This is a genomic window from Macrococcus equipercicus, from assembly GCF_024205945.1.
In the GTDB taxonomy this organism is placed as follows: domain Bacteria; phylum Bacillota; class Bacilli; order Staphylococcales; family Staphylococcaceae; genus Macrococcus; species Macrococcus equipercicus.
In genome coordinates, this window is the sequence record NZ_CP073809.1 from 1 (window position 1) to 230,686 (window position 230,686).

A 230,686-nucleotide genomic window follows, 5' to 3' on the forward strand; every position below is an offset into this window, starting at 1 on the left:
TGTGGATAATTATTCACACCTTGTGCTTAAGCTTATACACATGGTGAATAGCTGTGTATAACTTCAGAAAAAATTTTAATGAGAAAGAGGCACATTATGAGTGGAATTGATTCTATTTGGAACAAAGTCCTGCAAAATCTCGAGAAAAAGTTATCAACCCCAAGCTATGAAACATGGTTCAACCATACAGCCATCAGTTCATTGAATAACAATCAGGTTGTTATTGAAGCGCCGACTGCTTTTCACGCCAGCTGGCTCAACAAAAACTATATCACCATCATCCAGGAGACGATTGAGGAGACGATCGGAGAAAAGCTGGATGTCAAAATCATCTCCGGTGAAGATGTACTGGAAGACAAACTTAAACATGAACCTATCGTAAGTCGCAAAGAACAAGAAGTACTGCCAAGCCAGCTGAACATCGATAACACGTTTGATACGTTTGTCATCGGCAGTGGCAACCGCTTCAGCCATGCTGCGTCGCTCGCTGTCGCTGAAGCACCGGCGAAAGCATATAACCCACTGTTCATATACGGCGGTGTCGGCCTCGGAAAAACACATTTAATGCATGCTATCGGGCATTACGTGATGGAGCATAAGGACAACGCCAAAGTCGTCTACACATCCAGCGAGAAATTTACGAATGAATTTATCAATTCTATTAAGGACAATAAAACTGAGGAATTCAGATCTAAATACCGTAATGTGGATGTGCTGCTGATCGATGATATTCAGTTTCTTGCCGGCAAAGAATCGACGCAGGAAGAATTTTTCCATACATTCAATGAACTTCACCAGAACAATAAGCAGATTGTCATCTCAAGTGACCGAGCACCAAAGGAAATACCGACACTAGAAGACCGTCTTCGTTCACGCTTTGAATGGGGTCTAATCACAGATGTCACACCGCCTGATCTAGAAACACGAATTGCGATATTACGCAAAAAATCAGAAGAAGAAAAAATTGATATACCAAACGAAGCGATGCTTTATATCGCCAATCAGATCCAGTCCAACATTCGTGAATTAGAAGGTGCATTGACGCGTGTCACTGCATATTCCAAGCTCGTAAAACGTGAACTGACAGCTGACCTCGTTGCAGAAGCGCTGAAAGACATTATCTCAACGAGCAAGCCGAAAAAAATCAGCATCCAGGACATCCAGACTATCGTCGGTTCGTTCTATAATGTCAGAATGGAAGATTTCACAGCTAAAAAACGGACAAAATCCATCGCTTTTCCAAGACAGATTGCGATGTATCTTGCCCGTGAACTGACAGATTACTCCTTACCTAAAATCGGTGAGGAATTCGGTGGCCGTGACCATACGACTGTCATCCATGCCCATGAAAAAATCAAAAAGCAGATTGAACATGATGCAGGTCTCAAAAAAGAGATTGATAATCTTGAAAAAGAGATTACAGGATAGCTGTGGATAACGTGAATAACAGTGCTGCAGTTATAAACAGTTTATACACATGTGGATATGTTGGCTGTTATGCGTTTACTGCAGTTATCCACCTATTCACACCCCCTATTACTATTACTACGAACTTAAAAGATATAATATAATATATATAACGACGATAAGGAGTTTTCCTACTATGAAATTTACCATCCAAAGAGATTATTTCATTACGCAATTAAATGACACGTTAAAAGCTATCTCGCCTAGAACAACACTGCCGATTCTGACAGGTATTAAAATCGACGCGACTGACAATAAGCTGTTACTGACAGGTTCAGATTCAGAAGTATCGATTGAAATCACTATCCCATCAGAAGTGAATCACGAGGAAATTGTCACTATCGAAGAAAAAGGCTCTATCGTGCTGCCAGGTCGTTTCTTTGTAGATATCATCAAAAAACTTCCGGCTGCAGCAGTCACTATTGAGACAAATCATCAGTTCCAGGCAAAAATTACTTCCGGCCAGTCAGAATTCAACGTATCAGGACTTGATCCAGACCAGTATCCGCTGCTCCCTCAAGTTTCTGAAGAAGACGCTATGACACTGCCGATCAATGTGCTGAAAAACATTATTAGACAGACTAATTTCGCTGTGTCCACCTCAGAAACACGTCCAGTGTTAACTGGTGTTAACTGGCTGATCAAAGACGGAGAACTGAGCTGTACTGCAACAGATTCCCATCGACTAGCGCTGCGCCGGCTGAAACTTGAGAACAGTCTGGACAATATCAATGCGATTATCCCGGGTAAAGCTTTGAGTGAACTCAATAAGATTATCAGCGACGAAGATGAGACAATCGATATATTCTTCGCTTCTAACCAAGTCCTTTTCAAAGTAGGACATGTGAATTTTATTTCACGACTGCTTGAAGGGAATTATCCAGATACATCCCGTCTCTTCCCGGACAGCTATGAGACGTCGCTTGCTCTCCATAATGGCGATTTCTTCCATGCGATTGACCGTGCCTCACTCCTTGCCCGTGAAGGCGGCAACAATGTCATCAAACTGTCAGCTGACCCGCAGCATGTAGAACTGTCATCTACTTCCCCGGAGATAGGTACGGTGAAAGAAGGCGTCGCGACATCAGCATTTGAAGGACAAGGCTTGAAAATCTCCTTTAACTCTAAATATATGATGGATGCCTTGAAAGCTATCGATAACGATGAAGTTTCTATCGAGTTCTTCGGTACGATGCGTCCATTCATCTTAAAACCAAAAGATGACGAGAATGTCATTCAGCTGATTCTGCCGATCAGAACATATTAATAGGACAACAGACGACTCTCACAAAAATGTGAGAGTCGTCTGTTTGTATTTGTAAATAACATCCATCATTGTTAATATTAAAAATAAAAGGAGGGTATATATATGCTAGCTTTGCAGCACGTAACGAAACAATTCGGCAACTACACGGCAGTTGATGATTTGAACATTGAAGTGCCCAGTCATGAAATGCTGGGATTTCTTGGCGGTAATGGTGCCGGCAAGACAACGACGTTCCGCATGATTTTAGGTCTTCTTGAGAAGACGTCAGGCTCTATTACATATAATGGGAAGCCGATTGATTACAGTGTGACAGACGAAATCGGCTATCTGCCCGAAGAGCGCGGGTTAAACCCTAAATTAAAAGTGTCAGAACAGATCAACTACCTCGGCCAGTTAAAGGGCATGAAACGCACTGAAGTGAAACGAGAACTCAACTACTGGCTTGACCGTTTTGAAGTGCCGGAGAACGTTGACAAGAAGATTGAGTCGCTATCAAAAGGTAATCAGCAGAAAATCCAGCTGATTGGTGCTATTATCCACCGGCCAAAATTGCTGATTCTTGATGAGCCGTTCAGCGGCCTTGATCCAGTTAATGTAGAACTTTTGAAAGCAGCGGTTAAAGAAATGAATGACAACGGTACGACTATCGTTTTCAGCTCACACCGGATGGAGCATGTGGAAGAAATGTGTGACCGCGTCTGCATATTAAATAAAGGCAGAACGGTTGTCTCGGGAAATATTAAGCAGGTGAAACACGACTTCGCACGCAAAGAAATCATCATTGCAGGCGAGCATGACTTCAGTCAGCTGCAGAATATTGAAGGAGTGATCAGCTGCAGACAGAACCGTCATGATGTCCGGCTGACGATTGCTGACCAGTCTGTTGCGCCGCTTGTCTTTGAAGCGGTTAAACAACTCGGCTATGTGTCGAAGTTTGAAGTGGCAGAGCCGTCTTTGAACGATATCTTTATTGCAAAGGTGGGGCATCATGAATAAATTCTTTCCGACATTCTGGCTGACTTACTGGAAGAAACTATCGAGCCGCTCGTTTATTTTTACGACTGTCTTATTAATTGCGATACTGCTTGCGCTGAGCAATGCCGACAAAATTATCGCGTTCTTCGATAAGAGTGAGAATGAAGTCACCGCTATTTCCAGTGATGATCAAGCGCTGCAGCATGCATTTGCCACGGCTTATAAGCAGACGAACAAAGCTATGAAGATTAAAGAACTGAACTTTCAAGAAGGCAAAAAAGGAGTCGAAGATGAAACGTATAAGCAGCTGATTGAGCTTACTAGAGACAGAGACCAGCTGAAAGCGAAAGTTTTTACGAAAGATTCGGCAAGTGATGACACGGTAGCGGGCGTCCAGGCGACTCTGACCGCTCTGCAGAGCAGTGAAGCGGCAAAAACGTTGAAACTCTCTCCTGATGACGTACAGAAGCTTACAGCCCAGGCTGACGTTAAAAATGAAGTGCTGGCAGCAGACGACAGTAAAACAGTGAAAGAGGATGTAAAACCACTGAATATAGGAATTGTCTATGCCGGTGTCTTCCTCATTTTCTTTATTACCATCAATTATGGGTCACAGGCTGCGACTGAGATCGCGATGGAAAAATCATCCCGCGTTATTGAGATGATTGTCACGAGCATATCGCCCGTCAATCACATCATGGCTAAAATCGCCGGGATAATAGCAGTGGCACTTACACAAATCGCTATTCTCGTGTTAACAATTCTTGCCTGCATCTACTTCTTTGATTTGAAAGAGAGTCTCGCTGATATGGGGCTTAAATTTATGAACGACTCGTCCCGTATTGTGATTTACGCTGTTATTTTCCTGCTGCTTGGCCTGCTTATCAATATCAGCATATCTGCGATTATTGGCGCGCTGACCAACCGGGTTGAAGACATCGGCCAGGCTGTCATGCCTGTGACGTTTATGAATATTGCAGCCTTTTATATTGTTATTTTCAGTCTGACGAACCCGGATACAACACTTGTCAAAGTGACAAGTTATATTCCGTTTTTCACGCCTATGGTCATGCTGCTGCGCACGTTGTCTCAAGAGACGAGCGATCTGCAGATTATTCTTGGTATTATCATTTGTCTTGTTACGGTCATTTTACTGCTTATGCTGGCGGCCCGTGTCTATAAAGGCAGCGTCTTCAGCTACGGCAAAGGACTGATTAAAAACTTCAGACAGGCGCTGCAGATGAAATAGCATTGTCACAGAATAGTAATGATTAAATAGTGGTTTATTGAACCAAGATAGTATAAAATTTATACTATCTTGGTTTTATTATCACTAATTATCTGTAAGGAGAATACAATGAAAAACAGAGGAAATATGATATTTGCAATGATACTTGCACTTATTGTTATTGCAGCTGTTGTACTGATGGTCATCTTCGGTCAGAAGAATAATGATTCGACTGATACGCCAGCTGCAGCAGACAAAGAGATTAAGACAAGTTCTGACTACAGCAAGATTGATACAACAGGGCAGCCGATGCTCGGCGATAAGGATGCACCGGTGACATTAGTCGAGTTCGGTGATTTTAAATGTCCTGCATGTAAATACTTTGATATGAATATCCAGCCTGAACTCGTTAAAAAATATGTGGATAAAGGCGAGCTGAAAATGTACTTTATCAACACACCATTTCACGGCGGAGAATCGCTGACAGGGGCGCATGCTGCTGAAGCGGTACTGAAAAATGAACCGACCAAATACTGGGCATTCCATAATGCACTGTTTGAAGCACAGCCGAATACGAACACATCAACTACCGACGAATGGCTGACATCAGCTGTTGTCAAAGCTGCAGCAAAAAAAGCGGGTGTTAAAGACATCACTAAAATCGTCAAGGCAGCTGAGAATAAAACAGAGACAGCAGCTGTAGAGAAAGATATTGAACTTTATCAAACTTATATGATCAACGAAACACCGACGATTATTGTGAACGGCAAAAAAGTCAGTGACCAGCTGAAAATCAATGCTGTTGAAAAAGCGATTGAGGATGCTAAAAAATAATGGAGCGAAATAATAAACTATTTTTTATTGCCTGGGTAATAGCTATCATAGCTATGCTTGGCAGCCTTTATTTCTCAGAAATCAGACACTTTGTGCCATGTGAGATGTGCTGGTATCAAAGAATACTCATGTATCCGCTCGTCGTGATTATCGGGTTTGCAGCCCTCAATGACTTTTATCCCTTTAAATACTTAGTGATGACCTTCTCAATCATCGGCCTCGGCTTTTCGGTTTATCACTATATGGAACAGAAAATACCTGGCTTTTCCCCGGTGAAAGCGTGTGTCGGCGGCGTACCGTGTAACGTGCAGTACATTAACTGGGCAGGTTTCATCACGATCCCGTTTCTTGCAGGTACAGCTTTTCTGCTCATTACTATATTGATGTTCCTGATTAGAAAACCAGTTGAATATAAAGCGTAGAAACAGATGGATGAACTGCCATCTGTTTTTTTTATCGGGCTTATTTTTCGCTTGATTAATCCGCTGAAATCAAGGCTTGTGACGTCTTGAAATATAAGTTTGAGTTATATGGCTGAATAGGCGGTTTTTTAGTTCAATAACATGCTTTTTTGTGTAAAAAAAGGTATAATTAAATGATGACTGAGACGGATAGGAGTGAACCTGAGATGGTAAAGACAGTACGGTTTAACAATGAAATTACCCTTGGCCAGTTTCTTAAAGCTGAAGGGATTATAAGTACTGGTGGCCAGGCGAAATGGTATTTACAGGATAACCCTGTGCTGTTGAATGGTGAGGAAGAAGCACGACGCGGCAAAAAACTGCATGAAGACGATATTCTTGAAATTGAAGGGGAAGGTAAGTATAAGATTTCTTATCTTTCTGCCCGATGAAGCTGAAAACATTAAAGCTTCTCCATTACCGCAACTATGAGCAGGTGGCTTTATCATTCCATGATGAAGTCAACGTGCTTATCGGTGCGAATGCACAGGGGAAGACCAATCTGCTTGAAGCGATCTATTGTCTGGCACTCGCCAAGAGTCATCGTGCCACACATGATAAAGAGCTCATTAACTGGGACGCTGATTTTGCGTTAATTGAAGGGGAACTTGAGTATAAACATGGCACGATGCCGCTTTCTCTCCAAATATCTTCAAAAGGCAAGAAAGCGAAAGCTAATCACCTGGAACAAAGCAAACTAACCCAGTATATCGGCCATATGAATGTGGTGCTCTTTGCGCCCGAGGACTTAAATCTGGTCAAAGGGAGCCCGCAGATCAGACGCCGTTTTATAGATATAGAAATCGGTCAGATTTCCGCTGTCTACCTCAATGACCTCTCTAATTTCCAGCGTATCCTCAAACAGAAAAATCATTATTTAAAGCAGTTGAAGCAGAACCCGCAAGGCGACCGCACAATGCTTGATGTATTGAATCAGCAGTTTAGTGAATACGCAGCAAGACTGACGCTTAGACGCCATCAGTTTATCAGTCAGCTGGAAGAGAAAGCTATTGATATCCACAGCGGTATTACCAAGACAGCGGAAATGCTGACTATTCATTACCAGGCCAGCCTGCAGCTGCAGGACAATTTGGAAGCCATGATAGCAGCGACTTACAGCAAGCTGTCTGAATCAATGGATAAGGAGATTGATCGGATGGCGAGCCTGTACGGTCCGCATCGCGATGATCTGACCTTCTCCATCAATGGTATAGATGTCCAGACTTACGGCTCACAAGGGCAGCAGCGTACGACAGCACTGTCACTGAAACTCGCTGAAATTGAACTGATTAACGAAGAAATAGGGGAATATCCTATTCTGCTGCTGGATGATGTGCTCAGCGAACTGGACGATACAAGACAGACACATCTTCTGACGACGATTCAACATAAAGTACAAACGTTTGTGACGACGACCTCTGTCGAAGGAATAGAACATGAAACGATTGAACAGGCGAAGCTGTTCTACGTCGATCACGGGCATATTCAAACTAATAAAGAGTAGGTGACCATCTTTGGAAAATAATTTAGAGCAGTACGGAGCGGATCAGATACAAGTACTTGAAGGACTGGAAGCAGTACGTAAACGCCCGGGTATGTATATCGGTTCTACTGCATCAAAAGGTCTGCATCACCTTGTATGGGAAATCGTTGATAACAGTATTGACGAAGCACTGGCAGGATTTGCAGATCATATTAAAGTCATCATCGAGCAAGATAACTGGATTAAAGTCATTGACAATGGACGTGGTATCCCGGTTGATATGCATGAAAAGATGGGACGTCCAGCGGTAGAAGTTATATTGACGGTGCTTCATGCCGGCGGTAAGTTCGGCGGCGGCGGCTATAAAGTATCCGGCGGCCTTCACGGTGTCGGTTCATCAGTTGTTAATGCATTGTCATCAACATTGGAAGTATACGTCCATAAAGACGGAAAAATTCATCATCAGGCTTATCATAAAGGAACACCGGCCTTTGACCTGAAAGTAGTTGGAGACACAGATCACACAGGAACGACAATCCGCTTCAAGGCAGATACTGAAATTTTCACAGAAACAACAGAATATGAATATGAGATTTTACAGAAACGTATTAGAGAACTTGCTTTCCTGAATAAAGGTATTCGTATTGAAATCATCGACGAACGCGATGAAGAAAACATCGTCAGTGATGATTATTTTTATGAGGGCGGTATTAAATCATACGTCGAGCTGCTGAACAAATCGAAGGAAGTATTATTTCCAGAACCGATTTACATTCATGCATCACGGACGGATGTAGAAGTAGAAATTTCCATTCAGTACAATACAGGTTATGCGACTAACTTACTGTCATATGCTAACAATATTCATACATATGAAGGTGGAACGCATGAAGATGGCTTTAAGCGTGCATTGACACGTGTCATTAACAATTATGCAGTGAAAAATAAGCTCATTAAAGAGAGCGAAGAAAAACTGATCGGTGAAGATGTCCGTGAAGGGATGGTCGCAGTCGTATCCATCAAGCACGGTGAACCTCAGTTTGAAGGACAGACAAAGACAAAGCTCGGCAACACAGAAGTGCGTCAAATTACAGATAACTTGTTCTCAGAACATTTTGAGCGCTTCTTGTACGAAAATCCACAAGTCGCGAGAATTATTGTGGAAAAAGGGATTATGGCATCACGTGCACGTCTTGCTGCGAAAAAAGCGCGGGAAGTGACACGTCGTAAAACAGCACTCGATGTCGCAAGTCTGCCCGGTAAACTTGCCGACTGTTCAAGTAAATCGCCGGAAGAGAGCGAACTTTATATTGTCGAGGGTGACTCAGCAGGCGGTTCAGCAAAATCCGGCCGTGACTCTAAAACACAGGCGATTCTGCCGCTGCGCGGAAAGATTCTGAACGTAGAGAAAGCAAGACTGGATAAAATTCTTGGTAATAATGAAGTCCGGGCGATGATCACAGCGATGGGTACAGGTATCGGCGGCGAGTTTGATATTTCAAAAGCACGTTATCACAAAATCGTCATTATGACTGATGCCGACGTCGATGGTGCACATATTCGCGCACTGCTTTTGACGTTCTTCTACCGCTTTATGAGACCGTTGATTGAAGCGGGATATATTTATATTGCCCAGCCGCCGTTATACAAAGTAGAACAGAGCAAGAAAGTCTACTATGTCTATAACGACCGTGAGCTTGATAAGCTAAGAGCAGAACTGAGCCCGACACCAAAGATTCAGCTTTCCCGTTATAAAGGTCTCGGTGAAATGAACGCTGACCAGCTGTGGGAAACAACAATGAATCCGGAAAACAGAAGCATGCTGCAGGTAACCTTGACAGATGCGATTGAAGCAGATGAGACCTTTGAAATGTTGATGGGTGATGTTGTAGAACATCGTCGTCAGTTTATCGAGGAGAATGCTGAATACGCGACATTAGATGTATAGGAGGCGCCTTGATGGCAGAAAATACAGAACGATTAAAAGATAGAAATATCAGTACAGAAATGCGTGAATCATTTCTTGATTACGCCATGAGTGTTATCGTATCGCGTGCACTGCCGGATGTTAGAGATGGCATGAAGCCGGTTCACCGCCGTATATTATATGGTATGAACGATCAGGGGATGACCTCTGATAAACCGTACAAGAAATCAGCTCGTATCGTCGGGGACGTCATGGGTAAATATCACCCGCATGGTGACTCTTCAATTTACGAAGCGATGGTACGGATGGCTCAGGACTTCAGTTACCGCTATCCGCTGGTGGATGGTCAAGGTAACTTCGGTTCAATGGACGGTGACGGCGCAGCGGCAATGCGTTATACAGAAGCCCGCATGTCCAAGATCGCTATGGAATTGATGCGTGATATTAATAAAGATACGATTGACTTCGCTGACAACTATGACGGAAATGAGCGAGAGCCGGAAGTTCTTCCTGCCCGTTTCCCGAACCTGCTTGTCAACGGGGCATCAGGTATCGCAGTCGGGATGGCGACTAACATTCCGCCGCATAACTTGAATGAAGTTATTGACGGCGTGCTGGCACTGAGCTATAACCCTGATATTACAGTGTCAGAACTGATGGATCATATTCATGGTCCTGACTTTCCAACTTCCGGGCTGATTTTAGGGCGCAGTGGTATTCGCCGTGCCTATGAAACGGGACGCGGTTCAGTGATGATGCGTGCGAAAACAATCATCGAAACCCGTCCAAACGGGAAAGAGACCATTATCGTCACAGAAATTCCTTATCAGGTCAATAAAGCGAAACTCGTCGAGAAGATTGCTGAACTTGTCCGTGACAAAAAAGTAGATGGGATTACAGATCTTCGTGATGAGACAAGTCTTAAAGAAGGGGTCCGCATCGTTATTGATGTCCGCCGTGATGCCAATGCTAACGTCATTTTAAACAATCTTTACAAGCAAACACCACTGCAGACTTCGTTCGGGATGAACATGCTGTCACTTGTAGAAGGCAAGCCAAGAGTGCTGAACTTGAAGCAGATGGTCTACTATTATCTTGAACATCAAAAAGTAGTCATCCGTCGTCGTACGGCCTACAATTTGAAAAAAGCAGAAGACCGGGCGCATTTACTGGAAGGTCTGCGCATAGCGCTTGATCATATCGATGAAATCATTGCGTTGATCCGTGCAGCAGAGAACGACCACCAAGCAATGGAAAGTTTAATGACGAACTATAGTCTGTCTGAACGTCAGGCACAGGCTATTATGGATATGCGTCTTCGTCGTCTGACAGGTCTTGAACGCGACAAGATTGAAGCGGAATACCAGGACTTGATCGCTTATATTTCGGAATTGAAAGCGATTCTTGCAGACGAGGAAAAAATTCTTGAGATCATCCGCGAGGAATTGTCGGATATTAAAGAACGTTTCGGTGATCACAGACGCACTGAAATTACGACAGGCGGCTTCGACCACCTGGAAGACGAAGATCTGATTCCAGAAGACCACATCGTTATTACGCTCAGCCATAATAACTATATTAAACGTCTGCCGGTTTCTACGTATCGTGCCCAGCACCGCGGTGGTCGCGGCATTCAAGGGATGAACACGATTGAAGATGACTTTGTCAGCCAAATCGTGACGACTTCTACACATGATCATGTTCTGTTTTTTACGAATAAAGGGCGTGTGTATAAGCTGAAAGGCTACGAAATACCTGAACTGTCACGTCAGTCTAAAGGGATTCCGATCGTTAACGCCTTGTCCCTGGAAAAAGACGAGACAATCAGTACGATGATTGCTGTGAAAGACTTGGATCGTGAAGATGCCTTTATTATCTTTGCGACGAAAAAAGGTCTGATCAAGCGTTCAAGCCTCGCTAACTTTGCCCGGATCAATAAAAACGGTAAAATTGCGATCAGCTTCCGTGAAGATGACGAACTGATTGCGGTCCGTCTGACCGATGGAACGAAACAGCTGATCATTGGCACTAAAAATGCGTCTCTTATTCGTTTTGAAGAGAGCACACTGCGCCCACTCGGCCGTACAGCAGCGGGCGTTAAAGGTATTTCCCTGCGCGAAGGTGACGCTGTTATCGGACTGGATGTCATCAACTCCAATGATGAGCATGAAGTGCTGATTGTCACTGAGAAGGGTTATGGTAAGCGGACGAAAGAAAGCGACTACCGTATTTCCAACCGCGGCGGTAAAGGGATAAAGACCGCGACGATTACAGAGAAAAATGGTGAGCTGGTCTATATTTCAACTGTAACGGGTGAAGAAGATCTGATGGTCGTGACAAATCAAGGTGTCATCATTCGTCTTGATGTCAATGATATTTCTCAGAACGGGCGCGGCGCACAAGGCGTGAAGCTGATTCGTCTTGGTGAAGGGCAGCATGTCGCAACTGTCGCTAAAGTTGAGAAAGATTTTGACAGGGAAGAAGAAATCATTGAGCCTGAAGATGGTCATTTAGTCGGAACAGTTGATACTGTCGACGAAGAGCCTGAAGAAGATATTTTCGTAGATAGCGGAGATGTTGAGACGATGGATCACTTAAAAGAAGACTATTAATGCTATACAGCAAACGAGCCCGGATAATTATCCGGACTCGTTTTTTAGTTCATAAAGCAGTTATTCTTCCAGCTGCTTCATCATATAAGGAATTTCATCGATAATTTTTGAAGCCGGGATAACATACATGTCCTGTGCCAGCTTATCACCGATTTTACTATGAATATATACGGCGTTCTTAATAGCATCCTCGATTTCAAACTGACCGACGAAGCTTGCGAGAATACCTGCTAATGTATCTCCCATGCCGCCTGAGGCCATAGCGGGGTTCCCCTTTTCGATGCGATAGTCACCGGAAGTCAAGTAAAGCTCTGTATTATGTTTTTTCAGCACGACTTGAACACCAAGTGAATCTGCAGCCGCTCTATTACGCTCTGGGGTCTGCTCGTCAATTTGAATACCGCTCAGCCGTTCCCATTCTTTCTGATGCGGCGTGAAGATGACATTGCAGTCGGGCAGTGGATGGCGCAGTTTGCTCAAGATAGTAATGGCATCCCCGTCAATGATGACGGTCTGGTGATTTTGAATATGCTGGAAGAGGAAAGTCAGCGTATTATTGCCCTGGAAATCAAGCCCGAGCCCAGGCCCGATTAAAATACAGTCGGCGTCCGCGACAAGTTTACTGAGGCGCTTAATATCTGCCAGATCACTGACCATCGCTTCCGGACAGCGAGAATGAAGTGCTGTATGGTTCGTCTGATGGGTAACGACCGTCGTTAATCCGCCACCGCTGTAGACACAGGCACGAGCACTCAGCATAATAGAGCCGCCCATGTTCTGATTACCACCGATTAATAGAATACGGCCGTAGTCTCCTTTATGTGACTCATTTTCTCTTTGCGGAATGCTGATCTGTGAAATAGTTTCCATGATTGTCTCCTTTGGTCTGAATACAGATAGTCTAACAGATTCAGTTGCACATCTAAAGGTGATTTGATAAGATAAGGTTAATTACATAGTCTATTACCCTGGAATAAGTAATTTCTAACGTATTTCAAAGAGAGTCAGTGGCTGGTGAAAACTGATGAATACAGGAGATGAAATCTATCCGGATGAAGCGGGTAATCGGTCTAACCGTTATGTTAATGGAGTGAACAGCTTAGGCTGTTAATTAGGGTGGCAACGCGTAAATACCACGTCCCTTGTACAGGGACGTGGTATTTTTTTGTTCCCGAAAATACACATTAGGAGGCACTATTATGTTAGATATTAAATTATTTAGAACAGAACCAGATTTAGTTAAACAGAAGCTGGAAATGCGGAGCTTCGATGCGGCGGTCGTCGACGAGATTCTTGAGCTCGACAAACAATCACGCGACTTAACAGTTCAAACGGAAGAACTGAAAGCAAAGCGTAATAAAGCAAGTGAAGACATTGCACTGAAAAAACGTAATAAGGAAAATGCAGATGAAGCGATTGCAGCGATGCGTCAAGTCGGCGAAGACATTAAAGCTATCGATGACCAGTTGAACAGCGTGAGCGCAGAACTGCGTGACCGCTTAGTGAGACTACCGAACTTAGTAAGCGATGAAACGCCGGCAGGAAAAGACGAAGATGACAACGTAGAAGTCCGTAAATGGGGCGAACCGCGTGCCTTTGACTTTGAGGCGAAAGCACACTGGGATATTATTGATGACTTGAAAATGGCTGATTTTGAACGAGCAGCGAAAGTATCCGGCGCACGCTTTGTCTTCCTGACTAAAGACGGAGCAAGACTTGAACGTGCCTTAATGAACTTCATGCTTGATATGCATACGACACAGCACGGTTATCAGGAAATGGTGACACCGCAGCTTGTGAATGCAGCATCTATGTTCGGCACAGGTCAGCTGCCTAAGTTTGAGGAAGATCTGTTCAAAGTAGAAAAAGAAGGCTTCTATACGATTCCGACTTCAGAAGTACCACTCACGAACTATTATCGTGATGAAATAATGGATGCTGAATTGTTCCCGGTAAAGTTCACAGCACAGACTGCATGTTTCCGATCTGAAGCAGGGTCAGCCGGTCGTGACACACGTGGTTTAATTCGTATGCACCAGTTCAACAAAGTGGAGATGGTCCGCTATGAATTGCCTGAGAACTCTTATGCAGCGCTTGAAGAGATGACGCAGCATGCAGAGAAAGTACTGCAGACATTGAACATTCCTTATCGTACGATTGCCTTATGTGCCGGCGATATCGGTTTCGGTGCTGCCAAAACGTATGACATTGAAGTATGGCTGCCGAGCTATAATGCATATAAAGAAATCAGCTCATGCTCTAACATGACAGATTTTCAGGCAAGACGTGCCAACATCCGCTTCAAGCGCGACAAAAACAGCAAAACAGCATATGTTCATACATTGAATGGTTCAGGACTTGCAGTCGGCCGGACATTTGCAGCGATTGTCGAGAACTATCAAAATGCAGACGGTACTATTACAGTTCCTGAAGCATTAGTGCCTTATATGGGCGGCCAGACAGTGATTAAATAAACAATTCTTATATTAAAAGAACGTGTACAGAGATAATATCTTCTGTATACGTTTTTTGTTAAGATTGTAAAAAACATATTAATATATTATTTATACTTTACTATATTAATTATATCTGATATATTAATTATATAAAATAAAAATTTATCTTAGAAAGAGGTTATCAAGCAATGACAAACTTTAAATTAGATCCGAATCACAGCTCTATTGAGTTCTCTATCAAACATTTAATGGTTTCAAAAGTAAAAGGGGAGTTCACTGATTACGACGTTCAGGCGACTGGAGATATTAACGACTTATCTACTGTTCAAGTGACAGCAGCAGTGACAGTAGATTCTATCGATACGAATAACAGCGACCGTGATGGTCACTTAAAATCAGCTGATTTCTTCGATATCGAGCAGTATCCTGAAATTAAATTCGTTTCTTCTGCTGTTTCAGAAACATCTGTAACCGGTGAATTAACGATTAAAGATGTGACACACACTGAAACATTCGATGTTGAATTCAACGGTGTTCAAAAAAATCCGATGACTGGTGGAAATGTGACCGGCTTCATCGTATCAGGGAAAATCAACCGCGAGAAATACGGCATTACTTGGAATCAGGCGCTTGAATCAGGCGGCGTAATGGTCGGTAAAGACGTTAAGTTTGAAGCAGGTATTGAACTTGCTATCGAAGAATAAATACTGATGATTAACGACTAACACATTGTCTCGTCTGACAATGTGTTTTTTTGTCGTTCAGTGTATTCAATTAACATACATTGAGGTATTGGCTCATAAGTTGTAAAATAGAAACGTTATGAAATTTATATGAGAAAGAGTGTTCAGATTTGAAATTGGATTTAATTAAAACGTTGGCGATAAGTGCTATTATGCTGTTGATCGCTCTACTAATGAACGCGTTGCCTGCACTTATTCTCATCACTGCCCCTTTTCTGTTGATTCCAGGAGTCTATTTATACTACAAAGATAAACGCGGCTTTTATGTGATGAGCGGCATTGTGCTGATTATCTCACTCGTTATGCTGAAGTTATTTGCGCTGCAGGTCATTATAGGTGTTATGCTCTCAAGCTATTTAATCGGTCAGCTGCTTGAAACGCGTTCATCAAAGGAAACTATGCTGTTTGCGCTGACAGCATTGCTCAGCTTTTACACACTGCTGTCTATTATATCCATGCAGCTATTGAATTTACTGCCGACGACTAAACAATGGTTTGCAGCCGTTAAAGATTCTTACATGACAATGGTTGAAACTGAATTATCAAAAGATAATATTTCTTGGGAAAACATCGCGTTGTTTAATTCGGCGCTGGATCAAATGCAGCTTCAAGTACCGGGGCTTATAGTTTTGCTGATTTTCCTGCTCAGTCTTGTCAGTCTGCTGATTGCACTTCCGTTGTTACGGAGTTTTAAAATTGCGACGCCTAATTTCCGGCCGCTTTACTTCTGGCGGGTACCGAAAATTGCCCTCTATATTTATGTCATCGCTGTTGTCATCAAGCTGTTTCTGACACCAGAGGATGTGGTTCTGCTCGGCATAGTCACAAACTTACAGTATGTGTTAGAATGGATTATATTTATTCAGGGAATTTCATTGATCAGTTTCTATGTTAAAGTGAAACGCACGCCGCTGATCATTAATCTATTGATGTTTATCTTCGCCTTTATTATGGCGCCGATTACACAGCTATTAGGAATGCTGGATCTCATCATCAATTTAAAAGCAAGAATTAAACTATAATGAATAGTGAGGTGTCTTGATGAATCGTAAATATAATAGGCAGACGCTCATATTTCCGTTTGTGGTAATGTGTCTGGCTGCCTTGATTCTCGTTGGTCTGCTATTTACTGTTCATCGGCTGATGGCATTGCTTGCAGGAAGTGTCATTATAGCGATTATTATTATTTGTGCTTTTGTGCTGCATAGTAGTATTCAGCGCAATGAACGGTATTTTCAGGAGCTGGCTACCCGGGTTGACAAAGGGAAGTCATATGCAATCACTGAACTGCCGATTGGTGTCGTATTACTGGATGACTTTGACCATGTGGAATGGCATAACCAGTTTATCCACGAGAAGATTGACCGGCCGATATTGAGCGATTCGATTAACGAAATTTTCCCGAATTTGCTGAATCAGTTGAAAGTGACAGGTATTGATGAAGTGCAGACGCAGTATAAAGAACATCGGTTCAAAGTGCGCTATGCCGAGAAGACGAAAGTGCTTTATTTTCAGGATATTAGCGATAAAGTAGAGATTGACAAGTTATTTGAAGAATCAAAGCCGGTCATCGGTACGATTTTCCTTGATAACTATGACGAACTCACACAAAATATGAGCGATGCCAACAGAACTGAGATGAACAGTATGATGACGGCAGCAATCAACAGCTGGGCTGAAGAGAACAGTGTTTATGTCAAACGTTATTCATCAGATCAGTTCATCATTTTCTTGAACAATCATATTTTAAGACAGATTGAACAGACGAAGTTTAATCTGCTTGATATCATCCGTGAAAAAAGCCGTGAGAAAAAAACTCAGATTACATTGAGTATTGGTATTGGTGAAGGTGCTGATAACTTAATTGAGCTCGGCGAACTGGCGCAATCAAGTCTGGATCTTGCGCTCGGCCGCGGCGGTGACCAGGTAGCCATCAAAAACTCAGCGGGCGGTGTGCGTTTCTTCGGCGGTAAGACAGACCCGATGGAAAAACGGACCCGCGTGCGAGCACGAGTCATTTCCCATGCTTTAAAAGATATTCTAGCGGAAGGCGACAATGTTATTATTATGGGTCATAAACGGCCGGACATGGATGCGATCGGCGCAGCTGTTGGAGTAGCACGATTTGCTAAGATGAATAATCTGAAAGCCTACATCGTCTTGAATGACTATGATATTGATGACACATTGAGCCGGGTAATGAGTGAAATTGCTGCCAAGCCCGAACTGAATGAGACATTTATCACGTCAGATGAAGCATGGTCGCTCATGACCAACCGGACGACGCTTGTCATAGTGGATACGCATAAACCTGCTATGGTGATAGATGAGAACATATTGAACAAAGCATCGCGTAAAGTCGTCATCGACCATCATCGCCGCGGTGAAGAGTTTATTTCCAATCCGCTGTTAGTCTATATGGAGTCTTATGCAAGTTCGACAGCAGAACTGGTCACGGAACTGCTGGAATACCAGCCGGAGGAACATAAATTGACGCGTCTTGAATCGACAGTTATGCTTGCAGGTATTATCGTAGATACAAGAAACTTCACATTGCGGACGGGATCCCGGACATTTGACGCTGCGAGTTATTTAAGAAGCCACGGTGCGGATACGATTCTCTGTCAGCATTTCTTAAAAGATGATATTACAACATATTTAAAACGAAGCGAACTGATAAAGACGGTTGAACTTGGCCGTGACGGAGTCGCTATAGCATTCGGTAGAGACGATGAAATCTATCATCCGGTTGTCGTCGCACAGGCTGCAGATGAACTGCTCAGTCTTGAAGGCGTTGAGGCCTCATTTGTTGTCGCGAGACGCAGTGAAGATATGATAGGCATCTCAGCGCGGTCGTTAGGTGAAATTAATGTTCAGCTGGTCATGGAAGCGATGGGCGGCGGCGGCCACCTGTCTAATGCTGCAACTCAGCTGCGCAATATCACAGTAGGCGCAGCGATTGACCAGCTTGAAGAAGTTATCGCAGAACAATTCTCAAGGAGTGAAGGATAATGAAAGTAATTTTTACACAAGATGTTAAAGGTAAAGGCAAAAAAGGTGAAGTTAAAGAAGTGCCGGTCGGCTATGCAAATAACTTCCTGCTTAAAAATAACTATGCAGTTGAAGCGACACCAGGCAACTTAAAACAACTTAAAGCGCAGAACTTACGCGTGGAAAAAGACAAAGAACAGGCGCTGATTGACGCGGAACAGCTGAAAGAACGCATTGAAGCACTTGAAGTAGATGTGACAGCTAAAGCTGGAGACGGCGGCCGGCTGTTCGGCTCTGTAAGTACAAAGCAGATTGTTGAAGCATTGAAGCAGCAGCATGACATAAAAGTAGATAAAAGAAAAATGGATTTACCGGACGGAATTAGAAGCCTCGGGTACACGAACGTACCAGTAAAACTTCACCATCAAGTATCTGCAACACTGAAAGTCCATGTAACAGAAGCATAATATTGAAGGAGGCGCACCGATGGAAGACTACAATCAATCATTGCAGATGCCCCATCATTTAGAAGCGGAGCAGTCTGTCCTTGGTGCGATTCTAATTGATCCGGAGCTGTTGATGCCGACGCTTGAGCGTTTAATGCCGCATCACTTCTACCGGAAGAACCATCAGCATATCTTCCAGGCAATGCTGTCGCTTGCAGAAAAAAACACAGAAGTAGATGTCGTGACTATTACGAATCAGATGACCGCAGAAGGGACGCTCGATGAAGCAGGCGGTCCCGGCTATCTGCTGGAACTGTCCAATATAGTGCCGACGACCCGGAATATCGATTTCTATACAGAGATTGTCTTCCGTGATGCCGTTAAACGACAGCTGATTACGGTTGCCGACTCTATTGCAAAAGACGGCTACAACAATGAACTTGAACTAGAGTCACTGCTCAGCGATGCTGAAAAACGCATTATGGAAATTTCAGCATCCCGCGGTACAGATGGCTTTAAATATATTAAAGAAATTCTTCAGACGGTATTCGAGAATGCTGAGGAGCTCGACCGCAATCAAGGTCAGACACCCGGCATACCGACTGGTTACCGCGATCTTGACAAGATGACTGCAGGATTTAACCGCAATGACTTAATTATTATCGCAGCGCGTCCATCTGTCGGTAAGACGGCGTTTGCGCTTAATATTGCCCAGCAGGTCGCAACACATGACAATGGCTATTCTGTCGCTATCTTTTCTCTTGAGATGGGCGCTGACCAGCTCGCGACCCGGATGATCTGCAGCACAGGTAATGTAGACTCTAACCGATTGCGGACAGGGACGATGGAAAACGAGGACTGGAACCGGTTCACGGTGGCAATCGGTAAACTTGCGAAAACAAATATTTATATCGATGATACGCCGGGCATCCGAATTACAGATATTCGTGCAAAATGCCGCCGGCTCAAGCAGGAACATGGTCTTGATATGATATTGATTGACTACTTACAGCTTATCCAAGGATCGGGCTCACGCAGTTCAGATAACCGTCAGCAGGAAGTTTCTGAAATTTCACGGATGCTGAAAGCCCTGGCACGGGAACTGGAATGCCCGGTCATCGCATTAAGCCAGCTGTCACGGGGCGTCGAGCAGCGTCAGGATAAACGGCCGATGATGAGTGATATTCGTGAATCGGGGTCGATTGAGCAGGATGCGGATATTGTCGCTTTTCTTTACCGGGATGATTATTACAATCGCGGGAACGGAGAAGACGGTGAAGAAGGAGAAATTGATGCGGGCGTACAGGATGAGAACGGTGAGATTGAAATCATCATCGCCAAGCAGCGTAACGGCCCGACAGGTACTGTAAAGCTTAATTTTATGAAGCAGTATAATAAGTTCACAGACATCAGCTATGAATATTCAGGATTAGAAGGCTGAGCAATCAATAATCGTCATAAAATAATCACAATTATAAAAAACGTACATTTTTTAGCATAAAATAAAAAACGTACGTTTTTTAATATAGAATACTTGTATTTAAACGGCGGATGTTTGTATAACTTGTTCGGTTAGAATAGCTTTAAATCATTGATATATCAATATTTATAGCATGTTTCCATAACACATGAATAAATCGGTCAGCGCTATAAATTTACATTTGAAACGTTCGGTTTTTGTTTGATTTTTATGTCATTCATTGATAGAATAACAAAGGTTGATTAAATTTGGAGGTGCAAGGATGTCATCTATCGTAGTAGTTGGAACACAATGGGGAGACGAAGGTAAAGGTAAGATTACAGACTTCTTGTCAGAACAGGCAAACGTCATCGCACGTTTTTCAGGCGGCAACAACGCGGGTCATACGATTAAATTCGGCGGCGAAACTTATAAATTACATTTAGTACCATCTGGTATTTTTTATTCAGATAAATTATCAGTGATCGGTAACGGGGTTGTTGTAGATCCTGTTGCCCTGCTGAAAGAATTAGATGCATTAAACGAGCGCGGTATCAACACGGATAATTTACGTATTTCAAACCGTGCGCAAGTGATTCTTCCTTACCATTTAAAGCAGGACGAACTGGAAGAAGAAAAACGCGGCGACAACAAGATTGGTACAACAAAAAAAGGTATCGGTCCGGCTTATGTTGATAAAGTACAGCGTATTGGTATCCGTATGGCGGATTTACTGGACGAAGAAACATTCCGTAAATTATTGACGCAGAACTTAGCAGCGAAAAATGAACTGTTCGAAAAAATGTTCAATGCTGAAGGCTTTACGTTCGAAGAAATTTTTGAGCCATACTTCGCAGCAGGACAACGTTTGAAATCATTTGTAACAGATACAGCTAAAGTGCTGGATGATGCTTTCCATGCAGATGAAAAAGTATTGTTTGAAGGCGCACAAGGGGTTATGCTTGATATCGACCACGGAACATATCCGTTCGTCACATCAAGCAATCCGATTGCTGGTAACGTAACAGTCGGTACAGGCGTCGGACCGACGTTCGTTGACCGCGTCATCGGTGTATGTAAAGCTTATACATCACGTGTCGGTGACGGTCCATTCCCGACAGAATTATTCGATGAAGATGGTCATCATATCCGTGAAGTCGGCCGTGAATATGGTACAACAACAGGACGCCCGCGCCGCGTCGGCTGGTTCGACTCAGTCGTGCTGCGTCACTCACGCCGCGTAAGTGGTATTACAGACTTATCTATCAACTCAATTGACGTACTGACAGGTCTTGATACTGTTAAAATCTGTACAGCATATGAGCTGGACGGCAAAGAAATTACAGAGTATCCAGCAAACTTAAATGAACTGAACCGCTGTCAGCCGATCTTCGAAGAGCTGCCAGGCTGGACAGAAGACGTGACAGCATGCAAGACTATGGCAGAACTGCCTGACAATGCCCGCCGTTACTTAGAGCGCATTTCTGAACTGTGTGACGTGAAAATCTCTATCTTCTCTGTAGGTCCTGACCGTACACAGACGAATCTGCTTGAAGATTTATGGCAGAATTAAAAAAATAAACTTCATAAACGAACCCCAAAAGTCAGACTTTTGGGGTTCGTTTCATGTATTTTTAGTGGATATCGCGCTTCTTGAAGCGGCCGCCTTTAACTTCAGAAACGTTACCGATAGCGACGAACGCTGAGTCATCAAAATGATTGATGATATCTTTGAGCTTATACTCTTCCAGCCGTGTAATAACGACAAAAATAATCTTCTTGTTTTCTCCTGTATATGCACCTTCACCTGATAAATAAGTGACACCACGACCTAGTCGATCAGTGATAGCGTCACCGATCTCTTCGTACTGGTCGCTGATGATCCAGGCCGACTTCGATTCATCGAGTCCGAGCTGCACGATATCAATCGCTTTAAAGGCGATGAAGTAAGCAATGACAGAATACATGGCAGATTCCCACGTGAACACAAACCCTGCAGCGATAAAGATGAAGAAGTTGACGACCATAACGATTTCACCGACAGAGAACGGTGATTTCGAGCTGATAAGTATGGCGAGTATTTCAGAGCCGTCAAGCGAACCGCCATAACGGATGACAAGGCCGACACCGATACCAAGGATGGCACCACCAAAAATAGTGACGAGAAACTTCTCATCGATGAACGCAGGCACTGGATGCAGAATGGCTGTCGCAATAGACAGCACCATAATTCCATAAACAGTAGACATGGCGAATGATTTACCAATTTGCTTATAGCCTAGAAAGAAAAAAGGCAGGTTGAGGACGAAGATAAAGAGGCCGAGCGGCAGATGAAGCAGGTGACTGAACATAATGGATATACCGACGATACCGCCGTCTAGTATTTGATTCGGCACTAAAAATAATTCAAGCGCAACCGCCATGAGAATAGCACCGATCGTAATCATGATAAGCCGCTTGATTTTTTCTGTCAGCGGCAATTTTTTATGTGATTTCTCGGATGAAATATCGATCATAAATCTACCTCGCTCTCATTAATAATATTTTGATAGTATACATTTATTATACTAAAAATTTTTAAAATATGCTTGCCAGCTGAATTATACTCATGCTATAATCAATCTTGTGCTGAAAAAACCAAGGCCCCTTGGTCAAGCGGTTAAGACACCGCCCTTTCACGGCGGTAACACGGGTTCGAATCCCGTAGGGGTCACCATTTAAATATAAGGTCCCGTGGTGTAGCGGTTAACATGCCTGCCTGTCACGCAGGAGATCGCCGGTTCGATCCCGGTCGGGACCGCTTGTAAAAGATATGCATTTAATGCATATCTTTTTTTGTGTTAAGAACGGGAGATAGAAAAATTCCCGAAATAATGTTAAATTAAAAGATAGCATATAATGATAGACTCTACTATGAAAAGAGGTTACGCCATGTCTAGGAAAATCGTTGTTGTAGATGATGAAAAACCTATTGCCGATATATTAGAATTCAACTTGAAAAAAGAAGGTTATGAAGTGTCTGTAGCCTACGATGGCGATGACGCCGTCGAACTGATTTATGAAGTGCAGCCGGACATCGTGCTGCTTGATATTATGCTGCCGGGCCGTGACGGTATGGAAGTGTGCCGTGAAGTGAGAAAGAAATATGATATGCCGATCATCATGCTGACTGCAAAAGATTCAGAAATTGATAAAGTGCTTGGTCTGGAACTCGGAGCAGATGACTATGTTACAAAGCCGTTCAGCACGAGAGAACTGATTGCCCGTGTCAAAGCCAATCTTCGTCGCCATTATACACAGGCACAGTCTGAAGAAAAAGAAGAGACGAATGATATTGTCATTAAAGATATCACGGTTTATCCGGATGCTTATTCTATTAAAAAACGGGGCAAGGACATTGAACTGACACATCGTGAATTCGAACTGTTCCATTATCTGGCGAAACATATCGGTCAGGTGATGACGCGTGAACATTTACTGCAGACGGTATGGGGTTATGATTACTTCGGCGATGTCCGCACAGTGGACGTCACAATCCGCAGATTACGGGAAAAGATTGAGGATGATGCTTCTCACCCGGAATATATCGTCACACGGCGCGGTGTCGGTTACTTCTTGCAGTCACAGGAATAATCAATGAAGAAGTTTTTGAAGAATTTACAATCCCTCCATATTAAATTAGTGTTAATTTATGTGCTGCTTATTATCATCGGTATGCAGATCATCGGTCTTTATTTCACGAATAACCTCGAAAAAGAGCTGACAGAGAACTTCAAAGGTAATGTTACACGTCAAGTGAAGCAGATTGACTATGACATACAGAAGGCATATCAGGACAGCGGCAGCGCTGAAAATACTCAAAGTGAGATACAAAACATCGTCGATGAATATTCCTCGCGCTCCGGTATCGGTGAATCACGGTCAGATATCGACGACATAAGAGTAGTCAACAGCGATGAACTGGTCATAGTGTCCAGTAAGAATAATGGCAATTCTCCTTCCATCCAGAAAAATAAAGATACACAAATACAAAAAGCACTGTCATTAGGTACAGGTAATGACCGTATTCAGCTGAGAAATATCGGCAGCTCGAAAGAACGAGTCTGGGTGTTGAACGAACCGATTACGGTCAATGACAGACTTGTCGGCGTTATCCATGTCGAATCAACAATAGAAACGATTTATCAGCAGCTGGATAAGATCAACCAGATTTTCATTATCGGGACAGGATTATCACTCCTCATCACTGGTATCCTCGGATTCTTTATTGCGAGAACCATTACAAAACCGATTGCTGATATGCGTAATCAGGCGTTAGAGATGTCAAAAGGGAACTATACGAACCGCGTTAAAGTATATGGCGGTGACGAAATCGGAGAGCTCGCGCTGACGTTCAACAATCTCGCGAAACGGGTGCAGGAAGCCCAGGCTAACACTGAAAGTGAGAAGCGGCGGCTTGATTCTGTCATCACGCATATGAGTGATGGCGTTATTGCGACAGACAGACGAGGACGGGTGCGTATCGTCAACGATATGGCACTTAAAATGCTCGATATGAACCGCGATGAAATAGAAGGACGTCATGTACTAGATGTCCTTAAAATTGAAGAGCACTATTCCATGGAAGAACTGCAGGATAACTCCGGCGGCATCATTATGGATATCAATGAAAAAGAACAGTTGATTGTGCGGGCGAGCTTTTCTACTATTATTCAGGACACCGGATTTATCAATGGCTATATCGCTGTTCTGCATGACGTCACAGAGCAGCACCACGTTGAAAATGAACGTCGCGAATTCGTCGCGAACGTTTCTCATGAGCTCCGGACACCGCTCACATCGATGCGCAGTTATATTGAGGCGCTGGAAGAAGGGGCATGGCAGAATCCTGAACTTGCACCGCAATTTCTTACAGTCACACGTGAAGAGACAGACCGGATGATTCGTCTCGTCAATGACCTGCTGCAGTTATCTAAAATGGACAACTCCGGCGAAGTATTAAGCAAAGAACTGATTGATTTCAATATGTTCATCCATAAAATCATCAACCGCTTTGAAATGACAGAAGGAAAGAACGCTACATTCGTCAGAGATATTCCGAAGGCGGGTATATTTGTTGAGATTGATCCCGATAAAATGACCCAAGTATTTGACAATGTCATTTCCAATGCATTGAAATACTCAAAAGGTAAGAAAAAAGTAGAATTCCACGTGAAACAGAATATGCTATTCAACCGGATGACGATTCAGATTAAAGATAACGGTATCGGTATTCCACTTAATAAGGTGGATAAAATCTTTGACCGCTTCTTCCGTGTAGATAAAGCAAGAACCCGCAATATGGGTGGTACAGGACTTGGACTTGCGATTAGTAAAGAGATTGTAGAAGCGCATGACGGCCGTATATGGGCTAACAGTAAAGAAGGTCAGGGCACTTCAGTTTACATTACACTTCCTTGTGAAGTGCTGGATGATGGTGATTGGGATGTTTAAAGATGTGATGAAAAGCCTCCTGCTTTTCAGTTTGATTATTTCAAGTGTGATTCTGACTTATAAAATCTGGAATTATACACCTGAACTGACCAATGTAGAAACATCACCAGACGAAAAAACACCGACGATTGGTCCACGAAATAACGATAATATTAGAAGTATATTTATGCCTTTTCAAATGATTTCCTACGAGGAGCAGAATGTGAAAGGGACTTCTGATGTCGATGCCATCATGGATTTCACGGACAAGATTGCCGGCAGTAAAGTGAAGAAGACAACACTGCTCGCTAACAATCTGACATCAGAAATCGGGAAGAAATACATTATTTTTGATTTTACTGTCAATATGCCGAACGATATGTATTTAACAAGTGTGCTGAATTTAAACAATAAGTTTGTCGATAAACATCAGTTCAACCGGCTGATTATCGATAGTGACAGCGGACCGGAACTGACGCTTTACTTATTATCAGCTGATAAAATGCTGAGAGTGGAAACGACCGCTAAAAGTGCGTCGTTCAACAAACTGCTTAAAACATATGACGGCCGTATGATTAAATACAGCGGCATTATTACTAATGAAAAGACAACGGATGAGAAAACAAATGTGTATGCACCGTTCAGTTCGGACCATGCCAAGACTTACCGCTATATGGCTGATAGAATTAATGTTGAGGATATCAATAATGCCGTGCTTGACGAAAAGGAGCACGTGATTGAACGGACGCGTAAAAATGGACCGACGACATATTTCGGCAATACTGGAGTCGTCTCCATTACACAGAATTCGATTTACAAGTACAATAACTTATCAGAAACAGACAGCGTTAAACCGGATCCAGAGGAGAACTTAGTAAATTCGTTCAGCTTTATTAGTAAGCACGGCGGATTCACTGATGATTATCGTCTATTCTCTATACGGCAGGATAATCATGCCATCAACTACCAGATGTTTTTAAGCGGACTTCCAGTCTTCAATCAAAGCGGGTTATCTGAGATCAACGTCACCTGGGGAGAGAATGAAGTCTATGAATATCGACGAGGCCTCTTCTCTACAAGTGTCGCAGTACCTTCGACAAGCACTACTAAAAACTTGCCGACTGCAGAACAGGTGCGCTTTGCGTTAGCTTCTAATAGACGCTATAACTATGAGGACATTACGCATATGATCATCGGCTATGAAATGAAGACATCAGCACCGAATGACCTGCAGCTGCAGACGACACTGCTCTTTGAACCGAGCTGGTATATTGAATATCAAGGTGAATGGAAGAAATACGAAGACGGGAGGCTGAAATAGTGGATTGGAAACATGCAAGTTCACTCTTCATCTTTGTCTTTCTTGTGATGAATATTTGTCTCGGCTACATTTACTATAATAAAGTGCAGCAGTCTCATAAAATTGATACACAAGACGAAAAAACATTGTCATTCACAAAAGAAAACATTAAACTGCCGAAAATGCTGCCGACTAAAGATGTGGAATTAAATTATGTCTCTGGAACAAGCAAAGTATTTTATACGGGCGACAAAGATAAGAAGAAAGCGACTGTTGTCTCTACAGCCGTCAACAAAACCATCTATCTTCCTAAAATAGAGGCACCCGTTATAGCTAAAGCACTGGACAGCTATATCGACGACGAAATCTATGAAGGGTCCGAGTATATACTCAGCGGTATTGACCGTAAAAACAAACGCATCTATTATGAGCAGATGTTTGAGAACTATCCGATTTTAAGCAATGAAACGGCACAAATCATGTTTGAATATGACAGCAATAATATGATTAAAAGCTATAAACAGACATATTTAGATGACTTGCAGATTGGACTTGGGAAAAACAATGAGAAGAAGCAGGTCATTGAACCGAGACAAGCACTGGAAACATTGTACTATCAGAATGTCCTTCATTCAGGAGATGAAGTAGAAGCTGTCAGACTAGGCTATTATTCCGTAAGCCCGAATATCGAAGGGCAAGTGCTGAAACCTACATGGCAAGTAGCCATTATTCATAACAGCGGCAAACATGAAACAGTGTATGTCGATGCGCTGCAGCCTGAAGAAACTATATTGAAGTAACGAAGTGAGTGATAATCTTGATAAAAATGTCCGTACTGGCAAGCGGCTCGACCGGTAATGCAACATATGTCGAAAGTGATAAAGGCGCACTGCTGGTAGACGTCGGCCTGACCGGTAAAAAAATGGAAGCACTGTTCAATCAGATTGACCGCGATATTAAAGACTTGAACGGGATACTTGTGACGCATGAACATGTGGATCACATTAAAGGACTAGGTGTTCTAGCGAGAAAGTATAAACTACCGGTGTATGCCAATGAGAACACGTGGAAGGCAATTGAGCGGAAAGACGGGAATATACCGTCCGATCAGAAGTTTATCTTCAACCCTTATGAGACAAAGTCTATCGCGGGATTTGACATTGAATCGTTCAACGTCTCGCATGACGCCATCGATCCGCAGTTCTACATCTTCCACAACGACTATAAGAAATTGTCTCTTATTACTGATACAGGCTACGTCTCAGACCGCATGAAAGGGATGATTCACGGCAGTGACTGCTTCGTCTTTGAGAGCAATCATGATGTCGACATGCTGCGCATGGGCAGATATCCGTGGAAGACAAAGCAGCGGATATTGAGCGATGAAGGCCACGTGTCCAATGAAGATGCGGCGTATGCGATGCGTGAAGTGATCACCGGGTCGACGAAGCGGATCTACTTATCGCATTTATCGCGGGATAACAATATGAAAGATTTAGCGCGGATGAGTGTGGAGCAGGTGCTGAATGAGCATGATATCGATACGCAAAACGATGTCGTGCTGTATGATACGGATAAAGACTTTGCAACGATGATTTATGAACTGTAGTTAAATATATTTACAATACTTCACATAAGATAGTGGATAACTCTGTGGGTAAGTATCGAGTTATCCACAATGTATAAAGATGTCCGGTAAAATGGGCATCTTTTTTATGTTTATGCAAAGATAACGTTAATAAAAATGACATTAAAGTGATTAAACAGTGTAAAATAAGGGTTGTGAAATGTGAATAACTGAATAACTTGTGGATAACTAGGATAAGTTATGTAAAAAGGATGAATATATATGAAAATAACAATCATTACTGTGGGTAAGTTAAAAGAGAAGTATTGGAAACAGGCTGTGGATGAGTACGTGAAGCGGTTAGGTGCGTATACGAAAATAGAACTGATAGAAGTACAGGATGAGAAAGACACGGATCATATGAGTGACAAAGATATTGAAATCGCGAAGAAGAAAGAAGCGGAGCGTATATTGAGTAAAGTGAAAGACGACAGCTATGTCTATACACTTGAAATACAAGGGAAGCAGCTGGATTCAGTTGAACTCTCGAATCATATCGAAAACAATATGAATATGGGCAAAAGCCATCTCACCTTCATCATCGGTGGCTCGAACGGCCTGCATAGTAGTGTCAGCGCCAGATCCAATTATAAACTCTCCTTCAGCAAAATGACCTTCCCTCATCAGATGATGAAAGTAATACTGCTGGAACAGGTGTATAGAGCATATAGAATTATGAAGGGGCAATCGTATCACAAGTAATGAGGTTCTCAACCCAATAAACAAGCGAAAATACTTTGCTTAGAATAGCATAATGATTTGATAAATATGTTATATTTATAAGGAGAAATGAACAATCATCTTGGTTATTCTTCGAATGATAAATCTGACAAATCTACCCAAAATGTACGTAATGGCTATGGAAATAAGACATTAAAAACTTCTAAAGGTGAACTTGAAATTAATGTACCTAGAGATAGAGATGCTTCATTTGATCCAAAATTAATCAAGAAGCGTCAGCGTGATGTTTCAGAGATTGAAGATAAAGTGATTTCAATGTATGCCAAAGGCATGTCTCAACGTGATATTTCATCAACTATAGAAGATATTTATGGATTTTCCGTATCACATGAAATGATTTCTGATATTACAGATGCCGTTATACCTGAGATGGAGGAATGGCAAAGTAGACCTTTAGAAAAGTGTTATACTTTCGTTTTTGTAGACTGTCTGTACACAAAGATTAGAAATGATTATGAAATAAAGGAATACGCAGTTTACACAATACTAGGTTATACAATTGATGGCCGAAAACAAATTCTAGGTTTATGGTTAAATGAAAATGAAAGTAAGCTTAAATGGATGCAAATCTTTGATGAAATCAAAGCTAGAGGTGTAGAAGATATTTTCTTTTTATCAATGGATGGTGTATCAGGTTTAGAAGCTGGTGTTAAAGCTATCTTCCCACAAACTATCGTTCAAAGATGTATCGTACACCTAGTCAGAAATTCAGTTAAATATGTACCTAGTAAAGATTATATAGCTTTTACTGCTTCCCTTAAAAAAGTTTATGGAGCAACTTCCTTAAAAGACTGTCATACCGCCTTTGAAGCTTTTAAACGACAATGGTCTCAATACCCTGGAGCCGTTGATGTGTGGATCCGAAATTTCGCACATGTAGAACAATTATTTGATTACGGAAGTAATATTAGAAAAATTATGTACACTACAAACGCTGTAGAAAGTATTCATTCTAGTTACCGTAAGGTAACAAAAAAAGGCGCATTTCCTAATGAGAATGCACTCCTAAAACTTCTGTTTATTCGAACTAAAGAACTTGAAAAGAAATGGTCAACTGGCTTCATTCCAAACTGGTCTATGGTTATGAATCAGCTTTTTTTTACATAATCAAATTAAGGATAGAGTTATAAAGTATCTTGAATAACTTACACACTTAATTTGACAAACCCCATTAAGTAAATGAATTCATATTATTAAAATTGTATAAACGATAAAATTACTATATTTCTAATTAAATGTAGCTATTTCATTTTGTTATCACCATAGTTTTTTTATTTATCATTACTTATATTAGTAAAAAATCATCTCTTTTTTGTCAACGAATTTTTATAATTTTTTTATATCATTTTTAAGTATTGTCTATATGTGGATTCAATGTTCTTTTTGTTTTCATATTAATTGGTAACAAATCTAAAAATTTATTAATATCTTGATAAAGCTTACTAATTTGATATTCAAACATCAACATTACTTTTTCTATCTCTTCTTCTTTATCTTTAAGAAATCCACTCAACATTTCGTGCGCATGGTCATTTAAACTATCTGGGTCAATTTCTCCATAATTTTCCATTTCACTTTGTATTGCATCTTCTATAAATTTTTCTTCACTATTATTTATGAATTTATATAAATCAGAATTTTCATCAATTAGTTGTAAGATATCAATTATATTAAGTGAACTCAATATTGATTCTGCTTCTATATATGAATCTTCATAGTCTTCACATATTACCATATCTTCCAAAAAACAATTCAAAAGATTTTCTATTTCACTTAAACAATATTCGAAATTGTTCATATTAACCAATGAACCATCCAAAAATTTTAATCTAAACGATTTACCTATAGTTCTCCCAGCTACTTCGATTGGCATGTAAAAAGACTCAGATAACTCCTCTGATGCCTTCTTAATAGTTTCTAAATAGTGATAGACTAAGCTTACATTCTCTACTTCCTCTTTCAAATAATATTCGAAAGACTTTTCAGTTAGTCCAGGTAGTACTTCTTTATTTAAATAGTTCATAAAATGCTCATCCTTAAAAAGAACTCCTGCTTCAAAATTATTCTTTGATTCACTAGAAAAATTTGCTGAACCAATATATGCTACAGAATCGGTAGCAATAATTTTCGAATGATTAGAGAAAGAGAAATACACCTCAAGGTTACAGTTAAAAGATTTTGGATCTAATTTTTCGATATAATTATTAATTATCTTTTTTGCTTGACTTTTATAATTACTTTTAAAATAAGAGTCGAACCTTCCAGGAATATTTGTAAATAACTTAACATGTTGATTTTGATTCAAATTCTTCAGAGATTGTATTAAAGAGTCATCACTTTTTGATACGTTGTATGTAGTAATTATAATTTCATTAGCAATTTTAAAACTGTCCAATACTTCTTTGAAACTATTTTCATTTTCACTAAATATAAATTTTCCGTTCTCAATAACATGTTCTTTTCGCAAAATATTATACCTCCATTAAGTTAAATATTTAATATTTCTCTCTAATTATATAAAACCTCAGTTTAGGTAGTTATCTCTACAAATTGCAAATTGCGAGCCTCTAGATTTGTTTCTGATTTACTTGATTAATCACATATTTTTATTTAATTGCTTTTATTGACTTGAATTTTGTAAATGAATAGATCTTTTTTACACAATATTTAAATTATTATCTTACACACAATCAACACCTTTTAACTTAATTAAATGCTCCTATAAAATTATATCGCAAGGAATACCTCCCATATACATTAGCCATTTACCTCCTCCTTTGCTTTATCTATCAATGTATTGTGCTTAATTCCATCAAAGCACAATAACATTTTACACTTAATCGTTGATTTAGTCTTTTTTCATTTTAAACAAAAACTCTATGAAAATGGTAAAATATAAATAATATGTGAAGTTATTTAGGAGGTTTTGTAGATGGCGACAATTGGATTTGAAGAAAAATTATGGCAAGCTGCAGATAAATTACGTGGAAGTATGGATGCGGCAGAATACAAGAATGTAGCGTTAGGTATTATATTTTTGAAATATGTTTCTGATTCTTTTGAGGAAAAGTATGAAGAATTATTGAATGATGAATACGCTGATGAAGAAGATAAGGACGAATACTTAGCAGAGAATATTTTCTGGGTTCCTAAAGAAGCACGTTGGCAATATATTAACGATAATTCAAAGAAACCAGAAATCGGTCAAATTATTGATAAAGCTATGATAGCAATTGAAAGAGAAAATGAGTCTTTAAAAGGTGTATTACCTAAAGATTATGCAAGACCAGCTTTAGATAAAGAAAAATTAGGCGATATTATTGACCTATTTACATTCAAAGTTGGAGATTCTGAAAGTAAGAAGCAAGATATTTTAGGCCGTGTTTATGAATATTTTATCGCAAAATTTGCGAGCGCTGAAGGTAAAAATGCTGGGGAATTCTACACACCTGCTTCAATAGTTAAATTACTTGTTGAAATGATTGAACCTTATCAAGGTAGAATTTATGACCCTTGTTGTGGGTCCGGCGGAATGTTTGTACAAAGTGAACATTTTATCGAACGACATCAAGGCCGCATAGATGATATTGCTGTTTATGGTCAAGAATCTAATCCAACTACTTGGAAATTAGCAAAAATGAATTTGGCTATTCGAGGTATAGATAATGATTTAGGTGATCATCATGCAGACACATTTCATAATGATTTACATAAAGATTTGAAAGCTGATTTTATATTGGCTAATCCACCATTCAATGCAAGTGATTGGGGACAAGAAAAATTATTAGATGACTATCGCTGGAAATTTGGTATTCCACCTAAAGGTAATGCCAACTATGCATGGATTGAACATATGATTTCTAAGCTTGCACCAAGTGGTACTGCAGGATTTGTATTAGCGAATGGTTCAATGTCTACAAGTAATAAAGATGAATTAGAAATACGTAAAAACTTAATTGAACAAGACTTGGTTGAATGTATAGTCACATTACCAGGGCAACTATTTTATTCAACTCAAATTCCAGTATGTTTGTGGTTCGTGACAAAAAATAAAGCTAAAAATGGTAAGAATGAACGACGTGGAGAAGTACTATTTATAGATGCTAGAAATATAGGAAGTATGGTAACAAGAACGTTAAAAGAATTTTCAGATGATGAAATAAAAGATATAGCAAATGTCTATCATTCATGGCGTGGAACAAGCGATAACCAATATGAAGATAAAGCAGGCTTCTGTAAAGTAGCAAAGACAGAAGAAATAAAAAACAATGAATATATCTTAACACCAGGACGTTATGTAGGCTTAGCAGAAGTAGAAGAAGATTCAGAACCATTTGAACAGAAAATGGAAAGAATCACAGCAGATTTAAGTGAACAATTTGCGAAATCAAAAGAACTCGAAGACCAAATCCGAAAATCATTGGAGGGATTAGGTTATGGAGTTTAAAGAGTATTTTTTAGGAGAGTTATGTGAAATTAAATCTAGCAAAAGGATTTATGCAAAAGATTATGTTAATAAAGGAGTTCCATTTTATAGATCAAAAGAAATAATCGAAAAAAGTAACGGTTTAGATATTTCACAAAAATTATATATAGATAATAAGAAATTTGAAGAAATTGAAGAAAAACATGGTGTGCCAGAAACTGGAGATTTATTACTTACTTCTGTTGGTACATTAGGGGTTCCTTATATAGTTAAAAACGAAAAATTTTATTTTAAAGATGGAAATTTAACCTGGTTTACAAATTTTAAACCATTATTAAATCAATACTATTTATTTTATTGGTTTAAATCTAAAGAAGGTATAGGTGAGATTAACCGTGTTACAATAGGTTCTACTCAAAAAGCACTTACAATTAAAAATTTAAGATATTTAAAAATTACTCTCCCTGATAAAAAAAACCAATTTAAAATAACAAATTTAATTCAAAAAATTGAAAGTAAGCTTGAAAATAACAAACAAATCATAGCAAACCTTGAAGAACTTTCACAAACATTATTCAAACGTTGGTTTGTTGATTTTGAATTTCCTGATGAAAATGGAAATCCGTACAAATCAAGCGGCGGAGAGATGGTTGATAGTGAATTGGGTGAAATACCTAAGAGTTGGAAAGTTGATGAATTAGGAAATTATATAAAAATAAAAAGTGGTAAAAGACCTAAAAATAAAGTTGATAAAAAAGATATAGAAAATGTGGTGCCAATAATTGGTGCTAGTAAAATAATGGGTTATACCAATGATTATTTATATAATGAAAAAATTATTATAATTGGAAGAGTAGGAACTCATGGTGTAATCCAAAGATTTTCTACAAGAACATGGCCGTCAGATAATACTTTTGTAATAATAAGTGATTTTGAAAGCATTATATATCAAGTACTTAAAAGTATAGACTATATATCATTGAATAGAGGCTCTACACAACCTCTATTATCCCAAAAAGATATTAAGAATACTAAAGTAGTAATGCCAACCAATGCAACTTTGCTTTCAAAATATCAAAAGGAAAACAATCATATTTTAAAAATGATGGATCAAAAAAATAAAGAAAATGAAAATTTAATCCAACTCCGTGACACATTACTACCTAAATTAATGTCAGGTGAAATTGAGATACCTGATGACATCGAGGTGAATGAAGATGAGCTTTCAATTTAGTGAAGATGATTTAGAACAAGTTGCATTGAAATGGTTTGAGGGTCTTGGTTATTCTGTTAAGAATGGTCGAGATATTAGTGAAAATGGGATTATGAATGAACGGGAGAGCGACAAAGATGTTGTGCTTGATGATCGTTTGGAAGCGGCTTTGAGACGTATTAATCCTGAACTAAATAATAGTGCAATTGAACAGGCTATGCGTGAAATTTCTATTGAGAAGTCTCCTAGTTTATTAGAGAATAACCGTTCTTTCCATGAAATGATTACTAATGGTATTGAGGTTGAACACTATAATGATGATGGTGAAACGATTAATGATTTGGTGTATGTATTCGACTTTGATAACCCAGGAAATAATGATTTCTTAGCGGTTAATCAATTAACTGTTGTGAATGGAGATTATAAAAAGCGACCTGATATTGTGTTATTCATAAATGGATTACCAGTAGTGGTAATTGAACTGAAAAATTCTACAAATGAATCTGTTGGTATTGAAGACGGGTATCATCAGTTAGAAACTTATAAAATGAGAATTCCACAATTATTTAATCATAATGCAGTATTAGTAACGAGTGATGGTATAAATACAAAAGCTGGTTCTTTAACAGCTGATTATGATCGTTTTATGACTTGGCGTACTAAAGATGGAAAAACTGAAGATTCATCAACGTTTCGTAGTTTAGATATATTGATTCACGGTATGTTAAATAAAGAAGTACTATTAGATTTAATACGTCATTTTGTTTTGTTTCAAGATGATGGTAAAGGAAATATAGTTAAAATATTAGCTGCATATCATCAATATTATGCAGTTAATAAAGCTGTTGATCGTGCTATGGAAGCAACGTCTGAACATGGTGATGGTAAAGGTGGTGTTATTTGGCATACACAGGGGTCTGGTAAGAGTTTGACAATGGTTTTCTTCTCAGGAAAGTTAATTCAAAAATTAAATAATCCAACATTAGTGGTCGTAACAGACCGTAATGACTTAGACAATCAATTGTATGGTACTTTTGTTAAGTCCAAAGGACGTTCAGGTAAAGGATTACTAAGACAAACACCTAAACAAGCCGAATCACGAAAAGAATTGAAAGAACTATTATCTGTAGAATCAGGTGGTATCGTATTTACAACTATGCAGAAATTCGAACCTGAAGAAGGTCAAGTGACAATGGATGCATTAACAGACCGTAAAAATGTAGTAGTAATGGCAGACGAAGCACACCGTACACAATATGGTTTCAAAGCAACTTACGATGAAAAAGGTGAAGGTATCAAATATGGGTATGCAAAATATTTAAGAGATGCTTTACCTAACGCTTCGTTCGTTGGTTTTACTGGAACACCTGTATCTTCTACAGATAAGAATACGCAAATGGTATTTGGTAATTATATTGATGTATATGATATGACACAATCTGTAGAAGACGGTAGTACAGTTAAAATATACTATGAAAGTCGTATTATTCCATTAAATTTACCAACCGATTTAGACATTGATGAAGCATATGATGTCATTACTTCTGGCCAAGAAGAAGATACTAAATCTCGATTGAAATCTAAATGGTCACGTATAGAAGCTCTATCTGGTGCAGAACAACGTGTACATGCTTTAGCGACTGATATTATTAATCACTTTGAAATAAGACAGAAAGCAATGAAGGGGAAAGGCATGATTGTCACAATGAGTCGTCGTATTGCAGTCGATTTATATGATGAAATTGTAAAGCTTAAACCCGAATGGCATTCAGATGATGATGACAAAGGTGTTATCAAAGTCGTTATGACAGGTTCATCAAGTGATCCGCAAAACTTCCAAAAACATATAGGTCCGAAAAAGCGAAGAAACCTTTTAGAGAATCGTATGAAAGATGTTAATGATGAATTGCAACTCGTAATTGTGCGAGACATGTGGTTAACAGGATTTGATGTACCTTCAATGCATACAATGTACATAGATAAACCGATGAAAGGTCACAACTTAATGCAAGCTATTGCACGTGTTAATAGAGTATTTAAAGATAAACCGGGCGGCTTAATTGTTGACTATGTAGGTATTGCTGAAAGTCTGAAGGAAGCACTAAAAGAGTATACGGACTCTGATAGAGAACAAACAGGTATAGATACAGATAAAGCGCTAGAACTAATGTTAATGAAATACGATATCATTCAAGATATGCTATATAACCATGACTATTCTGATTTTGAGTCAGAAGATCAATTAAATCGCTATAATGCTATCTCAAATACGATGGATTATATTATTGGATTAGGTGAGAAAGAAAGAGAGCGATTTGTTACAACAGTCACAGAACTTTCTAAGGCATTTGCATTATGTGCAACAGAGGAAGCTGCTCAAGAACTGAATAGTGAAATTGCGTTTTTAAAAGCAGTAAAATCAGGGCTTGTTAAATTATTAGCTCCACCTAGTGAAGGAAGCAAGCGTAAAAAGACACCTGCTGAAATAGAAGCAGAAATCAATCAATTGATTTCAAAGTCAGTTGTAACTGAAGAAGTTGTAGATATTTATCAAACACTCGGAATTGAAAATCCAGATATCTCAATCTTGTCAGATGATTTCTTAAAAGATGTAGAAGGACTACAGCAAAAAAATGTTGCAGTTGAGTTGTTGAACAAATTACTTAAAGGACAAGTTAAGTCATTAATGAAAACAAACGCTACAGTGTCTAAGAGGTTTTCTGAGATGCTAAGTAAATCAATACAAAAATACAATAATCGTTCTATAGAAGCATCAAAAGTAATTGAAGAATTGATTCAAATGGCTAAAGAAATTAAGCAAGAGCAGCAACGAGGTAATGACTTAGGTTTAAGTACTGAAGAAATTGCATTTTATGACGCATTAGCTTCACATGAAACAGCAAAAGAGGCAATGGGCGATAAAGAATTAAGAGCCATTGCACATGAATTAACTAAAACCGTTAAGGATAACATGAGTGTGGATTGGTCTAAACGTGATAGTGCCAAAGCTAAAATGAGAGTACAAGTTCGTAGATTATTAAAGAAATATGGCTATCCACCAGATCTTCAGAAAATAGCAGTAGAACAAGTAGTAGAACAAGCAGAATTAATGGCAAGTCAACAATAAAAAAATAATTGAACATCTTTCAAGTAAAGCGGAAGATGCTCGTATTTTTAACAATCATTTCCGATACTATTTAATCCTAAAATAACCACTACTTATTTTTTAAGAAATAGTGGTTATTTTTTATCAAAAAATTAAATTTTTCTTTTCCATCGAGGTGCAAGAAATCCTACATAGACAATAGTAAACAACAAGAACCACCAGAATAGGATGGATAGGTATGAGATAATATTCAAAGCTAATCCGACTTGTATTCTAGATAATATATAATAAAACAATTATATTAGGGTATGAAAATATTATATTATTATGAGATATCAATAGTCATTTCGTCTGTAGAAATTGACTGTATTATTATTGAATTATCATCTTTAATAATAGCTGCAAGCCTATCTTCATCAACTAGCTGCTGAATTGTATCGATAGTATCTTGTAACAGCTTAATAACCGCTTCAGGCGACACACGAGTAGACTTCTTCTCATCGAAGCGTTCGTAGGTAATATTTTCTGGATCATCAGCGTTATAGCCCACAATGAAACGAAATCTATTGCTATCATTGAGTATTTTTAATGCTTTATGCAACTCGTTAATATCCTGTTTTCCGATATAACAACTGCCATACTCTTTTAGGTCTTGGTTGAGTTTATAATCGATGTAGATAAGGTCTTTAATTCTATCAGCAAGTATCATAAAGTGCCTCCTGATGATTGATTTTGTCATTACTATTTTATAATGTTATATACTTATTGTGTAAAATTATCCGTAAAATTTAGAGTTTTTACATGTAGTTAAATAAACTAAAAAAAATATAAAATACGCTCATCTCTGTAATTAGAGATGAGCGTATTTATTATTTAACAACTTTATCTTTTTTCTTCCAGCGCGGTGCTAAAAATCCAACATAGATAATTACAAACAGTAAGTATGACCAGAAGAGAATGGTTATAAATGAAAATCCAACCATCACTAATCCTATTTGTATTACGATGAATACGCAAAGGAATTGTAATAATAGTAACTGTATAATTTTAGATGCTGTCATTGTTATTCTCCTATCATATCGTTATAGCGCTCTTGTAATCTGCCGTCTAGTTCACGCATTTCTTTATTACTCATACCGTCTTGACCTGTAAGTAGAGAAATCGTCATGGATCCATACATCATCGGTATCCATAGCAATAGCATCATAACGAATGTTAATGCTAACACTGGGATAGTTTCCATATTTTTTAGTCCGTTAATGAATCCTTTGCTGTATTCAGCAGAATTCTTCTTTAAGTCTTTCTCCTGTGATAACTGTTTTCCTTTTGCATAATATGTTTTTGCTTTTTCGTCTAATTTAGCTTCACGAATTTTGTCCTTAGCAATCTTTTTATAATCTGCCACGGTGTTTCCTCCTGTTAATTTAAGTAGTGTGTTTCCATGTTATATTCATACACTTCATTTCCAAATAATTTTCTGTCGATGATTTGGAATTTTAAATCAGTTGGTCTTTCATTATACTCGTAATCTATTATCCAGAGACTATCAGCATTGCCTGTTACTTGATATTTATTAGCGATTACCTTCTTGTCGTTAAGCGCATGTAACTTTAATTTCTTTCCATCTGCTACCATCGCAAAGTCCTTATAAGGATTAAATTTCCCGGAACCTTTATTAGGTAATATATCTAGTTCGACTTGAACAACATTGTCATAATTACCTGTGTTCTGAATTTTTATCTGTAAGTTTTGAATATTTACTGGTTCAATTTGATTAATTGCAATAGTCTTAGGTAACACGATTTTAAACGCTAAAAATAATGCGATGATTACACCGATAATGATTAGTATTCGTTTCTTCATAATGTTTTAATATCCTTTTCTTTTAGTGCCAACGTTTTGTGTCTTCGTCGTATTTGTAACCTCTGTTTTTTAATAAATTTCTAATCGCAACTTTTTTAGCGCCTTGAGCACTTCTATATTCACTTTGTAATGAGGAGTCAGTCTTGTGTTTAAGTTCTCCTTCAAATTTTTCAATCTCTTTTAGACGTTTATTTACTGCATTCTTACCTTCCTGAAATATACCTACGCCTAAACCTACAACTGCCATTCCTGCACCACGTGCGACTTTACCAGCTATTGAGCCAGCTTTATTTAACAGTTCACTCATAATATTTTCCTCCATTAATATTCATTGATTGAGTATCCTCTATCTTCTAGTGTCTTTTTTATAGGGATATATTCTCGAAAATTTTCATTGTTTTTATGATATTTATACATATCCATAAGTTTTTGGTCTGATAAATTTTTATAATCATTTCCGATAATAATCACGTCATCTCTAAGAGGTTTATCGTTTATTTGTTTTAAAAATGGGATTCTTGCTATTGTTTTTATGATATTAATCATATTTATTTAGCATCCTCCATTAGTTATTGTTTTCTTCTAGCAATTGGAGACATATCTCGTAACATTCTTCTACATGATTTTTGCCTAACGAATACATAGCGGCATAACTGATACCACCAGAAATAGCAGCTCCTGCAAAAGGGATATATTTTGCGACTTGTTTCTGTGTGACTTTCTTAATCCCAATCTTTTTTAGAGTACGAGTTACAAGTTCCTTTGTAAGTACTTTACCTACAAATTGATTACCGATTGAAGTGACGATCACAAGTACTTTTTGTTTCTCATCGGCATCTAGTTCCTCGATTTCTTCGTGTGATAAGCCGAACTTTCTATTTACTTTATTGACTACTTCCATGATTAAACCGACATCTGCAGCTAAATCTACTCCTGGAACAGGAATAGCTGCAATTGCTCCACTTGCTGTAGAACGTTGTTTAACAATCTTCATAGCGGCTTTCTTTGCTTTATTTAATTCCTCTTTGTTCTTTATCTTCATTGTCAATCTCCTTACTTTCATTATTGATTTGTATCTGTTGGTTCATATATACAGCGTTTATTGCCAATATGAAATTGACTAAGGGTTGATACATATAAGAAGGTGAGATTAACATGATATGAGGACTATAGAGTATACAAACTTTCATTACTTCAGGATAAGTCATGTCGAATGTTACAGTGATTTGATTATCAGAAAAGGTTTCTATTGTATCGACTTTATACTGGTGCCTAAGAATATGCCAAACATCTTTTGTCATCTTCAGTACGACTTTTTCGTTGGGAAGGTGTTCTGTGCCTATAATCTGTAAATCTTTAATATCTCTTATAGAAAATTTCAAAGTTCTTTTCTTTAGCCACAACATGTACTGACTATGATTACTCGTTATATTGACAGGTATACCGGTAATTCTTTCTCCTCCATAAAGGAAGCTAATCTTATTTTGGTACTTTATTGCAACCTGGAGTTTAGAGACCGTACTAGTTGGAACGTCATTTATCACTGTAAATTTCTTCAGCTGTTCTAATAAGTACTTTCCGTCATGGTTATAGAACTTGTAGATGATTTGCTTTAATAGTTCGTACATATCTTGCGTAATGACTGTTGAATGACCTTGTAGATGCGTTATAAGTAAAGAGAAGGTGCTGCTATCGAGTACGGATTCTTTTCTTACTAGTCGATACTCATTCGATTTATGTTGATACGTAACTTCCATTCTCTGTTGGTACTCTTCATTATCGAATAGATAATTTCTAATATCGTCTATATCTCGTTGTATTGTCCTTTCATCGACTTCTAACTCATCAGCTAGATTCATCTTGTTAACTCCTTGATTGTTAAGAAGACGAGTATAGATCGTTAGAAGACGTTGTGCTTTGTTCATCAATCCACCCCTTATCGCTGTATCTATATTTTATAAAAATGATTAGACACCTAATGTCACTCTCCAAAAATTTTGTATAGTTTTTACAGATATGGGATGATGAAAAATCTGTTTGTTTATATATGGATGTGACAAATCGTCAATAAAAAAATAAAGGTCAGACACATAATGTCTAACCTTTAGAGATGACCACTTTCTTTTAGTGAAATGAATGAATCATCTGTAAAGATGATATGATCGAGGACATCTATTCCAATCAATTCACCTACTTCATATAGACGTTTTGTAGCTTCGATATCTTCATATGATGGTTGAGGATGACCACTTGGATGATTATGTCCCAGTATGATGTTAGCGGCATTTGATAGTATTGCTGATTTGAATACTTCTCTAGGATGTATGATTGAAGCATTGAGCGAACCTACTGATACCTTTTCGATGTGAGTTGGTTCATTTTTAGTGTTTAGTGAAAGGACAACAAATACTTCTCTGTCAGAGGGACCTACAAATTCTCGCATAATCTTTGCAGCTTTTTCTGGTGATGACACCTTTCGTTCTGGATACCACATGACCTTCTCTTTAACCATTTGTATTGATACGACATTGATTTTCTTTTTATGCATTTTAATAGCTCCTTTTACATTTTTATTTTAGTACCCATTCCTGTCGAGCGATTGGATTAAGTGGGTGTATGTCTTCTGAATTAGTAGGATTGATAAGATGTTTGATTTTCTTTTGATGTGGTTTCAACATCTTCATCACTTCTTCTGCACGAGGGATTACTTTAGGATTCTTTCCATAGGAGCCATAAGCAATAATGATTGTATCTGATTCCTTTGCAGCATCCATGATGTGTATGTCTGTATGTTTGTCGTAGCCATCATCTAAGTGTTTCTTGTTATGTGGAGATTTGATATTCGAGTATAGGTTAACCATATGAATTGTCCCGTATCCAAGCTTTGAAAGTTGATTAAGCGTTAGAAATGTAGTGAGATCTAGATAAAGGGTTCCCTCATTTGCAGGGAACTTAGTGACAATAGTGCATGTTTTCTGGTTGGTATCCCAGGACTTTGTGAGTAGATATCTATGGTTTCCATCTTCGCTGAATACAGCATTCGTTGTAAGTGTATTTGTTATTTTAGTAAACATAGTTAAGCTCCTTTATAGTTAATATTCATCCGGTAGTAACATTACAAAATATTTAAGGTCTACGGTATCTTCTCGGATAACGTAGACCTTTTGTCTTGTGAAAACTTCATTCGATATGAATTTATAGGTATTAGAATATGGTGGTTGTTCCTGTAGATGCTTAATACAAATGACATTATCTTTATCTGTTTTTCTGATGTGAAAGATACTTAAGTAGTCTGGTGTTTCATTATATTTTGCCGCTTCTTCTTCTCTTTTTAGTACGAGCGACCATATGATGTTGATGATACTGCTAGGAATATGTTCATCAATCCCACGTGTGATATACGTCTGGTATTTACTCATTGCGACCATCTCCAAACTTATTGATAATTTCATTGATTACAACAATAGTGACTTGCGCAAACTTAACCCACTGTTTCATTTTGAACACTCTCCTTGTTAGTATCGAGAAGATGTAACTCATCAATAAAAATACTTTTTCCGTCTGTTAAATAGATTAATTTCAACTCTTCCTCTTCGATATAACCCATTGCGATGATCTGTTTGTCATCCTGTACGATAAATGGATAAACATGTTCATCATCTAATGTCATAGAAAAATAGGTAAAGGTATCAACTTCCTTATCTGCACTTAGATCTCCAGATAAATCCTTACTATCAAATATTTCTCCTAAAGTTGTTTCTACATGTTCGAAATACCAGATATCATTTAGATACTTAAAACGCCTTTCTACAAACTTACATAGCTGTTCTGATAAACTCATGAATAATTCCTCCCTGTCTATATTCGATGTGTATGATACATCGAATATATAATATATATTCGAAAGAGAATTAATTACGATTGCTGTATAGTGGTATTGGAATGAAGTGGGGGATTACATAAATAAAAGAGAATAATTTTGATGAATATAGAGTTGAATTTATCGTCTCAAAAATGATACGGTTTTTTTATAGTTGGACGTTGTGATACGCAAGTGCGTCTCATTTATCCTGCTATTTTTTCTACATAATCCAGTTCCCGTTTTCCCGTATTTTTTTGAGTATAAAGTTAAGTATCATTTAAACTTTCATAATGAAATCAGGCTTATTAATAATATATTCAAAAATATTTACGGGATTACGGGAAATACATCATTTAATATTTTAATAAATAATTAATAGAAATTTTACACTATAAGTTAAATTGAAATTGTATAATCAAATTGTATTCATATTACATTAAGAGGAGAGTGTGGAAATGCAACAAGAATCGTTAATGGAAGAAATCTTCAACTCTAATGTTTTAAGTGAAAAGCAAATTAAGATTAATATGTTTCTGTGTTATAAAGCGCTTAAGGAGTCTAGGGATTTCTATGAAGCATTACCTAAGCTTATGGAGTGCAAGGATGCTTTGGTGACTGAGTATTACATTACAAAATCATTGAGTAAGTAAACTTTTCCGTGTTCCCGTAGTATTTCAGATATAGAACGAGTCATTAATTAATTGTATTACGATATTGCTGTAATCAGTAATGTATATAAAAATATTAACGGGATAACGGGAATAGATCATATCTCTAGATATAGTATGTTATTAGACAAAAATAAAGAGGAAGCGCTGAGTAGCGCTTCCTCTGGTTGTTTATCATTGAATACTTCTTTCAATACTTCTGGTGTGATCTTAAGTGTTATAAAGAACTCATATTTCTTGCCAGGTTCTTTGTGCTTACGGAAGTGAATTTCTTCAATGACAGATAAATATAGAGCTTTAAGTTGATGCTTTTCCAAACGTTCTACGTCTTTGAAAATAGCTTTCAGTGCTGTCTTTACTTCATCAACTGATATAGTGGGTATATGTTTGTCTTTAAGCTTTTCAGTGAGTAGTAGTATTTCGTTTTCGATTTTAGTGATGTTATCCTGATATTCATTGATACTATCTTTAAGTACGGGAGCTAAATCAGGCGAAGATGATAAAGCTACAGTTAAGTTGTTTAGCTTTGTTTGTAATTCATTCATTTCAGCTTTTTTGATGTTGATGTTACGATCTATCTGTACGGGTTGTTCTTGGAGTCGTTCATTCGCTCTTGCCACAACTTTTTCTAGAATTTTATCATTATTAATTACTTCGATGACTCTATTCATGACATAAGGTTCGATAAGGTCAGCTCGTACCGAATTTGCTGAACAGACAGCCGCACCTTTATTTTTAAATTGACTACATGAGTAATAACGTATCTTTTTCTTTTCACCCTTAACCGTGTTGACGGTATTGGCTGCAGCATGTGCATGGCCACAGGAACTGCAACGGATTAAGCCAGTTAATACATTCGTCCCTTTGCCATGAACTTGAGGCTTCTTGCTCATTTCTGCCATACGACGTTGAACTTTATCCCACAAATCTTTTTCAATGATTGGTTCGTGCTTACCTTCTGCGATAATAGGATTAGGATTATAGCCTTTACGTCTCTTCTCATTCCAACCAATGTACTGTTGGAACTTGATTTGACCAATATAAAATACATTATTCAAGATATACTTCACACCGGCAATATCGAATGGATTACCTTTCTTTGTTCTAAGACCTTCTTTGTTCAGACCATTCGCAATTGCACGATAACCTTTACCATTGGCATATTCATTGAATATACGTCTAACAATTTCAGCTTCTGATTCATTAATTGCTAAGTGTCTCTTATCATTAGGGATTTTATCATAACCTAACAATTTATTTCCATTATAATAACCATTTTTAGCTCTTTTTTCCAATCCCATTGTTACATTTTCCACTATTTGGTTACGTTCGAATTCTGCCATGCTGGAAATGATTTGTAGCATTAATTTTCCCGCCGCTGATGTCGTATCAAATTTTTCCGAATAACTTAAAAATTCAACATTATTTTTCTGATATTCTTCTACCATTTTTAATAAGTCAGATGTATTACGAGCTAATCGATTTGTTTTAAAAACTGCGATAACTTGAAATTTTCCTTGACGTGCATCCTCATTCATCTGTAATAATGCAGGACGGTCCATATTTTTACCACTGATTCCTCTGTCTACATATATGTCATAAACATCATAACCATTTTGTTTACAAACATCCTTCAGCAATGCAATTTGTCCATCAATACTAAATCCTTCTTCTGCTTGAGCTACTGTCGAAACCCTTGCGTAAATCGCTGCTTTTTTATTCATGATTATACCTCCATTTTCAATTTTTCAGTACTGTTGTCCTGAGTTACTGCTACTAAGTTGACAGGATAATCTTTTATATAAACCGCTTTAAGCTCTCTTTGTTCGTTGATAACAATTTGCTCTATATATGGTTTAATTTCTTCGAGTGTTAAACGTTTACTCACTTTATTCAAGATAGGTGTTAACTTAGTGTTATCGATATTAGGAATTGTTTTGATATTTTTTGTTTTTTGATTAACCTGTTCAGCAAAATCAACTGCACTGATTTTACCTTCTGCTAACTGCTCAACAAGTTTTGTTCTTAATCTTTCACTATTCGACTGCATTTTAATTTGATCCTTACGTATGCGGTTTATTGCCTGCATAATGTGTTTGTATGTCTGGTTAATCATAATGAAGTTTCGTACGGTCTGAAGTACATCATCTTCAATATCCTTACCATTAATAGATACGAAGGGACAATAATTCATTGAACTTTTCTTATGATTTCTGCATACATAGTAGTAATGAGTCTTATCGTTTCGTTTAACCTGATGAGTAGTCAATGTACTTCCACAACAAGGACACTTTAAGAACTTCTTTAACTGACTTTTCGTCTGATGAGTTGCTATTCTTTTACGATTTCTTATGCTAGCCGCTTCGTTAAATGTGGTTTGGCTGATAATTGGTCTATATAGCCCGTTTAATTCAATTCCGTAAGGTGTCTTCATCACACCTGTATAGGACGTGTTTAGTAATATATTGCGTACTTGATATTCTGGTACTAGGGTACCGCTTTGTTGCAATTCTTTGCTGATTGCTTTGTATCCTTTACCTTGAATGTAACGCTCGTAAATGAACTTAACTGTCTTAGCTTCATCTTCATGGATGATGTATCTTCCATCTTTATAAATATAGCCGAAGGGGGCATTTGTACTGATCATCTGTCCCTCACGAACTTTTTGTAAGTTACCGTTCCTCACAAATGTAGATATGTTGTCTAATTCCATTTCAGCAAGTGCTGAGATAACCTGTAATTTGAATCGATCGAATGCTTTCGACAAATCAAAGATACCATCTGAAACGCTTATGACTTTAATACGCTTGTTTTGACATACATCTAGGAATTCTAGCGTATGTTTTAAGTTTCTTCCGATGCGGTTCAGTCGGTAAACCAGTACGGTCGTTACTTCGGAATCATCCTGTAGTTGTCTTAGCATTGTTTGATACTGTGTTCGTTTATCATTGCTGCCGGAACCTGTATCCGAATAGAAATATATATCATCAACAGATATACCTTCCCGTACTGCCAAATGAATAATAGCATCCTTCTGTGCTTCTAATGATTGTTGTTTTTTAGTACTGACACGTGTGTATGCGAGTACCTTCATTTTAATCACCTCCAAAGTGATAATATAATCTTAAAATGGATTTAGATGATTGAAATATAAAGCCTAACGAATTCTCGTTAGGCTAAAGTATTTAGTCACGTTCCAGTTCTTCGAGAACAAGTGTCGTGAGTAATTCAATCAATTCCTCCATGTGTGAATCTGACCTCTCTTTCGATTAGTGATCTTAAAATAATGCCCCATCTGCACTAAAGTCACTTATATTTTAAACCTTTAATAACACCGGTACCGCCCGATTTATCTTTGCTATAATGCATGTTTTTTGAAGAAAGAACACGATCGAATTCACGCCAAAAAACTTTAGGAGAACTTAACTGAGTGATATTGATGTTTTTGGATAGTCCCCATATTTTAAAAGTATTTATCATATCTTTGGCTCGTATTCTGTGTGTCATACTTTCGTCCACATCAAGTCTACATTCTACAAAATATGTCATGATATCTTTCTTACCTAAATATGCATTGTGCATTTTCTTCATTTCAGCAGATATCGTAAATTTGTATTGATTTTTATGAAGTCTTTTTAATCCTTCTAAAGCCCAATTTAATATGCCGCTAAGCTCGTCATTTAGCTTTTGAGGAAGATTCTTATCCCGTTTCTCAATCGGTATTGTATTTAAAAAGGGTAAAATCAAAAGGCGTCTTGAGAATCCCACGCTACGATCTGTTAATTGAGGTAATTCGTTTAACAAGAATATGAGTTTTGCCGTCAAAATCATATCGACTTCGCTCCTATTTTTACGATTTACCGTGATTTTTTCTCCCGCTGTGATTGCTTTTAATTTTGATGTATTGAAAGCACTACTGCCACTTTCAGTTGAAATGTTTACTTTTTTGCCGACAATAGGTTCCAGTCCAAATTCACTGTTTAAATTGCTTAAAGAGGCAGCCGAACAATTAATAGGCGTGACAAGCTTTGATAAAATATCAAAAAACGTCGATTTTCCCTCTCCGCCACTACTGTACACCAACAAGAAAGCATTGGATTTAAACGAACCGGATAGACAATAACCAAACCACTCTTGGACAAAAAGTTTCGTGTTTGCATCAGTGAACCATTTATCCAAGGCATTCATAAAAATCGGACAGGATGCATCAGGGTCGTACATTACTTCTGATGAAATGGTGCTGAAAAATGATGGAGAGTGGGAAGTTATTTCGTTAGTTTTATAGTCTAGTGTCGCATTTTTAAATGGAAAACCTTTTGTATTTAAATCGGCTTGTGACACTATAGGTAACTTTTTATCCACTTCTTTTAATATTAGATCTTGCAAGTTTGAAGACCATTTGATACCTAATGTAGATTGGACCATTTCATATATAAATCGTTCTAAAACAAGCGTGTCGGTATTCCAAAACCCAAGTGCGTAATTGTACATCATAACTGATTTTGTTTCAGGAATGTATGAAAGTTTAAATAACTTTCGTATAAACTTTGCAGCTTTTGCAGAGTCTATTTTTATTTGTTGACTTTTAGGTGTTGTAAAGGTCAATTTATTTGTTAAAACGTGAATTATTTCGTTATTCAAATATTGACCTACATCAGGAAGAATATTTCTTCCTTTCATGAATGCTTGGAAACTTCGAGGTTGGTATAAGTTATTTTTGAAAGCCCTGTCAGCATCGTCCACATTCAATTTTGATAAAGCAGAAACCAAATCGGTTTCTGCCTTTATCATTTCATACGCTTTTTCTTGATTGATATAAGGCATAATTAGAGCAAAATTTTCTTCGTTAAATATGTTAATCATTTTCTTGTCCCTCCCATGGATTACCGTAGAACTCTGGGTTTTCAACCACATCAGCATCAGTTTGATGAAATTCAGTTTGATGCTGTTGATTGAAGTCATTATGATTATTAAATTGAATGTTTTGTGCTGCTTGTTGATTGTTTAACACATGTTGTTGTAATTGTTGTTGTGCAACTCCAGATGGGACATTGAACTGCCAACTGTTGAGTGAATCATGATTTTTTTTGCTCACATAATGATTAGCGTGACCTGTTATACCTATAAGCTGATAAGGGTAGTCAAAGCCATCTGAATGTATTACTTCACAGTACTCATCTACAAATTCATTAAAACTAATGTTTTTTTGATCTATAAACATAGTGTAATTCGGTAGGCGGTGGATCTTTCCATTTTTTTCAGTAAGCGTAAGGTCAAAGTTGTAAACATCATATTGTACGTTATTTGCCATAAAGGAATTATGCTGTACATTATGAATTTCGAACCCTACGTGCCCTAAATTGGTTTTGTTAAAGAATTTTTTGTTAAATTTTGCCATTGTATTTTTCCTCCATTGTTTCGATTTTTAAAAATCCCTGCACTGGGAAATTCGGATGATCTTTTATTAATATTTTTGTGAATTGTTTTTTTAATTGTTTTTTCCATATTGTTTCATTTGAATTAGGTACTTGGACCCAAACTTCATCATGTATTAAATTGATAACTTCTAATTTCTGTCTATCGCAAGTAATCGCAAGTAACTTTAAAGCTGATGCAATCATTGATTGAAATGCAAAATTTTTCTTCTGTGGACCTGACATAGTGACTAAAGGGTAGATAGGGCCATAAAATGTATCCACCCATTCCCTTTTCACAGTTTGCTCAAAGTACGTTTCTAAAAAACTGTACCTTTCGTAAATGAACTGTTTCAGTCTTTTGACATCATATACAGTTGCACAAACGCCGTTCTTCACAAGGATATTGCACAAAGTTGTATCACCTGCACCATATAACATTGCAAATATGAACCTTTTAGCAGCCTTACGTAATTCGTCGTTATTCAGCGGTTGATTACAAACTTTCTTAATCATGGATCCGATGACGGAATGAACATCAACACCCTCCGTTAAATCCTTAAGTAGCTGTTTGTCTTGTGACAAATAACCGACACAACGTAGTTCAGCGTTATTAAAGTCGATTGACCAAATTGTAGTGTCTTCTTTCGATGGTACGACATATGTTTTCATCGTGTTAGGGAGTGAAGTCAGATTTAGGTTGGTTGCAGTTACACGTCCACTATAGGATGTGTAACTAGACCAATGACCACTAATCTCAATGCGTCCCTCATCATTATTCAGCAATGGTATTAGCTTCCAATACCATTGCTTATGAAAGATGTTGGTTTTAACTAAAGACAAAAGAACCTTGTATGATGGATGAATGTGCTTGTTGTCTTTAAGGTACTTAAGATCAGTTGAGACCTTAAGCCCTTCATTTTCTATCTGACATTTCAGCAAATTCATCAAATCATCAGAACTTAACGAAGGAGAAATGCCGATATCTGAACAAAGTTGATTGATTTTGATGTTGAACGTATGTTGCTGATAATCTAACCAATCACGATGTATACAGATTTTAGTGTTATTCAATCTCTTAAGTACAGTCCTGTTGAATTCATTTTCAAGGTCTTCTAATGCTTTGAACGTTGGATTCACTTCGGTCAAAGCATTTTTGTATTGAAGCAAATCTGCTTGCTTAATGCCTTTTGGTACCATGTAAATGTGCTGCAGCATGTAATCACCTCATGTGTTTAGTTGTCAAAGTGCATTAAATTAATGATTTCACCATTAGATTTCATGCAAAATCATATACTGTTGTAATACAACAACATTAAAAGTGGTTATGTTTTAGCTAATAAACATTGAATTAATATCGACTTCATTAATTTGTAAATATACGTTAATACTAAATCTCTTACTATTGACAATTGCCTCACCTCCCAATAACCTTTAACTAGTTATAAATTTGATAATATGCTAGTAGAAATAAATCAAGAAAAATACGTGTTGTCGTATTCTACTGTTACTAATTTATCAAGATTAGACTCTTTTACTCTATGGAGTATAATAGAGCGGTTTTTTGTACATGTTTAATATTATTTTGAGGTGATGGATATGGACTTTGCTGATTATTACTTTGATCGCGATTATAAAGAAGTTTTAAGTGAGATTGAACTTATCATGTTTTTAAACCAATTAAGGAGTCAATGGAGGAAGATAAGTAGGAAACAGTTTATGGATAAATATAGTATTTTTGAAGAAGTTGAAATTGAAGAATTAGTAGAGTTTGCAAAGGAAGCAGACATAAAAAAATTTAATACCCATATCAACAATTTAAATTTAGCTAGTAAGCTAAAAGCCATAGAAAGTAGCAAACAAAAATTTTTGAATGATCCGATAATTAACGAATACCAACTCAAATCATTAATGGCATTAAAATTGTCTAGATCAGATTTAAGCTACACTATTACATCAACTAAGAGAATCAATGAACTAAACAAGTATCAAAAAAAATTAACATACAAAATAAATGCTCTGAAAAATAGTGACATAATAACTACTTCTAACATAAAGAAACTTATTAACGAAAAGATTGCGATGAATTATCAAGAATCACATGATATATATAGTTATTATTATGAAGAAGCAATGATGTACCCAAACATTGTTGATAAAGTTGAAAGTATCCTACAAATTCAAGAAGACAATGGATTTATACTTTTTACAGAGTTTTGTAAATTTATAAGGAAAAGCATAGATTTTAATTCTAGGCTTCCCTATAAGAAAAGACTAAGTAAGAATGAGAGAGAAATACTATTCAAGAAGTTAAAAATTGAATTAATGGAAGTCCCTCTTCCAATAGCTAGAATTCAATTAATTAGACGTATGAATGAATATTTCGATATTTCTAATCATAAAACTATAGATGAATTTATTGAGAGAGTGTTATCTGAAATCAACAAGATTACTAAAAATATTATAGATATGATTGAGGAAACAGAATCAGAACTAGAAGTAATATTGGTAGAGTCGTTGGCAGTTTATTTATTAGAGAACTACTTAAGACTAAAGCCACAATATATATTTAATATAGAGGGACCATTGCGATTTAAGGACAGTATTTATAATGACATGCTGGCAGTAATGATTGAATATGAATATAAAACGATTAGTCCCTTAATACAACAAACTTCTTATATAGATGATGATTTTAAAAGTGTTGATGTAATAACTTTTGATAATATCAATAAAAAAACAGAAGTACGTATTATTGAAAATATATAAACAGTAAAAATAATTATCGAGTCGAACTGCATTTTATTGCTGTTCGACTTTTTATATATTCCCATGATACATTTATTGTAATACTACAGTGTGTTAGGGGTGTCGAATATGGAAATGATGCGCTTTGATATATATAAAGAGCTATGGACAAAATCACGTACGGCGTTTGCTGAGGAACATAATATCGAGTTTACTAACCTGAAGAAAGTCATAGAGTTACATAATATTCCATTACCTGATTCTAAGTATTTATATGATTACAGAAGAGGTGTTATTGGTACACTAACCCCTATAGAAGGTGAAGATTATATAATTAAGATAGATGAGAAACTCAGTGAAAAAACTAAGATAACAAATAAGTGGTCATACTTTGATGATGATAAAATAGAAGAGATTTATAATGTATACATGGACTTGAAAATACCAGACAAGGTTAAGCGTCATCATAAAATCATTACTAAACATAAAGACTACCTGACATCTGAAAGAAGAAGAAAAAGGGAAGCGGAAATGAATCCTTGGGGTCATAGTTATTACCGTTCCGAATCAATGAAAGTTTTGAATGCCTCTCATATTTCAAAAGAAGCATTACCTGATTTTTATAAACTTTGTGATACTTTATTTAGAGCGATCGAAAGCTTAAAATTTAAGGTTAGTGTTGATGAAGAATATATAAATTTTCAAATACATCGTAAAGACAAACAAGTAAAGAAAAACGATATAATGTTCGAAAAAATGAATGTGTTCCAAATAAAATTAAAATTTAAAGAAAAGACAAAAAGGGTCAAAAGAGATGATGATCGATATTCTAGCTATGATTATATCAATACGGGTTATTTCAAAGCGGAACTCATTGGAGTATATCCATGGAGTAATAATGTTCATGGAATAAATAGAGAGTATCCTGGTACAGATGACCATGACACCTTACTTAAGAAGATTTTTGAGAGAATTTTTGAATTACCTCAATTATTGCATGATGCAGAGATTGAATATATCGAAAAGCAGAACGAGGAAGAGCGTAAACGTAAAGAAGCTGAACAATTAAGAAAAAGTAGGGAAGCTGAATTTAATAATATCAAATCACTAATCAGTGAGTACAAGTTACACAAAGAAATAAAGGCATTGTCCGAGTATATTAAGGAATATAAGTTAAAGAATGCAACAATGGAAGAGATGATGTGGTATAAAGAGACGCTAGCTTGGTTGAAAGATGCTGATAAGGTTGATAAATCATTAGGTGATAGAAACCATGAACAAATAGTAAAGTATTTATTAAATGAAATGAAAGAAAACGATGTTGATTTCTATGATCCATCTAAGTATAGACGGTGGTGATTAAAGGTACAAAAACTTAGAGCAATATATTGATAATGCAAAGGGGACAAAAAAGATGAATGTACAGGAAATATGGGATAACAAATTATCTGAAGGACAGCAGTTAGAATACAAAGAATACAGTTTTAATAATGGCAAATTTAAAGATTTAAGTGACAATCATAAAACCAAATTGATGCAAATTATTAGTTCTTTTGCCAATACCGAAGGTGGAACAATAGTATTAGGTATTGGTGAAGATGAGGATCATAATCCAAGCAGAATAAATGATGTTGGAATTTCAAAAGACGGATTTGAGGTGTGGGAACAGTCTTTTAGACAGTTACTATCGAGTAAAATCAAGCCAGTTGTACATGGTGTCAAATGTACTCATGACACGATTGAAGATAAAAATGTAATACAAATTGATGTACCAATGAGTCTCAATAAACCTCACGCAGTTAATAACGGTAGTAAAGACGAACTATTTATTCGATATGGAAATCTAACAATTCCAATGTCGTATCAGGACATGAAGAATGCATTTGAAAATAAATCTTATATTGAAAACAAGATTAATGACTTTAAAAATGAAAGAATTAGTATGTTACTAGCTGGAGAAATTATAGATGGTTTAGAGGGACAGTCAGCTATGGTTATTCATCTCATACCAGAGATAGGTATGAAGGGAAATAATTACGTAAATATACGAGAAGCGGCTAATAATAGAAGAATTAAACTATTTAGTCCACCAGATATGGTAGGTCAATATACATATAATATGGATGGTTTGATGACTGCATATCATTCTTATGAAGAAAATTTAAATGGTTACACTCAGCTATTTCATAATGGAAGTTTAGAAGTTGTAGAGTCAAGGATGATGAACTATAAACCACAGTATGCGAAAGAAAGAGGAATTTATGATTGGAAGAAATTTGAGAAATTACTTTTTGATAACCTTATTGAGTATATTCAAATTGTTGAGGCCCTACATGTTTCAAAACCATTTCATATATTTGTTACATTAATAAATATAAAAAATAAAAGAGGTATTGGTGATTTTGACTTAAATCCTGGTGAACGATTCCAGAGACCAGTAGTTAAATCTTTACCTGCTTATGTAACTGATGACATTGATAACGCCGATGCGTTATATCCATTAATGTCGAGTCTTGCAAATGCATTTGGGTTTAAGAGTTCAGGTATTTATACAGAGGAAGGTATGTTAATAGATAAAAATTATTAAAATGAATCTTTTTTGGAGGAAACTTATTATGAGTAACTATATATTTCAACAATACCAAAGCAAAGAGAACGTCATTACAGCTAACTTCATATTTTTTTATAAGTAATATAAGAAGGATTTCTGAAAGAGCAGTTACTGAATATATTATAAGTATAAATATGTCACTAGATATTTTAAGGGGTATTTATTCACTTTTATAAAATCATCTGCTAAGATATTATTGAAGATTTTTATAGGGGCTGATTATAATGCGACATATAAATATGTCATACATCATACGCTGTAGTACTCTTACCCAAAGATAAGAAGTACTTAGTAATAAAGAGCATTCATTTTACAAAGTACTTCAACAAAAATGGAGGAATATGAAATGAATAAAATAGAAGTGTATAAGTTTGTTAAAGTAAAGCAGTTAGTATATCAATTGATTAATTTATATCGTACAAACGATATAAATTCCAATAAAACACAAAAAGATCTTTTACTAAATGAAATTAATGATATCTTTAAAGAAAAAGATATTGATATCTCGGACTTTATTACATCGATTGACGATGTAAAATTAACTAAGAAAAAAGCAGAACATCTTTTAAATGAATTAAAAGTGTACATCCAAGATTTTGAAATACCTTCATCAAGTCAACTGGAGAAAATTTTTCGTAAAGTAAAAAAATTAAAGACACCAGATATAAATTTAATTGATACAAAAGAAATTTCATATTTAGGATGGAATGATAATTCTTCTAACCGAAAATATATCGTTTATAAAAATTTAGATGATAAATTCGAAGGTATATATGGCGAAATTTCACCAAATAAAGTAAAAGGATTCTGTAAAATTTGTAAGCAGGAATCTGATATATCACTCTTTCTCAATAAAACTAAACATAATAAGAGTGATGGAACATATACTAAAAAAGGAGATTACATTTGTTATGACAGTTTTAAATGTAATCAGAACCTAGATGATATAAATAATCTTTACGAATTTATTTTTAAAACAAAATAGTTCTAAGCAACCCTAATCTTTAGAAATTATGATTAGGATTTCTACATTTATTTGCCATACTTTTGATATTTACAAGCTGTCAAATAAATGTAAAATCTCTCTTATAAATAAAATAAAAAAATAAAGGAAATGCATGAATTTAAATTGATACATTTAAAAAGCCTATTATATTAAATTTCATTAGTGAATTGATATAATTGGCTTTTAAATTTTTGTAATAATTATTTTTCTATTTTATCAAGTAATTTTTTTAAATCCTTTATTTCTTCATCAGTCAATTCTTCAGGTGTACCAAAGTTCATTACAAGACTACTAAGGGTGCCATCGTAAAGTTTATTTAAGAATGATTTTGTAGAATGATTTTTATAAATATCTTCATCTATAATCGGTGCATACATGTAGACATTTTGTTTTCTTTTTTTTGATAGAAAATCTTTATCAACAAGTCTTCCGATTAAAGTTCGAATTGTTTTGGGACTCCATTCATTATCATTAAGTACCAGATCAATAACTTGTTTAGCACTCAATGCCTCATTACTTTTCCAAATAACTTGCATTATTATAAATTCACTAGAAGGTAATTCTTTTATTTTATTCATAGATTTATACATCCTTTTAATAAAAGTGATTTGTTTTGATAATTTTTTCAGAAATCTTTTTAGCTTTTTCACCATTTGCCTCATCATTTTTTTTGATTAATGTTGCAAATACATATGGTTCCTGATCTTGTTCAAAACCACCTACATACCAGCCTTTTATCTCATGTTTATTAATAATAGCAGTACCAGTTTTTCCCCACATCTTATAGTTATTTTTAGAAGTATATAGAGAATTTTTTACTAAATCAGTATATTTTGTTTTAAATAATGAATCGTTGATATAGAATCGCTTCAATATCATAGTTTGTTCTAATGGAGAAATTTTTAAGTTAGACTCTAACCAGTACGGCCTATTTAAAGATGATTCAATATTGCTATTCCCATAATTTAATTCAGATAAATAATGTGATAAATCTTTCTTATCAATATAATTATCTAATGTTTCGAAGTACCAATTTACCGAATATCTTAATGCTGTATCGAGGTTTTGATTTCTATTCCATACCTTAAAAGGTGTTTTCTTTCCGTTCCAAAGTAATTTATTTTGATTTATGGATATTGTTTTATTGTTAAGGTGAAAAATACTGCTAATCAGTTTATAAGTTGAATCAGGAGATGTTCTTTCTAACGCTATATTTTTGTTATAGATATAAAATTTATCACGTTTAATGTTGTATACAACAATACTTCCTTCATATCCAGAAAAATATTTTTGTAAATTAACATTCTTATAATTTAATGATTTTAGATTGACCTCAGAGTAACTAGAATTTGATATATTCTCATATGCCATTAAAGGCTTTATTGTTATGAGTATTAGCAATGTAGAACTTATAAAAAGAATTCGTACTTTATTAGAAACGGATATATAATCATTTCTACTTATAAAAGCTATTCGTTTTTTTAAAAATTTAGTGGGTGAACCAAAGTTCAATATAAAGTGTTCTTTTTTACTGTTTATAAGACTGATTTTCAATAATGTCATGCCATAGATTTTTCTTTCAGCTTTTGATGAACTTTTAATCACTTCCATGTCACAAGCTGTTTCTAAATCATTTACTACATTTTTCGATATGAAATGAGCAAAAGGATTAAACCAAAAAACAATTTTATTGATAATAAAAAGATAATTTTTAAAAATATCTTTTCTTCGTATATGAGTAATTTCATGTTTAATAATTGCATCTATTTCCTTGCTGTCTAATTCCTTATGTAATTTTGCAGGTATAAATATTGCGTGCTTACCAATCCAGCATGTAAAAGGTGTGGTTATTTCTTGAGAAATGTATATATTGTAATCATATTTGCAAGAATAATTTAATAATAGCTTAGAATTGTTAACTATTTTTATAAGCTTTGATATCAACATTAAATAGTAAAGAAAGTATATAAAAATACCAATAAACCAAAAATAATTAACTAACTCTTGAAAATTATAATTTATGTTGGATATTGAAACCGCTAAATCTTTCGTATCTATTTTCCTGATAGGAACTGGAAGTGGATTTAAGTTTTTACCGATCGGTTCAATAAGTAATTCTACATTTTTAAAGGGGGAAAAATTAAATTGTATTAAAGGTATAAATGTACTTAACAGTACAATAACCCAAGGAAATATTTTATAATCTACTCTTTTATATTTATACAGTAATAATTTATATATTTTAGCGAGAGTATAAGATAGCCCGCTTATTATTATACTAACAATTATAAAGTTCATTAGACACCTCCAATATAATTATAACATATTTTGACTGATGATTACATTTGTGATATATTACAAATGTAATCAAGGAGGTTGGTATGAAAAATAAAGCTTTAGCAATTTTAATTATATGTATTTGCCTTTTAATAACATATAATTTTGTGAAAAAAGATGAAGTTGATAAAATATTTGATGCTATTGAATTAAGGGATTCGGAATATCTAAATGAACATGCGACATTCTTATCTAAAAGTCTTTACGACAAAAATCAGAGATATAAAAGAATGGATAAGATTGATGCTTCTCTTGGTATTAAAGAAGTGAAAGTTAGTAATGTACGACTAGTGCAAAAGAAAAAAAATAAACGTCAATATAGTGCAAAATTAAATTTTAGAACTAAATATGGTAATTTTTCTAGAGAAGGGAACTATTCTTTTGAAAAGGATGAAATAACAAAAAATTGGCTTTTGGATTGGTCACCTGAGGTTATAATACCGGGATTGAATGATAGAAATCAAATCAGTATAGAAACCTTGGAATCTTTCAGAGGAAAAATACTAGACAGAAACGGGATTGCTATAGCGAAAGACGGAATTCATTACGAAGTTGGAATAGATATTAAAAATTTAAATAAAAAAAATAAGAAAAATATTTCAAAATTGTTATCAATAAGTGAATCGACACTAAATAAAAAATTAAAACAACCATGGGTAAAAGAAGGTGTTTTTGTACCTTTAAAATCGTACATAGAGTTGGATGATGAACTTAAATTGGGTATCCAAAAATATCATTTGACGGTTAATCAAACAAAAGGTAGGGTTTATCCATTAAGAGAAGCAACAGTACATCTATTAGGATATGTTGGAGAAATTAATGCTGAAGAATTAAAGAATAAAAAGTTTAAGAATTATGATGAACACTCAATCGTAGGAAAAAGTGGTATCGAACTACAATATGATAAACAATTGCAAAATAAAGATGGTTATAAAGTTGTCATAACTAGTGATGATGCATTAAATAATGATGAAGATGTCTTGTTAGAAAAGAAACCAAAAAATGGACAGGACATTATATTAACAATTGATAGCAAAGTACAAAGAAGTGTATATAGTCAATTAAAAGAAGATAATGGTTCAGGAGTAGCCATGAATCCTAAAACTGGTGAATTATTAGCTTTAGTTAGTTATCCTGCATATGACCCCTATGAGTTTATGTTCGGCATTTCCGACGAAAACTACAAAAAGATAGTTAATGATAAGAAAGAGCCCCTGTTAAATAAATTTCAGACAACCTCTTCCCCAGGATCTACTCAGAAATTAATAACATCTATCATAGGATTGAAAAATGGGACTATAGACGCATCAACCAGTTACAACATAGTAACTAAGGGATGGCAGAGAAATTCTTCATGGGGAGGATATGAAGTTACAAGGTTTGAGGAAGTTAATGGAGATATTGATTTAGAAAAAGCGATAGCACATTCTGATAATATATTTTTTGCAAGAGCTACCCTCGATATGGGTTCCGAAAAATTTATTAAGGGCATGAAAGCTTTAGACATTGGGAGAAATATTCCTTCTGATTATTATTTTCAAAAAGGACAAATTGCAAATCCAGAAAGTTTAAAAAATAATTTTAAAAATGAAATATTACTAGCTGATTCAGGATATGGCCAGGGAGAAATACTTATAAGTCCAGTACAAATATTATCTATTTATAGTGCTTTAATTAATGAAGGTAAAATGATGAAACCTAAATTATTTGAAACAACAAAAGAAGACATTTGGAAAAATCATATTATTTCAAAAGATGACATAGATATATTAACAAGAAGCATGAGAAAAGTAGTTACTGGAACACATAGATTGGATGCAGAAAGAAATTATGCACAGTTTGCTGGAAAAACTGGCACTGCAGAATTGAAAACCTCTAGAGAAGAGGGGTTAGGAGCTCAAATCGGTTGGTTTGTTGGATATGATCAAAATAATCCCAATATGATGTTAGGTATAAGTGTGAAGAATGTAGAGAATAAAGGTATGTCTAGTTATAATGCAAGAAAGTTTGCCGAGATAATGGATGAATTATATGAAAATGGAACTAAAAAATATGAAATAGATAGGTGATATAAAATGCAGAAATTCTTAATGCTTATCATTGCACTAATATTTTTATCTGGATGCAATAGTAATAATATCAACAGTTCAAAAATAAAAGAGGATATTAAAGTTATAGAAAAAAAGTACAATATTCAAGCGGGTGTATATGTTAATGATTTAACTGATAAGCAAAAATTGTCATATAATGAGGAACGATTGTTCCCCTATGCCTCAACGTTTAAGGTTATTAACAGTGCTTTACTAATAGAAAAACTTGGAATGAATAACCTTGATAAAGAAGTGAAAGTTTCTGAAAGAGATATCGTTCCTTATTCTCCTATAATTGAAAAGTACAAAAATAAAAATGTTTCTTTAAAAATGTTAATTGAGGCTGCATTACTTTATAGTGATAATACTGCTAACAATTTAATCATAGAAGAGTTAGGCGGTCTAAAAGAGGTTGAAAAACGACTCTCTGCATTAGGTATTAACGGTATTAATGTAAATAGAAAAGAAGTTGCTTTGAATTTTTATGATCCAAAAAAGAATGAAGATACAATATCAGCGAAAAACATGAGTAGGGTATTAACAAAGATGTTAACGGGAGATGTATTAGAATATAAAGAACAAATATTTCTTATTGATTTAATGAAAAAGAATAAGACAGGAACAACGTTAATTAAAAAAGGTATGGATAAAAAATTCATTGTTGGTGATAAAAGTGGACAGGGAGCCAATTATGGGGTGAGGAATGATATTGCTGTTGTTTATAAAAAGCAAAGCAACAAACCTATTATAGTAGTAGTTTTTACTAAAGCAAAAAATGAAAAGCAAAAACCTAGTGATACTCCAATAGTGGAAATATCAAAAGTTATTAATAAAAATATTAAATAGATATTGTTATTGAGAAATATTAATATTTGATAGAACGCAAACAACCCTTAATTTTATGAAAAAATAAGGGTTGTTATTTTATAAACCGCATTCTTAACCGATACGCTGAAGCGTATCACAAATAATGAGGTTTTTTCCTAGGAAATACCGCAGTCTTGAAAGCTACGCTCAGGCTTATCATAAATGATGAGGTATTTAATGATGTTCTAAAACATTTCTTCAGTTTGATAAAAAATGAAAGTATAAGAGGTCAAAAAATATATAGAAATAAATTGTTGAAGGAGTTATTTAGTGCCTAAATTTAAAGGGATTATTATTGAAGGCTATTCATACACAGGAAAATCGTCGATATTTAATGAATTAAAGAAATTACAAACCTTATCAAATAAAGAACGTTCAGCAGTCAGTATTTCAGAACATTTCACTCAAATTCTCAACGTTAATAGACAAGGTGAAATATTTGAGATATCGCAAGATAAACATGTTTCTTTATTAGAGAGTCATTTAAATTACTTGTCTCATCTATCGAATTGGATTAATAATGAAATTAATCACGGTAAATCATCTAGTGATTTTTATTATATGATTGAGAGATATCATTTAAATCATATGGTTCATTTTGGAAATCATAAAGACATTATTCAATTACAACATAAATTAATAGAATTAAATCCTATCTGTGTTCTTTTAATTGTTTCTAATAGTGAAATGTGTAAAAGAATTAAACTCAGATATCCGCAGATAAGTGAGGATGATTTGAAAAAAGAATTTGAAAAATTTAAACAAATTCAAGAAAAATATTTAAAAGCAGCTACCTATTCAATCATTCCTTATATGGTTATAAATACTGATAGCATGGATTGGAAAGGTTTGGCGAACCAAATTTATTCTAATATGTAGAAAAATTAATAATAAAATATTCAATAAATATTCCAAAACATGAGTAAACCCAAAGCCGTATATTAGCTTTGGGTTTTATTTTTATACTAATAATTCTTTTTTATTAATTTCATTTTTCAATTCCTTTATAAATGATGTAATATCTTTCGATACGTTCTCTGACTGACCATATTTTCTAACAGATAATGAATTATTATTTTGTTCCTCATCGCCCACAACAATAGTGTAAGGAATTTTATTCATTTGGCTCTCTCTAATTTTCTTACCAAGCTTTTCATCTCTGTTATCAATATTCACTCTAATGTTTTCCTGAACAAGTACTTCTTGGATTTGTTTTAAATAGTTAATATTATTTTTAGATACTCCAATAAGGTTTACTTGAATTGGGGCCATCCATAATGGGAACGCACCTTTGAAGTGTTCGATTAATATTCCAAAGAAGCGGTCCAGTGATCCAAATATTGCTCGATGAATAACTACTGGTCGTTCTTTTTCATTGTTTTCATTTACGTATGTTAAATCGAATTTTTCAGGCATTTGGAAATCAAGCTGTACAGTAGCACATTGGTGACTTCTATTAAGTGCATCTTTAATATGAATGTCTATTTTAGGTCCGTAGAAAGCACCGTCACCTTCATTAATACTATAAGGGAGATTCAAGTTATCTAAAACATTTGATAATGATTTTTCAGCTTCTTCCCATAGATTTAAATCTCCTAGATATTTTTCTGGACGAGTTGATAGTTCAATCGAATATTCAAATCCGAAAATGTTATACAAGTAATCAATAAGTTCTAATACATTTTTAACTTCCTCTTGAATTTGAGATTTCATTACAAAAATATGTGCATCATCTTGACAGAACGTTCTTACACGAAGTAATCCGTTTAAAGCTCCGCTAAATTCATGACGATGTACTTGTCCGAATTCAGCGATTCTAAGCGGTAAATCTTTATAAGATTTTAATTCATTTTTAAATATCAACATATGGCCAGGACAATTCATAGGTTTTAATGCAAAATCATTTTCATCGACTTTTGTAAAATACATATTTTCATGATAATGATCCCAATGTCCAGAAGCTTCCCAAAGTCTTTGATTCATCATTAAAGGCGTCTTAACTTCTTGGTATCCACTTTCTAATTGAATTTCTCTTAAAAACTCTTCCATTTTATTTTTTATAAATTGACCATTAGGTAAGTAGAAAGGCATACCTGGCGCTTCCTCGGAAAACATGAAGAGTTTCAATTGCTTACCTAGCTTTCTATGGTTTCTTTCATCTGCTTCTTTCAAGAAGTCAAAATAATCATCTAGTTCTTCTTTGGATGCAAATGCTACACCATATATTCGTTGAAGCATCTTATTATTATTATCACCTTTCCAGTAAGCACCTGCAACTTTTGTTAATTTAAAGTGATTTACATATTTAGTACTTGGTACGTGTGGACCTGTACATAAGTCTGTAAATTCACCTTGTTGATATATTGAAAGTTGTTCTTCTTTATGGTCTTCTATTATATCTAGTTTATAAGAATTATCTTTAACTACCTTCTTAGCTTCTTCATAAGATACCTCAGAACGAATGAACATAAGATTTTCTTTCTGAATTTTTTTCATTTCTTTTTCGATTTTGCTTAAGTCACTTTCACTGATTGATCGATCTAAGTCTATATCATAATAAAAACCATTTTCAATAACCGGTCCAATAGATAGCAGTGCATTTGGATAAATTCGTTTAATAGCTTGAGCTAAAACATGCGCTGTAGAGTGTCTCATAACTTCAATACCTTCAGTAGCGTTAATATTATAGAAACTTAGTTCTGAATCTTGATGGATGGGATAGGTCAAATCAACTAAGGTTCCATTGACGCGGCAAACAATGGCTTCCTTAAATAATGAATTACTAATCGATTTTACAACTTCACTTGCTAGAATTCCTTTCGGATATTCTTTTGTAATTCCATCTGGAAATTTGATACTGATTTGTTGATTTGACATTTAAATCTCTCCCTAAATTATATTTTTTATAATAAAAAGACTCGTCCCTCAAAAAGAGGGACGAGTCTTCTATTACCCGCGGTTCCACCCAAAATTCCATCATAAATAATGACACTCTAGCATGTTTAACGCACATGAACGTGATATGTTTCCATATCATTTATTGTTAAGGTAGTTGTTTTATTATCTGATTTAGGAATCTCTCAGCAATTATTCCCTCTCTGTTAATCGACCAAATAAAATCGTATCCTTGTATATAATATTAAATTAAACATATGATATAATTGATTGAATATTTTGTCAACAAATTATTTTTAATTGAAATTCTAAAAAGTTTTTAAGAATCTCTCTTGCGGAGGATAGGTCTTTGAATTTATGCAACATTTATCTAAGAGCGAATGAACAAAGATTCACAAAATAATAAAGAGAAATAAAATTAATTTTCATTAAGAGAAAGGACCAAGTAGATGAATTATATTGAAAAAAGTGACCAAGAAACTAATGAAATTATTCTCTAAATTGCAATTACAAGTTAGCCACCCTGACAAATCTAGTTCATATAGAATCCTAGGGATTCACTCAGTATGTTCTCTTTGATTAGTTCCTTCAAAAACACTTCCATCGCTGACTGTCCATTTAGTATCTTGCGTGGATATCTGTTCATCCATTCCTGGATTCTATGGACGGTAGAAGCTGTTACAGTTGAAATGGGGATACCTTTAGAAATATGCCGGCGAATAAATCTGTGCTGATTTTCTTTCGTCCCTCTCTCCCAAGAGGCATAGGGGTGGGTAAAGTAGACTTCAGATAATCCCTTGAGACATTCAGAAAGATCGCTGAATTCAGGTCCGTTATCTGATGTAATGGACTTGAATATTTTAGGGAAAGCATCTCCTGTTTCTTTTATCAGATGACGTAGTGCATTGACTACATGGCAGCTTTGTTTACCATCAATCTTTAAGATAAGTTCATACCGGCTTTTTCTCTCAACCATGGTGAGGAGAACCTGATCCTCCCCAGACTTCTGGCCGACAACAGTATCTATCTCCCAATGTCCGAAGGTCGTGCGTGTATCCACTGCATGAGGTCGCAGCTCAATAGACTGACCCAGTACTTTTTTATTGATACGAGTAAAGCCTGTCGGCTTCTTATTCTTAAGCTTTAATTTCATCAGAAGATTAATATTGCATGTCTTTATCAGTTTTCTGTCAATCCAGTGATAGAGTGTCTTTATGCAGGGTATGAATCTTTCTGGAAAAAGATTAGATTTTTTAGCCAGCATAATAACGGAAGCCGGAGACATTTCCTGATGTATCATCAGATGATCAGCCCATTCAACAAAGGGATTTCCTGTGATAGGAATAGGACGACGTCCTGACTTGATACGATTTTCAAAGTATCTATCCTGAGCAAGATCAGGTGAATAGATACATTTGTAGTAGGTGTAAGTCTTATTATTCTGTATCTGTTGGCTTCTTTGCGTGTAAGTCCCACGCTTTATCTCATTATTGATGGTCTGTGGCGCTCTACCGAGCTTTCCGGCTATTTGTCTGTTTGAATACCCTTCATCAATCAGCGTCTGTATGATGATCCGTTCATCTCTAGAAAGGTGTTTGCCCTTAACGGTTTTCGTGTTACCATTGATATGCGTCATACGAATTCATTCCTTTATTGTCGGTGTGAGAACTACAATATTAACATGAATTCGTCATGGCGTATTTTTTTATAAACCATTAATGTATCTTCCACCTTAGGTGGCTAACTTGATTGTATAACTTACCAATGAAATTATTCATAGTAAAATAAAAGAATTTAATAAACCAAATTGGGGAGAATGGGAGGAATTTAATTATCACATTAAAGATGGTTCTATTGTAATTGCGGGTATTGTTGCTGAATCGAGGTATCAAACTGTAGAGATTGAATTTCTATATGTAGATAATGAATACCGTAAACAAGGTTTAGCAAAACAATTGCTAGATTACTTGGAAATAGTTGCAAAGAAACAGGGAATGACATCTATTCTTGTTAATACGTATAGTTTTCAAGCGCCTGAATTTTATTTGAAAATGGGATATGAATTATTATTTAAGATAGAAAAGGCTTTTGGTAATGTTGATCAATATTATTACCGAAAACAAATATAGATTAAATTAAGTGAAGAACCGCAGTCTTCGGAGATACGCTAAGGCTTATCATAAATGATGAGATTAATAAAGCATATGAAAGAAGCTATCCTAAAGTTGGTTAGCTTCTTTTATATGATTAATTCGAATTATAACCAAATTTTCTACTCTGTAATGCTTCTTTCCAATAACTTTCTCTTTGCAACACTAATTTGTCATCAACTTTCCCGTTATAGTTCTCCAGGATTGTATATTGAAAATACTGCTTAACATACTCAAATCCTTTTTCTTCTACAAGTGCCACTAACTCCTTATTACCTCCATGGCCATTGCTGACATAATTAGACCACCTCGTCAGCAACATCTGACTGTTACTTGTTGCAGATCCCACATAGAGTTTACCGTTATATGTGTCAGTGATGAGATAAACAGCCTTCTGGTTTTCAAGCGCAGCAATCCAGTCTCTCTTACCACGCTGAATGATAGTGGCTAACTGCTGATAAGACAATTTGACTTTATCGTATCCAGGGAAATCATCGCCATCAAATGTAGTAGGAAGTATCTGCTGAACCACTAATTCTTTATGTAACCCTTCATAAAAACGACCTTGAGATTGAAAGGATTTTCTGAACTTTATAATGACACGACCATAATATTGAGAATATTGTTCTAATTCTTCACCTACATAATTGACACCATTTAGCACACCGAGTTCTTTAGTTACTTTTTTGACAGTTGATAACAGCCAGGTGTCATATGATAAACGGACTAAGCATACAGCAATCTGTCCCACGCTAAAATACCGTGTTTTTGTACGCCAGAAAAGCCATTAATTATTCAGTAAATCGAGGTTTTCTTTAAAGAGATCAACAGGGTTTTCAATGCCATTAGATTGATTAAATTTTATTTTGACATTCTTCATCTCTTCCTCTGAAAAGCCGAGTAAGTCATTAAGCAATATTTGTCCCACGATGTGACGCTCCTTAAAATTTTTATTAACTAGATAATAACAAATCTCCCGTTATGTGAGATAATTTAATTGAATATTCTTATAAAATGTATAGAGCCTTTCAAATTCTGATGTGTTGCCATGACAATTATTCATACTTTGGAGGAAAATTGATATGAAAGTTAAACGCTTTGATCTTTATGAGGAGTTATGGACTAAATCTAGGACAGCTTACTGTAATGAGCATGATCTGGAATTTGAGAACCTAAAGGAAATAATAAAGGAACACGATATACCACTTCTACCATCTAACTACCTCTATCATTATAGAAAAGGCAACATACTGCCTAGGTATCCAATCCAAGGTGACAATTACGAAATCTTTTTGGTACATAGAAAAAGTGAGAAGGATAAATTGTTTGAGAAGTGGCGCTATTTTGACGATGAGAAAAAAGAAGAATTGTTCGCAATATATTCTAATATTAAACTTCCTGAAAGAGTAGGTCGGTATCACAAGCTGATTGTAGGCCATCGTGAATATGTAAAAGAACAGAAAAGACTGGATAGAGAAGCTGAACGTCACCCATTTGCGCGTCGAAACTTTAACAATAAACAGCAGAATGTATTAAATACACATCGTATCTCGGACAAGACGCTTTCTGATTTCTACGTACTTACTGACACATTGTTCAAAGCACTTGAATCGGCCGGATGTACTGTGTCAGTGAATGATAAGAGAATAGTCGTCAAGCTTAAATCTGCTAAAGAAGTAAACAAATTAAACAGTAAAAATGGAACTCCTTCTAAAGTATTCGCAACTGATTTTACCTTTTTACTGCACTTCAGAGATAAGAATAACCGAATAAAAAATGAAGAAGGAAAGTATCCACCGCATTTTGACAAACCGACAGGACAGTTTAGATGTGAACTCACAGGCTGTTACCCATGGAGTGAGAGTTATGGCATCGATAGAAACTTTCAAGGAAATTATAATGCCGAAGAGCTGTTGAAGATATTGTTTGCGAAGATATTTGAAATGGCACAACTTCTATATGAAGAAAAAATGAAACATGATAGGGAAGTAGCAGAGAGAAAGAGAGAAGAAGAAGCGGCTGAGAGAGCTAAGAATGATAGAGAGAAAGAGTTCAATGATATCAAGGAACTGTTACATGAGTATAAAGTTCACAAAGAACTGACGGGTCTAAAGGAATTCATCAAAAGTACTAAAGCTCCTAAAGCAAGTATGGAAGAGATGCTATGGTACAAGGCAACACTTAAATGGCTGGATGATGCAAGTAGAATGGATAATGGACTAAGTCAGTATCAACATCAAGATCTGATTAACTACTTACTGGATGAGAAAACAACTAACGAAACCGTGTTTAATGATAATAGATATAGATGGTAGAAAGAAATTAAGGATAGAAGGAGATGAGGAAGTTATAATGAAAAATTTAGCTAAAATTAGAGAAGAATATATGGCAACTCGTTTTAAAGAAGCAACTTTATTACGTAATGTTGTAGAGGAAATTTTAAACGTTTGTACTGATAGTTCAGAAGTTCGAGAGATAAATGAAGGTATACCTGAATACAACACACTATTTAATAATTGGATATATTTCACAGGAATCTTTGAAAAAGAAAAAAAAAATTATTATTTTATCGTTTCTTTACAAGTGATTGATCAAGACTTGAAGACTGAAAATATCCATATTCTTGAAAATAGAATAGGAATAATGATAAGAAAATCTAGTAAAAATTTTAATTATAATTTAAAAGATTGGTTACGGGCACCCACTGCATATAAATTACCATTAAATAATACAGATAGATTAGCTATTGCAAAGCTTATAATGTCCAGTTTACATACAATTAATGAAGATATAGAATCTAGTATAAAATTTATAAAATCTGATGAAGCTAAAGTTAGTACAAAAGAAGAGATATTAGAAGATGATCCTGATAAATTTATCAATATTGAAAAAGAATATTTTACAATAAGAAATGATTGTTTTAAAAAACTCAATTTTGAATTTAATGAAGAAATTAAAAGAGATGAAGTTTTTCAAGAAACTACTATCGACTCTATAGGTTTTGGCTTTAGCAAATACAAAGGCAGAGGTAACATTAGTAAAAAATCTGAAATTAAATATGGTTTAGAACTACAGCCTTATAATCTTAGCACTTGGAGATACTTTGTAGGAAAAGTAAAAATAAACAATATAGAGTGGAATTTCATTGTAAATATAAATGTTATTAAAACTAATTCATTTAATATTTATGGAGATACTGATGAGGTAGGGATAATGGTAAAAAAAGCTGATAAAAATCATGAAGTAAAATATAACATTGAAAACTGGAGTAACGCTTCTACAGGTTATTCATTAGAAAATATGAGTGGTAAACAGTTGAAACTACTATTGAAAGAAAGAATAGATAGCAGTGATTTTTCAAAGAACAATACTAAACCTAATTAAAAATAAAAGGGAGAGTTAATAATGCTATATGATGAAATAAGAGAGGTTAGCAAAACTACATGGAATAAACTAAAATTATTGAGTACAACTAAAATAAAAATTAATGAGGAAGGTTTTACTCAGGATTTAATTTACAGTATTCTTTCCAACACCAATTCACTGCTTATTGTAGAACGAGACAAGAAAATAAATGAAAGTAAAACAGGAGCAGATTTTTTTTGGCGTTTTTCATCTCATAATCGTAATGAGAATTTTGCCATACAAGCTAAACGAGTAGACCTAAACAGTATGCAATACAATAGCTTAAATCATATGACGAATCCTTCGCAAAGCCAAATTAGTTTATTACTTCAAAATATAAACGGTAAGTTATACAATCAAGTTAGCCACCTAAGGTGGAAGATACATTAATTGTTTATAAAAAAATACGCCATGACGAATTCATGTTAATATTGTAGTTCTCACACCGACAATAAAGGAATGAATTCGTATGACGCATATCAATGGTAACACGAAAACCGTTAAGGGCAAACACCTTTCTAGAGATGAACGAATCATCATACAGACGCTGATCAATGAAGGGTATTCAAACAGACAAATAGCCGGAAAGCTCGGTAGAGCGCCACAGACCATCAATAATGAGATAAAGCGCGGCATGTACACACAAAAGAACCAGCAGGTACAGAATAATAAAATCTACACTTACTACAAGTGCGTCTATTCACCTGATCTTGCTCAGGATAGATACTTTGAAAATCGTATCAAGTCAGCACGTCGCCCTATTCCTATCACAGGAAATCCCTTTGTTGAATGGGCCGATCATCTGATGATACATCAGGAAATGTCTCCGGCTTCCGTTATTATGCTTGCTAAGAAATCTAATCTTTTTCCAGAAAGATTCATACCCTGCATAAAGACACTCTATCACTGGATTGACAGAAAACTGATAAAGACACGCAATATTAATCTTCTGATGAAATTAAAGCTCAAGAATAAGAAGCCGACAGGCTTTACTCGTATCAATAAAAAAGTACTGGGTCAGTCTATTGAGCTGCGACCTCATGCAGTGGATACACGCACGACCTTCGGACATTGGGAGATAGATACCGTTGTCGGACAGAAGTCTGCCGAAGACCAGGTTCTCCTCACCATGGTTGAGAGAAAAAGCCGGTATGAACTTATCTTAAAGATTGATGGTAAACAAAGCTGCCATGTAGTCAATGCACTACGTCATCTGATAAAAGAAACAGGAGATGCTTTCCCTAAAATATTCAAGTCCATTACATCAGATAACGGACCTGAATTCAGCGATCTTTCTGAATGTCTCAAAGGATTATCTGAAGTCTACTTTACCCACCCATATGCCTCTTGGGAGAGAGGGACGAAAGAAAATCAGCACAGATTTATTCGCCGGCATATTTCTAAAGGTATCCCCATTTCAACTGTAACAGCTTCTACCGTCCATAGAATCCAGGAATGGATGAACAGATATCCACGCAAGATACTAAATGGACAGTCAGCGATGGAAGTGTTTTTGAAGGAACTAATCAAAGAGAACATACTGAGTGAATCCCTAGGATTCTATATGAACTAGATTTGTCAGGGTGGCTAACTTGTAATTGCAATTAAGAAAAAAAATAAAATCTTCAAAATATACATCACTATAAGTTTTATTATTACTTTTAGGATCTGTTAAGAGTAACGTTTCAAATCCATTTATTAAATCAAAATAATTCTTTTCAAGTAAATGTCGTTCTGCATAACCACTATCATTAATTATTAAATGTCTTTCTTTCAATAGTTCAACTTGCTCACTAAGAGTTTTAAATTCTTTTGTGATGTGTATAGGTGAATTCAATTAAAGACCTCCTTGTTTTGGGTTTATGATATCTACGTTAATAAATTTATTAAAAATAGGAAATGAGAAATATATAATTATATTTTACTATAAAAGTCATAAAACTAATTTGCAAAGGAGATAAATCATTTAATAGTAATTTATTCAATACAAGTGCTAGGGCCACAACTGCAACAGCAGCAATGTTAAAAATAATTCCTTTGACCTTAATGTTCTTCAATGCAACATTTCTGTACAGAAAATAATATGTAAGATATATTTAAAATAAGATAACACTAGTGTTGCATAAATAAATACAGAATTTTCTGAACTTGTATTTTCTACGAAAATTTAAAAATTGAAAACGCCTAAACAGAGGTAGTGATCATCCTTTTTTTTACTGATTCTATTACGTAATAACTAAGCAACATTTTTTGGTAACTATCAGGGGATGGGTTCTCTGATTCTACGAATCAGATGGTGCCCCTTGCTCCATACAGAGGCTTTAAGTAATCTTGTAATCTGCAGAATACTCTTTCTACTATTATTCTTCAACTTAATCAGCATATTCAAACAGTAGACAATCAAAGCGATATAAACCTGATTGGAGACAGCTGTCTCCGAACAGCCGTAAAATGTTTTGACGTTCAGATGCTGTTTGATCCATTTAAAGAACAGTTCAATCGCCCAGCGTGATTTGTAGATTTCGCTAATCTCCTCTGGAGATAAGTCAAATCTATTGGCCACTAAGACAAGGTTCTTACCCTTGTCATCCTGAACAGTCACACGTCGAAAGTAATGCTCTGTCCTGTTAGTCGTTGTTCCAAGAACCACCATCTCATCTGAAATGACGCTGCTCTGTTCGCCGGCACCAAAATCGTGAATGACTCTATGAACCGCATTACTCCGTAATCTGGATACAAAGAAGTAGCCTTCATCAGTCATTTCATCAAATCTATTGTACTGTACATATCCACGATCAAAAACGTACATACATTCCTTGTCATCCACTAAAAGCTCAAGATGATTCTGATCATTCTCACAGGCATGGGTAAGGTAAAAATCATCTGGATATGAATCATGATCTTCCATGTGAACCAACCGTAAGTGCAGCTTGACACCTGACTTTGTTTTTCTGAACTTTGCCCAGCGATAGTGATGAAGGTTCAGAGGCAGTGTACTTGAGTCAATGATCTTCAATGGTGTAGAGATCCTTCTCTTCTGATTAAAATGCGTCTCCCTCTGGATCTGGTCTAACAGCTGACTGAAGATATCCTTAAAAATCTGTGTGGGAACGTCAGATAGTTTTCTACTGAGCTGAGAATAGCTGATAGAATCAAAACCTAAGGTTTTCTGAAGTTTCTCTGAGAAAACACTGTCACTGACAGCTCGTAGACTTTCGGTCTCAAACAGCTGTGAATATAACAGGAGTTTAATGAAAGCACAGGTATCTAGCTTCTTTGTATAGTAATCTAAGTTCAGGATTTTCACCTGTTGAGAAATTTTCTTGAAATCTATCGGTGAAATCCATTGTTCAAATGATGATTTTCTAGTAAACTTATCCATGATGTGGTCCTTTGTATTGGATTTGGATGCGTATTACTACCTCCAACCATTATAAAGGACTTTTTTTGTACAGAAAATAAGTTTTTAGAATATTCCATTTAAAACCGTAGGTTGGAATATTTTTATGCAACACTAGTGATGATACTTAAATAAAATATATAGGTTGGCAATTTAGTCCTCCTCATTATATTTTGAAATTGAGTAACTATGGACAATGATATTTGAAAAATTTGATATTAATCTAGAAACGAGATCGATTATTATTAGTTCAATAATTTAAATAGTTTTTATATTTAAATCAGTAATAAGATAATCGAAATAAATAACCGTAAGAAAATCAGCAACATTTTCAGTAACTATTATACATTTTCGTTTGTCAAAATAAGCTAGACAACTTCTCATCTTCGATGAAACTCATAAATGCTTCCAATGGTGTCCTGTAACCAAGAGATTTTCTTGGCCGATTATTGAGGGAATGTGCAACTTGAATAATATAATCGTCTGTAACTGTGTTGAAATCCATATCTTTGTCCAGGCCGTTTCTTCTAAGCATTCCATTTGAATGTTCATTAAGACCACGCTGCGAAGGTGTGCCTGGATCAGCAAGAAAGATAGATATATCGTGTTGGTTACTGATTGACTTCCAGCTGGAAAACTCTTTACCGCAGTCGAATGTAATGGATTTAAAGAGACGATAAGGTAAAGCCGGAAACATACTGTTTAATGCTTTTTCAATGTCGGATGCCTTGCTACCTTCCGGTCGTAGGGTGATGATCATCTTAGAAACACGTTCAACAAGGGTGATGACTGCGCTGCCATGACGACGACCGACAATCGTATCTCCTTCAAGATGACCGAACTCTCTATCAAAGTCAGGAAATTCAACTGTTCTTTCTGAAATGTGGCGTTTGAAAGTCTGACGACCTCTTTTCTCATGATGACCGTTAGGTTTTCTTTTCCCTTTCATCGGAAGTGATTGAACAGGAAGAATATCTTCCCGGAACATTCTGTACAGAGTTTTAACAGAACAGCTGATAGATTCTTCATTTCTGCCTATGATGGTGTCAGGTGTCCAACCGTCGGCTATCTTTTCGCGAATATAACTGATCTGATGCTTAGGAAGGACGATCTTACGTCTTCCGCAACGGGATTTTCTTTTCTTATAGTTTTGATAGAACTCTAGTGCAGATACTCCTTTTTTGAAAGCATTAATCACATTATAGACGGTCTGTCTTGAACGCTTAATTCTCCGGCAGATCTCACTGACCGAAATTTTCTGGTGGTAATATGATTCTATGAACGCAAGTTCATCCGTGGTAAGATGTGTATAGGCCATTTGTGCTAACTCCTTATGTTTTCTTTGGTCGGAAATACATATTGAGTTTAACACAGAAGGCTTTTTTAGTTGTCTAGCTTAATTTTACAATCGGTGTTATATAAAATAAATATAGTTATATTACATGCTAATATACATATTAAGTTTAATTCTACTTCAAAATTTACTTAATGATATACAGATATTTATCGCTTCAATAATCTATCACCTCATTTTCTTGCTTATCATAGCAAAAAATATAACAGCTGAGTGTTTTCTTGCAGATATAAAAAATTTTAATAGAAAATATGATCATTTGCGCTAATGATACCACCATATACATGAATATATAAAAGACCGCTTCTTCTAACTGAAGAAACGGTCGTTTTTATTATCATGATTAACTAATCTTAAATCTACCTTAAAAAGGAAGGAAATCTATTTACTATAATTTTGAAATATTCTACTGTTATAAAGTGAAGAGTGTGTGATTAGCTAATTAAAGAAATCGTATGTTATAAAAATGGGGGTATTGCTATGAAACGAAAAATACTTTGGCTGTTCTGCACATTGTTAAGTCTGTTTTTTTTAGTTAATACGGTCAGTTTTTGGTTGGAAAAGGAAGCAACAGAAAAAGTGATTCAAGAGGCACTCGACAAAAGAGGGTGGACAGATAGACATGAGGATCTCAGCTATAACATGAAATTTGGTGACTGGGAAATGTTTGTCCGTTATGATTCATTTCCTGGGGAACAGTATGTTTATCAAGTGAACGAAAAATTGTCAGTCAAGGATAAGATACAGTCACTGTTCGGTAAACACCTTGATTATGGCATATTTGGAGAGGGTCATTGTGATGAACATGTGAAGTGCGAAACAAAGCGTAAAGATCAGAGATATAAGAAACAACTTGAAGACGATGCAAAATATGGTATGGTACATAACCGTTCTACTGGACTTGGTTCTTATAGAGAAGGAGAGTGGTTAAAGCAAAAAAAATAAGCTGCTAGGATACAGTATATAAATAAATGACCGCTTCTTCACACAGAAGAAACAGTCATTTTTGATTATTTGATTAACGAATCTTTCTTCTTCCATCGTGGTGAAACAAAACCTACATAGACAATCGTAAACAACAAAAATGACCAGAATAAAATGTTCATAAAAGAGAATCCGACCATTGCTAAACCGATTTGAGTCACAATGAATACACAAAGGAACTGCAGCAGCAGTAACTTAATAATTTTAGATGACATAATTTCTTCTCCAGTCTTGATTTAAAATCCGAATATTGTTTTATAGCGATCTTGTAGACGACTATCTAGTTGTTGCATTTCTTTGTTACTCATACCATCTTGACCACTAAGTAATGAGATAGTCATTGAACCGTACATAAGTGGAATCCAGATGAGCAACACCATAACGAATGTTGCAATCAATACTGGAATAGTATCTAAACGTTTCAATCCATCAATGAATTTGCTGAAAGCGCCGGATGCATTGTTTTTTAGGTCCTTATCTTCAGCGAACTGTTTTGATTTTGTGACGTATGTTTTTGCTTTCTCATCAAGCTTTGTGTCTCTGATTTCATCCTGCATTATCTTTTTATAGTCAGCCATTATTATCCTCCATTTATTGAACTTCTTCGGGTGATACCTTATATTCGTAAATCTTATCTTTGAAAAATCTTTTATCGATAATCTGAAATGCTATAACGACTACGGACGACATATGACGTTCGGTAAAGAGATTTTCATTAATAAAAATGTCACGTTTGTAGATTTAGGTGGTATTGAAATCGAAGATCATGTGTTGATCGGACCATCGGCTAGAATCATTTCAGTCAATCATATCGTGGACCCTGCAAAGCGTCGCGGACTTGTCGTAAATAAAGTGGTCATTAAGAAAAATGCCTGACTAGGTGCAAATGTTACTGTGTTGACTGGTGTGACGGTTGGAAAGAATTCTATCGTTGCAGCAGACTCAACGGTTACAAAAGATGTTCCGCCAAATACGATTGTAGCAGGCACACCAGCGAAAGTGATTAAAGCAATTGAATAGAAGCTGATTCAATAAATACACTTGTGGTGATGACGCATCCAGAGATTAATCATTCACTGGTTAATCGGATATGGAACGATGCTTTAAAGGACCAATATATTGAATGTGTAACGCAATCATTTATGTTCAAAAAAAGACCTCAAATGAGGTCTTTTTTATAGCGTGTCCGCATCATATACTTTTCTGTTCATTGCGACGATATCTTTATGCTGCATGTGAGGTCTGAAATGATTCATTACTTCATCACGATGAATCGGTGCAGCAGCTTTGTCCGCTAGTTGTAATGCACGTTCTAATTATGACTTATTAAGTTCAGTACAATATGCAGGAGAACCTGGTTGATGTCTCCAGGAGTTGTTTAAATCTCCATTATCAACCACATCAATGCCGATTGCATTAATCATTTCTGCAATTACATCTTTATGGCTTTGGTTATCTCCAGAAATCGCCGTGGCCATTTTTGAACCATCAGCTGATGTAATAGTTTGTAGTGTCCTTGCAAGCAAGTTGTTAAATGCTTTAATAACAGGTTTTTCGATTTGCTCAGCTATCCAGACACTTTCAACTTTGCCATCTTCAATAGGCTGGATGTTGCCATCTCTGAATGGGTAATAGTTTGTAGTATCGACGATGATAGTATTATCATCAAGTTGTGATAATTTTTCTTTAATTGTAGGTACAACATGGAAAGGTAGAGAGATGATTAACACATCAATATTTTGAATTACTTCCTCAAAAGTTACTGCTTTACCTTTAAAGTCTTTACCTTCTAATTTTTTAATCGATCTAGCGTCAGCAATTTTAACGTCATGTCCTGTGTTAAACAAATGTTGAGAGAGGGTTGTGCCGATTGGCCCAGCACCGATAATTCCTATGTTCATATTCATTCTCCTAGCTCATATTATTTCTTAACGATTATATTAATAAGTCAATCCATATTCATACGACACGCCTAGATGGTCTCTTAATGTTTCGCCTTCATATGTTGTATGGAATAATCCACGTTCCTGTAAAATAGGCACCACAAGTTCTACGAAATCTTTAATACCATCATGTGAGGAGTCAGGGACTATTGAGAATCCATCTGTCGCATCGGCTAGATACCATTCCTCCAAGAAGTCAGCTACCATTTCAGGTGTACCGACAACAACTGGATGGTAGTTAATCACACCATTCGCGAGTACATCTTTAACTGACATGCCTGTCTTTAATAATTCGAATGCTTTTTCTGAACGAGGGTTCATGGGTGATGGGTACATTTGATTGATTAAGCCTTGAGGTAACGGTTTTGTGATATCTATTGTATCGACACTCAACCCTAAACCGACCATATATCCTAAATATTCAACATGATGGGCTGTTTCTTTCGGCGCGAATTGCTGCATCATATAGCGTCGTTCCATTGCTTCTTCTTTTGTCTTACCAATTGAGAACATAAATCCTGCAAACATTTTAATATCATCAGCTTTACGGCCATGAGCTTCAGCACTTTTACGCAACATCATGCGGTGGAGCTTAGCATCTTCTTTCGTAAATGGATTGGCATAAACGCCTGAAGCGAATCGACCGGCTAGTTCCAGACCTTTATCGCCACCGCCTGCTTGAAAGATAGGGGGCTGCCCTTGAGGCGATGCCGGAATGGGTAAGGGTCCTCGTGTTTGATAGTGTTTACCTCGGTAGTTGGCAAGTTCAACTTTTGACATATCTACATATTCACCCGTTTCCTGGTTATGAATATAAGCATCCTGACCAAATGTCCCCCATAGTGTCTGGACAGCTTCAATGTGTTCTTGAGCCATTTCATAGCGAGTATCACGATCTGGCAGGGGTCTTCCGAAGTTGGCAGCAGCTTCATGATTAGAAGTCGTCACAGCATTCCACCCCATGCGTCCGTTACTGATAATGTCTAATGTCTTTAATGTACGTGCTAAGTTATAAGGTTCAGTATATGTGGTTGAATAAGTAGATACGAGTCCGATATGACTTGTTTCACGTGCAACAGCAGCTAACGCGATTGTCGGGTCCATCGGGTGCATCGGAGAATTCGTTGATAGATCATTCGGTAATGCGGGTGTATCAGCAATAAACAGCGTATGGATTTTACCTTTTTCAGCCATTTTCGCATTTTCCACATAATAATCCATATTCGTATAGGCATCTGCCACAGCACCCGGCATACGCCACGTCTTAAATTCACCACCATATCCTGATACCATCTGTAAAGCTAGTTTCATCTTGCCATCTCTTTGATTAATGGTCATAATAAAGCTCCTTCTTTGTTTGAGTTATCGTAGTATAAATTATATACTGATAGATAAGTTTGAGAAGACGGCAATAAAATATGAGTAAGTACTATTTTTAGTACTATTGTATGAGGACGAGGTTTGAATGGCGAAAATTTGTAAGTATGGATTTGATGATACAATGATTGTAAATAAGAGAGACTTGTACGGGATTGGATTCACGCAAAACCTGCTATCCGGACGGTGGAAATACTTTATTTTATGGTTTTTAAAAGATGAGAAGAAACGCTTTAGTGAAATTAAAAAGTTTCTATCCGGTATTTCGCAAGGATCACTTACGAAACAATTAAAGGAATTAGAAAATGACGGCCTTATTCATCGTGAAGTATATCCGGAAGTACCGCCACGTGTGGAATATTCATTGACTGAAATGGGGATGGAAATTTTACCGATATTAAGAATGATGGAATCATACGGCAAGAAACATGGAGAACAAGCCGAAGATTATTTGTCATGATGAGCGTTTGACTTAGCGTTCACTAAAAATGATGAAATAAATTATGAGAAATATCTTCGTCTCAATTGATCCATTCAAGCTTACCATAAATAAAACTAAGTACATTCGTTTTGAATGTACTTTAAATAGTTATTTTAGAATCACTAACTGCCACATTTATCTTAATTAGTAAGACGAAAGAAGAATCCATCCAATAGATTTAATAAATGAGGTAAACTTATGAGAAATAACTATTTAAGTGAGTTTATTTTTATTGAACATATTCCAGAACCCGCTGACATTATATTAATTCCTGGTAGTACTGAAATCGCTCTTGCAAAAAAAGCACTCGAACTTTATCGAAAGAGATATGCTGATTGTATTCTTATCAGTGGCGGATATAATAAAAAACTTGCATATAAACAAACTGAAGCTGGTTTTCTTGCAGAATATCTTTATGAAAATGGAATTTCTCCTTCTGCTATTTATTTGGATCATTTTGCTCAAAATACACAACAGAATGCGGAATTTAGCAAGAACATATGTAATAAAAATAATTTGGGTATAAAAAAAGTAATAATAATCTGCAAAAATTACCATGCTAAACGAGTTATATTGTCTTACCAAAAATATTTTTGCAATGATTGCAAGTTTATTATCATTCCAGTAGTTGATAGTAGAAATATTTCTAAGTCGACCTGGGAGAGTACCGACAAAGGGAAAGCGCTAGTCTATTCAGAGATTGAAAAAATAAAAAAGTATTTTAATCAATATCCAAATTGCTGATTCATAATTAAGGCCAAGACATGAAGGAGTACTAGTAGTGAATATAATTGAAATTAATAATTTGTCTGTAAACTTGGATTTGACAAAAGATATTTATGAATTTCTAAATGAATACTATGGAGAAGAAGTAGTTTATGACTGAGATAATAAATATTTATCATGACAACTATAAGTTCAAAGGAACGATGGAAAGACGAGAAGCTCATCAAAATGAAGAGTGGCATGAAACTTTTCAATGTATTTTCATAAATGATGAATATATATTTTTGCAAAAAAGAAGTTTGGTTGTCAGAGATTATAAAGGTATGCTCGATGTAACAGTGGGCGGTCATTTACTCAGTACTGAGATAGTCGAAGATGGTGTTCGTGAGATTGAAGAAGAGATGGGCATTAAAGTGACTTTTGACAGATTGAACTTCCTTTGTACGATTCCTGAAGAGTTAATAACTCTTAGTATAGTTGATAAGGAATTTATTAATGTCTATACTCTCGAAATTTCAGAAGAAGAACGTAAAAAAATTAACCATGATACTGAAGTTGATCAATTGATAAAAGTAAACAAGATGGATTTTTATAATCTTTGCTTAGATTATTCTAAAATCTGTGTAGGCTATCAAATATCTAATGATGAAGAATTTATATTTACTAAAGATGATTTTTTACCTTATAGCAGAGCTTATTTTGCATGTCTAGGTGTATTATTAAATAAAATCTAATCGAACTAATCAATGAATAGTTAAAAAGAGAGGCATTATGAAAGTATATCTTCTGAGACATAGACAAAATACATTAAATAAAAGAGGGGGATGGTCTAAAGAACCATTGACTTCAACTGGTGTAGAACAAATTAAAAGGACAGCTTATTTATTGAAAGGTATAAAGTTTGATGCTGTAATTAGTAGTGATTTACTAAGAGCAGTCGAAACTACTGCTATATTAAGAAGTTTATTAAATTTAAATAACGTTAGTTATTGCCGACAACTTCGAGAAGTGAATAACGGATTATTAGCTGGAATGGATAACAAGATTGCAGAAGAAAGGTGCCCGAATATTTATTGGAATACTTTGAAATGGGATGAAAAATATCCAGAAGGTGAGAGCCCTAAAGAATTCTATCAAAGAATCCAGCAATGTTGGAATAGAATTATTAAAGAGAATGATAATGAAAGGTCCATTATGATTGTGGCACATTCAGGTGTCTTTGAAGTTATTCAAAATCTCGTATATGGGACAGAATACAGCAATAAAAAACAAAGATATAAAATAAAGACAGGAGAATTTGTAGTCATAGAAAGTGAACAAATCTGACCAATAAAACTGATTAAGGCAGTTCTCTCAACTAATTTCTATAAGGATAGATGAAACGATTTCATCAATTTCTTTCTCACTAGTATCAATCATATGATATATCTCTATTTGATCAAAGGCTTTAAGACATCTCTCGATTTGTTGATGGGGCCATGAATCTACGTTGTCACCACGTTCAATTAACCTGTTTTCAAGAGTTTCTCTGTCGGCTTTTAAGAAGAAGTTTTTAATAATAGCAGAATCAATGTCTTTAGTTATTTTATAGTAATAGTCTTTCTTTGTTATAGTCATGGGAATAACAATGATGCCGAAGTATTGTCGTAGTAGTTTGTTTAACATCATACGATTAATCATCCGCCATTCATAATGATCTTGAAAATCAGAGCATTTTATATTCTCAGGTATCGTGTGATTGATATAACTTCCTGCATGCTCCGGATCGAAAAGATAAGAGTTAGGAATAGCTTTCACTAATGCATTTGCTATCGTCGTTTTTCCTGCTCCAAAGCGCCATTCAGCCAAATGATTCTTGTTTTGTTTATCATTTAATACTCCGTTAAACATATTTTATTTTCTTCAGCTTTTTGTTTTCTATCTTATATCTGTATATATCGGGCATTTTCATTCGTTGCCACTCGTCAAAGCCAAATTCTCCTTCTGTTAGGTGATGGAATAGGACTGCAAATGCTGTTCCGTGTCCACAAATGATGATATCACCTTCTATATTATTTGTTATCTCTCTATAAGCAACCAACAATCGCTCAGCTACTTCATTTAATGATTCTCCGTTCAAACGTTTGTAATCAAAGTCCTTCCATTGTTGTTCAGAAAAGAAAGAGAAATCGTCAATCCATGATCCGATTTTTCTCTCATGTAAATCGTTGATCAGATTTATGTCTAAATTTAAAAAAGAGGCAGTAGGTTCAATCGTATGAACCGTTCGTTGATAAGGGCTGCTATAAATAGCTTTAATATTTTTGTCGGCAAAGAAATGTTTTAGTTCATTGGCATCTTTCTTACCATTGATAGTTAAAGGAGCAGTCTCGTCCTCTTGAATAGTTATATCTCTTTCAGCATGCCTGACAAAATAAACGATAGACATTTGACGACCTCTCTTTCTTATATTGTTCCACAGGAAACATAAGATTAATTAAACTATACAGGAACTATATCCGCTGTTTATAATAATGCGAATTTTTATCTGTATCAGTTTATTTTTAAAATCTTTTAGCCATCATCATTTTGGCTAGAAGATATATGAATGTCACTAATATACTGATTTCTACAATAGTTCCTAAGATATCAAATATATCTAATCGGGGCATATGATTATCAGTTAGAGCAGTTACATAACTTGAAACAACAAGATTTGCAGTAAATAAGAATATGCTTACATAAATCATTTGTCTCTTTAGCACTGATATTTGCTGATTATAGTGTTTTTCGTCATAAGATTCGATATACATAGTTTGATTATCTTTTCGGATCTTATTGCCCTTAAGAGTAGTAAATAAGAATATAAAAGTTTGAATAAACAATAGAAGTGGAGTTGCGGCTGAGAACTGATGATAGTATACATCCCAACATAAGCTGATAAGAAGAAATAGAGTTACGAGACCGAATATATAAATCGTACCATTTGCAAGAACATGGTACATCTCATTTTTCTGATACTCATCTCTAGGATTGTGAAAGCCCATATAACGTTGAAGCATTTTTTCTTGGATATTCATTGATATTTATCTCCTTAATCATATTCTTTTATTATTTTAGATTTAGCAACGAAATACATAATGGTACCAAAGAAGAGGCCACCTAAAGCCCAACGATATACTCCGTCTATTGCTAAGTTACTAGACTCACCTGACAAATGAGGAAATACGAGTTCCATCCATACAAACATAGTTGTTCCCCATAAGATGCCAATTTTTAAAGCTTGAAAACGAAGTGTTTTTAATTTTTCTTTATATTCTATTTTGCTATACACTTCATCGGTATCAAGATTCATTTTCTTGGACTTTATCAGAGTGTAGATAGCTACAATCTGTTGAATAACAAATAACAGCAATGTACCTATTGAAATCATATCGAAGTACAAGTCAGCTATCAGGCTTATCATCATTGCTATACTAACGATAGCAAAAGAATATACGTGACAATATGCCATTATCTTGCGGCCTTGCAATCTCATATACTCATCACGTTCAGTTTCAAGTCCTACAAAAACAGGTAAAATCTTATCCATTAAGTGATTCATATCCTTCTCCTTAATCTTCTTCCCAGAATAAAGTATTAAGATCAGTCTTTAATGCTTTTGCAATCTTAATGCATAAATCCAGTGAAGGATTGTATTTGTCATTCTCAATTAAATTGATAGTCTGTCTTGCAACTTCAATAGATTTGGCCAAATCTAGTTGAGACATATTTAACTCTTTGCGATAAGTTCGAACTTTATTCATATTTAACCTCGGATAATTGTGTCTTATATATATGACACAATCAGTTTATTACTAATTATTGGATATGTCAATTATAAATGACATAATTTTAGAATGGCTGTCAATTATGGGTAGCAAATTATTATTATTCAAAAAAATTAATATCAAGATTAGCAATATTAATCAAATAATCTTTAAGTATAAAAGTTAAAATCATTATGAGGTGATTAATTGAACCATAAGGATATCAATAGAATCATTGAGATTGTAGAACAAAATTTATTAGAAAATTTTTCGTTAAATGAGTATGCTAGATTAACAGGTTATTCTAAATTTCATCTGATTAGAAGTTTTAAAGCAGCTACAGGTTATACGCTTTATGAGTATATAGCTCAACGTCGTATTGCTTTAGCAGCTGAGTATTTATTGTATTCAGATATTACTTTGATTGACTTGGCGATAACACTCAACTTTCAATCACAAGAAGCATTTACTCGTCGCTTTAAAGAAATCTATGGAATGCCACCAGGGAAATATAGAAGATTAATAGGAGCATTAATGGAAGAGGAGGCTATTTTAATGAATAGTGAAATTAAAGGATGGATAGTTTCAGGAACTACACCTCATTTATACAAGATAACTACGGATAAAAAAGTATTTCATAAAGGAAAACAATCTGCTCTGATTCATGGAACAGGGGGAGATAAAGATTATAATGATAATACCTTTGGAACAATTATGCAAAGTATATCAGCAGAACAATATATAGGTAAGAGAATTAGATTTTCAGCATTTATTAAAACTGAAGAAGCCGGTAAAGTAGGATTGTGGGCAAGAATTGATGATCAAAAATCAGATATTTTGCAGTTTGATAATATGATGGAACGAGCAATCACAGGAACAACCCACTGGAACCACTACTCTGTAGTTCTTGAAGTTACAGAAGCAGCTGAATCCATTCACTTTGGTGTGCTATTGGTAGGTCAAGGCAAAGTATGGATTGATCAGTTTTCAGTAGAAGAAGTTGATAATTCAGTTCCTTCTACAGATACATTAAAGAATAAGGATAGTTTACCAAAAGTTCCAGTTAATCTTGAGTTTGAAGAAGTTCAACAGTGATTTTTTATATAGGTTCTTAACCACAATTACAATAACAAAAAGATTAAGAAGCAGCTTATTCGTAATATTGTATTCAAAAATGAAATATAAAGCGACTCTCCAAGATGACGAGCCTTTCACTTCTAATATGCATAGTGCTGCAATAATGATTTCCCAGGAAATGTGGACTATAAATTATTTTATAGATCGAGGTTTATAGTATTATAAGGACATTAGATAGCAGGAAATCTTTTAGCAAGTTACGGTATGGAGGAAGGAGCTGTTGAACATGGATGTAGGAAATCAAATTAGATATTACAGGAAAGAGCAGAACTTATCCCAGATGGAACTGGCCGAAAAAATCTTTGTATCAAGTCAGACTATCTCTAACTGGGAGAATGAAAGAAGCTATCCCGATTTACATAATTTGATTGAACTTGCAACTTTGTTTGACGTTTCCTTAGACCAACTCGTTAAAGGAGATGTTAAAGTAATGAGAAATGCAGTGGATCACAGTAAAATGGATGAGTATGGAAAGCTGATGCTAATATTTACGCTGTTAAGTGCGTTAGCTTTTGGTGCGGCAGTGAAATTTAGTGAGGGGTGGTTTGGTTTTCTTATTCCATTTCTACTTTGGGGAATTTCATTTTATTATGCAAGTAAGATTGAGCGGTTAAAAAATAAGTATGATGTTAAAACATATAAAGAAATTTTAGATTATATGGAGAATGGAGTCAAAACAAACTCTACTCCAAGAGACAACAAGAAATATATCAAGGAGAAAATTATAATTGTCTTAAGTTTTACAGCAATTTTTGGAATTCTAGCCCTTTTATCTTTTGTTCTGTTTCAGTTGTTTTAAATAATAAAAAAAGCCACAAATTTTTCTAATGAGAATAATTTGGGGCTTTTTATATGTTTGGAAATCATAAACTATAACAGAGTGTTAAGATTCTCGAAATTGGCGACCTTATTATAAATTTTTATAGATAGAGTCATAAATTAGGCCAAAAGTTAATAAGAGTAAATTTATATATTGATTATAAGGTAGAATGTTTTATAATTAAATCGTAATGATTACGATTTATAGGCGAGAATATGAATATAAAAATGAGTAAAGTCGTATTGAGTACAGCGTTATTATTAGGTGGAGTAGAAGTCGTTGCAGCACAGCATGCTTCTGCTGCGACAAATTCAGTGATGTCTTACGTAAATGTAAGAGACGAAGAAGGTTTAAATGCAAATGGTGCGCATGTTGTATTGTTTGATGGTGACAAGCAAGTTGCATCAGCTGTGACGGATTCAAATGGGCGCGCGAGCTTTGATGCTTTAGAAGACAATAAAATTTATCGTATTGAAGTTGAAGGTGTGAAGATCAGTAATGCATACTTCAAGAAAGGTAATGATCTGAACGTTGCAGTTTTAAGAGAAGCATTACCTTCAGCACCTGCAGTAGTTGCGAATACAGCAGGCGCAACATTTACAGCTCACGTTATTAACAAGGATATGCAGAATGTAGCGAACCAGAAAGTAGACTTATACGACATTACAGCAGGCGCAGTTTTCTATAAGTCAATGATGACAGCTGCAGATGGTAATGTCGTATTTGATGTGCCTGCGGGAAGAAACTTTGCCGTATACGTCAATGGCGTGAACCAGGGTTACACACTGCGTGGTGTAGAAGGCTCCAAATTAGAAAACACATTCTTGTCGACGCGAAAGGGGAAGGCAAATATAACGCAGAAACACAGCCTGCGACAGTATTTGTAGTCGATGAGAACAACAATCCGTTAGCAGGACAGAAGGTAGCGTTATACCGCGGGGGCGTAAAAGTGGCAGAGGCAGTGACGGCGGAAAACGGCAAGTTAGTATTCAGTGATAACCTGACAGTCGGCACACTTTACGACATCTACTTAAACGGTGAGAAGTTAGCGAACAAATTCGTGAAATCAGGTGCCACAGAATATGTATATGGTACACCGGCTGTGAAAGAAAAGGTCGCAGGCGCAACATTTACAGCACACGTTATTAACAAGGATATGCAGAATGTAGCGAATCAGAAAGTGGACTTATACGACATCACAGAAAGTGACGTTTTCTACAAGTCAATGACGACAGATGCAAATGGTAACGTAGTATTTGATGTACCAGCAGGAAGAAACTTTGCGGTATATGTCAATGGCGTGAACCAGGGTTACACACTGCGTGGTGTGGAAGGCTCTAAATTAGAAAACACATTCTTCGTCGATACGAAAGGTGACGGCAAATATAACGCAGAAACACAGCCTGCGACAGTAATTGTAGTCGATGAGAATAACAATCCGTTAGCAGGACAGAAAGTAGCGTTATACCGCGGGGGCGTAAAAGTGGCAGAGGCAGTGACGGCGGAAAACGGCAAGTTAGTATTCAGTGATAATCTGACAGTCGGCACACTTTACGACATCTACTTAAACGGTGAGAGGTTGCCGAACAAATTCGTGAAGTCAGGTGCCACAGAATATGTATATGGCACGCCGGTTGCGAAGGAAGAACCAAAAGAAGAATCTAAGGAAAAACCGCATGAAGAACAGAAAGTAGAATCGAAGGAAGAAAACAAACAAGATCCAAAACAAGAAGATAAGAAGATAGATAGCAAAGTTGATGATAGCAAGACACTTGCGAAAGCAATGAATGAGGTTAAAAAGAAACCTGAAGCAAAAATGATGAACTCATCAACGAACCAAAATGAAATGAGATCAGAAAAAGCTGTAGTGCATCAAGATAATAAAGATAATGAAATGACTGTGATGAATAAAGCTGACAATAAAATAGATACGAAACAAATGGCACAACAAGAAAAGCAAGAAATGAAAAAATTACCGATGACTGGTGAACAACAAGGTCTGCTTGCTGGTCTTGCAAGTATGTTATTTGTAGCAGGTACTGGGTTATTGATATTTATTCGTAGAAAGTAGCATGACAGGGAAGTACTCGAATGAGTGCTTCTTTTTTTAAAGATTCTCAGCATTCTTTCTGATGGAAGAAAATTTCTGGACAAGTGGCTGTTCTTGGTGGAGGTCTATATTCTGCAGTTTTCTCATACCTAACCTTCTATCAAACATGGCGTAGGCACGTATCACTTCACTTCGGTTATTCATTGCTTCTTGTATCGATAACTGATTATAGTTGAAAAAATCATAAATAGTATAGTCGGCGTATAACCCCCGCTGATGTAGAGTTTCTTCTACTTTATTATTCGCTTCTTCCATACGATGTTGGTAAATCAGACTTTCTGTTTCTGACAGCTCATCCATCATAAAACGATAACGTTCATCAAGTGAAGGCATCTCTTCACTTCTTTCCATATGATTCCCGAGTCTATAAGCTTCCCTTTCATATGAGATGTTGTCAGTGGCAAAGATCTCATTTTTATCAAACGTGATCGTCAGACGGGAAGGCTGATCATGGGATTGACGATATACGACTCGATTAATCTGGATACGCCCCTGTAATGAATCGCACAATAATGATTCCAGCATCTGTTTTCGTTTAGTCCAGCGCATAAGTAAAGTGTCCTCCTATGATTTAGTCTATTTCTTACGCCAATTGTAAAATTAAGCTAGACAACTAAAAAAGCCTTCTGTGCTAAACTCAATATGTATTTCCGTCCAAAGAAAACATAAGGAGTTAGCACAAATGGCCTATACACATCTTACCACGGATGAACTTGCGTTCATAGAATCATATTACCACCAGAAAATTTCGGTCAGTGAGATCTGCCGGAGAATTAAGCGTTCAAGACAGACCGTCTATAATGTAATTAATACATTTAAAGCGGGTATATCTGCACTGGAGTTCTATTTTTCTGACACTTATATTATAATGGGATGATAATCATCTGCCGCGCTTTAAAGGATGATAATGAATTTTTCAATAACCAGATAATTGAATACACCTTAGGAGTAATATCTATGAAAACAAAACTAACTTTTAAAGAAAACCTTTTTATAGGTTCGATGTTATTTGGTCTGTTTTTTGGGGCGGGGAACTTGATTTTTCCCATCCACCTTGGTCAGACCGCAGGCTCAAATGTCTTTATTGCTAATCTCGGCTTCCTGATTACAGCGATTGGTCTGCCGTTCCTCGGTATTATTGCAATTGGAATCTCAAAGACAAATGGTCTATTCGATATTGCGAATCGCGTCAATAAAACATATGCCTATATATTCACCATTCTGCTCTACTTAGTTATCGGGCCATTCTTTGCATTACCGAGACTGGCGACGACTTCTTTTGAGATTGCGTTCGGCGCGTCTTTACCAAAAGGATCAGTGGGCTTATATTTAAGTTTATTCAGTGCAATATTCTTCTTAACAGCATGGTTCTTCGCACGTCGTCCATCGAAAATTCTAGATTATATCGGTAAGTTTCTGAATCCAGTCTTTCTGATTCTCTTAGGACTTCTCATTCTGCTGGCTATGATTCATCCTATTGGTGGCGTGACAACCGCAGCAGTGTCCGCTGATTATCAGGATTCTGTTCTTTTGAAGGGCTTTGTGGATGGTTATAACACGCTGGATGCACTCGCGTCACTGGCATTCGGTATCATCATCGTGACAACGATTAAGAAACTCGGCATCACGGAGCCGAGAATCATTGCGAAAGAAACCGTCAAGTCAGGTCTTATAACGGTTATTCTAATGGGGCTTATCTATACATTACTCGCAGTCATGGGGACGATGAGTCTAGGGAAGTTTGCAGTGAGTGATAACGGTGGAATTGCGCTGGCACAGATTGCTCAGTACTACTTAGGTGGTTATGGTATCATTCTCTTATCATTAATTATTATCGTTGCCTGTCTGAAAACAGCTATCGGCTTAATCACTGCCTTCTCGGAGACATTCGTTGAGCTATTCCCGAGTCAGAAGTATATTATGTTCGCGACAGTTGTGAGCTTCGCTGCTTTCATTATCGCAAATTTCGGTCTAACTCAGATTATCGCCTATTCTGTGCCGGTTTTAATGTTCCTCTATCCGTTATCGATTGTACTGATTCTGCTGACTTTATTCGGCGGGTTTTATCACCATTCAAGAACTGTTTATCAGACAACCATTTACTTCACATTGATTGCAGCACTGATTGATGGTATTAAAGCCAGTCCTGCATTTCTCAGTCAGACAAGATTCGCCGAAAGTATTATAAATTTCGGAAATCACTATTTGCCATTCTTCTCGATCGGCATGGGCTGGGTGCTGCCGGCATTGATTGGCTTTATTATCGGATATATTATCTATAAAGTGCGCAAACAGGATGACAGAATATCTTAACAGTTTCTTGTGAAACGTCTCATCCATTGATGGGTCGTTTTTTTATTTCAATAGCATCTTAATTATCATCTCTGGACGATTGATAATATTTTGGTATCGACATGCGTCTAAATATAGGTTGATGTACTGATGTTCATAATGACCGTCGGCAGAGCAGACATACTATAGGAAAACAATGAAAAATAGTAATCAGTGGTTACACAGAATAGAATATAAGTAAGCCTCATAACAATGGTATTACAATTGAAAGCACCCCGGACGTTAGATTTAAATCTAACGTCCGGGGTGTATTTTAAGGAGAAGATAATTTTATGCAGGTACTTCAGCACGTTTGTCGCTATGCTTGCGCAGTACAGCAGCGAGTAACGTAATCACCATACCGAATGTTGCAAGGCCGGTCATGACAATGATCGGTGTATTGAGTGTCAGATCTTTATGGAGATATATCAGTTCACGTAAACCATCGACATAGAAACCAAAAGGAATCCAAGTCAGGACATAGGTCTGGTAGAAATCATTCAGCATTTGTTTAGGTAACGTCAGCATCTGCATGCTGAAGAATAACAGCAGCACAAATAGCGGAATGGCTTTCATGCCGAGCCATGACATGACTCCAAGGATCAGCATAATGAAGCCGAACATTGAAATTGCGATGAACATCGTTGTCTGCGTGATGTTTGGCATATAGAAGTCGAGAACTTGCGTGATAAACCATACGCCGAGCACACTTGAGACGATGGCCGCTGAAGCCGCCATCGCAAACTGCATGAATGTCGCTTTCAGGCGTTCACCTTGTGTCACAAGATGTGAAGTACGGAAAGCAAAGAATAACACAACTGCTGATACAAGTGAACCCATCCAGATAGGTGTGAAGAGCAGCATGCCGCCCATACCATTTCCCTGATGGTCGTGAATTTTATTCATTGTTGTATGTTTCACTGTCACAGGATTCATCAGTTGGTCCATGTGATCAGCTGATACTTTAATTTGATTGTCGGACAGATTTTTTACAGCCTGTTTGCTTAACATGATATTGATATTGTTACCCATACTAGACAGCATTTTGTCACTAATCTGTGCCGCCTGTACTGAGGCACCTTGATTGATAATAACTTCCAGCTGACCTTTTTCAACAATGATCGGTTTTAGCAGGTCTGCGTTCTTTTTCTGCATTTCTTTCATTTTCGCCTGCATCTGCTGGACGATGACTTGTGCCTGCTGCGGCGAGATGACGCCACTTGCGACTTTAGCTTTTAAATCAGTCTGAGATTTTTTCGCCTGCGCCGCTGCTTCAGCTTTTTTCGCAGTCTGTATTTCGTGACGCATAGCGCTTGTGGCATTCTCAGTGAAGTTCGCTGGAATTACAAGAGCACTGTAATATTTGTTGTTGTCAAAACCGTCTTTCAAATCTTTCTCGCTCTTTACAGTGACAAAATCAACTGTTTCATTTAAGTCTTTGTTATCTTTAATTTTATCGGTAAAAGTCTCGCCGATGTTCATCTGCTTACCTTGAATCAGCAGTCCTTTATCCATATTGACGACAGCAATCGGCAGGTTCTTTGGCTTCGGATTGAAAGCTGGGGAAAAAGCTAATGACATAATCCAGATGAGCAGTGAGCCGGTAATAAGCGGTAAGTAAAATAGTTTATTTTTTAAAATATTCATATGTTTTCTCCTTATTGAACATAATGTTGATTAATAATTACAATGTATATTATAATTCGAATAATAAAGAACACAATAACCAATAATATATAATGTGATGATTAATGAACACATAATTATTATATGTTTATCATTTCTGGAAAGAAGGAAAAATAATGTTAGACAGACGCGTGAGAAAAACAAAAGAAAGTATTAAATATGCTTACTTCAGCTTATTAGCGGAGAAACCATTCAAAGATATCACGATCAATCAGATTACAGAGAAAGCAGACATCAACCGCGGTACTTTCTATCTGCATTATCTCGATAAGTTTGATTTACGTGATCAGCTGGAAGATGAAGTGATGCGTGAACTGGAGGAAGCACTGCAGGACCGCAAATATCCTCAAGTTGATGTTAATCTGGAGCAGCACTCAACACAGCTGATTGAGATTATATTGCAGGTCATCATCAATCATAAAGAATTTTTCAATGTGACGTTAATCAATCAAGATGCAGGACTGCCGCAGAAATTTTCACGTATCATCAGAAGTTATGTACAGAGTAACATTGATCTGCCTGAGCAATTGAACATCGTGCCGATTGAATATTACTTTGCTTTTATCGTCAACGCACAGACAGGGCTGATTAAAGAATGGGTGAAAAATGGCATGCAGGAATCAAAAGAGAATATAGCTAAGTACGCGTTCACACTTGCGTATAATGGCCCGCTTAAACTTATGCACCAGCACTTAAAGGAGCAACAGCACTAAAGCAATAAGCCGGTTATCATTGATGGATGTTGATATAAGGAGGATTTTATGAAGAATATATTGATTACAGGTGTCAGTCGCAAAGGCGGAATCGGTGCGAATTTAGTCCGTCGTTTCTTAAAGGAAGGCTACAAAGTTTATGCCCATGGTTCAAGTGAATATGACCAGGAGATGGGTTATGCTGATGCTGGAGATGTGTATCAGGATCAGTTTGTTCGCCTGAAAGATTGTGATTTATCGATAGCGGACAACGTACAATCGCTCATTAATGAATTAGTGCCATATGAAATATCACACATGATTATTTGTCATGCTTATAGTACACAATGTGGGCTTGACGACTGGAATGCAGAAGAGATTAATAAACATCTGACAGTGAATGTAACAGCTGCTATGCTGCTGATTAAACACTTCAAGGCACAATTACAAGCAGAAAAAGGATGCATTACTTTGTTTACGTCAGGTCAACACCTAGGACCGATGACTTCTGAGATTCCTTATGCGGTATCAAAAGCAGCTGTCACAAACTTAGGCATGCAAAGCTCATATGCACTGGCACAACGGAATATCAGAGTGAATGTTGTTAATCCAGGGCCGACAGATACAGGTTATATCGAGCAGAACAGTGAAGTCTATCATCAGATTTCGAATCAATTCAATGACAAACGCTGGGGGCAGCCTGACGATATTGCTAACTTAGTATTATTCCTGCACAGTGATAAAGGCCAGTGGATTACTGGTCAGCTGATTAACAGCGAAGGCGGGTTTAATAGGTATCTTGAATAAGAAAGAAGTGCACTGAATTTATAGCTCGGTTAAATTTTCCTCTGTAATATTTTTAATCATCGTTATTGCTACCAATGCACCTCTATAGTTTAATCCAATAAAAAGTAAATTATTATAAAATTAATAATTTGCTTCCAATTCCAGACGTTACATATTATGATGTAATTATATATAAAAAATTAGAATATTGTAATATTTCTGTGAAATTAAATAATGGAGCTGTGGTGATTAATGAAGAGATTAGTTGTCATCATCATATTACTGATAGTTATAACAGGTTGCAGCCAGCATAGGGAACATGCCAAAGTTCAAAAACAACAAGAAGAGGTAACAACTGAGCAGGCCAAAAAAGCAGAGGAAACTCCTGCAGTTAATAAAGCATTAACAGTAGAAGACTTATTTATTCAGCCGCACTTTATGATTAAAGATTTTAATGTTAAAACAGCAAATAACAATGTGCAGTACATTATTAAATATGTTATAGATCCAAGTGCTAGTAGTTACATAGAAAAACATCATCCAGTGCTATATATAAATATTTTGTATCCGGATGAAATACTAAAATCCGGTCATAAAAGCACGTCGAAAACGCTTAAACTAACGCCTGCTGCCGGTGATGTGCTGGACAAGGAAATGATTATAAATGATACGTTTAAACCGGACTTTAATGTTAAATCATTAACAGATCCTTCTCATCAGCTGCAGTTACAAATCTTTAAAGAAAACAAACAACTGATGCATGTGTTCGAGAATCTAAATGATTATAGACGTCACTAGTATTCTGAGTGGATCCATATGAAAGATACACGATTCATTTCATCGATAGTTGTGATTAATCATATATTTTTTAAATAAAATATTAGAGGTGACGAGATGATGATAAAAACAGCATGTAAAATAAAAACTTTTAATTTTAGAATGGTTAACTTTCCAGGTGAGTTAATATTAGATACAACGAACCAATTAATTATTTTTAACCCATTATTAGAAGCAGCAGTTAATTCTCACAGCATTCCGATTGATGAGATTGAAACATATCGATTTAAAAAAGGCATGTTAAAAAGCAAATTTGAAATATATTATCGTTCAGAGTGGTATATATTTACAGATTTTACTGACGAAAATTATTTACAGATTGTTAGTTATTTAGAAGAAATAAAAGATGAAAGACATTTGAGGATAACATAACAGGAGTGGATATACATGCTTTCATACAAAATTGATGATGAACTAGAACTTGCTCTCCCTCGTCCGGAAATAGATGGTCCGGTCGTCTATCGTTTAATTGAGAGACAGCGTGATTATTTGAAAGAATTTCTGCCATGGCTTGATCATCTTCAAAACGAAGATGAGGAGATCATTACTTTTAAAGAAATGATGAAAAATTTCGGCGCTGGAAAGTCGGTGACTCTCGTTATCCGCTACCAGCAGATGGTAGCTGGAATGATTGATTTTCATAATATTAACCAATCTAATCGGTCTGCTGATATCGGTTACTGGTTGTCTGAAGACCTGCAGGGCAACGGGATTATGACTAGAGCCGTGACTGGTATATGCAGTCTTGGTTTTAACAGCTTTAACTTCAACAGAATTACTCTGATAATAGAGTGCGATAATATTCCAAGTCAAAAAGTAGCTGAGAGAAGCGGGTTTACGCTGGAAGGAAAGCTGAGAAGTTATTTGAAAAATAGAGATGACTATAAGGATGCTTATATTTATTCCTTGTTAAAACATGATGGTCAGTCCAGTTAATGGGCTGGCTTTTTAATTGATAATAGAAGAAGAGGGAAAGGATCACCTAAAGTTAATTCTCATGAGTGTCAATCGTAGCAGCTTCGTTTATAATGGTAAGCAGTGGAAAGAACGTACTCATAAGATAATAAGGAAGATGGATAGTAAGGTAAGTTCCATTAAAAAGGTGGCTATATGAATAAAAGTTTAGAAGAAATTAATGGCACTGTGTCCTTTGATGCGCAGACGACTGGATTGAAAAAACTGCTGATGTACATTGGTCCGGGCCTGCTTGTAGCGGTAGGTTATATGGATCCCGGCAACTGGATCACGTCGATGACGGGCGGCGCACGATATGGTTATATTCTGCTGTTCGTGATTCTGCTGTCCAGTCTGTCAGCGATGCTGCTGCAGGCGATGAGCGCGCGGCTCGGCATCGCAAGTGGCATGGATCTCGCTCAGGTGACAAGGCAGATGACAGGGAAAAAATTAAGTGTATTCGCGTGGTTAATTACCGAGCTCGCGATTATGGCAACTGATATTGCGGAGATTATCGGCAGTGCGATTGCGCTGAATCTGCTCTTTGGTCTGCCGTTAGCAGTTGGCGTTGCGATTACGATTCTCGATGTTTTCTTATTGCTGATGATTATGCATCTCGGCTTCAGAAAGATAGAGGCGATTGTCGGTGTCCTTATCTTTTCAGTGCTTCTCATCTTTACTTACGAAGTGATAATGGCATCACCAGATATGGGTGCTGTTCTCAAAGGATTCATCCCGCACAAAGCAGTGGTCACTGATCAGGGCGCTCTGTACATAGCACTTGGAATTATCGGTGCAACGATTATGCCGCATAACTTGTATCTTCATTCGTCGTTAGTGCAGTCGCGTAACTATGAACGAAATGATGAAGGGAAACGTCAGGCTATTAAGTATGCCATGATAGACTCCAACATTCAGCTGTCTGTTGCATTTGTTGTCAATTGTCTATTACTGGTTTTAGGTGCTGCCCTGTTTTATGGCAGCCAGCAGTCACTTGGACGTTTTTATGAGCTTTATAACGCGCTCCTTCATTCACATGTCGGCGGAGCTGCAGGCGGTGCCGCGATGAGTACGCTGTTTGCTGTTGCACTACTGGCAAGCGGGCAGAACTCGACGATTACCGGGACACTGTCTGGTCAGATTGTCATGGAAGGTTATCTGCACATTCGGCTGCCGCAGTGGGCAAGACGCCTGATCACTAGAGTAATAGCTGTTGTTCCTATATTTGTCTGCCTGCTGTTCTACGGCTCTAGTCATGATAAGATTGAAGACTTGCTGATATTCACACAAGTTTTTCTTAGCTTAGCTTTACCGTTCAGTATTATCCCGCTTGTCATCGCGACAAGCAGAAAAGAAATCATGGGGGAGTTCATCAGCTCTAAACTTGTAACAGCTGCTGCCTGGCTCTTGGCAGTGGTTCTCAGTCTATTGAACGTTTACCTGCTGGCTGCCACTGTAAGAGAATTCATTGGTTAAGCTTGAATATATTAATAAATACTCACTTTACTCACCTTACCATTTAATAAGCAAAATGAATTAATAGCACGGTCATCACATGACCGAAAGGACGTATATAATGAACAGAAGAAATGGCCGTGACGCCGCATGGGAAGTACACGAAGCAACAGAACTACTCAAGTTTTTATTTGAAGTAATGCCGGAGAGAAGTAAGAAGACAGTGAAGACAATGCTCGGTAGAGGCCATGTCTTTATTAACAATGAATCAACGAGTCAGTTCAATGCACCACTCGCACAAGGTGATATCGTGGAAATCCGTACAAGCGCACCGAACAAAAAAGCGAAAATCAAAGGGATTGAAATACTGCATGAAGATACAGATGTCATCGTAGTGAACAAAGAAGCGGGGCTGTTATCTATTGCATCAGAAAAAGATAACGAAAACACAGCATTCCGCCTGCTGTCAGACTATGTTAAAAGAGCACATCCACAAAACCGTATATATGTAGTCCACCGGCTCGACCGCGAGACGTCCGGTGTCATGATGTATGCGAAAAACAAAAAAGCGCAGCAAGTGCTGCAGCACAACTGGAAGCAGTTAGTAAGTGAACGGACTTATATCGCACTTGTAGAAGGCCGCATGACAGAAGATGGCACTATTACAACTTGGCTCACTGAAGATAAAACGTTGACCATGCATTCCAGCAAAACTCCGAACAACGGCAAAAAGGCTGTGACGTATTATAAAGTGCTGAACACCAATCGCACGCAGACATTATTAAAAGTCAATCTGGAGACAGGGCGTAAAAACCAGATACGGATTCATATGAAAGAGCTTGGTCATCCGATTGTCGGTGACAAAAAATACGGAGCTGTAACAAACCCGTTCAGACGTATCGGCTTACATGCAAACGTTCTGGCATTCACACATCCGACGACCAATAAAGCAATGCGCTTTGAGGCAGAACTGCCGAAAGTATTTAAGATGTCATTTAAATAAATAGATGATCTATGATATCATCCGAGGAGGAAGAATAATGGCATATGAAGTAAGAGAACTAGCAGAGACACGGGTCATCGGAGAGAAAAGAAGCTACGACAGTATAGAAGAAGCACAGGAAAAAATACAGCAGTTCTGGACTGACTTTAAGCAGTCAGACCAACGCGCGCGCTTAACACTTGAAGCAGATGAACAATTTCAAGGATTTTTCGGCATATATTTTCCGACGGACAACGGTGTCGATTATATGATCGGAGTGAGTTCTGACCGGGAAACGTCAGAATGGGCTTCTCATAACATCCCGGCAGGTAAATATATAGTATTTGAGGCAGGACGCCCCGTTTCGCGTGAAATTCAGCGTGTCACTAATGAAGCTTATGAAGTCATTATACCTGCTTCCCAGCATGACTTAAGAAATGCTCCAGAATTTGAATACTATCCTTTCGGTAATGTCACAGCAGCTGACTATACAGCTGAAATGTGGATACCGGTTAAATAACATAAAAAAGATGAGATTTAATCTCATCTTTTTTATTTGCTGAATGATAATAAAATCATTTTAGCAGTTGCCTTGTTTTTAAAAAATAAATGAAGTAAGATGCCGCCGCAATAAACATCAGTAATGTAAGAAACAGTGACTTTGTTACAAAATTATCAGGTAGAAATAATATAATGCCGACCATAATAGGTAACGCTAAGCCGATAAAGCTATAGACAGCTTTCAGCGATTGGTACGTAACGAAAGATAATCCTTCATCATTGTCATTGATTTCTGGAAATATATTATTAAGTAGATTTAAATGTTTGTGCTGCTTCTTGATTTTAATGAAATAGTAAATCATCACTATGAGAAATATTAAATTTAACACAAGTGCAATAAGCATGATGACACTAAAATCAATGCCATACTTAAAGAAGTCAACATTGATTGAAAAAAGCGTTTCTTGATCATTGATATTAAACTCTGTTACTAAAGAAATAGGAATAATTAGTAGTGCGAGGAATAAAATACTTACAAATTGAACCAGCGGGTAATAAAATCGAATTTTATTTTCATTCATTTGACTCATCCTCCAATGTAAATAAATCTTCAACTCTGCAATCAAATTCGTGGCAAATTTTTAGTACTAATGTAATTGAGGGGGAAAATGTTCCTTTCTCAATAAAACCTATTGTCTGGCGTGTGACATTCACTCTATTAGCCAGTTCTGACTGACTAATTCTTTCTCTTGCCCTATATTCCTTTAAACGAGACGTTAACTTCAAATGATTCACTCCTTACAACTAATGTATAGTATTTCTAACATAATGTATAGTATTTTTAACATTTTAGTATGAAATGAATAATTGATAGAGTGTTAAAGATTAAATTAACCAGTACTATTGAATTACTATTCAAAATAATGATACACTTTCATAAAATTTAATAACTTATACAGAGAGATGGAGGGAATTGGCCCTTTGAAGTCTCAGCAACCGGCTGATGCACGGTGCTAAATCCAACAGGTGAATCCTGGAATATGAGTTGATACAATGTACTCCTCTTTTTCAGAGGGGTATTTTTTTATTTTAAGGAGGAGTTACTATGAAAACAGCGTTAGCACAAATTTCGCGAACAGATGATGTGACAGGGGCGACGTCTAATCCTATTTACTTGGCGACAGCTTATGCTCATGCCAAGCTGGGTGAGTCAACTGGATTTGATTACACACGGACGAAGAATCCGACGCGTTCTCATTTCGAAGAGGTGTTCGCTCGTCTTGAGGGCGGGAAATATTCATTTGCCACAGCAAGCGGTATGGCTGCCATCCAGCTTGTCTGTAATCTGTTCAAACCTGCTGATGAAATTCTTGTATCATTTGATTTATACGGTGGGACATTCAGATTGTTTGATTACTACGCAGAGCAGTACGGCGTCTGTTTTAAATATATCGATTTCAACAATATTGAAGAAGTGACGAACTCAATTACTGACAATACCCGCGCATTTTTCATCGAACCGATCTCCAACCCGCTGATGACTGCTGTCGATTTAACTCCTCTCTATGCCATAGCAAGTGAACGTCATCTACTGACGATTATTGATAACACATTTTTAACGCCTTACTTATCTACACCGCTGAAAGATGGCGCAGATATTGTCCTCCATTCAGCGACGAAATATATCAGCGGCCACAATGACGTGCTGGCAGGTGTCGTGACAGTCAATGATGAGACGTTAGGCGAACAGCTCGGTCAGTTCCATAATATGATCGGTGCCACACTATCACCGTTTGACAGCTATTTGCTGCTCCGCGGCTTAAAGACACTGCACTTGAGAATCGAACGTTCCAGCGATAATGCCCGGCGTCTGGCGCAAGCGTTCGAAAGTCACGAAGCTGTTCAGGAAGTATTGTACGCGGGCGAGAGTGGGATGCTGAGCTTAAGGCTGAACAACAATTATAAAGTCGGCCCGTTTCTTGAACAGTTGAAAGTCTGTATTTTCGCTGAGAGCCTCGGCGGTACTGAAACGTTCATTACGTTCCCTTATACACAGACGCATGTCGATATGCCCGAGGAAGAAAAGCAGAAGCGTGGGATTGATGAGCAGTTAATCAGAATCTCTGTAGGTATCGAAGATTACAATGATATTGAACAAGACATTATCCAGGCGCTAAAACATGCAGCAGTCAAGGAGGCGGTATGATGAGTTACTCACAGGAAACATCGTTGATACTCGATAGTCCGAGAGGCAAAGACTATACGTCAGCCAATCAGCCGCTCTATTACTCTTCGACTTATCACCAGGAAGTACTGGGTGGTGCTGCTGACTATGATTACGCACGAAGCGGTAATCCGAACCGCAGTCTGCTGGAAGAGAAACTTGCTAACTTAGAAGGCGGTAACCACGGTTTTGCCTTTAGTTCAGGGATTGCTGCCATTACTGCTGTCTTTATGACATTGAAGGCCGGCGACCATGTCATTCTGCCGGACGATGTATACGGCGGGACTTATCGATTGACGGAACGCATCTTCAGGCGTTTCGGCATTGACTTCACAACGGTAGATCAGACAGATTTAGGAGCAATTGCTCGGGCAGTGCAGCCTAATACACAGCTGATTTATGTGGAAACACCGTCTAATCCACTGTTCAAAGTCACTGATATTTCAGGAGTCAGCCAAATTGCCAAGGACAATGATGTGCTGCTGGCAGTCGATAATACGTTTATGACACCACTCGGGCAGTCGCCGTTTAAGCACGGGGCAGATATTGTCATTCATTCGGCGACCAAGTTTCTAAGCGGTCATAGCGACCTTATCGCAGGAGCAGTCATCGTCAACTGTCCGAAGCTTGCTGAGGACATTTATCTCATCCAGAACGGCACAGGCTCGGGACTCGGTGTCTATGATGCATGGACATTGACGAAAAATTTGAAGACATTGGCAGTACGATTTAATCAAAGCGTGACTAACGCTGAGAAAGTATGCCGTTTCCTGAAGCAGCATCCTGCTGTAGCGACTGTTTACTATCCAGCAGACAGTGATATTCACGTGAAACAAGCAGTAAACGGCGGGGCAGTCATTGGCTTTAGGCTGGCAGATGAGACGCAAGCTCAAACGTTTGTGGATAACGTTACACTACTGCTTGTCTCAGTCAGTCTGGGTGGCGTAGAAACAATATTGTCCCATCCTGCGACGATGAGTCATGCTGCTATACCGGAACTCGTCAGAAGACAGCGGGGCATCACACAAGGCTTGTTCAGACTATCAGTCGGGCTGGAGAACGCAGAAGAACTTATCCTTGATTTACAACAGGCACTTGAAACGACAATCAACAGGCAGAGAAATAATAAGAAAAAGCAGTACGTAAGTCAATGTTATACTAACCAATAACATTGATTAAAGGAGCTGCCCATGAATAATTTTAACCAGTTTATCGCTGAATTTAATTCACTTCATAAAGCTATGCAGAAAATCACCGGGAAAGAAGACGACTTCGGTTCATTGTTCCATGAGATGAAAGAGACGCATTCTGTGATTAGGCGATATAAGAATCAAATAGACGTGGCAAGAGAGCTGCGCAATTTATTAGTGCATAATCAAACAGAAGCTTATAATTTTGCTGAGCCATCCAACGAATTCATCAAAGAACTAAAAGCGATAAGAATCAAGCTCGAAAAGCCGGAAACTGTCTCAATCTTCAAGAAGCAGGTCATGACGCTTGATTGCAATGATTCACTGACAGATGCCCTCAGCCTCGTGAAGAAATATCAGGTGACTCAATATCCTGTCTTTGAAGACAGGGAGTTTAAAGGGATCTTGTCTGACAACGGGATCACTAACTGGCTGTCGATTGTCATTGTCGATGAAATCGTCGACTTGTCAGAAGTCAAAATCGCGGATGTACTTGATAAAGATGAGGAGTTTTCGTCTTATATCATCGTCAAGAATAACTTGCCGCTTTATGAAGTGGAGAAGAAAATGCTGCAGCGCATTAATGAAAGAGGGCATTCTAACCTTGTCGTGCTTATTACGCCGCTCGGCAGACTCACAAAAAAAGAGGATATCATCGGTATTATTACACCGTGGGATATGCCTCATATCGTCAAACATTTATAATGAGTGTAAAAAAAGAAAATCTTGATGATAGTTCATCAAGATTTTCGTTTTATTTAGTTTCTCTATGCAGTGTATGCTTCTTCAGTCGTGGGCAGTATTTCATCAGTTCGATACGTTCAGGATTATTTCTTTTGTTTTTCTTGGTGATATAGTTACGGTCTCCGCATTCTGTGCATGCGAGTGTCACATTAACTCTCATGATTGTTCCTCCTTATGATAATATAGTGTCCGGCTGCTCGACTTCGGTATAAGGCGGCAGTGGATCCTTCATGGCAGTCCAGTCCATCGTCATCTCTTCATCAGTCAGTAACGCAGCGTCAAGCGTACGAGTAATCTCTTCCTGATCCATATCAATTCCGATGAAGACAAGCTCTGTCTGACGGTCTCCGTACGTGCTGTCCCAGCGAGATTGTAACGTTGGATCCATAGCGAGTGCGCTGTTAATATCTTCCGGGGAACCCGCTGCGACCCATTCGCCTGCACCTTGTATCTGCAGGGAATTGCCGGCTTGAGATAACAGACCGCACGTGTCATGACGCGTGGCGAGCCAGTAAAATCCTTTTGATCTGACGATATCAGCAGGAAAATTCATCAGCCAGTCCATAAAGCGTTCTGCGTGAAATGGACGTTTTCTTTTGTACACAAATGAGGCGATACCGTATTCTTCTGTTTCTGGTATGTGCTCTTCATTCAGCTCTTTAATCCAGCCGGCACTTTGACTCGCTTTATCGAAGTCAAATAGTCCTGTATTCAATATTAAATCAAGGTCGATCGTTGAATAAGCTGTTTCATAAACTTTAGCTTCAGGATTCAGCTGTTTTAATAGTGCTTTAAGCTCACCGACATCTTCAGCGCTGACAAGATCTGCTTTATTAAGCAGAATAACATCAGCAAACTCAATCTGGTCTATCAATAAGTCGATGATCTCACGTGTATCATACTCGTCAGCTGCGAGCTTTCTATCAAGCAGTGACTCGCCCGCTTCGTAATCAGTCCAGAATCGGTTGGCATCTACTACTGTCACCATCGTATCAAGACGCGTCTGTTCAGCAAGATTAATGCCGAGCACTTCATCGTTTAATGTCAATGTTTGAGCAACGGGAACAGGCTCGGATATTCCAGTTGATTCAATAACGATGTAATCAAGCTCTGACCGGGCAACAAGGTTGTTAATTTCTATCATCAAATCCTCACGGAGTGTGCAGCATATACAGCCGTTCTGCAGTTGAATCATCTTTTCGTCTGTCCGCCTCATATCGACTAAATCAGCATCAATATTTACTTCACTCATATCATTGACAATAACACCAATTTTCTTGTTTTGAGTGTTCGTCAGTATATGATTCAATAAAGTGGTCTTACCGGCGCCAAGAAATCCACTGAGTACTGTAATCGGAACTTTCATCTGTCTTCCTCCAATACGTAATCATTACGATTTATAATATTACTATGGACGAAATCATTTGTAAAGCATTTCATTAATATTTTTATAGAGTAAAATGTATGGATTAATATAATAAAATGAATGATTTCACTCATATTACTGTCGCTCACTTCCCGCTCGTAGAAGGCGCATTTCTAGCCAGTGTAGAAAGTAAAGTAGGCAAATCACAAGAGCAGATATTAGTTCCCCTTAAAAAGAATTTTAAAGAAAAAGAATAGTTTACAATTAATTTTCATGAAGCCATTGACGTAAAAATTTCCTCATGCTAAGATAAAACCAATTTAATAACGTTAACTCTTATCAAGAGTGGTGGAGGGATGTGCCCTATGAAACCCGGCAACCGTCGTTTAACGACATGGTGCTAATTCACATAAAGTAGCAATACTTTAGAAGATGAGAGAAAGGATTTTATACTTTCTCTTATATTGGAGGAAGTATTTTTTATTTTGCTGTGAACTGATGAGTTGATCGTTGTTAAGACAATCAATCAAAAGGTGGGAATTCAACATGAAAAGATTCATCAGCTTAGCAGTATTATTAGTGTTATCAGTAGTTCTAGCCGCTTGCGGCGAAGAAAAAACAGCAGCAGACAAGAAAATTGTTGTCGCAGCTTCACCTGCTCCTCATGGGGAAGTTGTTAAACATACAGCGATCGCTATGAAGAAAAAAGGTTATGATGTCGAAGTGAAGATCGTCAATGACTATAAAATTCCTAACAAATTACTCGCAGCAGGGGATGTTGATGCGAATTTGTTCCAGCACGTGCCTTATTTGAATGAAGAGAAGAAAACGCATGGTTACAAAATAGAAGAAGTCGGAAAAGTATTCACAACACCAATGGGCGTCTACAGCAAAAAGCATAAGAGCTTAAAAGACCTGCCTGATCACGCCAAGATTTTTGTCTCAAGCAACCCGGCTGAAGAAGGACGCTTTCTGTCGTTTTTCGTCAATGAAGGTTTAATTAAAATTAAAAAAGGCGTTAAAATTGAAGATGCTAAGTTCACTGATGTTGTAGAAAACAAGAAAAATATTGAGTTCAATAATGATCAGAGTGCGGAATTCCTTCCTAAAACTTATAAAAATAATGAAGGAGATGCTGTCATCATCAATTCCAACTATGCAATCGATAATGGGATTATCCCGTCACGTGATGCGATTGCTATAGAAAATGAGTCATCACCGTTTGCCAATATTCTTGCGGTCCAGAAAGGCCATAAAAATGATAAGAAGTTTCAGGACTTACTCAAAGTGCTGCAATCTGATGAAATGAAAGCTTTTATTAAGAAAGAATACGGCAAAGACGTGATTCCTTATAAAGGGAAATAAGAGGTGTTCATATGACTAAACCTGGTGCAGGAAGCCAGCTTACGATTATATTAACCAGACGATAGCTCATGCGCGTTAAATAGTTTTAAAAGCTGCCGATAGGCGGCTTTTTTTTGTATGAAGGACTACTGACAGTTAATAAAAAATGCATAAAAATAAATTTAATTTGCAAATAATTTTTTGCATAAAATGTTAACTCTTAATGAAATAAGAAAAAAACTGTGAATAATTATTATTATCTGCACTTATTATTCTAAAAAAGATAATAATTATTAAAGTCAGAATAATTAAAATATTTTGTTGTATAAATGATGATGTATATATATAATATTAAATAATAATCTATGCAAATTGTATTGTACACAAAAGGAGATGATTTAGATGGAAAGTTTAGTAAGCTGGCTGTTGGATTTAGTTTGGAGTAAACCATTAGTTTACGGCTTGTTACTTACAGGTATTGTCTTTTCACTCATGATGCGGTTTTTCCAGGTCAGGCATATCGGCGAAATGGTTCGCTTAATGTTCCAGGGTGAAAAATCTGCTGCTGGTATTTCCAGCTTTCAGGCAATCGCCTTATCGCTTGCAGGTCGGGTCGGAACAGGGAACATCGTCGGCGTCTCTACTGCCATCTTTATCGGTGGTCCCGGTGCAGTGTTCTGGATGTGGGCAACTGCTTTTCTTGGTGCGAGTTCTGCGTTTATCGAATCAACGCTCGGTCAGATTTATAAGCGTCAAGAAAAAGGCGAGTACCGCGGAGGTCCTGCTTATTACATAGAAGAAGGGATCAAAGGAAAATTCGGTAGAATATACGGAATCGTCTTCGCTATTGTTACTATTTTATCAACAAGTCTATTATTGCCAGGTGTTCAATCCAATGCTATCGCGAATTCCATGAATAATGCTTTCGGTCTTAATAAGTGGATTGTTGGTGTCATTCTTGCATTGATTCTTGCGTTAATCATTTTCGGTGGTGTTAAATGGATTGCAAGTGTTGCGACAGCAGTTGTCCCGTTCATGGCGGTTTTATATATTTTAATGGCATTGATTATTCTTGTGTTGAATATTAATGAAGTGCCGGGATTAATCGCATTGATTTTTAAATCAGCATTTAATTTAGAATCAGCATTCGGCGGTATTTTCGGTGCGATGATTGAAATCGGTGTAAAACGTGGTCTTTATTCTAATGAAGCGGGTCAAGGGACAGGGCCTCACGCGGCAGCTGCGGCTGAAGTTTCTCACCCGGCGAAACAAGGTCTTGTGCAGGCATTCTCAGTATACGTAGATACATTATTTGTCTGTACAGCGACAGCATTAATCGTGCTGTTAGCAGGTACTTACAATACAACAGATGGCACAACGGATAAAAGTGGTGCTCCGCATTTAATTAAAGATGGCGGCATTTATACACAGGCAGCTGACGGTACTAAAGATTACTCCGGTACGGCGATGTACGTGCAGGCAGGGGTAGACAAAGCGCTGCAGGGAAGCAACTACACATTTGATCCGAATTTCTCTGGTTTTGGTTCATACTTTGTTGCAGTGGCATTATTCTTCTTCGCCTTCACAACTATTCTTGCCTACTCGTATATTGCGGAGACAAACGTTTCCTACTTGATGCGTGGACAAAGTGAGGGAGCAACAAAAATTGGCTTTAATATCGCCCGGTTATTATTAATTGCTGCAACGCTTTACGGAGCAGTGAAAACTGCTGAACTTGCCTGGAATCTAGGGGACTTAGGTGTCGGCTTGATGGCCTGGCTGAATGTCATTGCCATCTGGATTCTTCATAAGCCTGCTGTTAAAGCACTTAAAGATTATGAAGCCCAGAAGAAAGCGCTTGGATCAGGACGGAATGCAGTTTATCGTCCGGATCCTGCAGAATTACCAACTGCAAAGTTCTGGCTGGAAGACTATCCGGAACCTTTAAGACAGGAAAACTTGCAGAAATAATAGTACAGCGTCTGTAGTTGATGGACAACCCTTCGTCCGGAGGGTATTGTTAAATCAATTACAGACGTTTTTAATTTGTTATAGAGGATGAATGAAGATGAAAGTTTATTACTTAGGACCGGAAGGAACATTCAGCTATCAGGCAGCAGTGAAATATCAACCTCATGCTGATCTTGTTCCATGTCAGTCGCTGTATGAAGTCGTTGAACAGTTCAATCAACATACGAACAGTCAAGCCATCGTACCGATTGAAAATGCCATCGAAGGGACTATTAATTTAATAGCTGATGAATTGATAGAAAATCAGCTGCATGTGATCGGTGAAGTGTATTTGGATATTGCGTTTGATGTCGTCGGACTGACACCATCGATGGAACACATCTCATCGGTTGTCTCAATCGCCCCGATCATCAGTCAGACGAAGCGGTTTATTACGGACTATGAACTGGACGTTAAACATTCCGATTCATCACTAGACAGTCTGAATTACATCGATCACGAAACAGTGGCGATCATTCCACATCAAAGCACGACAGCTTATCCGGTTATTACAGAACATATAGAGGACTATCCTTATAACAAGACACGTTTTTTAGTGCTGTCTCATCAGGAAACCAGTCATCCGACGACGCAGGCACTGCTGTTATTGACACCGAAAGTCGATAAACCAGGGCTGCTCGCTAATATATTGAATGTCTTTAATCTGTATAACATCAACTTATCATGGATTGAATCAAGACCGACGAAGCAGCAGTTTGGCTGCTATCACTTTCTTATTCAATGCCAAATTGCTGCGTCTTCAGACGATTATAAGCAAGTCTTAAAAATATTTGAGGCGCTGGAAATTACGGTCCGCACTATTGGAGCGTTTTAATGATAACGGCTTAACTAACTGAAACTTAAGTTATTGTAAACACTATTATAATAATGCTGATGAATACTGATTTTTTTCATAAAATGATTCTTTAAATATGCAAAGTTTGAAAAAGTTTGCGATTTTAGCCCCTTAAAGCGGAAACGCTTTCAAGTAATTGTTTCATTTTTGTAAAGATTATGTATAATAGAGAGGTAGAAAATAGTCACTTATGATTTATCAATTGAAGAAAGAAGGCAAATATCTTATGGAAGATAATCAATTACACAGAGGACTTAGTTCCCGTCAAGTACAAATGATAGCATTAGGCGGGACAATTGGTGTTGGTTTATTTATGGGTGCTTCAAGCACAATTAAATGGGCAGGACCTTCAGCAATTTTCGCATATCTTATCGCAGGTCTGTTTTTATTTTTCATTATGCGGGCAATGGGCGAGTTAGTATACCTGTTTCCGACCACTGGGTCTTTCGCGAATTATGCCAGTGATTATATCCATCCTGTCGCAGGTTACATGACTGCCTGGAGCAATATATTCCAGTGGGTTGTTGTCGGAATGAGTGAAGTTATCGCAGTCGGCCAGTACATGCAGTTCTGGTGGCCGGATTTACCGACATGGATTCCGGGTCTTATCGTTATTGTGACACTCGCTGCTGCTAACATGATTTCTGTTAAAGCATTCGGTGAGTTTGAATTCTGGTTCGCTATGATTAAAGTAGTAACTATCATTTTAATGATTGTTGCTGGTTTCGGTTTAATCTTCTTTGGTCTAGGCAATGGCGGACACGCCATTGGTTTTGGCAACTTAACAGCACACGGTGGTTTCTTCCCGAACGGCTGGACAGGCTTATTCTTTGCATTATCATTAGTAGTCGGTGCGTATCAAGGGGTTGAGCTAATCGGTATTACTGCCGGTGAAACGAAAGATCCACAAAAGAACATTACTAAAGCTGTTAACAGCATTGTATGGCGTATTCTTATTTTCTACATTGGCGCTATCTTTGTTATTGTTACAGTCTATCCTTGGGATGAACTCGGCAATGTAGGCAGCCCGTTTGTTGCTACATTCGCTAAAATCGGTATTACTATTGCTGCTGGTTTAATCAATTTCGTAGTAATTACAGCTGCCATGTCAGGCTGTAACTCAGGTATTTTCAGTTCAAGCCGTATGGTCTTTACATTGTCTCAAGAAGGCAAAATGCCACGTACGTTCGCTAAAGTCATGAAAAATGGTGTTCCTGTTTATGCGGTACTTGCTATTTCAATCGGTATTTTTGTCGGAGTTATACTAAATGTTATTTTACCAATGTTTATTGAAGGGTCATCTAACATCTTCGTCTATGTATATAGTGCTTCTATCTTACCGGGTATGGTTCCTTGGTTTATGATCTTAATCAGCCATATTCAGTTCAGAAAGAAACATCCGGAACTGATTGAAAACCATCCGTTCAAGATGCCGGGTGCGCCATTTACTAACTATTTAACGATTGCATTTTTAGTAATGGTATTAATCGGCATGCTGATCAACGTAGATACACGCGTCTCAGTAATCATCGGCTTTATTTTCCTTGGTGTTGTTGCAGCTTACTTCTTTATAAGAGGCTACCACAAACAGGAAAGTGTGAAATAAATAAATATCAATAAGAGCGAAGTGAAAACAACTGTTTTCACTTCGCTTTTTTATATTTTAGAGGAGCGGCTATAGTGTATTTTCATGTACGGGGATAAGGCTCAGCCAGTTTGCAAATAGCTGTTTGCCGCTCTGTTGCCAGTAGTTGACCGGTCGCCTTGTCGTATCATTTTCCGGGAAATAATTATAAGGTAAATCAATCGTCTGTCCTTTGCCGACATCTCTCGTGTATTCGTTCTGTAACGTGTCTGCCTCCTATTCGAAATGTCCAAAAATATATAAGTCATGTCGTTCTCTAGCGACAATAATGTCCGGTCCGAGCACTGGATGATAGGCTAACGCGTCAAGCGGTGCTTGAGCAAGCTGAGTCTCGTCAATTTGTGTATGACGAGAAGTCGGTATAGTTATAGGTCCTTTGATTGCTGCAGCGTATGGATGTAAAGTATCTATCCAGTCGAATGGATAAAGACCAAATAGTTTCTGCGGTACGACTACTTTATCGATGCCGTAATTCACATGAGGCCCCAGTATAGAAATAACCGGTGATGAATCTTTTTATCCGTCCATTTAAGAATAGTAGTCAATTCCTCGTAGTAAGTCACATCAACGAAATCTATTTTTTTACTACTCTGGATAAGTTTGTTATTTAAATATTGTTTATCATACGCGGTTAAATTCATAATTGTCAAACAACTCATACAAAGGCTTTTTATAAAATTTCCATGAGCATTTTAATGGCAGCTGATGCAATCAAAACAGCAAGAATATAACGCAATACATTTTGATTGGTCTTCTGGGACATACGTGTGCCAATAGGTGCAACGATAAGGCTTGAAATAATAAGTGGGAGCATTAAGAAGAAATCTACGTCTCCAGTCATCGATTTCATCAGAAAAGTTCCTGTTGATGAGATAAAAGCGATAACGATGCTGCTTGTCACAACAGTTCTAAAAGGTGCCTTAAACAACGCCAGTAGAACGGGTACAAGAATGAATGCACCGCCTGCTCCGACAATGCCGGATACATAACCGATTATTAAGGCAGTGATAAACAATAAAATAGCGTTAAAGCGATATTTTGTCTGTTCAGGTCGTACTTTCCAGAACATTAAAACGACCGCAAGAATAGCTAAAAATGTATAGACTGTGTTAATAAGAGCAGCATCAAAAAGTGATCCACTATATGCTCCTAATAAACTGCCAAGAAGAATACCTGCTCCCATTGGGATAATAATTGAGCGGTTTAAGTCCGGACTTTTCCGCTGACTGTAACTTCCGCTCATCGTACTGAAAAATACTTGAGCTGCTGTAAGTCCAGAAGCGGTGTGGGCATTTATCGTATTTATGCCGAACAGGGGCGGGATAAAGAGCACCAGTGGATATATAATAATAGCTCCTCCAATTCCCACAAGGCCCGAAATAAATGCACCTACTGCTCCAATAAGGGCTAACAATATAACAGTTGCAGCCATTGTAGACGATTCCATTCTATCATGCCGCCTGCGACATTTGTTACGTTAACACTATGAGCATTCAATAATTGACAAGCAGTATTACTTCTATTTCCTGAGCAGCAAATAATGATATAGTCATCTTCTTTGTTAAATTCATGTATTCTGTTTTCCAGTTCAGAAAGCGGAAAATCATTAGGAGCAGTTCCAGTGACGACGTTAGGTTATGAACGTATTAACAGCTGGGCATTTCAATACCAAGATGAAGAGCAGTTCATCGCTGCATTAACAAGTGAACAACCAGAACCACCTTATTATTTCAAAGAAATGAAACGCATTAACCGTGATGGCGTAAAGCCGTATCATATGGGTGTTATTGCACCTGTTGATCAGTTGGATCCGGCAGCAAGAACGATTGATTTACGTGCTAAAGAAGTGTTTGCTGAGAACACAAGTGATGGTATTAATATTCCTTATAACAGTAAATTTTTAAGTTTCGCCGGCTGGTATGTCGACTATGAAAAACCGCTTCAATTTATAGGTGACTTTGAGCAAGTGCAGCAAGCAGCAGCAGAATTAAAATTAATTGGATTTGATAAAGTGATTGGTTACACTACAGCAAACAAGGTCAAGGGAAAAAGCTATCAACAAATTCAACCAGATGAATTCAAAGCACTGAATAAACAGACTATTAATATTCTGGACGTTAGAACAGCTCAAGAATGGAATGATTCTCACTTCGAGGAAGCGGAGCACTTGCATTATGGTAAACTTTTAAAAGAGGTAGTACCTTACGATAAAAATGAAATCATCTATGTTCATTGCCAGACAGGTGTGAGAAGTGCTATTGCAATGAGTTTATTAAAAGCAAAAGGATATAAAAACATTGTTAATATTAAAGGTGGTTATGATGTGCTTGAAATTTATTATAGGACGTCTTAAGCTGAAGCTAACAAATAACCAAGTTAAAATTGAAATATTCTTTGACAAAGACAGTCAGTGGTAAGAACAGAACTTGAAGAAGATTTCAAATGGAATACGTAGGAGAGACAATCATAACTCTTTTCAGTGACCACATCCCGCTCTTCGTATTGTGATATTGACTTTAGTATGATAATAATATAATGAAAACCTTTACATAGGTATTAATAGGAGGCATAAACAATGGGCTATTTATGGCAGACAGCAGCAGACAGAGAGGCATTACTTAAACAAATTGTTAAACATGACAGTATTACGCTTTCTGAAGGGGAAAAGACATTCCCGTATTTAGTGAAAGCACTGCTGCAGCAGCTTGATTACTTTAAACAACACGAGGAGCAGGTCATTCTTGCGCCGACCGGTGACGGCAGACATTCTGTGATGGGTTATTACAAAGCACCTGCTTCTAAACAGACCATTGTTCTGATCAGCCACTATGACACAGTAGGTATTGATGATTTCAGTGACTATCAGGAGCTTGCCTTTGATATGGATGCAGTGACAGAAGCTTTCAAAAAGGATGCTTCTTATCTTGATGAGTCAGCTGTAGAAGATTTGGAGAACGACGCTTATTTCTTCGGCCGCGGCTCTATGGATATGAAGCCGGGACTAATGCTGCACTTATCATTGATTGAAAAAGCCATCGCAGAGTCATGGGATATTAACTTAGTGCTGTTGACTGTGCCGGATGAAGAAGTCAATTCACTCGGGATGCGTACAGCGATGACACGGCTGAATGAGCTCCGTCAGGCAGAAGGGCTGGAGATTATGCTGCACTTAAACAGCGAACCGACATTCCAGCAGTCATCGACTGACCATGCGCATTATGTTTATTCCGGTTCTATCGGTAAGATTATGCCGTCTGTCTTATGCTACGGTAGAGAAACGCATGTCGGTACACCAATGAGCGGTGTCAGTTCAAACTTCATGCTGAGCTACATCAACCAGGCGATGGAGTTCAATGCACAGTTTAAAGAACACTTTGAAGACGAAGCAACACCGCTTCCTGTATCGTTGATGAACAAAGATTTGAAAGATTACTATGATGTGCAGACGCCATTCCGTTCGGCAGCATTATTCAATGTCTTCTTATTCAAGCAGACAGCGGCAGATGTGTTCAATACGTTTAATAACATTGTCAGAGATGCAGTGACAAGATGCGCAGCAGATTACAATAATATTATGGCAGCGGAAGGCGTCGATTATACGATTGATGTCCCGGTGCTGACGTATGAGGAACTGGTGAAAGAAGCGGTCAGTCAGTTCGGTCAAGCGCGTGTTGACGAGGAAATCGACAATGTACTGAAAACTTATCCAGAGCTTTATCTGCAGAATATTCATGTCGTTGATCATTTATTGACATTATGCAAATCTATTACACCGGCTGTTGTCACATTCTTTGCACCGCCTTATTATCCGGCGGTCAATTCATCATTTGAACCACTGATTGAATCATTAGTGGCGACTGCCAATGCAACATCAGTGCGTGAGTTCGGCCGTGAAAGCAAACGACTTCATTACTTCAATGGCATCAGTGACCTCAGCTACGCGAAATATGATGCGGACAGTACAAGTGATGCTATTTATGAACATAATACGCCGTCATTCAATAAAACATATCATATTCCATTTGATGATATTAAAGCTAATAATGCCCCTGTGCTGAACTGCGGGCCGATCGGCAAAGATGCTCATAAAGTGACTGAGCGCCTCAATAAGAAAAATGCCTTTGAAGAACTGCCCGTACTGCTGGAAACGTTAATTAAAGAACACTTTCTTGTTACAGTTAAATAATTAAAAAGCTGCAGCGGACTGCAGCTTTTTTTATAATGTACAACTATTGGTAAATGAGGGTATGAGTGCAATAAGAAAACGGAGGGATCATTATGAACCAACTTTCCAGTGAACATACCGCATCCGCTTATACGAAACAGAGCCGCTGGTCAGGCTTTTTGTTCGGCTTAGGGCTCGTTGCATTTCTTGATGAAACAGTATTTCATCAGCTGCTGCATTGGCATCATTTCTATGATAAGTCTACGGAGACAATCGGTATTGTCTCAGATGGGTTATTAAATTCAGGAGCAGGATTTGTGCTGATTTTCGGCTTGTTTCTTCTGGCTGATTTCAGGCGCCGTCATTTAATGGACTGGAAATTCTGGATAGGACACGTGCTGATGGGGATGGGAACCTTTCAGCTGTTTGATGGGACCATCAACCATAAGCTGTTCGGCATTCATCAGATTAGATACGTTGACAATTTAATCGTCTATGATATTGGCTGGCATATTGTAGCGCTGCTGTTACTCATTGGCGGCTTTATGCTCGCTAGACATGCTGAGAAGCAGGGCACGAAATGAACCATATGAACCACATGTTGCCGCTGCCGTTGTCATTAGTTATACTAGCGGCAGCCGGCATACTCATTATTTACTATCTTCATCTGATGATTATGAGTCAGCAGCGACTTCGAAAATGGCCAATCTACCGGCTGCTGTGCTGGGTGACAGGTATTGTGATGGCCACGGCTGTAATGGTCGGACCATTAGCTGACCGGATGCATAGCAGCTTCATTCTTCATATGTATGGCCATTTAATGCTTGGCATGCTGGCGCCTTTATTGTTAGTGCTGTCTGCGCCGATGACACTATTGCTGCGCAGTCTGCAGGTCAAACATGCCAGGCAGGTGACGAGGCTATTATCAGCACGTTACGTCAAATTTATTACTCATCCTGTCACTGCCGCTATATTAAATGTTGGCGGGTTATGGGTGCTTTATCGGACGGATTTATATCACTTGATGCATGAGTCGCTTATTATACTGCTGCTCGTTCATCTGCATATTTTTCTGGCGGGTTATTTATTCACCGCAGCCTTCGTCTATATCGATCCTATCGCTCATCGCTTCAGCTTTAAATATCGGGCTATCGTCCTGATCATTTCGCTGGCAGCCCATCAAATATTAGCAAAGTCGCTTTATCCTTACCCGCCGGCAGGTGTAAGCAGACCTGATGCACAAGTCGGAGCGCAGGTGATGTACTACGGTGGTGATCTCATTGATTATGCGATCATCTTTCTATTGTGCCTCGAATGGTACAAAGCAGTAAGACCGGGGAAAGTCATAAGACAACAATAGGGAGCCCGAGGGCTCCCTATTGTTTTTTATTGATAGTGATGCTGACTCGAATAAGATTCCAGGCAAGAGACGTATACTTCCGGTAAACTAAATAACGGCTCTCCCATAATGGATTGAATTTTTGTTTGTACTTCCTTAGCCCTTGAAAACTATAGTAGTTATTGAAATGTTCAAAAACATTGCCTGCTACTTTTTCCCGTATGTAGGCATGCCGGTTCTGACCGACATTCGATAATGTTGCCATCCCCATATTGAAGTAAGTATATTCTTGCTGCTGGGCATACTGCAGCATATAAAGATAGAGTGCATCCATCATCGGCATGTCCATTTCTGGGCGCCAGCGAATTAAGTCCACTGACAATGTGCCGTTATAATAAGTCGGCATTAAACTGCAGAAACCCGCAATTTCCGTGTCACTCGCAATAACAGCGATCGGTGCCTGATTAAGATAATCACGGTTAAATGAGCCAACAGAGAAACTCATTTCCTCTTTTCCGCTGAGCCAGCGGTCACTGACTGCTTTTAGTTGTGAATAAACCGCATCTGTTAATGGTGGTTCGATGATTTTAAAATGATAGCCTTCTTTTTCTACTTTGTTCATCGTCGCCCGGAATGCGCGCTGTTTTTTGCCGCTGACGGTGAATGTGCTTAAATCAATCAATGCTTCTTCACCGAGCTTGAAGAAGCTGTTGCCGTATTCATGATAAAGCGACATATATTTTTCCTGGACTTGGTAGAAGACAACATCGTGACCGAGAAAAGTGGTTTTATCATAAAAGTTGTTGAGCAGCTCTATGAACTTATCGGAATTACCGATTGGATCACCAAGCACAATGCAGGCGTTCATTGTTTTTCTGTACATCAAGAAAGCATCGGCCTCTTCATTGATGAAGAATGATTTATCGCCGCTCAGTGAAAGATGGCTGACATAATTGCCGCCGTATTCCGATATAATGCCGCATAACGTCTCATAACTAACAGGACAATTCAGCAGGCTGTCATATCTTTTTGAATAGGAACGTGTGATAATCATTCCAACCAGTAAGTACAGCAGGATGGCTATCCACGCCAGTACATTGAGTAATGTCAGGTTGAAATTGTTGATTTTAGAGTTGTATAAATCAAGAATATTAACAGTCAGCCATTGATTGATTATTAAAATAGCTGCAATGACCACAATGCTTATAAGTACGGTAATAGGGGTGATGCTTCGCTTGATTGACTTTGCTTTACTGTACCGATAGCCGAGCATCAGCGTCAACAGCGCAAGCCAGCTGTAAGAAATAATAGTACCATACGATAGGGCGGTCGTTGCAATCAACATCAATGTTGAAATAATGCTCATCAAAATACCACGTTTTGTGTTGTGCATCACACCATTTGAGCAGATCAGCAGCGCAAGACTCGCAGTTATATGGAACACAATAATGATGGAATGATAAGTGTATTGATTTGTATAGAGTGCATCATAAATAATTAGAAAATGATTGAAATAATAAATGACGCTGGTAATAATGCAGAACAATGCCAGCAAAATACCTTGAAACTGATAAGGCATATCTTTTTGCAGTCCTTTAAAGAAAGAGGTTGTTTCCATTGCTGAATTAATAAGTCTGTTCTCTTCTAAATAAGATTTTGCAGGTTCCTTATAGACAACAATAGAAAGGACAAGTGCTACGAGCGACGGAAAGAAATAATAGACAGCTCGATACAGCAGTAGTGAAAGTAATACCTTATCTTCAGGAATACCGTATGCTTTAAGGTTAATCAGTATAACAAGGTCAAACGTGCCGAATCCACCAGGCATCATACTAAGTATGCCGGCCAGAGCGGCTGTGACAATCATGCCGGCAAGCACAGTGAAACTGATTTTAATATCAAGCGTCAGCAGAATGAAGTAGAACAATAAAATAATGCTCAACCAGTCAAGGAGAGACACCATGATAAACTGCAGGCCGAGCCAGCGGTTGCCGGGAATGGCAGGCTTGATGATAGACCAGAGAATATAAAATATTAAGTATAGACTGCCGACATAAATAATATACTTACTCCAGTAAACATGATGAGTAAGTGAAGAAATATCAAAGACATCGAACACCATCAATAGAGATAAGACACTGAGACCACTGAGCATGGAAAATAGTAACAAAGTAATGGATTTTGACAATTGCTTTTTGTCAGTTGTAAACGGTGAATAAGCAAAAAATCTTAAACCCGCCCCTATAAAGCCACCGAGGCCGAGAATATTATTGAGTGTGCAAATAATGTAACTGACAGCCGCCGTATGTTTGACCGGCATATTGATTTTCAGTGCACGCGTCAGAATGAAATCGTAGAGTGTCAAAACCATGACCGACAATAGACCGAGCAAAATCAGCTCGACTAAAGATAAGGTGGACATGTCTCTAAAGGCATTAATCGTCTGCCGTAAATTAATGGCAGAAAGTTCTTTTACCAGCATGACGGTGACAATAATGCTGATTAAAATAACAGCTGTCAGCTGCAGTGGTAATTTGATTTTGTTACTGTTGAAATTCATAAAGCACCTCGTTAAATTGGGTTAAGATTGTTTGTAAAGGCACATGCGACCAGGTGCGTCATAGCTCTTTGTCAGTCGTTGTTTACGCATTCTATGAATCTGCCGTTTGCTTGGCCATAGTGCAGGCAGCAACAGCTGGTGAAACTGCATCCATAATGGATCAATGAAATAATAATAGCGATCATCGTAACCGATCAGCACGGTTACATGAATATTGGATACCCAGTGTTTCAAGCCGCTGCTTGTTTTAAAGCGTCGTCTCATAGGCGGTACACCGAGATGAGTATGGTACAGCATGACCGGCTGTCCGCCGTCCAGCACGGTTTCAAGATAAGACAAAGGCTGACCAGAGCCATCGATGATAGCCGAATCGAATTGCTGTAAGTAAGGAACAAGCGCAGACGGGAAAATCGTCTGATGGACGCCGGGTTTAATCATCAAAGGATGTCCTACATAGCCGATTTCGGGGTTGTCAGGATGCGTCGGCCACTGTTTCATTAAGTCACTCGCAGGAATCGAATGGTGATTATACTGCAGAATCATAGCAGCAGCAACGCCTTCACAGCCCATAATCATAGGTTTAGGAGCTAATTGACTGATAGGTTTAACGGGCAGAAGTGATGGTCTCATAAGAAACAGCTCCTTTATTGAAATATGATATATATTCTTCAGTATATGTCTATTCTATAGTTCATGCAATAAAGGTAGTAGTGTCTAATGACTATACTGTCGGTTATAATAAGGGGGAATAACTACTGACAAATGATAGGAGTTTTATATGAAACGCGATATTAGATTGATGCTGTCTGTACCTGTATTAAGTTGGGCATTATACGATTTCAGCAATACGATTTTCAGCGCGAATATCATTACATTATTCTTTCCTCAGTTTGTCACCGAACAGCTTGGCAAAGATCCGGTGACCGAGCAGCTGGCTTCTACGTGGATTGCCTATTCGGCCAGTGCTGCCGCCCTGCTGCTGATCATTTTAAGTCCGATTTATGGTGTTTACATCGACCGGACGAACAAGAAGAAGCGGTGGATTATCTGGTTCAGTCTTCTCGTATTTATCAGCACAGTGTTAATGGGTATAACATACGATTCACAGTTAAATGGAAAAGTTTTCGGTGTGCCGTTATCTTTTCTGCTGATCATCATTTTATTTACTATCGCTAAATTCAGCTATAACTCGAGTCTTGTCTTTTATGATGCCATGATGAGCAGACTCGCACCGAAAGAAGATCATGCGATTATTTCTGGGTTCGGCGTTGCACTCGGCTATCTCGGAACACTTGTAGGCGTATTAAGCATCATGTGGCTTGTCGGTATGGACCATCCAGGTGACACATTTATTCCGACAGCACTGCTCTTTCTGTTATTCAGCATCCCGATATTTTTGTACGGCAGAGACGGTGCTGACCCATCGACTACTGTTCAGCAGTCATCTTCTTTATTGTCAGGCTATCAGGAAGTAGTTACCACTTTTAAAATGGCAAAGAACGAGCCGGCCATTTACTTATTTTTAATTGTTTATTTCTTTTTAAATGATGCGCTGGCAACTGCCATCAGCATGATGCAGCCTTATGCCACAACAGTCGTCGGTTTCTCAAACAGTGCGTTTATCGGAATATTTATGATGGCGACAGTGTTCAGTATTATCGGTGCCTTTGTCTTCGGCTATATTTCTAAACGAATAGGCTCAGTCAAGGCGCTGCAATGGGTTGCTTTAATATTAATGCTGGCATTAGTGCTTGCCAGTCTGCCGCTTGCGAAAGAGTGGTTTTACCTGTGTGCCATATTATTCGGCATTGCGATGGGATCAATATGGGTGATTTCAAGAACATTGATTATTGAATTATCTCCTGAAGGCCATGAAGGTCAGTTTTTTGGGCTGTTTTCGATGAGCGGCAGATTATCTGCTGTCATGGGACCGTTTATTTACGGTACGATTACCTGGGTCTTCAGTGATTACGGACCGCTGGCAAGCAGATTAGCAATACTGTCGCTGTTTGTCATGGCATTATTTTCATTTTTTATGCATTTTAGAGTAATTAAAGAAACGAGGAATATGAAGCTTTAAGGACGATAAAATGAGGGGTTAATAATGAAGATAGGAGTTATTTCTGATTTGCACTTTGACCGGGACACGAAGCGGACCTTTGATGATTATGTCAAAGTGCTGTCAGCAGAAGTGAGCCGGCGGGATGTCACGTTGCTGTTAGTCGCGGGAGATATGTCGAATGATTATGAGTTGTCCTATCGATTTATTGTGGCACTAAAACATCAGCTGAATATGGATGTGCTGTTCGTACCTGGCAACCATGACTACTGGCAAAGTGAAGACGAGCTCAATACATTAGCCGTCCATGATTATTTCAAGCAGCTGCCGGAATGTCTGATTGAGCGGCCTTATATTATCAATGATCAATGGGCGGTAGTCGGTCATAGCGGCTGGTACAATTATAGTTATGCGGACACGCGTTTTGCTGAGGCTAAGCTTGCTGCAGGGAAGTTTAAAGGAAGCACTTGGCAGGACAAACTGTATATAGATTGGAAGGCGCCGGATAAAATAGTGTCCAGAGCATTTGCGGAAACAGTGCGGCGAGATATCGAACAAATGGGTGACCGGCATATTATTTTGATGACGCATATGGTGACAGACAAGAAATTTACTGTGCCGCTGCCTCATAGAATCTTTGATTTTTATAATGCTTACATTGGAACATCTGACTTTGATGACATTTATAACAAGTACGCTGTTAAATACAGCATTATGGGTCATGTCCACTTCCGAAAAACACTAGTTGAGCGGGGTATTACTTACATTTGTGCGTGTCTCGGCTATACAAGACAGTGGCGGTCTGATGATTTACAACAAGAAGTAGCGAATGCGTTGTATGTCATTGAAATTTAAGGAAGTGAAATGGAACCAGTCATGCGCGCTTATCACTGCACATACATTATCGGTTTCGCATTATGTTTTCTGAAAACGTAGGCTATGACTTGTTGACAGAAATCATTAACTTCAATATTGAAGATAAAAAAGATTGTAAAACATTCTGGAGAAAATAAGAGCATTCCTAAACAATAGGAATGCTCTTATTATTTGAAAATGTTAATGGTCAAACTGCTGTTCCGTGAAAACTCGGTACATATCATGTGAGGCAATGAGCTGTTGATGTGTGCCGCTGCCTGTTAAATGACCGTTATCAATAAAATAGATGTTGTCGGAATTAATAATCGTTGACAGCCGGTGCGCAATGACCAGCACTGTTCTTCCCTGCATCAATTCAGTCAAAGCATCCTGCACATACTTTTCGCTTCTTGCATCCAGGCTTGCCGTCGCCTCATCCAGCATTAAAATTTTGGGGTTGCGCAGAAATGCTCGAGCGATGCTGATCCGCTGCTTCTGACCGCCTGATAACTTAATACCGCGTTCACCGACCTCTGTCTCCAGTCCGTCTTCCAGCTCATCGATGAATTCTTTAGCGTATGAACGTTCAATGGCTTGTTCAATATCCGCTTCCTTGTATTCGCCCGGACGCGAACCGTATAAAATATTGTCGCGAATCGTACCAGATGTAATAGCGCTTTCCTGGGCGACAAAACCGATATTGTCACGCAGCACGTTCATAGGAATATCTTTAATATTGACACCATCTATTTCAATAGCGCCGCTGTCGACCTCGTAATAACGTTCAATTAAAGAAAAAATAGTTGATTTACCGCTGCCGCTCGGTCCGACAAAAGCAACCGTCTGATTGCGGTCGGCATCAAATGTAATATTAGTAAGCACCGGTGTACCGTCAGTATAACTGAAACTTACTTGATCAAAATGCAGTGCACCGAATTCGAGGGGTTCATGATGTGTCCCGGTATTCGGTTCCTCCTCATGTTTTAAAATATCAGCAATCCGTTCAGTAGCACCGAGTGCTTTGTTGTACTCATTGAAAAACAAACCGAACGTCGTTAGCGGCATAATGATTTGAAATAAGTAAAGCAGGAAAGCGACGAGTTTACCGATCGTTAAAGTACCGTCCGCTACACGGATACCGCCGTAACCAATAATCAATAAAATCATAAGCATCATAACCGTCGACATTAAAGGGGATAAGTAAGCGTTAATTTTAGCTTCCTGCATCCCGAAATGATAGAGATTTTGAATGCCGCGACGTGCTTTAAGCCGTTCCTCGTCTTCTCCATTAAACGACTTCATTAATCTTACTTCGCTCAAAGTTTCCTGTAGATTTCCCGAGAAATCTGCTGTTTCGTTTTGCAGTGACCTTGATACTTTCGTCATTTGTCTGCCTAATGGAATAATGACCGCAATAGCGAGAGGGACTGCGATGAACATTAAGAGCGACATTTTCCAGTCAAGTATGAAAAGAACGATGACTGAGCCGACAATAGTTAGTATACCGCTGATGACAGACGGAAAGTGTCGTGTGATTAAATCTTTTAGAACAGAAGTGTCATTAACGATACGGCTGACAGATTCACCGCTTTTTGTCATGTCAAAATAGCTGACGGGCAACCTTAAAAATTTATCCCATATTAATTCACGCAGCCCTTTAATGATGCTTTGGCCGACGTTTGCTAATACATAGTTCGAAATGCCGGTAAAGACGGCACTGAGCAGGAAGACAAAGACGATTAATAGGATCAACTGTGTCGTAACAGAGTCTGCATCAAATCCGTCGATAAACCGCTGAGTCAACATCGGTACAACGAGTGAACTGAAAGTCCCTATTAAAGTCAGTACGATGCCTAATATAAATAACCCTCTTTTAATCCCTGACCGTTTTAATAACTGATAAAAATCTGAAAACGTTGCGGACGGTCTTTCTCTTACTCTTTTTTCACGCGCCATATTATTCCTCCGTTAGTCCTTATATTCATGTGATTAATTGATTCTTACTTTAATCAGCCTGTAAATTGATGTCAAATCATTAGAATGACGTGAAAAGTAATGTTTTACACTTTTAATCAAATTACAAATTTTAGACTTGCATCAGTAATTTAAATTGGTATAATAAATATATCAAATATAATAAATATATAAAGGCGGTTAATACTATGACTCAAGTTTTATACATTACAGCACATCCAAACGATGCAGCTATTTCATTCTCTATGGCAGCTGGTCAATCATTCATCGACAGCTACAAAGCAGCTAATCCAGATCATGAAGTCGTTCACATCGACTTGTACAATACATTCATCCCGTTAATCGACAGCGACGTTTTCTCCGGCTGGGGTAAATTACAGTCTGGTGAAGAGTTCACAAAATTATCTGAGACTGAACAGCAGAAAGTCAATCGTTTAAATGAATTAAGCGATCAGTTTGCTGCTGCTGACAAATATGTCTTTGTGACACCATTCTGGAACTTCTCATTCCCAGCAATAATGAAAGCATATATCGATGCAGTCGCAGTCGCAGGCAAAGCATTCAAATATACAGCTGAAGGCCCAGTCGGCTTATTAACTGACAAAAAAGCACTGCACATTCAAGCACGCGGTGGTTATTATTCAGAAGGCCCAGCAGCTGAACTTGAATTTGGCAACCGTTACTTAAAACAGATCATGAACTTTACAGGTGTGCCGTCATATGAAGAACTGATTATTGAAGGCCATAACGCAAATCCTGACAAGGCAGAAGAAATCAAAGCGGATGGTATTGAACGCGGCGAAGCATTAGGTAAAACATTCTAATACTACACAAATAGAAGGTAGTATGATACAATCACTTTACAAATTAATAGCTCGTATCTTATTCAGAGCAGGTGGAGGGATTTGGCCCTATGAAACCTCAGCAGCAGGCTTATGCACTGTGCTAATTCCAACAAGTATATCTTGAAAGATAAGAAGATTCTCTAATAGCTCTTCTTGATTTTAAGATGAGCTATTTTTTTGTGACTAAAAATAACCAGGTGGCAAAAAGATGAGAACAAGAGCAGATATTTTAGCGGATTTAGAACTAGTGGAAAACTATAAACCAGTCAATTATAGCAGTTCAATGATGAAGACAGCAGATAGAAACCGTCTCGAGCGAGAACTAGAAGAAGTCGAAAAGAGTGAGCGTAAGATGGACTTCTACCGCCTCAACCAGGTGGAGAGGGCAGCACGTCAAAAAGCAGTAGAGGCTATTGCAGCACAGGATATAATTAACGATAAAGAACTGAAGCTGGAACTGGATGGCTATACAATAGCGATTAAAATCTATAAAACGAAACAGCACGGCTAAATAGGAAAAGATTTAACGTGAAAATTGTCGAGAAGTGGCCTTCAAACCACATTTGAAGGCCAAAATTCTATAAAATCTGTGGAAATTAATGAGAAGTGGCCTTCAAACCACATTTGAAGGCCAAAATTCTATAAAATCCGTGAAAATTGTCGAGAAGTGGCCTTCAAACCACATTTGAAGGCCACTTTTTTAATAAAATAAGATTTTTCATTACAGTTCAGTTCGCAGCTGCCATAGTTCAGGAAAGAAGTATTGATCAAGCACTTTCTTCAAATAATTGACTCCTTGCGAACCACCGGTACCGACTTTAAATCCAATGATGCGTTCTACGGTTTTCATATGTCTGAACCGCCACTGCTGAAATAAATCTTCTATATCGACAAGTTCTTCGGCAAGTTCATACAACTGCCAGTATTTTTCGCTGTTTCTATAGACTTCTTTCCAAGCTTCTTTCACGCTGTCGTTCGCTGTATGAGTAATAGCGGGATCTTTTTCAAGGACATCAGCATCGATATTAAATCCAGCACGATGCAAGGCATGAATCGCCGCATCATAAAGGCTCGGTGTATTGTAGGCTTCAAGCAGCTGCGCATGAATTTCCGGTTCATGTGAATAAATCTTCAGTATATAATCTGTCTTATAGCCGAGATAAAATTCAATCACCCGGTTCTGATAGGACTGGAAGCCTGAAGAATGGCCCAGCTTATCACGGAACTCTAAATATTCGCTTGGCGTCAATGTAGAGAGCACATCCCACACATTTTTGATCTGCTGCTGAATTTGTGACACACGTGCAAGTTTCTTGAATGCTTCGCCGAACTGATCGTGCTGAATGTTATGGACGGCAGCTGTCAGTTCATGAATCAGCTGCTTCATCCATATTTCACTGACGTGATGGACAGTGATAAACAGCATTTCATCATGATGACCGCTAAGCGGATGGTGACTGGCAAGCAATGTTTCCAGACCGAGATAACTGCTGTATGTCATGTCTTTCCTGAAATCTGTATGAATGTTCGGCTCATCTTCAAATACTTGATGCTGCTTGGTCATGACACCACTCCTTTTGGTCGGATGACTGCACGGACAGGACTGCCATCAGCGTCTTTTAAAGCAAGAGGCAGGGCGATCAATTCATAGTTGCCGGGCGTGACGTTGTCCAGCATAACATTTTCAAGAATATATATATCATGCTCATAAAGCGCATGATGACCTTCTAAAGCTTTACTTGAAATATCATCAACTGAAGGTGTATCGACACCGATGAGTTTAACACCGAGGGAATTCAAATATTCAGCCCCGTCCCGAGTGACACCAGGAACATTTTCCGGGAAATGTTCCGGATTGTTAGGAAGTGATGTTTTGATCAATACACGTTCCACTCGTTCAGTCAGCTGTGATTGAAGGGCTGCTGCTGAAATGGCATCATAGCCACTCAAGTCAATGACGGTGCAGTCACCGATATAACGGTTGATGTCTAAGTCAAGAATTCGTCGGCCGGCTGTATCATAATGAAAAGGTGCATCGACGTGTGTTCCTATATGAGTGCTCGTTGTAATGCGGCCGATGTTCACAGAACCGGAATTGGCCTTTGTCACTGTTGTCTCATAAATAAAAGGCTGGTCTTCTGGCCAGTGGGCGATATGATTCGTCAGCGGCTGCGAGATATCAATCCAGCTCATTATGCGACGACCTCTCTTTCATTTTCGAATTCCTTATATTTCTCCTCAGTCATAATCGTCTTGATAATCATCACTGCATCATACAGTTCCGTAAAAGTATTATATAAAGCAACAGGGGACATTCTAATACCTTTTGGTGCACGGAAATCAGGGATTACACCTGCTGCTTTCATTGCTTTTGTAATACGTGCTGCTTCCTCATGCTCAATATAAAGATGGCCGCCGCGCATATTATGGTCAAGTGGTGTAGTAATAACAAAGCCGAACGGCACTAAATGTTCAGTCACAAGCTCTATCAATAAATCGGTCATAAGCAGAGACTTAGCATGTACGGCATCAATTCCTGCTTCAGTCATCATTTCAAGTGCGCCGATCAGCGGTGCGGCACTCAGCATATGAGGCGTGCCGATCTGATAGGCGCTGGCGTCAATTGCTTTCTCGAAAACATGCTCCATATCAAACTGCTTGTTCTTATCAGAACCGAACCAGCCCGCAAGGCCCGGTGCATGGTTGTGATGCTTATTGTTTAAATATAAACCGCCGACGCTGCCAGGGCCGCCGTTTAAATGTTTATACGTGCACCAGACCGCGAAATCAACGTCCCATTTACTGAGTTCATGAGGGACAGAACCGATTGAATGGCATAAGTCAAAACCGATAATAATACCACGCTTATGTGCTGCAGTAGTCAGCTGTTTCATATCAAGTATCTGGCCGCTCCGGTAGAGCACGCTCGGCAGCAGGATAAGAGCGACATCGTCTGTCATCTGAGCCACAATATCTTCTGTCAACAATGTCTGGCCGTCTTTTGATCGGACTTGAACTAAAGCAGTGTCATCAAATCCTTTCAACCGCAGCTGAGATTTCAGTGCATAAATATCAGAAGGAAAATTTAACTCATCCGCTAAAATTTTGTAGCGATCTTCTGTCGGCTGATAAAGCGTTGAAATCATCTGATGAATATTCGTTGTCGTTGAGCCGGTCACACATATTTCTTCGGGCGCAGCACCAACAAGCGGTGTCATCAGTTCAGCCAGTTCATCGTTAAAGTAAAACCACGGCCGTTTTCCTTTCATCCAGCCGTCTATACCGTACTGTTTCCACGTCTCCATCACTTCATAAAGTGAAGACTCGGCACGCTTGCTCATTAAACCAAGTGAGTTTCCGTTAAAATAAATGACATCATCCGTCAAATAAAATTCATCTCTGAACTTAGCGAGCCCGTCTTTTGCATCGAGCTGTTTTAAATAATTCCTCGTAATTTCTGTCATCTTGTCATCTCCTTTATTCAATTGTATAAGTAATCAGTAGAAGTTCAAGAGAAAACGCTTTCTTTCCCAATATAAAAAGCTGACCTACAGGCCAGCTCATTGTTATTCTGCTACGATTAAATCCTTGTAATCCGGATTTTCTTCTAACACTTTCTTTGCATACGGACATTCAGGAATAATCTTTAAATTTTTCTCGCGCGCTTCTTTTACACCAGCAGCTACGAGTTCTTTAGCGACGCCTTGACCTTTCAAATTGCCGTCGACTTCAGTGTGATCAATCACTACTGTTCCATTATCCTGAATAAGAAATGACATGACACCTTGGGGCTGGCTTTCTTTGTCACCAATATAGAATTTGTCGTCTCCACGCTTAATTTGAACCATGTTTTCTTCACTCCTTCATTAATAATCATTAGAAATGGGTAAAAACTACTAACTATATCAATTTACCCGTTCGTGTTGAATTGAATCATAGGTACTTGAAAGGGAGAGATATGATGATTATCAAACGTGCTGAACCTACTGATCAAGCCGGGATCCTTAACCATCTAGCAATCGGTGAGATGTGTGAAGCTATGTTCGGCACTACGGACCGCCTTCAGTTGATTAAATATATGCAGAAGTTGTATGAACAGCCCGGTAATCGTTTCAGTCATGAGTACACATGGGTGGCAGAAGAGAATGGCGTGGCAGCAGGTGCTGTTACTGTGATGCCGGCTAACATGTTAAGACGAACGACGTTAATGACTGTATGGCATATTATGAGGCTGAAAAAGCTGCGAATTATTCCACAGTTATTTAATTACCCTAAACATATTACAGCACTGCTGCGGTTGGACGAAGCTGAGAGGAATGAGTGTCATATCAGTATGATTGCTGTACTGCCTGAATTTCAAGGAGTAGGGTTAGGGACACTGCTGCTTAAAGCAGCAGAAGATTATGCCGCTGCTAACGGTCATAATATTTGCTCTCTCACTGTCAAGCAGAATAACTATGGTGCTCAGAAGCTGTATAAAACTGTTGGTTATGAAATTGCCGGTGTAATCAATCAGCCGCCGTTTCGACTTTATAAAATGAGGAAATATTTGAATGGATGAGGATATACTGAATTTATCAAAAAATACCCCGGCTTTGGCCGGGGTATTGTTATGTTCCGCAGAATGTCTGGAATACTTGCTCTTCAGGTTCAGGACCACATAAATATTTCTCAGCATGTGCTTCGTTATAAGGGTCAGTGACGACTTCAACGAGTTTATTGAATTGAGTGTAATCGTTATGTTCTGCCGCATCTTGCAATGCTTCTTCAACAAGATGATTTCTAGGGATGACGACCGGGTTAACTGATTTCATCAGCTCATAAGGACGGTCTTCTGTTCTGATCCGCTTCTGCCAGCGCTGATACCAGTCAGTAAATGCCTGCTCGTTACGGATTGTAATATTTTCAACTTTATTCTCAGCGAGCGTCCGCAATGTACCAGTATAATCCAGTTCATGTTCTTCCATTAACGTCAGCAGGTCGATGACTAATTGATCATCATCTTCTGCTATAGAATGAATTCCAAGCTTGCGGCCCATCTCAGTTAAATAATAGTTCATATAGAGTTTTTCATACTGCTGTAATGCCTGCTGAGCATGTTCTAGCGCTTTTGCTTCATCACGGTCGATAAGGGTGACTAATGTTTCGGCAAAGCGCGATAAGTTCCATAGTCCGATGGCCGGCTGATTCTGATACTGATAGCGACCCTGGACATCGATAGAACTGAATACTGTGCCCGGGTTGAAGGCGTCCATGAAAGCACATGGTCCGTAATCGATTGTTTCACCGCTGATAGCCATATTGTCTGTATTCATCACGCCATGAATAAAGCCGATTGCCTGCCATTTAGCAATTAAAGCTGCCTGCTGATCAATGACTTTATCGAGCAGGGCGAGGTATTTGTTCTCTTCACGATTGAGTTCTGGATAATGGCGGTTGATCGTATAATCTGCCAGTGCTTGAATAACCTCGCTGTCTTCCAGCCGGACGGCATATTCAAATGTGCCGACACGAATATGACTCGCTGCGACCCGCGTCAGGACACCACCTGGCAATGACGTTTCACGTCTGACTTGTTCGCCTGTCGTCGCCACTGCGAGACTTCTCGTTGTCGGGATAGCCAGGGCATGCATCGCTTCACTAATAATGTACTCCCGCAGCATCGGTGCAAGCGGTGAACGTCCGTCGCCCATTCTGGAGTAAGGCGTTCTACCGGAGCCTTTCAGCTGGATATCAAAGCGCTCGTTGTCCGGTGTCACATGTTCACCGAGCAGCAGTGCCCGGCCGTCTCCAAGTATTGAGAAATGGCCGAACTGGTGCCCGGCATAAGCTTGAGCAATCGGTTCAGCACCTTCAGGCAGTGAATTGCCTGCAAATATTTCTTGTGAATCGAATATAGCTATGTCAAGACCGAGGTCGTGTGCGAGTTGTATATTTTTTACTACAATTTCAGGCTTACTGACTAAATGAAGCTGTTCACGGGTATAGAGGTCATCAGGAAGTGTGAGATAAGTATTGTCAAAATTCCATTGATTACTACTCATGATATATCCTCCGATCATCTTAATATGTTATTAGTTTAACATCCATATGACTGATGAGTGAGTAAAAGGCTCACGCAGCTGTTAATAATAAAAATTCCAGCTATAACAGGTTATGATAGAGGAATATTGCATAAATGAAAGGAAGTATGATGATGAAGCAGCTGGTACTTCGTAATATTGCCGCATGGAGCCTTATTAATATAGGAAATTCATTTGTTATGAGTAAACTCCCTGTCAAACTGTTCAGCACAAGGAAATTGTTCAAAACTTACAGGTGGGAGCGCGGCGGTGAGTTATGGCAGACGCTATTCAAGGTGAAAACCTGGAAACATAGACTGCCGGATGGCACACTGGTTATTAAAAGTGGTCATAATAAATCTGTTCTTCCTGACTACCGTGCTGCTACTCTTAATACATTCTTCCTTGAAATGCGGCGTGCTGAACTGACGCACTGGATTACAATGACTTCAGGTCTCTTGTTTTTCTTCTGGAATCCAAGATGGGCTGCTCTATTGAACATTTTGTTCGGCATTATAAGTAACGCGCCTTTCATCATTACACAGCGTTACAATAGACCAAGAATTGAGAGAATTTATAACAAAAAACAACATCATGTAAGGCAAGGAGATGAGACAAGATGAATTTTGAAACGAGCAAAAGAGCACAGCGCAAAAATGAGCATATACAGCTGGCGATCGACCATCCCGGTGCTTCCAGCTCTGATTTTGATGATGTGCGCTTTGTCCATCAATCTATTCCGTGCATTGATGTCGATCAAGTCTTCTTGTCTTCTATGGTCGGAAGCCTCACTTTTGACCATCCGCTCTATATCAATGCAATGACTGGCGGAAGCAGCCGGGCCGGGAAAATCAATGAAAAATTAGCTATTGTTGCACGTGAAACAAATATTGCGATGGCTGTCGGTTCTATGCATGCTGCTTTGAAGGACGACACGCTTAGTGAGTCATATACAATCGTCAGAGCACAAAATCCACAAGGAATTATTTTTAGTAATGTTGGAGCAGATGTAAGTGTGGAGCTTGCACTTAAAGCAGTTGAGATGATTAAGGCTGATGCGCTCCAGATTCATGTCAACGCGCCGCAGGAACTAATCATGCCGGAAGGGAATCGGCAATTTTCATCTTGGCTCAGCACAATAGAAGAAATTGTCAAACAAGTCGAAGTTCCTGTTATAGTGAAAGAAGTAGGATTCGGCATGAGTCAGGAGACGTTCAGCCAGCTGCGTCATATTGGTGTTAACATTGTTGATGTCAGCGGACGTGGCGGCACAGATTTCATTCATATCGAGAACGAGCGCAGAAGTTTAAAAGAGATGACCTACTTGACAGGCTGGGGACAGTCGACTGTTGTCTCGCTGCTGGAAGCACGGTCCTCTCCGGATTTTGATGTGCTGGCAAGCGGCGGTATCCGTCACCCGCTGGATGCCGTCAAGTGCTATGCACTTGGTGCAAAAGCGGTCGGTATGTCACGGACAATGCTGCTGCTCATTGAGGAGCAGGGCGTGGAAGGCGCAATCCAGTATATTGAATCATTTAAAGAACAGTTGACCATTATCGCAGCAATGCTTAACGCACGGAATTTACAGGAGTTAAAAGAGAGACCGATTGTGTTCAGTCCGGAGTTACTGTCATGGCAGGAACAGCGCGGTTTACAGTGAGGAGAATGAAGATGACTAGAGTGATTGTAATTGGAGCCGGCGTTGCCGGACTTGCCTGTGCCATTCGGCTGCAGCATGCAGGATATGAAGTGGAGATCTTTGAAAAAGAGGCACTTCCAGGAGGTAAGATGCATCGTATATCAAGGGATGGTTACTCATTTGACCTTGGACCGACCATCGTCATGATGCCGGATTTATATAAAGAAATATTTGAGCTCGCCGGCCGTAACCCTGACGATTATATTCCGATGCAGCAGCTGAGCCCGATGTACAGCGGCTATTTCAAGCAGGGAAAAGAAAAACTGGATGTATCGAACGACCTTGTACAGCTGACAGCCTTGTTTGAAGCCGTCGACGAGAAAGATGCAGAAGGATTCCTGCGCTATATCAGCGACTTATACGGCAGGTTTAATATAGCGAAAAATCACTTTCTGCAGCGGCCGTTCAGACATAAGCGTGATTTTTACAATATAAACATGCTGAATCAAGGATTGAAGCTGAAAACGCTCGGCAACGCTGAAAATATGATGAATAGCTACATCAAAGATAAACGGCTGCGCGACATTATCAGCTTCCAGACGCTTTACATCGGGGTATCGCCTGCTAAAAGTCCATCACTTTATACGATTATACCGATGATAGAATTCCTGTATGGTATATGGTTCATTAAAGGCGGCATGCATACAATGGCTGCAGGGATGGCAAGATTATTTGAAGAACTGGGAGGCGTCATCCATTATAACGTGCCGGTCGATGAAATTATTATTCATAATGGGCAGGCAGTCGGTGTCAAAACGCCTGTCGGCATGATCAGTGCAGATTATGTCATGTGCAATGCTGACTTTCCTTATGCCGTGAAACATCTTGTGAATGATGAGGCAGCAAAAGGGAAATATACAGATAAAAAGATAGATAATATGGATTATTCGTGTTCATGTTTTGTCATGTACCTTGGTATGGCTAAAAAATATGAAGAGATTACAAACGTCCACAACTTTGTCTTCTCAGAAGACTTGGACCGTAATATTCAGCAAATCTTTGACGGCAGTCCACTTGAAGACCCGTCGCTCTATATGTACATCGCCTCTAAAATAGATCCGACACTTGCACCTGAGGGAAAAGATGGGCTCTATGTATTGATGCCGATATCAGAGCTGAAGACAGCGCAGTATGAGTGGAACGACGAGACTGAGCAGTACTACAGAGAAAAAATGCTGGCGAAACTCGAGCAGCTGCCGGGTATGGAAAATATAAGAGAAGAGATTGTGACGGAGACACGCGTTACACCAGTTGATTTCAAACATCGTTTCAATGCCTATAACGGAGCAACATTCGGTCTTCAGCCGACGCTATTCCAGAGCAATCATCTGCGGCCGCAGAGTAAAGCGGTGTCCTGCGAGAACTTGTACTTCACAGGAAGCAGTACGCACCCGGGGGCAGGAGTGCCTATTGTCCTGCTATCTTCAAAAATTGCGGCCGGAGAACTGATGCTCGATGATAAAAATTACAGGAAGTGATCACTATGGATCGCAACAAACTTAATAAAGATTATGAGTATTGCCAAAAAGTCATCAAACAACATTCTAAATCATTCTACTATGCGTTTAAAGAGCTGCCGGCTGAAGATGCGAATGCAGTTTATGCAGTCTATGCTTTCTGCCGGTTTGCTGACGATGTCGTCGATGAAGCAGAGAGCATCGAGCAAAGCATCAGTGGACTGAACCGCTTAAAAGAAGACTTGAAGCGTTTCGCGGCAGGTGCGGAGATTAATCATCCGATGTGGCGTGCGCTGCGTGACGTCCATACACGTTATTCGCTGGACCTTGAAATGTTCACGTGGCAGCTTGCCGGTCAGGAGCAGGATATTAATTTCCGTCAGCCCGACACATTGGCAGATTTAATAGATTACAGTGTTAAAGTTGCGGGTTCAGTAGGGCGAATGCTGCTGCCGATATTAGCTCGTCATCCGAATGAGGCGATGAAGAAAGAGGCAGAGCAGCTCGGTGTTGCGATGCAGATCACTAATATTCTCCGTGATGTCGGTGAAGACTACAGAGAGCATCAGCGTATTTATATTCCGGTTGAAGTAGTAGAGAAGTATGGCTGCGCACGCGCGATTGAAGAGGGGAAAGCGAACTCTGCATTTATCGAGATGTGGGAATACTTGGCATGCTACGCTGAAGACATTTATGACAAGTTCTATCATTCCATCAAATATTACAACAAAGAAGGACAACTACCGTTACTGCTGTCTGCTATGGTTTACCGTGCGATACTTGATGAAGTAAGAGCGAATCAGTATGACTGCCTGACATGCAGAAATAAAGTGTCATTAGCCAACAAGCTGATGATCAGGAATCGAGCTGTGACTTATTTGTCCGGTCTGCAGAAAGGAGAAACATTATGAAGAAAGTAGTAGTCATCGGCGGAGGACTCGGCGGTATTTCGGCTGCTGTGACATTAGTGCAGCAGGGATTCTCTGTAGCGCTTTATGAAAAGAATGACCATATCGGCGGTAAACTGAACCGACTTGAGCAGGATGGCTTTGGCTTTGACCTTGGTCCTTCTATTTTGACCATGCCTTACATATTTGAAGAACTGTTCCAAAAAAGCGGGAGGAATATGGCCGATTATGTGAACATCGTCAGGCTCCCGCTGGAATGGCGTGCTTTTTTCCCGTCCGGCCATACATATAACTTATACGGTGACTTAAATGTCATGACAGACAACAATCCGTATTTAACGGCTGAAGACATGAAGGATTACGAGCGCTTCTTGAAATATGCCGGCAAAATTGATGCATTGACTCAGGACAGTTATTTTGCGCGCGGTATTGATAAGAAACTGCCGCTGATTAAACATCACGGGCCGCTGACAGCTTTGAAGGGATTTGATTACTTCAGCACGATGCAGCAGGCGATCAACCGTTACATCAGTAATCCTGAATTCCGAGATATGCTCGGTTACTTCATCAAGTATGTCGGTTCATCGTCTTATGATGCACCGGCTGTACTTAATATGATGATTCATATGCAGCATGAGCAAGGCGCGTGGTACGTTCCAGGCGGTATGCATAAACTAGCACTAGCTATAACACAGCTGGCCCGTGAAATCGGAGTTGAGATTCATACAGGCATTGAAGTCGTTCATATGAACCAACGCGAAGACGCTATTGACTCGATTGTATTAAGTGACGGTTCTGTAGTGACGGCTGACTATTTTGTATCCAATATGGAAGTTATTCCGTTATATGAACGGCTGCTGGACAACCCGCCTAAACATATCAATAAGCTGAAGAAAAAGTTTGAACCGACGAGTTCCGGGCTGGTCATGCACATCGGTGTCAATAAAGAATATCCGCAGCTGGCCCACCATAACTTCTTCTTCTCAAATGATTCAAAGCGCAATTATAGTCAGGTCTTTCACGACAAAGTACTGCCGGATGATCCGACGATCTATTTGGTGAACACAAATAAGACCGATCCGTCACAAGCACCAGCAGGACATGAAAACATTAAAATCCTGCCGCATATTCCACATCTGCAGGACAAGGACTTTACTGCACAGGATTACGCACAGTTACGGGAACGTGTATTGATCAAGCTTGAGAAGATGGGCCTCACAGACCTCAGACAGCACATCATCACTGAGGACTTATGGCTGCCTGCCGATATTGAACGGACTTACGGCTCTGACCGTGGCGCCATCTACGGGACGCTATCTGACCGCAGGAAGAATAATGGTTTCAAGCATCCGAAGCATAGCGACTACTTTCAGAACTTATACTTTGCCGGTGGGACTGTTAACCCGGGAGGCGGCATGCCGATGGTCACACTTAGCGGTCAGCAGGTCGGTAGAATGATAGCAGAGCGCGAAAAGCAATGACGATACTATTCATCGTACTGACACTTAGCTCTTTGATATGCGGCTATTTAATGTATGTGCATCACCCTGTTGTCAGCAGAAAAGAAAGCAATAATCTGCCGTCCGTCACTATCATTATCCCGGCAAGAGATGAAGCAGATAATCTGCCGCGTCTGCTGACTTCTATTCAGCAGCAGACGATGGCAGCAGAGGTGATCGTTGTGGATGATGGTTCAACAGATGATACAGCTCGTATTGCTTCACAGCACGGTGCTTATGTTATCCAGTTCAACAACGTCTCTGATTGGAAAGGGAAGACTGCCGCGTGTTACGAAGGTGCGCGGCATGCACAAGGCGAACTGCTCGCGTTTATGGATGCAGACACATGGTTTAGTGAGCGTACTGCACTGACGAGGATCATATCGACTTACAAAGAGGGGCTGCTGACTATACAGCCGTATCATATGACGACTGCATGGTATGAACAGCTCTCGGTGATATTTAATATACTGACAATCGCCGGCATGAATATCTTTTCTGCTGTCAGACCACAACGAACTCCAGGTGCATTCGGTCCTTTTATTATATGCTCGAAAGAAGATTATATTAAGACAGGTGGTCATAAAGCAGCAGCTGGTAACATGATTGAAGGGTTTGGTCTTGCGGCTAATTTTCATCAGCATCAGCTGGCAGTGACATTGCTGCTCGGTAAAGATACATTGAACTTTCGCATGTATCCGCACGGCATAAAGTCGATGGTTACAGGGTGGGCCAAGCACTTCGCGACAGGAGCTGCTGAGACCCAGCCGCTTGTTATGTCCTTTATTGTAGGGTGGATGATGGGCACTGTTATACTGCCGTTGTTTGTACTATGGGGATTAGTGACGCAGCCGTTTAATCTAATTATAGCAGTTTTGAGTTATTTAATTTATTCGAGTTATTTTTATATAATTTCAAGAAGGACAGGAAACTTCACTAAGTTAACGGCCTTATTGTTTCCAGCAGCTTTCTTATTTTTCATTTATGTTTTTATACGTTCAGCTTTTGCTACATATGTACGGAAGGAAGTAAAGTGGAAAGGACGAAATATTAAATTTTAGAAAGGGCGGATAATGATGAATATTGTCACTATTGAACTTAACGGCATTAGTTATCATGTAATTGACGAAGGAGCGGGCATACCGATATTGCTGCTTCATGGTTTTCCAGATTCAAACAAATTATGGCATAGAATGATACCGCTGTTAACTGGCCGGGGATACCGGGTGATTGCCCCTGACTTAAGAGGCTACGGAGATACAGCGCTGGCAGGGGACGCTGAAAATTACAGCGTCGCTTTATCGGCTAAAGATCTGTTCGACTTGCTGTTAGCGCTCGACATCCGGAAAATAAAAGTTGTCGGCCATGACTGGGGAGCGATACTCGGCTGGTATTTAGCGGCGCATTACCCGACGATAGTAGAAAGTTATACAGCGCTGAGTGTCGGTCATCCGAAAGCTTATTTCAGACGCGGAACGATTAAGCAGCTCTTTAAAGGCTCATACGTCGGACTGTTTCTGCAGCGGGGCCTTGCTGAAAAGGTATTCAGTGCAGGCAACTACTTTGTACTGCGTAAAATGGCTGTTGAGTCAGAGGAATTGAAGCAGCAGTGGCTGCATGATATGACCCGTCCGGGTAGACTGACAGCGGGATTTAACTGGTACCGCGGCAATTTCAGCTTGAAAAATAGCGGCCATCTTTTCAATCTGCCGAATGTATCTATGCCGGTGCTTGGCATTATCGGTCAGAATGACCCTGCACTGACAACTGAACAGATGGTCCGCTCCGGTCATTATGTCAACGGTTCCTTCCAGCATCATATAATAGAAGACGAAGGACACTGGCTGCCGGAGACATGTCCAGAACAGCTCGTTGAACTTATTACAGCCTTTCATCAGAGCTATTAAATAAACGCCCCTGCTGGTTAGCAGCAAGGGCGTTTATATTATAGATCTAATGTCTGGTTCGTTTCTGAATCATTCGTTCTGTCCGTGCTGACTAATCGTTTAAGGCCTTCAACAAATGTTTTAGCTTTCTGGTCTGTTCCCCAGTACTCAGCTGAATCTGCTTCGACTTTGATAAGGACGACATTTGGATCATCATAAGTTGTGTTAAGGAACGCATCCATCGCTTTGTTCCAGTATTTTTTCTTCAGTTCTAAGTCATCTACTAATCGTGCAGTTCCTGAAATGGAAATATACCCTTCTTTAGAGAATGCAATGTTCACTCTCGGATCTGCAAGCAGCTCATCAGCTTTCTCTGTATCGCGCATCGTGATAAACCACAAGTTGCCGTCTTCTTCAGCTTCCTGATAACTCATAGGACGTGACACCAACTTATCGTTTGATAATGTTGTCATCATCGCCACATCATTTTTCTTAATAAGTTCGTATAGACGTTCTCTTTTTTCTTCGTGTGATAATTGTTCTGACATTACAGCACCTCCATATGTGATTACACTCAGCCTACTAGAGTTAACAGGCAAATACAACTATATTGCAGTGCAGACCATTAATTGCCTTAAACACTTTTTATCGCTGTTAATTAAGGGTATTGAATAGGCTGGAGCATACATTAAACATACCGAATTATAAGGAAGCAGGTGAATCCATGCAGATTTTCAGACCATTCGAAAGCCATGAACAATCAGCTTTATATCTCGATAATAGACGGCTTTCCAAACAAGTGCTTGAACTGTACCAGATCATTCGTGTCTGTCTGGCAGAGCTTGGAATTATAGAGGGCAACACACGTTATTTATCACATCCGATTGTGAAGCATATTTATAATGACGGTCATCCTTACTTAGCGGATGCGCTTCATTTTCTGCACGCTTGTGATATTGAACATCAGCGCAGAGGAGGTAACAGAAATGATGCTTTTAGAAACGACCTTGTCCGTCTGACAGACATGATTCATAATAATTACAGCAAGTTCAATAACAACAAAATACCACCATTTTATGTGTATGGTGATATGAAAGTTTATGGAGAAGAGGTATACGCGCTTTATCGGTCGCTGCTCTACGATAAATGGCTGAACGATACGATAGCACCGAGATGTGGTGTAAAACTACCAGCGCAATGAGCAAGTTAAAACGGCCGCCAGTTTGAGTCGTCGCGTATTAAAATGAAGTAATGCGTCTGATGTTTTGAAATTGTTGTCTCATCGACCATCCCGAGAAGCGTGTTGTCATCAATTTTCTTCAAATAATCAATCAACGGCTTCTGGTCATAAATCATTGCAGCGGTCGGAGTACCATTGTAATCCATCATCCGCAGCCGCGCTTTTGACGACTTTGTTTTAAACAGCGGCTTGATCAGAGTGACACCGACGTCAAAAAAACTTTTAGGCAGCAGTTTAACGAGTTTGAGCGGTGCTTTCAGTGATAACAGACCGGGATTTGCTGCGAATAGTTCGCCGCTTTTATCCTGCATGACGATTGGTGTGACATTATTGTCATCTTCGAAGTATTTTCCGTACCAGTTCGCTTTCTTGAGTAAGCTGGTCATTGGATGCGGCGTATTCACTTCTTCGCCGCGCCATAAGCCGTATATCATATGGGTAGAGATAGGTTCCAGACTATCGAAATAAGCCTTAATCTCTTGCTGCGGCCATTTTCTGTTCATCAGTTCATTAAGTTCCATCATTGTCACACTCCTTTTGTAACTCTATTCCCTGTTTGAAGCTTCTTAAAGTGAAAAATATTAATAAAACAGGAGTCTGGACAGCTGTCTTCATAGATTAAACAAGAAGATGGCTGTTTCAGACTCCTGATCAGCTTTATGGATGGTTATGTGCAAAGTTCCCATGGACTTCTGTCGTTTCATATACGTGAATGAAGCTGTCGCCATCAATCGCTTTACAGATCTGTATAACATCTTTCAGTTCATAGCGTGTCAGCACCATCATAATGATCTGGCGCGGTTCGTTCGAATAACCGCCGTGTGCATCCATGATTGTCATACCGCGATATATATTGTCGATTAAGGCAGCTTTAATAGCCTCTCCTTGCGTTGTGACAATGTTGACGGTCAGCTTGATGTGGGATGTATAAATCGTGTCTATCGTCTTCCCGGAAATATAGATGGACAGCAGTGTCAGCAGTGCGATTCCCCAGTCGAAGAAATAGCCGGAACTTAAGACGATGATACCGTTCAGCAGCGTTAGTATTAAGCCGATCGGTACGTTACTGCGCTGTGAGATGAGAATAGCGATAATATCCATACCGCCGGTTGTCCCGGAGAACTTCAGTATAATGCCGATGCCGATGCCGAGAATAACACCGCCGAATACGACATCAAGCAGTGGATTGTCGGACACCTGGATGACAGGAACAATCGACAGAAATACCGAGACCATGATGACGCAGAAGATCGTATTCCACATCATTGATTTCTGCAGCTTCATATAGCCGAGTATTAGCAGCGGTAAATTGAGCAGAATGTTGAGCAATCCGGTGTCAATATTGAACAGAATATGAAACAGCAGTGCAAGTCCGCTGATACCACTGCTTAATACACCATGCGGCAGCAGAAAAACATTAAAACTGATAGCAATTATGAGAGAACCTATGACAGTAATCATGTACTTAAGAACGGTAGATTTCATAAATATTACCTCAACTGTTTTCTTTATATTATACCAGTGAGAAGAGCTTGGAGATTTCTGACAATTTCATTTACTTCAGAATCAAGGATAGAAAAACACCGATAATGACGAGCGGTATAACAAACTTCAGCAGGAAGATCCAGAGCTTAAACAGCGGCTCCTGATAGGGCTTTGTAACAAGCTGCTGATGCGATAGTCGTTGATCGAGCAGATAACCTGTAAATATGGAGAATAAGAAAGCACCGAGCGGCAGCATAATGTTTGACACTAAGTAATCCATGTTATCGAAAAATGTACCGGCAAGGAATTTGACGTCGCCAAGGAGTCCGGACGATAAAGTTGACGGAATGCCTAGTACAAAAAGTCCGATAGCAAGTAACACGACAGCCTTCACACGCTTATTATTATTATTCTTTGTCATGTTTGCGACATTAATTTCGAGCAGCGAAATAGAAGAAGTAATCGTTGCAAAGAAAAACAGCAGTAAAAAGATCAAATAGAACAACTGACCGAGCGGCAGCTGGTCAAAGACATAAGGCAGCACAATGAATAACAGACCTGGACCTTGCGCCGCTTCAATTCCGAGTGATGCAGTGGCCGGAAATATCGCAAGTCCTGCAAGAATAGTGATGACCAGGTTCAGCAGTACAACAGACACCCCGGACTGCGTGAGATCCGTCTTGCGGTCAAGATATGATGCATAAGTCAGCATGCCGCCGAATCCGACAGACAACGAAAAGAATGACTGACCGAGCGCGAACAGTATGCTGTCAGCAGACAGCTTGCCAAAGTCAGGTTTTAAAAAGTAACTGACACCAGCCATTGCATTGTCCAATGTAAGTGAACGGATGATGATAATGATAAAAGCGATGAACAACAGCGGCATCATAATTTTTGAAGCGCGCTCGATGCCGTTCTGGATACCGTTGGCGACAATAACTGCCGTCAATACGATAAATAATGCCTGGCCACCGAGTGCATAGAACGGATTACTGATCAAACTGCCGAACAAGCCCTCATAATCATGCTGAGTACTTCCCGCTACAAGCACATAGATGGTCCGGATCATATAAAGTAAAATCCAGCCGCCGATAACGCTGTAAAAACTAAGCAGAATAAATACGCCGATATTGCCGAGATGACCGATCAAGTCGTGATATTTCTTACCGGTCAGCTTGCTGAAGCTTCTTGTGCTGTACGTCTGACTTTGCCGGCCGATGACGAATTCTGACAGTAGCAGAGGGAAGCCGATCAGCATAGTAAATAGAATAAAGATAAATAAGAAGGCAGCACCACCGTTGTCAGCCATGACGTACGGGAATTTCCACATCGCACCGAGTCCGATTGCTGACCCGGCACTTGCCAGAATAAATCCTAACTTAGAACTCCATTGCGATTGTGTTTCCATTGTCCTACCTCTTTTCTTGAATGATTGTTCCAACAAAAAAGACCCCGGCATTGCTGCCCGGGTCCAGTAATAGACAAAAAAGAGGCCGGGCAGTTAAAGCTTCCGGCCGCTATAATCAAGAAGCCGTCATAGATGACTTATATCTATGACGGGCATAAATATAAGCATTATGACAGCTGCCAACCTTTATTAAGCTGAGTGCATAATGACTTAATCATTGATCAATACCTCTTTTATTAGAATTGTATTTATATTAACAATGATAAAAACAACCGTCAAGTTTAACAAGTAGCAGAAGTTAGAAGAGTTTATAGTTGATATCATTATTAAATATATGTATAATTCATTAAAATATTTTAGTAGCTGTACCTATGAGGTGATAATATGGAATTAAATAGAGAACTGCTGATTTTTATTCTTCAGACGATCAACCTTCATCAATCGAATCAATTATCTCTGGAACAGTTGAAGACACTTACTGTCAATCAATTCTCTAATGTGTCGGAAGAATTATTTATTTCTCATTTCAATCATTTGTCAGATAAATGTTATCTTACTTATCATAATACACTGGAAGGTAATGACCGCTATATTTATGACCTCGGCTTAACCTTTTACGGAGCAACAGCGTTAAGACAGCATATTTCAAACAGACAGTTTAAATAACAACCGGAATACTATCAGCCTAATAAACTTTTAAAACGATTTTCTGCTAGAGGAAAATCGTTTTTTTTCTGCTAACTTTCTTCAATAGGGGTATAGGCTAAGAAACAGAATCAAGGAGGAAAAGATGTGAGAAAAGAAAACGTATCGTACTGGACGAAATCATCGACTTTTACACAGTTCCCGCAACTCTCTCAAGATTTACAGGCAGATGTACTGGTCGTCGGTGGTGGTATTGCGGGTATTCTTGCTGCTTATCAACTCGCTAAAGCAGGACGGGAAGTTACCGTGCTTGAAGGGCAGCGGCTTGCTCAAGTGACGACAGCAGGAACAACAGCTAAAATTACAGCGCAGCATCATCTGCAGTATCAGGATTATATTAAACAGCGCGGTGAAAAAGAAGCGCGGTTATTTTACGAATCACAGTGTGACGGCATTGAAATTCTTAGAAATTTAGCGGATCAGTATGATATCGACTGTGATATGGAGACGTTATCAAGTATTCAAGTCACTATCGGTGAGAGTGAAAAGAAAATAAAAAAAGAATACAAAGCTTATCAGCAGCTCGGTATCAACGGGACGCTGCACGAAAAAGATATGGGTCTGCCATTTGAAACGACGATGGGCCTTGAGATGTTTGATCAGGCGCAGTTTCATCCATTGAAGTTTCTTGCTGCTATGGTCGATGTCTGTGTAGAACTCGGTGTCACATTTTATGAAGAAACGATGGTCAAAAAAATAGACGGCAATACGGTTGAAACTGAAAATGGTATGGAAGTGGCATTCAATCAGTTGATCTGTGCTACGCATTATCCGATTGCCAACCTAAAGCATAATTTACTGCTGCATCTTGAGATTGAGCGCTCTTACATTGTAGCCGCCAAAGATTATACGCCAATCCCTTATGCCATGTTCCAGGTCGCTGATATGCCGGAGCGTTCATTGCGCCATTATATAACAGAAGATGGTATCGGCTTATTAATCGGTGGTGAAAACCATGTGGCAGGTGCTAAGGATGACGTCAAACTATGTTATGAGCGACTGGCTTATGATGCTGAACACCTCTTTAACGCACATGATATTGCTGATCAGTGGTCAGCGCAAGATATGATGACGCAGGACAAAATGCCGTTGATCGGCCGCTACAGTAAAAGCGATGACCATATTTTTATTATTACAGGCTTCAATAAGTTCGGCATTGCAACTTCTGCAGTCGGGAGTGTCGTGCTGCGTGATTTATTAATGGGTCAGCCGAACAAATATGAAGAGCTGCTGCAGCCGGGAAGAATTGATACAATCGGCAGTCAAGCGAAGGCTACCGCTAAAAAGGCAGTTAATGCGATAAGAGGACAGGGTAAAGCGATTAAAGACTACCGGACAGACCGAGAAGCACTTAAAGAAGATGAAGCAGGAATCTTTCTGCATGACGGCCGCTTTGAAGCTGTATATAAAGATGACGAAGGTACAGAACATGCTGTTAGTCCGTTCTGTACACATATGGGCTGTGTGCTAAGTTTTAATAACGGTGAAAAAACATGGGACTGTGCCTGTCATGGTTCACGGTTTGACTGTGACGGTAAAGTGCTGCACGGCCCGGCATCAGTTGATTTGAAACAGCAGTAAAATAGAAGCTGCGCGCGTCAAGACATAGGATATTATATCTCTAGGAGGAAAGAAAGTAGTATGTCACATCGGGAAGCATTTGTCACAGCGAGAGAAATATATGACATGGGTGTACCGCCGCATGTATTGTCACTCTGGCTGACAAACGACCTCCTGCAGGTCGTCCATAAAAATAAGCTCGAACGATTCTTCTGGAAACACGAAGTAGAAGAATTGATCAAGCGTTATCTTTAAGTAATGTGCTGTCCAGTAAATACTGGACAGCATATTTTTGTGCGAGTGTAGACAAGTGTTCCTTAAGTTCCTGCTCACATCGTTCAAGGTCTTCCATCAGTTGCAGCGCCTTCGCTTTCTCTTCAGAAGATGCCTGACGTTTAAAGTAACCCCAGACATGCTGATAAGCGTTCATTTTGGAGCCAGGCGTCGGTGTTATATTTTTTGCTGCTTTGATCATAGCATCCAGCGCCTCGTAGCTCGGTTGACCTTTTAAGAGCGTCCGTATGGCTTCGTAACTTTTCTGACTGTGATACATGACGGTGTATTTTTCTTCCCGCCAGTATTTTTCCAGCTGCTGACGTTCAGCTGTCATTGTGAATAAACCTCCTGCAGCGCTGACTGAATATCAGGATATTTAAACGTAAATCCTGACGCCAGTAATCTTGCCGGCAGTACACGCTGTCCTTCAGTGACCATGACTGCCTGGTCGCCGAGAATAGCGTTCATGACAGGTTTAGGAACGATTGTCCAATGCGGCCGGTGCAGCGCTTTGCCGAGTTCACGACCGAATTCGTTTTGAGTCACAGGATTCGGTGCAGTGAAGTTGAGTATCCCCGTTAACCGCGCGTTGTAACTATAGAGTATGCCCTCTGTCAAGTCGTCAATATGAATCCATGACAACACTTGTCTGCCGTCAGCAATCCGGCCTCCTGCACCGAATTGATAAGGTTTCGCCATGACCGGCAGCGCACCGCCTTGCTGTGACAAAATGACACCAAAGCGGCATCTTGCCGTATCGATGCCGAGCGCTTTAATTTGGCAAGCTTCTTCTTCCCACTGACAGACAACATCTGACAGGAAGTTATGAGGAGTGAAGACATCTTTCTCTGTGAATGTCAGCCGCTTTGCTGTCGGATAATAGCCGACAGCACTCGCATTGATAAAGTAAGGCTTGTCACCTGACTGCTCAAGATAATCGTGCAGTTTTTTTGTAGATTCGAGCCGGCTTTTTAAAATATCTTTTTTGTATGTCTTTGTCCAGCGTTTACTTAACGAAGCACCGGCTAAATTGATGATCAAATCTGCTTTTGGCATCTGCTGCGTCCAGCCGTCTTTCGACCAGTTGATATAGGAGATGTGTGCTTCATTGGGATGATTGGAACGTGACAGGATGACGACATGAAAATGATGAGCAATGAGCTTTTCAGTGAGCGCTCGTCCTACAAGACCGCTTCCTCCAGAAATAACTGCTGTTTTAGACATAGAAATCACTCCTTAGTTAAGTATTCTGTATAGAAAGTCATCGATAAGTTAGTGAGCTGTTCGCATAATTCTTCAATAGGCATGGCATAATCAGTGGTGATCCAGTGCTGATAGGCGGAAATGATACCTGATAAATAGAAAGCGGCGAAGATGTCTTTATTCATCTTAGGGTCGATGTCCAAATGGTTCAATTGCTGCAATAACACAGGCTTAAATGCGTGAATTTCCTTTTCAAGCATACGAGTGCGTATGTCGGGGCCGATCTGAGTAAAGATATGCTTATTGCTGTACAATGTAAAAAGCACTTGCCATATATTATCATATAGACTTTTTCTGACTTGGGAAGGTGTGACACGAGCGGGTACATATCTAAGAGCATAGTAAATCTGGCGGGTGCATTGATCAATTAAATCTTCGAACAGTGCATATTTATCTTGATAATATGTATAGAAAGTAGAACGTGTGATGCCTGCCTGCTGAACCAGTACTTTAATAGTAATGTCTTCAATCGACGCAACGCGCAGTAAATCGCTCATGACATCGATGAGAAGTTGCCGTGTTTTGTGAAAAGGTTTGTTGCTCAATGTCATAGTGTATTCCTTTCTGAGGCTCATCCGTAAGCTTTTAGTTAAATTTTACTCTATTGCTGGAAATAATAAAATATTTTTAATATTGATGTTTTAGCTGTTGAACGGGTATAACTTTGTAGCAGGGGAGGACTGTCAAATGGAAAATAAGGCATTCAACGTCATCCGGTCGATAGAACGGCTCGGCGTTACAGATAAAGGTAAAAAAAGAGCTCATGCAAGAGGGCGCAGCTACCGGGCAGCAGTTCAGCTCAATGACGCTGGCAGAAAGTTATTAGGTGATATGACGCATGCATTCGTCAGACTCTCTGATGCGCCGCCCAGCACTAAGTATCCTGCCTGGACTGTGTCGATAAAAGGTCTCTCGCTTCATTTCACTGGAAAAAAGGGAGCAGTTAATCTTGTCTTTGTAACCTTTCCCTATTTCCCATGGGTTAAAGCAGATTCAATAGTAAATTTAGGAACTTATGCAGTAGCACTGAAAGAAGAACTAGATTGGCAGGTCAAGCTGAACCTCTGGCGTAAAATATTACAGACAGAACATTTTCATCGTCACCTCGGCAAATTTTTTCTTCATTTCCCATTGATTACTTATCGCAGCAACAGGAAATACAGTAACCTGCATTACTTTGCAACTGAACAGCACGATTATGTCAGGTTTCACGTGAAATATATTGGTAACGATATATTATTATTTGCAGAATATTACGACAAACCTGCTTCCATCGAGCGCATTAGAAGAGATGCAGTGATTGAACAGATTGGTACGGTTCACCTTGAAGAGCGAACTGATGAAGTCATTCCTTATTTTGATGTTTTGCAGACAGGGGCGCATCTCAAGCCGCTCGAAGACGATGAAATAATAAAGTTAAGGCATGATATGTATAGAATTTCATGTGAGCGACGATTAATGGAGCGGGAGGAGATAAAGAATGAATAAAGATAGAGTAGAAGCGTTAGTTGAAGACGTCATACAAGCGAGCTTAAGCGGCGACAGAAGTCGAGTGTTCCAATATTTAGACCCTGAACTTGCAGATTCTTCGAACATTGATAACGAGATCATAAAGCCGATACGGCGCGTGCTCGATGAACCGAACGCCAGCTATAGTCTATCTTTTGAACATCATTATCCGTTCATCCGTGCATTAATTATGACAGATTCAAAGCAGCCGCTCACACCCGTTCCAATGAACCAGCAAATTGCAGGACTGGACATCGTCTATGATGATGAAACAGACAAATATTTTATTACATTAACATGACTACACAATCAAACATCAAAAACCGGACGGGATAACGCGTCCGGTTTTTGATATAGAAAATTTTAATGAAGAGTAGAAGATGACTTAAGATAACGTTTTATGGCGTCTGCTTGTGATAATACCGACTGCCAGTATACCGAGCAGCACAGCCCAGAAGATGACCTGCCACTGCCATGAATGCGGAAATGCATGAGGTAAGATGTGGATTTTGTCATGAGCGAGTACAAGTACAACTAATTTAATACCAATCCAGCCGACAATAGCAAAAGCCGCTGCCTCAAGACCAGGATACTGTTCCAGCACTTTGACGAAGTAAGTGGCTGCAAAACGCATTAAGATGACGCCGAGCATACCACCGACAAACATGACAGCAAACTGACCGGCATTAATGCCGCCGATCTGGCCGCCGATTTCCGGCAGTGTGACCGCAATGGCGATAGCAGCAAGCATTGAATCGATAGCAAAAGCAATGTCAGCCAGTTCTACTTTCAGCACGGTCAGCCAGAAGCCGCTGCCTTTCGGTAATTCCTGTTCTTCTGCGATGTCCGGTGTATGGACGTCATCAGGATGATGCTTTTTTCTGAAGTAGGCGTATAAGTTTTTAACTGACATAAACAGCAGGTACGCTGCACCCAATGCCTGAACCTGCCAGATGTGCACGAGTAGTGTGATCATAAATAGTGAAGCCAGCCTGAAGATGAAGGCGCCGACTAAGCCGTAGAACAATGCGCGCTTACGCTCTTTTTCCGGCAGGTGTTTGACCATCACTGCCATAACGATAGCGTTGTCTGCTGCCAGCAGCCCTTCAAGTAATACTAGAACTAAAATGACCCATGCGTAGGAAATAATAATACTCGGATCCATAGTAACACTCCTTATTCATTGATTAATGAACATAAAAAGACCCATGCCAAAAAAGATTGGCAAAGGTCTCGCTGAACGTAAGTTCTATAATCCCGGAAGCAGATGCTTCGTAATGACGGAATGATACAAGGTGATGTTCCTTATGAGCTACTCCCCTTCGACATAAGTCTCAGGTATTCATTTAATATAATTATAGCAGACAACAGCCAATTAAAAAAGAGCATTGCGTCATGTTTTTCATTTCGGCTAAAGGGTAGAAATGAAGTAGACTTTTAAAGATATGAAATGAAACTAAAAAACTAATAATCGAAGGAGAACATTACTAATGACTAATGACAAAGATAGACAGTTAGAATCAGTAACAGTTGATACGACTCAAGATGCCGCCTTAACGACTAATCAAGGGCTTAAAATGGCAGAAGATGAATTCTCGTTGAAAGCAGGAGAACGTGGTCCCACTTTATTAGAAGATTTTCATTTCAGAGAAAAAATGACGCATTTCGATCATGAGCGTATTCCGGAAAGAATTGTCCACGCACGTGGCTTTGGTGCACATGGTGAATTTGAATTATATGAATCACTTGAAAAATATACAAAAGCTAAATTTTTGAATGATACAACTAAAAAAACACCGGTCTTTGTTCGTTTCTCTACAGTAGCGGGATCTAAAGGCTCCCCTGAAACAGTACGCGACGTACGAGGTTTCGCAACGAAATTTTACACTGAAGAAGGAAACTATGATTTAGTGGGCAATAACATTCCTGTCTTCTTTATTCAGGACGCAATCAAGTTCCCTGATTTAATCCATGCAGCTAAACCAGAGCCTCATAACGAAATTCCGCAGGCGGGTACGGCTCATGATACATTCTGGGATTTCTTTGCCCAGAATCCGGAAGCTACGCATATGGCGATGTGGACGATGAGCGACCGGGCACTTCCGAAAAGTTTCCGGACAATGGAAGGGTTCGGCGTTAATACATTCCGTTTCGTCAATAAAGAAGGCAAATCACATTTCGTGAAATTTCACTGGAAACCGTTATTAGGGACGCATTCTTTAGTATGGGATGAAGCACAGATTATTGCCGGTAAAAATATCGACTTTAACCGTGAAGATTTATATGAAGCAATCGAAAAAGGTGACTATCCTGAATGGGAGTTTGGTGTCCAGCTGATTGCTGAAGAAGACGAGTTCAATTTTGACTTTGATATTCTTGACCCGACAAAGATCTGGCCGGAGGAAGAAGTGCCGGTGCAGCGTGTCGGTAAGTTGACGTTAAACCGTAACGTCGATAACGTATTTGCTGAAACGGAGCAGGTTATGTTCAGTCCGGCGCACGTTGTACCAGGTATTGACTTCAGTAACGATCCATTATTACAAGGACGTCTGTTCTCTTATACTGATACGCAGATTTTACGTCTCGGAGGTCCGAACTTCCACCAGATGCCGATTAATGCACCGATTTGTCCATTTGCGAACAACCAGCGTGACGGGCTGCACCAGCATCAGATTCATAGAGGCATGACAAGTTATCATAATAATGGAATCAACAATAATAATCCACATACGACGCCCGTTGAAGAAGGAGGATTTGAGAGCTACCATGAACGCATTGACGCGCATAAAGTACGTGCGAGAAGTGACAGCTTTACAGACTTTTATTCACAGGCGAAGATGTTCTTGAACAGTTTGACCGAACCAGAACGTCAGCATATGATAGATGGCTTCAGTTTTGAAATTGGTAAATGTAAGCTGGATTTTGTTAAACAAAACGCCGTCAACAATTTGAACAAAGTAGATAAGAAGCTGGCTGAAGAAGTAGCGATTCGCGTCGGTGCTGAAGTGCCGGCTGCTGATGAAGAAGTGAAATCTGATAAAGCATCTCCTGCTGTCAGCATGGAAAATACGATTAAGAAATTAGATACGCTGTCAGTTGCAGTCGTTGTGACAGAAAATACAGATGTCGTGCAGATTGAAACATTTATTAAAGAGTTCGCAGCGAATAAAGTGAACTATAAGTTGATCGCTGACCGTCCGCTGAAACTGTCAGAAGGCGTTAAAGTCACTGAAACATTTGAGACGGTGCACTCCACGTTGTTTGATGGGCTGCTTGTACTTGATGCAGTGTCACCACTTGCTCCACCATTGAAAGACTATATTGAAGCAGCGAATCGTCATTATAAAACTATCGGTTTTACCGATAGAGTGGCACCGTTAATTGACACAACTTCTGTTAAGAAAGGTCAGCCGGGTATCATAGAAGTAAGTACACCTGCTGAGTACTTGAACCAGTTAGTCGTGCAGCGTCACTGGGATCGTCAGCTGTAATGAAGTAATTTCATTATTAAAACACTCGAGCACTAATGCTCGAGTGTTTTTTAGCGTTAATTGAGTTCAGCTGCGGCCTTTTAACATGCCATACCAGTACATGATAGGTAATAACCGTTTCTTGAATAAATAAAGAAATTTACTGTTTCTCGCTTGATTAAACGGCAGCGTTTCTTTCGGCTTCAGACTATAGTCAAACTCAGCCATGATTGCCTCGCCGTACTCTGTCGCAATCGGACAGGCTGTCATACCTGTGTAGTGGGCTTTCAGTTTTCTTCCTTTCATCTGTGAAATAAGGTTTTTAGGAAGAATGTGAGCCTGCTTTCTGACGGCCGCACCCATCTTGACAGTTGGTAGATTCGTGCAGTCACCGATACCGAATATATTCTGATGTCTGACGTGCTGCAGTGTAAAAGGGTTCACATCAAGCCAGCCCGCCTCATCTGCCAGAGTTGATTCTTTAATGATGTCAGGTGCACTCATCGGCGGCGTCACTAACAGCATGGAGAACGGGACTTCTGTTGTAGTCCTATTTTGATAATTAAAGAAAGTAGCCGTCTGTCGTGGACCATCAACTTTCACCAGTTCGTCATTCAGCGTATAATCTATCTGTTTTTGTGTGAACAGTTCGATAAGTGTATCACGGTATTTCTCGACAGGAAATAATGTATGATTGCCGGAGCGGAGCATCAGTTTAACATCGCGAACACCCTGCTTATGGAAGAAATCGTGGAACGTGAATAATGAATTTTCAGGAGCAACGCCACCTTTAATAGGTGAATTGGGTTTCGTTGCAATGACGTTGCCGGCTGTTACATGGCGTAATGTGTCATATGTGTAGTCCACATAGTCGTAAAGATAATTGGTGCAGACATTATTCTTTCCGAGTGTCTCAGTGAGGCCTTCTATTTGGTCGAAATCCAGCTGTATACCTAATGCCACAACAAGAAAGTCATAACTAACTGTTTGACCATGGTCTAATGTCACTAGGCGTTCAATCGGCTGAATCCGGCTGACTTTATGCTGCATGAACTCAGCACCATGCGGCACGACCCGGCGCATCTTTTTACGGGTATGCTCTTTCTTTTCTGCCCCGCTGCCTACTAGCGGCCAGGACGGCTGAAAAGCATGGTAATCTGCATGGTCGATAATCAGTATTTTATTCTTTAAACTTACTTTTTTAGCGAGACGGCTTGCGACAGCGATGCCGCCTGACCCGCCACCTAATATCACTACTTTATAATGCTGTTTCATGCTGTTTCCTCCTTTACAATTTGCGTTTTCTTAAATAGACGATGCTGATCATAATCATTATCCCGATGACGACATATAATACATGAGAATACGTATCAAACAGATGAAGCAGCTGTTCCCAGTTCTCACCGAGTCGGACACCTGAATAAATGAGAGCACCGTTCCAGATGAGTGTACCAAGTGCTGAATAAATAATAAACGGTATAAGCTTCATATGATTCATGCCGGCGGGAATAGAAATCAAGCTGCGCACAACAGGGACGAAGCGGCAGAGAAACACAGTGATGCCGCCATACTTTGAGAACCAGCTGTCAGCTCGGCGGACGTCCGCAGTTGTTAAGCGCAGAATTCTGCCGTAGCGTTCGACAAGACGTTCGATACGCTGCAGACCGAGTACTTTTCCTACGTAATAAAGCAGCACAGCGCCAGCTAGTGCTCCGAGTGTCGAAGCAGTCAGCATACCGATGTAGGAGAGGCCGTGTGACTTAGTTACCATGAACCCGCCGAACGTCAAAATGACTTCAGAGGGAATCGGAGGAAAGACATTTTCAAGTAATATTAACAAAAACACACCGAAGTAACCAAACTGCTCCATTACTGCTGTAATCCATTGCTGCATCAATTAACTCCTTAAAAAGTGTATGACTATCCATTACCCTGAAAAATATGTTATTTACATACCGTGCTAAAATAACAAAAAAAAGACACAAAACTCATTTGAGCAGTAGAGATGACTTCTATCATATAATGACTACATCGATTGTTAATTCTGCTATAATTTCTTGAGTAAAGGGTATAGAAATATGATAACTAAAGGAGGATTCAAAATGTCAGAACTATTTAATGAGAATGAACTGAGCCCATCCGAAAAAAGAGGACCCGGCGTAGTGGGGACGATAGAATTCAAAATGGGGGATCAGACAGAATTTCCCGGAGAATATATGCCGACTAACAAGCGGTTCTTTATGGTTGTAGATATGAACGGCCAGCCTTATCAGCGCGTTATGAGCTATGATGAGATTAAAAGTGTCGAAGTTGAAGATGATGCTGTCACTGTCGAGTTTTCAGTCGGGAAGATTAAGATGAGAGACATCGGTAATGGTACGGCACAAGTGTTTGCTGATTACGTGAACGCACAAATTGGTAACTAAAAGATAAGAACGCCCCAGTGATTATGTTGGGGCGTTCTCTGATTAATACATCTTATTCTACAATTTCCAGAGCGATTTCCATCATTTTAGTGAATGATGTCTGGCGCTCTTCAGGTGTTGTTGCTTCATGAGTCAATAAATGGTCACTTACTGTGAAAATGCCTAATGCTTTTACATCTCCGCCGGCATAAGCTGCATTCATGTAGAGACCTGCTGATTCCATCTCAACAGCAAGAATGCCCATAGAACGCCATTTATCAGTTGCTTCTGTATTCGCATTGTAGAAAATGTCAGATGACAATACGTTACCGACATGGTTTGGTACTCCTTTTTCGTCTGCTAATTGTTTAGCGCGGGCAAGCAGGCTGTAGTCAGCAATCGGTGCAAAGTGACCCGGCAGACCATACTGTGCCACGTAGTTAGAGTCAGTTGATGCACCTTGCGCGATAATGACGTCATAGACATTGATGCCTTCCTGCATCGCACCGCATGAACCGACACGGATCAAGTTTTTAACGCCGAACGTGTGAATCAGTTCATAAGAGTAGATGCCGATAGATGGAATACCCATCCCTGTCCCCATGACAGAGATTTTTTTGCCTTTGTAAGTTCCTGTATAACCGAACATATTACGTACTTCGTTGAACTGGACAACGTCTTCTAAATAAGTGTCCGCGATAAATTTTGCACGCAGCGGATCGCCTGGTAAAAGGATTGTTTCAGCGATTGGATTGTTTTCAGGTTTAATATGTGGTGTAGATTGAGTCATGATGATTCTCCTTTAATGAATGATTTTTCATTTCAACTTTAGTATATATAACTATATAAGAGATTTCAAAAAAAGATCATAAGGTATAATCATTGACCAGTGAAACCTGGATGTTTAAAATCTTCAATTTGTGCAATAACTATTAAAGTAAATCATATTAAATATTGGAGTGATTGCAGATGAGCAACAATCAAGATCCGTTAACTAAACATTACCCAGGTAAATTCGAGAAGCAGGAACAGGAAGCACCAGGTCTTCAGCAGAAAATGACACCGGTCCCTGACTGCGGCGAAGAATCTTATACAGGAACAGGCAAGCTAAAAGGTAAACGTGCACTGGTTACTGGAGGAGACTCTGGTATCGGTCGTGCAGCAGCTATTGCTTACGCTAAAGAAGGCGCAGATGTCTCAATCAACTATCTCCCTGCAGAAGAAGCAGATGCACAGGAAGTGAAAACTGTCATTGAAGCGGCTGGACAAAAGGCCGTATTAATCCCGGGTGACTTGCGCAATGAAGATTTCAATAAAGAAATGGTCGAAACAGCCGTTAAAGAATTAGGCGGCCTTGATATTTTATGTAGTGTAGCAGGTGAGCAGACAGCTGTCGACAAAGTAGAAGATTTATCGACTCAGCAGTTACGTTCAACATTTGAGACGAACGTCTTTTCGTTAGTATGGACAGTGCAGGCTGCACTTCCACATCTGGATAAAGGGGCAGCGATTATCACAACGTCTTCCGTACAGGCTTACAATCCAAGCAAAAACTTGCTGGATTATGCAGCGACAAAGACGGCGATTGTCTCTATCACTAAGTCACTGGCTTCTCAGCTCGGTGAAAAAGGTATTCGTGTGAACTCAGTAGCACCAGGCCCAATATGGACAGCACTGCAGATTACAGGCGGACAGCCGCAGGAGAAAATTCCGGAATTCGGTCAAAAAGTAACGCTGCAGCGTGCAGGTCAGCCGGTTGAATTGTCTGATGTCTATGTTTTCCTTGCTTCTGACAATGCAAGCTATGTGACTGGACAAGTATACGGCGTGACAGGCGGCGTAGAAATCAACTAATAAAGAAAAGCTGGAACTTTAAGTCCCAGCTTTTTTTATTGCGCATCTTTTCTGATCATCTGAATGATAAGCATTAAAACAAAGGATAATAAAACCATCATCGCCACCCATATGCCCGCAAGCAGCAGTTCGTTGTTTTCAATCGCTACATAAATTGCTGTCGGTAATGTCTGGGTGATTCCAGGTATATTGCCCGCGAAAATAAGAGTGGCACCGAACTCACCAAGGGCTCTCGCGAACGCAAACAAAATACCGGTAAGCAGTGCATTCTTTGATAAAGGCATGATGATAGACTTGAAGATTACGATACTATTAGCACCGTCTAATTGTGCAGCCTCCAGGATATCGCTGCTGACATTGTCGATGCCGATTTTAAGGGACTGATACATCAAGGGCACCGCAACAACAGTCGAAGCGATAATCGCTGCGTAAATACTGAATAACATTGTAGTATTAAAGAGCGAATATATCCACTGGCCGAGAATGCCATAGCGTCCGAACAAGTAGAGCAGCAGGAAGCCGACGACAGTAGGCGGCAGTACCATAGGCAGCATAATGACAGTCTCCACAAATGATTTCCCTGGAAATGTTTGTTTAGACAGCGTGAAAGCGAGCATAATGCCGATGAGAAAGCTGAGCAGTGTCGCTGTACATGCCACTTTCAGTGAAATGACGATGGGAGAAAAAAATTCTTCACTGAACAGTAAATCCATACGATTGATATACCTTTTTGGAGTGGGCGGACTGCATATACTGATAGAAGTCATGTGCTGCCTGTCGATGCTTCGTTGCCCGGACGATGCCGAGCGGATAAACAATCGGCTCATGAAGATTATCAGCAAGTGTTAACCGCGCTGACTTTGAAGTGAGTGCATCGGTTAAATAAACAATTCCAGCATCTACATTTCCGGACTCCACATAAGTGAGCACTTGCCGCACGTCTTTTGTATAGACAATTTTCGGTTGAAGCTGTGACCAGAGATGAAGATGAGTCAGAGCGGACTTAGCATACATGCCGGCAGGTACCGTTTCAGGAGTACCGACAGCAATTTTGTTGACCGCTGAATCCGTTAAATCTGCAGGAGAGGTCAGTTTTTTGCTGGAGATGATGACCAGCCGGTTTTTTAATAGCGGTGTACTATCTTCTTGTTTGATGTCGCCGCCTGCTGTTAATTTAGTCATGTCTTTAGTAGAAGCTGAGAAAAACAGATCAGCAGGTGCACCCGCCTGAATTTGATTGCTCAGCGTTCCTGAGGCACCAAAGTTATAGACGATATTGATATTGGGATGTATTTTCTCATAATTTTTCTTAATATCACCGAGTGCGTCTTTTAAACTGGCAGCAGCAGATACAGTGATAGTTGTTTTTTTGACGGGCTGATGGCCGCAGCCGGCAAGCATAATCAAGCAGATCATGGTCAGTAAATATTTCAAGTGTATTCCTCCTGTCTTTTGTCCAGTATACAATAGTTTCATATAAATAAAGATGAATAATACATGAACCTTATATTGGTTTTATAAGCGGCAGGGTTTAACTGAGAGTAAAAAGGTTATTAATAACTAGTATTAAAAATTACAAAAGGGGTGTTATGAATATGAGAGCAGTAACTTTCCAAGGTAAAAAGAAGATGGAAGTGAAACAAGTTAAAGACCCGATCATTGAAGCACCGACAGATGCGATTATTAAAATTACAGCAACGGGTATTTGCGGTTCAGATTTACACTTATATCACCAAGGTGACTTAATGATGGATCCTGGATTTGTCATCGGTCATGAGCCGATGGGAATTGTTGAAGAAGTCGGCAGCGAAGTGACGAAGCTGAAAAAAGGTGACCGTGTTGTTATTCCTTTCAACATTGGCTGCGGTGAATGTTTCTACTGTGTGAATGAGATGGAATCACAGTGTGATAACTCGAATGAAGAACAGGCGAACTGGAAGATGGATAACGGCGGCTTATTCGGTTTCGGTAAAATGCATGGTAACCACTGGGGCGGACAGGCAGAGTATTTGCGAGTGCCTTTCGCTGACTTCTCCTCCTTTATAGTACCGGACAGCGATATGAAAGATGAGCAGGTGCTCTTCTTATCAGACGTTGTGCCGACAGCTTACTGGAGCGTGGAAAATGCCGGTGTGAAACCAGGTGATACAGTTATTATTCTCGGCTGTGGGCCAATCGGTCTGATGGCGCAGAAATTCGCCAAGCTAAAAGGCGCTGAGCGCGTCATTGGTGTAGATAATGTAGAGCATCGTCTTGAACATGCCATCAGAACAAATCCAGTTGAAGTTGTCAACTTCGATAAAGAGAAGGAAGTCGGCAAGCTGCTCCGCGAAGAAACTAAAGGCGGTGCTGATGTTGTCATTGACTGTGTAGGGATGGATGGTCAAGTAACGATTACCGAACGTGCGACTAATTTAGTGACGCCGCAGCGCGGTACAATCAGTCCGATTGAAACAGCAGCAGAAGCTGTTCGTAAATTCGGTACGATTCAGTTGACCGGTGTTTATGCAACGCCTGCTGCTAACTTCCCGTTACCGCTGATCTTCAACCGTAATGTCCAGGTGAAGACCGGACAGGCACCAGTGATCCACTTAATGCCGAAATTATATGAGATGATTCGTGACGGCGTCTTTGACCCGACAGATATCATTACGCATACAATGTCGCTGGATGACGCAGCAGAAGCATACGAGATCTTTGATAAGAAGAAAGACAATAACATCAAAGTCGTATTGAAACCATAAGATGAGTTAATTTAACGCCTTGGTCTGCCTTTAGGACAGTATGTTCTTGAAGGCAGACCGAGGCGTTTTACTGCATTATAGTGACGAGAGATGATACATAATATAATAAGGTTGTTAGTATAATGAAGAGGTGATAGGAATGGACCGTGACTTATTTATCGAAACGGCTGTTGAGCGCGAATGGTTAGCGCGTTTTGACGAGAATCAACAATGGATTAAAACATCGGCGAAGCAGGCTGATAAAGAAAGTAGACTGAATCATGAACTGATCGACTGGCTGCTTGAACATGGCTATAATCGATTGTCACTCCCGGCAGCAAGAGGGGGGTTCGGCTGTGATATTAAATCTGTCATACTGCTGCAGGAAGTGCTGGCGTCTTATGATGAATCGACAGCTTTGGCAATCGGCTGGCATCTTGGTATCGTCGGTGAAGTATTCGGCGGCAATCTCTGGTCGGCTGAGATGATGGAGCAGTTTACAGAGCATATAGTGAACGGTGGAATTGCCAACCGCGTTGTCTCTGAAGCAGAGACAGGCAGTCCGACACGCGGCGGCAAACCGGCTACCCATGCAGTAAGACATGAAGATGGCTGGCTTTTGAACGGCGTTAAAACATATGTATCGATGAGTCACCGGCTGACGCATTACATAGTAGGGACTTTTGTTGAAGAGAAAAAAGCCATGTGCTTTTTCTACGTGCCGGCCCATACAGCGGGTGCGGAAATTGTTGAAACGTGGAATGTTATGGGTATGCGTGCGACTGCAAGTCATGACTTAATATTGACCGATGTCTTTGTCCTGGAGCGATATTTAGTGGAAGTAAGCCGGAAAGGACAGGAAAATCCATGGCTCATGCATATTCCGAGTGTTTATCTTGGCATCGCTCAAGGCGCTCATGATGATGCCGTCCAGTTTGCTCTGGCCCATTCGCCTAACTCTATTCAAGGCGTGATTGCTGACTTGCCGCATATAGAAATGAAGCTCGGAGAAATGGAGCTGAAACTGATGACTGCCCGACACTTTCTCTATCATGCAGCACAGCTGACAAGTGAGAATAATCTCGGGCCGACTTTCAGCGCCACGAAATACATTGTCGTTAACTACGCGCAGGAGATCGTCGATATCGCTATGCGTATTATGGGGGCTAAAAGTCTGGAGCAGGATGGCATTACTGAACGCCGTTACCGGAGCGTCCGAGCCGGGCTTCACAACCCGCCGATGGATGACGCGGTTATTCGTCTGCTAGCTCAGCAGGCAAAAAATCAATTATCTTGAAAAATAAGTTGCGAAAGCATTTTTTTCCTAGTATGATGAAAAAGAAATACAAATGAGAATGAATCTCAATTAGGAGGAAGACAATGAAGAAGTGGCTTATACTAATGATTGCATGTCTGTTAACACTGGCTGCATGTGGTACTACATCAACAAATAAGAAGTCAGACACGGCTGGTAGTTCAAGCAAAGTTAACTATAAACTGGACAGCGGAAAAACAATCAAAATTCCTAAGCATCCGAAGCGTATTGTACTGATGGGAGCAAGTTACACAGGTAACCTGCTTGACCTCGGCGTGAAACCAGTAGGCGTTGATGCTTACGCGTTTCAATCAGACATTTTGAAACCGAAGCTGGACGGCGTAGCGCAGCTCGGAGCAGGCGATGTTGAGAAGATTGTTGAGTTAAAACCTGATCTGATCATTTCATTCGATACAGATAAGAACAATTCAAAATATGCAAAGATTGCTCCGACGATACCGGTGAACTATGCAAAACATGGTTACCTTGAGATTCATGAAGAACTTGGAAAAATATTAGGAAAAGAAAAAGAAGCGAAAGCATTCATTGGTCAGTGGAAAGAGAAGACAGCTAAAGACGGTAAAGAAATCAAAGCTAAAATCGGTGCTGATAAAACAGTCGCTATCTATCAAATCTTCCAGAAAAAAATATATGTCTACGGCGATAACTGGGGCCGTGGTTCAGAAATTATTTACCAGGCATTCGGACTGAATATGCCTGAAGCGGTGACGAAAGACGTCAAACCTACAGGCTGGAAAGAAATTTCAGCTGAACAGATCGGGAAATACTCAGGAGATATTTTGATGATCTCAAGCGATACCGGTAAAATTTCTAACAGCATCGTCGAGTCAAATGTCTGGAAAAACTTAGATGCCGTGAAAAATAACCGAGTGATTCAATATGATTCAGAAGACTTCTGGTTCAACGATCCGATTTCTCTTGAATACCAGCGTGCCGCACTGAAAAAAGAGTTATTAAAAGTAGCAAAATAATATAACAAGGACGCTTATCTGAATTTCAGATAAGCGTTCTTGTTATTGTAAACTTTTTGTTTATTTAAGTTAACAATATTGCTATAATCATATTAATTGAAAAAGGGGGACTTATTAATGAAGACGAAAGATATGGTTATTGTCGCGATGTTTGCGGCTGTTATTGCAGTGCTTGGTATATTACCGGCTATTCCGATTCCGGCAATCGGAGTGCCGTTTACATTTCAGAACTTAGGAATTATTTTAGCGGGCTGTCTGCTTGGTAGAAAGCTCGGCGGATTGAGTGTCTTATTATTTACGGTTTTAGTCGCATGCGGCCTGCCGTTGTTGTCAGGCGGCCGGGGTGGTCTGGCATTGTTCTTCGGTCCAAGCGGCGGCTATATTTTATCTTTTCCTATCATCGCTTATTTAATCGGCTGGTTGACTGAGAAACGCTTCCAGCATATGAATGTGTGGCAAGTATTTTTAGTGAATAGTCTTATCGGTGCCTTTTTATGTAACCTTATCGGTGGTACGTTCATGGCATTTAATATCGGCATGCCATTATTAACAGCGTATAAATCCGCCTTAGTGTTCCTTCCGGGCGACCTTGTGAAATCACTTGTTGCAGCTTTTGTTGCAGTGAAACTGCGCGCAGTTCCTTCAGTCAGACGCTATATTGAGCCGGGTGTTCAGTATGGCAGTCGCTGAGCGTATATTGCAGTATGACGGGACGGCCATCCAGTTTGATGATCAATGCATGAGCTATAGTGAACTGCAGCACATCATGCGTCTGACAGCGGGTTATTTGGATAGTTACAACAAACCGCTCAAAGTCGCTTTTACACTGGCCAATGAACGGCTGTATGTCCCATTGTTTTTAGGATGTGTCCTTCAAGGAGCACGTCCTTTTTTGCTTCATCCTGAACACCCTTATAATGACCAGCTGCTGCAGCAGATTAAGCCGGATATAATGATAGAGGACGGAGAAGCATTTCTGGCGAAGGTACAGCAGATGGGTGAAATTTATGAAGTAAGAGCGATTCGCGAGGATAAAAAAGAGTTGTTTACAGGATTTACTTCCGGAACGACCGGGATACCGAAAGGCTACCGGCGGAGCGAAGCATCATGGCTTGCAAGCTTCACAATGAATGACGAAGTTTTCCAGCTGCAGGATGTCGATCTCTTTATCGCCGGCGGGCCGCTTTACCATTCACTGACATTGTTTGCAGCGGTCAGCGCGTTATATGCCGGGAAAGAAATACGGCTCATGTCATCCTTCCAGGCGGGACGAATGATCAGCGGCACAGAACAAACGGCCATATTTGGTGTTCCTTCCATGCTGGAACTCATGACAGAGCATACGACGGATGCACCGCTCATCTTTTTGTCTTCTGGTGCGAAGCTTGAAAGTCACACGCTGCATAAGGCAGCTGAACAGTTCCCTAATATGACTGTCTATGAATACTTCGGTTCAAGTGAAGCGAGTTATATCAGCTATTTGACCCCTGAAGACAGAAAGCGATTTCCGGCGAGTGCTGGTCGATTCTTTCCGGATGTTACCTATCGGTTAATTGATGAAGAGCTGGTTGTCAGCAGTCCTTACATATTCACCGGTTATTTCGGACAGCAGGATAATAAAGGAATGATTGCAACAGGTGACATTGCAGACGTCGAAGAAGGCATGCTCTACTTAAAAGGGCGGCGTAACAATCGACTGATCGTCGGCGGCAGAAACGTTTATCCGGAAGAAGTAGAAAGCATAATTCAGCGCGAACTGGATGTTCATGAAGTACTGGTCACAGGAAAAAGACATTATCTGCTCGGTGAAGTCGCAGTGGCTATTGTTCATCCGCGCGGGAATTTTGACAGACAGTTCGCTGACTTGACCATAAGAAAGCAGTTGGAGAAATATAAATGGCCGTTAAAGTGGATTGTTGATACAAATTTTTTATATACTGACAGTGGTAAGATTGCACGTTTTGCGATGCAGGAAAGGTATGGTCTGAATGAATATAGCTTACATCGTTGACTGCAAAAGAATTCCTACAGGATTACTGGGCGGCCGGTATCAAAATATGGAGCCGGAACAGCTGCTTAAACCGCTGTTTGACTATTTCATTGCAAGTTATCCTGAGCTGACTGCTCAAACTGATGATGTCATTATCGGCAATACGGTTGGACCGGGCGGCAATATTGCAAGATTATCCTTATTATATGCGGGGCTTCCTGCACATATCCCGGGTGTCACAGTGGACCGGCAGTGCGGCTCAGGATTAGAAGCAGTCAATCAGGCATGCCGGCTTGTGCAGAGCGGTGCAGGAGATATTTATTTTGCGGGCGGCGTTGAATCGGTCAGCCGTGCACCGTGGAAGATGATGAAACCGAAGACATTATATGGTAGTGAGCCGTTATCTTTTTATACGAAAGCTCGTTTTGCTCCGAGTGATATCGGCGACCCGACAATGATTGAAGCGGCTGAAAATGTTGCGCAGACTTATAACGTTTCACGGGAAGCACAGGATCATTATGCTTTCTTGAGTTATCAGCGGGCCGCGTTGAATAGCCGGCTGATGGTAGAAGAGAGTATTCCGGTTAAAGTGAACGGTGAGTGGCAGACACATGATGAAGGGCTGAGAAGTGACATTGCGCAAGTAAAGTTAGCACGATACAAGCCGCTATTACCGGGCGGCACGGTGACTATTGGTAATGCCTGCCGTCTGAACGACGGCGCAGCACTGGCACTAGTCGTCTCCGAGAAAGTTGTGAACGCATTCGGTCTGCACCCGAAGCTTAAGTTCATCGATTCAGCAGCAGCAGGTGTATCACCGAATGTTGCGGGCATCGGTCCTGTAGCTTCCACGGAAAAACTGCTCGGCCGGCTGCAGCTGACTATCAATGATATCAACTATGTGGAGTTTAATGAAGCATTTGCCTCTCAAGTAGTAGCGAGCTGCAGCAAACTTGGCATTAAAGATAATAAGTTGAATGTGTCGGGCGGTGCACTCGCATTTGGACATCCGTATGCAGCGAGCGGCGCTATGCTTGTCGCAAGAAGCTGTCAGCGGCACGGCCGGATATTAGCAGCAATCGGCATCGGCGGAGGGCAGGGTATTTCAACATTATTTGAAAGTGTGGGCTGAAATTGGAAACCGTGAAGATTTGCTTTAAAACTGAAGAAATCTCGGAGTTTTTACTGCATGAAAATGCAGTGCCTGATGCACTGCTGCCGAAAGCCTGGTTTATGAGCGAGACGTCGGCAGCTTTCAATAATATCATCTATCATACAAGACAGCGTGTGATTCATAACAATGTCAGACCGGATAAAACTTACACTGTAAAAATTATGCTGAAAGACAGTCGTAAAATAAAGCAGTTTCAGCAGTATACGTATGAGCTGGTTTATTATGATGGGCCGGTCGTGCGGGCAAGAGTCCATTCTACGTTTGTGCAGGAGGGCCATGATGAAAATTGAGATCACGACCGAGCAGGTGACAGCTTACACATCGCTTTTAAATGATGGAAACAGCATTCACCAAAAAGACATCCCTGTCATTCCGGGAAATCTTCTCGTCCATTATATTATTCATAGTCTGGAACTGCCGCTGCTGAAAAGTAATCAAAGTACGTTTAAAAAGCCGGTTTTAGTCGGTGAAGATATTGCGCTGGATTACCATCAGACTGGTAACATTATAGAGTATCGTATAACATCAGGAAGAGAACTGAAACTCACTGGAACACTAGAACTAATAGGAGGATGACATGCTGACCTTTAATGAGACAAAGCGTGACGCAGAGCACTATCTGGAGAACGCGCGCTTGACGCATTACCATACACCGTCACAGCTGATTAAATATTATGCCAATTACTATGAATACAAAGTCATGCCGACTGTTGAGCAGTTTAAAGAGGATATCGCAGCCCAGCAGAACTTCCATCTGGAAAGAGGGCAGCAGCATTTATTGTTCCTGTTCCCAGAAAACATGGAGCTGTCTGATCAACTGCTGGCTCTGAGCCGGGATTATGGCTTCACACTTAACAAGATGGAGCTTTATAAAGCTGATACAAGTCAGCTGACGGCATCCTGCAATCCGGGTGTGCAAATCGTTGAAGTGCTGGAGCGGGGAAAAGCATTTAATGACTTTCTAGTCGTCTGCCGTGAGAGTGAAATAGAATACGGCGAGGAATTCGTCGAACTGAAGCGGACAACGCATACGAGAGATTTAATGGATCCGTCAGTCATACAGCTCATTGCCTATATGGACGGTGAACCCGCAGGTAAGCTTGAAGCGATTCTTAATAAGCAGACTGTTGAACTTGATGATTTTTATGTCAGAAAGGTGTTCCAAGGGCGCGGTATCGGCAGTCAACTGCAGCACTTTGTCTGGGAGCGGGCGGGGCAGCGTTCTGTCATATTGATTGCAGACGGCGATGATACCGCACGTGATATGTACCAGAAGCAGGGATATAGAAAAATCAGTGAACGTTATGAATTACTGAAAACAGAATAACTTTTCCTCACTATAAACGCCCAGGCATTTGCCTGGGCGTTTTATTTAACGATGCGCTGCGGGTGGCTGTATATATTGAACGAACCATTCCGGATAAAGCCGACTGCAGTAATATTCAAGTCATGAGCAAGCTTGATCGCGAGATCAGTCGGGGCAGATTTAGATAAAATAATACCTACACCTATTTTGGATGCTTTGATTAATATTTCCGAGGAAATTCGCCCGGAGAAGATAAGTACTTTGTCCCGGATTGGAATATGTTGTTCAATGCAGTAGCCGTATAGTTTATCAAGTGCATTGTGTCTACCAATATCTGAACGGTGGATGTAAAAGTCATGACCGTCACTGATCGCTGCGTTATGAAGGCCGCCTGTTTGTTTGAAGTTCGTGCTGCTCTGTTGAAGCTGCTCCATCATATAAATAATCTCATCTGCCTTGATGGTTTTATCGGTCATCGAAACTTTGGCGGTCGCCGCATCGCTGACGAAGTAAAATTCACGGCTTTTACCGCAGCATGAGCTGATCATCCGCTTGGAATAATGAGTAGTGTTATGAGTGAGCTCTTTAGTCAGTGTAATATGACAGAAGCCTTTACTATCATCCAGATGAATATCCTGGATATCAGCGCGGCGTCTAATCACTCCTTCTGATGCTAAAAAGCCGAGCACAAGCTCCTGCAAGTGTGTCGGGCTGCAGACAATTGTCGCAAACTCCTCACGATTGACATATAGAGTAAGCGGAAACTCTGTGGCTATCATATCATTGAATGTGCTGAATTCATTGTTCTGGTATTTAATAATCGACTGATGTCCAGCGATTTCTTCTTTCATCACGACGCCTCCTCACTGCTAGTATACACCAATGGGATTATCATATATATTGGAAACGTTTTATAGAAAGAGTAGAATGAAAGAAATGAGTTTCATTAAATTGATAAAGTTGAGGAATATATATGAATCGCTATGACAGACAGGAAAAGTTTAATCATATCGGCCGGGCCGGGCAATCGCTCATCAATACTAAAACGGTCGGTATTATCGGCATGGGGGCGCTCGGTACGCATACTGCAAGTACACTCGTAAGAGCAGGCGTCAAGCGGCTCATTATTATCGACCGTGACTATGTGGAACTGTCCAATCTGCAGCGCCAGACATTGTTCGTAGAACGAGATGCAGTAGAATCACTGCCGAAAGTAATAGCAGCTAAAAAACAGCTTGAACAGATTGACAGCGAGGTCATGATTACAGCGCATATCGACCATTGTGATGCAGCGGCGCTACATGATTATTTCGCGTCATGTGACTTGCTGATTGACGGGACTGATAACTTTGAAGTGCGCCAGACCATCAATGATTTCAGCTACAAAACAAATATTCCATGGATTTACGGCGCCTGCGTCGAAGCGACGTATGCTGCCTGTGCCTTTATACCGGGCGTCACGCCGTGCTTCAACTGTGCGCTCGGCAGTCTGCCGGTCATGAACCGGACGTGCGATACAGTCGGTATTATTGAGCCCGCTGTCAGTCTGGCGGCAAGCTTTCAATCGGTCTACGCCATGAAAATATTAACCGGTATACCATTCGACTCAAAGCTTATTTACGGCGATGTCTGGAATAATGACCATACGACGCTTAAATTCGGTCGAACAAAGAAGCCGGACTGTGTGACATGCGGTGTCCACCCGACATTCCCTTATCTCGCTGATACTCAGCAGGAGACCATGCTGTGCGGCCGCAATACCGTGCAGTTCCGCCGTGTTACGGATAATGCGGCAGAACTAGAGCGTTTTCTATCAGACCGCGATATGAATTATCAGAAAACCCCTTATTTTATTCGCTTCCAATTCAATGAGAAACCGATGATGTGGTTTCCGGGCGGCCGTCTGCTGATCCATGATATTAAGTCCATCAACGAAGCAAAAACAGTGTTCCATCAATTATTCGGGTAGGTGATTATATGCATGATAATATATTTAAAGCAATTACAGCAGGCGTACTGACCGTCAGTGATACAAGGACAACAGAGACGGATAAAGGCGGTCAGGCGGTTATCCATGCGCTTGAAGCGAACGATATCACTGTCAAGCAGTACAAGATTGTCACTGATGATGTTCTTGTTATTCAGCAGGCAGTGACCGAGATGCTTCAGCATGTAGATGCCGTTATCACGACGGGCGGCACCGGTGTAGCACAGCGTGATGTTACAATCGAAGCGGTCAAGCCGCTTGTCGCCAAAGAACTGGAAGGATTCGGTGAACTCTTCCGGTATTTAAGCTTTACAGAAGACGTCGGTACAAAAGCTATGCTGTCTCGTGCATTTTGCGGCACCGCCGGCAGCAGAGTCATCTTCTGTCTTCCAGGGTCAGTTGGTGCGGTGAATCTCGCGATGAGCAGGCTCGTTACACAGGAGATCTTCCATATTGTGTATGAGCTGAACAAATAGCTAACGGCTGAAGTCACCGGATTTGCCGCCGGATTTGTGGATGAGGTAAGTCGGTCCGATAATCATTCCTTTATCGACTGCCTTCGTCATATCGTAAATGGTCAGGGCAGTAACGGAAGCACCAGTCAGCGCTTCCATCTCAACGCCGGTCAATCCTTTTGTTTTAACAGTGCATTCTATATGCAATATATATTGTTCATCCGTTTCCCAGTTGAAGCTGATATTGATGCCGCTCAGTGCCAGTGGATGGCACATCGGGATGATACGTGATGTATCTTTTGCGGCCATAATACCTGCCACTTGTGCGACGGCAAGCACGTCACCTTTACGGTTCGACTGATTGATGATTTGATCATAAATCGTATGATTCACTTCGATCGAACTGACAGCAACAGCAGTCCGTGCCGTCACTTCCTTTGCAGAAACATCGACCATGTGCGCACGGCCTTCGTCATTAAAATGTGTTAATTGATTCATTCGCTTCACCCTTTCCTATATAATCATTATAAAGGACATACGTTAATTGAGAAAGAAGGATGACCATGCTTGAAAAACGAAAACCTATACCTGTTGATGAAGCAGTAGTCCGCTGTATGGCGCATGCTCACAAGCTGCCTGTCATTACAGTGCCGCTGTCTGACAGTTTAGGTTATTACACAGCAGAAGCAATTACTGCGAGTTATGATATACCAATGTTCGATAAATCACCATATGACGGTTATGCCGTGAGAAGTGTGGAGACAATAAGTGCGAGCGGCGATAACCGGGTCAGCTTCCGTACAGTCGATCATATTGGGGCGGGTGCCGTCAGCAGTCACGTAGTGCAGCAAAATGAAGCAGTGCGTATTATGACTGGAGCGCCTATACCAGAAGGAGCAGATGCCGTTGTCATGCTTGAACAGACGGTTGATACAGAAGAAGGGTTTACTGTGCGCAAATCTTTCAAATCCGGAGAGAATATCGCGGTGCAGGGAGAAGAATGTAAAGCCGGCGAAGTCGTGCTGCCGGCAGGCACTCTTATTACTGCAGGGGTACAGGCCGTGCTCGCGACATTTTCTTACAGCACAGTACCCGTGAGAAGAAAACCTTCAGTGGCGCTGATTGCCACAGGCACAGAGCTTGCAGCCATCGACGAACCGCTGACACCGGGGAAAATCCGGAACTCCAATGGCCCGATGATTGCAGGCCAGCTCGCTGAACTACGTATTAAGGCAGCGACTTATGAAGTGACTGCCGATGATTATGACCATCTGCTGGCGCTCATCAAAGAAGCGCTTCAAACGCATGATATCATTATTACGACAGGCGGCGTATCGGTCGGAGACTATGACTATATGCCGGATATTTACAAGACACTTGAAGCGGATGTGCTGTTCAATAAAGTAGCGATGCGGCCGGGCAGCGTGACGACAGTAGCGTCGCTGGAAAACCAGTTGCTCTTCGGACTGTCCGGAAACCCGTCAGCCTGTTATTCAGGGTTTGAGCTGTTCGCGAAACCAGTCATTAAGAAACTGATGGGAGCAACTAACTGCTATTCACCGGTCATTGAAGCGGAACTGACGGAAGATTTCTTGAAGGCTAATCCATTTACGCGCTTTATCCGGGCAGAACTTGATGTGATCAACCGGACAGTCAAGCCTGCCGGATTTAATAAGAGTAACGCGGTCGTCGCTATTGCTAAGAGCAATAGTATGATTATGCTGCCAGGTGGAACACGCGGATTTCAGGCGGGAGACAAAGTGCAGGTCATCATTACGAAACTGACGGATGTCGCTTCATGGTAGTGCTGCAAGTCGTCGGCTACAAAAAAAGCGGAAAAACGACGGTGATCAATCAGTTGATCCGTGCTGCACGAAAGCTGCAGCTGACAGTCGCGGTCATTAAACACCACGGAGACAAGTCGGGGAACGAGATTGATATTCCTCTTAAGCGAGATCATGTGACTTACATGGAAAGCGGAGCAGCCGAAAGTATTGTTGAAGGCTATCACTATGTGCATAAGCTGCTGAAAAAAAGTGAATCATCACTCGACGAACTCATCAATGAAGTATCGTCAGCTCCAGACATTATTTTAGTCGAAGGCTACAAGCAGGCTGATTACCCCAAAATCGTCCTGCTGAGAAGTGAAAGTGACAAAGAACTGCTCGACCTCACAACTATTACTCAAGTAATATATACAGACGCGATCAGCACAATCAATTACACAGACATTATACAGGGACTGATTAATGATGAAACCATTTGAAGTAGTAACGACACCGCTTGACCCGGAAACTTACCGGAAATACACTGTCAATCCAAAGCAGGGCGCCGTCTGTGTCTTCACGGGAATCGTCCGTGAATGGACAAAAGGGGTGAAGACGGAGTATCTTGAGTATGAATCCTATATCCCTATGGCTGAGAAGAAGCTGGCACAGATCGGCGAAGAAATCAGTGAACGCTGGCCGGGTACGGTGACAGCAATCGGACACAGAATAGGAGCACTTCAAATTTCGGATATCGCCGTCGTTATCGCCGTGTCGTCTCCGCACCGGAAAGACAGCTATGCGGCCAATGAATATGCAATCGAACGTATTAAAGAAATCGTCCCTATATGGAAAAAGGAAATATGGGAAGATGGCGAGGAATGGATGGGCGGCCAAAAAGGGTATCATTCATCCTACAAGGAGGAACATTAATGAGAGTACTGTACTTTGCACATATTAAAGAACTGATCAATCGCACAGAAGATAACTTTACTTTCAGCAATGAACTCAGCGTGAAAGAGTTCAGAAAGCATTTGAATGAAACATATCCTTTTTTGCAGGGAGAAAAATTTCAGATTGCAGTGAATGAAGAAGTAGTGAGCGATGAAGAGCTGGTCAACAACGGGGATGTCATCGCCCTGATTCCGCCGGTGAGCGGCGGTTGATCGCTATTATACTGGCAGGCGGCGAATCTCGGCGGTTCGGCAGTCAGAAAGCTTTTTATGAACTTGACAGTGAGCCATTTTATAAGTGTGTCGCACAAACATTAGAGTTAAGTGGGCAGTTTGACAAGCTGGTTATCAGTTCCAATGAAGCAATTGCTGAAAGGTTTCAAGACTATCCAGTCGTGATTGATCAGCATCACTATAAAAACCGTGGACCGCTGGCAGGAATTTATTCTGTTATGACAGCCTGTCCCGCAGACGCCTATTTAGTGATTTCAGTAGATACACCGTTTATAACGACTGCAGCATTACATCATCTCATAAAGCAGTATGAAGGACAGCTGACAGTATACCGTGATGACAGTCAAATACATGGGACGATCGGAATATACCCGCACCATTTAAAGGCGGTCATCAAACAGCTGCTTGACAATGACAAGCTTGCATTACGCCATTTATTCAATGAGAACACTGACTATATAGATGTAGCAGCAGTGCCGGGTAACTGGTATGCGAACATCAATACAATGAACGAACTCGCTATAATGAAAGAAGGTGAACGAGATGACTGAACAAATAACAGATAAATTAGGACGGCCGATCCGTGACCTTCGCATCTCTGTTACAGACCGCTGTAATTTCAGATGTTCTTACTGCATGCCGAAAGAAATATTCGGCGATGACTTCGTGTTTCTGCCGAAAGATGAGCTGCTGTCGTTTGAAGAGCTGGTTAGAATTGCGACGCAATATGCGGCACTTGGCGTAAAGAAAATCCGGATAACAGGTGGGGAACCGTTATTGCGACGCGATTTACCGCTATTGATCAACGCGTTGAATCAAATCCCGGGTATTGAAGATATCGGTCTGACGACAAACGGGATGCTGCTCAAAAAACATGGACAGGCACTCTATGACGCGGGACTGCGCCGTCTTAACATTAGTCTGGACGCGCTGGACCATGTGTTTGAGGAAGTCAATGGACGCGGTATTAAAGCAGCAGCAATTCTCGAACAGATCGACTATGCCAACGGCCTCGGCTTCCAGATTAAAGTCAATATGGTCGTCCAAAAAGGGATGAATGATCATCAACTGCTGGCGATGACGGATTATTTTAAAGGCCGCAACATTACGCTTAGATTCATTGAATTTATGGATGTCGGTAATGACAATGGCTGGAACTTTGATCAAGTCGTCACGAAAGCTGAAATGATCCAGCTGATCGAGCAGCATTATGACATCACGCCGGTCAAGCCGAAATATTTCGGAGAAGTTGCCAAGTACTACGAGCATGACAACGGTGCAAAAATCGGTTTTATTACAAGCGTGTCTGAATCATTCTGCTCCAGCTGTACTCGAGTCAGACTCAGTTCAGACGGTAAAATATACGGCTGCTTGTTTGCCGGCAGTGGTTTTGATTTAAAGGGGCTGCTGAGACAAGGCGTATCAGACGAAGAATTAAAAGCCCAGCTTGTGGCGTTCTGGCGCAAGAGAGATGATCATTATTCAGATGAACGAACAGCAGAAACCGTGAAAAACAGGCAGCAGAAAAAAATAAACATGAATTATATTGGAGGCTGAGGCCTCTTTTTTTATTATTTCAGTATAAATAAGTGTATGAATTTATGCTTAATATATGCAATATAAATATAAAATTATTATAACTTAATAACAAATGGTGAGATAATGGAAGTTATTTGAATTTATTTATTCTGTTATTTCATAGAAAATAGGGTATAATAAGTTTATGACTAGATACTATTAACAAATAATAATTATCAATTCATGGTGGTTTAACGGTTTCATATATTATTTTAGAGGTGACCAATGGATAGAGATAAGAAGTTACAGTTAAGAAAGTCAGTCAAGCCTTATGAAAAATCAGAATTGCAAATAAGCATCATTCAGATTATCAATACGTTGATTCCGTATGTTTTGCTCATAGTGACAGGATTCCTCGTATACGATATTTCGCCGGTATTGTCTATTATCTGCGGGACAATAGGTGCATTTTTCCTTATTAGAAGTTTCATCATTTTCCATGACTGCTGTCACGGATCTTTCTTCAAGGATAAGAGAGCAAACAAAATACTTGGTAATATTTCCGGGTTTCTGACGTTGTTCCCTTATGAAAAGTGGCGCCGTGAACATATCACGCATCACGCAACGAGTGGTAACCTCGACAAAAAAGGGACAGGTGACATTTGGATGATGACGATAGAAGAATATAAAGAGGCGACACCGATGCAGCGCTTTATGTACCGTGCATACAGACATCCATTCGTGATGTTTGTTCTTGGTCCGATATATTTGCTGTTTATTTCAAACAGAATGAACGCGAAAGATGCAAAATCAAAAGAACGTAACAACACATATATTCATAATGTTGCTGTCATCGTTGTCTATGGTCTGCTCATCTACTTGCTTGGGCCTGCACGTTTCTTCAGTGTAATGGGACCTGTATTGTTCGTAGGTGGTCTGCTTGGCATATGGTTGTTCTATATCCAGCATACATTTGAAGACGCTTATTTTGAAGATGAAACACAATGGGATTATGTAAAAGCAGCTGTAGAAGGCAGCTCATATTACAGACTGCCGAAATTGTTTCAATGGCTGACAGGGAACATCGGTTTTCATCACGTCCATCATTTAAGCCCAAGAATTCCGAACTATCTGCTGGAACAGGCGCATAATGAAACACCGCCGCTGCACCATGCGACGACAATCGGACTGAAAGAAAGTTTGAAATCATTGAAGTACAAGTTATATGATGAAGACAATAAAGGATTTATTACATTCAGAGAATTTAATAGACGTTTCGCGAAATAGTCAAAAAGCACATCTTATCGATAAAGATGTGCTTTTTTTCCGTGTAATAATAAATAGGCGATGAGTCCGATGATAACAACAATGCTCATAATGGCGTACAGTCCATGCATGCCCGTCGATGGGATGATGCTGCCGAGTGCATAAGGACCAAAACCGAGGGCGAAATCAAGAAAGATAAAAAAAGTCGATGTTGCAAGACCGATCTTATGAGGCTCTGTAACTTTGACTGCTATTGCCTGAGCAATAGACTGGAAGTTACCATAACCAAAACCGATGAATATTGCGCTGATCCATAGCAGCAGGGCATTATGAGTCAGACTAAGCAGCACAAGCCCTATTATAAAGCTGATAAATGATGGAATCATCACAATATTAGTTCCTTTCGTATCCATCATGCGTCCTGTCACCGGTCGGGATAATAACACGGTAATCGCATAAACAAGGAAGAAGAAACTTCCCGCTGTCACTAAGTCGTTTTCTTTAGTGAAGAATGAAATGAAGCTCAGAACGCTTGAATAGGCTGTACAAGTAATCAGCACGACAAAGCCGATAGGAAGGGCATTCTTATCGATGAAATCACTGATATGCAAACCTTTCGGCATATTGGATTTAACAGGTTCAATATGCGGGGCGATTTTAATCATTGGAATAAGAATAAGTGCAATAACCGCGATTATAAGACAGATGATAAATAATTGCTGATATGAAATGAACTGCAGCAGGAACATGCCGAGAAACGGTCCGATAGCTGTAGATAACACAGTGCTCATACTGAAGTAGCTGATGCCTTCGCCGCGTCTATTAACCGGTGTGATAAATGCTGCAATCGTACCGGTCGCTGTTGAAGCAATACCGCTGCCAATTCCGTTTAATAATCTGACGATAATGAGTAGCGGTAAATTGAATGACAGGAAATAAAGGGCAGTTGTAATTGTAAAAATAAGACCACCGATAATAAGAATTTTCTTCTGTCCTAAAATATCGATGTATTTTCCTGCCCAGAACCTGCCGAATAAACTACCGACAATGAAAATACCTGATACAAGTCCTGCGAGGCTGGTAGAGACGTGATACTCAGTCACTGCATAGCCTCCGATAGTAACAAGCAGCAAATACATAGACAGCATGATGATGAAGTTAGTCATTGAGACTAAAATAAAGTTTTTAGTCCATAACGGCTCTTTAATATGTTCTTCCAAAGCGCTCTTCCTTTCTATTCTGGTAATATTGAGTAACCATATTGAGCTGTGCGGTCAGTTCTTCGACTGGAACACTGATATTGGCCAGCGATTCCTGCTGGCATGTAGATACTTGCTGCTGAATCTCCTGATACATAGACTGGCCGTGCTCAGTGAGCGATAAGATTTTCTCGCGCTTATCTCTGCCTTCAGAAGACTGGATGAGGTTTAACTCCACTAATTTCTGAATGATTTTCGTTGCGGTTGGTTTTTCTATCGTACGTGCCTTAGCGACTTCTACAAGAGTCGTCGGAGCAGTCTGTGCGATTGTTTTGAAGATAAACCACTGGGCGGAAGATAATTGATAGTTATTAACGATAAAATCCATTTCTCCGACATAAGAACGCCGCAAATCAAGCAGTGCTTCGAAAAATAACTGATTGTTCATAATAACCTCCTAAATAGTTAGTTAGCAAAACTAACTATTTTATTCTAAAGGGTCACGACTGTTTTGTAAAGAGGATAAACTTATTTAACTGAGATAAAGCAAAAAGCACTTTAAGGACTATTACAAAGTCCTTAAAGTGCTGAGGTGAAATTAAAGATAACGTGTGTTGACGAATTTTTCAACGACATATTCTTTCAAGCCGAGGTGACTGTTCTCGCGGCCGAAGCCTGAATGTTTAACACCGCCGAATGGTGTTTCAGGATTAGAGATTTTCACTTCATTGATACCGACCATGCCGTATTCCAGACGAGTTGATAATTCGAATATTACTTTAGCAGAAGAAGCATAAGCATAAGATGCAAGTCCAAATTCTGTATCATTTGCCATTGCAATGACCTGATCGATGTCATTGAAAGAGATGACAGGGACGACCGGTCCAAATGTTTCCTCATAGAAAATGTTCATAGATTGGTTGACGTTATCAATAATCGTCGGTTTGAAGAAGAAGCCTTCAACATAAGCACCTTCTGTCAGGCGTTCGCCGCCTGTCACAAGTTGAGCGCCTTTTGCCAGCGCATCGTCAAGCTGTCCTTTAATTTTGTCGATAGCGTCTTCGCGGATTAATGGCCCGACCTTTGTGCCTTCTTCCATACCGTTACCGACTTTCAGCGCTTCGACTGCAGTTTTCAGCTGAGTCATGAAGTCTTCTTTGATTTCTTCATGAACGAAAACACGGTTAGGAGCGATACATACTTGGCCGTTATTACGGAATTTTGCAGCGACTAGACCTTCAACACTCGCTTTGACGTCAGCATCTGAATGCACAATGAACGGGGCATGTCCGCCCAGTTCAAGTGACAGCTTTTTAAGGGTGCCGGCTGATTGTTTGTATAGTTCCTGACCGATTGGTGTAGAACCTGTGAATGTCAGCTTTCTGACTGTATCTGAATCAGTCATCGTCCGGCCGATAACATCAGAACCGCCCATAACAAGGTTGACTGCTCCAGCAGGGAATCCTGCCTGCTCCAGCTGCTCGAAAATAGCGATTGCTGTCAGCGGTGTATCGCCTGATGGTTTCAATACGACTGTATTACCTGCTGCAAGTGCCGGTGCAATCTTCCGTGTGACCATCCCTGATGGAAAGTTCCACGGGGTAATTGCTGCCACAACACCGACCGGCTGGTAGATGATTTCATAGTGATGAGCGTTCGGTGCCGGGATGATGTCACCGTACAGTCTTCTTGCTTCTTCAGCATTCCATCTGAACGTTTCAGCACCGTCAATGACTTCAAGTTTTGACTCGGCAAGTGGTTTCCCCTGCTCAATAGTCATCACTTCTGCGATGTAATCCGAATTTTCTTCGATTAAGTCTGCAGCTTTACGCAAAATGTTCACGCGGTCTTTCAGTTCCATACCGCTCCATTCTTTGAAAGCTTTATCAGCGGCTTCGATAGCGCGTGTCGTCTCTGCTTCGCCGGCCTGAGCAATCGTTTTGATTACTTTGCCGGTCGCCGGATTGATGACTTCCTTCGTCTGCTTGTCGTCGCCGTCTACCCACTGACCGTCTATAAATAACTGATGATGCACTTTATTAATCGCTTCACTCATTAACTAATCCTTCTTTCATAAGTTTGATAGTTATATTTTCCCTCATACAAAATCATGAAACAAACAATTAGCTTCCGCTGATTTAATGTATAATGAATTATCTTGATCACTGGAGGTCATTATGAATCATTCTCAGTCTACTCAATCAAAGGTCCAATGGAAACTTGTCGTTGTACTTGGCCTGCTTGCCGCGTTCCGACCGCTGTCACTTGATATGTATTTACCGGCACTGCCGCATGTCGTTGATGATTATCAGACAACTCCATCAAGTGTGCAGCTTAGTCTGACTGCTTGTATGATAGGTCTTGCTGTCGGTCAGCTGTTTATTGGTCCACTCACAGATATTGTCGGGCGGAAAAAGCCGCTGCTCATCGTGCTCGCAGTCTATGCATTAATGTCGCTGTTGTCAGCCGTTGCTCCGACGATTAACTGGTTAATACTCATCCGGTTTTTCCAGGGATTTGCCGGCGGAGCAGGGGCAGTTATTGCCCGTGCAATTTCTGCGGATTTATATAAAGGAAAAGCGCTGACGAAGTTTATGAGCATGCTCATGCTCGTCAATGGACTGGCACCGATACTTGCCCCGATAATCGGCGGGATCATCCTGCGTTTTTCAGTATGGCAGACCGTGTTTTACATTCTTGCAGGCTACGGCATACTCATGTTTCTGCTGAGTACAATGCTCAAAGAAAGTCTGCCGAAGACAAGTCGTCAAAACGCTCGAATTTCTTCTATTTTTATTGATTTCAAGGCACTGCTCAGCAATCGGAAGTTTGTAGTATTGCTGGTGCTTCAGTCATTGACGTACGGTGTATTATTCAGCTATATCGCCGGGTCACCGTTTATTACCCAGAAAATTTATCGTATTTCACCGCAGCAGTTCAGCTTGATGTTTGCGGTGAATGGAATCGGTCTTATTTTATTCAGTCAGTTTACTGCCCGGCTTGTAGACCGCATGCCTGAAGGCGCTATTTTGAAGCTGGGTCAGAACATCCAGTTTATAGGAATGATAGCGACAGTGATCGTCCTCATGTTCCATATGCCGGTATGGCTGCTTTTCAGTGCATTATTTTTACTGATAGCGCCGGTCAGCATGATTGGTACTACCGGTTTTTCGCTCGCTATGCAAGTTCAGCGGCAGGGGGCAGGGAGTGCTGCGGCATTACTTGGTCTCGTCCAGTTTTTAATCGGCGGCGCCTTGTCACCATTAGTAGGTGTAATGGGTGAAGCTAGTTTTATTCCTTTTTTAATCATTATTATTGCTCTTTCTATCATTGCGCAGCTGTTGAGAATAGTTGTACTGAATCGTATGACATTGACCGATAACGGGCACTAAAAAAAGCGTCTGAGGAGGTGCTCCTCGAACGCTTATCGTTTGTTGAATAATTTCTTGATGTTATTTCTATAGTAATATAGTAATAACAGCAGTCCGGCCAGAATAGATAAGGTGATGCCTATTGTCAGCTGGACGAAGTAGTCATCGATGAATTTCTTGATGCGGTACTGCTGGTAATCTTCGTAAGTGACATTAGGAACCTCAGTATCTTTTGAGACAAATGAACGTGCGTACTGATAGGTCGCTTTACCATCTTTGAAGATCAGTTTGCCAGTAACGCCTTTTTTGACGACATCATATAAGTCATGATGAATGTACAGTTCTTGATCACCGTTTTTGTAGTAGCCTTTACTGAGTACTTTCTTGTAGCTGTACTTGCTGTATACATCGTCCATAATTGCATTGGCAATTTTATTGCGGTTGAATTCAGCCGGCGGATCATACCAGTCTTCGACACCCATGATCACTTGAATAATGCGCATGCCGTTTCTTCTGCCGGTAATCGTCGTATTAAAGCCTGCCGTGTCGCTTGACCCGGTTTTCAGGCCATCGACACCTTTGTAGCTGAGCTGTGCGCCTTCTAACGAATGGTTGTATGTGGCGAATGTCTCTTCGTCAATCGTCCCTTTTTTGACAGTGACAGTGAGCAGCTTCGTATAGTTCAGTACTTGAGGATATTCATTGACGATATGACGGGCAAGGATTGCATAGTCCCGTGCAGTAGAAATATTGTCATCATCCTCCTGGTAACGCGCCGGCTTGTACTGCAGCAGCAGATTGTTCGGAGGGCCTGCCGGGTTATAGTAATGCGTATTCTTCATACCGAGCTTCGACGCTGTTTTATTCATTAAATCGACAAAGTCAGAATCATCTTTGTGGACTAACGAGGACAGCATGAACGTCGCTGAATTCGATGAAGCGGTGAGCATAATGTGCAGCAGTTCATCAACCGTATAAGTCGCGCCTTTACGGAAATGATTATTGCTCAGCATCGGCAGTGTTGAAATCTCATAAAATTTGTCGTTGACCGTCACTTTAGTGTTTAAATTGATCTTACCGTGGTCCATCGCCTGATAGACGAGGTACAGTGTCATCAGTTTAGACATAGAAGCGGGCGGCCACTTTACATCTGGGTGATCCGAGTAGAGAACCTGCCCATTTTTCGCTGCAATGACTATCGTTCCTTTTGGATTATAGTTTTCGGTCATCGGATAGCCATCTTCATTTGCTATTTCAACAGGCGTTTTAGCGTAAGTGACAGGAGCGAGCAGCAGTTGTCCCGCAAGCAGTAACAGTAATAATTTGGGATAAATAGTTTTCATTGGTCAGCCTCTTATTGTTCAGTAAATGTTATTATTATCTAATAGTAACATAAATGTTTTTAACGTATCATCAATAAAAATGGACAGATTTTGAAAGAAACTATTAAAAGAAAATATTATATGTATATTTCTTTATCATTTATCATTGTAAGCGTTTATTAAATTTTTATTATTCGACTTTCGAGTACTATTCGCCTTCAATACAAAATAATTGTTCGCTTTTTTTAGAAAAAGTATATCCAATTAAACTTTAATAGTGCTATAATCTTTCTACATTCAAAAATTATAAAGGTGGAAATTATGAATCCCTATTTATTGCTTAACGTTTTAGGTATTTTTGTATTTATCCTTATTGCTTATCTGTTTTCAAGAGATAGAAAAAATGTTGACTGGAAATCAGTAGTTATTATGCTGCTTGTCAACTTGCTGCTTGCCTGGTTCTTCACTCAGTTTCCGTGGGGACGTATGGTGGTCAAAGGAGTAGCAGACGGTTTCAGCTGGATGCTTGAAGCAGCTTATGTCGGTGTCGGCATGCCGTTTGGCAGCTGGGTCGCTGACCGGATGAAAATGGACATGGCGGTAGCAGCGTTACTGCCGATTTTATTCATTGTCCCGCTGTTCGATATTTTAATGTATATCGGCGTGCTGCCGTTCATTATCAAGTGGTTCGGCTGGTTGATCGGTAAAATAACCGGACAGCCGAAGTTTGAATCGTTCTTCTCAGTAGAAATGATGGTATTAGGTAACACAGAAGCACTGGCTGTGTCACAGGCGCAGGTCCGTGAAATGAATGCAGCCCGCGTATTGACTATCGCTTTAATGTCTATGAGCTGTATTTCAGGGTCAATTGTCGGGGCGTATGTCACGATGGTACCTGGTGAACTCGTATTGACAGCGATTCCTTTGAACATTATTAACGCGATTATTATTACGACAATTCTTAATCCGATCAAATTGACACCGGAAGAAGATTACATTGTAGAAATTAAACAGGAAAAACGTCAGCCGTTCTTCTCATTTTTAGGAGATTCTGTACTTGGTGCAGGTAAATTGATTTTGATTATCATCGCATTTTTAATTGCTTTTGTAGCGCTTGCTCACTTCATTGATATGTTGTTGTCGCTGCTCGATCGTTTCACGCACGAAAAAGTACGTCTTGCGAATATTCTTGGCTTCTACATGGCACCGTTTGCGATGCTGTTAGGTTTACCTTGGAATGAAGCGCAAGTCGTAGGTGGTCATATGGCAACAAAGATCATCACTAATGAGTTCGTTGTTATGCTCGGCATTAAAGATTCATTGAAAACATTCTCGCCGCATATGACAGCTGTTCTTGTGACCTTCCTCATTTCTTTCGCTAACTTCTCAACAGTGGGGATGATTATCGGAACATTGAAAGGGATTGTCGATCAGAAGACGTCTGACTTTATCAGCAAATATGTACCGATGATGCTGCTCTCAGGTATTTTAGTATCATTGTTATCTGCTGCGTTTGTCGGCCTGTTCAGCTGGTAAATTTAAGAGATTTTAAAATAACTGATGTAATTTCGAATGGTAAGTGGTAAAATGTAACTGATAGAGAGATGAAAAAGGAGGCTTTTTCATGAAAACTCGAACGCTTAGAAATTTAAGACGTAAGTTACAACGTGCCCTGCTGCCGAAGAAAAATGTAGCCGCTGAGTAAAACTGGTTCTTTTAGAACCAGTTTTTTTTAATGACAAATATTTTTGTGAATATATTCACAAAAATATTGCTGTGCAGCAGAAAAAGTATTATAATAAATTTGTGAAAAAATTAACAAACTTTTAAGGGGTCGTTATAATGGAGACAATTAAAGGTAACAAAGTCGTTCTTGTCGGCAATGGTGCAGTCGGTTCAAGCTATGCATTCTCAGTATTAAACCAAGGGATTTGCGATGAGTTCGTCATTATCGATCTGAATAAAGAAAAAGCCCGTGGTGATGTGATGGACTTAAATCATGGCTTGTTATATGCGCCGAATCCGATGAACATTTACGCAGGAACATATGCTGATTGTCATGATGCTGCTATCGTTGTCTTATGTGCAGGAGCGGCACAGAAACCCGGCGAAACACGTCTGGATTTAGTCAGTAAAAACATGAAAATCTTCAAAGCTATCATCGATGAGATTATGGCTTCCGGCTTTGACGGGATATTTGTTGTCGCCACTAACCCGGTAGATATTCTGACGTATGCGACATGGAAATTCTCAGGTCTGCCACAGGAGCGGGTCATCGGTTCAGGAACGATTCTTGACACGGCGCGGTTCAGATATTTATTAAGTAAGGAATTTGATGTTGCTCCGTCAAGTGTTCATGCGAATATCATTGGTGAACACGGGGATTCAGAGCTTGCTGTCTGGAGCGGCGCGAATATCGCAGGGATCTCACTTAAGAAGATGCTGGAAGACTATCCGGAGAAAAAAGGGCGCATGGATGATATTTACATCAATGTCCGCAATGCAGCTTATGACATCATTAAAGCAAAAGGTGCAACTTACTACGGCGTCGCGATGGGATTAATGCGCATCACTAAAGCAATACTCGGCAATCAGGACGTTATTCTCACTGTTTCCGCAAAACTTGATGGCCAATACGGACATGAAGATGTTTATATCGGTGTGCCGGCAGTCATTAATAGAAATGGCATTAGACAAATCATAGAGTCTCCTTTATCTGTTGCTGAGCAGCAGCAATTTAATCGTTCTGTCGAGACATTGAAAGCTATTCAGGCGCCATTCTTTAACTGAAATTAAATAAGACTGACATCAAGGTGTTGGCTTTTAGCCGGCACCTTTTTTATAATGGAGAAGTCGAGCGCTTGTCTCAAGCGATTCGTTAGAATGAGAACTTACGTCAAGTGAACGAGAAAGAGGGAGACGATGAATATTTCATTTAAGACAGTCATGATTGTTCTATTAGGCTGTTTTCTATTTTCTGTAGGAGTTAATACATTTATCATTCCTGCCCATCTTGGTGAAGGCGGCGTGACCGGTCTGTCACTCGTGCTGTTATATGCATTTGGCTGGTCACCGGCCTGGACGACACTTGCGATGAACTTAGTGCTCTTGGCAGTCGGCTATAAATTTCTGTCGAAGCGTTCTATGGTACTGACTGTTATTGCCATTATGGCGCTTGCTGTATTTCTGAAACTGACAGAAAGCTGGCAGCTTCATCTGCATGAAGTGCTCGTCAGCACTGTGTTCGGTGGATTTATAGTCGGCATCGGCATCGGACTGATTGTTATCGTCGGCGGGACGACAGCCGGAACAACGATTCTTGCCCGCATCGCTCATAAATATTTGGACGTCAGCACATCTTACGCCCTATTGTTTTTTGACTTGATTGTTGTTGCGATTTCATTGACTGTGATTCCGGTCGAAAAAGCACTGTTAACTGCGCTCGGTCTTTATATCGGCACAAAAGCGATGGATTTCATGATCGAAGGTTTAAATCCTAAGAAGGCCATCACTATCATCTCGCAGAACCCTGAACCGATTGCAAAAATGCTTGATGAAGACATCGGACGAGGCGTGACTTTGCTGAACGGGAAAGGGTATTATACAAAGAGAGAGACCGATGTCTTATACTGTGTCATCAATAAAACACAGCTGACACGTGCTAAACGAATGATCAGAAAAATTGATGCGGATGCTTTTGTCGTTGTCCATGATGTGCGCGATGTATTAGGAAACGGTTTTATACCTGAAGATTAAGGGAGGCAGTTATGAGATTCATTAATTTAGGCAGCAGACAGGACGCAGCTCATTATACAGCAATTGAAATGTTCAAGGAAATACATTATAACCACTGTACATTGCTCGGTCTCGCAACAGGCGGGACAATGGAAGAAGTCTATGCGAAGCTCGTCGAATTACTGACATTGAATCATACGGATATTACATGCCTTGAAACATTTAATCTGGACGAATATTTCATGCTCGATCAGAACGATCCCAACAGCTATATGTCTTATATGAGAGCGCATTTCTTCGACAAAATCGGTATGCAGCAATCACAGTTTCATCTGCCGGATAACGATGGAATTGATGTGGAAGAAGACAATGAAGCATATGACCGTGCCATCAGAGAAAAAGGGCCGCTGCATCTTCAGCTTCTAGGTATCGGAGAGAACGGCCATATCGGCTTTAATGAGCCGGGGACCCCGTTTGACAGCAAAACGCGGCTCGTCGAACTGACAGAGACGACTATTGCCGCTAATTCGCGGTACTTTGACAATGAGGACGATGTACCGACGAAAGCGATATCAATGGGAATCGACACGATTCTTTATTCAAAGCGTATTATTCTCCTGGCCCTTGGAGAGAAGAAAGCAGACATTATGGCGAAGCTGTATGCGATGTCAGCGCCGGATGAGAGTATACCGGCAAGCAGTCTGCTGAATCATCCTAATGTTGAGATAGTGATGGATGATGCAGCCGCCTGTAAGATCGATAGAACAAGTAAATAACATCACAAAACGCCCCGGCAGTTGCCGGGGCGTTTTGTTGATAAGAGACTTCAGCTTATTTCAGCTGCTGTACAAGTGCCTCATTCTTTTCTTTAAACACATCGTTATGACTGGATACTGTTCCTGCCTGTGCGGCTTCCGGATTAATATATTTTTTGGCGAGATTCGCGGCATTGGCTGCATCATGGAAGCAGCCTGCAATCAGCTGGACTTTGCTGGCATGTGATAAAATATCACCGACGGCATACACACCTTCAACATTAGTGGAAGAATCGGCATTGCCTTTAATGTAGAAGCTGTCTTGACGTTCAAGCTTGATGTCACAGTTGTCCAGCATGTCGCATTCCATATGGAACCCGTGATTAATAATGACGTCATCGACAAGCAGTTCAGATTTTTCCCGTGTCCGACAATGTTCAATAATGACCGCATCGATATGGTCTCCAGTTGCCTGCAGTGAACTGATGGAATGGCTCATCACTTTAAAGACACCGCGCTCGTCGAGCTTACGCACCATTTCCTCGTGTCCTTTAAAGTCATCCTGCCGGCAGAGAATATGCACGCTGCGTGCCAGCGCAGCAATCTCATACGCCCAGTCGACTGCTGCATTACCGCCGCCGGAAATCAGCACGCGCTTGTTCTCAAAGCGCTTTAACGACGGTACAACATAATGCAGGTTATTGACTTCATAGCGTTCGCAGCCTTCAATAGCCAGCTTCATCGGTGAAATAATGCCGCTGCCGACTGCGATGATGACTGCTTTAGAATAGAAGCTTGTGGTTTCAGTCACCACTTCAAAATGCTGGTCGCTGTGCTTGATGATGTTGACGACTTTTTCGTTGACATTGACTTCCGGATTGAAAGTCAGGCCCTGGCTGATCATTTCGCTGACAATCATGGCAGCAGGCTTCGGTGCAACGCCTCCGATGTCCCATATAAACTTCTCGGGATAGAGGTTGACCTTGCCGCCCAGCTTGTCGTGATGTTCAATGATGCGCACCGTCATGCCGCGCAAACCGGAATAAAAAGCTGCGTAAAGACCAGCCGGACCGCCGCCGATCACAGTAACATCCAATATATCGCTCATAGGAGCAGCTCCTTTAATAGTAAGTTATCTTGATTTGATATATATTATACTATAAAATGAAGGCATTGATAATGATTATCATTTACAAAATTGTGAAAGAAGGCTATTTATGGGGAGACTGCAGGGGAATCATATTACGGTAAGCTATGATGACCATGATATTATTAAAGATTTGAGTGTTGATATCGCCGACCACAAAATCACATCGATTATCGGTCCGAACGGCTGTGGTAAGTCGACTTTATTGAAAGCGCTGGCCCGTATTATTAATGTCAAGAACGGGCAAGTGCTGCTGGACGGTGTGAATATACATACATCTTCAACGAAAGAAGTCGCAAGAAAAATTGCTATTCTGCCGCAGTCACCTGCCGTTGCGGATGGTCTTACCGTCAGTGAACTGGTCAGTTACGGCCGCTTCCCCTATCAGAAGGGATTCGGACGTCTGACAAAAGAAGATAAAGAGATGATCGACTGGGCTCTGCATGCGACAGGGACGTATGAATTCAGGAATCGTCCGGTCAACGGACTGAGCGGCGGACAGAGACAGCGCGTCTGGATAGCCATGGCACTGGCCCAGGAAACAGAGATTATTTTTCTGGATGAACCGACGACTTATCTTGATATCTCTCATCAGCTGGAAATTCTCGAACTCGTTCAATCATTGAATGAAGAGCGCGGCACTACGATTATTATGGTACTGCACGACATCAATCAGGCCATCAGATTCTCAGACCATATCATTGCGATGAAAAAAGGCCGCATTGTCACCCAAGGTGCAACAACCGATGTCTTAACTCATGCAGTGCTGGAAGAAGTCTTTAACATCAATGCTGAACTGAGTACAGACCCAAGGACGGGGAAACCGATGTTTGTCACTTATGATTTGCTGTGTAAGCATTATACGAGAATTTAAGGAGCCCGTCATGAAATTATTTAATAATAAACTATCGATTGAACTGCAGGGTGTAATGCTGCTCGCTGTGCTCCTCATCCTGCTGATTGTTTCATTCTGCCTCGGCGTCGAGAACTATTCTTTAAAGGAAGTTTATGACGCTTTATTTAATTACCGTAACATTGAAAGTTACAATATCATTAGAGATATTCGTATTCCCCGGGAAATAGCAGCTGTACTGGTCGGGATGGCACTGGCATGCAGCGGTGCCATCATGCAGGGTGTGACGAAAAATGCATTGGCTGATCCGTCCCTTCTCGGTTTGAACGCCGGTGCATCAATGGTTATCAGTATACTGCTTGCATTCAACACGGGAGCAGGTTTCCTTGCACTGATGAGCGCTGGATTTATCGGAGCAGTTATCGGAGGTACAGCTGTCATGCTGATCGGCATGTCACGCCGCGGCGGATTCAATACGATGCGCATCATACTCGCAGGTGCTGCTGTATCGGCGTTATTAACCGCACTCGCTGATGGGATCGCCCTGTTCTTTAAGATTAATCAGAGCATCACTTTCTTTATCGCAGGAGGCGTCGCCGGCACAACATGGCAGCAACTCCTGTATGCAGCACCGGTCATTATCTTTGTCTTAATCATCACGACATTAAGTGCCAGACAGCTGACTGCTCTAAGTCTCGGAGAAGAGATGGCTCAAGGACTTGGTGTCAATACCGGAGTCATTCGGACCGCGTTTTCGGTGTTGACCATGATACTTTCAGGTGTCGCTGTAGCACTCGTCGGCTCTCTGGCATTCGTCGGACTGATGGTCCCCCACATTGCACGGATGATTGTCGGGACGGATTATCGTCTTGTTCTTCCATTTTCTGCGCTGCTCGGCGGTATATTCATCGTTACTGCTGATATGATTGCACGGATGAGCGGAGAAAATCCGCTCGGTGCAGTTGTGTCATTAGTTGGCGTTCCATTCTTCATCTACCTTGTAAGAAAGGATGGCAGAATTCTATGAGTGAAGCACACAAACGCCAGACTATCATATTGATAGCACTTTTAATTCTGCTGCTCGGTGTAATGGCGCTGAGCATGACGACAGGCGACTTCAAGATGAGTTTCACCGAATTTTTCAGAACGCTTTTCGGTATGGGCAGTCAGACGGAACAGATGATTCTCTATGAATTCCGGATGCCGCGCCTGCTTGTCACCTTATTAAGCGGTGCTGCACTGGCACTGAGCGGCGCGCTGCTGCAGAGTATCACTAAAAATCCGCTGGCAGATCCCGGTATTATCGGTATTAATGCCGGCAGTGGTTTTACAATGGTGCTGCTGATTATGTTTATTCCAGTAGACAGCAGCACATTTGTCTATGTATTACCGCTCTTCAGTCTGCTCGGCAGTATATTAACGGCCTTATTGATCTTTACGCTGAGCTATAAGCACGGGGAAGGTATCAACCCAGTCCGCATGGTGCTGATTGGTGTCGGACTTGCCGCTGCTTTAAGTGGGGCCTCTATTATGATGACGACAACATTCAATAAAGACCAGGTTGAGTTTGTTTCCACTTGGTTTGCCGGAAACATCTGGGGGGACACGTGGCCCTTTGTGGTGATGCTCGGACTTATCATCAGCATCTGCCTGCCTGTAATATTCATGCGGGCAAATGTGCTGAATATCCTTAATACACATGATCATATATCCCGTGGCGTCGGCATTCATGTCGCCCGGGAGAATATAGTGCTCGTGCTGCTGTCGGTACTACTCAGTTCAAGCGCAGTCGCTGTAAGCGGCGGTATCGGTTTTATCGGACTGCTCGGTCCTCATATCGCAAAGAGCATGGTCGGACCAAGGCATCAACTGTTTATGCCGCTTGCCCTGCTGATTGGTGCGATACTGCTGGCGCTGGCTGATACGCTTGGCCGAATGCTGCTGCAGCCGGAAGGTATTCCAGCAGGCATTATCGTCAGTATTATTGGAGCACCTTATTTCCTGTACTTAATGGGTAAGAAGACGCAGTTTTAATCATACAAAAAAGCAACTCGGCTGAAGAACAGCTGAGTTGCTTTTTATATAGCAGACTAAAGTTCACTTGCTTTACTTAACCATGGCACTCTTTGTTTCACCAGATAGCTGATATAGAGCAGGCCGAGCATGACTAAACCGATAATCGTAATAATAGTAAGTGAAGTCGTGTAAGGAACATTTCCTTCAAAACCAAATATAGATTCTCGCAGCGCCTTGATGACATAGGTCATAGGTGAGAAGACATGCATGGTCTGGAAGAACTTGTTCGTCAACTGTATCGGAAACGTCCCTTCACTTGAACCGAGCTGCAGAATCAGCACAATGATAGCTAGGAACTTGCCGATGTTACTGAACGCCGCAGTCAGAAAGCAGACGATAAACATCGCTGTCAGCGACCAGATGACGAGTGTCAGCGTAAAGTGCAGCGTATGCTCGATCTTAATATTGATGACAAATATGGTGAATAAGGCGAGCAGCAGTCCTTGCAGCAGTCCGTAGAGGGCAATCAGCAGAGATTTGCTTGCCCACCAGCTTATGCTGCGTCTATAGGCGCCGACACGTTTATCAACTGGATAAATGGAAACAAATGCAATAGCACCGACGTACAGGCTTAAACTCAGCACATAAGGCGCGAAGCTCTGACCGTAGTTCGCTACTTTAGTCACATCGTTCTCTGTGATTTTCACAGGGTCACTGATACTTTTCGCGTTGCTTTCCTGGAATGAACGGGCACTGAGCTGCTGCAAGCTGCTATCAAGCTGTGATGTCATTTTGTCTGTGTTTGATGATAATGACGCTAAACCTGAAGTGATCTGCTGTGAGCTTTGCGCAAGCTGCAGCACACTCTGGTTCTGCGGAGAAGGAAGTGCTGCCTGCAGACCCTCTGTAACCCGCGTGCTGCCTGCAGCTAGGTCTTGTTCACCTTGACTCGTTTTCTTTAAGTTCGCTGATAATTTTTTTGAGTTCTCCTCCATGGCATTAACGGACTGGAAAATTTTCTTCAAATAAAGTTCACGAATGGCAAGCGAGACGTTATCTTTGACAGCCTGCGCACTTTTATCACCGATACTTTGTCCTGAGTAACTGTAGCCCGGATTTTTCTTGACGATAATTTGGACTTGCTTCGGTTTCTTTTCAAGCATTGTTCCCGCATCTTTCGAAAAGTCTTTCGGTAGACGGATGACGGCGAAGTATTTTCCTGCTGTAATACCGGCTGATGCTTTTCGGCGGTCGACAAACTGCCAGTTGAAATTATCGTTTTGCTTTAACTTGGCGACAACACGGTCTCCTAAATTTTCTTTCCTGCCTTGTATAGCTGCGCCTGCATCTTCATTGACGACAGCAATCGGCAGGTCCTTTGTCTGACCATAAGGATCCCACATGGAATAAATGAAGACAGCACTGTAAATAATCGGTAAAAATAATAACACAATCAGCGCGGCCAATAGAAATTTTTTGCTGAAAATATACTTGAAATCTTTAAGCATTGGAAAACCACCCTTTTAAGCCCTAAGTTATTTTTTACCAGAAGTGATGTAAATTGATTTGATTATTATGAAAGACTTTGTTGTAATAAATAACGTATGATGAGTAACGGAAAAATATTTTAATTCAGCACTGTGCTTCTCTGTGACTTATATTAACGCAAACAGCGGGTTGATATCCAATACTACCTGTCGTTTTTAAAAATATAAGTAAAATAAGCGAATGTCATTAATTGAATGAGTAATTGTTACTTTAAACGTGTTAATTGTCTTTGGAGAGGGAATAGAATGAAAAAATGATGGAGTGATGACATGGAAATTCATCCGTTAGTGACATCCTATCAGCAGTTTATAACTAATCGGTCGAATCATAAAATCGGTATTATCGGACAGCCCGATGCCGGAAAAAGCAGCTTGATCAATGCCTTGAACAATAGTAACACCGCCCATACATCCGTGCATACTGATGCGACACTTCAAACTAAAGAATATGCTTTTGATACATACGGTATTCTCGTCGACTTTCCAGGAGTCGGTACAGAGGAAGTCAGCACCGGCTATTATAAAAAATTGATTCAGCAGAGTGGTATTAACCATTTTGTCTATGTCTTTGAAAGTAAAATAAAAGAAGCGGACATCGAACTAATCAAGTATCTTGCCAAAAATGATAAAGAACTCATATTTATTTATAATAAAACAGACGCGTTAGTGGACATTACTAATCATGACACAGTAGAAGAGCTGAAACGCGATAAAAATACAGAGCTCAAAGTGACATTGAAGCCTTATATTAAAAAGCCGGTGTCCTATATATTTGTCAGCACGCTCACTCAGGAAGGTCTTGACACTTTGAGGCAGACCATAACGGAAATCTTCCAAGCGCAGCAGCAGGATTATAAGGAAAAATATGCAGCTGATGATATGCTCGAAAGCTATTTGAACTATAAGGCGCATTCACTGCTGCCGAAACTGTTTACACCAAGCTTCAAAGAAGTCGTTATGAAAAAGAACTACCAGTCACTTGAACGGACCATCCTCAATCATTTTAAAATACAGGAGGATGATGTGCTGGATTATAAGAAGGAATGGCCAACCATTCAAGAGCATATCGCTAAGTTTGACCATCCTGAAGCTAAAGAGAAAGTCTCCGGCCTGAAAGAGCTGGCGAAAATTGCCCAGCTGCTGCGGACGGTGTTTAAATTAAAAACGTTGAACCCGGTATCAACAGGGCTGGGCGCCCTGTTTGAAGCAGGAGTCGTCAATGCCTTCCCGACGATTCAAGGCTTGACCAACTATATAAGTGAAATTAAGGACATTGCAAGAAAGATTCTTGAAGCCTCACAGGAAGCTGAGTAATTAGCTTCTTTTTTATTGCATAAAAAAGGTATTTCGTGTCAAGCCTCGGCTAATCGTTTGCACAATTGATTAATCCATAGCTTAATAGTCGCTTTAAATGACTGATGCAACTTCAATGCAATCGTTTGCAAAAAGTTGTTGACAGTCTAAAAATCGTCATGATAATATGAAAGTGTCATTGAAAACGCTTTCTAAAAAATAATACTCAAAGGGGATAAAGAGAATGAGAAAACAATCAAGTCTGATGTTAGTGTTCGTCTTGTTATTTGCAACTGTTCTCGCAGCTTGTGGTAACTCAGGTTCGGGCGGCGGCACAGCTTCAAAAAATGGCGGTAAAGATGCAGTCACAATTAACGTCTTCCAGTTCAAAGTGGAATTCAAAAAGCAATTTGAAGCAATGGCTCAAAAATATATGGATAAACATCCTAACGTCAAAATCAACATTGAAACAGTCGGAGGCGGTAATGACTACGGTCAGGCACTGAAGGCAAAGATCGCTTCTAAAAATGAACCGGATATTTTCAACATCGGCGGACCTGAAGACTTAAAACAGCATGCCAGCCGTTTAGCGGACTTATCAGATGTGAAAGCGACTAAAAATGTAATCGATGAAGCATTGCTGGCACCGGTTCAAAAAGATGGAAAAACATACGGTATTCCAATGAACCAGGAAGGTTACGGCCTGATCTACAATAAAGAAATCTTCAAAAAAGCAGGCGTTAAAGCAGAAGATATTAAAACGCTTGATGATTTAGAAAAAGTTACGAAGAAAATTGATTCTCAAAAAGACAAACTTGGCTTAAGCGGTGTCTTCGCTTTACCAGGTAAAGAAAAATGGGTGTTAAGTGATCACGGCGCAAGCATGTTCCTCGCATCTGACTTCGATAACGACATTAAAAAAGCAGCAGAAGCTAAAACATTACCATTCACACATAAAGATTTATTCAAGCAGTATTTAGATATTCAGAACAAATACTCTAAACAACCTGTTGCATCACTTGATTATTCTCAGCAAGTAGAAGAATTATTCTCTACTGGTAAAGTAGCAATGATTCAGCAAGGTAACTGGGCTTATCCGACTATCGCTGATGTGAATCCGGAGTTAGCTGATAAAGTAGGACTTATCGCAGTGCCGACAGATTCAAAAGAACTGACTATTCCAGTAGGTGTTGCTAATAACTGGGCAGTCAACAAAAAATCAGATGAAAAAGTTCAAAAAGCAGCAAAAGACTTCCTGGACTGGTTATATACTTCTGATGAAGGTAAAGAAATCGTCATGAAAGACTTTAAATTCATCCCAGCTTATAAAGGCTACGATTCATCTAAAATTGCTGACCCGCTATCAAAAGAAATCTATAAGTATTCAAAAGAAGGTAAAACAACTGCCTGGGTATTCAAAGGTTATCCGACTGGATATACTGATGATGCATTAGGTGCGTATTTGCAGGATTACTTAACAGGTAAAATGTCATTTGATGAAGCAATCAAAAAATCTCAGGATGCCTGGGCAAAAGCACGTAAATAATAGTTAAGGGGATTAGACATTCGAATATTTGGGAATGTCTGTCCCCTTTTTTAAAAAGAGGTGTAATACAGTGAAGACAAAAAGTTTAGCGTTCTGGTTAATGCTTGCGCCGGTGCTTGTCGCTTTATTCATGGTTATTATTATTCCGTTTCTTTACGGAATTTATTATTCATTTACAAACTGGAACGGCGATACGACAATCGTTCCTGACTTTATAGGATTTCAGAACTACTTAAATCTATTTAAAGATGACAGTTTCAAAAATGCACTCTGGTTTACATTCAAATATTCGATTGCCGCGGTTATTATTATTAATTTAATTGGCCTCGGACTTGCCTTGCTTGTCACAAGTAAAATTAAATCAAGAAATGTATTAAGAACAGTATTCTTTATGCCGAACTTGATCGGTGGATTAATTCTTGGTTTCATCTGGCAGTTCATTTTCACAAAAGTTTTTGCAACTATCGGTCAGGCTATCGGTTCTGAATGGATGCAGGGCTGGCTGAGCGATACGACGACAGGCTTCTGGGGCATGGTCATCTTGTCAACTTGGCAGATGGCAGGTTATATCATGATTATTTATATCGCATATCTTGAGAATGTGCCGGAAGATTTACTGGAAGCAGCTGAAATTGATGGCGCGAATACATGGCAGAAATTTAAAAACATCACATTCCCGCTTGTTGCACCAGCTTTCACGGTCAGCATGTTCCTGACATTATCGGGGGCATTTAAAGTATATGACCAGAACTTGTCATTAACTAATGGTGGTCCAGGTAACTCAACAAAAATGGTCGCAATGGATATTGTTGATACGGCATTCAAGATGAACTTGATGGGTTCTGCCCAGGCTAAAGCCGTCGTCTTCTTCCTTATTGTCATGCTGATCAGTTTAATACAAGTTTACTACAACAAAAAAAGAGAGGTGGAGATGTAATGAAGAGTAAATGGCTGTTATTAGAAATTATTGGTCTAGTGATTGGTCTGCTCTGGCTGTCGCCTTTTTATTTGATGATCGTCAATGCATTTAAAACGAAACTTCAAATATTCGAAGATACTTTAGGACTGCCGAAAGAACGGTCATTCCAAAACTTCCTGGATGCCTTTGACCAGTTAAACTTTATGCAGACGTTTTTGAACTCAGTGATAGTTACTGTGCTGAGTGTGGCACTCATTATTATATTCTCCAGTATGGCAGCCTATGCATTAAGCCGGAACAAAGGGAAAATGTCCAATTTGATTTTCTTCCTGTTTGTTGCAGCGATGCTGATCCCGTTCCAGTCAGTCATGATTCCGCTCGTTAAAATTTTCGGGGATTTACAAAGTTTGAATCGCTGGGGACTTATTTTCATGTACTTAGGTTTCGGTGCCAGCCTGTCAATTTTTCTCTACCACGGCTCGCTGCAGGGAATTTCAAAATCACTTGATGAAGCAGCGATGATTGATGGTGCAAGTAAATGGCAGATCTACTGGCATGTGATCTTCCCGCTTCTTAAGCCGATTTCTGTGACAGTCGGTATTTTGAATGTCATCTGGATCTGGAATGACTTCCTGCTGCCGCAGCTCGTACTCGGACCTGGACAGGAAACAATTCCACTTAAACTATTCTTATTCTTTGGTCAATATACAAAGCAATGGCATTTAGCACTTGCGGGCTTAACCATTTCCATCATTCCAGTCATCATCGGATACTTCTTTGCACAAAAGCAGATTATTAAAGGTGTTTCTGAAGGTGCGGTTAAGTAGGTGAAAATATGATTACAATCAAAGATGTGGCGAAGCGTGCCGATGTGGCGCCGTCCACTGTATCAAGAGTTATCAGCAATCACCCGGCTATCAGTGAGAAAACTCGGGACAAAGTCCGCCGGGTGATGGATCAGATGGGTTATATGCCCAATGTCTCAGCAAGACGTCTCGTGACGAAGCAGTCCAATACTATCGGTCTGCTGCTGAAGACTGCTTCCAAAGAAATGACGCAGAATCCATTTTTCACGGATGTGTTAATGAGTATTTCTAAAGTATGTAAGGACAATCATTATTCAACTGTTGTCTCTACAAGTATGAATGAACAGGAACTGCTCAGTGAAGTGAGCGAGCTGGTCAACAGCAACGCGGTGGACGGCTTTATTCTGCTGTATTCCAAAAGTAATGATCCGGTTGTCGGCTACTTACAGTCCATTAACTTTCCTTTCGTCATTCTCGGTAAAAAACTGAGTCCATTATCCAATGAAATATATATTGATAATGACAATGTTATGGCGGCTTATCAGCTGACCGATTACATGATTAATCTCGGCCATAAAAACATTGTATTCATCGCAGAAAATTCTACGTACGCGGTGAATGAAGACCGCGTTCTAGGTTACAGCCGTGCTTGTCAGCAGGCGGGTCTTATGCCGGAAGTATTTGAAGGAGCGGCCGGCACTGAAGAAGTAAGCGGCATTATTGCAGAGATTAAAACGATGGTACCCCGGCCGACGGCGATTATTACTTCAGACAGTATGATGAACTTGAATGTACTGAGCGAACTTTATCAGCAGCAACTGAAAATACCTGATGATATACAGACAGCAACATTCAATGATTCTTATTTCAATGAATCAGCCTGCCCGCCGCAGACGGTGGTCAACATTTATCCTGAATCGCTGGGGGCGGAAGCGGGTAGTAGTTTAATAGAATATTTGAATCATCCTGAGATGATTAAACGCAGCATTATTATCCCGACAGCGATTATTGAACGTTCATCGACTAAACCATTAAAGGAGCGAGTGCTGTGAAAGTGACGGTATGGAATGAATATAGACATGAGAAAGAATCAGAGATTGTCAGCACTATATACCCGGAAGGTATTCATCAGCAAATAGCATCATTTATTGAAGGCGCGGACGTCACGACGGCGACGTTAGATGAACCGGAACACGGCCTGACTGAAGATGTGCTCAGTAATACGGATGTCTTGATCTGGTGGGGCCATAAAGCGCACGATGAAGTACAGGATGCGATTGTTGACCGTGTCCAGCAGCGGGTGCTTGAAGGAATGGGACTTATTGTTCTCCATTCCGGTCATTTCTCTAAGATCTTTAAACGGCTGATGGGGACAGGCTGTGACTTAAAGTGGCGTGAAGCAGATGACAAAGAGCGCATCTGGACTGTAATGCCGGGCCATCCGATCGCTGACGGTCTGCCTGAGTTCTTTGAACTGCCTAAAGAGGAGATGTACGGTGAACACTTCGATATTCCTGCGCCTGAAGAATTAGTATTCATCAGCTGGTTTGAAGGCGGCGAAGTATTCCGTTCAGGTGCGACATTTAAGCGCGGGAACGGTAAGATATTCTACTTCCGGCCAGGTCACGAAACATATCCAACGTATTATGACAGCAATGTCCAGCGCGTCATCAATAATGCCGTACAGTGGGCGCAGCCTAGTACAAACGGCTATCCGACATACGGCAATTATCAACCGCTGGAATCTATTTCAGAAAAGGAGTAGCATCATGACTATCAAAGTAGGAATTATCGGCTGCGGCAGCATCGCTGTCCATCGTCACATCCCTGAATATCAGGAAAATGATACTGCTGAAATCGTCGCATTCTGCGACATCAACAAGCAGCGCAGCGATGAACTGGCACAAACATACGGCGGCACAAGCTACAGTGATTACAACGAACTGCTGGCAGATGACACCGTTGAAGCGGTGAGCATTTGTACACCGAACTATCTGCACGCTGAGATGACGATTGCTGCATTGAATGCCGGCAAACATGTGTTATGCGAAAAACCGATGGCAACGTCACTTGATGACGCTGACAAGATGATCGCTGCAGCAGAAAAAAGCGGCGCTAAACTGATGATCAGTCACAATCAGCGGCTGAATGAAGCGCATCAAGCGGCAAAACAGGATGTTGCTGCCGGAAAGCTCGGTAAAATCTATTCATTTAAGACGACATTCGGTCATCCGGGTCCGGAAGGCTGGAGCGTTGACGGGCCGGACAGCTGGTTCTTCGACAAAAAGCGCGCATTTATCGGGGCGATGGGTGACCTCGGTGTGCATAAAGCGGACTTAATGCGCTATATTCTCGGTGAGGAATTCAAGGAAGTCGGCGCGATGATTGAAACGTCAGCGAAAGCGAAGGCAACTGTCGATGATAATGCGGTCTTAATCCTGAAATCCACAGGTGGCATTATCGGTACACTGAGTGCTTCATGGGCTTACAATGGTGAAGAAGATAACAGCACAGTGCTGTACGGCGAAAAAGGTGTGCTCAAATTGAATGCAGACCCTGACTACAGCTACATCTTTATCGGCGCAGATGGTGAAGTCGACAAGCAGCAGCTCGGTGAGATGCAGACGAACGATGAAGACGGTCAAGTGAACTCACATACGATCGATGCTTTCATTCAGTCAATCATAGAAGATACAGTACCTATTTGTGACGGTGAAGAAGGCAGGGCGTCACTGAACATTATTTTAAAAGCTATCGAAGCAGCAGAAACAAATACTATTACTAGATTTTAAGGAGCAGACATCATGACTAAAGTCAGAATCGGCATTGTGGGCGTGGGTGGTATCGCGACAGAGCGTCACATCCCGGCCTTCAGAGAATTTGATAATGTGGCTATCACTTGTGTTCATGACATTAATGTAGAACGTGCGATGGTTGTCGCCAATCAGTTCGGCATCCCGCATGTCGCAAAAAAATTCGAGGAAATGCTCGACCATGTAGATGCGGTCGTTATTACGACACCTAATAAATTCCACGCACCCTTTGCGATCGAAGCTTTAAATCATGATAAATCGGTCTTGTGCGAGAAACCGATGGCACTGACGACAGAAGAATGTGATGCGATGATCGCCGCTGAGCAGAAGAGTAAAGGCAAGCTTCATATTGCCTACCACTATCGTTTTATGAAAGAAGCAATCGCTGCCAAAAAAATCATCGATAAAGGCATCATCGGTGAGCCGCTTGTTATCCGCATTAAAGCGATGCGGCGGCGTAAAGTCCCTGGCTGGGGCGTCTTTACGAACAAAGAGCTGCAGGGCGGCGGTGCATTGATTGACTATGGCTGTCATCTGCTCGACCTTGCGATGTGGCTCGTCGGCAGCAGAAAGCCGGTCGAAGTGTCCGCGCAGACTTATAATCAGCTGAGCCGCATGCCGAATCCGGTCAATGAATGGGGGGCATTTAACCCTGAAACATTTGAAGTCGATGATCATGTGACAGCATTCATCAGATTTGAGAACAATATCACGATGCTGTTTGAAACAAGCTGGGCTGCCAATGTCGAAAGTGATGAAGAGCACATCAGTATATCTGGCACTAAAGGTGGTCTCAATGTCTTTGAAATGAAAGTCAATCAGGCGGATGATACATTGATGACAACACTGAATATCGACTATATTCAAGTGGAGCATCCATTTGAATATTTACAGACCGAAAACTTTATTTCATCGATTCTCTACCATACGCCGCTGCGCGTGAAATCGACGGAAGCCCGGGAAGTGTCTCGGATTATTGAAGCGGTGTATTTAAGTGCATCAAACAAAAAGGCCATTTTAATCTAGGAGGATGTACGATGAAATTAGGAGTGTTTAATCCTTTGTTCAATGATAAATCATTTGAGGAGATGCTTGATTACGTGCAGCAGTCAGGCGTTGAAGCAGTTGAAGTCGGAACAGGGTGTTACCCGGGCAGCAGTCATATTGATGTTGACGAGCTGCTTAAAAGCGAACGTGCGAGAGAGACGTACCAGCAGGCATTCGCTGAAAGAGGTCTGTTCATCTCATCATTCAGCTGTCATGGTAACCCGATCTCACCGGAAGCAGCATTCAGAGAAGAATCGGATACGGTGTTACGTAAGACGATTCAGCTTGCCGGCTTGATGGACGTCCCTGTCGTGAACTGTTTCAGCGGCACAGCGGGTGATTCAGAAGAAGCGGTGCTGCCTAACTGGCCGGTCGTTCCGTGGCCGACTGAATACAAGGATAGTTATGACTGGCAGTGGGAAGAGAAGCTGATTCCATACTGGCAGGACATCGCAGAACTTGCGAAGACGCATGACGTAAAAATCGGCCTTGAACTGCACGGAGGATTTCTCGTCCATTCTCCTTACACATTGCTGAAACTAAGAGCAGCGACGAACGAATATATCGGCGCTAATCTGGACCCGAGCCATTTATGGTGGCAGGGCATTGACCCGGTCGCGGCCATCAAAATACTCGGTGAACAGCACGCCATCCATCACTTTCATGCGAAAGATACATATATTGACCAGGATAATGTCAATATGTACGGTTTACTGGATATGCAGCCTTATAGTAATGTCAAGACAAGAAGCTGGACATTCAGAAGCGTCGGCTGCGGTCATGACTTAAAAGACTGGACAGCGATGATGAGTGCCTTAAGGACTTATGACTATGATTATGTCGTCAGCATTGAGCATGAAGATCCGCTGATGTCGATAGAAGAAGGATTCCAGACAGCTGTGCGCAATTTAAAGCAAGTTATCATTAAAAAGACACCGACCGATATGTGGTGGGTATAAGGAGGAATTACAATGGCAGAGCTGCGATTAGATCACATTAAAAAGACTTACGAAGGTGGCAACACAGTAGTCAAAGACTTCAACCTTCACATTCACGACAAAGAATTCATCGTATTTGTCGGCCCGTCAGGCTGCGGTAAATCAACAACGCTCAGAATGATTGCGGGTCTTGAAGATATTACAGCAGGTGACTTCACGATAGACGGCGTGCGCATGAACGATGTTGCCCCTAAAAACCGCGATATCGCTATGGTTTTCCAGAACTATGCACTGTATCCTCATATGACGGTATATGACAATATGGCATTCGGTCTGAAATTACGCAAAACACCGAAAGCAGACATTAAACGCCGCGTAGAAGAAGCAGCACAAATTTTAGGACTGACTGAATATTTGCAGCGTAAACCAAAAGCATTATCCGGTGGTCAGCGTCAGCGTGTGGCGTTAGGACGTGCGATTGTCCGGGAAGCGAAAGTCTTCTTGATGGATGAACCATTGTCAAACCTGGATGCCAAGCTTCGCGTGCAAATGCGTGCTGAAATTTCGAAATTACATAACCGTCTGCAGACAACGACTATTTATGTAACCCATGACCAGACAGAAGCACTGACGATGGCGACACGTATCGTTGTGCTGAAAGACGGCGATATTATGCAGGTAGGGACACCGAAAGAAGTCTATGATTTCCCGGATAATATTTTTGTCGCCGAGTTTATCGGTTCGCCGCCGATGAATATTTTCACCGGAAAGTTAACGGAAAAATCAATCCGTATCGGTAATTATGAGTTTGATATACCGGAAGCGATCATGCGCTCACTGAAGAATAAAGGCTACGCCGGCAAGGAAGTTAAGTTCGGCATCCGTCCGGAAGACATTCATGATGAGCCGGTCTTTATCCAGTCGTATGAAAATGCATCGTTCGAAACGAAAGTGACGGTCAGCGAGCTGCTCGGTTCAGAAGTCATGGTCTATTCCATGTTCGAAGGCCAGGAGTTTATTTCCAAGCTGGATGCACGTAATGACTTTAAAGCAGGCGATATTGTCCGCCTGGCGATGGATATGAATAAAGCGCATTTCTTCGATACAGAAACAGGAGAACGTATCCGTAACGCAGCAGAAGAAAGACGCCGTCAGGAAGGTGCACTTAACGAGACTGCAGCGCTATAATCACGGTGTAAGTGCATATTATTGTATTGAACTAAAAAAGCTGTTAACATGCGTCATGTTAACAGCTTTATTTATCTCTAACTGGAGGAACTGGAAAATGAAACGCATTTGGTGGAAAGAAGCGGTGTGTTATCAAGTATATCCGCGCAGCTTTCAAGATTCGAACGGTGACGGTATCGGTGATATCAACGGTCTGACAGAAAAACTTGATTACTTGAAGGAACTTGGGATTGACGTTATCTGGCTGAGTCCGGTCTATGATTCGCCGAACGATGATAACGGCTATGATATTCGTGACTATCAGAAGATTATGAGAGATTTTGGTTCAATGGAGGACTTTGACCGTCTGCTGCTTGAAGTACACGAGCGCGGTATGAAATTGATTATGGATCTTGTGGTGAATCATACAAGTGATGAGCATCCATGGTTTATCGAATCAAGGCATTCAAAGGAAGATCCTAAGCGGGACTGGTATATATGGAAAGACGGCAAGAACGGCCGTGAGCCGAATAACTGGGCCAGTATTTTTGAAGGGTCAGCATGGGAATACGATGCGACGACAAATCAGTACTATATGCATGTATTCAGTCGTAAACAGCCTGACTTGAACTGGGAAAACAGAGAGATGCGCCATGCGGTCTATAATATGATCAACTGGTGGCTGGAAAAAGGAATCGACGGTTTCAGAATTGATGCTATCAGTCATATTAAAAAGACGTTCTCTAAAGGGGATCTGCCGAATCCGGATGCACTGAACTATGTCGAATCATTTGAAGGTCATATGAACCAGCCCGGCATCCATGAGTTTCTGAAAGAAATGAAAGAAGCGACGTTTGATAACTATGATATTATGACCGTCGGTGAAGCGAATGGCGTGACGACAGAAGACGCTGATCTATGGGTCGGTGAAAAAAACGGCAAGTTTGATATGGTCTTTCAATTTGAGCATTTGAACTTATGGAATCATGATGTGGGTACCGGCTTTGATATTCTCGGCTATAAGCAGGTGCTGGCAGAATGGCAGAAAGGTCTGGAGAATGTAGGGTGGAATGCACTCTTCATTGAAAACCATGATCGTCCCCGTGTTCCTTCTACATGGGGAGATGACAAAGTATACTGGTACGAAAGTGCGACCAGTCATGCGGCCGTGTATTTCCTGCAGCAGGGAACACCGTTTATTTATCAAGGTCAGGAAATCGGAATGACAAATTATCCGTTCAAGGATATTTCTGAGTTCAACGATGTTCATGCGAAGAATATTTATAACAATGAACTCGTCAATGGTATGCCGAAAGCTAAGATTATCGAGATGCTGCAGCGTATCAGCCGTGATAACGCGCGCACACCGATGCAGTGGGATGACACAGAACATGCAGGGTTTACAACCGGCAGACCGTGGTTGAAAGTCAACCCGAATTACGTTGATATCAACGTCGAAAAACAATTGCATGATGACCAGTCGATTTACAGCTTCTATAAGAAAATGATTAAGTTCAAAAAAGAGAATTTAATCATGACGTATGGCATATTCGACCTTGTCTATGCGAATCACCCGGATGTGTTCGCTTATACGCGGACGTTAGGTGATGAGCAGGTGCTTGTCATCGGCAATCTTGCTGATATTGAAGTGAAACTCGATAGCAGTGAAGGATTTTATTTTGACCCTGAGAAGATCGTGCTGAATAATTACAAGCTTCAGGAATCAGCATCAGATGAAATTATTTTGAAACCTTACGAGGCACGTGTATATCATTTAGCATAAGCTGAAGCAGCATTTTGAGCTCTTTTATATAATATTTACAAAACCCTCACTGCGATATAAAGATGAGGATTGGTAATTATAATGGACGCCCTGGATTTCCGGGGTGTTTTTTTGATGGGAATTTGTCTGTTTCTTTTGTTTTAAGGGAAAATTACTTACAATGGAAGATGAGGTGAAGGATATGCTATTAAAATGGGACCACATCATTCATTATATAAAGAATCTTGAGGATTTTGAGTTTCCGGATGAACTGCTCTTGCTGCAGCCGGGCGGCAGACATGAAGCATTAGGGACATATAATCAACTCAGCTACTTTGACTTAAGCTATGTTGAATTCATCGATGTCTTTGACGAGTCATTAGTGAAGCAGGCGGCTGTTGATAGCAAGGAGCGGTTAAGTTTTGCGGCAACTCTTGAGCGTACGCATTATAAGGAAGGGTTTAAGCGACTCTGTTTTCGTACCGATGATATTAATGCGCTAAAAGATCACTTTGTGTCATGCGGACGTGAAGTGATCGGGCCGAACAAGATGACGCGGACTAAGCCGGATGGGCAGGTCATCAGCTGGCAGCTGCTCTATATCGATGATAACAGCGTCCGTGAGCTGCCGTTTTTCATTCAGTGGGATGAATCAGATGAAGACAGAGAACAAGCGCTCATGTCTTTGTTCCAGCCGTTGACTGTCAAAGAGATAGCGCTTGTTTCAAAAGACAAGGAACGAACGATTACGGAATGGCAGGATTTATTCGGGGCGACTTATGACGGACATGCGTTAACGCTGCCCGGCAGCCCGGCATTCACCATTACAGCAGGTGACTTTGACGGCATACGCTCTATCACGATAGCGTCAGCGGACGCAGACGTAAATGAAGTAACTGTTCACGGGGCGACTTATTTATTCACTTAATAGACGTAGTGATATACACGCATAACTAATAGCGACGCATGGTATAATGCAATGAGAAGGGCAATCAAAATAAATATCATGTTCATTTTCGAAGGCTTCACAATGAGAAAGAGAATCGAAATGATAAGCGTCAGACCGACTGCCACTACGCTGATATCGAGATGATAAATAGCCTGGCGCGTCTGAAAGAGAAAAATGAGCACTATGTTAACAACCATAAGTACTGCCAGCAAAATATTTTTGAACATCATATACCTCTCTTACATGTATTTTGTCATCATTATAACAAAAATAGCCAGACGATTATAGTTGAACGATTGAAAGGAAGATTCACATGACAGTAAAGAGACTTCATATTTCCAATGACATACACGATCAGTTCGTGAAACAGCATCCAAATGGAGATCTGCTGCAGCTTTCTAAATGGGCGGAATCCAAGCGGCTGACAGGCTGGTACGCAAAACGCATCGCAGTCGGCCGTGATAACGAAGTGGCAGGCGTCGGCCAGCTGCTCTTCAAACGTGTGCCGAGACTGCCGTTTACGCTCTGCTACATATCCCGCGGCTTTGTCTGTGATTATAATGACAAAGAAGTGGTAGCAGCATTGACAAAGTTTGCGGTTGAAGTGGCACGTGCTGAACGCGCTTATGCGATTAAGATTGATCCGGACATCGAAGTGGAGAATGCGGGGAATCTTGTCGATTATATGGAATCACTCGGCTACCGCCATAAAGGGTTCGAAGACGGGCTCAGCAAAAGCTACATTCAGCCGCGGATGACGATGATTACAGACATCGACCAGGATGACGAGGCACTCATTCAAAGTTTCGAGAAGAACAACCGCTCACGAGTGAAACTGAGCCAGAAAAAAGGAACAGAAGCGTATATCGCCGGCCGCGACGACTTAAAGACGTTCGCCGCTCTGATGAAAGAGACCGGTGAGCGGGATGGTTTTCTGACGCGTGACGTCTCGTACTTCGAAAATATTTATGATGCGCTGAATCCAGACGGCGATGCAGAGCTGTTTCTCGTCAAACTCATACCGGCCGCTGTCATCCCTAAACTGCAGGAAGAGTATGATGCGCTTGAAAGTAAAAAGCAGAAGCTTGAACAGAAGAAGGATCAGAAGAAAGCACAGAATCAGCTGAAAGATATCGCGCTGCAGCAGACGAAGCTGCAAAAACAGCTCGCTGAACTTGAACAGCTGAATGAAACAAATCCTGAAGGAAAAGTATTGTCGGGTGCGCTGCTGACATTCTCAGGGCATAAATCTTATTATTTATATGGCGCTTCAAGCAATGAATATCGGGATTATCTGCCGAATCACAACATGCAGATCAGTATGATGCGCTATGCCCGTGAACGCGGAGCTAAAAGCTATGATTTCGGTGGGACAGACAACAATCCACCGCAAGGTTCAGAGCATTTCGGGCTCTGGCAGTTCAAGAAGATGTGGGGCACGCGTCTGAGTGAGAAAATCGGGGAATTTGACTATGTACTTAATCAGCCGGTCTATCGATTAATAGAACAAGTGAAGCCGCGGGTGACGAAGATGAAGCTGAAATTCACTAAAGGACGTAAAAAGTAGGGATCATATGAGGATAGCGATAATTGGCGGCGGCAAAATGGTAACACAGATGGTAAAGGGCTGGAAAAATAGCGGGCTGGAACTCAGCGCATTTGGTCTATGGCTCAGAAATAAAGAGAAGCAGCAGCATTTTGTCGAAAAACACGGTGTAACAAGTATTGAAACACTTGAAGAACTTAAAGATTACGATGGTATCATGCTTGGCATTGTACCTGAAGCTTTTGTTGAAATCGCAGGACAGCTGCACCATTATTTAGTAGAGGATCATCTCATTATGTCCATTGCGGGCGGTGTGTCGATACAGGATATCGATGATATGTTTGACCATCATCAGAAAATTGTCCGGATGATGCCTAACACACCTGTTGCAGTGAACGCCGGCGTAATTGCCATGAGTCATAATGACTATGTCAGCAGAGAAGAAATCCAAGAATTAACTGAAATCATGCAGCGGCTGGGTACAGTGAAGTGGATTGATGAATCGCTGATGCATATTATGCCTGCTATCGCGGCCTCATCACCGACATTTGTCTACATGATGATTGAAGCGATGGCCGACAATGCTGTCGCTGCTGGTCTGGGCCGGGAAACGGCTTATCAGCTGGCGAGCCAGATGGTCATTGGAGCAGGGAAGATGGTGCTGGAAAGCGGTAAGCATCCTGCAGTCCTGAAAGATCAAGTGACGTCTCCAGGCGGTTCGACCATTCAAGGAGTGAAAAAACTAGAAGAAAAAGGCTTCAGAGATGCTATCTCAAAAGCCATGGATGAAATAACGAAATATAATTAATGTCTGAATTCCAGATAGAAATAAGGGTTCACAAAACTGATATAAAGAATGAAAAATAAATTAAGCATACTGACGAGTATGAGCGTACTGGCCAGTACTTTGTAAGCCGTATTCTTTTCTTTGACGGGAAGTTTTGCAAAAAAATAAACAGTACCATTGATAACAGTGATGATACAGAATAAAAACCAGAAATACGTAGTAAAGAAGATAATTCCACTATTAATGAAGTAACTTGTGGTTAAGACGATATGCATAATGATAAAAAGCAGCATGAGTACCTTTTGCATATAACACCCTCCTATTGCTATTCATTTTAATGGAAAATCATGAGTTTTAAAATATAAATCTGGAGGTAGCACATGAATATTGGATTTATTGGTACAGGAGTCATGGGCCGCAGTATGGCGGGTCATTTGAAAGGACATTCGCTGTTTGTCTACAACCGCACGAAAGAAAAAGCTGAATCACTGCTGACAGAAGGAGCGGTGTGGTGTGACAGTCCACAAGAAGTGGCTGCAGCATGTGACATTATTTTTACGATGCTTGGTTATCCACATGATGTCGAAGCCATGTACTTAGGAGAAACAGGATTAATTCACCATGGCAGAGCAGGGCAGATCTTGATTGACTGCACGACGTCAAGTCCAGAACTTGCCGGTAAGATTGCTCGAGAAGCAGAAGACGCTGGTATCGCAGTTATAGATGCACCTGTCAGCGGCGGCGACGTCGGTGCTAAAAAAGGCACATTATCTGTGATGGTCGGGGGCGATGAGCAGGCGTTCCTTAAAGTGAAGAATATCATTGATATGTTCAGCAGCAGCGTGCAGTACTTCGGTCCGGCCGGCAGCGGTCAGCACACGAAGATGGCCAATCAGATTGCGATTGCGTCCGGCATGATCGGCGTGGCAGAAAGTCTCTATTATGCTGAGCAGGCAGGACTTGATATTGAGCGGGTTCTTGAAACAATTTCTAAAGGTGCAGCGGGCAGCTGGTCGCTGTCAAACCTCGCACCTCGGATGCTGAACGGTGATTATCAGCCGGGATTTTATACGCATCACTTCCTGAAAGATATGAAGATAGCGCTCGACGAGGCAGCAAAGCTGAATATCCAGCTGCCTGGCCTTGAACTTGCCTATCAGCTTTATGATGAGTTGACCCAAGAACAGAAACAGACGACAGGAACGCATATTATTTTCGAGAAATATAGAGGTAATAATTAGCAATATATAGTCATTTGGTCTATATTGTTAGTTGAGAATGAAAAATGGAGGAAGACAGTGATACAGAAAATTATAAATTTCTCGTTACATAATAAATTGGCGCTTTGGCTGATGACATTGATTCTTGCAGCGGCCGGAATTTATTCGGCAATGACGATGAAAATGGAAATGCTGCCTAGTATATCTTCACCGGTCATCACAGTAACGACGCCTTATCCAGGAGCGACGCCGGAAGCGGTGCTTGATAACGTGACGGACCCAATCGAGAAGAAAGTGGCGAGTATGTCAGGTGTCGACAAAGTATCCAGCCAGTCGCTGCAGAATGCTTCAGCCATTACCCTCCAGTATGATTTCGGTACTGATATGGATAAAGCGGAGAAAGATCTGCAGGAAGCTATAGGAAAAATAGATATGCCGGAAGAGGCGCAGAAGCCGACCATCGACCGTATCTCTATGTATACTTTCCCGATTATCAGTTATTCTTTCTCTTCAGACAGTAACAATATCAAGGAACTGACAAAAGTCATTAAAGATGACCTTGTCCCTCAAATTGAAGGAGTGGATGGTGTCAGCAGTGTCACTTTCTCAGGACAGGAAGTTCAGCAGATTGAGCTGCAGTTTGATGAAGCTGAACTTAAGAAAAAAGGATTGACTGAAGACACGGTGCTGCAGTTCATTAAAGGCGCAACAACTGATGCACCGCTCGGCCTTTACACATTCGGTAATGACTTGAAGTCTATCGTCGTTAACGGCCAGTTTACATCAGTCGATGCTTTGAAGTCACTGAAAATACCAATGACAGGTGCCTCTCAAGGTGCAGGACAAACAGCAGGCGCTCAAGCGCAGGCAAATCCGGCAGCTGGTGCGCAAAGCGCTAATCCTGCCGCAGCACAGATGAAGCTGCCGACAGTGGAATTAGGTGATATTGCAAAGATTAAAAATGTGGCAAGCCGCGATTCAATTTCTAAAACAAACGGTAAAGATTCATTGAGTATTCAAGTTGTTAAATCAGACAATGCTAATACTGTGAAACTTGCTAATGATGTGAAAGACATCGTTAATAAGTTCGGTAAAGAGAATAAAGATATTAATGCTCTGCTGATGATGGACCAGGCTAAACCGATTGAAGATTCTGTGAGAACAATGGTGGAAAAAGCACTGATTGGTGCCTTGTTCGCAGTTATCATGATCTTGATCTTCCTGCGTAATATACGTTCGACGTTTATCGCCGTTGTCTCTATTCCAATGTCTATTCTTATTGCACTGCTTATTTTAAAGCAGCTGAATGTCACATTGAATATTATGACGCTCGGCGCAATGACGGTTGCGATCGGCCGAGTCATTGATGACTCGATTGTTGTTATAGAAAATATTTTCCGCCGGATGTCACTGAAGAACGAACGCTTGAGCGGCTCAGCTCTTATCGCCGATGCGACGCGTGAGATGTTCATTCCGATCATGTCGTCCACACTTGTGACGATTGCCGTGTTCCTGCCGCTTGGACTTGTATCAGGTTCAATCGGGGAGTTATTCAGACCGTTCGCATTGACTGTTGTGTTCGCCTTACTCGCATCACTCTTAATTGCGATCACAATCGTACCGATGCTCGGCCATATTTTCTTCAGAAATGGCATTAAAGGCCATCATGATGAAAAGCCCGGTGCTATCGCCGGCTTCTACCGCCGCATTCTCGACTGGTCATTAAGACATAAATGGATTGTCGGCTTACTCAGCATATTATTACTGGTCGGTAGTTTAATGTTAATGCCTTTTGTCGGCACATCATTCATTTCAACAGGTGAAGATAAGCTGCTCGCGCTTACTTATAAGCCGCAGCCGGGAGAGACAGAAGATGAAGTTGTCAAGCATGCTGAGACAGTACAGCATTACTTATCGAACAAGAAATATGTTGAAAACGTCCAGTTCTCCGTCGGTGGTAAAAATCCATTCAGCCCGATTGCGTCAAACGACATGGCAATGATGGTTGAATATAACAAAAACACGCCGAACTGGGATGATGAAGCAGAAAAAGTACTGGATAAGCTCGCAACTTACAACTATCCAGGTTCTTGGAAAAATCAGGACTTCGCTACAGGCGGCGCTTCTAATAGTGTGTCTGTGTCGGTTGTCGGACCTTCCACCGATGCCATTCGTTCGACAGTCGACAAAGTAGAAAAAGCAATGAAAGACGAAAAAGCATTATCCAATGTGGATTCTTCGTTATCAGCAAGCTATGATGAATATACGCTGAAAGTTGACCACGACAAATTATCTGAACTCGGCCTGACAGCCGGTCAAGTAGCAATGACACTTAATCAGCGTTCACCTGATACAGTCGTCACTAAAGTAGGACAAGGCGGAAAATCAACTGAAGTTGTTCTGACGAAAGCGGAGCAGAACAACTGGACGAAACAAAAGCTTGAAGATACTAAAATCACTTCGCCGCTTGGCCGCGACGTGAAACTGAGCGACATTGTCAAGATTGAAGAAGGTAAATCATCAGATACAATCACTCGTGAAGATGGTGACGTCTCAGCTACTGTCGACAGCAAAATTAAAGCAGACGATGTCGGTAAAACGACAGCGGACGTGCAACAGGCAATCGACAAAATCGATACACCGAGCAACGTCTCTATCCATGTCGGCGGTACAAATCAAGATATCGGCGAAAGTTTCTCTCAGTTAGGTATTGCGATGCTTGCCGCTATCGGTATTGTTTATTTGATTCTTGTACTGACGTTTAAAGGTGGTCTGGCACCACTTGCTATTTTGTTCTCACTACCGTTTACGGTTATTGGTGTCATCATCGGTCTGCTTCTTGCCAAAGAAACATTGTCCGTTCCATCGATGATCGGGGTGCTCATGCTGATTGGTATAGTTGTCACCAACGCCATCGTATTGATTGACCGCGTCATTCATATGGAGAACAGTGGATTATCAACACGTGACGCACTGCTTGAAGCGGCGTCGACTCGTGTCAGACCGATCTTGATGACTGCGCTGGCAACAATCGGGGCGTTATCACCGCTGTTATTCGGCGGCGACGGCTCAGTGTTAATTTCAAAAGCGCTCGGCGTCACTGTTATCGGTGGTCTTGTATCATCTACACTGCTGACATTGATTGTCGTGCCGGTGGTCTATGAAATGCTTATGGCCATAAAAAACCGCAAAAAAAGAAAACAGACAATCACTGAAACACGCTAATTCATATTGACGCGTGTGTCATATCATATTATAGTGAAAGTCACCAATTGAATATCTTATCCAGAGAGATGGAGGGACTTGGCCCGAAGAAATCTCAGCAGCAGGCTTCGGCACTGTGCTAAATCCAGCAAGCAGATGCTTGATAGATAAGTGACCTATGTCATCGCTATTAAGCGGTGACATTTTTTTATATCATTATATAAGGGGAATCAGCATGACCTACACAAAAATTTTAAATGATATTCCAGACAGTTATTTCGGTAAGACCATGGGACGTAAACTTGAAATCGGCAGCAAGCCGCTGATTAATATGGCAGTCGGCATTCCGGATAAGCCGGCACCAGATGAAGTGATCAAAGCGATGAGCGCAGCAGTGCAGAACCCGGAGAACAATAAATACGGGGTGTTCAGGGGGAAAGATACATTCAAGGAAGCCATCCAGAAGTTCTATCATGATGTCTATCATGTGACACTCGATAAAGACGAGGAAATATGCATTTTATATGGGACGAAGAACGGGCTTGTGCATTTGCCGTTATGCGTCATAGAGCCGGGTGACGGTGTGCTGCTGCCGGACCCGGGCTATACGGATTATTTGGCGGGGGTCATACTGGCTCACGGTGAGCATTATACACTGCCGCTCTATGAAGAAAAAAGCTATTTACCCGACTTTAATGATGTGCCGGCTGATCAGCTTAGCAGGACGAAGCTCATCTACTTGAACTATCCGAGCAATCCGACAGGCGCTGTAGCGACGCGTGAGTTTTTTGATGAGACGGTCAATCGTTTTAAACAGACAGAGACGAAGATTGTCCACGACTTCGCTTACGCGGCATTCGGTTTTGATGCGAAAAACCCGAGTATCCTGCAGTCTCCCGGGGCTAAAGACATCGCCGTAGAAATTTATTCATTGTCTAAAGGCTTCAATATGTCAGGCTTCCGCGTCGGGTTTGCGGTCGGCAACAAAGAGATGATTGCTGCACTGAATAAATTCCAGGATCATACACAAGTCGGCATGTGGGGGGCGCTGCAGGATGCAAGTACTGCTGCCCTGAAGCTCGGCGAGTCGTTTACAGAAGTGCAGAACAATTTGTTCCGCAGGCGCCGTGACCGTGTGACCGCTCTTCTTGATCAACATCACATTCCATACAGTCCGCTTGCGGGAGGTATTTTCCTCTGGCTGAAGACACCTCGGGGTTATGATGGTGAGTCATTCGTCGACTACTTGCTGAAGGAACAGTCCATGCTTGTCACACCGGGCATACCTTTTGGAGAGCGCGGCCGAAATTTCGTCCGTGTCTCGCTGGCGGTTGATGACAGCATTCTTGAGACGTTCCTTGAAAGGTTGATCGAAGAGAAATCATTGTACTGATACATAATAAAAACACCCCAAACGTTAGATTTTAGGTCCAACTTTGGGGTGCAGTTTTTAGCTTAAACGCTGTAGTTGAAAAATGATACACCGATGATCAGTACAGTCAGCATTAGTGTAAAGATATGGAGTATAAGCACGCCTTTTTGGTCATTAATGCGATGTTTAAAAGCAGTGATCTCTATGTTGATGACAAGTGCCAGCACTAACAGAAAGACCCACCATGATGTCGCTGTAATACCGACCAGCAGGCTGAAAGAAAATAACAGCAGGCCGATGCTGAGTATGATTCTTAAGATTCGGGTGAGTCGAATGCTGTACTGATAAATGCTCAAATAGGAGACGAGCAAATAAATGAGCAGGTAAAGCGTAAGTAAGAATATCATGCCAACTGTCCTTTCGAGAAATAAATATAAATGAGAATAAGGGATAACATACTTGTGACAGCGCCGATATAAAAAGGCAGACTTAAATCAAATGTCAGTAGTCCGGTGAAGGCGAGCGGACCGATAATTCTGCCTAAGCTGTCCAGTGAGTAGCTGATTCCTGTCAATTTGCCCATATGCTGCGCCGTTGTTGTCTTTGTAATAGTTGACGTCAGCAGTGTGCGCACCATAGCATTTCCTGCCATCAGCAGCACGAGGCACAGGCCGGCATAAGCCAGATTCATCGTGAACGGCAGCATGATGAAAGCAACAGCAGTGATGATCTGCCCGGCAATCATCACCTGACGTTCTGCACCGTGTTTAACTTTTCTTAAATAGCCGCCCTGCAGAATGGCGCTGACGAAACCACCGACCATAAAGAGCAGCCCCATCTCAGTCGGGGTGATATTAATACGGTTAATCTCAAGCAGCTGGAATGAACTCTCCATCCCGCTCATCGTCATCATGACAATGAATGTACATAATAACAATAACCCGACCGGCTGCCTGAAAATCTGCCAGTTGATGCGCTTGTCTTCTGGACCGGAACGCTCATGATGCGTCTCCGGAAGTTTGATCAGCACTAAAATAAAGATCAGCATCAATATGACAGCCGTGATGAAGTAGGGCAGCTGGTAGGAAATGCCGGCCAGCAGTCCGCCGACAGCAGGACCAAAGATAAAGCCGAGGCCGATCATCATGCCGAGCAGCCCCATATAGCGGTTACGTTCCTCGGCCGTCGTTAAGTCAGCGACAATACTTGTTGTCGTTGAGAAGCAGGCGCCGGAAAAAAGTCCGCCGATAATTCGTGACACGTACAGCATCGGCAGATTGCCGATGAACAGACCGAATGTGAGAAAGCTCACTGTAAAGCCGATCAGGCCGATCAGCAGCACTTTCTTACGGCCGTTATTATCAGAGAACTGACCCCAGAACGGTGCTGCGATAAATGAGGCGATGGAATAGCTTGCAAGCAGCAGGCCCATATGAAAGGCACTTAAGTTCATATGAGCAATCAGCGCGGGAATAACGGGAATGACGACACTGAAGCCGAAATAAATAAAAAACTGGATGCCCATCAGCAGGCCGAAAACCTGCTTAATATTACTGTTCATTCAACTGTTCTCGTACACTGCGGATTTCTTCTTCCAGTTCATGCAGACGCTCTTCCAGCTTGTCAGCGTGATTGCCTGTTGATTGGACCTTCTCTATGTCGCCCTGTAATCTAACATATTCCTGTTTTAGTTCTGTCAGTTGATAATTTAAATCAGCCATTTTGTACACTCCTTTATTTTTAAAATGTAAGTCCATTATAAGCTATAATGGAAGTAACTTGAAAGCGGGGAACTGATAATGACGAAGAAAATCAAAACAAATGCACTGCGTCAGCTGGATCAGCAGCACATGGATTATACTATTTTTACTTACGACGTAGAAGACGGTCAGATCGATGGCATAAGCGTAGCGTCGAAAATCAATCAGCCGGCTGCAGCGGTTTATAAAACACTTGTCACTCATATGGGTCAGGAGTTATTTGTCTTTGTCATACCTGTCGCAGCTGAACTTGACATGAAGAAAGCGGCGAGAGCAGCAGGCGTGAAGAAGCTGGAACTGCTGCCGGTCAAAGAGCTGCTCAGTAAAACAGGCTATGTAAGAGGCGGCTGTTCACCGGTGGGCATGAAGAAGCGGCTGCCGACCATTGTTGATGCGTCAGCTGCTGAGCAGAAGACAATTATCGTCAGCGCCGGACAGCTCGGTGTCCAGGTGAGGCTCAGCCTCAGTGCGCTGCTCACAGTTACTAACGGCCGGACAGCGGATGTGCTGCGATGAAGCTGAAAGATAAATACATGCAGCTTGCCATTAGAGGGCGTCGGACGATTGTCATCTCAGATATCCACGGTGAGAAAGCGCTGTTTCAGCAGCTGCTTGACCAGGTCGGCTTTTCAGCTGACGATATTTTGATTATCGGCGGCGATATTATAGATAAAGGACAGGATTCCATCGGCACGATGCACTATGTGTTTGAACTGCTCAAGCAGCCGAATGTGCATATGATTGAAGGCAACTGCGACCGGATTCTAGAGGAGCTGTATGAAGACTGGCTGTATGATTATATGGCTTACCGGCGTACATTTGTCCATGACTATCTGGAGAAAGTCGGCAGAACACCTGCGGATTATCCATCACAGCAGCAGCTTGCTGATGACATACTCGCTCACTACGGACACTACCGCGAACAGCTGGCTGCACTGCCGACTGCGATTGAAACGGAGGACTTTCTGTTTGTTCATGCGGGGGTTGACGATGACTATCTTGAGACAGACCGCGAGCGGGCGCTCAGCATGCCGAACTTTTATAAGCGTCATCATCAGCTGGATAAATATATCGTTGTCGGTCATTATCCTGCCTGTAACTATGTGGAAGGCGGATTGTTCAGCCATGCAGTGAAAATTAACGACACCCGTAAAGTTATCGCCATTGACGGCGGCAATCAGGTGAAGCCGTCCGGTCAGCTCAATGCACTGATCATTGAAGCGGATGGTTCGCTTAAGTCTGAATTTGTTGATGCGCACCCGGAAGCTTTAGTTATTCAGTCCTTTGAAGTGAGTTATCAGACGCCGCACACATTCACCTATCCGGAATTTGATATAATGGTTGAGGAGATAGACCCTTACTTCACGCTGGCTGTCCACAGCCAGTCGGGTACTGAGTTCATGGTCAAGACTGAATATATTCAGGGAGATCGTGGTCACTACCGGTTGAAAGATGATTATACGGATTTATTTCTGGATGTAGAAGTCGGGAAACGGGTCAAAGTAGTCGATGACACATGTCTTGGTTATATACTGATCAAAAAGGGCAGTCTTGTCGGCTGGGTGCCTGAAGAAGTACTTGCTCATTAAGAAAACACACTACTCGTAGTGTGTTTTATATTTTTCGTGCTGGATGTAATGACGGTGACGGATGACAAGCATAGTCCCGGCAGTGATCAGCAGCACGGGGAAGATTAACGTGAATAACAGCATGAGACCGGCGACGATGAACATGACAGCACTCACTACCGGATAGCGCTTCAAGTATAGAATGCCGAGCAGATTGAGTGCCCATGGGAACAGCATCATCACGATGAGCGGCAGCAGCACGCCTTTCAGTGAAGCGGTACTCGCAGTGACAGAGCCGCCTTGATGAGCAAGAAAGTTCTGGATGACAGTACTTGCTGCACTGAAGTAAAGGACGATGATTGAGAGGACGAGAACAGTCATGATTACGAGTGCTGCGACTGCGAGACGTTTCGGAATTTTAATGAAGTCGTTCATAAAGCACCTCTAGGTTTTATGTTTATTTTATCACAGTAATAAAAGGAGAGGTTTAAATGACACAAAGTTTCATCATGATTATTGCGATGATTCTGCTGGGCTATTTGATGAAGCGGCTCGGTTATTTCACAGAACAGGACGGCGGGGTTATTGCACGTATCATCTTTAATATGACGCTGCCGTCACTTGTCATCGTGACATTGAGCAAAGTAGAAATCGTGCCGTCGTTAATGCTGCTGCCGGTCGTGATGATCAGCTATGCGGTAATCGCAAAGTTTCTGGCTATTGTGCTGTTTCTTAAATACAACAATCATGTCAGAGGGTCAGTCGGCATGATGGCCTCTGCCTTGAACATCGGGTTATTTGCCTATCCGCTCGTTGAACGGATGTTCGGCGCACACGGTCTGCTTTATTTCGGCATGTTCGACATCGGCGGTTCCATTGTCATGTTCGGTATCACTTATTTCGTCGGCAATTACTTCAGTGAAGGCAGCGAAACGTTCGACGCCAAATATTTGCTGCTCAGCCTAGTGAAAAGTGTGCCGCTCATGACTTACATGATGATGCTGACGCTCAGTCTGACACATATCCATCTGCCGGCTGCCATGCTCGACTTCTTCAGTGTTCTGTCGAAAGCGAATATGCCGCTGTCCATGCTGCTTCTTGGTATTTACTTGAACTTCAAAGTCGATAAATATTATTTGCCGCTCGCTGTTAAATACCTTGCTTTTCATTACGGCTTCGGGGCACTCGTCGGTCTCGCGTGTTATTTCCTGCTGCCGTTCGATACAATGTTCAGAACTACTTTACTGATCGGTTTCTTACTGCCGGTCGGCGTATCTATCATTCCGTACGCTATTCAGTTCAAATATCGCACGCTGCCGTTTATCGGTATGGTCACTAACTTGTCTATCATCATCTCAATCATCATATTGTTCATCTTCCAGATGGTCATGCTGTAATTTCGACACAAAAAAAATCTGTCTCGTACTTGAGACAGATTTTTTGTTAGCCTTTCCCACCCATGAATGATGGATATTTTGTCATACCGCCGTCGACATAGAGCGTTGCGCCGGTAATATAGCTGGCATTTTCACTTGCGAGGAATGTCGCAACAGTTGCAATCTGCTGCGGTTTGCCGATAATGCCCATCGGAATCATTTTTTCTGTTTCAGCGCGTGTTTCAGGGTCGCTGAATTTTTCGGTGGTGTGCTCTGTCATAATTGCACCAGGTGAGATGTTATTGATACGGATGCCTTGAGGTGCAAATTCCATACACATTGTTTCCATCATCAGTTTCAAACCGCCTTTACTTGCTGCATAATTGACGTAGTTCGGCCAGGCGATGACGTCATGCACACTTGAAATATTGATGATAACGCCTTTTTTGCCCGTTTCAACGAAATGTCTGCATGCTTCACGGCTACCGATAAATGCACCTGTCAGATTTGTCTCCATCACTTTATTGAATTCGTCAGCTGACATTTCAAGTGACGGGGTAGGATGTTCGATGCCGGCGTTATTAATCATAATATCAATGCCGCCGAACGTAGCATAAGCCTGCTGACAGATTTTAAGGACATCTTCTTCTTTACCGACGTCGCCTTGCACGATAACTGCGTCGCCGCCGTTCTCCTTGATCGTTGCCGCGACTTCTTCTGCCCGCCCGGGACTTGAATGGTAATTGACGACGACTTTACATCCTTCTTTACCGAACTCTTCCGCCATCGCTTTCCCGATACCATTTGAAGCACCTGTGATGACAACGACTTTTTCTTTTAAATCTTGATACATGGATACCACTCCTTGTTATTTTTTAGCGTAACCTAATAGAAAAGCTGCAGCAATAATCAGAATAATTCCGACAGCGATACCGATATACTGTTTCTTTGACTTCTTTTCCTTGAGCAGAAAAATACCGCCCAATGTTGAGACGACGACAAGCATCTGCGAGAAGGAGAAGCTGGTCGCTACGCCTACTTTCGGCTGTGAATAAAACATGGCCATGTTACCGAATGCCCAGACAACACCGGGGATGATGTTTTTAACGACCGCTTTTTTCTCAGGATGATGCTTCATACTGAGCAGGAGGCCGCCGATGACCATACCGATTGCCTGCGGGAAAAGCGCATCCCATCCTTTAACCCCGAAAAACTGGCCGATAACGACATATGTAATATAACCGATAGAGGAGATGATAAGAATATGGAGTGCTGACTTCACACTGCCCTGTTCTTTCTCCTGACCTTTGAGGGATGTCAGAATGACACCAGCGACAAGAAGAGCAAGCGCTGTAATACCTAAAATGACAGCAGATGATGACTTCCATTCATCAAAAAAGATAACTGAGATCAAGGTCGTCCCGACAAGCTGCATCCCGGTAGAGAGCGGCATCGTTTTAGAGACCCCGATCTTTTCCACACTTTTTAGCTGGTTACCCTGACCGAGTGCCCAGAACCCGCCGGAAATCATACCGACAATTAATATCTTCCAGTTGAGGTCGGGGTGGACGATGAAGTAAGCAGCAGTGCCAATAATGAATGCACCGAGCACTGTCCCCATAATCTGTTCATAAGGCGAACCGCCCACCTTGACGTTGATCAGGACAACGCTGCCCCAGAGCAGAGCAGGCAGCAAAGCGATTAATATATCCATAGCCTCAATCCTTTATCTATTGATGTTATTCTATTCCCGTCAGCTTGTTACTGAAACATGCCCGTTAGCTGTCTTATTAATTGACGCTGTACTTATAATGATGAAGCTCATCGACTTTCTTGAAGCCGAGCTTCTCATAAAATTCAATCGTCCGCTTCCTCTTATCCTCTACGCTCAGCTGTATTTCTGTTGCTTCATGTTCCTTGAAAGCATGTTCTGCCGCATACGTAACAAGCTGATGTCCAATCCCTTGGTGGCGATAGTTTTTATGAGTGACCACATAGTCGACGTAACATGTTGTCTGATTATTGGCTGCCAGTACGATGTAACCTTTAACGATGCCTTCGCTTAACAGAATGAATAGTTCATAGGACTTATCAAGCAGTTCCAGCAGTTCTTCTGTCCGTTCTTTCGGATTAATGTATAAGTTTTTCATAAGAGTCTTGAAACTCTTTTTATAGATCGGGCTGTAAGGGATGACAAGGCGTGTATCAATCGCATTGTCATTAAGCCGTGTAGCGGCCATCGTATAGCGCGTACCCAAATACTGTGTTCTCAGCGACTTCATCACAAGTCGGCCGAAGCTGTGCTGTGCACTAATGTAAAACTCATAGTCTTTAATGTCAGGATGTTTATTGATCAGTTGTTCACAGAGCGCTGTAATACGGCGCGAAGTCGCGGCATCTGTTCGTGCGGTGATCGGGCCGAAGACATGGGCGGTCCCATCTGTAATGGTTTCGATACCTACAACTGCAATGATGTCATTTCCTTCGTATAAGACGGCAATATGATCAGGCCCGTGCTGCTCGAGCTGTGTCATAATACGTTCCTGACTGCGTCCTAAATAATTGACATGATATTCCGGCTGCTGATTCATTTCGTAAAGAAACTGGCTGATTTTCTCATACTGCTCTGTCTCATTTCTGTCCATGTGCTGTTCACTCCTTAACTATATGGGTCAATGTCGTTAATATACCTTTATTGTGTGGATGTTCAGCAATAGATGGGTATAACTGCTTCGCTTCTGCTGGCGCATTACTTACTAAATACCCGTATTCAACCGCATTGAGCATGTTAATATCATTGCCGCTGTCACCGAATGCGATAGTCTGATTGACTGGAATGCTGAACTTCTTGATCAAATAAGTGACGGACGAGCCAGCTGATATTCTCCGGGAAATACATAGGATTCATAAGCGTGCCTCCTCCATTTGAAATTAGCATAACGGAAACATAGGGTTAACTCAAATGAAATCTTAATAGGAGCATGCTATAATGATGCAATGACCAAAGAGGATAGGAATGATAATATGAAATCTGTTGTATTAGCAGAGAAACCATCTGTCGCCCGGGATATCGCCCGCGTGCTTGGATGTCATCAAAACAAGAACGGCTATATGGAAAACAACCGCTATATTGTGACTTGGGCGCTCGGTCACCTTGTGACGAATGCAGACCCTGAACAATATGATGCTCAGTATAAAGAATGGAAGTTAGATGTGCTGCCGATACTGCCGGAGCATATGAAGACAGTTGTCATCGGTAAGACGCGTAAGCAGTTCAATACCGTGAAGGCACAGATTGAACGCAGTGATGCAGGAGAAGTCATTATTGCGACAGACGCTGGACGTGAAGGAGAGCTCGTTGCCCGGCTCATCCTTGAGAAGTGTAAAGGTAATAAGCCGGTGAAACGTCTGTGGATCAGCTCAGTCACTGACAAGGCGATTAAAGACGGCTTCAATAGACTGAAAGACGGCAGCGCATATCAGGGCTTATATGACGCTGCGCTGGCAAGAAGTGAAGCGGACTGGATTGTCGGTATTAATGCGACGCGTGCGCTGACTACGAAATACGATGCCCAGCTGTCAACCGGGCGTGTGCAGACGCCGACTTTACAGATGGTGAGACTGCGACAGGATGAAATCAATGCCTTCAAGCCGCGGCAATTTTACGGCATGGAGACCGTCATTAAAGGCACGAAGTTCACATGGCAGTCCGGCGGTCAAATATTTGATGAAGCAAAGGTGGACCGTCTGCTGGCGAAGCTGTCAGATGAATCAGCTTCAGTCACTGCTGTCGATACAGTGGAGAAGAAGAAATATCCGGAACTGCTGTATGACTTGACGTCACTGCAGCAGGAAGCTTACAAACGCTATCAATATTCGGCGAAAGAAACGTTGAGCACGATGCAGAATTTATACGAAGGCCATAAACTCGTGACTTACCCGAGAACAGATGCCAACTATTTAACAGAAGACATGGTACCGACATTAAAAGACAGAGTGGCAGCGCTCGGCGGCACGGCGTACCGGCAGACAGTCGTGGAGCTGCTCAAAACGCCGATCAAAGGCAGCAAGCATTTTATTAACGACGCGAAAGTGTCCGACCATCATGCCATTGTGCCGACAGAAGTAAGAGCGAACGTCAATGAGCTGTCGCTGCGTGAGCGTCATATTTATGAGCTGATTGCTGAACGGTTCTTAAGTGTACTGATGAAGCCGTACCGTTATTCTGTTCAGACAGTGACTGTACAAGCAGGCGGCGAAACATTTACCGCAAAACACGAACAGGCGATTGAACTCGGCTTTAAAGCGTTATATGAGACATTGAGCGAAAAAGCAGCCCTGTCATTCCAGCAGGGCGAAGTGATCAATTCCTTGAAGTTAACGAAGACGACCGGCGAAACAGCGCCGCCACCGTATTTCAATGAAGGAACACTGCTGAAAGCGATGGAAAATCCGTCCGCTATTTTTAAGCTGGATAAAGAACAGAAGGCAACTTTAAAAGAAACGGGCGGCATTGGTACAGTGGCGACCCGCGCCGATATTATAGAGAAGCTCTACAACTTGAATGCGATTGAGAACCGTGACGGCAAGCTGCGTGTCACAAATAAAGGAAAGCAGCTCCTGGACCTTGCACCGGACGCATTGAAGTCACCGGACTTAACCGCCGACTGGGAGCATAAGCTGACACAAATTGAGAAAGGCAAGTACAATAAGCGTCAGTTCATCAATGAGATGCGTGAGTTCACGAAGACATTGATCACAGACATTAAAACAAGCGAAGATAAGTTCAAGCATGACAACTTAACATCAACTGAATGTCCGACTTGCGGCAAGTTCATGCTTGAAATCAAGACGCGTAACGGCAAGATGCTTGTCTGTCAGGATCCGACGTGTAAGACGAAGAAGAATGTCCAGCGTCAGACGAATGCCCGCTGCCCGAACTGCAAGAAGAAGCTCACACTGCACGGCACAGGGAAAAAGGCAATGTACAGCTGCAGCTGCGGTTTCAGAGAGACGCAGGAAGCAATGGATAAACGCTTCAAGTCAAACAAGACAGGCAAAGTATCAAAAAACGAGATGAAGAAATACATGAAGCAGGATGAACCGGTGAACAATCCGTTTGCTGATGCCTTAAAAGAACTGAAACTGTAACTCAGCTGGCTGCTATTTACGAACAAAAACACCTATTAATTTAGAAATGTTCGATTTTTACATTGATTTTTATAGTTCAAAGTAATAAGATATACAAGTGCTTATTAACAGAACGTATAAAAGGAGATTTTATGAAGAACTATTTCAAGTTTGATGAACTGGGTACAAACTATAAACGTGAGATATTGGGCGGACTGACGACTTTTTTATCGATGGCTTATATTCTAGCAGTCAATCCGGCTACTTTATCATTATCTGCAGTTAAAGATATACCTGATTCCATGCGGATGGATGCCGGTGCTGTGTTTGTAGCGACAGCACTTGCTTCTATCGTCGGCTGTCTGTTCATGGGTCTGATTGCGAACTATCCGATTGCACTGGCGCCGGGTATGGGACTGAACGCCTTCTTCGCTTTCACTGTTGTATTGACGCTCGGTATTCCGTGGCAGACGGGCCTGACAGGCGTACTGTTCTCAGGGATTATCTTTGCGCTGCTGACGATGACCGGCCTCAGGGAGACGATTATCAACGCTATCCCGTTTGAACTTAAGATGGCGGTATCATCCGGCATCGGACTCTTTATTACATTTGTCGGGCTGCAAGGTGCCGGTATTATTCAGAATCATGAAGCAACGCTCGTGACGCTCGGAAACTTCCATGACCCGAAAGTTATTCTGGCACTAGCCGGTATTACGCTTACTGTCATCTTGATGGCGAAACGCGTACCGGGAAGCATTTTCATCGGTATGATCATCACAGCGCTGATCGGTATGCTGACAGGTCTTATTGCATCGCCGCATGCGGTAGTCAGCAGTGTGCCAAGTGTAAAACCGACATTCGGTGCTGCTTTCGAAGGGTTAATGGATCCTTCAAAAATTTTGAATATGAAGTTCCTGATTGTCGTGCTGACTTTCTTGTTCATCGATTTCTTCGATACAGCAGGAACATTAGTTGCAGTAGCGACACAGGCAGACTTAGTGAGAGATAACAAGCTGCCAAGAGCGGGACGCGCGTTATTCGCTGACTCATTAGCGACGATTACAGGAGCTATTTTCGGAACATCTACGACAACGTCTTATATTGAATCTTCTGCCGGTGTTGCAGTAGGTGCCAGAACTGGATTCGCCAGTGTAGTGACAGCAGTATGCTTCTTCCTGGCGCTGTTCTTCTCGCCGCTCATGAGCGTCGTCACTTCAGCAGTCACTGCACCAGCGTTAGTCATTGTCGGTGTACTGATGGTCTCCAACTTAGGGAAAATTGACTGGTCACGCTTTGAAATCGCCGTACCGGCATTTTTGACGATGATCATGATGCCGTTATCTTATTCGATTGCAACAGGTATTGCCTGCGGATTTATCTTCTATCCGATCACGATGATTATGGCAAACCGCCGTAAAGAGATTCATCCCATTATGTATTTCCTGTTTGTCATTTTCGTGCTGTACTTTGTCTTCGTCAAACATTAAAAAAAGTTCCGTCACTCTTATGAGCGGCGGAACTTTTTTGGTTGCTGTAAATTAGTATCTTCTATTATAAATGCTGCGTGGATCTGCCCGGTGTGATGAATAGGCAGGATAGCTCAGTACACGGATAACGAAGTACAGCATAAACAGTGCCATAATCCAGTGGCATACCATCCCGATAAACGGAATAAAGGCGATGATATTGAGTATAGCACCGAGCACCGGAATGTACATAAGTTCATTTCCATGGTTATAGCGTCCAGCGACTAAAATAAATGCTATAACAATATAGAGCATAATATTTGTAAAGAGTGGTGCCCAGCCGACAGAAAAAATATAAATACCGCCAAGAGCGGGTATACCAAGAAACGCTTCTTTCAGCAGCATAATCATGCCGAGAACAAGCAGAATTAAACGAATTGAACTTTTCATTAATAGACCTCCAGATTTTCTTCTATTATATACAGACTAATAGTTAAGTTTTCTTACTGCCCCTATATTATACCATTTTGATTTTATTTTTCTAAATGGTAAGACTTGCAACATTAACCATAACCCTTTAAAATAGAAAAATGTGATTATGAAAAAATATATAAATTAGTACGGTAAGTCTTGATTTATTATAGAAACTCATGTATCATATCTAATGTTGGACTTTTAAAAGCGATGAAGCGGAAGGTTACTGACACACCCGGCCGCTTTGCCATGGCGATGTGTGAGACAATTTTCGTGGAGAAGTCTATCAAACCAAAATAGACGTTATTAGAGGAGGTAAAATAATGGCAAAACAAAAAATTCGTATTCGTTTGAAAGCTTATGATCACCGCGTGATTGATCAATCAGCTGAGAAGATTGTAGAAACGGCTAAACGTTCAGGTGCTGAAGTATCTGGTCCGATTCCGTTACCAACTGAAAGAACAGTTTATACAATCATCCGTGCCGTGCACAAATACAAAGACTCTCGTGAGCAATTTGAGCAGCGCACACACAAACGTTTAATCGACATTGTTAACCCTACACCGAAAACAGTTGATGCTCTTATGGGCTTAAACTTACCATCAGGCGTAGACATCGAAATCAAATTATAATTTAAAGTAGGAGGTGCGACTTTCGATGACCAAAGGAATCTTAGGAAGAAAAGTGGGAATGACTCAAGTATTCGCTGAAAACGGTGAGTTAATTCCAGTAACTGTAGTAGAAGCAGCACAAAACGTAGTATTACAAAAGAAAACTGAAGAAGTTGATGGTTACTCATCAGTTCAAATCGGTTTTGAAGACAAACAAGCATATAAAAAAGACCGCAAGTCTAATAAACATGCTACTAAGCCAGCTGAAGGCCATGCTAAAAAAGCAGGCACAGCGCCTAAGCGCTTCATTCGTGAATTCAGAAACGTAGATGCTTCTGGGTACGAAGTAGGTCAAGAAGTCACTGTGGATACATTCCAAGCTGGTGACATTGTTGACGTGACAGGAACTTCTAAAGGTAAAGGTTTCCAAGGGGCTATTAAACGCCACGGACAGTCACGTGGACCAATGAGTCACGGTTCTCGTTACCACAGACGCCCAGGTTCAATGGGTATGGCATCTGACGCTTCTAAAGTATTTAAAGGTAAAGCATTACCAGGCCGTATGGGCGGTAATACTGTTACAATGCAAAACTTAGAAATCGTTAAAGTTGATGCAGAAAACAACGTAATCCTTGTTAAAGGTAACGTTCCAGGACCTAAAAAAGGTTTAGTTAAAATCCAGACTTCAATTAAAAAAGGCAATAAATAATTCAGTAATTGCGAAAGGAGGAAACAAACATAATGGCTAATTATGATGTATTAAAAGTAGATGGATCTAAAGCTGGTTCAATCGAATTAAACGACAACGTATTCGGTATCGAACCTAATCAACATGTATTATTCGAAGCAATTAATCTTCAACGTGCTTCATTACGTCAAGGAACTCACTCAGTTAAAAACCGTTCTGCAGTAAGCGGCGGTGGACGTAAACCTTGGAAACAAAAAGGGACAGGCCGTGCGCGTCAAGGTACAATCCGTGCGCCACAATGGCGTGGTGGTGGTATCGTATTCGGACCAACACCAAGAAGCTACTCTTACAAAATGCCTAAGAAGATGCGTCGTTTAGCACTTCGTTCAGCATTGTCAGCTAAAGTGAGAGACAATGAATTCGCAGTACTTGATGCTTTGACTTTCGAAGCACCAAAAACTAAAGCATTCAAAGCAATGACGACTACTCTTGAATTACCAAGAAAAGTACTTTTCGTTATCGATGCTGAAGACGTGAATGTATTCTTATCAGCGCGTAACATCCCTGGTGTGACAGTTGTAACTGCTACTGGCTTAAACGTTCTTGATATCGTTCATGCTAACAAAGTAGTGATGACTCAAGCAGCAGTTCAAAAAGTAGAGGAGGTGCTTGGTTAATGGAAGCTCGTGACGTCATTAAGCGCCCCGTAATCACTGAACGTTCATCTGAGGCAATGGCACAAGACAAATACACATTTGATGTAGATACTCGTGCTAACAAAACTCAAGTTAAAATCGCGGTTGAAGAAATCTTCGACGTGAAAGTAGACAAAGTGAACATCATGAACTACAAAGCGAAAAAGAAACGTGTCGGCCGTCATAACGGTTACACAAACAAAAGAAGAAAAGCAATCGTAACATTAAAAGAAGGATCATCAATCGATTTCTTCAGCTAAAATACATTTTCCATTAAGGAGGAAAAACGACAATGGCAATTAAACATTATAAGCCAATTACAAACGGTCGTCGTAATATGACAAGTTCAGATTTCGCTGAAATTACGTCAACGTCACCTGAAAAGTCATTACTTGAGCCCCTTCCGAGAAAAGCGGGTCGTAATAACCAAGGTAAATTGACTGTACGTCACAGAGGTGGCGGTCATAAACGTCAATACCGTGTAATTGATTTCAAACGTAACAAAGATGGTATTCCTGGTAAAGTAGCGACTATCGAGTACGATCCAAACCGTTCTTCTAACATCGCACTGATTCACTACGTAGATGGTGAGAAACGTTACATCATCGCTCCTAAAGGTTTAGTAGTTGGACAGGAAATCAACAACGGACCAGAAGCAGATATTAAAGTAGGTAACGCGTTACCACTTCAAAATATCCCAGTTGGTACAGTTATCCACAACATTGAATTGAAACCAGGCAAAGGCGGACAATTAGTTCGTTCAGCAGGTACTTCAGCGCAAGTACTTGGTAAAGAAGGTAAATACGTATTAGTTCGTTTAAGATCAGGCGAAGTTCGTATGATCTTAGCTACTTGCCGCGCGACTATCGGTCAAGTTGGTAACGAACAGCATGAACTTGTCAACATCGGTAAAGCCGGTCGTTCAAGATGGTTAGGCAAACGCCCAACAGTTCGTGGTTCTGTAATGAACCCTAACGATCACCCGCACGGTGGTGGTGAAGGACGTACTTCTATCGGTCGTAAATCACCAATGTCTCCATGGGGTAAACCAACGCTTGGTAAGAAAACTCGTAAAAAGAAAAACCGTTCAAGCAAATTTATCGTTCGTGGACGTAAGAAATAATTATACTAACGTGCAGGCTGCGGCATAAGCCGCAGGCAACTGCATGAAAGAGGGAGGCGCCATAATGGCTCGTAGTCTTAAAAAAGGACCTTTCGTTGACGATCACTTAATGAAAAAAGTTGAGGCAATGGAAGAAAGTGGTAAAAAATCAGTAATCAAAACTTGGTCACGTCGCTCTACAGTATTCCCTAACTTCATCGGTCACACTATCGCCGTATACGATGGACGTAAACACGTACCTGTATATGTCACTGAAGATATGGTCGGCCACAAATTAGGCGAATTCGCACCTACACGTACTTACAAAGGTCACGGTGCAGACGACAAGAAAACAAGACGCTAATTTCATATTTAAGGAGGAGAAACAATGGAAGCAAAAGCGGTTGCAAGAACAATCCGTATCGCACCTCGTAAAGTGAGATTAGTACTTGATCTTATCCGAGGTAAAGAAGTTGGCGAAGCAATTGCCATCTTAAAATTAACAAACAAAGCATCTTCACCTGTAGTTGAAAAACTATTAATGTCAGCATTAGCTAACGCTGAGCATAACTACGACATGAACGTTGATACTTTAGTGGTTAAAGAAGCTTACGCTAACGAAGGTCCGACATTGAAACGTTTCCGTCCACGTGCACAAGGCCGTGCGAGCGCGATCAACAAACGTACAAGTCACATCACTATCGTCGTAGCAGACAAAGAAGTTAAAACTCAACCAGTTCAAACTGAAGAAGCAACTAACTAACATTTCATTAAGGAGGGAATACAGTGGGTCAAAAAATTAATCCTATCGGTCTTCGTGTCGGTATCATCCGTGACTGGGATGCGAAATGGTATGCAGAAAAAGATTTCGCTACTCTATTACACGAAGATTTAAAAATTCGTAAATATATCGCAGAAAACTTAAGAGACGCTTCTGTTTCTCGTGTAGAAATCGAACGTGCAGCTAACCGTGTTAATATCGCTGTCCACACAGGTAAACCTGGTATGGTAATCGGTAAAGGCGGTTCTGAAATCGAAAAATTACGTAACAACTTAAATGCATTAACTGGCAAACGCGTACACATCAACGTGATTGAAATCAAAAAAGTTGATATGGATGCAACGCTAGTAGCGGAAAACATTGCGCGTCAATTAGAAAACCGTGCGTCATTCCGTCGTGCGCAGAAGCAGGCGATTCAACGCGCTATGAAATTGGGCGCTAAAGGTATTAAAACTCAAGTTTCTGGTCGTTTAGGCGGTGCGGATATCGCGCGTGCTGAGCAATATTCAGAAGGAACTGTTCCACTTCATACATTACGTGCTGATATCGATTACGCACATGCTGAAGCAGACACAACTTATGGTAAATTAGGTGTGAAAGTATGGATTTACCGTGGAGAAGTTCTTCCTACTAAGAAGTCTAGTGAAGGAGGAAAATAATAATGTTATTACCTAAACGTGTAAAATACCGTCGTCAACATAGACCGAAAACAACTGGTCGTTCAAAAGGCGGAAATGAAGTAACATTTGGTGAATATGGTTTACAAGCAACAACTACAGCTTGGATCACTTCTCGTCAAATCGAGTCAGCTCGTATTGCGATGACACGTTACATGAAACGTGGCGGGAAAGTATGGATCAAAATCTTCCCACATACGCCATACACTAAAAAACCTTTAGAAGTTCGTATGGGTTCTGGTAAAGGTGCAGTAGAAGGCTGGGTAGCAGTAGTAAAACCTGGACGTATTATGTTCGAAGTAGCGGGTGTTCCTGAAGAGACAGCTCGTGAAGCATTACGTTTAGCATCTCATAAACTTCCTGTCAAAACGAAGTTTGTAAAACGTGAAGAATTGGGTGGTGACACAAATGAAAGCTAAGGAAATTAGAGATTTAACCACTTCTGAAATTGAATCAAAAGTAACAGCGCTTAAAGAGGAACTTTTCAACCTACGCTTTCAGTTAGCTACAGGTCAACTTGAAAATACAGCACGTATTCGTGAAGTTAAGAAATCAATCGCACGAATGAAAACTGTTGTACGTGCAAGAGAAATTGAGCAACAAAAAACTGAACAAAAATAATTGAAAAGAGGAGGACACTCTAGTGAGCGAAAGAAACGACCGTAAAGTTTACACTGGTAAAGTTGTATCTGACAAAATGGATAAAACAATCACAGTGTTAGTTGAAACTTACAAAACACATTCATTATACGGAAAACGTGTAAAGTACTCTAAAAAGTACAAAGCACATGATGAAAACAACACAGCTAAAATGGGCGATATCGTAAGAATTATGGAAACACGTCCTTTATCAGCTACAAAACGCTTCCGTCTAGTTGAAGTTGTAGAAGAATCAGTAATCATTTAATTATCAAGATAAAGGAGGTAACTCAGAATGATCCAACAGGAATCACGCTTGAAAGTGGCAGACAACTCTGGTGCTCGTGAAGTATTAACTATTAAAGTATTAGGCGGATCTGGCCGTAAAACAGCTAACATCGGTGACGTTATTGTATGTACCGTTAAAAATGCTACACCAGGTGGCGTTGTTAAAAAAGGTGACGTTGTTAAAGCTGTAATCGTTCGTACTAAATCTGGTGTACGTCGTACTGACGGTTCTTACATCAAATTCGATGAAAACGCATGTGTTATCATCCGTGACGATAAAGGTCCTCGTGGAACTCGTATCTTCGGACCAGTTGCCCGTGAACTACGTGATGGCAACTTCATGAAAATCGTTTCATTAGCACCTGAAGTATTATAATAATCATAAAATTAGAGGAGGTGTCTACGACATGCATGTAAAAAAAGGCGACAAAGTTATCGTTATCACAGGTAAAGATAAAGGTAAAACAGGAACTGTAATTGAAGCACTTCCTAAAAAAGATCGCGTGATTGTTGAAGGTGTTAACATCATCAAGAAGCACCAGAAACCATCACAAATGAATCCTGAAGGCGGCATCCTTGAAAGAGAAGCTGCAATTCACGTATCAAATGTTATGTTATTAGATCCTAAAACAAACAAACCAACACGTGTCGGCTACAAAGTAGAAGACGGTAAAAAAGTACGTGTGGCTAAAAAGTCTGGAGAAATCATTTAATAATCTTGGAAGGAGGTTCTCACTTTGACTCGTTTAAAAGAAAAGTTTAATACAGAAATTACTCCTGCGTTGATGACTAAGTTCAATTACTCATCAGTCATGGAAGTACCAAGAATCGAAAAAATCGTTGTAAACATGGGTATCGGTGATGCAGTTCAAAACTCTAAAGTTTTAGATGCTGCTGTTGAAGAACTTCAAGCAATCACTGGTCAAAAACCAATGGTTACTAAAGCTAAAAAATCAATCGCGACTTTCCGTTTACGTGAAGGTATGCCTATCGGTGCGAAAGTTACTTTACGCGGCGAAAGAATGTACGAATTCTTTGATAAATTAGTGAATGTTTCATTACCTCGTGTACGTGACTTCCGTGGTATCTCAAACAAAGCGTTTGACGGCCGTGGTAACTACACATTAGGTGTTAAAGAACAATTGATTTTCCCGGAAATCGATTATGATAAAGTAAGTAAAGTACGAGGAATGGATATCGTTATCGTTACAACTGCTAACACTGACGAGGAAGCTCGTGAATTGTTAACACAATTCGGTATGCCATTTCAAAAGTAATCTCTAAAAATAAGGAGGCTAAAAGTTAAATGGCTAAAAAATCTATGATTGTTAAACAACAACGTGATCCAAAGTTCAAAGTTCAAGGTTATACTCGTTGTGAACGTTGTGGACGTCCACACTCAGTAATCCGTAAATTTAAACTTTGCCGTATTTGTTTCCGTGAATTAGCTTATAAAGGTCAGATTCCTGGCGTTAAAAAAGCAAGCTGGTAAAATCAAAGAGTTGAAAGGAGGATATTTTAATGACTATGTCAGATCCAATCGCAGATATGCTGACTCGCGTGCGTAACGCAAACATGGTTCGCCACGAGAAATTAGAAGTACCTGCATCAAACATTAAAAAAGAAATCGCTGAAATCCTGAAAAAAGAAGGTTTCGTGAAAAGCGTAGAATATATCGAAGACGACAAACAAGGTGTTATCCGTATGTTCTTGAAATATGGTGCTAACAACGAGCGTGTTATCACTGGTTTAAAACGTATCTCTAAACCTGGTTTACGTGTATACGCAAAAGCTGATGAGCTTCCAAGAGTATTAAATGGCCTTGGTGTTGCATTAGTTTCTACTTCTGAAGGTGTATTAACTGATAAAGAAGCGCGTCAACGTAACATTGGTGGAGAAGTATTAGCTTACATCTGGTAAGAATTAATAAAGAAGGAGGTGCCGACTCATGAGTCGTGTTGGTAAGAAAGTTATTGACATCCCAACTGGTGTTGAAGTTAAGATCGACGGCAACACTGTTACAGTTAAGGGTCCTAAAGGTGAATTAACAAACACATTTAACGAAGAATTATCATACAAATTAGAAGACAACACTTTAGAAGTTGTTCGTCCATCTGATTCTAAAGCACACAAAACAATCCATGGTACAACTCGTGCGTTAATCGCAAACATGGTTGAAGGTGTTTCTAAAGGTTTCGAAAAGAAACTTGAATTAATCGGTGTAGGTTACCGTGCGCAAATGCAAGGTAAAAACTTAATCCTTAACGTAGGTTACTCTCATCCAGTTGAAATCGTTGCTGAAGACGGTATCACATTATCTGTTGAGAAAAACACAAGCGTTAAAGTTGAAGGTATTTCAAAAGAGCGCGTTGGTGCTGTTGCATCTAACATCCGTGGTACTCGTCCACCAGAACCTTATAAAGGTAAAGGTGTCCGTTACGAAGGCGAATATGTTCGTCGTAAAGAAGGTAAAACTGGTAAGTAATTAACTTGAGAAAGGAGTATTCACATGATCGCTAAAATCGATAAGAACAAAGTCCGTTTAAAAAGACATGCACGTGTACGCAGCAAATTAGCTGGTACAACTGAGCGTCCACGTTTAAACGTCTACCGTTCTAACAAACACATTTATGCACAAGTAATTGACGATGCACAAGGCGTTACAATCGCCCATGCATCTACACAAACTTTAGGTCTTGAAGCTGGTTCAAACATCGAAGCAGCAGCACAAGTAGGCGCAGCAGTAGCAAAAGCAGCAGTTGACAAAGGTGTCACTGCAGTTGTCTTTGACCGCGGAGGATACTTATTCCATGGTCGTGTTAAAGCTCTAGCTGAAGCAGCTCGTGAAAACGGACTTCAATTTTAATAAAAGGAGGGACTCTTAATGCGTCGTGAAAGAGAAGTAAAAGAATTTGAAGAACGCGTTGTTACTATCAACCGTGTCTCTAAAGTAGTTAAGGGTGGACGTCGTATGCGTTTCACTGCACTCGTTGTTGTCGGAGATAAAAACGGTCGCGTAGGTTTCGGTACTGGTAAAGCACAAGAAGTACCAGAAGCTATCAAAAAAGCCATCGAAGATGCGAAGAAAAACTTAATCACTGTTCCTCGTGTGAATGGTACTACACCTCACCTTGTAACAGGTCGTTTCGGTGCTGGTAGCGTATTAATCAAACCAGCTGCACCTGGTACTGGAGTTATCGCCGGTGGTCCAGTGCGTGCCGTATTAGAACTTGCAGGTATCACTGATATCTTATCTAAATCTTTAGGTTCAAACACACCGATCAACATGGTTCGTGCTACTGTTGAAGGATTAAAAGAACTTAAAGTCGCAGAAGACGTTGCTAAATTACGTGGCAAAACAGTCGAAGAACTATTAAATTAAGGAGGGCATACAAATGACTAAATTACAAATCACCCTCACTCGTAGTATCATCGGTCGTCCTGAAACACAACGTAAAACTGTTGCTGCTTTAGGTCTTAAAAAAATGCATCAAACAGTTGAAGTTAATGACAACCCTGCGATTCGTGGGCAAATCGACAAAGTCAGTCACTTAGTGACTGTTAAAGAAGTATAAAATCAATAAGGAGGTGCCGAAATGAAATTACATGAGATGAAACCTGTAGAAGGTGCTCGTAAAGAACGTAACCGTGTAGGCCGTGGTATGGCTTCAGGTAACGGTAAAACAAGTGGCCGTGGTCACGGTGGACAAAACTCAAGATCTGGCGGCGGCGTACGTTTAGGCTTCGAAGGTGGTCAATTACCATTATTCCGTCGTCTACCAAAACGTGGATTTACTAACATCAACCGCAAAGATTATGCTATCGTTAACTTAAGCCAATTAGAGCGTTTCGAAGATGGTACTGAAGTAACACCTGCTTTATTATTAGAAACTGGTGTTGTCAGTAACGAAAAATCAGGAATTAAAATTCTTGGTAACGGAGAACTTTCTAAAAAGCTTACAGTAAAAGCTCATAAATTCTCAGCTTCAGCAATTGAAGCAATCGAAGGTAAGGGCGGAACTCACGAGGTGATCTAATGTTTGATACACTGATCAGTTTCTTGAAAGTTAAAGAAATTCGTA

The 230,686-nt window shown here is 40.3% G+C and carries 244 protein-coding genes, 2 tRNA genes, 4 pseudogenes, 4 riboswitches and 1 other annotated feature (1 of these 255 cut by a window edge); of the genes and pseudogenes, 164 read left to right on the plus strand and 86 right to left on the minus strand.

Going from position 1 to position 230,686, the window contains the following annotated elements:
• Positions 1 to 96 precede the first annotated feature (96 nt).
• From dnaA to gyrA, 10 genes are all read left to right on the plus strand, one after another.
• A complete protein-coding gene (gene dnaA, locus KFV11_RS00005; protein ID WP_149458910.1) occupies positions 97 to 1,428 on the plus strand; it encodes a chromosomal replication initiator protein DnaA in 1,332 nt (443 codons plus the stop codon).
• 175 nt (positions 1,429 to 1,603) lie between these two features.
• Positions 1,604 to 2,734 (plus strand): DNA polymerase III subunit beta, encoded by a 1,131-nt coding sequence (gene dnaN / locus KFV11_RS00010; protein WP_149458911.1) that lies wholly within the window; start codon positions 1,604 to 1,606, stop codon positions 2,732 to 2,734.
• Between the two features lie 102 nt (positions 2,735 to 2,836).
• Positions 2,837 to 3,730, plus strand: a complete 894-nt coding sequence (locus KFV11_RS00015; protein ID WP_149458912.1) for an ABC transporter ATP-binding protein — start codon at positions 2,837 to 2,839, stop codon at positions 3,728 to 3,730.
• Entirely contained in the window at positions 3,723 to 4,958 is a 1,236-nt protein-coding gene (locus KFV11_RS00020) for an ABC transporter permease (protein WP_254249974.1), read from the plus strand. The genes KFV11_RS00015 and KFV11_RS00020 overlap by 8 nt, the downstream gene beginning before the upstream one ends.
• A gap of 108 nt (positions 4,959 to 5,066) precedes the next feature.
• Positions 5,067 to 5,771, plus strand: coding sequence for a DsbA family protein (locus tag KFV11_RS00025; protein WP_149458914.1), 705 nt, complete (start codon positions 5,067 to 5,069; stop codon positions 5,769 to 5,771).
• Complete coding sequence (locus tag KFV11_RS00030; protein ID WP_149458915.1) at positions 5,771 to 6,193, plus strand: disulfide oxidoreductase; 423 nt, start codon at positions 5,771 to 5,773, stop codon at positions 6,191 to 6,193. Before KFV11_RS00025 ends, KFV11_RS00030 begins: the two co-directional genes overlap by 1 nt.
• Before the next feature lie 206 nt (positions 6,194 to 6,399).
• Complete coding sequence (yaaA, locus tag KFV11_RS00035; protein WP_149458916.1) at positions 6,400 to 6,624, plus strand: S4 domain-containing protein YaaA; 225 nt, start codon at positions 6,400 to 6,402, stop codon at positions 6,622 to 6,624.
• A complete protein-coding gene (gene recF, locus KFV11_RS00040; RefSeq protein WP_149458917.1) occupies positions 6,621 to 7,736 on the plus strand; it encodes a DNA replication/repair protein RecF in 1,116 nt (371 codons plus the stop codon). Before yaaA ends, recF begins: the two co-directional genes overlap by 4 nt.
• A gap of 10 nt (positions 7,737 to 7,746) precedes the next feature.
• Positions 7,747 to 9,663 carry a DNA topoisomerase (ATP-hydrolyzing) subunit B gene (gene gyrB / locus KFV11_RS00045; RefSeq protein WP_254249975.1) on the plus strand — a complete coding sequence of 639 codons (1,917 nt, stop codon included), beginning with the start codon at positions 7,747 to 7,749 and terminating at the stop codon, positions 9,661 to 9,663.
• 11 nt (positions 9,664 to 9,674) lie between these two features.
• Positions 9,675 to 12,254 (plus strand): DNA gyrase subunit A, encoded by a 2,580-nt coding sequence (gene gyrA / locus KFV11_RS00050; RefSeq protein ID WP_254249976.1) that lies wholly within the window; start codon positions 9,675 to 9,677, stop codon positions 12,252 to 12,254.
• A gap of 60 nt (positions 12,255 to 12,314) precedes the next feature.
• Here the strand turns inward: gyrA and KFV11_RS00055 are convergent, their stop codons facing one another.
• Entirely contained in the window at positions 12,315 to 13,124 is an 810-nt protein-coding gene (locus KFV11_RS00055; protein ID WP_254249977.1) for an NAD(P)H-hydrate dehydratase, read from the minus strand.
• A 91-nt stretch (positions 13,125 to 13,215) separates the two neighbouring features.
• Positions 13,216 to 13,400, plus strand: a binding site (T-box leader).
• A gap of 53 nt (positions 13,401 to 13,453) precedes the next feature.
• Between KFV11_RS00055 and serS the strand changes: the two genes are divergently transcribed.
• The 7 genes from serS (at position 13,454) to KFV11_RS00090 (ending at position 21,922) form a co-directional block, all read left to right on the plus strand.
• Complete coding sequence (serS, locus tag KFV11_RS00060) at positions 13,454 to 14,728, plus strand: serine--tRNA ligase (protein ID WP_149458921.1); 1,275 nt, start codon at positions 13,454 to 13,456, stop codon at positions 14,726 to 14,728.
• Positions 14,729 to 14,898: 170 nt separating this feature from the next.
• On the plus strand, positions 14,899 to 15,414 hold the full coding sequence (locus KFV11_RS00065) for a YceI family protein (RefSeq protein ID WP_149458922.1): 516 nt from the start codon (positions 14,899 to 14,901) through the stop codon (positions 15,412 to 15,414).
• Positions 15,415 to 15,605: 191 nt separating this feature from the next.
• Positions 15,606 to 16,475, plus strand: coding sequence for a DUF2232 domain-containing protein (locus KFV11_RS00070; protein WP_302054857.1), 870 nt, complete (start codon positions 15,606 to 15,608; stop codon positions 16,473 to 16,475).
• 19 nt (positions 16,476 to 16,494) lie between these two features.
• Positions 16,495 to 18,465: a DHH family phosphoesterase gene (locus tag KFV11_RS00075; protein WP_254249979.1), complete on the plus strand. Its 1,971-nt coding sequence runs from the start codon at positions 16,495 to 16,497 to the stop codon at positions 18,463 to 18,465.
• Entirely contained in the window at positions 18,465 to 18,911 is a 447-nt protein-coding gene (gene rplI / locus KFV11_RS00080; RefSeq protein WP_254249980.1) for a 50S ribosomal protein L9, read from the plus strand. The genes KFV11_RS00075 and rplI overlap by 1 nt, the downstream gene beginning before the upstream one ends.
• A gap of 19 nt (positions 18,912 to 18,930) precedes the next feature.
• Positions 18,931 to 20,331: a replicative DNA helicase gene (gene dnaB, locus KFV11_RS00085; protein ID WP_254249981.1), complete on the plus strand. Its 1,401-nt coding sequence runs from the start codon at positions 18,931 to 18,933 to the stop codon at positions 20,329 to 20,331.
• A 301-nt stretch (positions 20,332 to 20,632) separates the two neighbouring features.
• Positions 20,633 to 21,922: an adenylosuccinate synthase gene (locus KFV11_RS00090; RefSeq protein ID WP_149458927.1), complete on the plus strand. Its 1,290-nt coding sequence runs from the start codon at positions 20,633 to 20,635 to the stop codon at positions 21,920 to 21,922.
• A 61-nt stretch (positions 21,923 to 21,983) separates the two neighbouring features.
• On the opposite strand, the gene KFV11_RS00095 is transcribed toward KFV11_RS00090, so the two are convergent.
• Positions 21,984 to 22,865: a YitT family protein gene (locus KFV11_RS00095; protein ID WP_254249982.1), complete on the minus strand. Its 882-nt coding sequence runs from the start codon at positions 22,863 to 22,865 to the stop codon at positions 21,984 to 21,986.
• A 125-nt stretch (positions 22,866 to 22,990) separates the two neighbouring features.
• Here KFV11_RS00095 and KFV11_RS00100 point away from each other — a divergent pair.
• The 9 genes and pseudogenes from KFV11_RS00100 to KFV11_RS00140 all read left to right on the plus strand — a co-directional run.
• Positions 22,991 to 23,065, plus strand: a tRNA-Glu gene (locus KFV11_RS00100).
• Positions 23,066 to 23,076: 11 nt separating this feature from the next.
• Positions 23,077 to 23,149, plus strand: a tRNA-Asp gene (locus tag KFV11_RS00105).
• 131 nt (positions 23,150 to 23,280) lie between these two features.
• Positions 23,281 to 23,982, plus strand: coding sequence for a response regulator YycF (gene yycF / locus KFV11_RS00110; protein WP_254249983.1), 702 nt, complete (start codon positions 23,281 to 23,283; stop codon positions 23,980 to 23,982).
• Between the two features lie 3 nt (positions 23,983 to 23,985).
• On the plus strand, positions 23,986 to 25,842 hold the full coding sequence (gene walK, locus KFV11_RS00115) for a cell wall metabolism sensor histidine kinase WalK (RefSeq protein ID WP_149458930.1): 1,857 nt from the start codon (positions 23,986 to 23,988) through the stop codon (positions 25,840 to 25,842).
• 7 nt (positions 25,843 to 25,849) lie between these two features.
• Positions 25,850 to 27,142, plus strand: a complete 1,293-nt coding sequence (locus KFV11_RS00120) for a YycH family regulatory protein (RefSeq protein ID WP_302054858.1) — start codon at positions 25,850 to 25,852, stop codon at positions 27,140 to 27,142.
• Positions 27,142 to 27,921 carry a two-component system regulatory protein YycI gene (locus KFV11_RS00125; RefSeq protein WP_254249985.1) on the plus strand — a complete coding sequence of 260 codons (780 nt, stop codon included), beginning with the start codon at positions 27,142 to 27,144 and terminating at the stop codon, positions 27,919 to 27,921. The genes KFV11_RS00120 and KFV11_RS00125 overlap by 1 nt, the downstream gene beginning before the upstream one ends.
• A 26-nt stretch (positions 27,922 to 27,947) precedes the next feature.
• Positions 27,948 to 28,730, plus strand: a complete 783-nt coding sequence (locus KFV11_RS00130) for an MBL fold metallo-hydrolase (protein ID WP_436970228.1) — start codon at positions 27,948 to 27,950, stop codon at positions 28,728 to 28,730.
• A 240-nt stretch (positions 28,731 to 28,970) separates the two neighbouring features.
• Complete coding sequence (rlmH, locus tag KFV11_RS00135; protein ID WP_254249987.1) at positions 28,971 to 29,450, plus strand: 23S rRNA (pseudouridine(1915)-N(3))-methyltransferase RlmH; 480 nt, start codon at positions 28,971 to 28,973, stop codon at positions 29,448 to 29,450.
• Between the two features lie 81 nt (positions 29,451 to 29,531).
• Positions 29,532 to 30,633 (plus strand): annotated as a pseudogene (locus KFV11_RS00140) (IS256 family transposase); the annotation flags it as partial.
• 204 nt (positions 30,634 to 30,837) lie between these two features.
• Here KFV11_RS00140 and KFV11_RS00145 read toward each other — a convergent pair.
• Entirely contained in the window at positions 30,838 to 31,956 is a 1,119-nt protein-coding gene (locus KFV11_RS00145) for a phospholipase D-like domain-containing protein (RefSeq protein WP_188017746.1), read from the minus strand.
• 465 nt (positions 31,957 to 32,421) lie between these two features.
• Between KFV11_RS00145 and KFV11_RS00150 the strand changes: the two genes are divergently transcribed.
• Genes KFV11_RS00150 through KFV11_RS00160 form a run of 3 tightly spaced genes read left to right on the plus strand, consistent with a single transcriptional unit; the run spans position 32,422 to position 38,255 of the window.
• Positions 32,422 to 33,936, plus strand: coding sequence for a class I SAM-dependent DNA methyltransferase (locus KFV11_RS00150; RefSeq protein ID WP_254249988.1), 1,515 nt, complete (start codon positions 32,422 to 32,424; stop codon positions 33,934 to 33,936).
• The gene (locus KFV11_RS00155) at positions 33,926 to 35,149 is read left to right on the plus strand and encodes a restriction endonuclease subunit S (protein ID WP_188017747.1); all 1,224 of its coding nucleotides are present in this window, start codon (positions 33,926 to 33,928) and stop codon (positions 35,147 to 35,149) included. Before KFV11_RS00150 ends, KFV11_RS00155 begins: the two co-directional genes overlap by 11 nt.
• Positions 35,133 to 38,255, plus strand: a complete 3,123-nt coding sequence (locus KFV11_RS00160; protein ID WP_254249989.1) for a type I restriction endonuclease subunit R — start codon at positions 35,133 to 35,135, stop codon at positions 38,253 to 38,255. The genes KFV11_RS00155 and KFV11_RS00160 overlap by 17 nt, the downstream gene beginning before the upstream one ends.
• 304 nt (positions 38,256 to 38,559) lie before the next feature.
• Here KFV11_RS00160 and KFV11_RS00165 read toward each other — a convergent pair whose 3' ends face one another.
• The 11 genes from KFV11_RS00165 to KFV11_RS00215 form a co-directional block, all read right to left on the minus strand.
• The gene (locus tag KFV11_RS00165; RefSeq protein WP_188017749.1) at positions 38,560 to 38,943 is read right to left on the minus strand and encodes a hypothetical protein; all 384 of its coding nucleotides are present in this window, start codon (positions 38,941 to 38,943) and stop codon (positions 38,560 to 38,562) included.
• 354 nt (positions 38,944 to 39,297) lie between these two features.
• Positions 39,298 to 39,639 carry a hypothetical protein gene (locus tag KFV11_RS00170; protein WP_188017750.1) on the minus strand — a complete coding sequence of 114 codons (342 nt, stop codon included), beginning with the start codon at positions 39,637 to 39,639 and terminating at the stop codon, positions 39,298 to 39,300.
• 14 nt (positions 39,640 to 39,653) lie between these two features.
• Complete coding sequence (locus KFV11_RS00175) at positions 39,654 to 40,097, minus strand: hypothetical protein (RefSeq protein WP_188017751.1); 444 nt, start codon at positions 40,095 to 40,097, stop codon at positions 39,654 to 39,656.
• Positions 40,098 to 40,119: 22 nt separating this feature from the next.
• Positions 40,120 to 40,404, minus strand: coding sequence for a hypothetical protein (locus tag KFV11_RS00180; protein WP_188017752.1), 285 nt, complete (start codon positions 40,402 to 40,404; stop codon positions 40,120 to 40,122).
• Positions 40,405 to 40,418: 14 nt separating this feature from the next.
• Positions 40,419 to 40,643, minus strand: a complete 225-nt coding sequence (locus KFV11_RS00185) for a hypothetical protein (RefSeq protein ID WP_188017753.1) — start codon at positions 40,641 to 40,643, stop codon at positions 40,419 to 40,421.
• Positions 40,644 to 40,662: 19 nt separating this feature from the next.
• Positions 40,663 to 41,139 carry a hypothetical protein gene (locus tag KFV11_RS00190; RefSeq protein ID WP_086041441.1) on the minus strand — a complete coding sequence of 159 codons (477 nt, stop codon included), beginning with the start codon at positions 41,137 to 41,139 and terminating at the stop codon, positions 40,663 to 40,665.
• Positions 41,108 to 42,022: a helix-turn-helix transcriptional regulator gene (locus tag KFV11_RS00195; protein ID WP_254249990.1), complete on the minus strand. Its 915-nt coding sequence runs from the start codon at positions 42,020 to 42,022 to the stop codon at positions 41,108 to 41,110. Before KFV11_RS00195 ends, KFV11_RS00190 begins: the two co-directional genes overlap by 32 nt.
• 179 nt (positions 42,023 to 42,201) lie before the next feature.
• Complete coding sequence (locus KFV11_RS00200) at positions 42,202 to 42,645, minus strand: JAB domain-containing protein (RefSeq protein ID WP_188017755.1); 444 nt, start codon at positions 42,643 to 42,645, stop codon at positions 42,202 to 42,204.
• A 22-nt stretch (positions 42,646 to 42,667) separates the two neighbouring features.
• Positions 42,668 to 43,171, minus strand: coding sequence for a DUF1643 domain-containing protein (locus KFV11_RS00205; protein WP_188017756.1), 504 nt, complete (start codon positions 43,169 to 43,171; stop codon positions 42,668 to 42,670).
• A gap of 18 nt (positions 43,172 to 43,189) precedes the next feature.
• A complete protein-coding gene (locus KFV11_RS00210; RefSeq protein ID WP_254249991.1) occupies positions 43,190 to 43,549 on the minus strand; it encodes a DUF960 family protein in 360 nt (119 codons plus the stop codon).
• Between the two features lie 29 nt (positions 43,550 to 43,578).
• Positions 43,579 to 43,938 carry an SAUGI family uracil-DNA glycosylase inhibitor gene (locus tag KFV11_RS00215; RefSeq protein ID WP_188017758.1) on the minus strand — a complete coding sequence of 120 codons (360 nt, stop codon included), beginning with the start codon at positions 43,936 to 43,938 and terminating at the stop codon, positions 43,579 to 43,581.
• Positions 43,939 to 44,408: 470 nt separating this feature from the next.
• Here KFV11_RS00215 and KFV11_RS00220 point away from each other — a divergent pair, with 470 nt between their 5' ends.
• Positions 44,409 to 44,609: a hypothetical protein gene (locus tag KFV11_RS00220; protein WP_254249992.1), complete on the plus strand. Its 201-nt coding sequence runs from the start codon at positions 44,409 to 44,411 to the stop codon at positions 44,607 to 44,609.
• Positions 44,610 to 44,725: 116 nt separating this feature from the next.
• Here the strand turns inward: KFV11_RS00220 and KFV11_RS00225 are convergent, their stop codons facing one another.
• The 5 genes from KFV11_RS00225 to KFV11_RS00245 form a co-directional block, all read right to left on the minus strand.
• Positions 44,726 to 46,351, minus strand: a complete 1,626-nt coding sequence (locus KFV11_RS00225; RefSeq protein WP_188017760.1) for a recombinase family protein — start codon at positions 46,349 to 46,351, stop codon at positions 44,726 to 44,728.
• Between the two features lie 2 nt (positions 46,352 to 46,353).
• Entirely contained in the window at positions 46,354 to 47,721 is a 1,368-nt protein-coding gene (locus tag KFV11_RS00230; RefSeq protein WP_188017761.1) for a recombinase family protein, read from the minus strand.
• Between the two features lie 212 nt (positions 47,722 to 47,933).
• Positions 47,934 to 49,490 (minus strand): DNA primase family protein, encoded by a 1,557-nt coding sequence (locus KFV11_RS00235; protein ID WP_188017762.1) that lies wholly within the window; start codon positions 49,488 to 49,490, stop codon positions 47,934 to 47,936.
• Positions 49,483 to 50,025, minus strand: coding sequence for a hypothetical protein (locus tag KFV11_RS00240; protein ID WP_188017763.1), 543 nt, complete (start codon positions 50,023 to 50,025; stop codon positions 49,483 to 49,485). The genes KFV11_RS00235 and KFV11_RS00240 overlap by 8 nt, the downstream gene beginning before the upstream one ends.
• A complete protein-coding gene (locus KFV11_RS00245; protein WP_254249993.1) occupies positions 50,012 to 51,259 on the minus strand; it encodes a DNA polymerase in 1,248 nt (415 codons plus the stop codon). Before KFV11_RS00245 ends, KFV11_RS00240 begins: the two co-directional genes overlap by 14 nt.
• 381 nt (positions 51,260 to 51,640) lie before the next feature.
• Between KFV11_RS00245 and KFV11_RS00250 the strand changes: the two genes are divergently transcribed.
• The 4 genes from KFV11_RS00250 to KFV11_RS00265 all read left to right on the plus strand — a co-directional run bounded on the left by KFV11_RS00250 (position 51,641) and on the right by KFV11_RS00265 (position 56,385).
• Positions 51,641 to 52,810, plus strand: a complete 1,170-nt coding sequence (locus KFV11_RS00250; RefSeq protein WP_188017765.1) for a hypothetical protein — start codon at positions 51,641 to 51,643, stop codon at positions 52,808 to 52,810.
• Positions 52,811 to 52,918: 108 nt separating this feature from the next.
• Positions 52,919 to 54,148: a hypothetical protein gene (locus KFV11_RS00255; RefSeq protein WP_188017766.1), complete on the plus strand. Its 1,230-nt coding sequence runs from the start codon at positions 52,919 to 52,921 to the stop codon at positions 54,146 to 54,148.
• 55 nt (positions 54,149 to 54,203) lie between these two features.
• Complete coding sequence (locus KFV11_RS00260; protein WP_188017767.1) at positions 54,204 to 55,376, plus strand: AlbA family DNA-binding domain-containing protein; 1,173 nt, start codon at positions 54,204 to 54,206, stop codon at positions 55,374 to 55,376.
• A gap of 370 nt (positions 55,377 to 55,746) precedes the next feature.
• The gene (locus tag KFV11_RS00265; RefSeq protein ID WP_188017768.1) at positions 55,747 to 56,385 is read left to right on the plus strand and encodes a FusC family fusidic acid resistance EF-G-binding protein; all 639 of its coding nucleotides are present in this window, start codon (positions 55,747 to 55,749) and stop codon (positions 56,383 to 56,385) included.
• A 221-nt stretch (positions 56,386 to 56,606) separates the two neighbouring features.
• Here the strand turns inward: KFV11_RS00265 and KFV11_RS00270 are convergent, their stop codons facing one another.
• Together KFV11_RS00270 and KFV11_RS00275 are read right to left on the minus strand one after the other, a co-directional pair.
• A complete protein-coding gene (locus KFV11_RS00270; protein WP_254249994.1) occupies positions 56,607 to 56,984 on the minus strand; it encodes a BlaI/MecI/CopY family transcriptional regulator in 378 nt (125 codons plus the stop codon).
• 16 nt (positions 56,985 to 57,000) lie between these two features.
• Entirely contained in the window at positions 57,001 to 58,704 is a 1,704-nt protein-coding gene (locus KFV11_RS00275; RefSeq protein ID WP_188017770.1) for a M56 family metallopeptidase, read from the minus strand.
• A gap of 83 nt (positions 58,705 to 58,787) precedes the next feature.
• Here KFV11_RS00275 and mecB point away from each other — a divergent pair, with 83 nt between their 5' ends.
• The 3 genes from mecB to KFV11_RS00290 all read left to right on the plus strand — a co-directional run bounded on the left by mecB (position 58,788) and on the right by KFV11_RS00290 (position 62,579).
• Complete coding sequence (gene mecB / locus KFV11_RS00280; RefSeq protein WP_188017771.1) at positions 58,788 to 60,812, plus strand: PBP2a family beta-lactam-resistant peptidoglycan transpeptidase MecB; 2,025 nt, start codon at positions 58,788 to 58,790, stop codon at positions 60,810 to 60,812.
• A gap of 6 nt (positions 60,813 to 60,818) precedes the next feature.
• Positions 60,819 to 61,679, plus strand: a complete 861-nt coding sequence (gene bla, locus KFV11_RS00285; protein ID WP_254249995.1) for a class A beta-lactamase — start codon at positions 60,819 to 60,821, stop codon at positions 61,677 to 61,679.
• Between the two features lie 291 nt (positions 61,680 to 61,970).
• Positions 61,971 to 62,579 (plus strand): hypothetical protein, encoded by a 609-nt coding sequence (locus KFV11_RS00290; RefSeq protein WP_254249996.1) that lies wholly within the window; start codon positions 61,971 to 61,973, stop codon positions 62,577 to 62,579.
• A gap of 81 nt (positions 62,580 to 62,660) precedes the next feature.
• Here KFV11_RS00290 and thrS read toward each other — a convergent pair whose 3' ends face one another.
• Together thrS and KFV11_RS00300 are read right to left on the minus strand one after the other, a co-directional pair.
• Positions 62,661 to 64,577, minus strand: a complete 1,917-nt coding sequence (gene thrS, locus KFV11_RS00295) for a threonine--tRNA ligase (protein ID WP_254249997.1) — start codon at positions 64,575 to 64,577, stop codon at positions 62,661 to 62,663.
• 550 nt (positions 64,578 to 65,127) lie between these two features.
• On the minus strand, positions 65,128 to 66,231 hold the full coding sequence (locus KFV11_RS00300) for an IS30 family transposase (protein ID WP_254249998.1): 1,104 nt from the start codon (positions 66,229 to 66,231) through the stop codon (positions 65,128 to 65,130).
• 148 nt (positions 66,232 to 66,379) lie between these two features.
• Here KFV11_RS00300 and KFV11_RS11725 point away from each other — a divergent pair, with 148 nt between their 5' ends.
• On the plus strand, positions 66,380 to 66,724 hold the full coding sequence (locus tag KFV11_RS11725) for a GNAT family N-acetyltransferase (RefSeq protein WP_367305184.1): 345 nt from the start codon (positions 66,380 to 66,382) through the stop codon (positions 66,722 to 66,724).
• A gap of 118 nt (positions 66,725 to 66,842) precedes the next feature.
• On the opposite strand, the gene KFV11_RS00305 is transcribed toward KFV11_RS11725, so the two are convergent.
• Entirely contained in the window at positions 66,843 to 67,496 is a 654-nt protein-coding gene (locus tag KFV11_RS00305) for a GIY-YIG nuclease family protein (RefSeq protein ID WP_254249999.1), read from the minus strand.
• Positions 67,497 to 67,532: 36 nt separating this feature from the next.
• Positions 67,533 to 67,673, minus strand: coding sequence for a hypothetical protein (locus tag KFV11_RS00310; protein WP_254250000.1), 141 nt, complete (start codon positions 67,671 to 67,673; stop codon positions 67,533 to 67,535).
• A 154-nt stretch (positions 67,674 to 67,827) separates the two neighbouring features.
• On the opposite strand from KFV11_RS00310, the gene KFV11_RS00315 reads away from it, so the two are divergent.
• The 4 genes from KFV11_RS00315 to KFV11_RS00330 all read left to right on the plus strand — a co-directional run bounded on the left by KFV11_RS00315 (position 67,828) and on the right by KFV11_RS00330 (position 71,723).
• Positions 67,828 to 69,060 (plus strand): hypothetical protein, encoded by a 1,233-nt coding sequence (locus KFV11_RS00315; protein ID WP_254250001.1) that lies wholly within the window; start codon positions 67,828 to 67,830, stop codon positions 69,058 to 69,060.
• A complete protein-coding gene (locus tag KFV11_RS00320) occupies positions 69,038 to 70,129 on the plus strand; it encodes a hypothetical protein (protein WP_254250002.1) in 1,092 nt (363 codons plus the stop codon). Before KFV11_RS00315 ends, KFV11_RS00320 begins: the two co-directional genes overlap by 23 nt.
• A 21-nt stretch (positions 70,130 to 70,150) precedes the next feature.
• Positions 70,151 to 70,540 (plus strand): DUF6615 family protein, encoded by a 390-nt coding sequence (locus KFV11_RS00325; protein ID WP_254250003.1) that lies wholly within the window; start codon positions 70,151 to 70,153, stop codon positions 70,538 to 70,540.
• A 79-nt stretch (positions 70,541 to 70,619) separates the two neighbouring features.
• Positions 70,620 to 71,723, plus strand: coding sequence for an IS30 family transposase (locus KFV11_RS00330; RefSeq protein ID WP_254250004.1), 1,104 nt, complete (start codon positions 70,620 to 70,622; stop codon positions 71,721 to 71,723).
• Here KFV11_RS00330 and KFV11_RS00335 read toward each other — a convergent pair.
• The 3 genes from KFV11_RS00335 to KFV11_RS00345 all read right to left on the minus strand — a co-directional run bounded on the left by KFV11_RS00335 (position 71,703) and on the right by KFV11_RS00345 (position 74,868).
• Positions 71,703 to 71,987: an Abi family protein gene (locus KFV11_RS00335; protein WP_254250005.1), complete on the minus strand. Its 285-nt coding sequence runs from the start codon at positions 71,985 to 71,987 to the stop codon at positions 71,703 to 71,705. The genes KFV11_RS00330 and KFV11_RS00335 overlap by 21 nt on opposite strands.
• Before the next feature lie 423 nt (positions 71,988 to 72,410).
• The gene (locus KFV11_RS00340) at positions 72,411 to 73,532 is read right to left on the minus strand and encodes an IS4 family transposase (protein WP_254250006.1); all 1,122 of its coding nucleotides are present in this window, start codon (positions 73,530 to 73,532) and stop codon (positions 72,411 to 72,413) included.
• 376 nt (positions 73,533 to 73,908) lie between these two features.
• On the minus strand, positions 73,909 to 74,868 hold the full coding sequence (locus tag KFV11_RS00345; RefSeq protein ID WP_254250007.1) for an IS30 family transposase: 960 nt from the start codon (positions 74,866 to 74,868) through the stop codon (positions 73,909 to 73,911).
• A gap of 516 nt (positions 74,869 to 75,384) precedes the next feature.
• Between KFV11_RS00345 and KFV11_RS00350 the strand changes: the two genes are divergently transcribed.
• Positions 75,385 to 75,849 carry a hypothetical protein gene (locus tag KFV11_RS00350; protein ID WP_254250008.1) on the plus strand — a complete coding sequence of 155 codons (465 nt, stop codon included), beginning with the start codon at positions 75,385 to 75,387 and terminating at the stop codon, positions 75,847 to 75,849.
• Between the two features lie 65 nt (positions 75,850 to 75,914).
• Here the strand turns inward: KFV11_RS00350 and KFV11_RS00355 are convergent, their stop codons facing one another.
• On the minus strand, positions 75,915 to 76,103 hold the full coding sequence (locus KFV11_RS00355; protein ID WP_254250009.1) for a hypothetical protein: 189 nt from the start codon (positions 76,101 to 76,103) through the stop codon (positions 75,915 to 75,917).
• A gap of 21 nt (positions 76,104 to 76,124) precedes the next feature.
• Entirely contained in the window at positions 76,125 to 76,466 is a 342-nt protein-coding gene (locus KFV11_RS00360; RefSeq protein ID WP_254250010.1) for a hypothetical protein, read from the minus strand.
• Between the two features lie 79 nt (positions 76,467 to 76,545).
• On the opposite strand from KFV11_RS00360, the pseudogene KFV11_RS00365 reads away from it, so the two are divergent.
• Positions 76,546 to 76,908, plus strand: a pseudogene (locus KFV11_RS00365) (DapH/DapD/GlmU-related protein); the annotation flags it as partial.
• Between the two features lie 296 nt (positions 76,909 to 77,204).
• On the opposite strand, the gene KFV11_RS00370 reads toward KFV11_RS00365, so the two are convergent.
• Together KFV11_RS00370 and KFV11_RS00375 are read right to left on the minus strand one after the other, a co-directional pair.
• A complete protein-coding gene (locus KFV11_RS00370; RefSeq protein ID WP_254250011.1) occupies positions 77,205 to 77,789 on the minus strand; it encodes an NADPH-dependent F420 reductase in 585 nt (194 codons plus the stop codon).
• Between the two features lie 39 nt (positions 77,790 to 77,828).
• Positions 77,829 to 79,142 (minus strand): NtaA/DmoA family FMN-dependent monooxygenase, encoded by a 1,314-nt coding sequence (locus KFV11_RS00375; protein WP_254250012.1) that lies wholly within the window; start codon positions 79,140 to 79,142, stop codon positions 77,829 to 77,831.
• 154 nt (positions 79,143 to 79,296) lie between these two features.
• On the opposite strand from KFV11_RS00375, the gene KFV11_RS00380 reads away from it, so the two are divergent.
• The 4 genes from KFV11_RS00380 to KFV11_RS00395 all read left to right on the plus strand — a co-directional run bounded on the left by KFV11_RS00380 (position 79,297) and on the right by KFV11_RS00395 (position 81,741).
• Positions 79,297 to 79,668, plus strand: coding sequence for a winged helix-turn-helix transcriptional regulator (locus KFV11_RS00380; protein ID WP_133417694.1), 372 nt, complete (start codon positions 79,297 to 79,299; stop codon positions 79,666 to 79,668).
• 219 nt (positions 79,669 to 79,887) lie between these two features.
• Entirely contained in the window at positions 79,888 to 80,433 is a 546-nt protein-coding gene (locus KFV11_RS00385; RefSeq protein WP_254250013.1) for a YdcF family protein, read from the plus strand.
• Between the two features lie 134 nt (positions 80,434 to 80,567).
• Entirely contained in the window at positions 80,568 to 81,149 is a 582-nt protein-coding gene (locus KFV11_RS00390; protein WP_133417696.1) for an NUDIX hydrolase, read from the plus strand.
• A gap of 37 nt (positions 81,150 to 81,186) precedes the next feature.
• Entirely contained in the window at positions 81,187 to 81,741 is a 555-nt protein-coding gene (locus KFV11_RS00395; RefSeq protein ID WP_254250014.1) for a histidine phosphatase family protein, read from the plus strand.
• 27 nt (positions 81,742 to 81,768) lie between these two features.
• Here KFV11_RS00395 and KFV11_RS00400 read toward each other — a convergent pair whose 3' ends face one another.
• The 5 genes from KFV11_RS00400 to KFV11_RS00420 form a co-directional block, all read right to left on the minus strand.
• The gene (locus KFV11_RS00400) at positions 81,769 to 82,305 is read right to left on the minus strand and encodes a tunicamycin resistance protein (protein WP_254250015.1); all 537 of its coding nucleotides are present in this window, start codon (positions 82,303 to 82,305) and stop codon (positions 81,769 to 81,771) included.
• Complete coding sequence (locus tag KFV11_RS00405) at positions 82,298 to 82,843, minus strand: histidine phosphatase family protein (protein WP_254250016.1); 546 nt, start codon at positions 82,841 to 82,843, stop codon at positions 82,298 to 82,300. The genes KFV11_RS00400 and KFV11_RS00405 overlap by 8 nt, the downstream gene beginning before the upstream one ends.
• A gap of 115 nt (positions 82,844 to 82,958) precedes the next feature.
• On the minus strand, positions 82,959 to 83,474 hold the full coding sequence (locus tag KFV11_RS00410; RefSeq protein WP_254250017.1) for a hypothetical protein: 516 nt from the start codon (positions 83,472 to 83,474) through the stop codon (positions 82,959 to 82,961).
• 14 nt (positions 83,475 to 83,488) lie between these two features.
• Complete coding sequence (locus KFV11_RS00415; RefSeq protein ID WP_254250018.1) at positions 83,489 to 83,998, minus strand: DUF3278 domain-containing protein; 510 nt, start codon at positions 83,996 to 83,998, stop codon at positions 83,489 to 83,491.
• 10 nt (positions 83,999 to 84,008) lie between these two features.
• Positions 84,009 to 84,200 carry a helix-turn-helix transcriptional regulator gene (locus tag KFV11_RS00420; protein WP_254250019.1) on the minus strand — a complete coding sequence of 64 codons (192 nt, stop codon included), beginning with the start codon at positions 84,198 to 84,200 and terminating at the stop codon, positions 84,009 to 84,011.
• Between the two features lie 210 nt (positions 84,201 to 84,410).
• Between KFV11_RS00420 and KFV11_RS00425 the strand changes: the two genes are divergently transcribed.
• The 4 genes from KFV11_RS00425 (at position 84,411) to KFV11_RS00440 (ending at position 88,231) form a co-directional block, all read left to right on the plus strand.
• Positions 84,411 to 85,298: a helix-turn-helix domain-containing protein gene (locus KFV11_RS00425; RefSeq protein WP_254250020.1), complete on the plus strand. Its 888-nt coding sequence runs from the start codon at positions 84,411 to 84,413 to the stop codon at positions 85,296 to 85,298.
• Between the two features lie 268 nt (positions 85,299 to 85,566).
• The gene (locus KFV11_RS00430; RefSeq protein WP_254250021.1) at positions 85,567 to 86,139 is read left to right on the plus strand and encodes a helix-turn-helix domain-containing protein; all 573 of its coding nucleotides are present in this window, start codon (positions 85,567 to 85,569) and stop codon (positions 86,137 to 86,139) included.
• Positions 86,140 to 86,387: 248 nt separating this feature from the next.
• Positions 86,388 to 87,047: a hypothetical protein gene (locus KFV11_RS00435; protein WP_254250022.1), complete on the plus strand. Its 660-nt coding sequence runs from the start codon at positions 86,388 to 86,390 to the stop codon at positions 87,045 to 87,047.
• A gap of 62 nt (positions 87,048 to 87,109) precedes the next feature.
• Complete coding sequence (locus KFV11_RS00440; RefSeq protein ID WP_254250023.1) at positions 87,110 to 88,231, plus strand: LPXTG cell wall anchor domain-containing protein; 1,122 nt, start codon at positions 87,110 to 87,112, stop codon at positions 88,229 to 88,231.
• Positions 88,232 to 88,267: 36 nt separating this feature from the next.
• On the opposite strand, the gene KFV11_RS00445 is transcribed toward KFV11_RS00440, so the two are convergent.
• Positions 88,268 to 88,819, minus strand: a complete 552-nt coding sequence (locus tag KFV11_RS00445) for an SF0329 family protein (RefSeq protein WP_254250024.1) — start codon at positions 88,817 to 88,819, stop codon at positions 88,268 to 88,270.
• 133 nt (positions 88,820 to 88,952) lie between these two features.
• On the opposite strand from KFV11_RS00445, the pseudogene KFV11_RS00450 reads away from it, so the two are divergent.
• A pseudogene (locus KFV11_RS00450) lies at positions 88,953 to 89,117 on the plus strand (helix-turn-helix domain-containing protein); the annotation flags it as partial.
• Between the two features lie 110 nt (positions 89,118 to 89,227).
• Positions 89,228 to 90,583 (plus strand): branched-chain amino acid transport system II carrier protein, encoded by a 1,356-nt coding sequence (gene brnQ / locus KFV11_RS00455; protein ID WP_254250025.1) that lies wholly within the window; start codon positions 89,228 to 89,230, stop codon positions 90,581 to 90,583.
• A 309-nt stretch (positions 90,584 to 90,892) separates the two neighbouring features.
• Here the strand turns inward: brnQ and KFV11_RS00460 are convergent, their stop codons facing one another.
• Complete coding sequence (locus KFV11_RS00460; protein ID WP_254250026.1) at positions 90,893 to 92,248, minus strand: YhgE/Pip domain-containing protein; 1,356 nt, start codon at positions 92,246 to 92,248, stop codon at positions 90,893 to 90,895.
• 155 nt (positions 92,249 to 92,403) lie between these two features.
• Here KFV11_RS00460 and KFV11_RS00465 point away from each other — a divergent pair, with 155 nt between their 5' ends.
• The 8 genes from KFV11_RS00465 to KFV11_RS00500 all read left to right on the plus strand — a co-directional run bounded on the left by KFV11_RS00465 (position 92,404) and on the right by KFV11_RS00500 (position 98,513).
• On the plus strand, positions 92,404 to 93,000 hold the full coding sequence (locus KFV11_RS00465; RefSeq protein ID WP_254250027.1) for a TetR/AcrR family transcriptional regulator: 597 nt from the start codon (positions 92,404 to 92,406) through the stop codon (positions 92,998 to 93,000).
• 48 nt (positions 93,001 to 93,048) lie between these two features.
• Positions 93,049 to 93,786 (plus strand): SDR family oxidoreductase, encoded by a 738-nt coding sequence (locus KFV11_RS00470; protein WP_254250028.1) that lies wholly within the window; start codon positions 93,049 to 93,051, stop codon positions 93,784 to 93,786.
• A gap of 231 nt (positions 93,787 to 94,017) precedes the next feature.
• Positions 94,018 to 94,563 (plus strand): hypothetical protein, encoded by a 546-nt coding sequence (locus KFV11_RS00475; RefSeq protein ID WP_149458950.1) that lies wholly within the window; start codon positions 94,018 to 94,020, stop codon positions 94,561 to 94,563.
• A 99-nt stretch (positions 94,564 to 94,662) separates the two neighbouring features.
• Complete coding sequence (locus KFV11_RS00480) at positions 94,663 to 94,974, plus strand: PH domain-containing protein (RefSeq protein ID WP_170234555.1); 312 nt, start codon at positions 94,663 to 94,665, stop codon at positions 94,972 to 94,974.
• 15 nt (positions 94,975 to 94,989) lie between these two features.
• Positions 94,990 to 95,538: a GNAT family N-acetyltransferase gene (locus KFV11_RS00485; protein WP_149458952.1), complete on the plus strand. Its 549-nt coding sequence runs from the start codon at positions 94,990 to 94,992 to the stop codon at positions 95,536 to 95,538.
• Between the two features lie 174 nt (positions 95,539 to 95,712).
• Positions 95,713 to 97,032: an Nramp family divalent metal transporter gene (locus tag KFV11_RS00490; protein WP_149458953.1), complete on the plus strand. Its 1,320-nt coding sequence runs from the start codon at positions 95,713 to 95,715 to the stop codon at positions 97,030 to 97,032.
• Between the two features lie 100 nt (positions 97,033 to 97,132).
• Entirely contained in the window at positions 97,133 to 98,014 is an 882-nt protein-coding gene (locus KFV11_RS00495) for an RluA family pseudouridine synthase (protein WP_254250029.1), read from the plus strand.
• A 37-nt stretch (positions 98,015 to 98,051) separates the two neighbouring features.
• Positions 98,052 to 98,513, plus strand: a complete 462-nt coding sequence (locus KFV11_RS00500; protein ID WP_254250030.1) for a GyrI-like domain-containing protein — start codon at positions 98,052 to 98,054, stop codon at positions 98,511 to 98,513.
• A 55-nt stretch (positions 98,514 to 98,568) separates the two neighbouring features.
• Here the strand turns inward: KFV11_RS00500 and KFV11_RS00505 are convergent, their stop codons facing one another.
• Together KFV11_RS00505 and KFV11_RS00510 are read right to left on the minus strand one after the other, a co-directional pair.
• Entirely contained in the window at positions 98,569 to 99,075 is a 507-nt protein-coding gene (locus tag KFV11_RS00505) for a hypothetical protein (RefSeq protein ID WP_254250031.1), read from the minus strand.
• Entirely contained in the window at positions 99,068 to 99,280 is a 213-nt protein-coding gene (locus tag KFV11_RS00510; RefSeq protein ID WP_254250032.1) for a helix-turn-helix transcriptional regulator, read from the minus strand. Before KFV11_RS00510 ends, KFV11_RS00505 begins: the two co-directional genes overlap by 8 nt.
• Before the next feature lie 162 nt (positions 99,281 to 99,442).
• A riboswitch (SAM riboswitch) is annotated at positions 99,443 to 99,541 on the plus strand.
• A gap of 58 nt (positions 99,542 to 99,599) precedes the next feature.
• On the opposite strand from KFV11_RS00510, the gene KFV11_RS00515 reads away from it, so the two are divergent.
• From KFV11_RS00515 to KFV11_RS00525, 3 genes are read left to right on the plus strand one after another with little or no spacing between them, the layout of a single operon-like run.
• A complete protein-coding gene (locus tag KFV11_RS00515) occupies positions 99,600 to 100,700 on the plus strand; it encodes a PLP-dependent transferase (protein WP_254250033.1) in 1,101 nt (366 codons plus the stop codon).
• On the plus strand, positions 100,700 to 101,887 hold the full coding sequence (gene metC, locus KFV11_RS00520) for a cystathionine beta-lyase MetC (RefSeq protein ID WP_254250034.1): 1,188 nt from the start codon (positions 100,700 to 100,702) through the stop codon (positions 101,885 to 101,887). The genes KFV11_RS00515 and metC overlap by 1 nt, the downstream gene beginning before the upstream one ends.
• Before the next feature lie 21 nt (positions 101,888 to 101,908).
• Positions 101,909 to 102,613: a CBS domain-containing protein gene (locus tag KFV11_RS00525; protein WP_254250035.1), complete on the plus strand. Its 705-nt coding sequence runs from the start codon at positions 101,909 to 101,911 to the stop codon at positions 102,611 to 102,613.
• Positions 102,614 to 102,662: 49 nt separating this feature from the next.
• Here the strand turns inward: KFV11_RS00525 and rpmG are convergent, their stop codons facing one another.
• Both rpmG and KFV11_RS00535 read right to left on the minus strand, forming a co-directional pair.
• Positions 102,663 to 102,812, minus strand: coding sequence for a 50S ribosomal protein L33 (gene rpmG, locus KFV11_RS00530; protein WP_133416523.1), 150 nt, complete (start codon positions 102,810 to 102,812; stop codon positions 102,663 to 102,665).
• Between the two features lie 12 nt (positions 102,813 to 102,824).
• A complete protein-coding gene (locus KFV11_RS00535; protein ID WP_254250036.1) occupies positions 102,825 to 104,018 on the minus strand; it encodes a GTP-binding protein in 1,194 nt (397 codons plus the stop codon).
• Positions 104,019 to 104,351: 333 nt separating this feature from the next.
• Positions 104,352 to 104,457: riboswitch (SAM riboswitch) on the plus strand.
• A gap of 107 nt (positions 104,458 to 104,564) precedes the next feature.
• Here KFV11_RS00535 and KFV11_RS00540 point away from each other — a divergent pair.
• The 4 genes from KFV11_RS00540 (at position 104,565) to KFV11_RS00555 (ending at position 109,834) form a co-directional block, all read left to right on the plus strand.
• On the plus strand, positions 104,565 to 105,383 hold the full coding sequence (locus KFV11_RS00540) for a MetQ/NlpA family ABC transporter substrate-binding protein (RefSeq protein WP_149458963.1): 819 nt from the start codon (positions 104,565 to 104,567) through the stop codon (positions 105,381 to 105,383).
• Positions 105,384 to 105,764: 381 nt separating this feature from the next.
• Positions 105,765 to 107,333 carry an alanine/glycine:cation symporter family protein gene (locus tag KFV11_RS00545; protein ID WP_254250037.1) on the plus strand — a complete coding sequence of 523 codons (1,569 nt, stop codon included), beginning with the start codon at positions 105,765 to 105,767 and terminating at the stop codon, positions 107,331 to 107,333.
• Positions 107,334 to 107,424: 91 nt separating this feature from the next.
• Positions 107,425 to 108,207: a prephenate dehydratase gene (locus tag KFV11_RS00550; protein ID WP_254250038.1), complete on the plus strand. Its 783-nt coding sequence runs from the start codon at positions 107,425 to 107,427 to the stop codon at positions 108,205 to 108,207.
• Between the two features lie 247 nt (positions 108,208 to 108,454).
• Positions 108,455 to 109,834 carry an amino acid permease gene (locus KFV11_RS00555; protein ID WP_149458966.1) on the plus strand — a complete coding sequence of 460 codons (1,380 nt, stop codon included), beginning with the start codon at positions 108,455 to 108,457 and terminating at the stop codon, positions 109,832 to 109,834.
• 69 nt (positions 109,835 to 109,903) lie between these two features.
• On the opposite strand, the pseudogene KFV11_RS00560 reads toward KFV11_RS00555, so the two are convergent.
• The 3 genes and pseudogenes from KFV11_RS00560 to KFV11_RS11730 form a co-directional block, all read right to left on the minus strand.
• A pseudogene (locus KFV11_RS00560) lies at positions 109,904 to 110,350 on the minus strand (homoserine O-acetyltransferase/O-succinyltransferase family protein).
• Positions 110,351 to 110,543: 193 nt separating this feature from the next.
• Positions 110,544 to 111,305: a sulfite exporter TauE/SafE family protein gene (locus KFV11_RS00565; RefSeq protein WP_254250039.1), complete on the minus strand. Its 762-nt coding sequence runs from the start codon at positions 111,303 to 111,305 to the stop codon at positions 110,544 to 110,546.
• The gene (locus tag KFV11_RS11730; RefSeq protein ID WP_149459106.1) at positions 111,281 to 111,460 is read right to left on the minus strand and encodes a rhodanese-like domain-containing protein; all 180 of its coding nucleotides are present in this window, start codon (positions 111,458 to 111,460) and stop codon (positions 111,281 to 111,283) included. The genes KFV11_RS00565 and KFV11_RS11730 overlap by 25 nt, the downstream gene beginning before the upstream one ends.
• 34 nt (positions 111,461 to 111,494) lie before the next feature.
• Here KFV11_RS11730 and KFV11_RS00570 point away from each other — a divergent pair, with 34 nt between their 5' ends.
• From KFV11_RS00570 to KFV11_RS00585, 4 genes are all read left to right on the plus strand, one after another.
• Entirely contained in the window at positions 111,495 to 112,226 is a 732-nt protein-coding gene (locus KFV11_RS00570; RefSeq protein ID WP_254250040.1) for a rhodanese-like domain-containing protein, read from the plus strand.
• 222 nt (positions 112,227 to 112,448) lie between these two features.
• A complete protein-coding gene (locus KFV11_RS00575) occupies positions 112,449 to 114,059 on the plus strand; it encodes a M20/M25/M40 family metallo-hydrolase (RefSeq protein ID WP_254250041.1) in 1,611 nt (536 codons plus the stop codon).
• Positions 114,060 to 114,151: 92 nt separating this feature from the next.
• A complete protein-coding gene (locus tag KFV11_RS00580) occupies positions 114,152 to 114,622 on the plus strand; it encodes a DUF2243 domain-containing protein (protein WP_149458971.1) in 471 nt (156 codons plus the stop codon).
• Positions 114,619 to 115,398, plus strand: a complete 780-nt coding sequence (locus KFV11_RS00585; protein ID WP_149458972.1) for a cytochrome c oxidase assembly protein — start codon at positions 114,619 to 114,621, stop codon at positions 115,396 to 115,398. The genes KFV11_RS00580 and KFV11_RS00585 overlap by 4 nt, the downstream gene beginning before the upstream one ends.
• A gap of 16 nt (positions 115,399 to 115,414) precedes the next feature.
• Here KFV11_RS00585 and mprF read toward each other — a convergent pair whose 3' ends face one another.
• Entirely contained in the window at positions 115,415 to 117,937 is a 2,523-nt protein-coding gene (gene mprF, locus KFV11_RS00590) for a bifunctional lysylphosphatidylglycerol flippase/synthetase MprF (protein ID WP_149458973.1), read from the minus strand.
• Positions 117,938 to 117,958: 21 nt separating this feature from the next.
• On the minus strand, positions 117,959 to 118,567 hold the full coding sequence (locus KFV11_RS00595; protein ID WP_254250042.1) for a C39 family peptidase: 609 nt from the start codon (positions 118,565 to 118,567) through the stop codon (positions 117,959 to 117,961).
• Between the two features lie 148 nt (positions 118,568 to 118,715).
• On the opposite strand from KFV11_RS00595, the gene KFV11_RS00600 reads away from it, so the two are divergent.
• Complete coding sequence (locus KFV11_RS00600) at positions 118,716 to 120,017, plus strand: MFS transporter (RefSeq protein WP_254250043.1); 1,302 nt, start codon at positions 118,716 to 118,718, stop codon at positions 120,015 to 120,017.
• A gap of 24 nt (positions 120,018 to 120,041) precedes the next feature.
• Entirely contained in the window at positions 120,042 to 120,851 is an 810-nt protein-coding gene (locus KFV11_RS00605) for a metallophosphoesterase (RefSeq protein ID WP_254250044.1), read from the plus strand.
• A 201-nt stretch (positions 120,852 to 121,052) separates the two neighbouring features.
• On the opposite strand, the gene KFV11_RS00610 is transcribed toward KFV11_RS00605, so the two are convergent.
• The gene (locus KFV11_RS00610) at positions 121,053 to 122,807 is read right to left on the minus strand and encodes an ABC transporter ATP-binding protein (RefSeq protein WP_254250045.1); all 1,755 of its coding nucleotides are present in this window, start codon (positions 122,805 to 122,807) and stop codon (positions 121,053 to 121,055) included.
• Between the two features lie 206 nt (positions 122,808 to 123,013).
• On the opposite strand from KFV11_RS00610, the gene KFV11_RS00615 reads away from it, so the two are divergent.
• Both KFV11_RS00615 and KFV11_RS00620 read left to right on the plus strand, forming a co-directional pair.
• A complete protein-coding gene (locus KFV11_RS00615; RefSeq protein WP_254250046.1) occupies positions 123,014 to 123,649 on the plus strand; it encodes an FMN-dependent NADH-azoreductase in 636 nt (211 codons plus the stop codon).
• Between the two features lie 55 nt (positions 123,650 to 123,704).
• Positions 123,705 to 123,804: riboswitch (SAM riboswitch) on the plus strand.
• Between the two features lie 74 nt (positions 123,805 to 123,878).
• Positions 123,879 to 124,181, plus strand: coding sequence for a hypothetical protein (locus tag KFV11_RS00620; RefSeq protein WP_254250047.1), 303 nt, complete (start codon positions 123,879 to 123,881; stop codon positions 124,179 to 124,181).
• A 210-nt stretch (positions 124,182 to 124,391) separates the two neighbouring features.
• Here KFV11_RS00620 and kynA read toward each other — a convergent pair whose 3' ends face one another.
• The 4 genes from kynA to KFV11_RS00640 form a co-directional block, all read right to left on the minus strand.
• Complete coding sequence (gene kynA / locus KFV11_RS00625) at positions 124,392 to 125,234, minus strand: tryptophan 2,3-dioxygenase (protein WP_149458980.1); 843 nt, start codon at positions 125,232 to 125,234, stop codon at positions 124,392 to 124,394.
• Complete coding sequence (gene kynB / locus KFV11_RS00630) at positions 125,231 to 125,863, minus strand: arylformamidase (protein WP_254250048.1); 633 nt, start codon at positions 125,861 to 125,863, stop codon at positions 125,231 to 125,233. Before kynB ends, kynA begins: the two co-directional genes overlap by 4 nt.
• Positions 125,863 to 127,134 (minus strand): kynureninase, encoded by a 1,272-nt coding sequence (gene kynU, locus KFV11_RS00635; RefSeq protein WP_254250049.1) that lies wholly within the window; start codon positions 127,132 to 127,134, stop codon positions 125,863 to 125,865. The genes kynB and kynU overlap by 1 nt, the downstream gene beginning before the upstream one ends.
• Before the next feature lie 102 nt (positions 127,135 to 127,236).
• On the minus strand, positions 127,237 to 127,518 hold the full coding sequence (locus tag KFV11_RS00640; RefSeq protein WP_254250050.1) for a GNAT family N-acetyltransferase: 282 nt from the start codon (positions 127,516 to 127,518) through the stop codon (positions 127,237 to 127,239).
• Positions 127,519 to 127,631: 113 nt separating this feature from the next.
• Between KFV11_RS00640 and KFV11_RS00645 the strand changes: the two genes are divergently transcribed.
• On the plus strand, positions 127,632 to 128,231 hold the full coding sequence (locus KFV11_RS00645; protein ID WP_254250051.1) for a GNAT family N-acetyltransferase: 600 nt from the start codon (positions 127,632 to 127,634) through the stop codon (positions 128,229 to 128,231).
• Between the two features lie 49 nt (positions 128,232 to 128,280).
• Here the strand turns inward: KFV11_RS00645 and KFV11_RS00650 are convergent, their stop codons facing one another.
• Positions 128,281 to 129,714, minus strand: coding sequence for a protein adenylyltransferase SelO (locus tag KFV11_RS00650; RefSeq protein WP_254250052.1), 1,434 nt, complete (start codon positions 129,712 to 129,714; stop codon positions 128,281 to 128,283).
• 218 nt (positions 129,715 to 129,932) lie between these two features.
• On the opposite strand from KFV11_RS00650, the gene KFV11_RS00655 reads away from it, so the two are divergent.
• From KFV11_RS00655 to KFV11_RS00685, 7 genes are read left to right on the plus strand one after another with little or no spacing between them, the layout of a single operon-like run.
• The gene (locus tag KFV11_RS00655) at positions 129,933 to 130,355 is read left to right on the plus strand and encodes a glycosyl-4,4'-diaponeurosporenoate acyltransferase CrtO family protein (protein ID WP_254250574.1); all 423 of its coding nucleotides are present in this window, start codon (positions 129,933 to 129,935) and stop codon (positions 130,353 to 130,355) included.
• The gene (fni, locus tag KFV11_RS00660) at positions 130,352 to 131,392 is read left to right on the plus strand and encodes a type 2 isopentenyl-diphosphate Delta-isomerase (RefSeq protein WP_254250053.1); all 1,041 of its coding nucleotides are present in this window, start codon (positions 130,352 to 130,354) and stop codon (positions 131,390 to 131,392) included. The genes KFV11_RS00655 and fni overlap by 4 nt, the downstream gene beginning before the upstream one ends.
• 11 nt (positions 131,393 to 131,403) lie before the next feature.
• Positions 131,404 to 132,909 (plus strand): phytoene desaturase family protein, encoded by a 1,506-nt coding sequence (locus KFV11_RS00665; RefSeq protein ID WP_367305170.1) that lies wholly within the window; start codon positions 131,404 to 131,406, stop codon positions 132,907 to 132,909.
• A 5-nt stretch (positions 132,910 to 132,914) separates the two neighbouring features.
• Complete coding sequence (locus KFV11_RS00670) at positions 132,915 to 133,799, plus strand: phytoene/squalene synthase family protein (RefSeq protein WP_149458987.1); 885 nt, start codon at positions 132,915 to 132,917, stop codon at positions 133,797 to 133,799.
• The gene (locus tag KFV11_RS00675) at positions 133,796 to 135,277 is read left to right on the plus strand and encodes a phytoene desaturase family protein (RefSeq protein ID WP_254250054.1); all 1,482 of its coding nucleotides are present in this window, start codon (positions 133,796 to 133,798) and stop codon (positions 135,275 to 135,277) included. The genes KFV11_RS00670 and KFV11_RS00675 overlap by 4 nt, the downstream gene beginning before the upstream one ends.
• Positions 135,274 to 136,356 (plus strand): glycosyltransferase family 2 protein, encoded by a 1,083-nt coding sequence (locus KFV11_RS00680; protein WP_254250055.1) that lies wholly within the window; start codon positions 135,274 to 135,276, stop codon positions 136,354 to 136,356. The genes KFV11_RS00675 and KFV11_RS00680 overlap by 4 nt, the downstream gene beginning before the upstream one ends.
• Before the next feature lie 15 nt (positions 136,357 to 136,371).
• Complete coding sequence (locus KFV11_RS00685; RefSeq protein ID WP_254250056.1) at positions 136,372 to 137,202, plus strand: alpha/beta fold hydrolase; 831 nt, start codon at positions 136,372 to 136,374, stop codon at positions 137,200 to 137,202.
• Positions 137,203 to 137,240: 38 nt separating this feature from the next.
• Here the strand turns inward: KFV11_RS00685 and KFV11_RS00690 are convergent, their stop codons facing one another.
• Entirely contained in the window at positions 137,241 to 137,729 is a 489-nt protein-coding gene (locus KFV11_RS00690) for a pyridoxamine 5'-phosphate oxidase family protein (RefSeq protein WP_254250057.1), read from the minus strand.
• A 176-nt stretch (positions 137,730 to 137,905) separates the two neighbouring features.
• On the opposite strand from KFV11_RS00690, the gene KFV11_RS00695 reads away from it, so the two are divergent.
• Positions 137,906 to 138,382 carry a pyrimidine dimer DNA glycosylase/endonuclease V gene (locus KFV11_RS00695; RefSeq protein WP_254250058.1) on the plus strand — a complete coding sequence of 159 codons (477 nt, stop codon included), beginning with the start codon at positions 137,906 to 137,908 and terminating at the stop codon, positions 138,380 to 138,382.
• Positions 138,383 to 138,387: 5 nt separating this feature from the next.
• Here KFV11_RS00695 and KFV11_RS00700 read toward each other — a convergent pair whose 3' ends face one another.
• The 3 genes from KFV11_RS00700 to KFV11_RS00710 form a co-directional block, all read right to left on the minus strand.
• Positions 138,388 to 138,945: a GXWXG domain-containing protein gene (locus KFV11_RS00700; protein ID WP_254250059.1), complete on the minus strand. Its 558-nt coding sequence runs from the start codon at positions 138,943 to 138,945 to the stop codon at positions 138,388 to 138,390.
• Positions 138,946 to 139,078: 133 nt separating this feature from the next.
• Positions 139,079 to 139,906, minus strand: a complete 828-nt coding sequence (locus tag KFV11_RS00705; RefSeq protein WP_254250060.1) for a YitT family protein — start codon at positions 139,904 to 139,906, stop codon at positions 139,079 to 139,081.
• Positions 139,907 to 139,976: 70 nt separating this feature from the next.
• Complete coding sequence (locus tag KFV11_RS00710) at positions 139,977 to 141,314, minus strand: sodium-dependent transporter (RefSeq protein WP_254250061.1); 1,338 nt, start codon at positions 141,312 to 141,314, stop codon at positions 139,977 to 139,979.
• Between the two features lie 384 nt (positions 141,315 to 141,698).
• Here KFV11_RS00710 and KFV11_RS00715 point away from each other — a divergent pair, with 384 nt between their 5' ends.
• The 3 genes from KFV11_RS00715 (at position 141,699) to KFV11_RS00725 (ending at position 143,834) form a co-directional block, all read left to right on the plus strand.
• The gene (locus KFV11_RS00715) at positions 141,699 to 141,980 is read left to right on the plus strand and encodes a hypothetical protein (RefSeq protein WP_149458996.1); all 282 of its coding nucleotides are present in this window, start codon (positions 141,699 to 141,701) and stop codon (positions 141,978 to 141,980) included.
• A 126-nt stretch (positions 141,981 to 142,106) separates the two neighbouring features.
• Positions 142,107 to 143,600 (plus strand): FAD-dependent oxidoreductase, encoded by a 1,494-nt coding sequence (locus tag KFV11_RS00720; protein ID WP_149458997.1) that lies wholly within the window; start codon positions 142,107 to 142,109, stop codon positions 143,598 to 143,600.
• A 60-nt stretch (positions 143,601 to 143,660) separates the two neighbouring features.
• Complete coding sequence (locus KFV11_RS00725; protein WP_170234562.1) at positions 143,661 to 143,834, plus strand: hypothetical protein; 174 nt, start codon at positions 143,661 to 143,663, stop codon at positions 143,832 to 143,834.
• Here the strand turns inward: KFV11_RS00725 and KFV11_RS00730 are convergent.
• The 3 genes from KFV11_RS00730 to KFV11_RS00740 are packed head-to-tail and all read right to left on the minus strand — an operon-like array spanning position 143,818 to position 145,615.
• Positions 143,818 to 144,189: a YbgA family protein gene (locus tag KFV11_RS00730; RefSeq protein ID WP_149458998.1), complete on the minus strand. Its 372-nt coding sequence runs from the start codon at positions 144,187 to 144,189 to the stop codon at positions 143,818 to 143,820. The genes KFV11_RS00725 and KFV11_RS00730 overlap by 17 nt on opposite strands.
• On the minus strand, positions 144,186 to 145,079 hold the full coding sequence (locus KFV11_RS00735) for a TIGR01777 family oxidoreductase (RefSeq protein WP_254250062.1): 894 nt from the start codon (positions 145,077 to 145,079) through the stop codon (positions 144,186 to 144,188). The genes KFV11_RS00730 and KFV11_RS00735 overlap by 4 nt, the downstream gene beginning before the upstream one ends.
• A gap of 5 nt (positions 145,080 to 145,084) precedes the next feature.
• Positions 145,085 to 145,615, minus strand: coding sequence for a TetR/AcrR family transcriptional regulator (locus KFV11_RS00740; protein WP_254250063.1), 531 nt, complete (start codon positions 145,613 to 145,615; stop codon positions 145,085 to 145,087).
• Between the two features lie 190 nt (positions 145,616 to 145,805).
• Here KFV11_RS00740 and KFV11_RS00745 point away from each other — a divergent pair, with 190 nt between their 5' ends.
• Together KFV11_RS00745 and KFV11_RS00750 are read left to right on the plus strand one after the other, a co-directional pair.
• Positions 145,806 to 146,606 carry a hypothetical protein gene (locus KFV11_RS00745; protein WP_149459001.1) on the plus strand — a complete coding sequence of 267 codons (801 nt, stop codon included), beginning with the start codon at positions 145,806 to 145,808 and terminating at the stop codon, positions 146,604 to 146,606.
• On the plus strand, positions 146,599 to 146,928 hold the full coding sequence (locus tag KFV11_RS00750) for a hypothetical protein (protein ID WP_149459002.1): 330 nt from the start codon (positions 146,599 to 146,601) through the stop codon (positions 146,926 to 146,928). Before KFV11_RS00745 ends, KFV11_RS00750 begins: the two co-directional genes overlap by 8 nt.
• An 84-nt stretch (positions 146,929 to 147,012) precedes the next feature.
• Here KFV11_RS00750 and KFV11_RS00755 read toward each other — a convergent pair whose 3' ends face one another.
• The gene (locus KFV11_RS00755) at positions 147,013 to 147,792 is read right to left on the minus strand and encodes a TerC family protein (RefSeq protein ID WP_254250064.1); all 780 of its coding nucleotides are present in this window, start codon (positions 147,790 to 147,792) and stop codon (positions 147,013 to 147,015) included.
• Positions 147,793 to 148,117: 325 nt separating this feature from the next.
• Here KFV11_RS00755 and KFV11_RS00760 point away from each other — a divergent pair, with 325 nt between their 5' ends.
• A complete protein-coding gene (locus KFV11_RS00760; protein ID WP_254250065.1) occupies positions 148,118 to 150,118 on the plus strand; it encodes a catalase in 2,001 nt (666 codons plus the stop codon).
• A 66-nt stretch (positions 150,119 to 150,184) separates the two neighbouring features.
• On the opposite strand, the gene KFV11_RS00765 is transcribed toward KFV11_RS00760, so the two are convergent.
• Positions 150,185 to 151,372 (minus strand): NAD(P)/FAD-dependent oxidoreductase, encoded by a 1,188-nt coding sequence (locus tag KFV11_RS00765; RefSeq protein WP_149459005.1) that lies wholly within the window; start codon positions 151,370 to 151,372, stop codon positions 150,185 to 150,187.
• Between the two features lie 13 nt (positions 151,373 to 151,385).
• Entirely contained in the window at positions 151,386 to 151,991 is a 606-nt protein-coding gene (locus KFV11_RS00770) for a DedA family protein (RefSeq protein WP_149459006.1), read from the minus strand.
• 208 nt (positions 151,992 to 152,199) lie between these two features.
• Between KFV11_RS00770 and KFV11_RS00775 the strand changes: the two genes are divergently transcribed.
• Positions 152,200 to 152,523 carry a PH domain-containing protein gene (locus KFV11_RS00775; protein WP_254250066.1) on the plus strand — a complete coding sequence of 108 codons (324 nt, stop codon included), beginning with the start codon at positions 152,200 to 152,202 and terminating at the stop codon, positions 152,521 to 152,523.
• Between the two features lie 52 nt (positions 152,524 to 152,575).
• Here KFV11_RS00775 and deoD read toward each other — a convergent pair whose 3' ends face one another.
• On the minus strand, positions 152,576 to 153,292 hold the full coding sequence (gene deoD, locus KFV11_RS00780) for a purine-nucleoside phosphorylase (protein ID WP_149459008.1): 717 nt from the start codon (positions 153,290 to 153,292) through the stop codon (positions 152,576 to 152,578).
• A gap of 179 nt (positions 153,293 to 153,471) precedes the next feature.
• On the opposite strand from deoD, the gene KFV11_RS00785 reads away from it, so the two are divergent.
• A complete protein-coding gene (locus KFV11_RS00785; RefSeq protein ID WP_254250067.1) occupies positions 153,472 to 154,356 on the plus strand; it encodes an SDR family oxidoreductase in 885 nt (294 codons plus the stop codon).
• Between the two features lie 35 nt (positions 154,357 to 154,391).
• Here the strand turns inward: KFV11_RS00785 and modB are convergent, their stop codons facing one another.
• Positions 154,392 to 155,069 (minus strand): molybdate ABC transporter permease subunit, encoded by a 678-nt coding sequence (gene modB / locus KFV11_RS00790; RefSeq protein WP_254250068.1) that lies wholly within the window; start codon positions 155,067 to 155,069, stop codon positions 154,392 to 154,394.
• A complete protein-coding gene (gene modA / locus KFV11_RS00795; protein WP_425463257.1) occupies positions 155,050 to 155,772 on the minus strand; it encodes a molybdate ABC transporter substrate-binding protein in 723 nt (240 codons plus the stop codon). The genes modB and modA overlap by 20 nt, the downstream gene beginning before the upstream one ends.
• A 179-nt stretch (positions 155,773 to 155,951) precedes the next feature.
• Between modA and KFV11_RS00800 the strand changes: the two genes are divergently transcribed.
• From KFV11_RS00800 to KFV11_RS00840, 9 genes are all read left to right on the plus strand, one after another.
• Positions 155,952 to 157,100 (plus strand): zinc-dependent alcohol dehydrogenase, encoded by a 1,149-nt coding sequence (locus KFV11_RS00800; protein WP_254250069.1) that lies wholly within the window; start codon positions 155,952 to 155,954, stop codon positions 157,098 to 157,100.
• Between the two features lie 139 nt (positions 157,101 to 157,239).
• Positions 157,240 to 158,376 carry an acyl-CoA dehydrogenase family protein gene (locus KFV11_RS00805; RefSeq protein WP_254250070.1) on the plus strand — a complete coding sequence of 379 codons (1,137 nt, stop codon included), beginning with the start codon at positions 157,240 to 157,242 and terminating at the stop codon, positions 158,374 to 158,376.
• Positions 158,377 to 158,459: 83 nt separating this feature from the next.
• The gene (locus KFV11_RS00810; protein WP_254250071.1) at positions 158,460 to 159,386 is read left to right on the plus strand and encodes an iron-hydroxamate ABC transporter substrate-binding protein; all 927 of its coding nucleotides are present in this window, start codon (positions 158,460 to 158,462) and stop codon (positions 159,384 to 159,386) included.
• Positions 159,387 to 159,503: 117 nt separating this feature from the next.
• Positions 159,504 to 160,076 carry a biotin transporter BioY gene (locus KFV11_RS00815; protein WP_254250072.1) on the plus strand — a complete coding sequence of 191 codons (573 nt, stop codon included), beginning with the start codon at positions 159,504 to 159,506 and terminating at the stop codon, positions 160,074 to 160,076.
• Entirely contained in the window at positions 160,063 to 161,397 is a 1,335-nt protein-coding gene (locus tag KFV11_RS00820) for an AMP-binding protein (RefSeq protein WP_254250073.1), read from the plus strand. Before KFV11_RS00815 ends, KFV11_RS00820 begins: the two co-directional genes overlap by 14 nt.
• A complete protein-coding gene (locus KFV11_RS00825; RefSeq protein ID WP_254250074.1) occupies positions 161,375 to 162,508 on the plus strand; it encodes a thiolase family protein in 1,134 nt (377 codons plus the stop codon). The genes KFV11_RS00820 and KFV11_RS00825 overlap by 23 nt, the downstream gene beginning before the upstream one ends.
• 2 nt (positions 162,509 to 162,510) lie before the next feature.
• Positions 162,511 to 162,840, plus strand: coding sequence for a hypothetical protein (locus KFV11_RS00830; RefSeq protein WP_149459017.1), 330 nt, complete (start codon positions 162,511 to 162,513; stop codon positions 162,838 to 162,840).
• Complete coding sequence (locus tag KFV11_RS00835; RefSeq protein ID WP_149459018.1) at positions 162,830 to 163,126, plus strand: hypothetical protein; 297 nt, start codon at positions 162,830 to 162,832, stop codon at positions 163,124 to 163,126. The genes KFV11_RS00830 and KFV11_RS00835 overlap by 11 nt, the downstream gene beginning before the upstream one ends.
• 1 nt (position 163,127) lies before the next feature.
• Positions 163,128 to 163,877, plus strand: coding sequence for a GNAT family N-acetyltransferase (locus KFV11_RS00840; protein WP_254250075.1), 750 nt, complete (start codon positions 163,128 to 163,130; stop codon positions 163,875 to 163,877).
• A gap of 41 nt (positions 163,878 to 163,918) precedes the next feature.
• On the opposite strand, the gene fdhD is transcribed toward KFV11_RS00840, so the two are convergent.
• Entirely contained in the window at positions 163,919 to 164,707 is a 789-nt protein-coding gene (gene fdhD / locus KFV11_RS00845; RefSeq protein ID WP_254250076.1) for a formate dehydrogenase accessory sulfurtransferase FdhD, read from the minus strand.
• Between the two features lie 122 nt (positions 164,708 to 164,829).
• Here fdhD and KFV11_RS00850 point away from each other — a divergent pair, with 122 nt between their 5' ends.
• Together KFV11_RS00850 and KFV11_RS00855 are read left to right on the plus strand one after the other, a co-directional pair.
• Positions 164,830 to 165,825, plus strand: a complete 996-nt coding sequence (locus KFV11_RS00850; protein WP_436970208.1) for a ThiF family adenylyltransferase — start codon at positions 164,830 to 164,832, stop codon at positions 165,823 to 165,825.
• Positions 165,826 to 165,833: 8 nt separating this feature from the next.
• A complete protein-coding gene (locus tag KFV11_RS00855) occupies positions 165,834 to 166,319 on the plus strand; it encodes a MogA/MoaB family molybdenum cofactor biosynthesis protein (protein WP_254250077.1) in 486 nt (161 codons plus the stop codon).
• Here KFV11_RS00855 and moaC read toward each other — a convergent pair whose 3' ends face one another.
• A complete protein-coding gene (gene moaC, locus KFV11_RS00860; RefSeq protein WP_254250078.1) occupies positions 166,320 to 166,796 on the minus strand; it encodes a cyclic pyranopterin monophosphate synthase MoaC in 477 nt (158 codons plus the stop codon).
• Positions 166,797 to 166,861: 65 nt separating this feature from the next.
• On the opposite strand from moaC, the gene KFV11_RS00865 reads away from it, so the two are divergent.
• The 7 genes from KFV11_RS00865 (at position 166,862) to desA (ending at position 172,056) form a co-directional block, all read left to right on the plus strand.
• Positions 166,862 to 168,103: a molybdopterin molybdotransferase MoeA gene (locus tag KFV11_RS00865; RefSeq protein WP_436970209.1), complete on the plus strand. Its 1,242-nt coding sequence runs from the start codon at positions 166,862 to 166,864 to the stop codon at positions 168,101 to 168,103.
• Positions 168,097 to 168,564, plus strand: coding sequence for a molybdopterin-guanine dinucleotide biosynthesis protein B (gene mobB / locus KFV11_RS00870; RefSeq protein WP_149459025.1), 468 nt, complete (start codon positions 168,097 to 168,099; stop codon positions 168,562 to 168,564). The genes KFV11_RS00865 and mobB overlap by 7 nt, the downstream gene beginning before the upstream one ends.
• Positions 168,551 to 168,997, plus strand: a complete 447-nt coding sequence (locus tag KFV11_RS00875; RefSeq protein ID WP_149459026.1) for a molybdenum cofactor biosynthesis protein MoaE — start codon at positions 168,551 to 168,553, stop codon at positions 168,995 to 168,997. Before mobB ends, KFV11_RS00875 begins: the two co-directional genes overlap by 14 nt.
• Complete coding sequence (moaD, locus tag KFV11_RS00880; protein WP_149459027.1) at positions 168,997 to 169,230, plus strand: molybdopterin converting factor subunit 1; 234 nt, start codon at positions 168,997 to 168,999, stop codon at positions 169,228 to 169,230. Before KFV11_RS00875 ends, moaD begins: the two co-directional genes overlap by 1 nt.
• A complete protein-coding gene (gene mobA, locus KFV11_RS00885) occupies positions 169,227 to 169,802 on the plus strand; it encodes a molybdenum cofactor guanylyltransferase (protein WP_149459028.1) in 576 nt (191 codons plus the stop codon). Before moaD ends, mobA begins: the two co-directional genes overlap by 4 nt.
• The gene (gene moaA / locus KFV11_RS00890) at positions 169,795 to 170,808 is read left to right on the plus strand and encodes a GTP 3',8-cyclase MoaA (RefSeq protein ID WP_254250080.1); all 1,014 of its coding nucleotides are present in this window, start codon (positions 169,795 to 169,797) and stop codon (positions 170,806 to 170,808) included. Before mobA ends, moaA begins: the two co-directional genes overlap by 8 nt.
• 246 nt (positions 170,809 to 171,054) lie before the next feature.
• The gene (gene desA / locus KFV11_RS00895) at positions 171,055 to 172,056 is read left to right on the plus strand and encodes a Delta(5) desaturase DesA (RefSeq protein WP_254250081.1); all 1,002 of its coding nucleotides are present in this window, start codon (positions 171,055 to 171,057) and stop codon (positions 172,054 to 172,056) included.
• A 14-nt stretch (positions 172,057 to 172,070) separates the two neighbouring features.
• On the opposite strand, the gene KFV11_RS00900 is transcribed toward desA, so the two are convergent.
• From KFV11_RS00900 to KFV11_RS00910, 3 genes are all read right to left on the minus strand, one after another.
• Entirely contained in the window at positions 172,071 to 173,255 is a 1,185-nt protein-coding gene (locus KFV11_RS00900; RefSeq protein ID WP_254250082.1) for an MFS transporter, read from the minus strand.
• Entirely contained in the window at positions 173,239 to 173,682 is a 444-nt protein-coding gene (locus KFV11_RS00905) for a MarR family winged helix-turn-helix transcriptional regulator (protein ID WP_149459031.1), read from the minus strand. Before KFV11_RS00905 ends, KFV11_RS00900 begins: the two co-directional genes overlap by 17 nt.
• 150 nt (positions 173,683 to 173,832) lie before the next feature.
• Positions 173,833 to 175,290: an NAD-dependent succinate-semialdehyde dehydrogenase gene (locus KFV11_RS00910; RefSeq protein ID WP_254250083.1), complete on the minus strand. Its 1,458-nt coding sequence runs from the start codon at positions 175,288 to 175,290 to the stop codon at positions 173,833 to 173,835.
• Between the two features lie 121 nt (positions 175,291 to 175,411).
• On the opposite strand from KFV11_RS00910, the gene tcaB reads away from it, so the two are divergent.
• Positions 175,412 to 176,626 (plus strand): putative multidrug effflux MFS transporter TcaB, encoded by a 1,215-nt coding sequence (gene tcaB / locus KFV11_RS00915; protein WP_254250084.1) that lies wholly within the window; start codon positions 175,412 to 175,414, stop codon positions 176,624 to 176,626.
• A 32-nt stretch (positions 176,627 to 176,658) separates the two neighbouring features.
• On the opposite strand, the gene KFV11_RS00920 is transcribed toward tcaB, so the two are convergent.
• A complete protein-coding gene (locus KFV11_RS00920) occupies positions 176,659 to 177,948 on the minus strand; it encodes a DUF1958 domain-containing protein (protein WP_254250085.1) in 1,290 nt (429 codons plus the stop codon).
• Between the two features lie 300 nt (positions 177,949 to 178,248).
• Between KFV11_RS00920 and KFV11_RS00925 the strand changes: the two genes are divergently transcribed.
• The 4 genes from KFV11_RS00925 (at position 178,249) to KFV11_RS00940 (ending at position 182,438) form a co-directional block, all read left to right on the plus strand.
• Positions 178,249 to 179,463, plus strand: coding sequence for a NupC/NupG family nucleoside CNT transporter (locus KFV11_RS00925; RefSeq protein ID WP_149459035.1), 1,215 nt, complete (start codon positions 178,249 to 178,251; stop codon positions 179,461 to 179,463).
• Between the two features lie 306 nt (positions 179,464 to 179,769).
• Positions 179,770 to 180,717, plus strand: a complete 948-nt coding sequence (locus KFV11_RS00930) for an L-lactate dehydrogenase (protein ID WP_254250086.1) — start codon at positions 179,770 to 179,772, stop codon at positions 180,715 to 180,717.
• 132 nt (positions 180,718 to 180,849) lie between these two features.
• Entirely contained in the window at positions 180,850 to 181,683 is an 834-nt protein-coding gene (locus KFV11_RS00935; RefSeq protein ID WP_149459037.1) for a YitT family protein, read from the plus strand.
• A gap of 11 nt (positions 181,684 to 181,694) precedes the next feature.
• Positions 181,695 to 182,438 carry a glucosamine-6-phosphate deaminase gene (locus KFV11_RS00940; protein WP_149459038.1) on the plus strand — a complete coding sequence of 248 codons (744 nt, stop codon included), beginning with the start codon at positions 181,695 to 181,697 and terminating at the stop codon, positions 182,436 to 182,438.
• A 55-nt stretch (positions 182,439 to 182,493) separates the two neighbouring features.
• Here KFV11_RS00940 and KFV11_RS00945 read toward each other — a convergent pair whose 3' ends face one another.
• A complete protein-coding gene (locus KFV11_RS00945) occupies positions 182,494 to 183,525 on the minus strand; it encodes an NAD(P)/FAD-dependent oxidoreductase (protein WP_149459039.1) in 1,032 nt (343 codons plus the stop codon).
• A 109-nt stretch (positions 183,526 to 183,634) separates the two neighbouring features.
• Between KFV11_RS00945 and KFV11_RS00950 the strand changes: the two genes are divergently transcribed.
• Genes KFV11_RS00950 through KFV11_RS00960 form a run of 3 tightly spaced genes read left to right on the plus strand, consistent with a single transcriptional unit; the run spans position 183,635 to position 186,451 of the window.
• Positions 183,635 to 184,438: an ABC transporter ATP-binding protein gene (locus KFV11_RS00950; RefSeq protein WP_254250087.1), complete on the plus strand. Its 804-nt coding sequence runs from the start codon at positions 183,635 to 183,637 to the stop codon at positions 184,436 to 184,438.
• 10 nt (positions 184,439 to 184,448) lie between these two features.
• Positions 184,449 to 185,444 carry a FecCD family ABC transporter permease gene (locus KFV11_RS00955; protein ID WP_254250088.1) on the plus strand — a complete coding sequence of 332 codons (996 nt, stop codon included), beginning with the start codon at positions 184,449 to 184,451 and terminating at the stop codon, positions 185,442 to 185,444.
• Positions 185,441 to 186,451, plus strand: coding sequence for a FecCD family ABC transporter permease (locus KFV11_RS00960; RefSeq protein WP_254250089.1), 1,011 nt, complete (start codon positions 185,441 to 185,443; stop codon positions 186,449 to 186,451). Before KFV11_RS00955 ends, KFV11_RS00960 begins: the two co-directional genes overlap by 4 nt.
• A 56-nt stretch (positions 186,452 to 186,507) precedes the next feature.
• Here KFV11_RS00960 and KFV11_RS00965 read toward each other — a convergent pair whose 3' ends face one another.
• On the minus strand, positions 186,508 to 187,941 hold the full coding sequence (locus tag KFV11_RS00965; protein WP_149459043.1) for a YhgE/Pip domain-containing protein: 1,434 nt from the start codon (positions 187,939 to 187,941) through the stop codon (positions 186,508 to 186,510).
• Between the two features lie 309 nt (positions 187,942 to 188,250).
• Between KFV11_RS00965 and KFV11_RS00970 the strand changes: the two genes are divergently transcribed.
• From KFV11_RS00970 to KFV11_RS01025, 12 genes are all read left to right on the plus strand, one after another.
• Positions 188,251 to 189,294, plus strand: a complete 1,044-nt coding sequence (locus KFV11_RS00970) for a GTPase domain-containing protein (protein WP_254250090.1) — start codon at positions 188,251 to 188,253, stop codon at positions 189,292 to 189,294.
• Between the two features lie 223 nt (positions 189,295 to 189,517).
• A complete protein-coding gene (locus KFV11_RS00975; protein ID WP_254250091.1) occupies positions 189,518 to 190,819 on the plus strand; it encodes an ABC transporter substrate-binding protein in 1,302 nt (433 codons plus the stop codon).
• A 70-nt stretch (positions 190,820 to 190,889) separates the two neighbouring features.
• Positions 190,890 to 191,756: a carbohydrate ABC transporter permease gene (locus KFV11_RS00980; RefSeq protein ID WP_254250092.1), complete on the plus strand. Its 867-nt coding sequence runs from the start codon at positions 190,890 to 190,892 to the stop codon at positions 191,754 to 191,756.
• Positions 191,756 to 192,565: a carbohydrate ABC transporter permease gene (locus KFV11_RS00985; protein WP_254250093.1), complete on the plus strand. Its 810-nt coding sequence runs from the start codon at positions 191,756 to 191,758 to the stop codon at positions 192,563 to 192,565. The genes KFV11_RS00980 and KFV11_RS00985 overlap by 1 nt, the downstream gene beginning before the upstream one ends.
• An 8-nt stretch (positions 192,566 to 192,573) precedes the next feature.
• Complete coding sequence (locus tag KFV11_RS00990; protein ID WP_254250094.1) at positions 192,574 to 193,596, plus strand: LacI family DNA-binding transcriptional regulator; 1,023 nt, start codon at positions 192,574 to 192,576, stop codon at positions 193,594 to 193,596.
• Positions 193,593 to 194,309: a ThuA domain-containing protein gene (locus KFV11_RS00995; protein ID WP_254250095.1), complete on the plus strand. Its 717-nt coding sequence runs from the start codon at positions 193,593 to 193,595 to the stop codon at positions 194,307 to 194,309. Before KFV11_RS00990 ends, KFV11_RS00995 begins: the two co-directional genes overlap by 4 nt.
• Before the next feature lies 1 nt (position 194,310).
• The gene (locus tag KFV11_RS01000) at positions 194,311 to 195,336 is read left to right on the plus strand and encodes a Gfo/Idh/MocA family protein (protein ID WP_254250577.1); all 1,026 of its coding nucleotides are present in this window, start codon (positions 194,311 to 194,313) and stop codon (positions 195,334 to 195,336) included.
• Positions 195,337 to 195,348: 12 nt separating this feature from the next.
• The gene (locus tag KFV11_RS01005) at positions 195,349 to 196,383 is read left to right on the plus strand and encodes a Gfo/Idh/MocA family protein (RefSeq protein ID WP_149459050.1); all 1,035 of its coding nucleotides are present in this window, start codon (positions 195,349 to 195,351) and stop codon (positions 196,381 to 196,383) included.
• Between the two features lie 11 nt (positions 196,384 to 196,394).
• A complete protein-coding gene (locus KFV11_RS01010; RefSeq protein ID WP_254250096.1) occupies positions 196,395 to 197,363 on the plus strand; it encodes a sugar phosphate isomerase/epimerase family protein in 969 nt (322 codons plus the stop codon).
• Positions 197,364 to 197,375: 12 nt separating this feature from the next.
• Positions 197,376 to 198,530: an ABC transporter ATP-binding protein gene (locus tag KFV11_RS01015; protein ID WP_149459052.1), complete on the plus strand. Its 1,155-nt coding sequence runs from the start codon at positions 197,376 to 197,378 to the stop codon at positions 198,528 to 198,530.
• Positions 198,531 to 198,627: 97 nt separating this feature from the next.
• The gene (locus KFV11_RS01020; protein ID WP_149459053.1) at positions 198,628 to 200,292 is read left to right on the plus strand and encodes a glycoside hydrolase family 13 protein; all 1,665 of its coding nucleotides are present in this window, start codon (positions 198,628 to 198,630) and stop codon (positions 200,290 to 200,292) included.
• Between the two features lie 181 nt (positions 200,293 to 200,473).
• Entirely contained in the window at positions 200,474 to 201,199 is a 726-nt protein-coding gene (locus tag KFV11_RS01025; protein ID WP_254250097.1) for a VOC family protein, read from the plus strand.
• On the opposite strand, the gene KFV11_RS01030 is transcribed toward KFV11_RS01025, so the two are convergent.
• Positions 201,196 to 201,447, minus strand: a complete 252-nt coding sequence (locus tag KFV11_RS01030) for a hypothetical protein (RefSeq protein WP_149459055.1) — start codon at positions 201,445 to 201,447, stop codon at positions 201,196 to 201,198. The two genes, KFV11_RS01025 and KFV11_RS01030, sit on opposite strands and share 4 nt — an antisense overlap.
• Before the next feature lie 86 nt (positions 201,448 to 201,533).
• Between KFV11_RS01030 and KFV11_RS01035 the strand changes: the two genes are divergently transcribed.
• Positions 201,534 to 202,787 (plus strand): lipid II:glycine glycyltransferase FemX, encoded by a 1,254-nt coding sequence (locus tag KFV11_RS01035; RefSeq protein ID WP_149459056.1) that lies wholly within the window; start codon positions 201,534 to 201,536, stop codon positions 202,785 to 202,787.
• Between the two features lie 7 nt (positions 202,788 to 202,794).
• On the plus strand, positions 202,795 to 203,574 hold the full coding sequence (proC, locus tag KFV11_RS01040) for a pyrroline-5-carboxylate reductase (protein WP_149459057.1): 780 nt from the start codon (positions 202,795 to 202,797) through the stop codon (positions 203,572 to 203,574).
• Here proC and KFV11_RS01045 read toward each other — a convergent pair.
• Positions 203,571 to 203,861 (minus strand): hypothetical protein, encoded by a 291-nt coding sequence (locus KFV11_RS01045; RefSeq protein WP_149459058.1) that lies wholly within the window; start codon positions 203,859 to 203,861, stop codon positions 203,571 to 203,573. The genes proC and KFV11_RS01045 overlap by 4 nt on opposite strands.
• Positions 203,862 to 203,933: 72 nt before the next feature.
• Between KFV11_RS01045 and KFV11_RS01050 the strand changes: the two genes are divergently transcribed.
• The 3 genes from KFV11_RS01050 (at position 203,934) to KFV11_RS01060 (ending at position 209,370) form a co-directional block, all read left to right on the plus strand.
• Positions 203,934 to 204,794, plus strand: coding sequence for an NAD(P)-dependent oxidoreductase (locus KFV11_RS01050; protein WP_149459059.1), 861 nt, complete (start codon positions 203,934 to 203,936; stop codon positions 204,792 to 204,794).
• Positions 204,795 to 204,851: 57 nt separating this feature from the next.
• Positions 204,852 to 207,998, plus strand: a complete 3,147-nt coding sequence (locus tag KFV11_RS01055) for an efflux RND transporter permease subunit (RefSeq protein ID WP_149459060.1) — start codon at positions 204,852 to 204,854, stop codon at positions 207,996 to 207,998.
• A 53-nt stretch (positions 207,999 to 208,051) separates the two neighbouring features.
• Positions 208,052 to 208,151, plus strand: a riboswitch (SAM riboswitch).
• A 61-nt stretch (positions 208,152 to 208,212) separates the two neighbouring features.
• A complete protein-coding gene (locus KFV11_RS01060; RefSeq protein ID WP_254250098.1) occupies positions 208,213 to 209,370 on the plus strand; it encodes an aminotransferase class I/II-fold pyridoxal phosphate-dependent enzyme in 1,158 nt (385 codons plus the stop codon).
• Positions 209,371 to 209,432: 62 nt separating this feature from the next.
• Here KFV11_RS01060 and mspA read toward each other — a convergent pair whose 3' ends face one another.
• From mspA to KFV11_RS01075, 3 genes are read right to left on the minus strand one after another with little or no spacing between them, the layout of a single operon-like run.
• Positions 209,433 to 209,756: a membrane stabilizing protein MspA gene (gene mspA / locus KFV11_RS01065; protein WP_254250099.1), complete on the minus strand. Its 324-nt coding sequence runs from the start codon at positions 209,754 to 209,756 to the stop codon at positions 209,433 to 209,435.
• Entirely contained in the window at positions 209,753 to 210,910 is a 1,158-nt protein-coding gene (locus tag KFV11_RS01070) for an MFS transporter (protein WP_246143133.1), read from the minus strand. The genes mspA and KFV11_RS01070 overlap by 4 nt, the downstream gene beginning before the upstream one ends.
• On the minus strand, positions 210,900 to 211,070 hold the full coding sequence (locus KFV11_RS01075) for an SE1832 family protein (protein ID WP_170234567.1): 171 nt from the start codon (positions 211,068 to 211,070) through the stop codon (positions 210,900 to 210,902). The genes KFV11_RS01070 and KFV11_RS01075 overlap by 11 nt, the downstream gene beginning before the upstream one ends.
• 78 nt (positions 211,071 to 211,148) lie before the next feature.
• On the opposite strand from KFV11_RS01075, the gene ybaK reads away from it, so the two are divergent.
• Entirely contained in the window at positions 211,149 to 211,625 is a 477-nt protein-coding gene (gene ybaK / locus KFV11_RS01080) for a Cys-tRNA(Pro) deacylase (protein WP_254250100.1), read from the plus strand.
• On the plus strand, positions 211,622 to 212,698 hold the full coding sequence (locus KFV11_RS01085) for a metallophosphoesterase (RefSeq protein ID WP_254250101.1): 1,077 nt from the start codon (positions 211,622 to 211,624) through the stop codon (positions 212,696 to 212,698). Before ybaK ends, KFV11_RS01085 begins: the two co-directional genes overlap by 4 nt.
• Positions 212,699 to 212,707: 9 nt before the next feature.
• Here KFV11_RS01085 and KFV11_RS01090 read toward each other — a convergent pair whose 3' ends face one another.
• On the minus strand, positions 212,708 to 213,112 hold the full coding sequence (locus KFV11_RS01090; RefSeq protein ID WP_254250102.1) for a DUF4064 domain-containing protein: 405 nt from the start codon (positions 213,110 to 213,112) through the stop codon (positions 212,708 to 212,710).
• Positions 213,113 to 213,168: 56 nt separating this feature from the next.
• On the opposite strand from KFV11_RS01090, the gene KFV11_RS01095 reads away from it, so the two are divergent.
• Positions 213,169 to 214,074, plus strand: coding sequence for an AEC family transporter (locus KFV11_RS01095; protein WP_149459066.1), 906 nt, complete (start codon positions 213,169 to 213,171; stop codon positions 214,072 to 214,074).
• A 46-nt stretch (positions 214,075 to 214,120) separates the two neighbouring features.
• On the opposite strand, the gene KFV11_RS01100 is transcribed toward KFV11_RS01095, so the two are convergent.
• From KFV11_RS01100 to KFV11_RS01115, 4 genes are all read right to left on the minus strand, one after another.
• Complete coding sequence (locus KFV11_RS01100) at positions 214,121 to 214,906, minus strand: glucose 1-dehydrogenase (protein WP_149459067.1); 786 nt, start codon at positions 214,904 to 214,906, stop codon at positions 214,121 to 214,123.
• Between the two features lie 15 nt (positions 214,907 to 214,921).
• Positions 214,922 to 215,767 (minus strand): GRP family sugar transporter, encoded by an 846-nt coding sequence (locus KFV11_RS01105; protein WP_149459068.1) that lies wholly within the window; start codon positions 215,765 to 215,767, stop codon positions 214,922 to 214,924.
• A gap of 76 nt (positions 215,768 to 215,843) precedes the next feature.
• Positions 215,844 to 216,698, minus strand: coding sequence for a GNAT family N-acetyltransferase (locus KFV11_RS01110; RefSeq protein WP_254250103.1), 855 nt, complete (start codon positions 216,696 to 216,698; stop codon positions 215,844 to 215,846).
• A gap of 7 nt (positions 216,699 to 216,705) precedes the next feature.
• Entirely contained in the window at positions 216,706 to 216,957 is a 252-nt protein-coding gene (locus KFV11_RS01115) for an HAD hydrolase family protein (protein WP_367305185.1), read from the minus strand.
• 120 nt (positions 216,958 to 217,077) lie between these two features.
• Between KFV11_RS01115 and KFV11_RS01120 the strand changes: the two genes are divergently transcribed.
• A complete protein-coding gene (locus tag KFV11_RS01120; RefSeq protein WP_254250578.1) occupies positions 217,078 to 219,204 on the plus strand; it encodes a DNA topoisomerase III in 2,127 nt (708 codons plus the stop codon).
• A gap of 131 nt (positions 219,205 to 219,335) precedes the next feature.
• Positions 219,336 to 220,670 (plus strand): NCS2 family permease, encoded by a 1,335-nt coding sequence (locus tag KFV11_RS01125; RefSeq protein ID WP_254250105.1) that lies wholly within the window; start codon positions 219,336 to 219,338, stop codon positions 220,668 to 220,670.
• 51 nt (positions 220,671 to 220,721) lie between these two features.
• On the opposite strand, the gene KFV11_RS01130 is transcribed toward KFV11_RS01125, so the two are convergent.
• Complete coding sequence (locus KFV11_RS01130) at positions 220,722 to 221,099, minus strand: hypothetical protein (protein WP_254250106.1); 378 nt, start codon at positions 221,097 to 221,099, stop codon at positions 220,722 to 220,724.
• Positions 221,100 to 221,446: 347 nt separating this feature from the next.
• Here KFV11_RS01130 and rpsJ point away from each other — a divergent pair, with 347 nt between their 5' ends.
• From rpsJ to secY, 22 genes are all read left to right on the plus strand, one after another.
• A complete protein-coding gene (gene rpsJ, locus KFV11_RS01135; RefSeq protein ID WP_133443057.1) occupies positions 221,447 to 221,755 on the plus strand; it encodes a 30S ribosomal protein S10 in 309 nt (102 codons plus the stop codon).
• Positions 221,756 to 221,780: 25 nt separating this feature from the next.
• Positions 221,781 to 222,443 (plus strand): 50S ribosomal protein L3, encoded by a 663-nt coding sequence (gene rplC / locus KFV11_RS01140; RefSeq protein WP_149459074.1) that lies wholly within the window; start codon positions 221,781 to 221,783, stop codon positions 222,441 to 222,443.
• 32 nt (positions 222,444 to 222,475) lie between these two features.
• Positions 222,476 to 223,099, plus strand: coding sequence for a 50S ribosomal protein L4 (rplD, locus tag KFV11_RS01145; protein WP_254250107.1), 624 nt, complete (start codon positions 222,476 to 222,478; stop codon positions 223,097 to 223,099).
• Positions 223,099 to 223,377, plus strand: a complete 279-nt coding sequence (gene rplW / locus KFV11_RS01150) for a 50S ribosomal protein L23 (protein WP_149459076.1) — start codon at positions 223,099 to 223,101, stop codon at positions 223,375 to 223,377. The genes rplD and rplW overlap by 1 nt, the downstream gene beginning before the upstream one ends.
• 32 nt (positions 223,378 to 223,409) lie before the next feature.
• Complete coding sequence (gene rplB / locus KFV11_RS01155) at positions 223,410 to 224,240, plus strand: 50S ribosomal protein L2 (protein WP_254250108.1); 831 nt, start codon at positions 223,410 to 223,412, stop codon at positions 224,238 to 224,240.
• A gap of 64 nt (positions 224,241 to 224,304) precedes the next feature.
• Positions 224,305 to 224,583 (plus strand): 30S ribosomal protein S19, encoded by a 279-nt coding sequence (rpsS, locus tag KFV11_RS01160; RefSeq protein ID WP_133443062.1) that lies wholly within the window; start codon positions 224,305 to 224,307, stop codon positions 224,581 to 224,583.
• A 24-nt stretch (positions 224,584 to 224,607) separates the two neighbouring features.
• Positions 224,608 to 224,982 (plus strand): 50S ribosomal protein L22, encoded by a 375-nt coding sequence (gene rplV, locus KFV11_RS01165; protein ID WP_149459078.1) that lies wholly within the window; start codon positions 224,608 to 224,610, stop codon positions 224,980 to 224,982.
• 23 nt (positions 224,983 to 225,005) lie between these two features.
• Positions 225,006 to 225,659 carry a 30S ribosomal protein S3 gene (rpsC, locus tag KFV11_RS01170; RefSeq protein WP_149459079.1) on the plus strand — a complete coding sequence of 218 codons (654 nt, stop codon included), beginning with the start codon at positions 225,006 to 225,008 and terminating at the stop codon, positions 225,657 to 225,659.
• Between the two features lie 2 nt (positions 225,660 to 225,661).
• Positions 225,662 to 226,096: a 50S ribosomal protein L16 gene (rplP, locus tag KFV11_RS01175; RefSeq protein ID WP_149459080.1), complete on the plus strand. Its 435-nt coding sequence runs from the start codon at positions 225,662 to 225,664 to the stop codon at positions 226,094 to 226,096.
• Positions 226,086 to 226,298, plus strand: a complete 213-nt coding sequence (gene rpmC / locus KFV11_RS01180; protein WP_133443065.1) for a 50S ribosomal protein L29 — start codon at positions 226,086 to 226,088, stop codon at positions 226,296 to 226,298. Before rplP ends, rpmC begins: the two co-directional genes overlap by 11 nt.
• Before the next feature lie 22 nt (positions 226,299 to 226,320).
• The gene (gene rpsQ / locus KFV11_RS01185) at positions 226,321 to 226,584 is read left to right on the plus strand and encodes a 30S ribosomal protein S17 (protein ID WP_149459081.1); all 264 of its coding nucleotides are present in this window, start codon (positions 226,321 to 226,323) and stop codon (positions 226,582 to 226,584) included.
• A 27-nt stretch (positions 226,585 to 226,611) separates the two neighbouring features.
• Positions 226,612 to 226,980, plus strand: a complete 369-nt coding sequence (gene rplN, locus KFV11_RS01190) for a 50S ribosomal protein L14 (protein WP_133451660.1) — start codon at positions 226,612 to 226,614, stop codon at positions 226,978 to 226,980.
• A 31-nt stretch (positions 226,981 to 227,011) separates the two neighbouring features.
• Positions 227,012 to 227,317 (plus strand): 50S ribosomal protein L24, encoded by a 306-nt coding sequence (rplX, locus tag KFV11_RS01195; RefSeq protein ID WP_133443067.1) that lies wholly within the window; start codon positions 227,012 to 227,014, stop codon positions 227,315 to 227,317.
• 24 nt (positions 227,318 to 227,341) lie between these two features.
• Entirely contained in the window at positions 227,342 to 227,881 is a 540-nt protein-coding gene (rplE, locus tag KFV11_RS01200) for a 50S ribosomal protein L5 (RefSeq protein WP_149459082.1), read from the plus strand.
• Positions 227,882 to 227,910: 29 nt separating this feature from the next.
• The gene (gene rpsN / locus KFV11_RS01205; RefSeq protein ID WP_133443069.1) at positions 227,911 to 228,096 is read left to right on the plus strand and encodes a 30S ribosomal protein S14; all 186 of its coding nucleotides are present in this window, start codon (positions 227,911 to 227,913) and stop codon (positions 228,094 to 228,096) included.
• Between the two features lie 29 nt (positions 228,097 to 228,125).
• Positions 228,126 to 228,524: a 30S ribosomal protein S8 gene (gene rpsH / locus KFV11_RS01210; RefSeq protein ID WP_149459083.1), complete on the plus strand. Its 399-nt coding sequence runs from the start codon at positions 228,126 to 228,128 to the stop codon at positions 228,522 to 228,524.
• 28 nt (positions 228,525 to 228,552) lie between these two features.
• Positions 228,553 to 229,089, plus strand: a complete 537-nt coding sequence (gene rplF, locus KFV11_RS01215; protein WP_149459084.1) for a 50S ribosomal protein L6 — start codon at positions 228,553 to 228,555, stop codon at positions 229,087 to 229,089.
• 24 nt (positions 229,090 to 229,113) lie between these two features.
• The gene (gene rplR, locus KFV11_RS01220) at positions 229,114 to 229,470 is read left to right on the plus strand and encodes a 50S ribosomal protein L18 (RefSeq protein ID WP_149459085.1); all 357 of its coding nucleotides are present in this window, start codon (positions 229,114 to 229,116) and stop codon (positions 229,468 to 229,470) included.
• 18 nt (positions 229,471 to 229,488) lie between these two features.
• Positions 229,489 to 229,986, plus strand: a complete 498-nt coding sequence (gene rpsE / locus KFV11_RS01225) for a 30S ribosomal protein S5 (protein ID WP_149459086.1) — start codon at positions 229,489 to 229,491, stop codon at positions 229,984 to 229,986.
• 13 nt (positions 229,987 to 229,999) lie between these two features.
• Entirely contained in the window at positions 230,000 to 230,179 is a 180-nt protein-coding gene (gene rpmD, locus KFV11_RS01230) for a 50S ribosomal protein L30 (RefSeq protein WP_149459087.1), read from the plus strand.
• 21 nt (positions 230,180 to 230,200) lie between these two features.
• Positions 230,201 to 230,641 (plus strand): 50S ribosomal protein L15, encoded by a 441-nt coding sequence (gene rplO, locus KFV11_RS01235; protein ID WP_149459088.1) that lies wholly within the window; start codon positions 230,201 to 230,203, stop codon positions 230,639 to 230,641.
• Positions 230,641 to 230,686: the 5' end (the start) of a preprotein translocase subunit SecY gene (gene secY / locus KFV11_RS01240; RefSeq protein WP_149459089.1), read on the plus strand. The gene runs 1,244 nt beyond the window's last position; only the first 46 of its 1,290 coding nucleotides appear in the window; it begins with the start codon at positions 230,641 to 230,643; its stop codon lies off the right edge, out of view. The genes rplO and secY overlap by 1 nt, the downstream gene beginning before the upstream one ends.

Coding starts and splice junctions, on each gene's coding strand:
- KFV11_RS00550 (WP_254250038.1), top strand. CDS start 107,425: ATGAAGATGAAAGTTTATTACTTAGGACCGGAAGGAACATTCAGCTAT.
- KFV11_RS00420 (WP_254250019.1), bottom strand. CDS start 84,200: ATGAATAAAGTTCGAACTTATCGCAAAGAGTTAAATATGTCTCAACTA.
- gyrA (WP_254249976.1), top strand. CDS start 9,675: ATGGCAGAAAATACAGAACGATTAAAAGATAGAAATATCAGTACAGAA.
- KFV11_RS00620 (WP_254250047.1), top strand. CDS start 123,879: ATGAGAACAAGAGCAGATATTTTAGCGGATTTAGAACTAGTGGAAAAC.
- rpsS (WP_133443062.1), top strand. CDS start 224,305: ATGGCTCGTAGTCTTAAAAAAGGACCTTTCGTTGACGATCACTTAATG.
- KFV11_RS00430 (WP_254250021.1), top strand. CDS start 85,567: ATGGATGTAGGAAATCAAATTAGATATTACAGGAAAGAGCAGAACTTA.
- KFV11_RS00650 (WP_254250052.1), bottom strand. CDS start 129,714: ATGAGTAGTAATCAATGGAATTTTGACAATACTTATCTCACACTTCCT.
- KFV11_RS00745 (WP_149459001.1), top strand. CDS start 145,806: ATGGAAAATAAGGCATTCAACGTCATCCGGTCGATAGAACGGCTCGGC.
- KFV11_RS00565 (WP_254250039.1), bottom strand. CDS start 111,305: ATGGCTGCAACTGTTATATTGTTAGCCCTTATTGGAGCAGTAGGTGCA.
- KFV11_RS00985 (WP_254250093.1), top strand. CDS start 191,756: ATGAAGAGTAAATGGCTGTTATTAGAAATTATTGGTCTAGTGATTGGT.
- rplC (WP_149459074.1), top strand. CDS start 221,781: ATGACCAAAGGAATCTTAGGAAGAAAAGTGGGAATGACTCAAGTATTC.
- dnaN (WP_149458911.1), top strand. CDS start 1,604: ATGAAATTTACCATCCAAAGAGATTATTTCATTACGCAATTAAATGAC.
- KFV11_RS00360 (WP_254250010.1), bottom strand. CDS start 76,466: ATGGCTGACTATAAAAAGATAATGCAGGATGAAATCAGAGACACAAAG.
- KFV11_RS00665 (WP_367305170.1), top strand. CDS start 131,404: ATGACTAGAGTGATTGTAATTGGAGCCGGCGTTGCCGGACTTGCCTGT.
- KFV11_RS00735 (WP_254250062.1), bottom strand. CDS start 145,079: ATGTCTAAAACAGCAGTTATTTCTGGAGGAAGCGGTCTTGTAGGACGA.
- KFV11_RS00130 (WP_436970228.1), top strand. CDS start 27,948: ATGTCCGTACTGGCAAGCGGCTCGACCGGTAATGCAACATATGTCGAA.
- KFV11_RS00160 (WP_254249989.1), top strand. CDS start 35,133: ATGAGCTTTCAATTTAGTGAAGATGATTTAGAACAAGTTGCATTGAAA.
- KFV11_RS00910 (WP_254250083.1), bottom strand. CDS start 175,290: ATGAGTGAAGCGATTAATAAAGTGCATCATCAGTTATTTATAGACGGT.
- KFV11_RS00340 (WP_254250006.1), bottom strand. CDS start 73,532: ATGGATAAGTTTACTAGAAAATCATCATTTGAACAATGGATTTCACCG.
- KFV11_RS00485 (WP_149458952.1), top strand. CDS start 94,990: ATGCTTTCATACAAAATTGATGATGAACTAGAACTTGCTCTCCCTCGT.
- mobB (WP_149459025.1), top strand. CDS start 168,097: ATGGTAGTGCTGCAAGTCGTCGGCTACAAAAAAAGCGGAAAAACGACG.
- KFV11_RS00350 (WP_254250008.1), top strand. CDS start 75,385: ATGAAACGAAAAATACTTTGGCTGTTCTGCACATTGTTAAGTCTGTTT.
- proC (WP_149459057.1), top strand. CDS start 202,795: ATGAGGATAGCGATAATTGGCGGCGGCAAAATGGTAACACAGATGGTA.
- ybaK (WP_254250100.1), top strand. CDS start 211,149: ATGACGAAGAAAATCAAAACAAATGCACTGCGTCAGCTGGATCAGCAG.
- KFV11_RS00595 (WP_254250042.1), bottom strand. CDS start 118,567: ATGAGACCATCACTTCTGCCCGTTAAACCTATCAGTCAATTAGCTCCT.
- moaA (WP_254250080.1), top strand. CDS start 169,795: ATGACTGAACAAATAACAGATAAATTAGGACGGCCGATCCGTGACCTT.
- KFV11_RS00800 (WP_254250069.1), top strand. CDS start 155,952: ATGAGAGCAGTAACTTTCCAAGGTAAAAAGAAGATGGAAGTGAAACAA.
- KFV11_RS00150 (WP_254249988.1), top strand. CDS start 32,422: ATGGCGACAATTGGATTTGAAGAAAAATTATGGCAAGCTGCAGATAAA.
- KFV11_RS01060 (WP_254250098.1), top strand. CDS start 208,213: ATGACCTACACAAAAATTTTAAATGATATTCCAGACAGTTATTTCGGT.
- KFV11_RS01095 (WP_149459066.1), top strand. CDS start 213,169: ATGACACAAAGTTTCATCATGATTATTGCGATGATTCTGCTGGGCTAT.
- KFV11_RS00475 (WP_149458950.1), top strand. CDS start 94,018: ATGAAGAGATTAGTTGTCATCATCATATTACTGATAGTTATAACAGGT.
- KFV11_RS00820 (WP_254250073.1), top strand. CDS start 160,063: ATGGCAGTCGCTGAGCGTATATTGCAGTATGACGGGACGGCCATCCAG.
- KFV11_RS00275 (WP_188017770.1), bottom strand. CDS start 58,704: ATGAACTTTATAATTGTTAGTATAATAATAAGCGGGCTATCTTATACT.
- KFV11_RS00785 (WP_254250067.1), top strand. CDS start 153,472: ATGAGCAACAATCAAGATCCGTTAACTAAACATTACCCAGGTAAATTC.
- rplV (WP_149459078.1), top strand. CDS start 224,608: ATGGAAGCAAAAGCGGTTGCAAGAACAATCCGTATCGCACCTCGTAAA.
- KFV11_RS00300 (WP_254249998.1), bottom strand. CDS start 66,231: ATGACGCATATCAATGGTAACACGAAAACCGTTAAGGGCAAACACCTT.
- KFV11_RS00970 (WP_254250090.1), top strand. CDS start 188,251: ATGGAAATTCATCCGTTAGTGACATCCTATCAGCAGTTTATAACTAAT.
- rplX (WP_133443067.1), top strand. CDS start 227,012: ATGCATGTAAAAAAAGGCGACAAAGTTATCGTTATCACAGGTAAAGAT.
- KFV11_RS00255 (WP_188017766.1), top strand. CDS start 52,919: ATGGAAATGATGCGCTTTGATATATATAAAGAGCTATGGACAAAATCA.
- rplD (WP_254250107.1), top strand. CDS start 222,476: ATGGCTAATTATGATGTATTAAAAGTAGATGGATCTAAAGCTGGTTCA.
- KFV11_RS00345 (WP_254250007.1), bottom strand. CDS start 74,868: ATGGCCTATACACATCTTACCACGGATGAACTTGCGTTCATAGAATCA.
- kynU (WP_254250049.1), bottom strand. CDS start 127,134: ATGACAGAAATTACGAGGAATTATTTAAAACAGCTCGATGCAAAAGAC.
- mspA (WP_254250099.1), bottom strand. CDS start 209,756: ATGATATTCTTACTTACGCTTTACCTGCTCATTTATTTGCTCGTCTCC.
- KFV11_RS00905 (WP_149459031.1), bottom strand. CDS start 173,682: ATGAACAATCAGTTATTTTTCGAAGCACTGCTTGATTTGCGGCGTTCT.
- KFV11_RS01105 (WP_149459068.1), bottom strand. CDS start 215,767: ATGGATATATTAATCGCTTTGCTGCCTGCTCTGCTCTGGGGCAGCGTT.
- KFV11_RS00380 (WP_133417694.1), top strand. CDS start 79,297: ATGGCGAAAATTTGTAAGTATGGATTTGATGATACAATGATTGTAAAT.
- KFV11_RS00195 (WP_254249990.1), bottom strand. CDS start 42,022: ATGAACAAAGCACAACGTCTTCTAACGATCTATACTCGTCTTCTTAAC.
- yycF (WP_254249983.1), top strand. CDS start 23,281: ATGTCTAGGAAAATCGTTGTTGTAGATGATGAAAAACCTATTGCCGAT.
- KFV11_RS00750 (WP_149459002.1), top strand. CDS start 146,599: ATGAATAAAGATAGAGTAGAAGCGTTAGTTGAAGACGTCATACAAGCG.
- KFV11_RS00445 (WP_254250024.1), bottom strand. CDS start 88,819: ATGCGCTGGACTAAACGAAAACAGATGCTGGAATCATTATTGTGCGAT.
- dnaA (WP_149458910.1), top strand. CDS start 97: ATGAGTGGAATTGATTCTATTTGGAACAAAGTCCTGCAAAATCTCGAG.
- KFV11_RS00685 (WP_254250056.1), top strand. CDS start 136,372: ATGAATATTGTCACTATTGAACTTAACGGCATTAGTTATCATGTAATT.
- desA (WP_254250081.1), top strand. CDS start 171,055: ATGGATAGAGATAAGAAGTTACAGTTAAGAAAGTCAGTCAAGCCTTAT.
- KFV11_RS00775 (WP_254250066.1), top strand. CDS start 152,200: ATGTCAGAACTATTTAATGAGAATGAACTGAGCCCATCCGAAAAAAGA.
- KFV11_RS00810 (WP_254250071.1), top strand. CDS start 158,460: ATGAAGAAGTGGCTTATACTAATGATTGCATGTCTGTTAACACTGGCT.
- KFV11_RS00055 (WP_254249977.1), bottom strand. CDS start 13,124: ATGGAAACTATTTCACAGATCAGCATTCCGCAAAGAGAAAATGAGTCA.
- KFV11_RS00400 (WP_254250015.1), bottom strand. CDS start 82,305: ATGTTTAACGGAGTATTAAATGATAAACAAAACAAGAATCATTTGGCT.
- KFV11_RS00460 (WP_254250026.1), bottom strand. CDS start 92,248: ATGAATATTTTAAAAAATAAACTATTTTACTTACCGCTTATTACCGGC.
- KFV11_RS00090 (WP_149458927.1), top strand. CDS start 20,633: ATGTCATCTATCGTAGTAGTTGGAACACAATGGGGAGACGAAGGTAAA.
- KFV11_RS00215 (WP_188017758.1), bottom strand. CDS start 43,938: ATGAGTTTATCAGAACAGCTATGTAAGTTTGTAGAAAGGCGTTTTAAG.
- rplP (WP_149459080.1), top strand. CDS start 225,662: ATGTTATTACCTAAACGTGTAAAATACCGTCGTCAACATAGACCGAAA.
- fdhD (WP_254250076.1), bottom strand. CDS start 164,707: ATGAAAGAAGAAATCGCTGGACATCAGTCGATTATTAAATACCAGAAC.
- KFV11_RS00950 (WP_254250087.1), top strand. CDS start 183,635: ATGGGGAGACTGCAGGGGAATCATATTACGGTAAGCTATGATGACCAT.
- mprF (WP_149458973.1), bottom strand. CDS start 117,937: ATGAATTTCAACAGTAACAAAATCAAATTACCACTGCAGCTGACAGCT.
- KFV11_RS00375 (WP_254250012.1), bottom strand. CDS start 79,142: ATGAAACTAGCTTTACAGATGGTATCAGGATATGGTGGTGAATTTAAG.
- KFV11_RS00165 (WP_188017749.1), bottom strand. CDS start 38,943: ATGATACTTGCTGATAGAATTAAAGACCTTATCTACATCGATTATAAA.
- KFV11_RS00415 (WP_254250018.1), bottom strand. CDS start 83,998: ATGAATCACTTAATGGATAAGATTTTACCTGTTTTTGTAGGACTTGAA.
- KFV11_RS00600 (WP_254250043.1), top strand. CDS start 118,716: ATGAAACGCGATATTAGATTGATGCTGTCTGTACCTGTATTAAGTTGG.
- KFV11_RS01125 (WP_254250105.1), top strand. CDS start 219,336: ATGAAGAACTATTTCAAGTTTGATGAACTGGGTACAAACTATAAACGT.
- KFV11_RS00960 (WP_254250089.1), top strand. CDS start 185,441: ATGAGTGAAGCACACAAACGCCAGACTATCATATTGATAGCACTTTTA.
- KFV11_RS00245 (WP_254249993.1), bottom strand. CDS start 51,259: ATGCTGCAGCACATTTACATGGTACCAAAAGGCATTAAGCAAGCAGAT.
- KFV11_RS00760 (WP_254250065.1), top strand. CDS start 148,118: ATGACTAATGACAAAGATAGACAGTTAGAATCAGTAACAGTTGATACG.
- KFV11_RS00480 (WP_170234555.1), top strand. CDS start 94,663: ATGATAAAAACAGCATGTAAAATAAAAACTTTTAATTTTAGAATGGTT.
- KFV11_RS00610 (WP_254250045.1), bottom strand. CDS start 122,807: ATGGCGCGTGAAAAAAGAGTAAGAGAAAGACCGTCCGCAACGTTTTCA.
- KFV11_RS00920 (WP_254250085.1), bottom strand. CDS start 177,948: ATGAAAACTATTTATCCCAAATTATTACTGTTACTGCTTGCGGGACAA.
- KFV11_RS00700 (WP_254250059.1), bottom strand. CDS start 138,945: ATGATGGAACTTAATGAACTGATGAACAGAAAATGGCCGCAGCAAGAG.
- moaD (WP_149459027.1), top strand. CDS start 168,997: ATGAGAGTACTGTACTTTGCACATATTAAAGAACTGATCAATCGCACA.
- KFV11_RS00180 (WP_188017752.1), bottom strand. CDS start 40,404: ATGAGTGAACTGTTAAATAAAGCTGGCTCAATAGCTGGTAAAGTCGCA.
- KFV11_RS01015 (WP_149459052.1), top strand. CDS start 197,376: ATGGCAGAGCTGCGATTAGATCACATTAAAAAGACTTACGAAGGTGGC.
- kynA (WP_149458980.1), bottom strand. CDS start 125,234: ATGACCAAGCAGCATCAAGTATTTGAAGATGAGCCGAACATTCATACA.
- KFV11_RS00865 (WP_436970209.1), top strand. CDS start 166,862: ATGCTTGAAAAACGAAAACCTATACCTGTTGATGAAGCAGTAGTCCGC.
- KFV11_RS00670 (WP_149458987.1), top strand. CDS start 132,915: ATGGATCGCAACAAACTTAATAAAGATTATGAGTATTGCCAAAAAGTC.
- rpsE (WP_149459086.1), top strand. CDS start 229,489: ATGCGTCGTGAAAGAGAAGTAAAAGAATTTGAAGAACGCGTTGTTACT.
- KFV11_RS00075 (WP_254249979.1), top strand. CDS start 16,495: ATGAATCGTAAATATAATAGGCAGACGCTCATATTTCCGTTTGTGGTA.
- KFV11_RS01005 (WP_149459050.1), top strand. CDS start 195,349: ATGACTAAAGTCAGAATCGGCATTGTGGGCGTGGGTGGTATCGCGACA.
- rpsN (WP_133443069.1), top strand. CDS start 227,911: ATGGCTAAAAAATCTATGATTGTTAAACAACAACGTGATCCAAAGTTC.
- KFV11_RS00935 (WP_149459037.1), top strand. CDS start 180,850: ATGAATATTTCATTTAAGACAGTCATGATTGTTCTATTAGGCTGTTTT.
- KFV11_RS00325 (WP_254250003.1), top strand. CDS start 70,151: ATGCTATATGATGAAATAAGAGAGGTTAGCAAAACTACATGGAATAAA.
- KFV11_RS00205 (WP_188017756.1), bottom strand. CDS start 43,171: ATGTTTACTAAAATAACAAATACACTTACAACGAATGCTGTATTCAGC.
- KFV11_RS00495 (WP_254250029.1), top strand. CDS start 97,133: ATGAACAGAAGAAATGGCCGTGACGCCGCATGGGAAGTACACGAAGCA.
- recF (WP_149458917.1), top strand. CDS start 6,621: ATGAAGCTGAAAACATTAAAGCTTCTCCATTACCGCAACTATGAGCAG.
- KFV11_RS00030 (WP_149458915.1), top strand. CDS start 5,771: ATGGAGCGAAATAATAAACTATTTTTTATTGCCTGGGTAATAGCTATC.
- KFV11_RS01010 (WP_254250096.1), top strand. CDS start 196,395: ATGAAATTAGGAGTGTTTAATCCTTTGTTCAATGATAAATCATTTGAG.
- modB (WP_254250068.1), bottom strand. CDS start 155,069: ATGGATTTACTGTTCAGTGAAGAATTTTTTTCTCCCATCGTCATTTCA.
- rplW (WP_149459076.1), top strand. CDS start 223,099: ATGGAAGCTCGTGACGTCATTAAGCGCCCCGTAATCACTGAACGTTCA.
- KFV11_RS00355 (WP_254250009.1), bottom strand. CDS start 76,103: ATGTCATCTAAAATTATTAAGTTACTGCTGCTGCAGTTCCTTTGTGTA.
- KFV11_RS00680 (WP_254250055.1), top strand. CDS start 135,274: ATGACGATACTATTCATCGTACTGACACTTAGCTCTTTGATATGCGGC.
- KFV11_RS00710 (WP_254250061.1), bottom strand. CDS start 141,314: ATGGAAACACAATCGCAATGGAGTTCTAAGTTAGGATTTATTCTGGCA.
- KFV11_RS01050 (WP_149459059.1), top strand. CDS start 203,934: ATGAATATTGGATTTATTGGTACAGGAGTCATGGGCCGCAGTATGGCG.
- mecB (WP_188017771.1), top strand. CDS start 58,788: ATGAAAAATAAAGCTTTAGCAATTTTAATTATATGTATTTGCCTTTTA.
- KFV11_RS00500 (WP_254250030.1), top strand. CDS start 98,052: ATGGCATATGAAGTAAGAGAACTAGCAGAGACACGGGTCATCGGAGAG.
- dnaB (WP_254249981.1), top strand. CDS start 18,931: ATGGAAGACTACAATCAATCATTGCAGATGCCCCATCATTTAGAAGCG.
- brnQ (WP_254250025.1), top strand. CDS start 89,228: ATGAAAACAAAACTAACTTTTAAAGAAAACCTTTTTATAGGTTCGATG.
- KFV11_RS00645 (WP_254250051.1), top strand. CDS start 127,632: ATGATTATCAAACGTGCTGAACCTACTGATCAAGCCGGGATCCTTAAC.
- KFV11_RS01100 (WP_149459067.1), bottom strand. CDS start 214,906: ATGTATCAAGATTTAAAAGAAAAAGTCGTTGTCATCACAGGTGCTTCA.
- KFV11_RS00695 (WP_254250058.1), top strand. CDS start 137,906: ATGCAGATTTTCAGACCATTCGAAAGCCATGAACAATCAGCTTTATAT.
- KFV11_RS00410 (WP_254250017.1), bottom strand. CDS start 83,474: ATGAATATCCAAGAAAAAATGCTTCAACGTTATATGGGCTTTCACAAT.
- KFV11_RS00120 (WP_302054858.1), top strand. CDS start 25,850: ATGAAAAGCCTCCTGCTTTTCAGTTTGATTATTTCAAGTGTGATTCTG.
- KFV11_RS00390 (WP_133417696.1), top strand. CDS start 80,568: ATGACTGAGATAATAAATATTTATCATGACAACTATAAGTTCAAAGGA.
- kynB (WP_254250048.1), bottom strand. CDS start 125,863: ATGAGCTGGATTGATATCTCGCAGCCGCTGACGAATCATATCGCCCAC.
- KFV11_RS00525 (WP_254250035.1), top strand. CDS start 101,909: ATGAATAATTTTAACCAGTTTATCGCTGAATTTAATTCACTTCATAAA.
- rplI (WP_254249980.1), top strand. CDS start 18,465: ATGAAAGTAATTTTTACACAAGATGTTAAAGGTAAAGGCAAAAAAGGT.
- KFV11_RS00690 (WP_254250057.1), bottom strand. CDS start 137,729: ATGTCAGAACAATTATCACACGAAGAAAAAAGAGAACGTCTATACGAA.
- KFV11_RS00240 (WP_188017763.1), bottom strand. CDS start 50,025: ATGGCAAAATTTAACAAAAAATTCTTTAACAAAACCAATTTAGGGCAC.
- KFV11_RS01110 (WP_254250103.1), bottom strand. CDS start 216,698: ATGGACAGAAATGAGACAGAGCAGTATGAGAAAATCAGCCAGTTTCTT.
- moaC (WP_254250078.1), bottom strand. CDS start 166,796: ATGAATCAATTAACACATTTTAATGACGAAGGCCGTGCGCACATGGTC.
- KFV11_RS00270 (WP_254249994.1), bottom strand. CDS start 56,984: ATGAATAAAATAAAAGAATTACCTTCTAGTGAATTTATAATAATGCAA.
- KFV11_RS00015 (WP_149458912.1), top strand. CDS start 2,837: ATGCTAGCTTTGCAGCACGTAACGAAACAATTCGGCAACTACACGGCA.
- KFV11_RS00975 (WP_254250091.1), top strand. CDS start 189,518: ATGAGAAAACAATCAAGTCTGATGTTAGTGTTCGTCTTGTTATTTGCA.
- KFV11_RS00850 (WP_436970208.1), top strand. CDS start 164,830: ATGAATCGCTATGACAGACAGGAAAAGTTTAATCATATCGGCCGGGCC.
- KFV11_RS00465 (WP_254250027.1), top strand. CDS start 92,404: ATGTTAGACAGACGCGTGAGAAAAACAAAAGAAAGTATTAAATATGCT.
- KFV11_RS00765 (WP_149459005.1), bottom strand. CDS start 151,372: ATGAAACAGCATTATAAAGTAGTGATATTAGGTGGCGGGTCAGGCGGC.
- KFV11_RS00175 (WP_188017751.1), bottom strand. CDS start 40,097: ATGAAGAAACGAATACTAATCATTATCGGTGTAATCATCGCATTATTT.
- KFV11_RS00655 (WP_254250574.1), top strand. CDS start 129,933: ATGAGTAAACTCCCTGTCAAACTGTTCAGCACAAGGAAATTGTTCAAA.
- KFV11_RS01130 (WP_254250106.1), bottom strand. CDS start 221,099: ATGAAAAGTTCAATTCGTTTAATTCTGCTTGTTCTCGGCATGATTATG.
- KFV11_RS00545 (WP_254250037.1), top strand. CDS start 105,765: ATGGAAAGTTTAGTAAGCTGGCTGTTGGATTTAGTTTGGAGTAAACCA.
- KFV11_RS00640 (WP_254250050.1), bottom strand. CDS start 127,518: ATGGTTCAAATTAAGCGTGGAGACGACAAATTCTATATTGGTGACAAA.
- KFV11_RS00965 (WP_149459043.1), bottom strand. CDS start 187,941: ATGCTTAAAGATTTCAAGTATATTTTCAGCAAAAAATTTCTATTGGCC.
- KFV11_RS00930 (WP_254250086.1), top strand. CDS start 179,770: ATGGAGACAATTAAAGGTAACAAAGTCGTTCTTGTCGGCAATGGTGCA.
- KFV11_RS00250 (WP_188017765.1), top strand. CDS start 51,641: ATGGACTTTGCTGATTATTACTTTGATCGCGATTATAAAGAAGTTTTA.
- KFV11_RS01020 (WP_149459053.1), top strand. CDS start 198,628: ATGAAACGCATTTGGTGGAAAGAAGCGGTGTGTTATCAAGTATATCCG.
- KFV11_RS00070 (WP_302054857.1), top strand. CDS start 15,606: ATGCTGTTGATCGCTCTACTAATGAACGCGTTGCCTGCACTTATTCTC.
- KFV11_RS00840 (WP_254250075.1), top strand. CDS start 163,128: ATGCTGACCTTTAATGAGACAAAGCGTGACGCAGAGCACTATCTGGAG.
- rpmG (WP_133416523.1), bottom strand. CDS start 102,812: ATGAGAGTTAATGTGACACTCGCATGCACAGAATGCGGAGACCGTAAC.
- KFV11_RS01035 (WP_149459056.1), top strand. CDS start 201,534: ATGACAGTAAAGAGACTTCATATTTCCAATGACATACACGATCAGTTC.
- KFV11_RS01025 (WP_254250097.1), top strand. CDS start 200,474: ATGCTATTAAAATGGGACCACATCATTCATTATATAAAGAATCTTGAG.
- KFV11_RS00320 (WP_254250002.1), top strand. CDS start 69,038: ATGATAATAGATATAGATGGTAGAAAGAAATTAAGGATAGAAGGAGAT.
- KFV11_RS00835 (WP_149459018.1), top strand. CDS start 162,830: ATGAAAATTGAGATCACGACCGAGCAGGTGACAGCTTACACATCGCTT.
- KFV11_RS00730 (WP_149458998.1), bottom strand. CDS start 144,189: ATGACAGCTGAACGTCAGCAGCTGGAAAAATACTGGCGGGAAGAAAAA.
- KFV11_RS00540 (WP_149458963.1), top strand. CDS start 104,565: ATGAAAAGATTCATCAGCTTAGCAGTATTATTAGTGTTATCAGTAGTT.
- KFV11_RS00260 (WP_188017767.1), top strand. CDS start 54,204: ATGAATGTACAGGAAATATGGGATAACAAATTATCTGAAGGACAGCAG.
- rplB (WP_254250108.1), top strand. CDS start 223,410: ATGGCAATTAAACATTATAAGCCAATTACAAACGGTCGTCGTAATATG.
- KFV11_RS00265 (WP_188017768.1), top strand. CDS start 55,747: ATGAATAAAATAGAAGTGTATAAGTTTGTTAAAGTAAAGCAGTTAGTA.
- rpmC (WP_133443065.1), top strand. CDS start 226,086: ATGAAAGCTAAGGAAATTAGAGATTTAACCACTTCTGAAATTGAATCA.
- KFV11_RS00435 (WP_254250022.1), top strand. CDS start 86,388: ATGAGTAAAGTCGTATTGAGTACAGCGTTATTATTAGGTGGAGTAGAA.
- thrS (WP_254249997.1), bottom strand. CDS start 64,577: ATGTCAAATCAACAAATCAGTATCAAATTTCCAGATGGAATTACAAAA.
- KFV11_RS00330 (WP_254250004.1), top strand. CDS start 70,620: ATGACGCATATCAATGGTAACACGAAAACCGTTAAGGGCAAACACCTT.
- modA (WP_425463257.1), bottom strand. CDS start 155,772: ATGATCTGCTTGATTATGCTTGCCGGCTGCGGCCATCAGCCCGTCAAA.
- KFV11_RS00955 (WP_254250088.1), top strand. CDS start 184,449: ATGAAATTATTTAATAATAAACTATCGATTGAACTGCAGGGTGTAATG.
- rplO (WP_149459088.1), top strand. CDS start 230,201: ATGAAATTACATGAGATGAAACCTGTAGAAGGTGCTCGTAAAGAACGT.
- KFV11_RS00575 (WP_254250041.1), top strand. CDS start 112,449: ATGGGCTATTTATGGCAGACAGCAGCAGACAGAGAGGCATTACTTAAA.
- KFV11_RS01075 (WP_170234567.1), bottom strand. CDS start 211,070: ATGGCTGATTTAAATTATCAACTGACAGAACTAAAACAGGAATATGTT.
- rplR (WP_149459085.1), top strand. CDS start 229,114: ATGATCGCTAAAATCGATAAGAACAAAGTCCGTTTAAAAAGACATGCA.
- KFV11_RS00945 (WP_149459039.1), bottom strand. CDS start 183,525: ATGAGCGATATATTGGATGTTACTGTGATCGGCGGCGGTCCGGCTGGT.
- KFV11_RS00025 (WP_149458914.1), top strand. CDS start 5,067: ATGAAAAACAGAGGAAATATGATATTTGCAATGATACTTGCACTTATT.
- rpsJ (WP_133443057.1), top strand. CDS start 221,447: ATGGCAAAACAAAAAATTCGTATTCGTTTGAAAGCTTATGATCACCGC.
- rpmD (WP_149459087.1), top strand. CDS start 230,000: ATGACTAAATTACAAATCACCCTCACTCGTAGTATCATCGGTCGTCCT.
- KFV11_RS00605 (WP_254250044.1), top strand. CDS start 120,042: ATGAAGATAGGAGTTATTTCTGATTTGCACTTTGACCGGGACACGAAG.
- KFV11_RS00675 (WP_254250054.1), top strand. CDS start 133,796: ATGAAGAAAGTAGTAGTCATCGGCGGAGGACTCGGCGGTATTTCGGCT.
- KFV11_RS00470 (WP_254250028.1), top strand. CDS start 93,049: ATGAAGAATATATTGATTACAGGTGTCAGTCGCAAAGGCGGAATCGGT.
- KFV11_RS00395 (WP_254250014.1), top strand. CDS start 81,187: ATGAAAGTATATCTTCTGAGACATAGACAAAATACATTAAATAAAAGA.
- KFV11_RS00805 (WP_254250070.1), top strand. CDS start 157,240: ATGGACCGTGACTTATTTATCGAAACGGCTGTTGAGCGCGAATGGTTA.
- deoD (WP_149459008.1), bottom strand. CDS start 153,292: ATGACTCAATCTACACCACATATTAAACCTGAAAACAATCCAATCGCT.
- KFV11_RS00555 (WP_149458966.1), top strand. CDS start 108,455: ATGGAAGATAATCAATTACACAGAGGACTTAGTTCCCGTCAAGTACAA.
- KFV11_RS00095 (WP_254249982.1), bottom strand. CDS start 22,865: ATGATCGATATTTCATCCGAGAAATCACATAAAAAATTGCCGCTGACA.
- KFV11_RS00370 (WP_254250011.1), bottom strand. CDS start 77,789: ATGAACATAGGAATTATCGGTGCTGGGCCAATCGGCACAACCCTCTCT.
- fni (WP_254250053.1), top strand. CDS start 130,352: ATGAATTTTGAAACGAGCAAAAGAGCACAGCGCAAAAATGAGCATATA.
- bla (WP_254249995.1), top strand. CDS start 60,819: ATGCAGAAATTCTTAATGCTTATCATTGCACTAATATTTTTATCTGGA.
- KFV11_RS00225 (WP_188017760.1), bottom strand. CDS start 46,351: ATGAATAAAAAAGCAGCGATTTACGCAAGGGTTTCGACAGTAGCTCAA.
- KFV11_RS01030 (WP_149459055.1), bottom strand. CDS start 201,447: ATGTTCAAAAATATTTTGCTGGCAGTACTTATGGTTGTTAACATAGTG.
- KFV11_RS00535 (WP_254250036.1), bottom strand. CDS start 104,018: ATGAAAGTTCCGATTACAGTACTCAGTGGATTTCTTGGCGCCGGTAAG.
- KFV11_RS00235 (WP_188017762.1), bottom strand. CDS start 49,490: ATGATTAACATATTTAACGAAGAAAATTTTGCTCTAATTATGCCTTAT.
- KFV11_RS00065 (WP_149458922.1), top strand. CDS start 14,899: ATGACAAACTTTAAATTAGATCCGAATCACAGCTCTATTGAGTTCTCT.
- KFV11_RS00230 (WP_188017761.1), bottom strand. CDS start 47,721: ATGAAGGTACTCGCATACACACGTGTCAGTACTAAAAAACAACAATCA.
- metC (WP_254250034.1), top strand. CDS start 100,700: ATGAGTTACTCACAGGAAACATCGTTGATACTCGATAGTCCGAGAGGC.
- KFV11_RS00385 (WP_254250013.1), top strand. CDS start 79,888: ATGAGAAATAACTATTTAAGTGAGTTTATTTTTATTGAACATATTCCA.
- KFV11_RS00505 (WP_254250031.1), bottom strand. CDS start 99,075: ATGAATGAAAATAAAATTCGATTTTATTACCCGCTGGTTCAATTTGTA.
- KFV11_RS00725 (WP_170234562.1), top strand. CDS start 143,661: ATGTCACATCGGGAAGCATTTGTCACAGCGAGAGAAATATATGACATG.
- KFV11_RS01045 (WP_149459058.1), bottom strand. CDS start 203,861: ATGCAAAAGGTACTCATGCTGCTTTTTATCATTATGCATATCGTCTTA.
- rplN (WP_133451660.1), top strand. CDS start 226,612: ATGATCCAACAGGAATCACGCTTGAAAGTGGCAGACAACTCTGGTGCT.
- serS (WP_149458921.1), top strand. CDS start 13,454: ATGTTAGATATTAAATTATTTAGAACAGAACCAGATTTAGTTAAACAG.
- KFV11_RS00315 (WP_254250001.1), top strand. CDS start 67,828: ATGAAAGTTAAACGCTTTGATCTTTATGAGGAGTTATGGACTAAATCT.
- KFV11_RS00705 (WP_254250060.1), bottom strand. CDS start 139,906: ATGAAATCTACCGTTCTTAAGTACATGATTACTGTCATAGGTTCTCTC.
- KFV11_RS00740 (WP_254250063.1), bottom strand. CDS start 145,615: ATGAGCGATTTACTGCGCGTTGCGTCGATTGAAGACATTACTATTAAA.
- KFV11_RS00875 (WP_149459026.1), top strand. CDS start 168,551: ATGAAACCATTTGAAGTAGTAACGACACCGCTTGACCCGGAAACTTAC.
- KFV11_RS01090 (WP_254250102.1), bottom strand. CDS start 213,112: ATGAACGACTTCATTAAAATTCCGAAACGTCTCGCAGTCGCAGCACTC.
- KFV11_RS00940 (WP_149459038.1), top strand. CDS start 181,695: ATGAGATTCATTAATTTAGGCAGCAGACAGGACGCAGCTCATTATACA.
- KFV11_RS00490 (WP_149458953.1), top strand. CDS start 95,713: ATGAATAAAAGTTTAGAAGAAATTAATGGCACTGTGTCCTTTGATGCG.
- walK (WP_149458930.1), top strand. CDS start 23,986: ATGAAGAAGTTTTTGAAGAATTTACAATCCCTCCATATTAAATTAGTG.
- KFV11_RS00210 (WP_254249991.1), bottom strand. CDS start 43,549: ATGAAATTATCAATAAGTTTGGAGATGGTCGCAATGAGTAAATACCAG.
- KFV11_RS00190 (WP_086041441.1), bottom strand. CDS start 41,139: ATGAAGATAAAGAACAAAGAGGAATTAAATAAAGCAAAGAAAGCCGCT.
- rpsH (WP_149459083.1), top strand. CDS start 228,126: ATGACTATGTCAGATCCAATCGCAGATATGCTGACTCGCGTGCGTAAC.
- KFV11_RS00925 (WP_149459035.1), top strand. CDS start 178,249: ATGAATCCCTATTTATTGCTTAACGTTTTAGGTATTTTTGTATTTATC.
- KFV11_RS00515 (WP_254250033.1), top strand. CDS start 99,600: ATGAAAACAGCGTTAGCACAAATTTCGCGAACAGATGATGTGACAGGG.
- KFV11_RS00020 (WP_254249974.1), top strand. CDS start 3,723: ATGAATAAATTCTTTCCGACATTCTGGCTGACTTACTGGAAGAAACTA.
- KFV11_RS00200 (WP_188017755.1), bottom strand. CDS start 42,645: ATGCATAAAAAGAAAATCAATGTCGTATCAATACAAATGGTTAAAGAG.
- KFV11_RS00825 (WP_254250074.1), top strand. CDS start 161,375: ATGAATATAGCTTACATCGTTGACTGCAAAAGAATTCCTACAGGATTA.
- KFV11_RS01085 (WP_254250101.1), top strand. CDS start 211,622: ATGAAGCTGAAAGATAAATACATGCAGCTTGCCATTAGAGGGCGTCGG.
- KFV11_RS00855 (WP_254250077.1), top strand. CDS start 165,834: ATGCATGATAATATATTTAAAGCAATTACAGCAGGCGTACTGACCGTC.
- KFV11_RS00755 (WP_254250064.1), bottom strand. CDS start 147,792: ATGGATCCGAGTATTATTATTTCCTACGCATGGGTCATTTTAGTTCTA.
- KFV11_RS01120 (WP_254250578.1), top strand. CDS start 217,078: ATGAAATCTGTTGTATTAGCAGAGAAACCATCTGTCGCCCGGGATATC.
- KFV11_RS00580 (WP_149458971.1), top strand. CDS start 114,152: ATGAACCAACTTTCCAGTGAACATACCGCATCCGCTTATACGAAACAG.
- KFV11_RS00715 (WP_149458996.1), top strand. CDS start 141,699: ATGGAATTAAATAGAGAACTGCTGATTTTTATTCTTCAGACGATCAAC.
- KFV11_RS00770 (WP_149459006.1), bottom strand. CDS start 151,991: ATGCAGCAATGGATTACAGCAGTAATGGAGCAGTTTGGTTACTTCGGT.
- KFV11_RS00990 (WP_254250094.1), top strand. CDS start 192,574: ATGATTACAATCAAAGATGTGGCGAAGCGTGCCGATGTGGCGCCGTCC.
- KFV11_RS00585 (WP_149458972.1), top strand. CDS start 114,619: ATGAACCATATGAACCACATGTTGCCGCTGCCGTTGTCATTAGTTATA.
- KFV11_RS00615 (WP_254250046.1), top strand. CDS start 123,014: ATGACTCAAGTTTTATACATTACAGCACATCCAAACGATGCAGCTATT.
- KFV11_RS00405 (WP_254250016.1), bottom strand. CDS start 82,843: ATGTCTATCGTTTATTTTGTCAGGCATGCTGAAAGAGATATAACTATT.
- yaaA (WP_149458916.1), top strand. CDS start 6,400: ATGGTAAAGACAGTACGGTTTAACAATGAAATTACCCTTGGCCAGTTT.
- KFV11_RS01070 (WP_246143133.1), bottom strand. CDS start 210,910: ATGAACAGTAATATTAAGCAGGTTTTCGGCCTGCTGATGGGCATCCAG.
- KFV11_RS00155 (WP_188017747.1), top strand. CDS start 33,926: ATGGAGTTTAAAGAGTATTTTTTAGGAGAGTTATGTGAAATTAAATCT.
- rplF (WP_149459084.1), top strand. CDS start 228,553: ATGAGTCGTGTTGGTAAGAAAGTTATTGACATCCCAACTGGTGTTGAA.
- KFV11_RS00185 (WP_188017753.1), bottom strand. CDS start 40,643: ATGATTAATATCATAAAAACAATAGCAAGAATCCCATTTTTAAAACAA.
- rlmH (WP_254249987.1), top strand. CDS start 28,971: ATGAAAATAACAATCATTACTGTGGGTAAGTTAAAAGAGAAGTATTGG.
- KFV11_RS00815 (WP_254250072.1), top strand. CDS start 159,504: ATGAAGACGAAAGATATGGTTATTGTCGCGATGTTTGCGGCTGTTATT.
- tcaB (WP_254250084.1), top strand. CDS start 175,412: ATGAATCATTCTCAGTCTACTCAATCAAAGGTCCAATGGAAACTTGTC.